General features: G+C 53.3%; 198 protein-coding genes and 3 riboswitches (2 of these 201 cut by a window edge). Of the genes, 150 read left to right on the top strand and 48 right to left on the bottom strand.

All coding sequences use genetic code 11. The features are described from left to right. From serS to GYMC10_RS30200, 4 genes are all read right to left on the bottom strand, one after another. Positions 1–173 carry the 5' end (the start) of a serine--tRNA ligase gene (serS, locus tag GYMC10_RS30215; protein ID WP_015737899.1) on the bottom strand. It extends 1,129 nt beyond the left edge of the window, so 173 of the gene's 1,302 nt are visible here — the first part of the coding sequence; it begins with the start codon at positions 171–173; its stop codon lies beyond the left edge, outside the window. A gap of 330 nt (positions 174–503) precedes the next feature. Next, entirely contained in the window at positions 504–1,274 is a 771-nt protein-coding gene (locus GYMC10_RS30210) for an ABC transporter permease (protein WP_015737898.1), read from the bottom strand. A gap of 24 nt (positions 1,275–1,298) precedes the next feature. Continuing rightward, positions 1,299–2,024, bottom strand: a complete 726-nt coding sequence (locus tag GYMC10_RS30205; protein ID WP_015737897.1) for an ABC transporter ATP-binding protein — start codon at positions 2,022–2,024, stop codon at positions 1,299–1,301. Between the two features lie 88 nt (positions 2,025–2,112). After that, complete coding sequence (locus tag GYMC10_RS30200) at positions 2,113–2,637, bottom strand: PadR family transcriptional regulator (protein WP_015737896.1); 525 nt, start codon at positions 2,635–2,637, stop codon at positions 2,113–2,115. Between the two features lie 221 nt (positions 2,638–2,858). Between GYMC10_RS30200 and GYMC10_RS30195 the strand changes: the two genes are divergently transcribed. The 11 genes from GYMC10_RS30195 (at position 2,859) to GYMC10_RS30140 (ending at position 15,840) form a co-directional block, all read left to right on the top strand. After that, complete coding sequence (locus GYMC10_RS30195) at positions 2,859–3,842, top strand: aldo/keto reductase (RefSeq protein WP_015737895.1); 984 nt, start codon at positions 2,859–2,861, stop codon at positions 3,840–3,842. Between the two features lie 197 nt (positions 3,843–4,039). After that, entirely contained in the window at positions 4,040–4,795 is a 756-nt protein-coding gene (locus GYMC10_RS30190) for a threonine/serine exporter family protein (RefSeq protein ID WP_015737894.1), read from the top strand. A 23-nt stretch (positions 4,796–4,818) separates the two neighbouring features. Next, positions 4,819–5,265 (top strand): threonine/serine exporter family protein, encoded by a 447-nt coding sequence (locus GYMC10_RS30185; RefSeq protein WP_009592993.1) that lies wholly within the window; start codon positions 4,819–4,821, stop codon positions 5,263–5,265. 419 nt (positions 5,266–5,684) lie between these two features. Beyond that, positions 5,685–7,451 (top strand): LytS/YhcK type 5TM receptor domain-containing protein, encoded by a 1,767-nt coding sequence (locus GYMC10_RS30175; RefSeq protein ID WP_015737893.1) that lies wholly within the window; start codon positions 5,685–5,687, stop codon positions 7,449–7,451. Next, positions 7,438–8,232, top strand: a complete 795-nt coding sequence (locus tag GYMC10_RS30170) for a LytR/AlgR family response regulator transcription factor (RefSeq protein WP_015737892.1) — start codon at positions 7,438–7,440, stop codon at positions 8,230–8,232. Before GYMC10_RS30175 ends, GYMC10_RS30170 begins: the two co-directional genes overlap by 14 nt. 195 nt (positions 8,233–8,427) lie before the next feature. Further along, positions 8,428–8,727 (top strand): DUF485 domain-containing protein, encoded by a 300-nt coding sequence (locus GYMC10_RS30165; protein WP_009593006.1) that lies wholly within the window; start codon positions 8,428–8,430, stop codon positions 8,725–8,727. Between the two features lie 5 nt (positions 8,728–8,732). Further along, positions 8,733–10,244: a cation acetate symporter gene (locus GYMC10_RS30160; protein ID WP_015737891.1), complete on the top strand. Its 1,512-nt coding sequence runs from the start codon at positions 8,733–8,735 to the stop codon at positions 10,242–10,244. A gap of 136 nt (positions 10,245–10,380) precedes the next feature. Then, entirely contained in the window at positions 10,381–11,919 is a 1,539-nt protein-coding gene (locus tag GYMC10_RS30155; protein WP_015737890.1) for a cation acetate symporter, read from the top strand. Between the two features lie 208 nt (positions 11,920–12,127). After that, positions 12,128–13,423, top strand: a complete 1,296-nt coding sequence (locus GYMC10_RS30150) for a GntP family permease (RefSeq protein ID WP_015737889.1) — start codon at positions 12,128–12,130, stop codon at positions 13,421–13,423. A 48-nt stretch (positions 13,424–13,471) separates the two neighbouring features. Beyond that, entirely contained in the window at positions 13,472–14,620 is a 1,149-nt protein-coding gene (locus tag GYMC10_RS30145) for a glycerate kinase (RefSeq protein ID WP_015737888.1), read from the top strand. Positions 14,621–14,805: 185 nt separating this feature from the next. Next, a complete protein-coding gene (locus GYMC10_RS30140) occupies positions 14,806–15,840 on the top strand; it encodes a CdaR family transcriptional regulator (protein WP_015737887.1) in 1,035 nt (344 codons plus the stop codon). 129 nt (positions 15,841–15,969) lie between these two features. On the opposite strand, the gene GYMC10_RS30135 is transcribed toward GYMC10_RS30140, so the two are convergent. After that, the gene (locus GYMC10_RS30135; RefSeq protein ID WP_015737886.1) at positions 15,970–16,851 is read right to left on the bottom strand and encodes a class I SAM-dependent methyltransferase; all 882 of its coding nucleotides are present in this window, start codon (positions 16,849–16,851) and stop codon (positions 15,970–15,972) included. A 212-nt stretch (positions 16,852–17,063) separates the two neighbouring features. Between GYMC10_RS30135 and GYMC10_RS30130 the strand changes: the two genes are divergently transcribed. The 4 genes from GYMC10_RS30130 (at position 17,064) to GYMC10_RS30115 (ending at position 19,334) form a co-directional block, all read left to right on the top strand. After that, positions 17,064–17,804, top strand: coding sequence for an HAD family hydrolase (locus GYMC10_RS30130; RefSeq protein WP_015737885.1), 741 nt, complete (start codon positions 17,064–17,066; stop codon positions 17,802–17,804). Between the two features lie 158 nt (positions 17,805–17,962). After that, positions 17,963–18,307: an ArsR/SmtB family transcription factor gene (locus GYMC10_RS30125; RefSeq protein ID WP_015737884.1), complete on the top strand. Its 345-nt coding sequence runs from the start codon at positions 17,963–17,965 to the stop codon at positions 18,305–18,307. Positions 18,308–18,405: 98 nt separating this feature from the next. Beyond that, complete coding sequence (locus tag GYMC10_RS30120; RefSeq protein WP_015737883.1) at positions 18,406–18,903, top strand: SRPBCC domain-containing protein; 498 nt, start codon at positions 18,406–18,408, stop codon at positions 18,901–18,903. A 29-nt stretch (positions 18,904–18,932) separates the two neighbouring features. Then, the gene (locus GYMC10_RS30115) at positions 18,933–19,334 is read left to right on the top strand and encodes a VOC family protein (RefSeq protein ID WP_015737882.1); all 402 of its coding nucleotides are present in this window, start codon (positions 18,933–18,935) and stop codon (positions 19,332–19,334) included. 185 nt (positions 19,335–19,519) lie between these two features. On the opposite strand, the gene GYMC10_RS30110 is transcribed toward GYMC10_RS30115, so the two are convergent. Further along, complete coding sequence (locus GYMC10_RS30110; protein ID WP_015737880.1) at positions 19,520–20,344, bottom strand: helix-turn-helix transcriptional regulator; 825 nt, start codon at positions 20,342–20,344, stop codon at positions 19,520–19,522. A gap of 139 nt (positions 20,345–20,483) precedes the next feature. On the opposite strand from GYMC10_RS30110, the gene GYMC10_RS30105 reads away from it, so the two are divergent. After that, on the top strand, positions 20,484–22,460 hold the full coding sequence (locus tag GYMC10_RS30105; protein ID WP_015737879.1) for a glycoside hydrolase family 127 protein: 1,977 nt from the start codon (positions 20,484–20,486) through the stop codon (positions 22,458–22,460). Positions 22,461–22,643: 183 nt separating this feature from the next. Here the strand turns inward: GYMC10_RS30105 and GYMC10_RS30100 are convergent, their stop codons facing one another. Beyond that, positions 22,644–23,120 (bottom strand): glutathione peroxidase, encoded by a 477-nt coding sequence (locus GYMC10_RS30100; protein ID WP_009592987.1) that lies wholly within the window; start codon positions 23,118–23,120, stop codon positions 22,644–22,646. Positions 23,121–23,386: 266 nt separating this feature from the next. Between GYMC10_RS30100 and GYMC10_RS30095 the strand changes: the two genes are divergently transcribed. Both GYMC10_RS30095 and GYMC10_RS30090 read left to right on the top strand, forming a co-directional pair. Continuing rightward, positions 23,387–24,295, top strand: a complete 909-nt coding sequence (locus GYMC10_RS30095; RefSeq protein ID WP_009593013.1) for an ABC transporter permease subunit — start codon at positions 23,387–23,389, stop codon at positions 24,293–24,295. Positions 24,296–24,314: 19 nt separating this feature from the next. Next, positions 24,315–25,214: an ABC transporter permease subunit gene (locus GYMC10_RS30090; protein ID WP_015737878.1), complete on the top strand. Its 900-nt coding sequence runs from the start codon at positions 24,315–24,317 to the stop codon at positions 25,212–25,214. Positions 25,215–25,333: 119 nt separating this feature from the next. Here the strand turns inward: GYMC10_RS30090 and GYMC10_RS30085 are convergent, their stop codons facing one another. Next, complete coding sequence (locus GYMC10_RS30085; RefSeq protein ID WP_015737877.1) at positions 25,334–26,803, bottom strand: alpha-amylase; 1,470 nt, start codon at positions 26,801–26,803, stop codon at positions 25,334–25,336. A 291-nt stretch (positions 26,804–27,094) separates the two neighbouring features. Beyond that, positions 27,095–28,138: a YeiH family protein gene (locus GYMC10_RS30080; protein WP_015737876.1), complete on the bottom strand. Its 1,044-nt coding sequence runs from the start codon at positions 28,136–28,138 to the stop codon at positions 27,095–27,097. Between the two features lie 158 nt (positions 28,139–28,296). On the opposite strand from GYMC10_RS30080, the gene GYMC10_RS30075 reads away from it, so the two are divergent. Both GYMC10_RS30075 and GYMC10_RS30070 read left to right on the top strand, forming a co-directional pair. Then, on the top strand, positions 28,297–29,193 hold the full coding sequence (locus GYMC10_RS30075; RefSeq protein ID WP_015737875.1) for a LysR family transcriptional regulator: 897 nt from the start codon (positions 28,297–28,299) through the stop codon (positions 29,191–29,193). A 168-nt stretch (positions 29,194–29,361) separates the two neighbouring features. Continuing rightward, positions 29,362–29,580: a DUF378 domain-containing protein gene (locus tag GYMC10_RS30070; RefSeq protein WP_009593023.1), complete on the top strand. Its 219-nt coding sequence runs from the start codon at positions 29,362–29,364 to the stop codon at positions 29,578–29,580. Between the two features lie 396 nt (positions 29,581–29,976). On the opposite strand, the gene GYMC10_RS30065 is transcribed toward GYMC10_RS30070, so the two are convergent. Further along, positions 29,977–31,011 carry a glycoside hydrolase family 18 protein gene (locus GYMC10_RS30065; protein WP_015737874.1) on the bottom strand — a complete coding sequence of 345 codons (1,035 nt, stop codon included), beginning with the start codon at positions 31,009–31,011 and terminating at the stop codon, positions 29,977–29,979. A 422-nt stretch (positions 31,012–31,433) separates the two neighbouring features. Between GYMC10_RS30065 and GYMC10_RS30060 the strand changes: the two genes are divergently transcribed. The 8 genes from GYMC10_RS30060 to GYMC10_RS30025 all read left to right on the top strand — a co-directional run bounded on the left by GYMC10_RS30060 (position 31,434) and on the right by GYMC10_RS30025 (position 42,651). Next, complete coding sequence (locus tag GYMC10_RS30060; RefSeq protein WP_015737873.1) at positions 31,434–32,405, top strand: ABC transporter permease; 972 nt, start codon at positions 31,434–31,436, stop codon at positions 32,403–32,405. A 15-nt stretch (positions 32,406–32,420) separates the two neighbouring features. Then, positions 32,421–33,329, top strand: coding sequence for a carbohydrate ABC transporter permease (locus tag GYMC10_RS30055; RefSeq protein WP_015737872.1), 909 nt, complete (start codon positions 32,421–32,423; stop codon positions 33,327–33,329). A gap of 43 nt (positions 33,330–33,372) precedes the next feature. Beyond that, a complete protein-coding gene (locus tag GYMC10_RS30050; RefSeq protein ID WP_015737871.1) occupies positions 33,373–34,983 on the top strand; it encodes an extracellular solute-binding protein in 1,611 nt (536 codons plus the stop codon). Between the two features lie 146 nt (positions 34,984–35,129). Continuing rightward, complete coding sequence (locus tag GYMC10_RS30045; protein WP_015737870.1) at positions 35,130–36,515, top strand: alpha-L-fucosidase; 1,386 nt, start codon at positions 35,130–35,132, stop codon at positions 36,513–36,515. 64 nt (positions 36,516–36,579) lie between these two features. Continuing rightward, the gene (locus tag GYMC10_RS30040) at positions 36,580–37,866 is read left to right on the top strand and encodes an alpha-L-fucosidase (RefSeq protein WP_015737869.1); all 1,287 of its coding nucleotides are present in this window, start codon (positions 36,580–36,582) and stop codon (positions 37,864–37,866) included. 65 nt (positions 37,867–37,931) lie between these two features. Next, a complete protein-coding gene (locus GYMC10_RS30035; protein WP_015737868.1) occupies positions 37,932–38,957 on the top strand; it encodes a carbohydrate-binding family 9-like protein in 1,026 nt (341 codons plus the stop codon). Positions 38,958–38,964: 7 nt separating this feature from the next. Beyond that, on the top strand, positions 38,965–41,583 hold the full coding sequence (locus tag GYMC10_RS30030) for a transglutaminase domain-containing protein (RefSeq protein WP_015737867.1): 2,619 nt from the start codon (positions 38,965–38,967) through the stop codon (positions 41,581–41,583). Positions 41,584–41,604: 21 nt separating this feature from the next. Beyond that, positions 41,605–42,651 carry a glycoside hydrolase family 18 protein gene (locus GYMC10_RS30025; protein WP_015737866.1) on the top strand — a complete coding sequence of 349 codons (1,047 nt, stop codon included), beginning with the start codon at positions 41,605–41,607 and terminating at the stop codon, positions 42,649–42,651. A 107-nt stretch (positions 42,652–42,758) separates the two neighbouring features. Here the strand turns inward: GYMC10_RS30025 and GYMC10_RS30020 are convergent, their stop codons facing one another. The 7 genes from GYMC10_RS30020 to GYMC10_RS29995 form a co-directional block, all read right to left on the bottom strand. Continuing rightward, positions 42,759–45,056, bottom strand: a complete 2,298-nt coding sequence (locus GYMC10_RS30020) for a helix-turn-helix domain-containing protein (RefSeq protein WP_015737865.1) — start codon at positions 45,054–45,056, stop codon at positions 42,759–42,761. Positions 45,057–45,494: 438 nt separating this feature from the next. Beyond that, positions 45,495–47,072: an amidase gene (locus tag GYMC10_RS30015; RefSeq protein WP_015737864.1), complete on the bottom strand. Its 1,578-nt coding sequence runs from the start codon at positions 47,070–47,072 to the stop codon at positions 45,495–45,497. A 363-nt stretch (positions 47,073–47,435) separates the two neighbouring features. Further along, entirely contained in the window at positions 47,436–48,209 is a 774-nt protein-coding gene (tatC, locus tag GYMC10_RS30010; RefSeq protein ID WP_015737863.1) for a twin-arginine translocase subunit TatC, read from the bottom strand. Continuing rightward, the gene (tatA, locus tag GYMC10_RS30005; RefSeq protein ID WP_015737862.1) at positions 48,166–48,387 is read right to left on the bottom strand and encodes a twin-arginine translocase TatA/TatE family subunit; all 222 of its coding nucleotides are present in this window, start codon (positions 48,385–48,387) and stop codon (positions 48,166–48,168) included. The genes tatC and tatA overlap by 44 nt, the downstream gene beginning before the upstream one ends. Positions 48,388–48,411: 24 nt before the next feature. Further along, positions 48,412–50,037: a PhoX family protein gene (locus tag GYMC10_RS30000; protein WP_041622279.1), complete on the bottom strand. Its 1,626-nt coding sequence runs from the start codon at positions 50,035–50,037 to the stop codon at positions 48,412–48,414. 125 nt (positions 50,038–50,162) lie between these two features. Beyond that, positions 50,163–50,420, bottom strand: a complete 258-nt coding sequence (locus tag GYMC10_RS32090; protein ID WP_015737860.1) for a hypothetical protein — start codon at positions 50,418–50,420, stop codon at positions 50,163–50,165. Between the two features lie 102 nt (positions 50,421–50,522). Continuing rightward, positions 50,523–51,380 carry a biotin/lipoate A/B protein ligase family protein gene (locus GYMC10_RS29995; RefSeq protein ID WP_015737859.1) on the bottom strand — a complete coding sequence of 286 codons (858 nt, stop codon included), beginning with the start codon at positions 51,378–51,380 and terminating at the stop codon, positions 50,523–50,525. Positions 51,381–51,967: 587 nt separating this feature from the next. Between GYMC10_RS29995 and cysK the strand changes: the two genes are divergently transcribed. After that, the gene (cysK, locus tag GYMC10_RS29990; RefSeq protein WP_015737858.1) at positions 51,968–52,882 is read left to right on the top strand and encodes a cysteine synthase A; all 915 of its coding nucleotides are present in this window, start codon (positions 51,968–51,970) and stop codon (positions 52,880–52,882) included. Positions 52,883–52,899: 17 nt separating this feature from the next. On the opposite strand, the gene GYMC10_RS29985 is transcribed toward cysK, so the two are convergent. Then, a complete protein-coding gene (locus tag GYMC10_RS29985) occupies positions 52,900–53,454 on the bottom strand; it encodes a DNA topology modulation protein FlaR (protein ID WP_015737857.1) in 555 nt (184 codons plus the stop codon). Between the two features lie 83 nt (positions 53,455–53,537). Further along, the gene (locus GYMC10_RS29980) at positions 53,538–54,707 is read right to left on the bottom strand and encodes an epoxide hydrolase family protein (RefSeq protein ID WP_015737856.1); all 1,170 of its coding nucleotides are present in this window, start codon (positions 54,705–54,707) and stop codon (positions 53,538–53,540) included. Between the two features lie 191 nt (positions 54,708–54,898). On the opposite strand from GYMC10_RS29980, the gene GYMC10_RS29975 reads away from it, so the two are divergent. The 5 genes from GYMC10_RS29975 (at position 54,899) to GYMC10_RS29955 (ending at position 58,364) form a co-directional block, all read left to right on the top strand. Then, positions 54,899–55,456 carry a CGNR zinc finger domain-containing protein gene (locus tag GYMC10_RS29975; RefSeq protein ID WP_015737855.1) on the top strand — a complete coding sequence of 186 codons (558 nt, stop codon included), beginning with the start codon at positions 54,899–54,901 and terminating at the stop codon, positions 55,454–55,456. Between the two features lie 262 nt (positions 55,457–55,718). Continuing rightward, complete coding sequence (locus GYMC10_RS29970) at positions 55,719–56,150, top strand: YciI family protein (protein ID WP_015737854.1); 432 nt, start codon at positions 55,719–55,721, stop codon at positions 56,148–56,150. After that, entirely contained in the window at positions 56,150–57,412 is a 1,263-nt protein-coding gene (locus tag GYMC10_RS29965; protein WP_015737853.1) for an RNA polymerase sigma factor, read from the top strand. Before GYMC10_RS29970 ends, GYMC10_RS29965 begins: the two co-directional genes overlap by 1 nt. A gap of 122 nt (positions 57,413–57,534) precedes the next feature. Further along, positions 57,535–57,933: a VOC family protein gene (locus tag GYMC10_RS29960; protein ID WP_015737852.1), complete on the top strand. Its 399-nt coding sequence runs from the start codon at positions 57,535–57,537 to the stop codon at positions 57,931–57,933. A gap of 89 nt (positions 57,934–58,022) precedes the next feature. Next, positions 58,023–58,364, top strand: a complete 342-nt coding sequence (locus tag GYMC10_RS29955; protein ID WP_015737851.1) for a DUF1801 domain-containing protein — start codon at positions 58,023–58,025, stop codon at positions 58,362–58,364. Positions 58,365–58,463: 99 nt separating this feature from the next. Here the strand turns inward: GYMC10_RS29955 and GYMC10_RS32085 are convergent, their stop codons facing one another. Further along, positions 58,464–58,595, bottom strand: coding sequence for a DUF4023 domain-containing protein (locus GYMC10_RS32085; RefSeq protein WP_009590359.1), 132 nt, complete (start codon positions 58,593–58,595; stop codon positions 58,464–58,466). Between the two features lie 140 nt (positions 58,596–58,735). Between GYMC10_RS32085 and GYMC10_RS29945 the strand changes: the two genes are divergently transcribed. Then, positions 58,736–59,194, top strand: a complete 459-nt coding sequence (locus GYMC10_RS29945; protein ID WP_015737850.1) for a hypothetical protein — start codon at positions 58,736–58,738, stop codon at positions 59,192–59,194. Positions 59,195–59,359: 165 nt separating this feature from the next. On the opposite strand, the gene GYMC10_RS29940 is transcribed toward GYMC10_RS29945, so the two are convergent. Further along, positions 59,360–59,665: an antibiotic biosynthesis monooxygenase gene (locus tag GYMC10_RS29940; protein WP_015737849.1), complete on the bottom strand. Its 306-nt coding sequence runs from the start codon at positions 59,663–59,665 to the stop codon at positions 59,360–59,362. Positions 59,666–59,811: 146 nt separating this feature from the next. Continuing rightward, the gene (locus GYMC10_RS29935; protein WP_041622277.1) at positions 59,812–61,041 is read right to left on the bottom strand and encodes a DUF418 domain-containing protein; all 1,230 of its coding nucleotides are present in this window, start codon (positions 61,039–61,041) and stop codon (positions 59,812–59,814) included. Positions 61,042–61,182: 141 nt separating this feature from the next. Between GYMC10_RS29935 and GYMC10_RS29930 the strand changes: the two genes are divergently transcribed. From GYMC10_RS29930 to GYMC10_RS29870, 13 genes are all read left to right on the top strand, one after another. Next, the gene (locus GYMC10_RS29930) at positions 61,183–61,902 is read left to right on the top strand and encodes a response regulator transcription factor (protein WP_015737847.1); all 720 of its coding nucleotides are present in this window, start codon (positions 61,183–61,185) and stop codon (positions 61,900–61,902) included. Then, on the top strand, positions 61,899–63,665 hold the full coding sequence (locus tag GYMC10_RS29925; RefSeq protein WP_015737846.1) for a sensor histidine kinase: 1,767 nt from the start codon (positions 61,899–61,901) through the stop codon (positions 63,663–63,665). Before GYMC10_RS29930 ends, GYMC10_RS29925 begins: the two co-directional genes overlap by 4 nt. A gap of 128 nt (positions 63,666–63,793) precedes the next feature. Then, complete coding sequence (locus GYMC10_RS29920) at positions 63,794–65,038, top strand: MFS transporter (protein WP_015737845.1); 1,245 nt, start codon at positions 63,794–63,796, stop codon at positions 65,036–65,038. Between the two features lie 154 nt (positions 65,039–65,192). After that, positions 65,193–65,783 carry a TetR/AcrR family transcriptional regulator gene (locus tag GYMC10_RS29915; protein WP_187293044.1) on the top strand — a complete coding sequence of 197 codons (591 nt, stop codon included), beginning with the start codon at positions 65,193–65,195 and terminating at the stop codon, positions 65,781–65,783. 60 nt (positions 65,784–65,843) lie between these two features. Then, positions 65,844–66,422, top strand: coding sequence for an NAD(P)H-dependent oxidoreductase (locus GYMC10_RS29910; protein ID WP_015737843.1), 579 nt, complete (start codon positions 65,844–65,846; stop codon positions 66,420–66,422). 107 nt (positions 66,423–66,529) lie between these two features. Further along, positions 66,530–66,631: riboswitch (purine riboswitch) on the top strand. Positions 66,632–66,981: 350 nt separating this feature from the next. Further along, positions 66,982–68,784, top strand: coding sequence for an adenine deaminase (gene ade, locus GYMC10_RS29905; protein ID WP_015737842.1), 1,803 nt, complete (start codon positions 66,982–66,984; stop codon positions 68,782–68,784). A gap of 287 nt (positions 68,785–69,071) precedes the next feature. Further along, a complete protein-coding gene (locus tag GYMC10_RS29900; RefSeq protein WP_015737841.1) occupies positions 69,072–70,475 on the top strand; it encodes a cytochrome ubiquinol oxidase subunit I in 1,404 nt (467 codons plus the stop codon). Further along, positions 70,462–71,478: a cytochrome d ubiquinol oxidase subunit II gene (gene cydB, locus GYMC10_RS29895; protein WP_015737840.1), complete on the top strand. Its 1,017-nt coding sequence runs from the start codon at positions 70,462–70,464 to the stop codon at positions 71,476–71,478. Before GYMC10_RS29900 ends, cydB begins: the two co-directional genes overlap by 14 nt. Further along, positions 71,478–73,358 (top strand): thiol reductant ABC exporter subunit CydD, encoded by a 1,881-nt coding sequence (gene cydD / locus GYMC10_RS29890; protein WP_015737839.1) that lies wholly within the window; start codon positions 71,478–71,480, stop codon positions 73,356–73,358. The genes cydB and cydD overlap by 1 nt, the downstream gene beginning before the upstream one ends. Beyond that, entirely contained in the window at positions 73,355–75,151 is a 1,797-nt protein-coding gene (gene cydC / locus GYMC10_RS29885; protein WP_015737838.1) for a thiol reductant ABC exporter subunit CydC, read from the top strand. The genes cydD and cydC overlap by 4 nt, the downstream gene beginning before the upstream one ends. Before the next feature lie 182 nt (positions 75,152–75,333). Beyond that, complete coding sequence (locus tag GYMC10_RS29880) at positions 75,334–76,359, top strand: DUF2332 domain-containing protein (RefSeq protein WP_015737837.1); 1,026 nt, start codon at positions 75,334–75,336, stop codon at positions 76,357–76,359. Positions 76,360–76,665: 306 nt separating this feature from the next. Next, the gene (gene fumC / locus GYMC10_RS29875) at positions 76,666–78,054 is read left to right on the top strand and encodes a class II fumarate hydratase (RefSeq protein WP_015737836.1); all 1,389 of its coding nucleotides are present in this window, start codon (positions 76,666–76,668) and stop codon (positions 78,052–78,054) included. 267 nt (positions 78,055–78,321) lie between these two features. Next, positions 78,322–79,362 carry a hypothetical protein gene (locus GYMC10_RS29870; protein ID WP_015737835.1) on the top strand — a complete coding sequence of 347 codons (1,041 nt, stop codon included), beginning with the start codon at positions 78,322–78,324 and terminating at the stop codon, positions 79,360–79,362. 113 nt (positions 79,363–79,475) lie between these two features. Here GYMC10_RS29870 and GYMC10_RS29865 read toward each other — a convergent pair whose 3' ends face one another. The 6 genes from GYMC10_RS29865 to GYMC10_RS29835 all read right to left on the bottom strand — a co-directional run bounded on the left by GYMC10_RS29865 (position 79,476) and on the right by GYMC10_RS29835 (position 87,349). Further along, complete coding sequence (locus GYMC10_RS29865) at positions 79,476–80,033, bottom strand: hypothetical protein (RefSeq protein ID WP_015737834.1); 558 nt, start codon at positions 80,031–80,033, stop codon at positions 79,476–79,478. 353 nt (positions 80,034–80,386) lie between these two features. Further along, on the bottom strand, positions 80,387–81,976 hold the full coding sequence (locus GYMC10_RS29860; protein WP_015737832.1) for a PTS sugar transporter: 1,590 nt from the start codon (positions 81,974–81,976) through the stop codon (positions 80,387–80,389). A gap of 150 nt (positions 81,977–82,126) precedes the next feature. Next, positions 82,127–83,479, bottom strand: coding sequence for a hemolysin family protein (locus GYMC10_RS29855; RefSeq protein ID WP_015737831.1), 1,353 nt, complete (start codon positions 83,477–83,479; stop codon positions 82,127–82,129). Positions 83,480–84,163: 684 nt separating this feature from the next. After that, on the bottom strand, positions 84,164–86,023 hold the full coding sequence (locus tag GYMC10_RS29845; protein ID WP_015737829.1) for an LTA synthase family protein: 1,860 nt from the start codon (positions 86,021–86,023) through the stop codon (positions 84,164–84,166). A 268-nt stretch (positions 86,024–86,291) separates the two neighbouring features. Next, a complete protein-coding gene (locus tag GYMC10_RS29840) occupies positions 86,292–86,981 on the bottom strand; it encodes a CidB/LrgB family autolysis modulator (RefSeq protein WP_009590333.1) in 690 nt (229 codons plus the stop codon). Next, on the bottom strand, positions 86,978–87,349 hold the full coding sequence (locus GYMC10_RS29835) for a CidA/LrgA family protein (RefSeq protein ID WP_009590362.1): 372 nt from the start codon (positions 87,347–87,349) through the stop codon (positions 86,978–86,980). Before GYMC10_RS29835 ends, GYMC10_RS29840 begins: the two co-directional genes overlap by 4 nt. 125 nt (positions 87,350–87,474) lie before the next feature. On the opposite strand from GYMC10_RS29835, the gene cidR reads away from it, so the two are divergent. The 4 genes from cidR (at position 87,475) to pdaA (ending at position 92,276) form a co-directional block, all read left to right on the top strand. Then, positions 87,475–88,365 (top strand): cidABC operon transcriptional activator CidR, encoded by an 891-nt coding sequence (gene cidR / locus GYMC10_RS29830; RefSeq protein ID WP_015737828.1) that lies wholly within the window; start codon positions 87,475–87,477, stop codon positions 88,363–88,365. Positions 88,366–88,472: 107 nt separating this feature from the next. Beyond that, positions 88,473–90,095 (top strand): catalase, encoded by a 1,623-nt coding sequence (locus GYMC10_RS29825; protein WP_015737827.1) that lies wholly within the window; start codon positions 88,473–88,475, stop codon positions 90,093–90,095. Positions 90,096–90,291: 196 nt separating this feature from the next. Continuing rightward, positions 90,292–91,335, top strand: coding sequence for an oxidoreductase (locus GYMC10_RS29820; RefSeq protein WP_015737826.1), 1,044 nt, complete (start codon positions 90,292–90,294; stop codon positions 91,333–91,335). Positions 91,336–91,481: 146 nt separating this feature from the next. Then, positions 91,482–92,276 carry a delta-lactam-biosynthetic de-N-acetylase gene (gene pdaA, locus GYMC10_RS29815; protein ID WP_015737825.1) on the top strand — a complete coding sequence of 265 codons (795 nt, stop codon included), beginning with the start codon at positions 91,482–91,484 and terminating at the stop codon, positions 92,274–92,276. A gap of 17 nt (positions 92,277–92,293) precedes the next feature. Here the strand turns inward: pdaA and GYMC10_RS32695 are convergent, their stop codons facing one another. After that, a complete protein-coding gene (locus GYMC10_RS32695) occupies positions 92,294–92,434 on the bottom strand; it encodes a hypothetical protein (RefSeq protein ID WP_155989813.1) in 141 nt (46 codons plus the stop codon). Between GYMC10_RS32695 and GYMC10_RS29810 the strand changes: the two genes are divergently transcribed. The 8 genes from GYMC10_RS29810 to GYMC10_RS29775 all read left to right on the top strand — a co-directional run bounded on the left by GYMC10_RS29810 (position 92,433) and on the right by GYMC10_RS29775 (position 102,854). Beyond that, a complete protein-coding gene (locus GYMC10_RS29810) occupies positions 92,433–94,721 on the top strand; it encodes an ATP-dependent DNA helicase (protein WP_015737823.1) in 2,289 nt (762 codons plus the stop codon). The genes GYMC10_RS32695 and GYMC10_RS29810 overlap by 2 nt on opposite strands. Positions 94,722–95,127: 406 nt before the next feature. Continuing rightward, positions 95,128–96,237, top strand: a complete 1,110-nt coding sequence (gene rsgA, locus GYMC10_RS29805; protein WP_015737822.1) for a ribosome small subunit-dependent GTPase A — start codon at positions 95,128–95,130, stop codon at positions 96,235–96,237. A gap of 122 nt (positions 96,238–96,359) precedes the next feature. After that, on the top strand, positions 96,360–96,920 hold the full coding sequence (locus tag GYMC10_RS29800; protein WP_015737821.1) for a MarR family winged helix-turn-helix transcriptional regulator: 561 nt from the start codon (positions 96,360–96,362) through the stop codon (positions 96,918–96,920). 11 nt (positions 96,921–96,931) lie between these two features. Next, positions 96,932–98,659 (top strand): ABC transporter ATP-binding protein, encoded by a 1,728-nt coding sequence (locus GYMC10_RS29795; protein ID WP_015737820.1) that lies wholly within the window; start codon positions 96,932–96,934, stop codon positions 98,657–98,659. Beyond that, positions 98,656–100,530 (top strand): ABC transporter ATP-binding protein, encoded by a 1,875-nt coding sequence (locus GYMC10_RS29790; protein ID WP_015737819.1) that lies wholly within the window; start codon positions 98,656–98,658, stop codon positions 100,528–100,530. The genes GYMC10_RS29795 and GYMC10_RS29790 overlap by 4 nt, the downstream gene beginning before the upstream one ends. A gap of 202 nt (positions 100,531–100,732) precedes the next feature. Further along, entirely contained in the window at positions 100,733–101,206 is a 474-nt protein-coding gene (tnpA, locus tag GYMC10_RS29785) for an IS200/IS605 family transposase (protein ID WP_015737123.1), read from the top strand. Between the two features lie 212 nt (positions 101,207–101,418). Beyond that, positions 101,419–102,312 (top strand): diacylglycerol/lipid kinase family protein, encoded by an 894-nt coding sequence (locus GYMC10_RS29780; RefSeq protein ID WP_015737818.1) that lies wholly within the window; start codon positions 101,419–101,421, stop codon positions 102,310–102,312. Between the two features lie 89 nt (positions 102,313–102,401). Further along, on the top strand, positions 102,402–102,854 hold the full coding sequence (locus tag GYMC10_RS29775) for a hypothetical protein (RefSeq protein WP_015737817.1): 453 nt from the start codon (positions 102,402–102,404) through the stop codon (positions 102,852–102,854). Positions 102,855–103,061: 207 nt separating this feature from the next. Here the strand turns inward: GYMC10_RS29775 and GYMC10_RS29770 are convergent, their stop codons facing one another. After that, a complete protein-coding gene (locus GYMC10_RS29770) occupies positions 103,062–104,615 on the bottom strand; it encodes an FAD-dependent oxidoreductase (protein WP_015737816.1) in 1,554 nt (517 codons plus the stop codon). A gap of 211 nt (positions 104,616–104,826) precedes the next feature. Between GYMC10_RS29770 and GYMC10_RS29765 the strand changes: the two genes are divergently transcribed. From GYMC10_RS29765 to GYMC10_RS29750, 4 genes are all read left to right on the top strand, one after another. After that, positions 104,827–106,188: a spore germination protein gene (locus GYMC10_RS29765; protein WP_015737815.1), complete on the top strand. Its 1,362-nt coding sequence runs from the start codon at positions 104,827–104,829 to the stop codon at positions 106,186–106,188. After that, positions 106,181–107,290, top strand: a complete 1,110-nt coding sequence (locus tag GYMC10_RS29760) for a GerAB/ArcD/ProY family transporter (protein ID WP_015737814.1) — start codon at positions 106,181–106,183, stop codon at positions 107,288–107,290. Before GYMC10_RS29765 ends, GYMC10_RS29760 begins: the two co-directional genes overlap by 8 nt. Further along, positions 107,287–108,396, top strand: coding sequence for a Ger(x)C family spore germination protein (locus tag GYMC10_RS29755; RefSeq protein WP_015737813.1), 1,110 nt, complete (start codon positions 107,287–107,289; stop codon positions 108,394–108,396). Before GYMC10_RS29760 ends, GYMC10_RS29755 begins: the two co-directional genes overlap by 4 nt. Positions 108,397–108,475: 79 nt before the next feature. Beyond that, on the top strand, positions 108,476–109,426 hold the full coding sequence (locus tag GYMC10_RS29750; RefSeq protein ID WP_015737812.1) for an aldo/keto reductase family protein: 951 nt from the start codon (positions 108,476–108,478) through the stop codon (positions 109,424–109,426). Here the strand turns inward: GYMC10_RS29750 and GYMC10_RS29745 are convergent. The 4 genes from GYMC10_RS29745 to GYMC10_RS29730 all read right to left on the bottom strand — a co-directional run bounded on the left by GYMC10_RS29745 (position 109,423) and on the right by GYMC10_RS29730 (position 113,562). Next, positions 109,423–110,535 (bottom strand): diguanylate cyclase, encoded by a 1,113-nt coding sequence (locus GYMC10_RS29745; protein ID WP_015737811.1) that lies wholly within the window; start codon positions 110,533–110,535, stop codon positions 109,423–109,425. The two genes, GYMC10_RS29750 and GYMC10_RS29745, sit on opposite strands and share 4 nt — an antisense overlap. A gap of 113 nt (positions 110,536–110,648) precedes the next feature. Continuing rightward, entirely contained in the window at positions 110,649–111,746 is a 1,098-nt protein-coding gene (locus tag GYMC10_RS29740) for a sensor histidine kinase (RefSeq protein ID WP_015737810.1), read from the bottom strand. Continuing rightward, a complete protein-coding gene (locus GYMC10_RS29735) occupies positions 111,739–112,434 on the bottom strand; it encodes a response regulator transcription factor (RefSeq protein WP_015737809.1) in 696 nt (231 codons plus the stop codon). The genes GYMC10_RS29740 and GYMC10_RS29735 overlap by 8 nt, the downstream gene beginning before the upstream one ends. Positions 112,435–112,551: 117 nt before the next feature. Next, positions 112,552–113,562, bottom strand: a complete 1,011-nt coding sequence (locus GYMC10_RS29730) for a D-alanyl-D-alanine carboxypeptidase family protein (protein ID WP_015737808.1) — start codon at positions 113,560–113,562, stop codon at positions 112,552–112,554. 198 nt (positions 113,563–113,760) lie between these two features. Between GYMC10_RS29730 and GYMC10_RS29725 the strand changes: the two genes are divergently transcribed. From GYMC10_RS29725 to GYMC10_RS29675, 11 genes are all read left to right on the top strand, one after another. After that, complete coding sequence (locus tag GYMC10_RS29725) at positions 113,761–114,156, top strand: Fur family transcriptional regulator (protein WP_009590342.1); 396 nt, start codon at positions 113,761–113,763, stop codon at positions 114,154–114,156. Beyond that, the gene (locus tag GYMC10_RS29720) at positions 114,132–114,950 is read left to right on the top strand and encodes a winged helix-turn-helix domain-containing protein (RefSeq protein WP_009590363.1); all 819 of its coding nucleotides are present in this window, start codon (positions 114,132–114,134) and stop codon (positions 114,948–114,950) included. The genes GYMC10_RS29725 and GYMC10_RS29720 overlap by 25 nt, the downstream gene beginning before the upstream one ends. A gap of 187 nt (positions 114,951–115,137) precedes the next feature. Continuing rightward, on the top strand, positions 115,138–116,598 hold the full coding sequence (locus tag GYMC10_RS29715) for a catalase (RefSeq protein WP_015737807.1): 1,461 nt from the start codon (positions 115,138–115,140) through the stop codon (positions 116,596–116,598). A 337-nt stretch (positions 116,599–116,935) separates the two neighbouring features. Then, positions 116,936–117,745: a uroporphyrinogen-III synthase gene (locus GYMC10_RS29710; RefSeq protein ID WP_015737806.1), complete on the top strand. Its 810-nt coding sequence runs from the start codon at positions 116,936–116,938 to the stop codon at positions 117,743–117,745. A gap of 114 nt (positions 117,746–117,859) precedes the next feature. Further along, positions 117,860–118,498: a ThuA domain-containing protein gene (locus tag GYMC10_RS29705; RefSeq protein WP_015737805.1), complete on the top strand. Its 639-nt coding sequence runs from the start codon at positions 117,860–117,862 to the stop codon at positions 118,496–118,498. 34 nt (positions 118,499–118,532) lie between these two features. Next, positions 118,533–119,231 (top strand): response regulator transcription factor, encoded by a 699-nt coding sequence (locus GYMC10_RS29700; RefSeq protein ID WP_015737804.1) that lies wholly within the window; start codon positions 118,533–118,535, stop codon positions 119,229–119,231. Beyond that, a complete protein-coding gene (locus GYMC10_RS29695) occupies positions 119,228–120,580 on the top strand; it encodes a sensor histidine kinase (protein WP_015737803.1) in 1,353 nt (450 codons plus the stop codon). Before GYMC10_RS29700 ends, GYMC10_RS29695 begins: the two co-directional genes overlap by 4 nt. An 88-nt stretch (positions 120,581–120,668) precedes the next feature. Next, positions 120,669–121,295, top strand: coding sequence for a PepSY domain-containing protein (locus GYMC10_RS29690; RefSeq protein WP_015737802.1), 627 nt, complete (start codon positions 120,669–120,671; stop codon positions 121,293–121,295). Between the two features lie 117 nt (positions 121,296–121,412). Further along, positions 121,413–122,057 carry a PepSY domain-containing protein gene (locus GYMC10_RS29685; protein ID WP_015737801.1) on the top strand — a complete coding sequence of 215 codons (645 nt, stop codon included), beginning with the start codon at positions 121,413–121,415 and terminating at the stop codon, positions 122,055–122,057. Between the two features lie 248 nt (positions 122,058–122,305). Beyond that, on the top strand, positions 122,306–122,623 hold the full coding sequence (locus GYMC10_RS32120; RefSeq protein WP_009590344.1) for a phasin family protein: 318 nt from the start codon (positions 122,306–122,308) through the stop codon (positions 122,621–122,623). Then, positions 122,624–124,294 (top strand): ABC1 kinase family protein, encoded by a 1,671-nt coding sequence (locus GYMC10_RS29675; protein ID WP_015737800.1) that lies wholly within the window; start codon positions 122,624–122,626, stop codon positions 124,292–124,294. It begins immediately after the preceding gene. On the opposite strand, the gene GYMC10_RS29670 is transcribed toward GYMC10_RS29675, so the two are convergent. Next, the gene (locus tag GYMC10_RS29670; protein ID WP_015737799.1) at positions 124,291–124,860 is read right to left on the bottom strand and encodes a hypothetical protein; all 570 of its coding nucleotides are present in this window, start codon (positions 124,858–124,860) and stop codon (positions 124,291–124,293) included. The two genes, GYMC10_RS29675 and GYMC10_RS29670, sit on opposite strands and share 4 nt — an antisense overlap. Positions 124,861–125,104: 244 nt before the next feature. Here GYMC10_RS29670 and GYMC10_RS29665 point away from each other — a divergent pair, with 244 nt between their 5' ends. From GYMC10_RS29665 to GYMC10_RS29655, 3 genes are all read left to right on the top strand, one after another. After that, positions 125,105–126,721: a DEAD/DEAH box helicase gene (locus tag GYMC10_RS29665; protein WP_015737798.1), complete on the top strand. Its 1,617-nt coding sequence runs from the start codon at positions 125,105–125,107 to the stop codon at positions 126,719–126,721. 97 nt (positions 126,722–126,818) lie between these two features. Continuing rightward, positions 126,819–127,169, top strand: coding sequence for a DUF3243 domain-containing protein (locus tag GYMC10_RS29660; RefSeq protein WP_015737797.1), 351 nt, complete (start codon positions 126,819–126,821; stop codon positions 127,167–127,169). A gap of 195 nt (positions 127,170–127,364) precedes the next feature. Further along, positions 127,365–128,618, top strand: a complete 1,254-nt coding sequence (locus GYMC10_RS29655; RefSeq protein WP_015737796.1) for a membrane protein — start codon at positions 127,365–127,367, stop codon at positions 128,616–128,618. A 25-nt stretch (positions 128,619–128,643) separates the two neighbouring features. On the opposite strand, the gene GYMC10_RS29650 is transcribed toward GYMC10_RS29655, so the two are convergent. Continuing rightward, entirely contained in the window at positions 128,644–129,180 is a 537-nt protein-coding gene (locus tag GYMC10_RS29650) for a hypothetical protein (protein WP_015737795.1), read from the bottom strand. 291 nt (positions 129,181–129,471) lie between these two features. Here GYMC10_RS29650 and GYMC10_RS29645 point away from each other — a divergent pair, with 291 nt between their 5' ends. After that, the gene (locus tag GYMC10_RS29645; RefSeq protein WP_015737794.1) at positions 129,472–129,951 is read left to right on the top strand and encodes a glutathione peroxidase; all 480 of its coding nucleotides are present in this window, start codon (positions 129,472–129,474) and stop codon (positions 129,949–129,951) included. 106 nt (positions 129,952–130,057) lie between these two features. Here GYMC10_RS29645 and GYMC10_RS29640 read toward each other — a convergent pair whose 3' ends face one another. Then, the gene (locus GYMC10_RS29640) at positions 130,058–130,693 is read right to left on the bottom strand and encodes an SDR family oxidoreductase (RefSeq protein WP_015737793.1); all 636 of its coding nucleotides are present in this window, start codon (positions 130,691–130,693) and stop codon (positions 130,058–130,060) included. Between the two features lie 426 nt (positions 130,694–131,119). Between GYMC10_RS29640 and GYMC10_RS29635 the strand changes: the two genes are divergently transcribed. The 5 genes from GYMC10_RS29635 to GYMC10_RS29615 all read left to right on the top strand — a co-directional run bounded on the left by GYMC10_RS29635 (position 131,120) and on the right by GYMC10_RS29615 (position 136,741). Then, entirely contained in the window at positions 131,120–132,481 is a 1,362-nt protein-coding gene (locus tag GYMC10_RS29635; protein ID WP_015737792.1) for an FAD-dependent oxidoreductase, read from the top strand. A 133-nt stretch (positions 132,482–132,614) separates the two neighbouring features. Further along, positions 132,615–133,208: a DUF4352 domain-containing protein gene (locus tag GYMC10_RS29630; RefSeq protein WP_015737791.1), complete on the top strand. Its 594-nt coding sequence runs from the start codon at positions 132,615–132,617 to the stop codon at positions 133,206–133,208. Between the two features lie 258 nt (positions 133,209–133,466). Next, a complete protein-coding gene (locus GYMC10_RS29625) occupies positions 133,467–134,060 on the top strand; it encodes a TetR/AcrR family transcriptional regulator (RefSeq protein ID WP_015737790.1) in 594 nt (197 codons plus the stop codon). A 111-nt stretch (positions 134,061–134,171) separates the two neighbouring features. After that, on the top strand, positions 134,172–135,419 hold the full coding sequence (locus GYMC10_RS29620) for an MFS transporter (protein ID WP_015737789.1): 1,248 nt from the start codon (positions 134,172–134,174) through the stop codon (positions 135,417–135,419). 461 nt (positions 135,420–135,880) lie between these two features. After that, on the top strand, positions 135,881–136,741 hold the full coding sequence (locus GYMC10_RS29615) for a formate/nitrite transporter family protein (protein WP_015737788.1): 861 nt from the start codon (positions 135,881–135,883) through the stop codon (positions 136,739–136,741). 138 nt (positions 136,742–136,879) lie between these two features. Here GYMC10_RS29615 and GYMC10_RS29610 read toward each other — a convergent pair whose 3' ends face one another. Further along, positions 136,880–138,706, bottom strand: coding sequence for an APC family permease (locus tag GYMC10_RS29610; protein ID WP_015737787.1), 1,827 nt, complete (start codon positions 138,704–138,706; stop codon positions 136,880–136,882). Between the two features lie 166 nt (positions 138,707–138,872). Continuing rightward, positions 138,873–139,067, bottom strand: a riboswitch (cyclic di-AMP (ydaO/yuaA leader). Between the two features lie 456 nt (positions 139,068–139,523). On the opposite strand from GYMC10_RS29610, the gene GYMC10_RS29605 reads away from it, so the two are divergent. The 16 genes from GYMC10_RS29605 (at position 139,524) to GYMC10_RS29530 (ending at position 163,447) form a co-directional block, all read left to right on the top strand. After that, positions 139,524–141,602 (top strand): molybdopterin-dependent oxidoreductase, encoded by a 2,079-nt coding sequence (locus GYMC10_RS29605; RefSeq protein WP_015737786.1) that lies wholly within the window; start codon positions 139,524–139,526, stop codon positions 141,600–141,602. A gap of 351 nt (positions 141,603–141,953) precedes the next feature. Beyond that, a complete protein-coding gene (locus tag GYMC10_RS29600) occupies positions 141,954–142,931 on the top strand; it encodes an ABC transporter permease (RefSeq protein WP_015737785.1) in 978 nt (325 codons plus the stop codon). Between the two features lie 10 nt (positions 142,932–142,941). Beyond that, complete coding sequence (locus GYMC10_RS29595) at positions 142,942–143,841, top strand: carbohydrate ABC transporter permease (RefSeq protein WP_015737784.1); 900 nt, start codon at positions 142,942–142,944, stop codon at positions 143,839–143,841. A gap of 98 nt (positions 143,842–143,939) precedes the next feature. Beyond that, positions 143,940–145,637, top strand: coding sequence for an extracellular solute-binding protein (locus GYMC10_RS29590; protein WP_015737783.1), 1,698 nt, complete (start codon positions 143,940–143,942; stop codon positions 145,635–145,637). Between the two features lie 111 nt (positions 145,638–145,748). Further along, positions 145,749–147,326 (top strand): response regulator, encoded by a 1,578-nt coding sequence (locus tag GYMC10_RS29585; protein WP_015737782.1) that lies wholly within the window; start codon positions 145,749–145,751, stop codon positions 147,324–147,326. A gap of 11 nt (positions 147,327–147,337) precedes the next feature. Beyond that, positions 147,338–149,158 (top strand): sensor histidine kinase, encoded by a 1,821-nt coding sequence (locus GYMC10_RS29580; protein ID WP_015737781.1) that lies wholly within the window; start codon positions 147,338–147,340, stop codon positions 149,156–149,158. Positions 149,159–149,545: 387 nt separating this feature from the next. Next, positions 149,546–150,799 carry an MFS transporter gene (locus tag GYMC10_RS29575; protein ID WP_015737780.1) on the top strand — a complete coding sequence of 418 codons (1,254 nt, stop codon included), beginning with the start codon at positions 149,546–149,548 and terminating at the stop codon, positions 150,797–150,799. A gap of 446 nt (positions 150,800–151,245) precedes the next feature. Next, positions 151,246–152,496: a sugar ABC transporter substrate-binding protein gene (locus GYMC10_RS29570; RefSeq protein WP_041622070.1), complete on the top strand. Its 1,251-nt coding sequence runs from the start codon at positions 151,246–151,248 to the stop codon at positions 152,494–152,496. Positions 152,497–152,598: 102 nt separating this feature from the next. After that, positions 152,599–153,504, top strand: a complete 906-nt coding sequence (locus GYMC10_RS29565; RefSeq protein ID WP_009594508.1) for a carbohydrate ABC transporter permease — start codon at positions 152,599–152,601, stop codon at positions 153,502–153,504. 45 nt (positions 153,505–153,549) lie between these two features. Continuing rightward, on the top strand, positions 153,550–154,368 hold the full coding sequence (locus GYMC10_RS29560) for a carbohydrate ABC transporter permease (protein WP_009594477.1): 819 nt from the start codon (positions 153,550–153,552) through the stop codon (positions 154,366–154,368). A 41-nt stretch (positions 154,369–154,409) separates the two neighbouring features. Further along, positions 154,410–155,411 carry a LacI family DNA-binding transcriptional regulator gene (locus GYMC10_RS29555; RefSeq protein WP_009594543.1) on the top strand — a complete coding sequence of 334 codons (1,002 nt, stop codon included), beginning with the start codon at positions 154,410–154,412 and terminating at the stop codon, positions 155,409–155,411. Between the two features lie 25 nt (positions 155,412–155,436). Further along, positions 155,437–156,198, top strand: a complete 762-nt coding sequence (locus tag GYMC10_RS29550) for an alpha/beta hydrolase (protein ID WP_015737777.1) — start codon at positions 155,437–155,439, stop codon at positions 156,196–156,198. A 198-nt stretch (positions 156,199–156,396) separates the two neighbouring features. Beyond that, positions 156,397–158,562 (top strand): glycoside hydrolase family 3 N-terminal domain-containing protein, encoded by a 2,166-nt coding sequence (locus tag GYMC10_RS29545; RefSeq protein ID WP_015737776.1) that lies wholly within the window; start codon positions 156,397–156,399, stop codon positions 158,560–158,562. 40 nt (positions 158,563–158,602) lie between these two features. Then, a complete protein-coding gene (locus GYMC10_RS29540; RefSeq protein WP_015737775.1) occupies positions 158,603–161,980 on the top strand; it encodes a GH36-type glycosyl hydrolase domain-containing protein in 3,378 nt (1,125 codons plus the stop codon). Between the two features lie 82 nt (positions 161,981–162,062). Continuing rightward, positions 162,063–162,560 (top strand): GNAT family N-acetyltransferase, encoded by a 498-nt coding sequence (locus tag GYMC10_RS29535; protein WP_015737774.1) that lies wholly within the window; start codon positions 162,063–162,065, stop codon positions 162,558–162,560. Between the two features lie 227 nt (positions 162,561–162,787). Further along, positions 162,788–163,447: an MOSC domain-containing protein gene (locus GYMC10_RS29530; RefSeq protein WP_015737773.1), complete on the top strand. Its 660-nt coding sequence runs from the start codon at positions 162,788–162,790 to the stop codon at positions 163,445–163,447. A gap of 160 nt (positions 163,448–163,607) precedes the next feature. On the opposite strand, the gene GYMC10_RS29525 is transcribed toward GYMC10_RS29530, so the two are convergent. Both GYMC10_RS29525 and GYMC10_RS29520 read right to left on the bottom strand, forming a co-directional pair. After that, positions 163,608–164,156: a GNAT family N-acetyltransferase gene (locus GYMC10_RS29525; protein WP_009594522.1), complete on the bottom strand. Its 549-nt coding sequence runs from the start codon at positions 164,154–164,156 to the stop codon at positions 163,608–163,610. 48 nt (positions 164,157–164,204) lie between these two features. Beyond that, positions 164,205–164,459 (bottom strand): DUF2164 domain-containing protein, encoded by a 255-nt coding sequence (locus GYMC10_RS29520; protein ID WP_009594520.1) that lies wholly within the window; start codon positions 164,457–164,459, stop codon positions 164,205–164,207. A 276-nt stretch (positions 164,460–164,735) separates the two neighbouring features. Here GYMC10_RS29520 and GYMC10_RS29515 point away from each other — a divergent pair, with 276 nt between their 5' ends. Then, complete coding sequence (locus GYMC10_RS29515) at positions 164,736–166,454, top strand: glutamine--tRNA ligase/YqeY domain fusion protein (protein WP_015737772.1); 1,719 nt, start codon at positions 164,736–164,738, stop codon at positions 166,452–166,454. A 164-nt stretch (positions 166,455–166,618) separates the two neighbouring features. Here GYMC10_RS29515 and GYMC10_RS29510 read toward each other — a convergent pair whose 3' ends face one another. Next, positions 166,619–167,854, bottom strand: coding sequence for an MFS transporter (locus GYMC10_RS29510; RefSeq protein ID WP_015737771.1), 1,236 nt, complete (start codon positions 167,852–167,854; stop codon positions 166,619–166,621). Positions 167,855–168,043: 189 nt separating this feature from the next. Here GYMC10_RS29510 and GYMC10_RS29505 point away from each other — a divergent pair, with 189 nt between their 5' ends. Then, complete coding sequence (locus GYMC10_RS29505; RefSeq protein WP_049788762.1) at positions 168,044–168,688, top strand: molybdenum cofactor guanylyltransferase; 645 nt, start codon at positions 168,044–168,046, stop codon at positions 168,686–168,688. A gap of 124 nt (positions 168,689–168,812) precedes the next feature. Here the strand turns inward: GYMC10_RS29505 and moaA are convergent, their stop codons facing one another. Continuing rightward, positions 168,813–169,817 carry a GTP 3',8-cyclase MoaA gene (moaA, locus tag GYMC10_RS29500; RefSeq protein ID WP_015737769.1) on the bottom strand — a complete coding sequence of 335 codons (1,005 nt, stop codon included), beginning with the start codon at positions 169,815–169,817 and terminating at the stop codon, positions 168,813–168,815. Between the two features lie 343 nt (positions 169,818–170,160). Between moaA and GYMC10_RS29495 the strand changes: the two genes are divergently transcribed. After that, complete coding sequence (locus GYMC10_RS29495) at positions 170,161–170,838, top strand: molecular chaperone (RefSeq protein ID WP_015737768.1); 678 nt, start codon at positions 170,161–170,163, stop codon at positions 170,836–170,838. Between the two features lie 81 nt (positions 170,839–170,919). Here the strand turns inward: GYMC10_RS29495 and GYMC10_RS29490 are convergent, their stop codons facing one another. From GYMC10_RS29490 to GYMC10_RS29470, 5 genes are all read right to left on the bottom strand, one after another. Next, on the bottom strand, positions 170,920–174,123 hold the full coding sequence (locus GYMC10_RS29490; protein ID WP_015737767.1) for an efflux RND transporter permease subunit: 3,204 nt from the start codon (positions 174,121–174,123) through the stop codon (positions 170,920–170,922). Positions 174,124–174,150: 27 nt separating this feature from the next. After that, positions 174,151–175,104, bottom strand: a complete 954-nt coding sequence (locus tag GYMC10_RS29485) for a TetR/AcrR family transcriptional regulator (RefSeq protein WP_015737766.1) — start codon at positions 175,102–175,104, stop codon at positions 174,151–174,153. Positions 175,105–175,256: 152 nt separating this feature from the next. After that, positions 175,257–175,571, bottom strand: a complete 315-nt coding sequence (locus GYMC10_RS29480; RefSeq protein ID WP_015737765.1) for a DMT family transporter — start codon at positions 175,569–175,571, stop codon at positions 175,257–175,259. Then, entirely contained in the window at positions 175,571–175,912 is a 342-nt protein-coding gene (locus GYMC10_RS29475; RefSeq protein WP_015737764.1) for a DMT family transporter, read from the bottom strand. Before GYMC10_RS29475 ends, GYMC10_RS29480 begins: the two co-directional genes overlap by 1 nt. A gap of 97 nt (positions 175,913–176,009) precedes the next feature. Further along, a complete protein-coding gene (locus GYMC10_RS29470) occupies positions 176,010–176,606 on the bottom strand; it encodes a TetR/AcrR family transcriptional regulator (protein WP_015737763.1) in 597 nt (198 codons plus the stop codon). Positions 176,607–176,807: 201 nt separating this feature from the next. Here GYMC10_RS29470 and cls point away from each other — a divergent pair, with 201 nt between their 5' ends. Beyond that, a complete protein-coding gene (gene cls, locus GYMC10_RS29465) occupies positions 176,808–178,310 on the top strand; it encodes a cardiolipin synthase (protein ID WP_036662074.1) in 1,503 nt (500 codons plus the stop codon). Positions 178,311–178,377: 67 nt separating this feature from the next. Here the strand turns inward: cls and GYMC10_RS29460 are convergent, their stop codons facing one another. After that, positions 178,378–179,817 carry a phospholipase D family protein gene (locus GYMC10_RS29460; RefSeq protein WP_049788835.1) on the bottom strand — a complete coding sequence of 480 codons (1,440 nt, stop codon included), beginning with the start codon at positions 179,815–179,817 and terminating at the stop codon, positions 178,378–178,380. Positions 179,818–180,231: 414 nt separating this feature from the next. Here GYMC10_RS29460 and fni point away from each other — a divergent pair, with 414 nt between their 5' ends. The 46 genes from fni to metK all read left to right on the top strand — a co-directional run. Beyond that, the gene (gene fni, locus GYMC10_RS29455) at positions 180,232–181,344 is read left to right on the top strand and encodes a type 2 isopentenyl-diphosphate Delta-isomerase (protein ID WP_015737760.1); all 1,113 of its coding nucleotides are present in this window, start codon (positions 180,232–180,234) and stop codon (positions 181,342–181,344) included. Between the two features lie 177 nt (positions 181,345–181,521). Beyond that, positions 181,522–182,622: a redox-regulated ATPase YchF gene (gene ychF / locus GYMC10_RS29450; RefSeq protein WP_015737759.1), complete on the top strand. Its 1,101-nt coding sequence runs from the start codon at positions 181,522–181,524 to the stop codon at positions 182,620–182,622. Positions 182,623–182,846: 224 nt separating this feature from the next. Then, complete coding sequence (prfA, locus tag GYMC10_RS29445) at positions 182,847–183,914, top strand: peptide chain release factor 1 (protein WP_015737758.1); 1,068 nt, start codon at positions 182,847–182,849, stop codon at positions 183,912–183,914. A gap of 4 nt (positions 183,915–183,918) precedes the next feature. Further along, positions 183,919–184,809 carry a peptide chain release factor N(5)-glutamine methyltransferase gene (gene prmC / locus GYMC10_RS29440; protein WP_015737757.1) on the top strand — a complete coding sequence of 297 codons (891 nt, stop codon included), beginning with the start codon at positions 183,919–183,921 and terminating at the stop codon, positions 184,807–184,809. Positions 184,810–184,944: 135 nt separating this feature from the next. Beyond that, on the top strand, positions 184,945–186,132 hold the full coding sequence (locus tag GYMC10_RS29435) for an FtsW/RodA/SpoVE family cell cycle protein (protein WP_015737756.1): 1,188 nt from the start codon (positions 184,945–184,947) through the stop codon (positions 186,130–186,132). A 310-nt stretch (positions 186,133–186,442) separates the two neighbouring features. Beyond that, a complete protein-coding gene (locus GYMC10_RS29430) occupies positions 186,443–187,624 on the top strand; it encodes an FtsW/RodA/SpoVE family cell cycle protein (RefSeq protein WP_015737755.1) in 1,182 nt (393 codons plus the stop codon). A 239-nt stretch (positions 187,625–187,863) separates the two neighbouring features. Then, the gene (spoIIR, locus tag GYMC10_RS29425; protein ID WP_015737754.1) at positions 187,864–188,562 is read left to right on the top strand and encodes a stage II sporulation protein R; all 699 of its coding nucleotides are present in this window, start codon (positions 187,864–187,866) and stop codon (positions 188,560–188,562) included. A 198-nt stretch (positions 188,563–188,760) separates the two neighbouring features. Beyond that, a complete protein-coding gene (locus GYMC10_RS29415; RefSeq protein WP_041622069.1) occupies positions 188,761–189,939 on the top strand; it encodes an L-threonylcarbamoyladenylate synthase in 1,179 nt (392 codons plus the stop codon). Positions 189,940–190,008: 69 nt separating this feature from the next. After that, entirely contained in the window at positions 190,009–190,572 is a 564-nt protein-coding gene (locus GYMC10_RS29410) for a manganese efflux pump MntP family protein (protein WP_015737752.1), read from the top strand. Between the two features lie 55 nt (positions 190,573–190,627). Then, positions 190,628–191,215, top strand: a complete 588-nt coding sequence (locus GYMC10_RS29405) for a low molecular weight protein arginine phosphatase (RefSeq protein ID WP_009590545.1) — start codon at positions 190,628–190,630, stop codon at positions 191,213–191,215. 107 nt (positions 191,216–191,322) lie between these two features. Beyond that, positions 191,323–191,404, top strand: a riboswitch (ZMP/ZTP riboswitch). A gap of 114 nt (positions 191,405–191,518) precedes the next feature. After that, positions 191,519–191,983 (top strand): ribose 5-phosphate isomerase B, encoded by a 465-nt coding sequence (rpiB, locus tag GYMC10_RS29400; protein ID WP_009590548.1) that lies wholly within the window; start codon positions 191,519–191,521, stop codon positions 191,981–191,983. Positions 191,984–192,063: 80 nt separating this feature from the next. Then, a complete protein-coding gene (locus GYMC10_RS29395; protein WP_015737751.1) occupies positions 192,064–192,648 on the top strand; it encodes a TIGR01440 family protein in 585 nt (194 codons plus the stop codon). 90 nt (positions 192,649–192,738) lie between these two features. Then, positions 192,739–193,989: a serine hydroxymethyltransferase gene (glyA, locus tag GYMC10_RS29390; RefSeq protein WP_009590552.1), complete on the top strand. Its 1,251-nt coding sequence runs from the start codon at positions 192,739–192,741 to the stop codon at positions 193,987–193,989. A gap of 335 nt (positions 193,990–194,324) precedes the next feature. Beyond that, positions 194,325–194,954, top strand: a complete 630-nt coding sequence (gene upp, locus GYMC10_RS29385) for a uracil phosphoribosyltransferase (protein WP_006213103.1) — start codon at positions 194,325–194,327, stop codon at positions 194,952–194,954. 71 nt (positions 194,955–195,025) lie between these two features. Further along, the gene (wecB, locus tag GYMC10_RS29380) at positions 195,026–196,183 is read left to right on the top strand and encodes a non-hydrolyzing UDP-N-acetylglucosamine 2-epimerase (protein ID WP_015737750.1); all 1,158 of its coding nucleotides are present in this window, start codon (positions 195,026–195,028) and stop codon (positions 196,181–196,183) included. Between the two features lie 175 nt (positions 196,184–196,358). Beyond that, positions 196,359–196,589, top strand: a complete 231-nt coding sequence (locus GYMC10_RS29375) for an AtpZ/AtpI family protein (protein WP_009590543.1) — start codon at positions 196,359–196,361, stop codon at positions 196,587–196,589. Beyond that, positions 196,586–196,963, top strand: a complete 378-nt coding sequence (locus GYMC10_RS29370) for an ATP synthase subunit I (RefSeq protein ID WP_015737749.1) — start codon at positions 196,586–196,588, stop codon at positions 196,961–196,963. Before GYMC10_RS29375 ends, GYMC10_RS29370 begins: the two co-directional genes overlap by 4 nt. 35 nt (positions 196,964–196,998) lie before the next feature. Continuing rightward, positions 196,999–197,760, top strand: a complete 762-nt coding sequence (atpB, locus tag GYMC10_RS29365; RefSeq protein WP_041622068.1) for a F0F1 ATP synthase subunit A — start codon at positions 196,999–197,001, stop codon at positions 197,758–197,760. Positions 197,761–197,866: 106 nt separating this feature from the next. After that, positions 197,867–198,079, top strand: coding sequence for a F0F1 ATP synthase subunit C (gene atpE / locus GYMC10_RS29360; RefSeq protein WP_007128780.1), 213 nt, complete (start codon positions 197,867–197,869; stop codon positions 198,077–198,079). Positions 198,080–198,174: 95 nt separating this feature from the next. Then, complete coding sequence (gene atpF / locus GYMC10_RS29355) at positions 198,175–198,663, top strand: F0F1 ATP synthase subunit B (protein WP_009590554.1); 489 nt, start codon at positions 198,175–198,177, stop codon at positions 198,661–198,663. Further along, entirely contained in the window at positions 198,660–199,205 is a 546-nt protein-coding gene (locus GYMC10_RS29350; protein WP_015737747.1) for a F0F1 ATP synthase subunit delta, read from the top strand. The genes atpF and GYMC10_RS29350 overlap by 4 nt, the downstream gene beginning before the upstream one ends. Positions 199,206–199,223: 18 nt before the next feature. Beyond that, complete coding sequence (atpA, locus tag GYMC10_RS29345) at positions 199,224–200,738, top strand: F0F1 ATP synthase subunit alpha (RefSeq protein WP_015737746.1); 1,515 nt, start codon at positions 199,224–199,226, stop codon at positions 200,736–200,738. 306 nt (positions 200,739–201,044) lie between these two features. Then, complete coding sequence (atpG, locus tag GYMC10_RS29340) at positions 201,045–201,905, top strand: ATP synthase F1 subunit gamma (protein WP_009590544.1); 861 nt, start codon at positions 201,045–201,047, stop codon at positions 201,903–201,905. 116 nt (positions 201,906–202,021) lie between these two features. Then, the gene (atpD, locus tag GYMC10_RS29335) at positions 202,022–203,422 is read left to right on the top strand and encodes a F0F1 ATP synthase subunit beta (RefSeq protein WP_009590553.1); all 1,401 of its coding nucleotides are present in this window, start codon (positions 202,022–202,024) and stop codon (positions 203,420–203,422) included. Positions 203,423–203,521: 99 nt separating this feature from the next. Further along, a complete protein-coding gene (locus GYMC10_RS29330) occupies positions 203,522–203,926 on the top strand; it encodes a F0F1 ATP synthase subunit epsilon (RefSeq protein ID WP_015737745.1) in 405 nt (134 codons plus the stop codon). Positions 203,927–204,586: 660 nt separating this feature from the next. After that, positions 204,587–204,841: a DUF1146 family protein gene (locus tag GYMC10_RS29325; RefSeq protein ID WP_009590551.1), complete on the top strand. Its 255-nt coding sequence runs from the start codon at positions 204,587–204,589 to the stop codon at positions 204,839–204,841. A gap of 501 nt (positions 204,842–205,342) precedes the next feature. Beyond that, complete coding sequence (murA, locus tag GYMC10_RS29320) at positions 205,343–206,689, top strand: UDP-N-acetylglucosamine 1-carboxyvinyltransferase (protein WP_176502510.1); 1,347 nt, start codon at positions 205,343–205,345, stop codon at positions 206,687–206,689. A gap of 323 nt (positions 206,690–207,012) precedes the next feature. Continuing rightward, complete coding sequence (gene spoIID, locus GYMC10_RS29315; RefSeq protein WP_015737743.1) at positions 207,013–208,623, top strand: stage II sporulation protein D; 1,611 nt, start codon at positions 207,013–207,015, stop codon at positions 208,621–208,623. A gap of 204 nt (positions 208,624–208,827) precedes the next feature. Next, positions 208,828–209,568 carry a M23 family metallopeptidase gene (locus tag GYMC10_RS29310; RefSeq protein ID WP_015737742.1) on the top strand — a complete coding sequence of 247 codons (741 nt, stop codon included), beginning with the start codon at positions 208,828–208,830 and terminating at the stop codon, positions 209,566–209,568. Between the two features lie 263 nt (positions 209,569–209,831). After that, on the top strand, positions 209,832–210,116 hold the full coding sequence (gene spoIIID / locus GYMC10_RS29305) for a sporulation transcriptional regulator SpoIIID (RefSeq protein WP_009594246.1): 285 nt from the start codon (positions 209,832–209,834) through the stop codon (positions 210,114–210,116). 196 nt (positions 210,117–210,312) lie between these two features. After that, a complete protein-coding gene (locus GYMC10_RS29300) occupies positions 210,313–211,311 on the top strand; it encodes a rod shape-determining protein (RefSeq protein WP_036660372.1) in 999 nt (332 codons plus the stop codon). A 269-nt stretch (positions 211,312–211,580) separates the two neighbouring features. Beyond that, positions 211,581–212,462: a flagellar hook-basal body protein gene (locus GYMC10_RS29295; protein ID WP_015737740.1), complete on the top strand. Its 882-nt coding sequence runs from the start codon at positions 211,581–211,583 to the stop codon at positions 212,460–212,462. A 68-nt stretch (positions 212,463–212,530) separates the two neighbouring features. Then, positions 212,531–213,358 carry a flagellar hook-basal body protein gene (locus GYMC10_RS29290; protein WP_015737739.1) on the top strand — a complete coding sequence of 276 codons (828 nt, stop codon included), beginning with the start codon at positions 212,531–212,533 and terminating at the stop codon, positions 213,356–213,358. A gap of 9 nt (positions 213,359–213,367) precedes the next feature. Further along, positions 213,368–213,568 carry a DNA-directed RNA polymerase subunit beta gene (locus tag GYMC10_RS29285; protein WP_009594210.1) on the top strand — a complete coding sequence of 67 codons (201 nt, stop codon included), beginning with the start codon at positions 213,368–213,370 and terminating at the stop codon, positions 213,566–213,568. A gap of 499 nt (positions 213,569–214,067) precedes the next feature. Further along, positions 214,068–214,499 carry a 3-hydroxyacyl-ACP dehydratase FabZ gene (gene fabZ, locus GYMC10_RS29280; protein ID WP_007133270.1) on the top strand — a complete coding sequence of 144 codons (432 nt, stop codon included), beginning with the start codon at positions 214,068–214,070 and terminating at the stop codon, positions 214,497–214,499. Between the two features lie 45 nt (positions 214,500–214,544). Continuing rightward, positions 214,545–216,263, top strand: a complete 1,719-nt coding sequence (locus tag GYMC10_RS29275; RefSeq protein WP_015737738.1) for a phospho-sugar mutase — start codon at positions 214,545–214,547, stop codon at positions 216,261–216,263. 119 nt (positions 216,264–216,382) lie between these two features. After that, the gene (locus tag GYMC10_RS29270; RefSeq protein ID WP_015737737.1) at positions 216,383–218,401 is read left to right on the top strand and encodes a DUF5693 family protein; all 2,019 of its coding nucleotides are present in this window, start codon (positions 216,383–216,385) and stop codon (positions 218,399–218,401) included. Then, a complete protein-coding gene (gene csaB, locus GYMC10_RS29265) occupies positions 218,377–219,615 on the top strand; it encodes a polysaccharide pyruvyl transferase CsaB (protein ID WP_015737736.1) in 1,239 nt (412 codons plus the stop codon). Before GYMC10_RS29270 ends, csaB begins: the two co-directional genes overlap by 25 nt. A gap of 5 nt (positions 219,616–219,620) precedes the next feature. After that, positions 219,621–220,379 (top strand): WecB/TagA/CpsF family glycosyltransferase, encoded by a 759-nt coding sequence (locus GYMC10_RS29260; protein WP_015737735.1) that lies wholly within the window; start codon positions 219,621–219,623, stop codon positions 220,377–220,379. 114 nt (positions 220,380–220,493) lie between these two features. Next, positions 220,494–221,618: a glycosyltransferase family 4 protein gene (locus GYMC10_RS29255; protein WP_041622067.1), complete on the top strand. Its 1,125-nt coding sequence runs from the start codon at positions 220,494–220,496 to the stop codon at positions 221,616–221,618. Positions 221,619–221,835: 217 nt separating this feature from the next. After that, complete coding sequence (locus GYMC10_RS29250) at positions 221,836–225,474, top strand: S-layer homology domain-containing protein (RefSeq protein ID WP_041622066.1); 3,639 nt, start codon at positions 221,836–221,838, stop codon at positions 225,472–225,474. A gap of 252 nt (positions 225,475–225,726) precedes the next feature. Continuing rightward, entirely contained in the window at positions 225,727–226,071 is a 345-nt protein-coding gene (locus tag GYMC10_RS29245; protein WP_009594240.1) for a hypothetical protein, read from the top strand. A 369-nt stretch (positions 226,072–226,440) separates the two neighbouring features. Next, on the top strand, positions 226,441–229,401 hold the full coding sequence (locus tag GYMC10_RS29240; RefSeq protein WP_015737732.1) for an S-layer homology domain-containing protein: 2,961 nt from the start codon (positions 226,441–226,443) through the stop codon (positions 229,399–229,401). 78 nt (positions 229,402–229,479) lie between these two features. Continuing rightward, complete coding sequence (locus GYMC10_RS29235; RefSeq protein ID WP_015737731.1) at positions 229,480–229,980, top strand: hypothetical protein; 501 nt, start codon at positions 229,480–229,482, stop codon at positions 229,978–229,980. Between the two features lie 187 nt (positions 229,981–230,167). After that, positions 230,168–230,455 (top strand): alpha/beta-type small acid-soluble spore protein, encoded by a 288-nt coding sequence (locus GYMC10_RS29230; protein WP_015737730.1) that lies wholly within the window; start codon positions 230,168–230,170, stop codon positions 230,453–230,455. 223 nt (positions 230,456–230,678) lie between these two features. Further along, positions 230,679–230,686, top strand: partial view of a methionine adenosyltransferase gene (gene metK / locus GYMC10_RS29225; protein ID WP_009594211.1) — the 5' portion only. The gene runs 1,198 nt beyond the window's last position; only the first 8 of its 1,206 coding nucleotides appear in the window; its start codon is at positions 230,679–230,681; the stop codon falls past the right edge of the window.

Genomic DNA, 230,686 nt, shown 5'->3' with positions numbered 1-230,686 from the left:
GAGATGGCATTACGCTGCTGACGCAATGCTTCCACGGCCAACAGCAGCGTACGCCGCTGGTCATCCAGCCGGACAAGCTCGGCAACCGAAAGGGCGATGCCTTTCCGGTCAGCCACTTGCTGCAATTCTTCCTGATGATCCGTGCTCTCCCGGATCCATTTCATATCTAACATAATCACCGCGCTCCTTTGCCCTAAAAAAATAAAAAAGCGTCCTAGTCCATATGGGACGAGGGACGCTTATGCGCTCGCGGTGCCACCCAAATTGATTGAACCGTAACCTGACCAGGGAACATGTCGGCCTGCGTTCAATCCACTTTGATTCCGCGATAACGGGCGGGTCCGGTTAACTTAGGGGGACGGCTGATCGGGTGTAGATCGAATCCCCTTGACGAGAACGCCTCAGAGTTGGAAGCTCATCATCGGCCTGATGCTGATATTGTTGTTCAGTATACCGCATGAGATGTCTTTTATACAAGGGGTTAACCGGATTTTTGTACGCCGTTACGTCGACGCCGCTTTCTTCGCGGATCCCTGCCTCCAGCTGACAGGCTGCTCTGCGTCCCAGCGGAAAGTCCACGCCGCCGCTCCGAGAATGAGGATCGTAAAGCCGGTCAGGATGAGGAGCGGCATCCATATGCCGGCGATATCTCCCTGCGGATGGACAGCGATCGCCATGGCATCGACCAGATGGTGAAACGGCTGCAGCTGCCCCAGGGTGACGACCCATGATGGGGCATGTTCCAAGGAGTAGAAGGCTTCGCTGGTCAGCAGCATCGGAAAGCTCATCAAGTTCGAGATCATGTTGACATTGCCTTCGTCCCTGGACAGATTGGCAGCCAGAAAACCGAGCGCGGTAAAACACGCGGAGCCGATCAGCAGTACGAGCAGCATCAGCGCCAGTCCCGTGAGGCTCAACTGCACCCCAAGCAGAAGCAGGCTCATGAGAATCGCGCAGGCGCTGACGAGCAGGGCCAGCACGGTTCGTGCCCCTGTCATTGCGGCAATGAAGGAGACGGTTCGAAAGGGCGTCGCCCGCAGCAGCTTGTAGATGCCCCGGTTGCGCTGGGCCATGACGTTAAAAGCGGTGACCATAGTGGCCCCGAACAGGATGTTGGTTGTCAGCACGCCTGCGAGGAGTCGGTGGGAGTAGGTCGCATCATGGAAATAAAGACCCAATCCGACCAGTATGGCGATTGGAAAAACGATGTTCCAAACCAGGGTGTGGGTGTCGCGGAACATGCTCCGCAGCATCGTTGCCATAATCATACGCATATCGATTCCTCCTAAGGTTTCTTTTTACTTGCATTCTCCATTTTCGAGTTCATCGGTCAATTGGATATACAGCTGTTCCAGGCTGTCCGTACCGTAACGACTGAGCAGCTCATCCGGCGTGCCGGAGGCCTTCACCTTTCCACCGCAGATAAGCACCAACCGGGTGGCAAGCTTATGGACCTCCTCCATGTCATGCGAGGTGAACACGATGGAGGTGCCGATATCCGCCAGTGAACGGATCAGCTCCCGGATATCCCGGCGGGCCCGCGGGTCCAGCGCAGCGGTGGGCTCGTCGAGGAACAGCAGCTTGGGGTCATGGACCAGCGTCATGGCAATGGCGAGCCGTTTCTGCTGCCCCCCGGAGAGTGTGAGCGCATCGGTTCTGGCAGCCTCCGCAAGTCCGCAGCGGTCCAGGTGCCGGATCAGCTCCGCGCCGCTGAGACGTTTGCCGTAGAAGGCGGCGAACATGCGCAGATTCTCTATGGCGGTAAATCCGGGAAAGAAGGGAGTGGACTGCAGCTGAAGCCCGATATGCGGCGAAGGATCGGATGTCCAGTAGGTGACCGAGCCGGCATCGGGGCAGCGCAGACCCAGCACCAGATCCAGCGTCGTCGACTTCCCCGCGCCGTTCGGCCCGATGATCGCCAGCACTTCGCCTTCCCGTATGTTTAGAGTCACATCCTGTACGACCCTCCGCTGCTCATAGGTTTTTCTTAATCCCCTTGCTTGAATGAGTGTAGTTGACGTCATTTTGCGTTTCACGCTCCTTATTTGACCAATGTTATATATCCAATGTTGGATATTAGCCGAAAATGAAAGCCGCAGCTGAAGCTGAGGCTTATTCTTGAACGAGTGCAATGATCTTGTGGAGAAAGGCGATGTCCTGTTCCAGGATCGAAATCGCATTATCGAAGGTGGCAAGGGCAATCTTCGATAAGCCGTACTGGCCCTTGATTTCCTTACCCGAACGCCACTGGGCCAGCGATTCCTCCACTTGCTTGAGATTCTTCTCCAGCAATTCCACCGCTTCCTCCTTAGGAATGTCCTCGATCCAGACCAAACCGAGCGAAAAGTCGGATTTGACGGTGTGGGGAGGAAGCGTCAACGTCTCGCGAATCATCTGCTGGAATAGCTTCTCACCTTCATCCGTGATGCTGTAAATTTTGCGGAGTCTCGCGCCGGTTCGCTCTTCGGCAGTGGCTGCAATCAACCCGTCGCTTTCCATCTTGTTCAGCGCGTAATAGATCGAACCGGACAGGATATTCGTCCACAGGTCCATACGGCTGGCCTGAATGAGCTGCTGGATTTCATATCCGTGCATAGGACGCTGTCGAAGAAATGAAAGCAGGATGAGGTTGGTCATGTAGGATCACTTCCTTAGGATGTGTGTGTAGAATTATGAATTCCATTACTGAATATCCAACGTTGGTTATTCGATGATTGTAATTATAAAGACGATGGAATCATTTGTCAACGATCCCCGATGAAATAGATATATGACATATGGATTGAATGAAAGCGATTTAACGTTTAGTCTAGTAGTGTGAACTAGTATGGCAGTTGGATGAGGAGGCTATAACGTCGATGAATTACAGACAATTGGGAAATACGGAGCTTCACATTAGCGAGGTCAGCTTCGGCACATGGGCGATCGGAGGCTCATGGGGGCAGACCGATGATCAGGAAGCCTTGAAGGGATTGGACCGCGCCATCGGCGAGGGCGTAAACTTCTTCGATACGGCCGACGTCTATGGAGACGGGCATGCCGAGGATTTGCTCGCGCGCGCAACCAAAGGGAAAGAAGATACCGTGCATGTGGCCACCAAGTTTTGCCGCGCCGGTGATATTCATGATCTTCAGACCTATTCCGAGGCGTCGATCCGCCGTTATTGCGAGGGCAGTCTGAAGCGGCTGCAGCGGGAGCGGATTGATCTTTATCAGGTTCACTGCCCTCCCTTCGAGGTGTTGAAGGACGGACGAGTGTTTGAAGTGCTGGACAAGCTGCAGGCCGAGGGGAAAATCCGACATTACGGCGTCAGCGTGGAAACGGTGGAGGAAGGATTGTTCTGTCTTGGGGTACCGGGGGTGAAGTCCCTGCAGGTGATTTTCAATCTGTTCCGCCAAAAACCGCTGGCCCAACTGCTCCCGAAGGCCAAAGCGTCGGGCGTCGGCATATTGGTGCGCTTGCCGCTCGCCAGCGGTTTGCTAACCGGAAAATTTACGGAGAGCACTACCTTCAGCGAGGGGGATCACCGGAATTTCAACGCGAACGGCGAGCAGTTTAACGTAGGCGAGACTTTTGCCGGCCTCCGATTTGAAAAAGGTGTCGAGCTCGCCAGAGAGCTCGCCTGGATTGCCGAGGGCCGAGGCGACATGGCTCGTGCATCCATGCGCTGGATTCTGGATTGCCCGGAGGTCACTGCCGTGATTCCCGGCTTCCGCAACGTCCGCCAGATCGAAGACAACCTGGGCACGCTGGACGTGCCTTCGTTCAGCATGGAGGAGAAAGAACGCCTTGCGCTTTTCTATCAGGAGCAGGTAGCCATGCACATCCGCGGCGCCTATTAAGCCGATTTCGAGAATAATAGGAGAGAAGCCTCCCGGTCATCGGGAGGCTTCTTGTTTAGGGCGATGAGATGGAATCAAACGAACGGAAGCTGCTGCAGCGCTGCTTTAAAGCATATCCTATGCTTTATCATGGAAATGATACTATAATATAGGCAAAGATTCTGAATCGGAATGTGTTCAGCAGGAGGATTGTCGATTTGAATGATTTGTTGAAGCGGGAGCATGACATTATCAAGGTCTGCTTGTTAGCAGGCAAAATCATGCTGCAGAGCGGCGCGGAGACCTATCGGGTCGAGGATACGATGATGCGGATCGCCGCGGCTTTCGGCGTGGAGAACAGCCACAGCTATATGACCCCGACGGGCATTATCTTCTCGGTGGAGGAGCCGCAGCATATTACGCGGCTTATTCGTATTTCGGATCGGACAACCAATCTCCATAAGATCGATCAGGTCAACAGCGTGTCCCGGAGCGTCAGCCTCGGCGAGCTGACGATGGAAGAGGCTTACCGGGCCCTGGAGCGAATCGAGCATGAGCAGGCCATTTATCCGACATGGGTGCTGATTCTACTGTCAGCGATCGCAAGCGGGTGCTTTCTCATCATGTTTCGCGGCATCTGGCCGGATTTCGTACCGGCGGCCGTTGCGGGCGGCCTGGGCTTCTCCTGCTTCGTATTCATGCATCGGGTCATTCCCGTCCGGTTCTTCGCCGAATTCTCGGGTGCGCTCGTCATCGGCATAACCTCCGTTTGGATGGTCAGATTCGGATTCGGCCATCAGCTGGATACGATCATCATCAGTTCCGTGATGCCGCTGGTACCGGGCTTGCTGATCACGAATGCCATTCGCGATCTGATGGCAGGGCATCTGATATCCGGCTTGTCCAAAGGGGCGGAGGCTTTTGTTACGTCCTTTGCCATCGGCGCGGGCATTGCGTTTACTTTGTCATTCTAAGAGATGGGAAGTATGGAGGGATAATGGTGGCAACCTTTTATATACAGCAGCTCATTACGAGTTTCGTTGCTTCGGCGGCATTCGGGATCATCTTTAACGTACCCAAAAAAGCACTGCTGCAGTGCGGGTTTGCCGGCATGGTGGGCTGGCTGCTCTACATCATGCTTCAGGATATGAGGGTTGAGCCGGTGACGGCCACCGTAGTTGCGGCTTTTTGCGTGACGATGATCAGTCATTTTTTCGCCAAAAAGTACAAGACTCCCATCATCGTGTTCAGCGTGTCGGGGATTATTCCGCTCGTACCGGGCGGTGTCGCCTATAATGCCCTTCGCCATGTGGCCCAGAATCAATTCGATCAGGCCGTCCAGCTGGGGGCCCAAGCGTTCATGATTTCAGGCGCCATCGCGCTGGGGTTGCTGCTGTCGGAGGTGACCAATCAGGTCATAAGGAAATGGTCGATCACCCGATAAACCGATAAACCAGTAATCCTGCACCCTGAAATCCGGACCCCGGCAACCCGAAACGAACCCGTTTATATGCGAAGCATGCGCTTCGATCCGACGGGAAATGCCCATGCTCCGACTCGTTGGTATCCGGGGGAGGGACACCTATGCGTGTGTAATTGAATTGATGAACCAGCCGTATGTACGCATTTTTGCGGGATGCGGTTTTTTGCGCGCTCGCCAAGGCGTGAATATCCTCCCCTCCTTCATGCATTTTTTTACATTAGTTTCATGTTATGCCTTTTTATTGTCCAAATCCTCGACATGCTATATAATCTTTCTTGCAAAAATGAAACCGTATTCACAGGTGTTCTTTCCGTATCCACAGCGTTACCGAACGTCAGGTGAAGATTCGATTCGCAGTCCATCAAAAAAGAGGGATGTCCATGCAGGAGCTGACGCTGCATTTGTTCGAACGGATGGGCATGCTGCTCATCCTGACTTTTATACTGACGAGAATTCCGCTGTTCCGCCAATTGCTGGACCGCAAAGAGATGTCCGGCATGCGGATGTTCATCTATTCCGGCCTGTTCGGGCTCTTCGGCATCCTCGGGACTTATGCGGGCGTTGTCGTGGAGAACGGCGAGTCCAGTTCCTCCTTCTGGCTGATGCGGCTGACCGGAGAGCAGGCCCTGGCCCACTCCGCCCTGGTCGGGGTGGTGATCGGCGGACTGATTGGCGGTCCCCGCGTAGGCATCGGGGGCGGGCTCCTGGCGGGCGCCCACCTCCTGTATATCGGCGGTGCCACGGGGCTGGCAGGCGCAATCGCCGTGCCATTAACGGGAGCGCTGGCTGGAGGCGTGGCCCGATTCTTCTCGCAGGAGCGGGTCATCTCGCCGACGAAAGCGTTATTCGTCGGCATGTTCGCTCCGATCCTGCTCATGGGGATGATTTTGATCTGTGCGGATGAGCCGGATCGTGCAGTGGAACTGGTCAACCTGATCGGCCTGCCGATGGTGCTGACGAATAGCATCTCCATTGCAATCTTTACGACGATGCTGCGGGTTGCGCTCACCGAGGAGGAACGGGCAGCCGCGTATGAGACGGAGAAGGCATTCCATATCGCGGAATCGGCGCTCCCGCATCTGAAGCAGGGGCTGACGTACCGTACGGCTCAGGCCGTGGCGGCCTTGCTGCTGCGAGAGCTGAAAACAGCGGCCGTCGCCATTACCGATACGGAGCGGTTCCTGGCTCATGCCGGCGCCGGGAGCCGTACCCTTGATCCCGGAGAAGAGATCCAATCGGACTTGACCAAGAACGTCATCGCGACAGGCGAGCTTCGGATCATCGAGAATGCGGAAGAGATCCAGCCCCGGCATCCGGCGCTCGGGGCCGCCATCCTTGTCCCGATCATTGAGGCAGGCCAGGTCGTGGGCGTCATTCAGTTCTACTTCAAGCGGCCGGAGGATATCCGGCGCGTCGAGCTGGTGATGGCCCAGGGGCTGGGACAGCTGATTTCCTATCAGCTCGGGGCCACCGCACACGAGAAGATGAGCCATTTAATGAAAGAGGCGGAACTCAAGCTGCTGCAGGCGCAGATCAATCCGCACTTTCTATTCAATACCCTCAACGCGATTCATTCGTTGATTCGCACCGATCCGCTGCTGGCACGACATGCCACGATGCAGCTGGGGGCATTCATGCGCCTGAACGTCAAGGTCATGGCGTCCCGCAGAACGACCATTCGCGAGGAGATGGAGCTGTTGAATGCCTATCTGGACATTATACAGATCCGGTTCGAGGATCAGTTCGCGTTTGAGTGCCAGCTCGATCCCGCGCTTGGCGAGCTTATGATTCCGCCGGCAACGCTGCAAATGCTGGTGGAGAACAGCATTAAGCACGGCCTGCGCGACAAAGCGAGCGGAGGCGTCATTCGGCTGAGCCTAAGCCGGGCCGGTGATATGGCGGTTGTTCAACTGCGGGACAACGGGATCGGCATTTCGCCGGAAGTGCTGGACAGCTTAGGCGATCAACCGATCATCGGCAGCGAGGGTACGGGAAACGGCATTTACAATATCAATCAGCGTTTAATCAGCATGTTTGGCAAAGAGGCCAGACTTATCGTGGAGAATCTCGCAGAGGGCGGCTGCAGCATATCCTTCAGCATCCCCTGCAGCTTGTCGGAAGGGAGCCGGTACCGTGAAGCGAATTAAAACGATGATAGCGGAAGACGAACGATTGGCAAGGGAGGAGCTGGCTTACCTGCTGGAACAGGAGCCCGATATCGAGCTGCTTCCGCATGCCGCGAACGGACGGGAGCTGCTGGAGCTTGTCCCCTTGCGGCAGCCGGATGTCGTCTTTCTCGACGTTCATATGCCGGAGCTGGAAGGGTTGCAGGCGGCGCGCATGCTGAAGGCCTCCCCGATCTCGCCCTTGATTGTGTTTACGACGGCCTACGACGAGTATGCCGTTGAAGCGTTTGGCCTGAACGCGATCGATTACCTGCTGAAGCCTTATAGCCATATGCGGTTGAAGGAAACCCTGCAGCGAATTAGAAGCAGGATTCAGGAAGGGAATGCCTTCCCGAAACAGGAGGCTCACGATGCTATTCAGGCCGCTCCTTATCCATCCACGGAGGCTGCCGCCCGCAGCATGCGCGGCAAACTTCTGTTCGACGACGGGGATAAACATGTGCTGGTTGATCCCGAGGCGATCCTGTACGCGGTGCGCGAGGAACGTGTCATTCGCGTATGGACGGCGGAAGGCCAGCGGATTACGAGCAAAAGCACCTTGCAGGAGCTGGAGGAGAAGCTTGCGGGTTACTCCTTCTTTCGCCCTCATCGCAGTTATCTGGTTAACGTGAACTGGATCGCGGAGCTCTCCCCTTGGCAGAACGGAGCTTACAACATCGTGCTGAAGGGTGAGCAGCGGTCGATGATTCCATTGTCCCGGGAGGCTGCACGGGATTTGTTCCGGTTGCTTAGGGAGGCTTGAAAAAGGACAAAGAATAGCGCTCAAGTATGGCGGTTTCCTCCCGGTTCGGGCGGCATATCCGCCCTTTCGCGCACCCTGCCCGACGTTTCGCGCAGGAGCTGTGGTCGATGGCAATCCTCCCGTATATAATCATTCTAAAGCGCTTTCATTGATGGAAGACGCAATAGATCCTGATCGTTAATGGAGGGAAAGGCAATGGAAGAAAAAAGCTATACCGAAGTATGGCATTCCGAAAAATTCAAAACGCTGCTCTCCCGCAAGAAACGGTTCATTATTCCCATGACCGTCTTTTTTCTTCTGTTTTATTTTGCGCTGCCGATCCTTACTTCGTACACCGACGTGTTGAATCACCCGGCGATCGGCCCGATCACGTGGGCATGGGTATTTGCCTTCGCCCAATTCGTCATGACATGGGTTCTGTGCATTCTCTACTCCCGCAAGGCGGCCCAGTTTGACCGAATGGTAGACGATATCAAAAAGGATATGGGGGCGTAATCGATATGGCTATTGCGTTGTTTTGCGGAATTGTACTGCTTACGCTGATCATTACGTATTACGCTGCCAAGAAAACGACCAACACGAGCGATTTCTATACGGCAGGGGGAGGACTCAAGGGCTGGCAGAACGGGACAGCCATTGCCGGCGACTATATGTCTGCGGCCTCCTTCCTCGGGATCGCAGGCTCGATCGCGTTAGTCGGCTTTGACGGCTTCTTCTACAGCATCGGCTTCCTCGTGGCTTACCTGGTGGTGCTGTACCTTGTCGCCGAGCCGCTCCGGAACCTCGGCAAGTATACGGTGGCGGACATGATTGCCGCCCGTTTCTCCGACAAGAAGGTGCGGGGCGTGGCTGCGCTGAATACGATCTCCATCTCCATCTTCTACATGATTGCGCAGCTGGTTGGAGCGGGCGCGCTGATTAAGCTGTTGTTAGGGCTGGACTATGTCACGTCCGTATTGATTGTGGGCGTGCTCATGACCATCTATGTTGTCTTCGGGGGCATGCATGCGACAAGCTGGGTTCAAATCTCGAAAGCCGTGCTGCTCATGGCCGGCACGTTCATCATCTCGCTGATCGTATTCGCCAAATTCGATTTCAGCCTGACCCAGATGTTCCACCATATGAAGACGGCCACCCCGCTGCAGGAGGACTTCCTGAATCCGGGGAATAAATACAAAATCCCGCTCGAGACGCTGTCCCTCAACCTTGCCCTGGTACTCGGCACGGCAGGTCTGCCGCATATTTTGACCCGCTTCTTTACCGTTAAGGATGCGAAGACGGCGCGCAGCTCCGTGGTGTACGCCACCTGGATTATCGGCATCTTCTATGTGATGACGATCTTTCTCGGGTTCGGGGCAGCCGCCTTCGTAGGCGCGGCAGATATTACCGAGGTCGATAAAGCGGGCAACATGGCAGCGCCGCTCCTGGCCAAAGCGATCGGCGGCGACTTCCTGTTCGCGCTCATCTCGGCGGTTGCCTTCGCGACGATCCTTGCGGTGGTGACGGGGCTTGTGCTGTCCGCCGCATCGGCCTTCGCCCATGATTTCTACGGCCAAATCGTGCGCCGCGGCGAATCGTCCGAGAAGGAGCAGCTGAAGATGGCACGGTACGCTTCGATCGGCGTATCCGTCGTCTCGATCCTGCTAGCGTTGTTCGCCCAGAAGATGAACGTGGCGTTTCTGGTCTCGTTGGCCTTCGCCGTTGCAGCCAGCGCGAATTTGCCGGTCATTCTGTTCACAGTGTTCTGGAAGAGATTCAATACGACGGGCGCGGTCACAGGGATGCTGACGGGTTTGATCAGCACGGTGATTCTCGTGGCCCTTAGCCCGAATATATGGGATCCGGCCGGCAAAGCGATTTTGGTAGGCGATCCGATCTTCCCGATGAGCAACCCGGGCATCGTCTCCATTCCGCTTGGCTTCCTGGCAGCCTATGTCGGCACGCTGCTCTCCTCTTCCAAGGATGAGGCGAAGTATGCCGAAGTGCTGGTCAAAGCGAATACGGGCGCGTAAACCCAACAACGGCTTCTTATGAAAAAAAGGGTGAACTCCGCTGGTTAACAGCGAAGGGAGTCGCCCTTTTTTTGCCATTCTATCGTAAAATAAAAAGCAACAACATTTTGGGGCCATGGCGGAAGGAGGCAGGCAAGTGAACATATCCGGCATCGTTTTTTTTCTGGCGATTGTGGTCGGCACGTTAATGATTACGTATTATGCCGCCAAGCGAACAACAAGCACGAACGATTTCTATGCAGCGGGCAATCGCCTGAGCGGGCTGCAAAACGGCCTAGCCATTTCCGGCGACTATATGAGCGCGGCGTCTTTCCTTGGCATCGCGGGCTCCATTGCGGTGTACGGCTTCGACGGCTTTTTCTATTCGATCGGCTTCCTTGCCTCCTATGTGATCGTGCAGTACATCATAGCCGAGCCCCTTCATAACCTGGGCAGGTATACGATGGCGGATGCGGTGGCGGTCCGGTTCGGCGAGAAACGGCTGCGCGGATGCATCGCCGTCAATAACATGATGATCACCATCTTCTATATGATCGCCCAGCTCGTCGGCGCCGGGTGGCTCGTCCATTTGCTGTTCGGGCTGGAGACGTCGCTCGCCATCATGCTGGTCGGCGGCTTAATGACCGTCTACGTCACGTTTGGCGGCATGCTCGCGACTTCCTGGGTGCAGATCGTCAAATCCATTTTGCTGGTGAGCAGCACCTTTATCGTGAGCCTCATCGTGCTGGCAAGGTTCGATTGGGATCTGCTCGGTTTATTCGAATCCATGAAGAGGGCGACCCCATTACAGGAGCGGTTTCTAATGGCGGGCAACATGTTTGACCACCCGCTGGACATGCTGTCGTTTAATATGGCGCTGGTGTTAGGGACAGCGGGACTGCCGCATATTATTGCGCGCTTTTACACGGTAAGGGACCCGCGTACGGTCCGTGCTTCGGTCAGAACGGCGACGTTTACGATCGGCGTCTTTTACGCCATGACGATTTTTCTTGGCTTTGGAGCGGCTGCCTTTGTTGATTGGTCCATATTGTCCGAGCGGGTAGAGCTGGCGGCCCCGCTGCTCGCAAGCGAGCTAGGCGGCGAATTCTTAATGGCCTTCGTATCCGCCGTTGCCTTCGCAACGATACTGGCCGTGATCTCCGGGCTTGTGCTCACGGCCTCCTCGGCGTTTGCCCATGACGTCTACAGCAGCATCTTCCGCAGCGGACGGGCGACCGAGGCGCAGCAGATGAGGGTGGCCAAGCTTTCGGCCATCGTCGTTGGCGCGGCTTCGATCGTGCTAGCGCTCGGGGCACAGACGCTGAATGTGGCGTTCCTCGTGTCGTTTGCTTTCGCGGTTGCCGCCTCGGCTAACCTGCCGGTGCTGCTGTTCACGCTATTTTGGCGGAAATTTAATACGCAAGGCGCCATATCGAGCATTACGGCCGGCCTCTCGTCTTCTTTGCTGCTCATGGCTGTCGGGCCCAATGTAATGGACCCAGTGGCAGGCTGGATTCGAGCGGAAGCAATCTTCCCGCTTAAGCATCCGGGCATCGTCTCCATTCCGATTGGGTTCGCCGGCGGCATCGTCGGCACCCTGCTATCGCGTAAACGGGGTTCGAGCGGCCATTTCGAGCATATGCAGGCCGTTGCCCATGTCGCGCCGGGTGAAAACAGTTCCCGCGAATTGGGATAACAGCTAATTACATATGAATTTTAGTTTGGGCCACGATCGTTTCCCTGTACCATTCATTGTGCATCTGCACAATAAATACCGTTATGGCGTCAATAGGATTGAACGCGACATTCCGGTTATACTGTATCCTGTAAGCGCAATCATAGTTTCATAAGGCATGATTACATCATTGTTCACTAGCTATATTGCTTAAGGAGGCATTCACAACATGGATGGGACAGTTATACATTGGGGCGGAGCCGTTGTCGGACTGATTATCGCTATTGTCTTGATTTTTAGAAAGGTGAACCCGGTCTATGCCTTGTTTGGAGGCGCTGTCATTGGAGGCCTGCTGGGCGGAGCTACCATTGATCTGACCGTGCAGTATATTATCGAGGGCACTAACAGTGTCATGGGGGCTGTCGTTCGGGTCTTGGCCGCAGGCGTGCTGGCCGGGATCTTGATCGAATCGGGGGCCGCCGAACGCATTGCCGAGACGATTGTTGCCAAGCTGGGCGAGAAGAAAGCGCTTCTATCCATCGCTCTGGCAACGATGATCATTACGGCGGTCGGGGTATTCATTACCGTTGCCATTATTATCGTGGCACCGATTGCCTTGTCCGTCGGCAAGAAGATCGGCATTTCCAAAACCGCCCTGCTGCTCGCGCTTGTCGGGGGAGGCAAAGCGGGAAACATCATCTCCCCGAACCCGAATACGATTGCTGTAGCCAAGGGATTCGACGTCGACCTTGCCCAAGTCATGATTAACGGTTTTTTGCCGGCCGTTGCCGGATTGATTGTCACGATCATCGTGGCCAAGATGCTGACGAACAAAGGGGTCATGGTGTCGGATAGCGATCAAGTGACGGAGGAAACGGGCAGGAAGGGCAAGCCGAGCTTCGGGCGGGCAATGGTTGCCCCTGTCGTAGCCATTGTCTTGCTCGCACTGAACCCGGTGGGCAGCATACTGGGCATCGAAGCTCTTCAGGCCATCAAGATTGACTCCATGATCATTCTGCCGGTTGCCGGCATCATCGGTTTGATTGCCATGCGGCAGACGAAGAACATCATTGCCTATACCACCTCCGGTCTGAATAAAATGACGGGTACGGCGATTATCCTGATCGGTGCCGGCGCCATTGCCGGAATTATCTCCAAATCCGATCTGAGTGCCGTTGTGGTGCAGGGCATTGAGGTCATGGGCGTATCGGGTACGTTCCTGGCGCCTCTCGCCGGCATTCTGATGGGAGCGGCAACCGCATCCACATCGACGGCGTCCATTGTGGCCGCAGGTTCGTTTGGTGAAGCCATCCTGTCCATGGGAACGGCACCGCTCGCCGCAGCCGTTATGGTCCACACCGGGGCAACGGTCATTGACCATTTGCCGCACGGAAACTTCTTCCACGTCACCGCGGAATCGGTGAAGATGAGCATTAAAGAACGGATGAAGCTGATTCCTTACGAAAGCATTGTCGGATTGACCATGGCCATTGTCGCTACGATATTGTACGGATTTATATTTTAAGAGATCGTACTGTGGAGTGAAATATATAAGGATAGGCAGGGGATAACCATGAAGCAGGATTATGTTATTGTACTCGCGCCCGATTCATTTAAAGAGAGCATGACCGCAAAGGAAGTCTGCGAAGCGATGGAACGCGGCATCAAGAAGGGAAACCCGAATGTGACGTGTATCCATGTGCCCATGGCTGACGGGGGTGAAGGTACGATGCAATCCCTTGTGGATGCTACGGGCGGTTCGGTCCATACCGTCACCGTGACGGGTCCGTTGGGCGATCAGGTGGAGGCATCCTACGGCATTTCAGGCGATGGCAGCACCGGGGTACTGGAAATGGCCAGCGCCAGCGGAATTCATCTGGTCCCGATCGCACAGCGGGATCCGCTGGTGACCACCACCTACGGGACGGGCGAGCTGATCAAGGCTTGCCTTGACCACGGCGTAAGCCGGCTGCTGATCGGGATCGGCGGCAGCGCGACGAATGACGGCGGTGCCGGGGTGGTTCAGGCGCTCGGCGGCAAGCTGCTGGATGCGGAAGGGAAGGAGCTTGCTTTTGGCGGAGGGGAGCTGGGTCGTCTTGCGCGCTTGGACTTAAGCGGCTTTGATCCGCGGCTTCAGGATGTCGAGGTCGAAGTGGCCTGCGACGTGACCAACCCGCTCTGCGGCGAAACGGGAGCCTCTCAAGTATTCGGACCGCAGAAGGGCGCTACGCCGGAGATGATCGAGCAGCTGGACAGAAATCTCCGGAATTACGCCGGGGTAATGAAGCAGCAGCTGGGCAAGGATATCATAGACTATCCAGGCGCCGGCGCGGCCGGTGGTCTTGGCGGCGGGCTGATGGCCTTCCTGAACGGGACGCTGAAGAAAGGGATCGATATGGTCGTTGACTATACGGGACTTGAAGAGAAAGTGCGCCAGGCGGATATGGTGTGGACCGGCGAAGGCGGGATGGACTTCCAGACGCAGTATGGCAAAACTCCGCTGGGTGTCGCGAGGGTGGCGAAGAAGCATGGAAAGCCTGTCGTTGCTCTGGCCGGCCGGGTTGGTGACGGGATCGATGTGCTGTATGATCAAGGAATGGACGCGATTTTCGGCATCATGCCGGGTGCTGCCACGCTGTCGGAGGCGCTGGCGAACGGCGTGCAGAACGTGGAGAGAACATCCGAGAATATCGTCCGTCTCATGGCTTCTTTGAACAAGTAATCATACACTTCTTAAAGAGGATGCAAGGGAGCTGACCTGCCGGGGGCGGCTTCTTTTTTCTCTGCGGGCGGGATATGGATCGGCAGCCGGATGTGCACACTATAGGAAAGATTTTTTTTTCTATGGAGTCTACAATGTCATCATATTGGTAACACATGACAGGCATGTTAGGAGGGGCATCATGCATGAAACTATCACGACCTTTGGCGGAAAATATCGCAAGAGAAATGATGCGCGTCATTCCTTACAACATTAACGTGATGGATGAGAACGGAATCATTATGGGCAGCGGGGACCCCGCGCGGCTCGGCACGCTGCACACAGGTGCACAGAAAGCCATACAAACCGGACGGATCTATGAGGTTTATGAAGCCGGCGGCGGCATGAAGCCCGGTGTGAACGAACCCATTGTGGTGGATGATGAGGTGATCGGCGTTGTTGGCATTACAGGTCATCCGGATGAGGTGAGACCGCTCAGCAATTTGCTCCAGGTGACCGTTGTGTTATTGATCGAGCAGGAGCGTCAGAACAAGGCGATGTTAAACCAACGTCAAAACCGGGAGAAGTTCTATCATGAGCTATCCTATCGCAAGGCTCCTTATGATGAGCCTTTTATGGAGCGTGCTGAAGCCTATGGGCTTGACCTGACGCGCAAATGCCGGGTGCTGTTAGTGCAGAGCTCGATGGGCGAAAAGGCGTTCCGCCATTTGCAGCAAGCGTACCCCCAAAGCTGGAACTTGGAGAATGACAAAACCGTATTTTTCATGACGGATGTCTTAAGATTCGGGAGTCTTCTGGACAGGCTGATCGACCTGGACGAAGTCCTTCGCATGGGGATCGGGGAGCAGGAGGAACTCGCTTCTACCTCGCTGGAGCAGGCGGTATCCGCCCTGGAGCTGGGAATGAACATCGATCCCCATCGCAAGGTGAATTTTTATAAGGATTTAAGGTTTCTGATCGGCCTGTCCCATATTTCGGATGATGCTCATGCCTCGCTGTATCCGTTGCTGGAGCAGGGCGGAGACAAGCTGGATCTGATAGAGACGCTTCAGGTCTACATTGCCGAGAACGGTGATCATAACAGCACGGTCAAAAGACTCAACATTCACCGGAACACCTTGAACTACCGCTTAAACCGGATCAAGCAGCTGACTGGCAAAAATCCGCGCCATGTGCTGGATCTGTTTGAATTGCTGTGCGGGTTGATGTGGAGAAGGTGATGGCTGCTCAAGCATGGGCGGCTTTTACCTCCACAATCTTTTGTGGATGATTACCGCCCCGTATTCTTCGTTCTTCACGTTCAAAAGGGCAGTTCCAAGCGTCGATAGACCTTGGGCTGCCCCTTCTGTTTATTTAATGCCAAGCCGCATGCGGTAGCTGAGCATCACGGGAAGCGTCCGCCCCTGGAAATGCTCCTCGACCAGCGCATGGAACTGCGCGATGTTGTCGTTCAATTCGTTTGGTTTCAGCTTGAATACGGTCTGGATGCCGCCTTGACTGACGGCGAGGCCGGTATACCGGTCGGCGGTGAACGGCTCCATATGGTGGAACACGATCTCTTTGGAGAACCGGAACAGTCCGCTTTCCCTTATATGCTTCAGATGCTCGTTCTTATTTCCTTTATAGGCCTGCTCCTGAGGCTCCACATGGTCGTCGATGATGGCCTCTGCCCGTTCAATCAGCCCATGATAGGCTTGCTCCACTCTCCAGGTCAGGCTCGGCGGCCAATCGCAATCATATACCGCGAATATCCCTTCGTCACGCAGAACGCGGGAGACCTCCTTCAATGTGCTGGCCGGGTCCATCCAGTGAAAGGATTGGGAACAGGTGATGATGTCGGCGGACTGATCCTTAAGCGCCAATTGGTTGGAATAGCCCGAGACGAACTTGATGTCGGCGATATCCGCGCCGCTGCTGCGTGCTTCCTGTTCCAGCGTTTGCAATTTGGCGACGGCTTTGCCGCGCATATCATCATTCGGCTCAACCCCGATGACTTGATCCGCAGCGTCTTTCCATGCAAAGGAGGAAAGCCCCGTTCCGCATCCCAAGTCGACGACGACAGAGGGCTTGCGTTCCAAATAGCCTGTCAGCAGGGCGACAACCTCCTGGGGGGCTTCGGGGCGATGCTGGTCGTAGGTATCCTCAAAGCCGGTAAAACGATCCACGTTGCTGGCACGGTTTCCCTCGGGAACAAAATCCTTGCTCCACACTTCGGTCATATCCTTGGTCATCGTTACTCATCTCCTTATCCGGGTACATGAATCAGGCATCAGGCATAACAAAAGGTGCTTTCTTGGCTTGCACAATTACGGACGAAGGCTCCAATCGCCGTTTTCTGCCGCTGTAATGCCATCATATCATAGGAAAGGAACTTATTAACAGACGGGCTTGACCCGGGTAGTGCCGATGCGGGTACAATAGAGGAATCGAATGAGGAAGAGGGATGAACATGAAGACACCAACAGCACCGAAGGGGATCTTCTTCGATGTGGATGATACATTGTATGACCATCTGGCGCCTTTTCGCGAGGCCGTGCAGGAGATTGCCAGTCCCGATGAGACGTTTCCTTATGAGGCCGCCTACCATCGGATGCGCTATTACAGCGACAAGCTGTCCGTCGAGCTGGGAGGAGCCGGAACGGCAGCTTACGGGGATGCGGTCGAGGATATGCGCAGACGCCGGTTCCAGTTAGCGTTGGCCGAATTCGGCGTGCGACTGACTCTTGAGGAGGCCGAAGCGGTACAGCAGACGTATCTGGACCTGCAGTATAACATCACGATGTTTGAGGGCGCCCGGGAGCTTCTGATGAAACTGGCGGATGCCGGGCATGTCGTAGGCCTGATTACCAATGGCCCGGCCGAACATCAGATGAACAAAATCGCGGCGATGAAGCTGGGCGGCCTGATACCGGAGGATCGGCTATTCGTATCCGGTGCCGTCGGCTGGGACAAGCCCGATCCGCGGATCTTCCACCATGTGAACAGGCAGACCGGGACGAAGCCGGAGAACTCTTATTACGTCGGGGACTCATGGCGCAATGACGTGGTCGGAGCCCTGGCTGCGGGCTGGCATGTAATTTGGTTCAATCACCGGAGCGTCGGGCCGGAATCGGAGCAGCGGCCGCAGCATACCGTTGCGAGTTACGAAGAGCTCGAGCGGCTGCTGGAAGAGATTATCGGATAACAAAATGGGCAGTCCCCCTGATCCGCTGCCCAAGCGGGCTGCTGCCGCATTATTCGAAAGGCTATGGTCAGGCTCTTTAAACGAAGGGCTTGGCTTTTTTTGTTCTATATTCAACCGAATGGTTGACTTTATGAAATTTGCCCATTATAGTTAACCATATGGTTGAACAAAATAATGAAGAACAACTGGATCACATCTTCCATGCTCTGGCTGACCCGACCCGAAGAGAGATGGTGCGCATGATCGCATCGCAGGAACGGACGGTATCTGAGCTGGCTGAACCGTTTGACATGTCGCTTGCGGCAGCCTCCAAGCATATCAAGGTACTGGAGCGCTCCGGCCTGCTCGAACGGTCCATCCATGGACGGACGCATACCTGTCGTCTGAATCCGAACGTCATGTCAAGAGCGATGGAATGGCTGCAATTCTACGAACGATTCTGGAACCGGCAATTTGATGCGCTTGAACGCGAGCTGAACAAAGCGAAGAGGGAGGAGCACTAGAAGAATCCTTAGGAATACCGCTGAACATCCTGGACAAGGATGAGTAACGTAGGGAAATAAACGCAATACCACTTTTGATAAGAGAAGGATGATTAACATTGGATAACGCCTCCACTACCACGCTGATCATGAAACGCCAATTTGAGGCAGCACCGGAAAGAGTATTTGATGCCTGGTTAAATCCCGACATGATGAGGAAATGGTTGTTTACGATGGAAACAACGAACAAAATCGCCCGCAACGATCCGCGCGTGGGCGGAAGCTGGGAGATTGTTGACGTGAGGGAAGGCAAGGAGTACCGGGCCATTGGAGAGTATCTGGTCATAGACCGGCCGCGCAAGCTGGTGCTCACCTTCAAGATGCCCCAGTTCAGCGACACCGTGGACCGCATTACGGTGGAGTTCAAAGCCGTAGACGCGGGGTGCGAAATGACGTTCTCCCAGGAGATCGTTGTCCCTCATGAGGAAGACTGGACCGCAGAGGATATTGAAAAAGCGCTGACCGAATACCATGACCAAACCGAGCATGGCTGGGGTTATATGTTTGAGGGGCTGAAGCAGCTGTTAGAGACAGGAACGATAAACTACCCATCTTAAACCGATGAATAAGGGAGCGTGTGTTATCGATGAAGAGTGTGACCCCGTTTTTAATGTTTCAGGGCAACGCGGAAGAAGCTATGAACCATTACATTTCCATTATTGAGGATTCCGAAATCATCAGCATTACCCGTTATGGACCCAATCAGCCGGGAGCCGAGGGAAGCGTCATGCATGCGGTCTTTTCGTTGAAGGGACAAACGTTCATGTGCATCGACAGCAACGTGAAGCATGAGTTTACGTTCACGCCTTCCTTCTCCATCTATCTGACTTGCGAATCCGAAGCCGAGATCGAGAAGGTGTACGGTGCTTTGGTCGATGGCGGAGGTGCGATGATGCCGCTGGACAACTATGGATTCAGCCAAAAGTTCGGCTGGATCGCGGACAAGTTCGGCGTATCCTGGCAGCTTAATCTGCCAAGCGAAGCGTAACCTTTAGCAGTTGATTAATCTAGGGACGGGCCCGGAAGGGGCCTGTCCCTTTTTGCGCTGCGCTGCAAGGAAGGCATTGCGCAGCTTGATGCTCTCGATCAAGAGCCGTGCTCTCCCTCATCGCCAGCCCAACGGAAGAATATAGCAATGCGCAGCCGCAAATCCCATGCCGCTGCGTATGCTGCTTATTCCGTGTACTGCTTTCGGAATTGCAGCGGCGACAGGCCGAAACGGGCGGAGAAGCGGCGGGAGAAATAGGGCGGGTATTGAAATCCCACATGCTCCGCGATCCGGGCCATGGACCACTGGGTGGTCAGAAGCAGCCGCTTCGCCTGGTCCAGGCGGTACTGCAGCAGGTATTCCGTTGGCGTCAAGCCGTGCGAGGCCTTCATGCAGCGCGTCAGGTAATTGTAGTGGAAATGCAGGTCAGACGATAAACGTGCGTTGCTGATGGGCTCGCGGTAATGCATTTTGATATAGGATTCCACTTGCTCCGCGACTTTGCGTACCCGCGATTGCTCCTGATCGGACCGCGACGGATCCAGCAGCTCCAGCAGCTCGATAAACAGGGTCTGTTCGCGCCAAAACGCCGTAGATCTCGGCTCCGTAGCCTGAAGGTGCAAGGAATCGAACAGCTGATAGGCTTGCTCCGGATAAGGGATATGTCCTTGCCTGGGCAGCTTGATATTGTGTGAGATCGACGCATGATCGGTTGTGCTCGTTGCCGCCGATTGAAAATGCAGCCAATAAAAGGAGGTTTCCTCCCGGCACTCTTGCACAGCGTAGTGGTGCGCGTCCGGCATCAATACGGCCATATCCCCGGCACGTAGTGCCCACTGCAGGTTCTCCTCGCCCAGAAACAAGCAGCCGCGTTGAACGAGGATGAGGTCGAAGACGCCAAGGTTTCTCCGGTTCGGATGCGATTCGCCCGGCATGTAGTGCGTTTTACCGGATTCAAGGAAGTAGGGCAGCGGCAGAGAGGTGAAGGAAAGCACGCTTTGTTCCGACATGGTAACACCTCCAAGGAAGTGTGAAATCGTATAAGAAATTAGGTCGATTCTGTTATCGTTTTCATCCTATCATAGATCGTAGAATGGGAAGTGTCGAGGCTTTATCCTATTCGAACCCCAAAAGGAGTGTATATCCGAGATGATGACTCTTACTACGCGTTCAGCTGCCGTGCCTCTTAAGCAAGTGAAACTGACCGATCCCTTCTGGTCGAGTTACATAGAACTGGTAAGGGAAGTGGTGATTCCCTACCAATACGAGGCCCTCCATGATCGAATTCCGGGCATTGAGCCGAGCCATGGCGTATCCAATTTTCGCATCGCTGCCGGCAGGGACGAGGGTGAATACGGGGGCATGGTGTTTCAGGACAGCGATGTCGCCAAATGGCTTGAGGCTGCGGCTTATTCGCTGGCCACTCATCGGGATCCCAAGCTGGAAGAACAGGTGGATGAGCTGATTGATCTGGTTGCCGACGCCCAGCAGCCGGATGGCTATCTGAATACGTATTTTACGGTGAAGGAGCCGGAAAAACGCTGGACCAATCTGACGGACTGCCATGAGCTGTACTGCGCCGGTCATATGATTGAAGCCGGAGTTGCTCACTACAGGGCGACGGGCAAGCGGAAACTGCTGGACGTGGTGTGCCGCTTGGCGGATCATATCGATACCGTTTTTGGACCCGAAGATGGGAAAATCCATGGGTTTGACGGCCATCAGGAGATTGAGCTGGCCCTGGTGAAATTGTATGAGGTGACTCAAGAGCCGAGATATTTGAGCCTGAGCCAATATTTTATCGATGAGCGCGGGACGGAACCCCACTTCTTCCTTCAGGAGTGGGAACAGCGCGGGAAGAAATCCTTCTATCGCTCGGTGCTGCACGCCCCGCATTTGGCTTATCATCAGAGCCATCTGCCCGTTAGGGAGCAGAAGGAGGCCGTCGGGCACTCGGTCCGGGCCGTATATATGTACACGGCGATGGCGGATCTGGCCGCCAGAACGAAGGACCCGGCTCTGCTTGAGGCTTGCGATACTTTGTGGCGCAACATGGTCCATAAACAGATGTACATTACCGGAGGGATCGGGTCCACTCATCACGGCGAGGCGTTTACGACGGATTATGATCTGCCGAACGATACCGTTTACTCGGAAACCTGCGCATCCATTGGGCTGATCTTTTTTGCCCAGCGCATGCTGCAGCTGTCGCCCAAATCGGAGTATGCGGACGTGATGGAGCGCGCGCTGTTTAACACGGTCATTGGCAGCATGGCTCAGGACGGGCGGCATTTCTTCTATGTAAACCCGCTAGAGGTATGGCCTGCGGCCTGCCGCCATAATCCGGGCAAGGCCCATGTGAAGCCGGTTCGGCCGGGGTGGTTCGCCTGCGCCTGCTGCCCGCCTAACGTGGCAAGGCTTCTGTCATCGCTGGGCGAATACGTGTATACAATGAATGACGATACGCTGTATGCCCATCTGTACATCGGCGGCGAAGCGGAGGTGCGGTTCGGGGACGTGCCTGTGAAGGTAATGCAGAACAGCACGCTGCCTTGGGACGGGGACGTTACGTTTACGCTTCAGCCTGAACAGGCTGTCGAGTGGACGGTGGCGCTTCGCATTCCGGATTGGTCGCGCGGCAAAGCCGGCTTGCGCGTGAACGGGCAAGAAATGAACGTGGAGGATATTACTCAAGACGGCTATGCCTGCGTGAAGAGAGTATGGGCGCCGGGAGACACCGTGGAGTTGGCATTCTCCATGGAGATCCATCAGGTCAGAGCCAATCCGAATATACGGGGGAATGCCGGCAAGGCCGCGATTCAGCGCGGGCCGCTCGTATACTGCCTAGAAAGCGTCGATCATGGAGTGCCTGTATCCTCGCTATCGCTTGCGGGCGATCCGAAGCTTCGTTCACGATTTGATCCGAATCTACTCGGCGGAGCGGTTGTCATTGAAGGGGAAGGGTGGCGTGAAAAGTCTGACGATTGGGGCGATGAGCAGCTGTATCGTTCTTCTCCCCAAAAGATGCTTCCCGTATCATTGAAGGCCATTCCGTATTATTTATGGGGCAACCGCGGCGAGAATGAAATGGCCGTCTGGGTGCGCGAGCTGCCGCGCACGGTATAAGGATGGGGTACTGGCGGCCCATCCGGATAGAGTAGATTGGAAGCACAGCCGGAAAATGCTGCATATCATACCCGTGATGATGCCAAGCATCATAACATAAGGGCTTGCCCAAGGTCGATGGACCTCGGGCAAGCCCTTTTTTAGTGAAAAGCAATCGGAGAATGGATCCTGTCCTGCATCGATTTACAACAGCTTCTTGATATCCTCTTCCATCTTCTCCGGAGTGTCCGTCGGTGCAAAGCGCTTGATCACCTTGCCGCTGCGGTCCACCAGAAATTTGGTAAAGTTCCATTTGATCGCCTTGATGCCCAGTGCGCCGGGGGCTTCGCTGGTCAGATATTTGTAAAGCGGATGAGCGTTCGTGCCGTTCACATCGATCTTGGAAAACAGCGGGAAGGTGACGCCGTGATTAAGCTTGCAGGCCTCTTCGATCGCGGCATCCTCCTCCAGCTCTTGATTCATGAATTGGCTGCTGGGGAAGCCGAGAACGGCCAATCCCTGGTCGCGGTAGGTTTGGTGCAGCTTCTCCAGACCGTCGAATTGAGGGGCAAAGCCGCATTTGGTCGCCGTATTGACGATCAGCATGACGTCGCCTTTATAAGATTCCAGCGTTTGGGATTCGCCGCGTATCGTTTTTACTTCATATTCATAGATCGACATCGCCGTAGAAACCTCCTCCAATGAGATGTATTAAGTTCAGAGTATATCCTTTTACGGCGGATTGCAATTTGATAGGGCGACATCCAGGGTTTATGCGAGCGGGTACATGGCCATATATGAATTTCAATACCTGATGCGGAAATATCAAAAGTAAAATTTTGTATTTTCATCTGGACTTATTTAGGAGATGTATGATAGTAGTAGAATAAGTGCTTAATCGAATGAACCAAGAGGGGTACTACTGAAATCATGTGTGGGAGGACGGTATGAGATTAAAAACGCAAATGCTCAAAACGACGGTGACCAGCCTGCTGGCTTTTATGTTCATCGTCCTCATCGTCCTGGTTCCAAGGGATCTGAATCTGTCGCTGGACAGCAATTTATGGGTGACAAATTATTCCTTTGATCTGGGTGAGTATGTAACGCATATCCGGGATTATTTTGCAGCGGCGATTCAGAACGGTACGCTGGGGGAATCGCGATATAACGGCCAGTCTTCGGAAGCGGCCGCTTTCGGAGCCGTCGGCAAAAGCCTGCTCGTTATTGTATCCGCTTTATTCATAGGATTCGTGTTCGGCATTCTGAAGGGAGTCCTGGACTACAAATTGTCCAAGACCAAATTTAGCGCGCTGGGGCACTGGACGACATGGCTGTTCCAGTCCATTCCGGATTTTTTCCTGATGCTGATCGCCCAGTGGGTGCTTATTAAGCATGTTCCGGCTATCCGTTATTTTGCGGTTGACGGTTGGGAGGCCTTCGTGCTGCCTTCGCTGCTTGTCTCGATTTACCCGATTTTCTTCATTGCCCGAATCACGTCGGCCTCGCTGCTCGCACAGGAAGGCAAGATGTACATACTGCTGGCTAAAGCCAAAGGCCTGAGCGACCGAAAGGTTGTCTACAAACATATGCTGCGCAACGGCATCGCGACCATCCTGACCCATCTTCCGGGCCTGCTTGTCTTCATCTTGTCCAACCTGCTCGTGGTGGAATATTACCGCAACTATCCAGGGGCGGCGTGGAGATTGTTTCTGGCACTGGATTTCAATACGTTCAGCGGCACCGGCGGCAATTATGAACCGGGTGTCATTATTTATATCGCATTTTCCTTCATGGTGCTGTTCATGATCGTCCAATGGATTAGTCATTCGGCACGCAAGTACTTTGATCCACGATAAAGATACGAGGTGAGCCGTCTTGAAGAATTTCCCTTTATGGATAGGCAGTATTTTGCTTGCTTTCTTTGTTTTCGTTATGCTGGCGGGGCCTTATATGCCCTTCATTGATAAGGATTTGAAGAAGGAACCCTCCAGATGGGTCATGAAGGACGGGAAGCAGAAGCTGACCCTTCCGCCCTATAAGCCTTCCTCGAAGAATTGGCTTGGATCGGACAAGCGAGGGGTCGATAACCTGAGCAAGCTGGTTGTGACCGCCAAGGATACGATCCTGCTGGTGCTCGCGATTACGGCTGTCCGATATGCGATCGGGGTGCCCCTGGGATTGATTGCCCGCAAGAAAAAGGGGTTCACCCACCGGCTGATCACCTTTTGGAACCAGTTGTGCTCCTATTTGCCGCCGGTCTTTGCATCCGCGCTGCTGCTTGCGCTTCCGTTCTTTCTCTTCTCCCAGCAGCGGATGGGCTGGGCCATTCTGATTCTGGCTAGCGTCGAAGCCGGGCGGGTGGCCATCACGATTCAGCAGCAGGCCCATAAGATGGCAAGCGAGCCCTATATGGAGGCCGGAACCGCTTTAGGTCTTCGCACGAGGACGTTGACGAAGAATTACTATATCCCGGTCATGTTCCCCGAAGTGATCGTCAACTTCTGTTTGGATATGGGAAAGGTCATGCTCCTGCTCGGCCAGCTTGCGATCGTGAACATCTTCCTTGGTCATGAGTGGAAGGAAGTTAATTATTACGTCATGGAATTCGTGGAGACCGGATATAACTGGGCAACGATTCTGTCCAAGCATCGGGCAGACATCTGGCTTGGGAAGTTCCAATTCGTGGTCTATCCGGCATTTGCCATGATGCTGCTGATCATCACGTTCAACCTGTTAGGCGAGGGTCTGCGCCGCCGTTTTCAGGTCAAGGGCTGAATGTTAACGCAAAAAAACCGGAAGAATGAAAGCTTATGCAGGTGCTTCCCATAAGGAGGCAAGCTTCTGCCGAAGCCGATTTCTTCCGGTCTTTTTATGTCCATGCCGAATGCGGTTTGTCACGCTTCTACGGGGATATCCGGGTGAGCCCATACGGACACGCTGCCGCCGTTCACCGGGAACAGCCCGAAGCCGTCCTCGCCGATCGTTACGCGATCCTTCCGGGTGCGGGTGAGATCCACCCATACCTCTCCGGCGCGATGCTCGCCGACAAACATTCGCTTATCCCCGGCTTCGCCGTTGGCGATGATCACCGCGCAGCCGGAACATTCGATTTCCGGAATGCCGCGGCGGACCCAGCCTATCGTATTCGGGTGGTCAAAATAATCATCCTGCTCGCCGTACGCCCGATTCGCCCTGGCGTAGAGCAGCGGATCAATCGCTTCCCGTTTGCCGGGAATGGGGTTCTCGCCGCCGATTCCGTAATAATCGCCGTAGAAGACCGAAGGATAACCGTCCTTCCGCAGCAGGATCAACGCATAAGCGCTCTGCTTGAACCAATCCTCCACCCAGGATTCCAGCGATTCCTGCGGCTGCGAGTCGTGATTGTCCACAAACGTGACGGCATTCATCGGATGCGATTGCACGAGCGTATCGTCGAAAATCGTCCGCAGATCGAAGGAACGCCCGGCTTTCGAAGCTGCTTGGAGTTTATAGTGAAGAGACACGTCGAACAGATCGATTTTATAATCCACCGTATCCAGGAAATTCCGGCAGTCCTGAAGCTCGGGGTTCCAGAACTCCCCCACGATGTAAAAATCATCGCCGCGCTTTTTTTTCATGGCGGTCGCAAATTCTTTGATGAAATCATGATTGATGTGTTTGATCGCATCCAGCCGGAATCCGCTGCATTGCAGCGTATCCACCAGCCATTTCCCCCATGCAATCATTTCCTTGCGCACATCCGGATGGCTGTAATCAATGTTGGCAAACATCAGGTAGTCGTAATTGCCGAATTCATGGTCCACCTTATCGCTCCACGATTTATTCTCGCCGACGATGCGGTAAATGCCGGAACGTTTGTTGATTTCGTCGTAATCGGCCCCGTTGAAATGAGTGAAATTCCATTGGAAGGCAGAGTATTGGTCCCCCCGGCCGGGGAACGTGAATTTGGTCCATCCCTCGATCTCGAACGGCTTCGATATATCCTTGGTCCGATCCATCTCGTCGACCTGTACCACCCGGAAACGCTCGGTCTCATCGGCGCCCGCCTTATGGTTCATCACCAGATCCACATAGACCGCGATCCCGTTCTTCTGGCAGGCCGCGATGGCATCGATCAATTCCTGCTTGGTTCCGTACTTCGTGCGAACCGTTCCCTTCTGATCGAATTCCCCCAGATCATACAGGTCGTAAACGCCGTAACCATTGTCCTCGGCGGACGATGCCTTCGTCACCGGAGGAATCCAAACCGCGTCGATCCCCGCCTTGCTCAGCTCCGGCGCTGCGTTCTTGAGCCGCTTCCAATGCGATCCGTCGGCGGCCACATGCCATTCGAAGAACTGCATAATCGTATGATTTCGCTGCATACTTCCATCTCCTCTATCCTGATCGCTCTGCATGATGAGTGCATACTAAGCTCAAATACCCAAGAAAGCGGGGGAGCTAAACCGTCCCCCCGAAATGGGCAGATCCCGCCCTTTTAGTTTTGCCCAAAAATGGAAAGAAAAAGACGGGGCTGGCCATGCTGAAAAACCTGAGTCGGTCTGAATCCAAAGCCCGAAGGATGGAAAGGGATTGGAGGCATTCACCGCCAAAAAGCCATCCCCGCGAGCAGGGAATGGCTTTTCGTTTCGTGCGCTGGGCCGTCACCTGATTGCTTATGCCATGGCATAAGTCAGCAGGATCAGCAGCACGGTGGTAATGGCCATGGCCAGCAGCGGCCGCCAGGCGCCGCGTATGTCCTTCAAGTGGACATTCAGGCCAAGTCCCACCATCGCCATGGCAAGGATGAAGGAGGCTGCCTGGGATATCGTATCCTTGATCGGCAGGGGAATGATCGTTTGTCCGGTAAATTCCCAGCTTCCCAGCAAGCTCGCTGCGATGAAGCCAAGCAGGAACCAGGGAAACTCCATCCGCGTTTGGCTCTGCAAACGTCCGGTCCGCTTCATCCAGACCATTAGCACGATGCTGAGCGGCACGAGCAGAAATACGCGGCCAAGCTTGGCAAGCAGACTGATCGCAAGGGCTTCTTCGCCTGCCGGCGCGGCTGCGAGTGCCACATGGGCGATTTCGTGAAGACTTACGCCCGACCAAACGCCATATTGGGTGTCGGTTAAAGGAAGCAGCGGCTGGACGAGGGTGTAGCCGATCGCGACGATGGTTCCAAGAAAGGCGATAAGCCCTGCTCCAAGCGCGGTGTCCTTTTCCTTGGCTTTCACGATCGGAGACACGGCGGCGATGGCCGCCGCGCCGCATACACCGGTTCCAATACCGAGCAGAAGGGACAGGGACATATCGGCCTTCAGCCATTTGGCAATCAGCAGCGTAAGCCCGATCGCAAACACGACGCTGATGACATCTCTCAGCATTAACCCCAAGCCTTGCTGGAATACGACGCCGATATTCAGCTTTAAGCCATATAGAATGATCGCTAGGCGCAGCAGACGCTTGGCCGTGAATTGGATCCCGGTGCGCAGTCTCTCCGGGTAACCGCGCAGCTGCCGGTATACAGCGGCGATCAGAATTGCCCAGGCAAGCTGGCCAAGATAGCCAAGGCCCGGCACGCTGGCTAATCCGTAACCGATAAGGGCGATGACAAAGGTAAAGGCTACGCCGCCAGCAGTGGCGGGCAGCGAATGCTGCGTCCATCGAACCAGACGATGGACATGCTCTTGAGATTTGGAATATGCGGGTTCAGCCATAAGACATAACCTCCGATTCGTTCGGTTGGTCTGAACCCATCGTATCCCATTGCTTAGAATAAGAAAAATAAATCATTATGATAATCATCATAAGTAATTAATTATGGTAATATAACGCATAACCATTTGTGGATCTAGAATTGAAGGGGGCTAAAAGCGTGGATCAAGCACTGGAAGTATTCGTAGCCGTCGTAGATAAGGGGAATTTTACCCGCGCGGCCGAGGAACTGCTTATGACACAGCCGGCGGTAAGCCAGTATATCCAGGCGTTGGAGCGTTCCGTTGGCACCAAGCTGCTGGAGAGAACCAATAAATACGTCCGGCTTACGAAAGCGGGAGAGATCGTATACCATCATGCGAAGGACATTTTGGGCCTGTACAGCCGCATGAACGCCCTTGTGGACGATTTGATGCATCGGGCAAGCGGCCATCTGTCCATCGGCTCCAGCTATACCTTCGGGGAGTACATGCTGCCGCATTTGATCGCTTATATGAGGGAGCGTTATCCCTTGATCCGCCCGTCGATTACGATCGGGAACACCAAGGAGGTGGCGGAGATGATATTGCGACATGAGGCGGATATCGGGATCGTCGAGGGCGACTATCAGGATGAGAAGCTGCTTATCGAGGCTTTCGCGGAGGATGAAATGGTGGTGATGGTCCCCCGTGACGGGCGGTACGACCATCTGCAGGAGGTACCGCTGTCCGAGCTGGCGGATGAGACCTGGATTGTCAGGGAAGCCGGTTCGGGCACCCGCGAGGCAACGGAGCGGATGTTCTCCCGGTATCATGTTCATCCTAAGCATATCGTGGAGTTCGGAAGCACCCAGCTGATCAAGGAATCCGTGGAGGCAGGCCTTGGCGTCACGCTGTTGTCGAGGTGGGCGGTGCGCAAGGAGATTCGACTTGGAACGCTGCATATGCTGGTACCGGATGGCAAGCCGGTGGCGCGCCAGTTCTCATGGGTTACGCAGAAAACGCCTTATCACACCAAGGCCGTTGAGATCTTTCTGGAGCTTCTGCGTCAACAGCGCGGGTTTCCTAAGGAAGTGTAGGGGAAGAAGGCGATTTCGAATCGAGTATCAAGGACATCCCGCTTAGGGATGTTTTTTTGTCCGGTCATGATTATAAATGCAATTGTTGGTTAAAAATAGTTACCATAATCTATTGAATAAACCATATAAGAAATGACGTGAAAAAAAGGGCGTAAGGAGGGTTAAACGATGAGAACATTTAATACCATCGCATTGCTGTTATTGATTATCGGAGGCATCAACTGGCTGCTCGTGGGTCTGTTTCAATACGACCTGGTCGCTGCATTGTTTGGTGGGCAGAGCTCTGTAGGCTCCCGCATCATCTATACGATTGTCGGACTGTGTGCACTGTACTCGATCCGCTTCTTCGGTGACGTTACGAATGACGACCGTTCAACAGCTAAATAGGTTATATTTAGTGACATAAACATAACGCGAATGACAAGAAATGCCTGGGTTTGCATAAGCCAAAAAGCCGGTCCCTATTGGGGACCGGCTTTTTTTAATGTCCAAAACTTTGAAACTGTCCGTGTGGCGGCATGCTTATGTGAGGTGCAAATTCAACATATGCAGTATGAATTTCCCAGTATAAATAAGGGTTTTCGTGCTCTATAGTTATAGATAAAAACGACATATTTACGGGATCCGGAAGGAACCCATAGAATGAAGCCAAGTCATTGCAGCGCAAGAAGATGAATTCAACTGCATGTTATATAAATTAACGTGTAGCTCATCTATCATCAGCTTTTCTAAGACATGATGAAGGGAGTGAATCTGCTGCAGCTCGTGCTAGCTCAGTCCCGCTTAAGAACGCAATGCTTTGTACAAGGCATCCACCAGGCTGTGCGTCGCATCGCAGCTGTATTCCCAGAACATGATGCCGGCCAGCCCCTGCTCCTGTATGTATTTGCATTTATGGGTCAGGGATTCGGCGTCATCGTATGTGATGAAGCTGCTGCCGTCGAATAAATAAGGCGCTTTGGCTTCGTCGTCCCAGTACCTCTTATAGGAAGGATTGCTAAAATACTCGGCAGCGAGCTGGGTATAGGTCGGGCCGTAACCTCCGGGGGAGGGAGCGACCTGGAGGTATCCGTTGTTCACGTCCGGCACATCGTTCCACTTCCTGGAGTAGAATGCGGCCCCGATCACGATTTTTTCGTGCGGCACACCGGCTAGGGTAAACAGACGGACGGATGCGTCGACGCTGATTCGGAACAGATCGCCGGTGGAGGTGTACAGGTTGGTATGGTGGCCCGTCAGCGTCTGGAATCCGCCGCGCATGTCGTACGTCATCAGCTGAATGAAGTCGAGATAGGGGTGGATGTCATTGATTTCGGTGCCGTCGATATAATATTGATCGGCTCCGGCCGCGATGGTCAACAGATAGTGTGTCTTGCCCCGCCCGTACTGATCCAGCGATTCCCGGAGCTCCTTCAGCAGCAGCGTAAAGTTCTCCTTGTCGTTTGGCGATGCCGCCGTTCCGGCGATCGAGTAGCATGGATACTCCCAGTCCAGGTCAATGCCGTCGAAGGGAAACTCTTGCAGCAGCTTGATCGCCGATTCGCACACGCTTTGTCTACCTTCGGACGTGGCTGCCGCTTTCGAGAATCCGTCGGAGCCCCAGCCGCCAACGGACAACAGTATGGTTAATTCGGGATTGACGGCTTTCAAGCGTTGGATCTCGTGAATGGTGTTCGTGTCGGTATACGTAATCTTGTCTTCTTGGATATGGGCAAAAGCGATGTTCAAGTGAGTGAGCCGCCGGGCATCTTCGGCCGTGATCTCGGATAAGACTTTGCGCCCTGCGTAGCCGGCTAAAATCCAGGATGATGGCTGCATGCGTAATACCTCATTTCTTTTAGAATATGTCAGTTTTGCTTTTACGGTTTATTTTTCCAACTTACGGTCAGATATGACATCTGTCAAGGATCATCCCGTTAACGAAGATGACAATTTATCGTAGGGGGAGGGGTCAAAAACCACATGTTTTCCTGCCCGAAAACGACAATGACAAGACTGGGAAGGACGTGAAAAGCCCGTCATACCAATGGATGGAGCCGTTACAACCGGACAATTGAAAATGACATATTTACGGATGATGCCGCGATCCATACACTTGGGATGTAAGCGTTAACAATTCTGAGGCTGGCGAAAGCCGCACGCTAAGGAGTGGTCAGGAAGGCTCTTTCTTATCCATTGAACAGGGGTGCTTTTCCGAAAAAAATGGCCGGATTTTTCATTAGAGAAGGAGGGAGAAACCGATGCAGCAAAGTGGTAAGTCCGCCCTGTCGCCAAACTTATCGGTGAATACGATTCCGAATCGTAAAAAAAATACATTATGGAGGAGGATGATTCGAAACTGGGAGCTGTATTTGTTTATCGCTCCGGCATTTCTGTATTTTGTCATTTTCCATTATGGCCCGATGTACGGGATCCAAATCGCCTTCAAAAACTTCATCCCGACGTTGGGAATAACGGGAAGTCCGTGGGTCGGATTCGACCATTTCGAACGCTTCTTTAACTCTTATTACTTCTGGGACTTGCTCTGGAATACCTTGAGCATCAGCTTGTATGAGCTGGCCATAGGGTTTCCGCTGCCCATCATTCTGGCATTGGCCTTCAATGAAGTGAAGGATTCATTCTTCAAGCGTACGGTACAGACCGTCACGTATGCGCCGCATTTTATTTCAGTCGTTGTTATGTCCGGTATGATCATTACCTTCTTGTCGCCTTCGTCCGGCATGATCGTAAATTTTGTGGAAATTCTGGGCTTTCAGCCGCCGCAATTCTTGACGGACCCTGCCTGGTTTAAGACCGTATACGTGTTGTCCGGCGTATGGCAGAGTGCGGGCTGGGGTACCATCATCTATCTGGCCGCATTATCGGGTGTCGATCCGCAGCTGCACGAGGCAGCCGTCGTGGACGGTGCGAGCAGGTTCAAGCGCATTCTGCACATCAATATTCCGGCGATCGTACCTACGATCACCATCCTGTTGATCCTGAACATGGGCAGCATTTTGGGCGTCGGATTCGAGAAAATCCTGCTCCTGCAGAACCCGCTGAATATGAGCTCTTCCGATGTCATCTCGACTTTCGTTTATCGCTCTGGTCTGGTTGACGCACAGTACAGCTTCTCTACCGCTGTCGGATTGTTCAATTCGGTCATTAATGCGATTCTGCTGATAGCGGTGAACCAAATCGCTCGTCGCACCAGCGAAAACAGCCTGTGGTAGAAGGGGGAATAACATATGTCATCCACGGTAAGGGAAAGCAAGGGGGATAAATTATTCCTGCTATGCAACTACATCTATTTGACGATTGCACTGATCATCGTACTGTACCCGCTGCTGTACATTGTCAGCGCCTCTATCAGTGATCCGAAGTACGTAAGCTCAGGTGAAATGTGGCTGATTCCGAAAGGGATAACTTTTGATGGATATGCCAGGGTGTTCGAGAATGCCAACATTTGGATTGGCTATAAGAACACGATTATTTATACAGTGATAGGTACGATCGTGAATCTGATTGTCACGCTGCCAGCAGCCTATGCGCTCAGTCGCTCGGATTTTGTGGGCAGAGGATTTTTTATGGCGGTGTTCCTGGTTACGATGTTTTTCGGTGGGGGACTGATTCCGAGTTACCTGCTCGTTAAAGATCTTGGCATGGTCAACAGCATGTGGGCTCTTATACTGCCGGGAGCTGCGTCCATATGGAATATAATTGTGTCCCGGACGTTCTTCCAATCGACCATTCCGAAGGAGCTTCAGGAAGCGGCCCATATCGACGGCTGTACGAACTTCCGGTTATTCGTCAAAATCGTATTGCCGCTCTCGATGCCGATTATTGCCGTCATGGCACTTTTCTACGGCGTCGGACATTGGAACAGTTACTTCAGTGCCATGATTTATCTGAACGATGCGGCGAAGTATCCGCTGCAGCTCTTCCTGCGTCAAATCCTGGTGCTTCAGGAGATGGCGGCACAGGGCGGAGGGGCGATTGACGCCTCATCCGCAGCAGCGATGAATTCCAAAGCGGAAATTGCCGCACTGGTCAAATATGCGGTCATTATCGTTGCGACACTTCCGGTTATTGCTGTTTATCCGTTCCTTCAGCGTTACTTTGTGCAGGGTGTTATGATTGGTTCCGTTAAGGGCTGATCTTAAACCATACAATCCACACCAAAAAAGGGGAGTTGTTGTCATGAAAAAGCTTCGCAAGGCATCATCTATTTTACTCTGCCTCACCCTCTCAGCAACAATGCTTGCAGCCTGTGGTTCACCTAAAGGAGATGGCGCTGCTACAGCACCGTCCGGGACAGCCAGCACGGAAGGGGTAAAGAAGGAAGGTTTCCCGATTGTGGATGAGCCGATCACTCTGACGGTCATGTCACAGGATGCCGGTGTAGCCGATTGGAATACGATGCCCGTACTACAAGAGATGGAGAAATTGTCAGGCATCAAGCTGGAATATCAGCTTTCTCCGATTGACAGCTTTGAAACGAAGAAAAATCTGGTGTTTGCGAGCGGCGATTTGCCCGATATGTTCTATGCTGCGGATCTGAAGCCTGCTGAGCAGGTAACTTACGGCAGCCAAGGTATCCTCATTCCGCTGGAGAAGTACATTGACGAAGGCTATGCACCGAACATCAAAAAGATTTTTGACGAAAACCCGGATGTCCGCAAATCCTTCACGACCCCGGACGGACATATCTACGCCCTGCCGTTCGTTGACAAGGCTGCCGTATGGTACAGAGGCCCGATGTGGTACAACGGCAAGTTCCTAAAAGCGCTAAACGTGTCCGAGCCAAAGACTACTGAGGAATTATATACATTCTTGAAACGCGTCAAGGAAGAAGATCCTAACGGAAACGGAAAGAAAGACGAGATTCCGCTGACTTCCGTCAAGCTCGATGACCTGCGTATGTACTTCTTCGGCTTCTGGGGCATGTACAACGAAGGAATCTATTCCGACAAGGATGGGAAAGTACACTACCCTTATCAGGAAGAAGGCTACAAAGGCTATCTGACGTTCATGAACCGTCTGTGGAAGGAAGAACTGCTGGATCATGAAACCTTCTCGCAAACAGGCGATCAGAAAAAAGCCAAGGGAGAAAACAATCAGCTGGCTCTGTTTAACGACTACCATGCGTACTTCACGCTCGGCGGCGAGCCTAGCAGCGAGCATCCGCTCATGACGCCGGTGAAGAGTGAAATCGCCGACTCTCCGGTATACGGCATGCACCCTGGTATGTCGGCAAGAGGCACATTCGCCATTTCGAGCAGCAACCCGGCTCCGGAAGCGACCATGCGCTGGATCGATTACCTGTACAGCTATGAGGGCGCCACGCTGTTTAACCAAGGACCGGAAGGCACCCTGTGGAAATTCAAGGATGAGGCAAACCGCGTGAAAGAATGGCTCCCAGTGCCGGGCGGCGGCGATCGTGAGGAGTATCGCGGCAAAATCACGCCGAACTACGGTATTTTGACACCTGGCGTCAATGATCCGGATGTTGCGAAAGGTCTACGCACCGAATTCGATGAGTGGATCGATCAGCAGAATCAAGAGAAACTGGTGCCGATCGGCAAATCGCCGTTCCCTAACGTCTACTTGACGAATGAGGAGCAGAGTGAAGCAACTGCGCTGTTGTCCGATTTGGAAACGTACGTGAAACAGATGGAAGCCAAATTCGTAACAGGCCAAGAGCCGCTTGAGAATTGGGATAAATACGTCGCGCAAGTCAAGAAAATGGGCAGCGACCGTCTCGTCGAGCTTTACCAAGGCGCATATGATCGCTGGAACGCTGAGCAATAATCAGATGCATATATGAAAAACAAAGAGCCAACGTATCCCGGTCGCTTCATGACCGGGGGTTGGCTATTGTTTTTAAAGGGCAGGCAAAGCCCTTTCTAATGATCTTCAAAGATATCGTTATCACAAATGACTATTGGAGGTACACCATGTCGGAGAACAAGCTGGTTGAGGAAGAGCAAGCGGTAGTGGAGCAGGGCGTGCACAATTTCAGCAGTGAGGACAAATGGGTCAAGCCGGAGGATCCGCTGCTTCTGGAGCGATTGGAATGGTTCAAGGACCAGAAGCTGGGCCTGATGATGCACTGGGGGCCGTATTCCCAGCTGGGCCTTGTTGAATCGTGGGCGCTGAGCGATAAAGACGCGGACTGGTCACGTGACGGCATTGACTGGGACATCGATGCGGAGGAGCTTAAACGGCAGTATTTCGATTTGAACAAGACGTTCAACCCGCTTCGCTTTCAGCCTGATCTGTGGGCTGACCTGGCAGCCGATAACGGCTTCAAATATTTGAACTTTACCACCAAGCATCATGACGGATTCTGCATGTGGGATACGCATACGACCGATTATCGCGTTACGGGACCGGAATGTCCGTTCCATAGGCATAAACACGCCGATATCACGAAGGAGCTGTTCGATGCCTTCCGTGCCAAGGGGCTCGGCATCTCCGCCTATTTCTCCAAGGCCGATTGGCATACCCCATACTACTGGGCGCCGGGAATGGAAGCGGGGAGCTTCACTTCTCGCGGCCCAAGCTACGATCCGAAGAAATATCCTTGGCTGTGGGAACAGTTCGTCCAGTTTACCCATGAGCAGATCATGGAACTGATGACCCGTTACGGCCGCATCGATGTGCTGTGGCTGGATGCAGGCTGGGTGAACGATTACCGGGACCAGAATATCCGATTGGGCGAAGTGGTAGAGAAGGCGCGTGAGATTCAGCCTTGGCTTCTTTCGGCGGACCGCACGGTCGGCGGGCCTTACGAGAATCTGATCACGCCGGAGCAGACCCTTCCTGAGCGTGCCCTTCATGTGCCTTGGGAGAGCTGCATCACGATGGGAACCTCCTTCTCCTTCCGCTACGAGGATCGTTACAAAACGGTGCGCCAGCTTATTCACCTGCTGGCCGAAATCGTGGCCAAAGGCGGAAATCTAGCGCTCAATGTGGGCCCGCAGCCGGACGGAAGGCTGCCCGAGACGGCCATTTCACGAATGAAGGGTATGGGAGAGTGGCTGAAAGTCTACGGAGAGGCCATCTATGGGACTCGTGTCTGTGAGCCGTATTCCTCCGGCGCGGTCCAGTTTACCCAAAAAGGCGATACGACCTACGCCATCTATCTGTATCGAAATGAGCAAGAAGCCGTTCCTGAGGAGCTGTTCATTCCGATTCAGACGGCGTTCAGCCGCATAGATCTGGTCGGGGGTCAGGAGGCGCTGGATTATCGCCACACGGACGATGGCGTCGCGGTCCGACTTCCGGATCAGGAGCGTCAGGGGCTGGCGCCGATCGCGCATGTATTGCGGTTTCGTTAAGAGGCGGGCTGCATAAACGATTTCTCTAATGTTATAACGACTTCAAGAAGAGGTGTGGACAGATATGCAGAAATGGTTCGAAGAAGCCAAGCTGGGGATCTTCATTCACTACGGCATCTATGCCGTGGACGGGGTCTCGGAATCCTGGTCCTTCTATAACGGGAGGATCACGTACGACGAGTACATGAAGCAGCTGGACGGCTTTACGGCGTCGAAATTCAATGCGGAGAAATGGGCGGACTTGATCGAGAAGTCCGGTGCCCGGTATGCCGTGCTGACCACGAAGCACCATGACGGCGTTGCCCTGTGGGATACGCAGTACAGCGATCTCAACGTGGTCAAGCGGACGCCGGCCAATCGGGACATCGTGCGGGAGTATGCGGAAGCGATCAGGGAGAAGGGGATTCACCTGGGCATGTATTTCTCTCTGATCGATTGGTCGCATCCGGATTATCCGAGCGTGTTCGAAGGAGGCAGGGTACCGGAGGATCTCAGCGGCGTCAACCCGCACACCAGCCCCGTGGACGGCGTTCAGGATCAGGAGAAGTGGCAGAAATTCCTGGAGTTCAACAACAATCAGCTGCGGGAAATCCTGACGAATTACGGGAAGGTGGATCTGCTGTGGTTCGACGGCGATTGGGAACGCAGCGCCGAGCAGTGGAATCTGCCGGAGTTCAAGCATTATCTGCAATCCTTCAATCCGGATATCATCATCAACTCGCGGCTTCAGGGCCACGGCGATTATAAAACGCCTGAGCAGGGCATTCCGATCACGAGACCGGAGGGACCGTGGGAATTCTGCACCACGATCAACACCTCATGGGGCTACGTGCCTACAGACCATAAATACAAATCATTGAACCAGATCATTCGGATGTTCTGCGACTGCATCTCCATGGGGGGCAATATGCTCTTGGATATCGGTCCCCGCGAGGACGGCACCATCGATCCTAGGCAGGAGGACATTCTGCTTGGGCTGGGAGCTTGGATCCGAACTCATGAGGAGGCCGTATTCGGAACGGGCGAAGGCATTATGACCCGCTATTATCTGGGAGGAAGCACGATCTCCGAGGATCGAAAGACATTGTATTTATTTGTCTATGACGACCCGAAGGAGAATGTGTGCATCAAGGGACTGTGCAATCCGATCAAGAAAATTACCGTGCTGCACTCGGGCAAAGAGCTTGAACATGAAATCCATGGAGGCGTGCCTTGGTTCAACATCCCGGGGACGACGTGGATCAAAATGACGCCGGAAGATACGCATGAGCAGGTGACGGTCCTTAAGCTGGAGTTTGACGAAGAGCTGGAGATGTATGGCGGCTCGGGAGCCGTCGTCACCCATAACTAACCATATCACGGGGAGACAAACGCTTGATAGGCGCTTAGCCTCCCTCACGAAGCGGAGAGAATGACATGAACAGAAGTGGAGTGCCGGAGCCGAGGATAGAGTATGCTCCCAAGCATTACATATGCAGGCGTGCGGGACAGCCGCTCGTGCTGGACGGCCGCGTGGACAAGGCTTTTTGGGATGCGGCGGAATGGACCGACGATTTCGTTGATATCGAAGGGGATCTTCGCCCGAAGCCGGCCAAACGGACCCGGGTCAAAATGCTGTGGGATGACGACTATTTTTATTTTGTCGCCGAGCTGATCGAGGATCAGATTTGGGCGACCTTGACGGAACGCGATTCGGTTATTTTCTATGATAATGACTTTGAAATATTCATTGATCCGGACGGGGACAGCCATCAATATTACGAATTCGAGATCAATGCACTGAATACGGTATGGGATCTGCTGCTGGTGAAACCGTACCGGGATGGCGGGCCGCCGGTCAACGGCTGGGATATCAGCGGTCTCAAGACGGCGGTGTTTATCGATGGGGAGCTGAACCGACCTGGCGCCGATAACCGGAAATGGAGCGTGGAGGTGGCGATTCCTTGGGCCAGTCTGAAGGAATGCGCCGAAGACGGCCGCCCGCCGTTGCCGGGCGAGTTCTGGCGCGTCAACTTCTCGCGCGTCGAATGGCAGACCGAAGTGCAAGATGGGGAGTATCGCAAGGTGGTGAATCCGGAGACAGGCAAGCCTTTCCCCGAGGACAACTGGGTATGGTCGCCCATGGGCATCATCAATATGCATTACCCGGAGCTGTGGGGTTATGTCGTATTCGCCGACGGCGAGGAGGGGCATCAAGCGTTCACGCTTCCGGAAGACGAGCGGATCAAATGGGAGCTGCGCAGGCTCTATTACCGGCAGCGTAATCACTATGAAGCCCACGGTGAATTTGCGCGGGAAATGAAGGAGCTCATGGGCGAGGATTCGTGGAGCATCCAACCCGTGATTGAAACGACCCGCAGCCTGTTCCAGATGAGCGCGCCTTCTTCCGACGGCACGGCTCTGATCTGCATTCGGGAAGACGGAAAGCTATGGAGGGAGTGAGCGGAGGATGACCAGCCAAACCATGGTGTTCTCGCTGGATTCGCAAACGCTGGAGCGGATCGAGCAGAAGTTTCAGGAGAAAATCGTTTTTGCGGAGGCCCGCAAGGATCAGCTGTTTCACGTATTTGAGCAGGAACTGACGGAAGAAGAGATTTGGGCTTTGAAATATTTGTTTGCTTATATGCCGGTGAACGACTTGGCCGACTACGATGGTGCATTGTTCTTAAACCATGTGCGCCAAGCCTTGGACATCCGTAAGCGCGTGCCTTGGGGCGAGCGTGTGCCGGATCATCTGTTCCTGCATTTTGTGCTTCCATATCGGGTCAATACGGAAAATATTGAGGATTTCCGCGGTATCCTTTACAACGAGCTGGCCGAACGGACGGCGCGGTTATCGATGGCAGACGCCATTCTGGAGACCAATTACTGGTGTCATGAGAAGGCCACCTACATCGGCAGCGATCTGCGAACGATTTCGCCGCTGACGATGATCCGGAATGCGCGCGGACGCTGCGGCGAGGAGTCTACGCTGGCGGTGGCCGCGCTGCGAAGCATCGGCATTCCCGCGCGTCAGGTGTATACGCCGCGCTGGGCCCATTGCGACAGCAATCATGCCTGGGTGGAAGCATGGGCGGACGGCCAGTGGTATTACATCGGGGCATGCGAACCGGAAGCTCGGTTGAACCAAGGGTGGTTCAGTCCGCCGGCGCGCAGGGCCATGCTGATCAATACGCGAATTTTTGCCGATTACCCGGGGCCGGAGGATATTACCCTGAATGAGAAGGGATTTACGGAAATCAATTTGCTGGAGAACTATGCGCCGGCTCGCACCCTTGACGTGATCGTGAGGAACGAGCAGGGAGAGCCCGTATCCGGTGCAAGCGTGCGGTTTGAGCTGTACAATATGGCCGAATTTTATCCCATTGCCGAGATCAGGACGGATGAACGGGGAGTGGCCTCCTTTAAGACGGGTTATGGCGATCTCTTGATTCGAGCGGTCAGCGAAGGCAAGTGGAGCGAAATCTTATATAAGGCCCACGATAACGAACGTATTGAGCTAGTGCTTGCTTCATCCGAACAGCCGGCAGGAATCGTGGATTTCGATATGGTTCCTCCGCCCGAAGGAGAAGGAGATGCCGCGTCGGCGCTGCCGGAAGAGATGATCCGGGCTCATAATCGCCGTCTGGAGGAAGGGTCAAAGATCCGGACCGACTACGAGGGGACATTCCTGAGCGAGGAAAAGGCATTCGCGGTGGCCAAGACGCTAGGGCTGCCACCCGAACGGGTGTGGGGCGTTCTGCAAAAGGCCAGGGGCAACAGCCGCGAAATCGCCGCTTTCCTGGAGGAGCGATCGGGCGAATATGGCGAGTGGCCGCTGCGGCTGCTGGAGTCGCTGAACGAAAAGGATTTGATTGATACCTTCCGGCAAACGCTGGATGATCATCTGATGGGCGCGATCTCCCGGCGCGGATCGTGGGATGAGGATACCTTCGTGAAGTACATCCTGTGCCCGCGGGTCTCTTATGAAATGCTGGTTCCGTATCGACGCGTATTCGACCATGCCTTTACGGCCGCGGAGGCAGAAGCGTTCAGGGAAAGTCCATCGAAGCTTGCCGGTCATTTGGAGCAAGGCTATGCGTATCATGAAGATCTTCCCAACTTGAAGGGCAAGGGGAATCCGGCCGGCACGTACAGCCTGATGAAGGGAGACCAGCAGTCGCTGGATATCCTGTTCGTGGCGGTATGCCGCAGTCTGGGAATTCCTGCCCGGCTGCATCCGAGCGAGCAGAAGCCGCAGTACCTAGGTGATGGCGGTTGGGAAGATGCCGTATTCCGTCTGGCTTCCCATCGGAACCAGGAGGGATCGAGCTGGGGGATGCTGCAGCTCCTCAGGGATACGGAGGTTTCGAAGGACGCGCCAGCCGTATCCTATGCCGAGAATTTTACCTTCGCCCGCTTGGAAGAAGGCGTGTACAAGACGCTGGTATACCCTTATGGCATGACCGATGTTTACGATGGGCCGTATGAGGTGGAGCCGGGTTCTTACCGCTTGACTTCGGGCGTCCGGCTGAAGGACGGAACGGTAAGCGTGCGCTTTACGTACTTTACCGTGCGAGCGGATGATACCGTAGCGGTAGCGCTGACGTATCGGGAAACGGCGGTCGACATTCCCGTGCTGGGCAAGCTCGAGACGGGCGGCGTTTTGACCCGGCTGGATGGAACCGGGGCCGTTCTGAAGGGGCTGTTGGGATCAGAGGGAGCCATCGCTGCCTGGATCGAACCGGAGCGGGAGCCGACCAAGCATCTGCTTCGCGAGCTGAGCGAGTTGGCTGAGCCGCTCGACAAGCTGGGATTGCCGATTGTGCTGGCAATCGGAGATGCGGAATGGACGGCTTCCTTTGATCCGGCCGGCTATCCCAAGCTGCCGGCACGCACGGTATTCTTGCGGGATTCCGGTTATGCTTCCTTATCGGGCTTCATCCCGGATCCTGCCGCGCATGAAGCCGGTTACCCTCATTTGTTCGTCCTGGACGGCCAGGACCAGATCCGTTATGCGGCTTCGGGATACAAGATCGGCACCGGGAAAGAAGCGCTGCAAATTGCAGCCGCGATATCACAACCCTAGAATGGATCGGAGTGAAGTGTAATGACGAAGTACATTGCGGCGGGATACGCCGTCGATTCGGCTCTTCCCGACATGACGCATGAGGATTTGACGAAATTGACGCATCTGAACGTGGCCTTCGGCCATGTCAAAAACGATGAGATCACGACCGAGCATCTGAAGAATGGCGAGGTTGTCCGGAACATCAAACGGGATCACCCCGATCTTACGGTGCTGCTGTCCGTTGGCGGCTGGAGTGCGGGCGGTTTCTCGGAAGCCGCCTCAACTGAGGGGGGAAGGGAACGCATGGCCGCATCCGCCATACGGGTGCTGGAGGAATACCCTTTTGACGGGATCGATCTGGACTGGGAATATCCTTGCTACGGGGAGGCCGGCATAGCGTCAAGTCCGGACGATAAACGGAATTTTACCCTTCTGCTCAAGACGATCCGGGAGGCTCTTGATGCCAAGGGCTCGCAAGACGGGCGTCACTACCTGCTTACGATAGCTGCGGGGGCCGACCAGTACTATGTAGACGGCACGGAGATGGCGGAGGTGCAGAAGTACCTGGATTTTGTCCAGTTGATGACCTATGACATGCGCGGCGGGTTTCAGATCCTGACCGGACATCATACGAATCTGTACACGCCCACCGGCGATCTGTTCCGAATCAGCACGGATGCTTCCGTGAACCTGTTCGTCCAAGCCGGCGTTCCGAAGGAGAAGATTGTCATCGGTGCCGCATTTTATTCGCGCGTATGGAATGAAGTGCCGGACCGGAACAACGGCCTTCACCAAATGGCCGGCAGCACGGGCGGTTATGGTCCGGCGTTCGCGGAGCTGGCTGCCGAGTACATCAACAAGAACGGCTACATCCGTTATTGGGATGAGGAGGCTTGTGCGCCGTATCTGTTTAACGGCTCCAGCCTGATTTCTTATGACGATGAGGAATCGATTCGGTGCAAATGCCAATACGTGAAGGAGCAAGGCTTGGCCGGGATCATGTTCTGGGAATACGGATGCGACCCGACCCGTCGCCTGCTGACGGCCATGCATCAAGGACTTCAGAGCATCCCGGCCGGGAAATAGAAGATGCCGCCGCTGCGCGACGGCTGGCTGATAACGCCTTAAAACATACGAAAACCTCCCTTGGACCCTAGGGCCCAAGGGAGGTTTTCATTTATCCGGCGAAACCGTTACCCGATGCACTCATCGTCGTCATCGTCCGTGGAATCGGCGGCGTTGGGACTGTGCATTTTGCGGTATTGGCCCGGCGTGTAACCCGTCTCTTTCTTGAATTTGCGGATGAAGTTCGGTGTATCCAGGTAACCGACCCGCGTAATGATATCCTTTAACGGGTCGGATGTGTGCAGCAGCTGCCGGATGACCTCGTCCATCCGCTTCTGCCAGATGTACTGGGTAAAGTTCATGCCGATCTTCTCTTTGAAGGAGCGGCTGAAATACGACGAGGAGATGGAGAACTTGGACGAAATCGTGCCGAGACTCAGGTCATAATCCGTGAAATTGCCATCGATGTAAGCGACGATTTCGTCCATCAGGGAGCTTTCTTCCGTCTCGCTCTTCGCCTCGACATGGGCGCAGATTTCGGCGGCGAGGCCTGCCAGCTTCTTCTCCAAATCCTCCAGCGAGTCATAGGAAGTAACGCGCGGCAGCTGATTAACCACATGATGGATGCCCAGCTCCGAAGCCGTCTTCAGCATCGTGTTCAGGATATCAAAGCATATGCAGCGCAGCAGCGGTACGGACGGCATTTCCGCCTTCAGGTTATTCAATGCGGTGGATACCATCTGAACCGCCACGTCGTAGCTGCCCTGCTTCAAGCTTTGTACCAGTTTCAGCAGCACATCCTTAGGGACCCAGAAGGAGGAATCCTGCGCACCGGAGCCTGAAAGAGCGTTAAAGAAGGTGCTGCTCCCCTGTCCATGCAGCATGGATGCTTCCAGCGCGGTCGTTGCCTCGATGAAGGACTGATTCAGCTGTTCCGGATAGCTGTAGCGGTTGCCTACCCCGATCGCGGGAGATACGCCCGTGTGCTCGGCCGCGATCGATTGCAGCGCCAGGGCGATGGGCTCCATGCGTGCGTTAAGGCTCGCTTCATGGCCGGTTTCCGCATCGAATCCGACGATGAGGGCCAGCTGATCGGGCTGCGGCAGCTCCACGCCATAAGCATAGGCGGAAAAAGCGGTCAGCTCCACATCGTTCATCAGCTGCATGACAGGCCGCCGTTCCGGATTGTCGCCGATGGGAAGGGCATGCGACTCCCAGCCCATGGTCACGACAAAATAGTGGGATCGGCTGAAGCGGATGCCCAGCTTCTCCGTATACTCGGCGGGGAATTCCCCGGTGTGGCCGTGCTTCAGCAGCATGAGCAGTATATGATTTCGGGCATAGGGCTCTTGAAGGTCGACGCGCTGGCTGTAATCATGCAGCGTCTTCTTGATCCATTCCAGCTCGTTGCTGGGAGTGGACGGTTCGGGATCATTCTTCAAGCGAATGAACTCCATCAAATCCGAAATCGGATGGTATTGCCTGCGAGCCAGCATGATCGCCAGAATGGTGCCCATCATCACCACGAAGGAGAATACCAGAACGATAAAAGTGCGGATATGCACGATGCGGCCGAAAAATTGGTTGCTTGGCATCGCGGTGACATAAGTCCAGCCCGTGTCGGATTTGACGGATACAACCGAATGGGGCTCTTGGTTCAACGAAAGGCTGTGCGTTCCCGGCTCAAGCGAGAACAGCGCGTTGACCTCCTGCTCGGTAATGGTCTCGCCTTTGTAATTGGCGGCCAGCACTTGTCCGTAATTATCGAAAATATAAGTCATCCCATGATAATCGCTGAGGATGGAGTCGATCAATCCCGTCAGATTCGATTCGTGGATGAAATACATGACGGTGCCGTGAGCCGGCGTATTGTTGGGTGCGATCGGCACAAGGTATGCCAGCATGGAATTCTGGGTTTTGGTCCCTTGCACGACTTGTTCCGCCGGACGCATGGTCGGGATTTGGACGGAGTTTAAATCCCGGACCATCTCCGTTTCGTTCCAGCTGTTGAATTTGTAGCGGTCGGTAAATACGTTTAGGTTCTCGAAGCCCTGGGACGAGTAAATGCTGTTATCTCCGCGGAAGAAGAGGAACAGTTCATCGATGATGGAGCTAGTGGCTTTGTATTTGACCAAGGCCCCGATGGATTCCCGGCTGTAGTACGGATGGTGGGTCCAATAGCGGGTCAGTTGCTCGTCGTAGGCAATTCGAAACGCGATGTCCTGCAGTTCCTTCATGCGCTCATCGATGACGGTTTTGGCCTGGGTCAGCTGATTGACGTTGGTCTGCTCGATCTCGGAACGGAGCGTATCCACGGCATTGTGGTAAATGATGATGGTTAATATAACAAGAGGTATCAGGAAAATGGATATGTAGGACAGTGTGTATTTAAGCAGAAGCTTGGACTTGAAGTGATTCCATTTCATATCTGCAACCTCCCGGTATTTTAAGATTATGGAATGATAAGTTTACAGCAGAGCTGAACCATTCGATAATCGCAAGAAAATCTCCTCTGGGCATAAGTCTATCATCTGCGAAGGTACGTCGATAGACGTTTGACCTTTTGCGCCGTCTGATAGCGCTATCATAAATAAAGGCAAGGCTATGGCTTTCATGATTAGCCGCCGGATGTTCCTAATGAAAATACTAGGAGAACTTGACTAATAAATCAATGGATCATGACTAAAATTAATTGGAGACATGCAAAATTTCAAAATCGCAATGTAAATAACGAAGGTAATGGGTACTTATAGGCCGTTGCCGGGCTTCTATGGACGCGCATGTCTTATCATTGCCTACGTTGCTTGAAAAAACCGGAGCCGCTGCGGCTCCGGTTGATTTGGACTAGGCTGATCAGGCAGGTATTAAGGCTTGGCGACAAGCGTTGGGGCGACGCGATGCTTCGTTGCCTGCTCGTAGTCGTAGGCCATGCCGAGCAAGTCGGCTTCGCTCCACATTTTGCCGACAAAGGCGATGGAGAACGGAGAACCGCTCTTATAATATCCAGCCGGCACCGTGACGAGAGGAACGCCCGCGATGTTGATCTCGGGAACGGTAGTGTCGGCGATTTTGTCCTCGCTGTGAAGCAGCGGCGTTTCCTTATACATCTGAGGGAAGACGAGTGCATCCAGCTTGTGTTGATCCAGCACGTCGTTAAAAATATGGAGATACTTCGTTCTGATTTCCGTGAATTTCGAGAGATCAGGGACGGAGCCAGGATTTTTCAAGGCTTCCGGGTACCTGGCGAGCGCCGATGGGGTCTCGCCCGTCTTCACGATCAGTTCATCCACCGACTGAATGGCGGCATTCGGACCCAGGCGCTTCAGATACTGCTCCATATCGTACACGATCGATTCAATGCCGATGGAGCCTGACGACTTGGCGAATTCGGCGAATTCCGAATCGGCGAACGGATCGGTAACCACGATGGCTCCCTGACCCTCCAGTTCCTTCACGGCCCGGTCATATAGTTTCTGGGTCTCCGCCGTCAGCTCTTCGCCAAGCCACCCCGGGCCATAGAGACCGATGCGTTTGTTCTTGAGGGCCAACGGATTCAGCTTGGAGGTGTAGCCTTTCTTGGGAATGTTGCCGATCGATGCAACGGTCTTGGCATCCTCGGCCGTGTAGCCTGCGATGACGTCCAGCATGACGGCGGCGTCGTGAACCGTACGGGCATGCGGGCCGACAACGTCTCTGGTGCTTCCGGCGAGAGGCACGACCCCGGCATTCGGCACCAATCCGAAGGTTGGCTTGATGCCGACCAGCGCTTGGGCAGCCGCCGGATTCTGGATCGATCCGCCGGTTTCTTCGGCAATGCCGAGCACGGCAAAGTTGCCTGATATGGACATCGCCGTTCCGGAGCTGCTGGCGCCCGGGACCAGCTTCCGGTCGATGGCGTTATAGGTGTCGCCGGCCCAGCTGGAGCTGGCGCGCGTACCGTCGGAGCTGAATGCCGGGATATTGGTCTTGCCCAGTATAATGGCGCCGGCCGCCTTCAAGCGGGCAACGACGGGGGCGTCCTTCTCCGGAATCAGCTCGATTCCGCCGAGCTCTTTGCTGAGCGGGCCCCAGCCGAAGGTGGACGGGAAGCCGGCGACGTCGACGGCTTCCTTGATGACAATCGGCACACCTGCAAGGGGGCCGAGCTTCTCGCCGGCCGCCCGGCGCCGGTCAGCCTCGCGGGCTTCCTGAAGCGCGCCCGCATTCATCATGGTAAACGCATTGTAATTGGATTCATAGATGCCGATCCGGTCGAGGTAGGCCTTCACAACCTCTTCGGTTTTGAACGTTCCTTCCGCGTAACCCTTCTCAAGCTCCTTCAATGTAATTTCCTCATAGGGAAACCGTTCAGCTGCCGCAGCGGTTATGCTGTTCATGGCCAATCCAAGCAGGAGTGCCATGGACAACACGCGTTTGAATATCTTGGTTTGTTTTTTCATCATTCATCATTTCCCCCATTCGTCGTTTTTTCGCATCTCCCATGCGATCTTAGAGACTATCAAGGAACTGAACTGCAAGAATGTAAGTATTAATAACATGAATATGACAATCTCTAAGTGATTTAGAACATTTCACCTCCTGATTCATAACATTTTAATGACGAAGTGGTGTTGGATTCTTTGTTAATTAGTAAAGTTAATGGTTTTTTTTGAAGGTGTCAATCATTTTATGAGATTTCGATAAAAAATTATGTAAGATAATCTTACACAAAATAGAACCCGTGTTCACGACAACCTGCTTGCTTAGGCTGTCTAGTCACGGGTTCTTGAAGGTTCCGTCCAACTTCGGGGGAAACGGACGTGGAATTAGGTTGCGCTGCCCTCCGTTTGAGCGAGCTGCAGCTGCTTGCGATAGATGAATCTGGAGATCGAAACGCTGATTTCGTACAGCAGGAACAGCGGGACGATCACGATCAGATCGGACATGATATCCGGCGGCGTAATGGTCACGGCCACGATGCAGAGCAGGAAGTAGGCTGATTTGCGCATCTTGGCCAGCCGGTGCGGATTCACGATGCCGAGCTTCGTCAGAAAAACGACGATGGCGGGCATTTCGAACAGAAATCCGAACGGTACGGTCATATGAATCATGAACGTGAAGTATTTTTGCGCGGTATACATCGTTTGGAAGGCCCCTTCGGCCATGCGCTGCATGAACTGCAGCACCATCGGGAACAGCACGAAGTATCCGAAGCAGATGCCGGTAATGAATAACACGCTGATGACGGGAATGAGCAGCATGGCGGAGCGGTGGGTTCCGTCCGGCAGCGCCGGCTGCACGAACCGCCATATTTGGTAAGCGGCAATGGGAAGCGTGACGGTGACGGCCACCACGCCTGCAATGATCATATACACCCACATCACTTCGGAGGGACCGAGCAGAACGAGCTGCTCGTCCATCCCGCGTACCAGCCAGTGATAGATCTTCTCGACGTAGATGAAGGCGGCCACCATCGCGACCAGAAACGCAATCAACGTGCGGATCAGGCGCTTCCGCATTTCTTCCAGATGTTCGATCGCGCTTTGGTCGTTCGGATTAGCTGTGCTGCTTATCGACCGCTGCAGCAGTCTGCGGAGCATCGTCTTTTTTCCCATTCTCGTCGTCTCCGTTCATCAAGCCGCGGGTTGCGCCCTTAAATTCGCTTAAGGTTCGCCCGAAAGCGCGACCGAGCTCTGGAAGCTTGGAGGGACCGAATATGATGAGTGCGATAATCAAAATAAGAATTAAACCACCGATTCCAATGTTGCCAAACGGCATGATCCTCGCTCCTTTCGATTGGTATTATTCCAGTTTGAAGCCGCTAATCGCCACGACCGCGCAGCGTGCCATCTTTTCGCCGGAGCGGTGAGGCCATGTACTGGTTGGTTTGCTGAGGTCTTCCGTATTCTCGCCCGGGTGTTGAACGGACAGGAAGAGCGTCTGCTCGTCGGGAGTGAAGAAAGGACCTGTAAGCTCGGACTCTACCGGTCCGGAAGCGAATTGCAGCGCAACTCCTTGTTCCGGCCCGCTGGTTGGAATCACGAACAGTCCGTTGTTCATAAAGGATTTATGAACGCCTTTGTTCTGGCTGCTGCTGGAGATGTCCGTCACGACCCACAGGTCGCCGTTCGAGTCGAACGCCAGGTTGTCCGGCGAGCTGAAGCCGGATTGGCGTCCGCCGGCAGCAAAGATCTCAAAGTCGAACTCCATGGCGGCCAGATCGTTGCCCGCTTCAAAGATACGCGTGATATGACCGTGGATGTTGCCGTGATTGTCGTTGTTCGTATGGCAGACAAACACGGTGTTGTCGAACGGCGAGATTTCGATGTCTTCCGGACGGTCCGTCGGCGTTCCGCCGACAAGACGGGCAGCTTCCTGACAGTAAGTCACCACATCGCCTTGGGACTTGAATTTGGCCTTGAGCTCTTTATCTTCTGCAGTGGCCTTGGCTACGGCTTCAAGGGTGACCGGCTGCCACTTACCCGATTTCAGGTTGGCAACGTACAGGGTTCCGTCTTCCAGAAGCGCAGAGTTGGCGCGCCCTTTGCTCTTATCGTATTTGTGCTTGCTGATGAATTTATAGACGCAGGCATCCTTCTTGTCGTCGCCCATATAGACAACGACCCGGCCGTCTGCGGCAAGGCCCATGGCGGTGTTCTCATGATTGAATCTGCCGAGGGCGGTGTGCTTCTTCAAGAAGGATTTATCGAACGGGTCCACCTCGACGACCCAGCCGTAGTGCGTATCCGGCAGGTTCGAGACTGCCGCCGTGTCTTCGAAATTCTCTTCGCAGGACAAAACCGTGTTCCACAGCGTTACGCCGCCGGAGCAGTTGGCAAACGTGCCGGTCGCCGTCGTGGCGCCTTTCAGGGCAGGGATGCCCTTGGCCGGACCGGTGATGTCGAATTTGCTGAAGCCGTTGATGCGGCGGGCATGGGTGGAGGTGGTGTCCATTTTCCATACGCCCTTCTCGTCGCGGTATACCTCAATGACCGACATGCCTTGGTAATACAGGTTTTTATGGATTTGATCCGCCGTCATTTTCCCGTCCTTCACAGGTCCGATCGAGAAGATGGTGGAATACTCATGATTGTTGACCAGGAGGCCGCGGACATTGGAGCCCTTGAGCGGGAAAAATGCGTTGTAATCGCAGCCGGAGCCGAATTTTTCGCCAGCCGGATTGATTACGTCGTCGAATGCCGCAATGACATCATATTTAAAATTTTTAGGCAGGACGAGCTGGTCTGCTTTGGTTGGTTCGATTGGCTCGAAGTAGCCGCTGACCCGATTCGTTTTGAATCCGAACAGATGATTTGCGGTTCCGGACATGGCGGAGGCCTTTCCTTCCAATACGCCTAAGCCAGCGGAAGCGGCTGCCAATGCGGTTGCGCCCGTACCCAGATAAGACAGAAACGTTTTGCGATCCATCGTTTTATTCAAGCTTATCCACCCCTAATGTATAAATTGCCATCAGGACAAGTTTATAGGGGAAATGTTATGGGAATATCATCGGTGAATGGTGGAAATGTAAAAATGAAGTAAATTAGGGGAGGCTATCGCCGCCCCCGAACATTTTTGGATTTGCGGGATCTGGGGATCGTTTCAGGGGGAGTTTTGTGGATCCAGCGGATGAAGGACTGCATGGCCGGATCCTGTTTGAGTGCCGCCAGGGTCGTTAAGCCTTGATCGACGAGCTGTTTATTGGTATAGAGATGATGGATTTGCTTGTGGCATGGAATGCACAACAGGGCGGTGGGAAGGCGAGCGCCGCCATATTCCCGGGGAGTCAGATGGTGAACGGTGGTTTCCACTCCGGTCCTGCCGCAGCAAGCGCACCGATTTTCTGTATCGTCCAGAGGAGCACCTCCTTCATGGTTGCGGGATCGAAGCTAAATCCGCTTTATTGGTTTGCCTCAAATGGGGGTGCGTTTATACCGCTGACGCATCTGATCGGCCATAATGCGGATATCCTCGGCCCCAGGCATCGTAAACCTGGAAGCCGCTTCGGCCAAATCCTTGCCTGCCTGCCATCCTCGAATGACCCCTTTAACGGCTGCGGTGAATTGACGCACCGCGTCGAAGCCGATGCCGATGTTGGTCAGTTCCTCGAGGCTCGCGGTGCTGTCAGCTTCTACTAGAGGATAATGCTTGGGATCGGCTCCCTCAGCTGCGATATCATAGAAGGAACGAACCAGCCGGGCGCGTTCGCTGCCCGAACCTTCGGCAATGATAAAAGCCTGGATAATGAAGGCTCTCCGCTGCCGCCGCTGGGCAATGCCGCAAAATTTGAGGCCGCCGATGCTGAGATCAAACGTACCGGGGCAGAAAGCGCCGGCAATTTCGCCGGTATCGACGTTTTGGCCCGTACCGCGGAGGGCTTCCCGGATCAGCTCCACCATAATTTCAAAGTCCTGATGGAAATCAGGCGCCGGTCCGGCGGAGGCAAAGGGGAGGATGAGGGAGAGGTTCACCACGCCCGCGTCCAAGGGTACCGCGGCACCGCCCGAATGGCGAACGGCAGTGTCATAGCCGAGGTAACGAAGGTGGGCCTCCCCTTGCAGCGCCTGGGGCAGGCGGCTGTCGCGCACGCCCATGACAAAGGCGCGCGGATGCCGCCACAGATGGCAGATTGCGGGCCCGCCTTCTCCGGTCAGCCTGCATAAAAGCTCGTCCAGCGCAAAATGATACAGCACGTCCTGATGCGCTAAATTATCGGTCCGGTCAAGCAGCAGGACGGGTTGGTCTTCTGGTAGTATCAGCGGAATGTTCACGCTTGTTGCGCCTCCTTAATAGGGAAAGGGTAAAGTAAAGCCCGATCAAATCTTGTTCCATGAACAGCATACCATAAATTCATGTTCTTCCTGATATCGCAAGAAAAACTTCATCTAACTGCGGTCTGTCATCTGCGAATGTACGTCGATCGACGTTTTTGTTTAGATATCAGAGCGTATAAACTTCAAAAGCATGTTCTTCCTGATATCGCAAGAAAAACTTCATCTAACCGCGGTCTGTCATCTGCGAATGTACGTCGATCAACGTTTTTGTTTAGATATCAGAGAGTATAAACTTCGAAGCATGTTCTTCCTGATATCGCAAGAAAAACTTCCTTTAAATGCGGTCTGTCATCTGCGAATGTACGTCGATCGACGTTTTTGTTTAGATATCAGAGCGTATAAACTTCAAAAGCATGTTCTTCCTGATATCGCAAGAAAAACTTCATCTAACTGCGGTCTGTCATCTGCGAATGTACGTCGATCGACGTTTTTGTTATAATCCGAGTAAGCTTATTGTCTTTATGAGTCATATGGTATAACGGAGAATGACTTCACTTCATATATAAAAGGAGAAGATCAACATCATGGAGATCTATAATAGTGTGGTTGATATGATCGGCCAGACGCCAATGGTGAAACTTCGGCGGCTAGTGCCAGAAGGATCAGCCGACGTCTATGTAAAGCTTGAGAGATTCAATCCTTCCGGCAGCGTGAAGGACCGTGCGGCCTACAATCTGATTCATACCGCGGAGGAGCAGGGCCTGCTCCAACCGGGGGGCACCATTATCGAGCCGACGAGCGGGAATACCGGCATCGGCTTGGCGATGATTGCAGCCGCCAAGGGCTATCGGGCCATCTTGATTATGCCGGACAACATGTCCAAGGAACGGATTAATATCTTGAAGGCCTACGGTGCGGAGGTCGTGCTGACACCGAGCAGCGAACGCATGCCGGGCTCGATTGCCAAGGCGCTCGAGCTTAGGGAGCAGATTCCGGGCAGCTTCATTCCGCAGCAGTTCGAGAATGCGGCCAACCCGGACATTCACAGGGTGACGACAGCACCGGAAATAATGGAACAGATGGAAGGGCGGCTGGACGCCTTCGTGGCGACGGCGGGAACGGGCGGCACCGTAACCGGAACCGGGGAAGAGCTGAGGAAGTCTTTGCCGAACCTCCATATCGCGGTGGTCGAGCCGCAGGGCTCGCCTGTGCTCTCCGGCGGACAGCCGGGACCGCACAAGCTCGTGGGCACAAGCCCGGGCTTCGTACCAAAGATCCTGAATACAAGCGTATATGACGAGATTATCCAGATCGCCGACGAGGATGCATTGCAGACCGCTCGGAATTTGGCCCGCAAGGAAGGAATACTGGTAGGCCCATCCTCCGGCGCATCGGTATTCGCGGCCCTTCGCGTAGCGAAGCGGCTGGGGGAAGGGAAGCGGGTTGTCTGCATTGCCCCGGATACGGGAGAACGGTATCTCAGCATGGATATTTTCTAAGCGGGAAGGACCTCCGGTTAACCGGAGGTCCTTTCTTGGTGTTCTATGGAGGGCATCCGCTGCTTAAGCTCCTGCATGAGTTGTTCATGGCTCCTCACGACGACCACTTTGCCGGGATAATCCGCAAGCGTGTCCTGGATCTGATATCTGCCCTCCCGCTGATAGGAGGCGCTCCAATCGAACATTTTTTTGAGCATGTCCCAAGTAGGAGTATAGTGCGCTTGTTCAAGTCGCAGTCGTTGCTTGATGAACCTTGTGATGATCCGGTAGGTTATGGTGGAGTAGGACGGGTTCAGAAAAACGATGAGATCCGCATGGCGGAAGCTGGGGCTGACCCATTTCAGATGAGCGCCCTCGATGATCCAGCCATTCGTGTTCACGATGCTTAGCAATAGCGCGTCCCGATCCGCCTCACTCCTCCTGATATCGTCCGGCTGGGCCCGCTCCCATAAGACATTGTCGAGCTCGTAATAAGGGAGATTAAACTGGGCGGACAGCTTCCGGGCAAGCGTTGTCTTGCCGCTGCCGACGGAGCCGATAATATGGATCCGGTTCGGGATCTTAGTGTCCATAAGAGATCACCGCATTCATGAGAAATGGTAGTTAATCATTTCGGTACCGGAGCGGGGATGTCCTTGTTTCGTTAGTCGTAAAATTATAGTGCCTCCTGCGGCGTATCGCAAATCTGCTTGAAGAAGGCTGTGATTTGCTCGGCAATCCAGGAGGGTTGTTCCGCGGCAATGAAATGCCCACCCGCATTCAGGTCCTTCCAGCGGATCACATTCGGAAATATCCGCTCCACGAATGTCCGGGGCGGACGCTCATTCCGCTGAGCGGTTAAGGTGACTCCGTGCGGTACAGGCGAAAACTCTTCGGGCCCCGGCCATCTCGTATGCTTGCCTTCATAATAATAACGGTTCGAGGCATTGATGTTCTGGGTCAGCCAGTAAATGGAGACGTTGGCCATGAGCTGCTCCTTGCTGAAATGCTGCAAGACGTTATCATCCTCGGGAGAGGTCCAGTAGTGCCATTTTTCCAGAATGAACGCGGCCAGCGCTACGGGCGAATCATGCAAACCATAGGCCGCGGTCTGCGGACGTGTGCCCAGGATATGGGCGTAAGCGCCCTCCTCGCGTTCCCATTGCTTCTGATATTCGAGGAACGCGGTCTCCTCGTCGGACAGCGTGGAAGACGAATCCGCATAGGGACTTGGGTTCCCAGGCGAGGTGGTATGATAGCCGATGAACCGGTCGGGATGGTCAAGACACATAAGTCCGAGGATGCTGGCACCGATATCGTAGCCATGTGCGCCGAATCGTTCATAACCAAGCCCTGTCATTAATTTCATGAGCAGTTCCCCGGCCTGACGGTCCTCAAAGCCCGGACGCAGAGGAATGCCGGAGAACCCATGGCCCGGGATAGACGGTATGACAACGTCAAAGGAAATTTCCGCATGACCGCCGAATTGCCCAGGATTCATAAGATATGGGATAAGTTCCAGCATTTCATAGAAGGAGCTCGGCCAACCATGAGCAATGAGGAGCGGGACGGAGTGTTCGCCGCTGCCTTTGATATGTATAAAGTGAATATCGATTCCATCGATTTGGGCGATATAATTCGGATAAGCCTGAATGGAGCGCCGGAAGGCTCCCCAATCGAATTCATGCCTCCAGTAGGCGACCATGTCCTTCATGAAATCAAGGGGGATGCCATAATTCCAATTTCCGCCGGGGATTTCGTCAGGCCACCGGGTCATGTCCAGGCGCCGATATAAATCGTCGATGGCAGCGGACTCGATTTGAAAAGAAAACGGTTGGATATTCATTCGCTTCACCTCTTAGGAAGAATGGGAGTCTGGTATACTGATACCAGCAGACTTGCAGCAGAATAGATAAAAATGGAGCAGGGGTGCTTTCTTTTAATGTGATGACCATTAAAATATTATAAATGGTTAGCTAACCGATAAATACACTTTACTGGTTTGTTATAGGGAAATCAATAGGAGGTTTGTTTGTTGTGGGAAATGAATTTGAGCAGCTCGAAATCATCGCCGATTTTATCAACACCCATGATAAACGGATGCGGTATGAGGGGGACCCGGGTTTGGAGCTGCTTTCTACCGCGGACGATCTGCGTACATGGCTGTTAAAAAACGGCTTTATTCTGAAACGGGACACCATATCCGAAGAGGATCTGGCTTTGGCCCGCGATCTGCGTGGCGGCTTAAGGGCAGCCATTCCGAATAATATACATGACCATAAGGAAGCCGGCTTTCAAGCGTTAAACCGTGCAGCCGGCCGATTCCGGTTCGCCTATCGCTTCAGTGAAGCCTCTGACGCCATTGAGCCAGTGGATGCACAAGGAAGAGGGGGCTTGGCCCGGCTGCTGATTCTGGTATTCCGGCTTCGTGAGAACAACGTGTGGAACAGATTGAGAGTGTGCACAGCCGCGGATTGCCAGTGGGTATTCGTTGACCGCTCCAGGCCGGGAACGGGCAAGTGGTGCTCAATGAAGGCCTGCGGCAATCGGGCAAAAAATAAGACGTATCGGGAGCGGGCGAAGTCCATGGGATGAACTGCCTGCCATAGGAACGGGCTTGGATAAGGATCATCGCCCCTCCATCGACCAATCAAGCGTTTGTCTTGATCGGTCTTTTTTTCGTGGAGTCGAACGTTTTCAACAGGAATACACGGTCCAATAACGAAATGGTTGTTACTTATTATTTTTTTTATTGAAAAATGTGAAGCGTTTGTCGATTAGGGGAAACTCTATTCGTTGGTTAAACATAGGACGAAAAATTTAAGCGAAAGCAACGATAACCAGGAGGGGAAGAAACATGAGATTTATGATGATCGTGAAAGCAACCGAGGATTCCGAGGCCGGCGTGCTGCCAAGCGCAGAGCAATTGGATGCCATGATGAGGTACAACATGGAGCTGGCGAGGGCCGGCGTGCTGCTTGCTGCGGATGGGCTCCATCCAAGCTCGGGCGCCATCCGGATTTCTTATCCGGAGCCGGGAGGCAAGCCGAAAATCACCGATGGTCCCTTTACGGAAGCGAAGGAACTGATCGCGGGGTACACCTTGATCGAAGTGAAAACGAGGGAAGAGGCGATCGAGTGGGCCAAACGCATGCCCGATCCGCACGGCTTCGGCGCGGGGCAGATCGAGCTCCGTCAGGTATTCGAACCGACAGAGTTAACGCAGGACCCGGAAGCGCAGGCCAAACAATTTGAAATGCGCGAACACATCCAAAGGCAGAATACGTAATGTCGGCGGCCGATACCCATCGTACGATCGAGGCCATCTGGAGAATCGAATCTTCCAAAATCATTGCCTACCTGACCCGGATGGTCCGTGACATCGGCCTCGCCGAGGATCTGGCTCAGGATGCGCTCATTGCCGCGCTGGAACGGTGGCCGAATGACGGAATACCGGATAACCCCGGCGGATGGCTTATGACCGCGGCAAAGCGCAAAGCGCTGGACCTGCTGCGCCGGAATAAGGTGCGCGATCGGAAGTATGAGCTGTTGGGACGCGAAATGGATTCCCGAATGGATTCGGATATGGAGGTGCCGGAGGCGGGAGAAGTGAACGACGATCTTCTGCGGCTGATCTTTATGACCTGCCATCCGGTTCTGTCCCCCGAGGCGCGCGTAGCCCTGACGCTGCGTCTGCTCGGCGGATTGACGACATCGGAGATCGCCCGCGCTTATCTTGTGCCGGAACCGACGATCGCGCAGCGAATCGTTCGTGCCAAACGGACGCTGTCCGCGACCCGGGTTGCATTCGAGATTCCCCAGGGAACCGAACTGAAGCAGCGATTAGCATCAGTCCTCGAGGTCATCTACCTCATGTTTAATGAGGGATACGCCGCCTCATCGGGCAGCCAGTGGATTCGTCCGCTGCTGTGCCAGGAAGCGCTTCGGATCGGACGGGTGCTGGCGGAGATTGCGCCGACGGAGGCCGAGGTGCACGGATTGGTCGCGTTGATGGAATTTCAGTCCTCCCGGTTCAAGTCACGGGTCAATGCGCAGGGCGAGCCTGTGCTGCTCATGGACCAGAACCGGGCATTATGGGATTATTTATTGATCCGGCGCGGGTTTGCCGCTCTGGAGCGAATCGAGCGGTTGGGCGGAATGACCGGGCCTTACGCTATTCAGGCAGCCATCTCCGCATGCCATGCCGGAGCGCCGAGTGCCGCAGAGACCGACTGGATTCGGATCTCCGCGCTGTACGAGGCATTGGCGCAGGTTTCTCCCTCGCCGATCGTGGAATTGAACCGGGCCGTGGCCCTCTCCATGGCTTTCGGCCCGGAGATCGGGCTTGAGATCGTGGACGTTTTGCGAAGCGAGCCTGCCTTGAAGGGGTATCATCTTCTCCCGAGCGTGAGGGGTGACTTGCTCTTTAAGCTGGGTCGCCTGAACGAAGCCGGCGCGGAGTTCAAGCTGGCCGCATCGCTGACGGATAACCAGAGGGAGCGGGCGCTGCTCCTTGACCGAGCGGCAGAATGCCTGTCAGCAGGCTCTTAAGATGCGCTTCAGAAAAATTTTTAAAAAATTCCGAAAAAAATATGAAATTCATGTCGATTACGTCAAATCCCGTTCGTCATTTAGATATAAAACAAAAAAATCGAACCGAGAGGAAGATGAACATGCAAGCACAAATGGTACCTTTTATTATTTCCGAGGATGCAAGAGGCCAGGCCGAATTCTACATGCAGGCGATTGGCGGAGAGATCGGTTTATTGACTACATTCAAAGACATGCCGGGAATACCGGAAGCCCATCAGGATAAAGTCATGCATATGTCGTTAACGCTGGCCGGCGGCAATCAGCTGATTCTCTCCGACGCTTTTCAAGAAACCGGCAAGAGCACGAGCATGGGGCTGGCCATCACGTTCGATAACGAGGAAGAAGCCCGCGCAGCTTATCGCAATCTCAGCGACGGGGGGACCGAGAAGTATCCTTTTGCCCTGCAGCCTTGGGGAGCCTATTACGGCGAAGTGGTAGACCGGTACGGCATGACCTGGCAGATGGTTCATCGGGCTTGAGTACTAGAGCTCCCGGAAGCAGCAATCCGAAACGGAAATCCATATCCATTTGAAAAATACCATACTACGATACAGAAGGAGCCAATAAGATGAATCAAGAGGTAACGGATTACATGGCAGCCATCAGCGATACCTGGAAGGTCGAAGTCAGCGAGCGGCTTCGGGAGCTCGTGCACAATACGATCCCGGACGTCGCGGAACGGCTTCAATATAAAAAGCCGCATTTTCTGAAAAACGGAAAATACGCGGCGGTGATCAGCGTCGCCAAGAGCGCCGTGAGCTTTACGATTTTCAATGCGGAAGGGCTGGAATGGCCCGAGACGCTGTTCGAGGGGCCGCCTGAGCGGAAGACCATCAAAATATCGGCCGGGCAGCAGGTCGACTATGCAGCGCTGGCTTCCTTGCTGAAGCAGGCATCCGTAGGCCTGTAATCCATATGTAGTAGGGGTGCGACACGGGTAGTAACCGTACCGCAGGAGCGCCCCGGCATCTAAAGCCGCGATCCTAGGAGGATCGCGGTAAACGTCATTCTATTTCTTGGTGCCGTGCTGTTTGGTTGGCAGCTTGTCGCTTGGCGTTCCTTTGCCGTGATTCTCTTTGTTGCGACGGGCTTTCTCCGCGTTCTCATTCATTTTTTCCACGAAATCATGCGTGCTTTCCATAGGATATAGACTCCTTTCATATAGAATGTTGCTTGCCTGATCGTGCTTAATATAACCATTTCGTTGTGATCCTATTTGAAGATTTTGAAGACTCTGGAACGGGTAGGGATTGTGAGATTTTCGTATTGGGGGGATGAAGGATGTCCAGTAAACTCGTGTTGATCATGGTGGGAATGCTCGTTGTTCTGGGTATCGCCGGCTGCAGCGGAATTAACGAGGATACCGGATCCGCGGACCAACGACTGTATTCGGTCAAGAAACTGATGAAGCTGGACGCAGCGAAGGTAAAAGCCATTCAAGTCGTGTATGGGGATGGCACGCGGATGGTGCTCGACCAGGAACAGGACATTGAGCCGATCATGAAGCGGGTGGATACCCTTCAAGCCAAACGGATGGCGGGTAACGAGGAACCAGGGTTTCTGTTCTTTATGGATGTCGTGCAGGGCGAGCAGCAGATTCGCGTGGCGAGCGAGTTTGAGGTGGATGGGGAGTCGTATATATTGGCAGGCCCGGAGCTGCCCGAACTGAACGCGTACATGGTGGAGCTGGGACGCTCCCATAACCCCGAATTGCTGCCGGGATTAACGTTTAACGAATAACTTCCCCGTGGGGAGCTTTGCCGCGAATCCGTCAGCTTGCGGAATGGATGCCAAACGGTCAATTATACGCAAAAAAAAGATCCAGCCGGGCCAATGCCCGGGCTGCATCTTGTTCGCAGGGGTCTAAAGACAGCCTGAATCCGGCTGCCGGATCCAACGTCTCGCTTACTTCTTGTGACTGATCAGCAGCTCGTATTTGTTCAAGGATGCACCCAAAATATTCTCGTTGCGGCCCTGACCGTGGGATTGCCGGAACGATTCGCTGGAAGTCCAGCGCTTGAACGCTTCCTCGTCTTCCCATACCGTAGAGATCTTCAGTTCCTCGGCCTCTGCACCTTCCTTGGCTTCATGCCATACTTCCATCCGCACGAATCCTTCAATCTCCTGAACGCCCTTCGCTTCAGTGAAGCGCTGCGCGATTTCTTGTCCGAAGCCCGGTTTGACCTTGATCGAGTTTGTAACAACCAGCATATACGTGATCCTCCTTCGGTTTATGAACGGAATAATTCCCGACATGTCTTGTTCTTTCTTGTACGTCCATTATACATGAACGAAGGAACCGATTTCATCTCAGGGGACCGGGATAACCTGGCTTCATGCCCGAAGAGAAGGAAAGCTCAGTTCGCGGGGGGACCTTCAGCCGGGAGCTCTGCCGCAGGTACGGCGGAAGCCGGGGCCGCCGTTTTAAGTTGTGCCCTTCCGCTCCACGACCAGTAGGTGCCTATACGGAGCAGCCGTTCAACCGGTCCGCTGCGGAACCGTTTCAACCAGAGCAGGCTGGCCGTTGCCAGTACGGCATAGATGAGGATCGCCAGCAGCGCTCCTTGCAGCACGCCGAGTTTGCCGAACATGCCCAATCCGAATCCGTAAAATATCAACACGCATACAACGCTTTGGGTCAGATAGTTCGTTAACGACATTCGTCCCACCGCTTCAAACGCCCGAATCACCACCGATTGTTTGGACGAGAAGGCGTACAGGGAGGCGAACAGGTGCAGATACCCCAGCGCGAGCAGGGGGCCGCCGAGCATCATCAGGACGCCGCTCCAGTTGTTCGTGGATTCGAGCATAACGCCTGCGGTTTTCAGTCCAAGCCCGACCGGAATGAGCAGCGACCATCTTAAATACAGCTTGATCTCCATGGACGGATGGAGGAAGCGCCCGCGTTTCGCGGCGACCATGCCAAACAGGAACATCGGCGCGCTCATGAGAGGGGCAATCAGGATCACCAGCAGCATCAGCCAGTCCGGGAGGTCGATGGGCATTTCCTCGGTTGACCGGAAGTTTAGGATCTCGCTATACGTGCCGCTGCCGTAGACTTCGATGGACTGCTTCACATAGTTCTCCATGCGCTCCGCTTCGCCTGCCGCAGGCTCCATGGAGCCGTACCCCAAGACGGCCATCAGCGCGAGCAAGAGAATGCCCCAGATCAAAATCGTTTTGGCCTTCCGTTTCACAAACAGCACCAGGAAGAGGCCGATCCCCCCATAGAACAGCAGAATATCGCCTTCCCAGATGAATATGGAATGCAGCAGTCCGAGTACGATCAGAAGAACCGACCTGCGAAAGAAGCTGCGTCCGTATTTAAGCCCCTTGCCGATCAGGCTTTCCCGCATCTTGATTATGCTGTAGCCGAACAGGAACGTAAAGATAGGCATGAAGCTGCCCTCTACGAATACCTTGAGCATGTCATGGCTGATCAGGTCCAGCGTGGAAGGCTGGAAGAAATGCAGCTCGTCTTTGCCGAACATGCCGTACTGGAAAATAAGCATATTGGCCATCAGGATGCCGAGCAAGCTCAAGCCGCGAATCGCATCCACGGCGGTCGAACGTTTATTTGAATTCATGTCAATCACCTCTGACACCAAGTATAAAGCTCCAAACGAAATAACTCGGAAACGGCATCCTAACTTTTTCTTAACACTTCCAGCATTTGTTTAACTCCTGTTAAGGTTGCTGTGCTAGCATAAATGTCGGGTGAGGATAAAATGGATCAAACGCGAATTCTAATCGTAGACGACGAACCTTCCATTGTGAAAATGCTGCAGATGGTGCTGCGCAAGGAAGGCTTTAACCGAATATACACGGCTTCCAGCTGCAAGGAAGCGCTCAGCGAAATCGCTGCGCACGGAGCGGATATCGTGCTGCTGGATGTCATGCTGCCGGACGGCACGGGATTTGACCTCTGTCCGCAGATCCGTTCCTATGGCAGTCCGCACATCCTGTTCCTGACGGCCAAGGCGTCGGATCTGGATGTGCTGACCGGTTTTGCGATGGGCGGGGACGATTATGTCACCAAGCCCTTTAATCCGCTGGAGATCGCTGCAAGGATCAAGGCGCGTCTGCGCCGGGGCGGCTTTGGACCGGCTGCTGCGGCAGAGCAGCAGGCGATTCAGCGCGCATGGGATTTCGGCCGGTTCAAAGTCGACGAATCCGCAGGCGAACTGACGGTGCTGGGAGAGCCCGTGCCTTGTCCGGCGCAGGTCTTTCAGCTGCTGCTGTATTTTTGCAAGCATCCCGGGGTCGTATTCTCCAAGTCGCAGCTGTACGAAGCGGTGTGGGGCATCGACGGCATGGGCGAGGACAACACCGTCATGGTGCATATCCGCCGCATCCGCGAGCGCATCGAGGAGGATCCGAGCAACCCGCAGTATCTGCTGACGGTCCGGGGGCTTGGCTACAAGCTGATCAAGGAGAAAGCGCGATGAGGCTGCGCAGAAGGCTTGCCTTCCATTTTACATACCAATTAATTGCATTCTCGGCGTTTATGTTTTGCTTTCTAATCGTGCTCTTATTCTTCCTGATCAAACATATCAGCGACGATGAGATCAAGCGCAACTTTCCGACAGGCGTCTTGAACAGCATCGTGACCGAGACGGTGACGGAGAATGGCGAGGTGCAGCTGGAGGAATATTGGAAGCTTCTGCTCCAGGAGAAGGACATGTGGCTTCAGGTGGTGGATATGGAGGGAAACGTGATTCACTCCACGAACACGGCTTCGGATGTTCCGTTGGCGTACTCGGTGAGCACCTTGCTTGAGATCAAGGAGAAACGCCGCCTCGGCGAGTACACGATGGATTGGCAGATGGATCTGACCTATGAGGAGCCGCTATTGTTTCTGATCGGACGCATCGATGAGAGCTCGGATCATCTTCGGGAATGGGTTGCCCGTTTTCAGGACGGCGGAAAGGTGAGACCGGAGGATGAGGCCGAGTTGGGACGCGAATTGGCCGATCTAGGCGGTTATTTGCATGTGATTGATCGGGACGGACGCGTTGTCCAAGCGATTGGGACGGGTTCCGACAATAAGGCGAGCTACCACCCGCTGGAGATCATCACCATGCAGGAGCAGCCGGGCACGTATTCCACGCATATCGCGGTTTACCGCGATGCGGACAGCGGCAACACCTGGGTATATCACACGCCTCAGGACGGGGCGCTGGAGAAACGGCCAATGATGAACGAGCTGATCCGCGTGGCGCTCTGGACGATGATCTGCGTGCTTGTGCTGTCGCTTGGGGTGGCGATATGGCATGGATACCGGTACAGCCGTCCGCTGCTGCTGTTTACCGGATGGTTCGAGCGGATGGGCAGCGGAGCTTATGAGGAAGTGCTGACGCCGAAGGACCGGAAGCGGGTATTCCGCAAGAGTGGAAAGCTGCGCATGCGCTACAAGCTGTACAAGGAAGTCATCCATTCCTTTTATAAAATGGCGGAGCAGCTGGCTGAAACCGAACGGGAACGGGAGCGGCTCGATCGAAATCGGGAAGAATGGATGTCCGGGATATCGCATGACCTGCGCACGCCGTTATCCTCCATTCAGGGCTACGGTTATATGCTGGAGAGCGCGCCGCAGGATTGGAGCCAGGAAGAATTGCGGGAGATGGGAACCGTGATCCGGGAGAAAGGCGACTACATGCTGGAGCTGATCAATGACTTCTCGCTCGTCTTCCGTCTGAGAAGCGAAATCCGGCCGCAAGAGCTGATCCGGCTTGACCTGAATGAGCTGGTGCGCCGCTGCGTGCTGAAATACGTCAACGATGCCACGCTGGATGCCAACTTCAACTATATCGGCGGCGAGGAGGAGCTGCCCGTCGACGGCAATGCCAAGTGGCTGCAGCGGTTAATGGATAACCTGATCACGAATGCCGTGAAGCATAATCCGGATGGGGTAAATGTTGAGGTCCGGGTGGAAAGGCGTCCCCGCGGCGCGGCGATCGTGGTTGCGGACCAAGGCGTGGGGATGGATGAAGAGACCCGCTGCAATCTGTTCGAGCGTTACTACCGGGGAACGAATACCGAAGAGAGCATGGACGGCTCGGGACTCGGGATGAGCATTGCGAAAGCGATTGTCGAGGCGCATCGGGGCCGTGTAAGCGTATGGTCGGAGGTGGGCAGGGGAACCACCATTACCGTTCTTTTGCCTGAGGCTGCGGCGCAAGAAGATGAGGGGCCGAGTTCGCGCGGGTAGCGTAGCCTGGGGCTTGGATCCGCAGATTTCCAATCGCTTCAAAAATCCTGCAACTTTCCTATCCTGCTCCCGCCCCGGGTGCGCTATAATGGCTAGGCAACGATTATACTTCATGTCCGGAGGATATTATGGGTTCAACTTCGTTTCGGCAATTGACCGGCAATGCGCGGGGCTGTCTCGTCTACGAGCCGCTGTTTCTAATCCCTTACAGCATGTTCACGACGTACACCTCCATCTACATGTACCAACTGGGGGTAACCGAGACGGGGATCGGCTGGATTACCTCGATCGGTCTGCTTGTGCAGGTGCTGTCCTCGTTTCTCAGCGGGTATTTAACGGACCGTTTGGGCCGAAAAAAAGCGCTCCTTTACTTCGATGTGCTGAGCTGGAGCGTGGCCACGCTGCTCTGGGCAGTCTCCCAGAACTTCTGGTTTTTTGTGATCGCCGCCGTCATCAACGGCTTTCAAAAGGTGCCGCATACCGCCTTTTACTGTTTGCTGGTGGAGGATACGGCGCCGAAGGAGCGTACCTATGTCTTTACGCTGCTGCAGCTGATTAGCGTCGTCGGCGGATTGTTTGCACCGCTCGGCGGGCTGCTGGTGTATCATTTCTCGCTTGTGCCCGGGGTGCGCATCATGTTCGTCCTTGCCTGCATCCTGATGACGATCCAGTTCATCGGACGCCATTATGCGACAAGGGAGACGGAGATCGGATACCGCAAAATGAAGGAAACGAAGGCGATGGGCCTGCGGGAAGGGATGTCCGACTATGTCCAGGTGATGAAGAGCATGCTGGGAAACCCGCTGCTGCTGATGATCTTCGGCGTTTATATCCTGTTTAATTTTCAGATGACGGTGAAGACAACCTACGTCTCCATCTTCATGGTGGAATATTTGCATTTGGGCAGCGGCCTGATCTCCGTTTTTCCAGCCTTCTCCTCCGTCATTATGCTGATATTCATGCGGTGGATCATGCCCCGGATCGGGGAGCGGCACGTGCACCGGACGATGGTATGGGGCTTTGTCATCTCGGTATTGTCCAATGTCATGCTGGTGTTTGCACCGCAAGGAGATCTGCTGGTGCTGAGCCTGAGCACCGTCATTGCCGCATTCGGCACGATGATGACATATCCGTATCTGGAGACGGCGGTGGCCAATGCCATCGACGACGAGAACCGCGCCAAAATATTCGCGCTGCTCCAGGTGCTCATCCTCATCGTCATTTCGCCTTCCGGCATCATTGGCGGCTGGGCGTACGGCATCGATCCGAGAATACCGTTCCTGCTCGTGGCCGGCGCATTTGTCATCAGCATTCCGCTCATGCTGCTGTACAGCAACAAGGTAAAGGCCGCTCCCATCGAAGCGGGGGTTTAGCTTGGATAGGAGGGCCAAGCCCAAGACGGGCATGCGTCTTTAGCGATATATACGAAACGTAAAGAGTACGCACGAAGAGAGGCGCCCTAAGTCTTGGGGGTCTTTTTTTGTGCCACTTATTGCAATTTGGTTAGTGTTCACTTATGATATGAGCATGAAAAAGAAACCTCATTTCGACAGCAAGAAGAAGGAAATTTTGCAGGCAGCCATGAAGCTCTTTGCCGAGAAGGGCGTGGACGGCGTATCGGTGAAGGAGATCGGCGCGGCGGCAGGCGTGACGGATGCGGCGATTTATAAGCATTTTACGAATAAGGATGCCGTTGCCGCGGAGGCGTTCGACGAATATTGCGGCAGTTATACGCGCTTGGTGGATGAATATGCTACCCGGCCCGGCCCGTTCGCGGAGAGGCTATCGGCTCTCGTAAACCGAGTACTGGAATCGTATGACGAGGATAAATACGGCTTGCTGCTATTGTCTCAGCATCACGAGCTGTTTACCGAGGTAGTCAAGAGCAGGGGACGCCAACCGCTTGATGCTTTGGAGGAGCTGCTCGAGCAAGCGGTGCTGCAGCGGGATATTCCGCCGCAGAATACACGGTTAACGGCTATTCTGATCATCGGTGCATTCAGTCAGCTTGCGATATCCACGATGCAGGGGGAGCTGGAAGAACCGCTGTCTCCGCTGGCACCTGAAGTAACGGCGCATTTATTGGCATTAACCGGTTTGGAAAAAGGTCAGGCGTGACCTTTTCTTTTTGCCATCAGGTTAGTGAATGTTAACCAAATTATTAGGGGGAGGACGCATATGAAAAAGGTTTTAATCATCCAAGGCAATCCCATTGAAAACAGCTATGGCCGTCACCTGGCGGAGGCCTATGCAAGGGGGGCGGGCGAATCCGGAGCGGAGGTGCGGAAGCTGGTGCTTGCGGAGATGGAGTTTGACCTGAACCTGTCCGGCGGTTATAAGGGCAAGCAACCGCTCGAACCCGATCTGCAAGAAGCACAGGAGCTGATTGCCTGGGCGGACCATCTGGTGTTTGTGTACCCGAATTGGTGGGGCGGCATGCCGGCGCTGCTCAAAGGGTTCATCGACAGGGTTTTTCTGCCGGGATTCGCCTTTAAGTACCGCCGGAACTCGCCTTTGCCGGAGCAGCTGCTCAAAGGGAAGACGGCCCGTCTGATCGTCACGATGGATTCGCCGTACGTTTACTACCGGTTCTATCTCGGACAGCCGGGACATCAGATGATGAAGCATTCCATTCTGAAGTTCTGCGGCGTGGGTACCGTCCGTGCCACGAACATTACCCAGCTTCGCAAAATGCCCGAGACGGCAAGAAGCCAATGGCTCAGGCGCGTGCAGAGAATGGGACGGAAATTGGCTTGATCGGGTAGTAGGGGCGATGTGCAGTTCCTTCCAATGGCTTGACTTCTCGGGCAGGAGGATTATAATTCATACAACAAATGAAACGACCAAAGAATTGAATGGGTCATGTGTTCAAAATCAAATCTTGATGTATATGCCGGGGAATAGGGCCCAGGCGTTTCTACCAGGTTACCGTAAATGACTTGACTACATGAAGGTTGAGAATCCGCTCCCCAAGCCCGGCTTTGCATAAACATCGAAGCCGGGCTGCAAGATCGCCTGAAATGGGATCTAAGCACGTTTTAACGGATGGGGTGATGTGCAGACTATTAGCAATGCATGGCTGCCGCGCGGACTTCTCTTCCTCAATGGATATAGTTGCAGGCAACCCGGGCAGATACGCTGTCCGGGTTGTTTGGCGTGTTACGCAAGATCGATTTTGTGCTTTTACAGGTTCATTATAAGAAAAACGTCTACCGACGACCGCAGTAAGAAGAAGTTTTTATTGCGAGATTAGGAAGTCACAAGCTTCCGAGTTTATACTTTCTGATATCTAAAAAAAGGGGAGCGTGCAATCATCATGAGTTCAATCCAGAGACAGAAACGATACGAGGTCAGCCGGCAGCTGGGGAAGGTTGCTTTAGGACAAGAGCCAGCCGATCTGGTCATCAAAAACGGCACGCTGGTCAATGTGTTTACGGGCGAGCTTCAGGAACGGATAGACGTGGCGATGGCGTGCGGGCGCATCGCTTATATCGGCAGCGCCGATCATACGATCGGAGAGGGGACGCAGGTGATCGAAGCGAATGGGCGCTTCATCTCGCCGGGTCTGCTGGACGGCCATATGCATGTGGAGAGCACGATGCTGACCGTAACGGAGTTTGCCAAAGCGGCCATCGTTACGGGAACGACCGGGGTTTATATGGATCCCCATGAGATCGCCAACGTGTTCGGCATGGAGGGCGTGCGCTGGATGCACGAGGAAGGGCAGCAGCTGCCGATGAAGGTGTTCACCACCATTCCTTCCTGCGTACCGGCGACGTTCGATCTGGAGGATGCCGGGGCGCAGTTGGGCGTAGCCGATATCGAGGAAGGGCTGACCTGGCCCGGCGTCGCGGGGCTTGGCGAAGTGATGAACTTCCCGGGCGTCGTATACGGCGATCCGACCATGAGCGGAGAGATCGAAGCCACGCTGCGTGCGGGCAAGACGGTGACGGGGCATTTTCCGGCAGAGGACGACCGGATGCTACAAGCCTATCTGGCAACCGGCGTCAGCTCCGATCATGAGACCGTAACGAGAGAGCAGGCTTTGGAAAAGGTTCGCCTCGGTATGCATCTGATGATCCGCGAAGGTTCGGCTTGGCAGGATGTGAAGGAAGTGATTAAGGTGGTAACGGAGGACAAGGTACGTACCGACAATATCTCCTTGGTCACGGATGATGTGTATCCGCAGACGCTGCTGCGGCTCGGCCATATGAACCATGTGGTCCGCCGCGCCATGGAGGAGGGCGTGGACCCGGTTACGGCGATCCAGATGGGCACGATCAACGTGGCTCGATATTTCGGCATGGATATGGAGCTCGGCAGCATTTCACCAGGCAAAACGGCTGATATTTTGCTCATTGACGATCTGAAGAGCATGGTGCCTTCGGTGGTGATCACGGACGGCGAAGTGGTCGCGGAGAACGGCCGTCTCGTGAAGGCGTTCCCGGCGTATTCGTATCCGGAAAAGGCCTTTCAATCGGTTCGGCTGCAGCGTTCGCTTACCGCCGACGACTTTTTGCTGCGCAGCAAGTTCGATGCGGCGCGTACGGAAGTGAACGTGGTGCGCGTCATCGAGAACAGTGCCCGTACCGCCAAAATGACCGCGGTGCTCGCCGTGGAGCAGGGCGTCATCCAGCCGGACCTGGGCCAAGACGTGGTTCAGCTGGCATGCATCGAGCGCCACGGCGCAACCGGGCAAATCTCGCTCGGCTTTGCGAGCGGCTTCGCACTACAGTCCGGCGCGGTTGCTTCCACGGTGGCGCACGATAGCCACAACCTGCTTGTGATGGGCACGAACGCCGAGGATATGGCGCTTGCGGCGAACGAGCTGGCAGCATGCGGAGGCGGCATGATCGTGGTGCAGAACGGCCAGGTGCTGGCGAAGGTGGCGATGCCGATTGCGGGCTTGCTGGCGGACCGTCCAGTCGAGGTCGTGGCCGAGGAAGTCGCTGCCCTGGAGGAAGCGTGGAAACAGCTCGGCTGCTCCATCCATGCGCCGTTCATGACGTTCTCGCTCATTGCGCTTCCGGTCATTCCGGAGATCCGCATTACCAATCGCGGGATCGCGGACGTGACTGAATTCAAGCTCATCGAGACGGAGATCGGTCCGGTTCAATAAGGTGGCACATACATTAAAGCAGGTTGGCCTACATAGCTAACCTGCTTTTTTGGTGCGTAAATACTGGGCTTAGCCTGTGAGTGGATGCCGCAAGCCACGCTCCCATGGATAATCCTCACATAATCCATTACCTACTTAGTGATTTTCGTCACAAATTGATAACTTTTTCACCTATTTCGGCCATTATATTGTGATGTTTATCACAATCCTTTAGGACGCGGTCTGCGACAATACAAAAAGAATCAAATTTGAAGTGATCACGTGAGCTAAAGGAAGGGGTATCTTTTATGGATCCGGTTATGCTGGCGCGAATTCAATTCGCATCGACAACCATTTTTCACTTTATTTTCGTACCGTTATCCATCGGATTGGCGTTTCTGATCGCCATCATGGAGACGATGTATGTTGTCAAGGGCCAGGAAGTCTACAAGAAAATGGCCAAGTTCTGGGGAAAGCTGTTCCTGATCAACTTTGCAGTCGGGGTTGTGACAGGGATTCTGCAGGAATTCCAGTTCGGGATGAACTGGTCGGATTACTCGCGCTTTGTCGGGGACGTGTTCGGCGCACCGCTTGCGATCGAAGCCCTGCTGGCGTTTTTCCTTGAGTCGACGTTTATCGGGCTATGGATATTCGGGTGGGACCGGTTATCCAAGAAGGTCCATCTGCTCAGCATCTGGCTGGTGTCCTTCGGCACCCTGATGTCCGCCTTCTGGATCCTGGCAGCGAACTCGTTCATGCAGCGTCCGGTCGGTTTTGAGATCAACAATGGACGGGCGGAGATGAACGATTTCTTCGCGCTGATCACGAACGGTCAGCTGCTGGTGGAATTTCCGCACACGATCTTCGGGGCACTGGCAACCGGGGCTTTCCTGGTAGCGGGGGTAAGCGCGTATAAACTGCTGAAGAAGCAGGATTTGGATTTCTTCAAAAAATCATTCCACATCGCCATCGTGGTGGGTCTCATCACCTCCATTCTGGTTGCGGTATTCGGCCACCAGCAGGCGCAGTATCTGGTGGATACGCAGCCGATGAAGATGGCCGCCGCCGAGAGCTTGTGGGAAACGAGCGACGATCCCGCGCCTTGGACGGTCATTGCGGCCATCGATCCGGATAAGCAGGAGAACACGATAGAATTCAAAATCCCGTATCTGCTCAGCTTCTTGTCCTACAGCAAATTTTCCGGCGAAGTCATCGGGATGAAGGAGCTGCAAGCCCAGTATGAGCAGGAATACGGCCCTGGAGACTATATTCCGCCGGTCCGCACCACCTTCTGGAGCTTCCGGATTATGGTGGCCGCCGGCAGCGTCATGATCCTCATGGGATTGTACGGAGCGTGGCTGATGCTGCGCAAAAAAGTCGAGAAGGCCGGCAAATGGTTCCTCAGACTGATGCTGTTTGGCATTTCCCTGCCGTTCATCGCCAACACGTCGGGATGGATCATGACGGAGATCGGCCGCCAGCCTTGGACGGTATTCGGGCTGATCACCACGGAGAACAGCGTTTCGCCGAACGTAAGCGCAGGCTCGATCCTGTTCTCGCTCATCATGTTTACCGCCATTTATGCGGTGCTGGCAGCCGTGATGGCCTATCTGTTCATCAAAGTCATTAAGAAAGGACCGTATGCGGCGGAGGAAGACGATCACCACGCAAGCGATCCGTTTAATAAGGAGGACTACAATGCTGTCTCTTAACGAACTGTGGTTTGTGCTCGTCGCCGTGTTGTTTATCGGGTTCTTCTTCTTGGAGGGCTTCGATTTCGGAGTCGGGATGTCCACGCAGCTGCTGGCCAAAAACGATACCCAGCGCCGGGTGCTGATCAACTCGATCGGCCCGTTCTGGGACGCCAACGAGGTCTGGCTGCTGACGGCGGGCGGCGCGATGTTCGCGGCCTTCCCGAACTGGTATGCCACGCTGTTCAGCGGGTTCTACATTCCGCTTGTCTTTCTTCTGCTGGCCTTGATCGGGCGCGGCGTGGCATTTGAATTCCGCGGCAAGGTGGGCGATGTCCGCTGGAAACGGGTATGGGACGGAGCAATCTTCACCGGAAGCGTGCTTCCGCCATTCCTGCTCGGCGTAGTGTTTGCCTGCCTGATCCAGGGGCTTCCGATTAACGAAGAGATGCAGCTGCATGCCGGATTCTTCGATGTCGTGAATCTCTATACCGTGGTCGGCGGGTTGACGATGGTGATGCTCTGCCTGCTGCATGGCTTGATGTTCACGACGCTGCGCACGCTGGGGGATCTCCAGGAACGGGCGCGCCGCATGGCCCGGAGACTCCTGATTCCTGTTGCGGCCCTGTTCGTGGCGTTCGGGGTGATGACGTATTTCATGACCGATATCTTCGAGAAGCGCGGCGTGGGGTTAACCGTCCTGCTGGTGCTGGCCCTGCTTGCATTCCTGCTGGGCGGATATTTCATGAACGTCAAGCGGGACGGCTGGGCTTTCGGGATGACCGGCGCGGTCATCGCACTCTTGGTAACGTCCGTGTTCGTGGGCTTGTTCCCGCGCGTGATGGTCAGCTCCATCAACGCTGCATTTGACCTGACCATTTATAATGCGGCCTCCGGACCGTATTCCCTCAAGATCATGACGATTGTGGCCGTATCGCTGCTGCCGTTTGTTTTGGGCTATCAAATTTGGAGTTACTTCGTTTTCCACAAACGGGTACATGAGAAGGAGCATCTGGAGTACTGATGGGAAAAGATCTGCTGGGATACAAAGGCGCCAAGACGGTATTCTTCCTTGTCGCCGCATGTACCCTGGCACAGAGCATGGCCATCCTTCTGCAAGCCAAATGGCTGGCGGAAGCCATTTCCGCCCTGTTTGCGGGATCAACGCTGCATGAGCAGGGGGAGACCATTGCCTTGTTCCTGCTTGCATTTCTGGCACGCCACGGGGTCTCGGTCGTGCAGCAAGGAATCGCGCAGCGCTTTGCCGAGGAGACGGGGACGAGCCTGAGAAAGCAGCTGCTGGAGGAGCTGTTTCGGAACGGGCCGTCCTTTGTCCGGTCGGAAGGAACAGGCAATGTGGTTACGCTTGTGCTGGAGGGCATCGGCAAGTTCCGCAAATATGCGGAGCTGACCATACCTCGCATGATGGGGGCGGGCATTACCCCGGCGCTGGTATGGCTGTACGTTTTCATGACGGACCGGATCTCGGGCATTATTCTGCTGGTGACCATGCCGATCCTGATCGTGTTTCTCATTCTCGTGGGACTTGCCGCGAGAAAGCAGACCGAGCGGCAGCTGGATTCCTACCGGATGCTGTCCAATCATTTCGTGGATTCGCTGAGAGGGCTGACCACCCTGAAGTTTCTGGGACAGAGCCGCAAGCACGGCGCGAGCATACAGCAGGTCAGCGAGGGGTATCGTGCAGCTACCATGCGGACGCTGCGCGTGGCGTTTCTGTCCTCTTTTGCGCTGGATTTCTTTACGATGCTGTCCGTGGCGTCGGTTGCGGTCAACCTGGGCCTGCGCCTCATTAACGGCAGCCTGGAGCTGCTGCCCGCGCTGCTCATCCTGATCCTCGCACCGGAGTATTTCCTGCCGGTGCGCATGGTCGGTGCGGACTTCCACGCCACGCTGGACGGCAAGCAGGCAGGGGAAGCGATGCAATCCATCATCCGGGAAGCCCGGAAGGGGCATTCGGACGGAAGCACGGGTCCTGTTGCTGCGGAGAGTTCGGTCAGCGGAACGGGTCTATTTGAGCCAACGGGCGTGCTTAAAACCCCGGCGGCAGAAACGATGAAACGGACCCCAACGGGCCTAACATTTAAAATTCAAAATAATTTCTCGGATCCCAGCCGCAGACCGCAGCCACCATTCCGATGGGAAAAGGGCAGCGTGCTGGAGCTCTCCGGCATCGGTCTCAGACACGAAGAACAAGGGCCGGCGTCATTGGAGGACGTCACCTTCCGAATACCGGGACAACGCAAGATCGGCATCGTCGGGGAGAGCGGAGCCGGCAAATCCACGCTGATCGAGCTGTTAGGCGGCTTCATGGCGCCAACATCCGGAGCGGTAGCGCTGAATGGCATGATGCTTGAAGAATCGAACCGACGCGAGTGGCGGTCGGAGGTCACCTATATGCCGCAGCAGCCGTATTTGTTCGGGGCAACCTTGGAGGAGAACGTGCGCTTTTACGCGCCGGAGGCGTCCAGGGCTCAAGTGGAGGCGGCGGTACAGGCGGCTGGTCTGTCGGAGCTGGTAAAAAGCTTGCCGGGCGGACTTGCGGAGATGATCGGCGGCGGCGGACGCGCTTTGAGCGGCGGCCAGGCACAACGCGTGGCTTTGGCCAGGGCGCTGCTCGGCGGCCGGCAGGTTCTGCTGCTGGATGAGCCGACGGCGCATCTGGATATTGAGACGGAATACGAGCTGAAGGAGACGATGCTGTCCCTTTTTCAAGACAAATGGGTATTTCTGGCGACGCACAGGCTTCACTGGATGCAGGATATGGATTATATCATCGTTCTGCACCAGGGGCGCGTTGCGGAAACGGGAACCCACGAGGAGCTTATGGCACGACAGGGCGTCTATTACGGACTGATGACATCGCAGATGGAGGGAGTACAATGAAGCAGGAATCGTGGTTTCGACCCTATGTAACGGCAAATTTCTGGCGCTTTTTGCTCATTGTCACGCTGGGCGTGCTCACCATTTTGTTTGCCGGGATGCTCATGTTCACATCCGGTTATTTGATCTCCAAATCCGCCCTGCGTCCGGAAAACATCCTGATGGTGTACGTGCCGACCGTAGGGGTTCGCACCTTCGGCATCGGACGGGCGGTGATCCATTACGTGGAGCGCCTGGTGGGGCATGATACGATTCTTCGCATCCTGTCCCGCATGAGGCTTCGGCTGTACCGCATTCTGGAACCGCAAGCCCTCCGTTTATCCTCCCGGTATCGCACCGGGGATCTGCTGGGCGTGCTGTCCGATGATATCGAGTATTTGCAGGACGTCTACATCCGGACGGTCTTTCCATCGATTGTTGCGCTTGTGTTATATGCCGGGGTCATTCTGGCCGTCGGCCAGTTTGATCCGGCATTCGCCCTTCTGCTCGCACTGTATATAGCGGTGCTGATTCTGGTGCTGCCGCTGATCTCGCTGCTGCTCACCAAACGGAAGAATCGGGAAGTGAAACAGGCCCGCAGCCACCTCTACCGGAAGCTGACCGACGCGGTGCTGGGCATTCATGAATGGTACGTCAGCGGCCGGCAGGCGGAATTCCTGACCGGTTATGAGGCGGATGAAGCCGAGGTGGACCGGACCGACCGCTCGCTTAAGCGCTGGTCGCGCTTGCGCGCCTTTATCGGTCAAGGCGTGGTTGCCGTGACGGTGGTCTCGGTGGTGTATTGGTCGGGACGGCAGTATGCGGACGGTGCCATCGACGTTACGCTGATCGCGGCTTTTGTGCTGGTTGTGTTCCCGTTAATGGATGCATTCCTGCCGGTGTCCGAAGCCGTTGAGCGGATTCCGCAGTACGGCCAATCGGTCGCAAGGCTCCGGGCGATTGAAAGCGCGGATGCCTCCGAAGGGCGGCAGGACCTGCCGCAGATGCTGGATAAGGCAGAGGTGGAATCCATCATAAGCCGCGGCGTTCATGTGAAGGCGGACGGCGTCAGCTTCCGCTATGATCAGGGGGCAGACGGCCCATCGAGGCTGGAACCATCCGGCGTGGACAGGGAGGCGTCTGTATTAACCGATGTGTCGCTGGATATTGCTCCCGGCGCCAAGGTAGCCGTCATCGGACGCTCCGGTGCCGGCAAATCGACCCTGCTGCAGCTGATCCAGGGCGTGTTGGCGCCATCGGGAGGAAGCCTTACCCTAGGCGGCGTGGAGTCTGCGCGTTTCGGCGATGAGATCTCTTCCGTCATTTCGGTATTGAACCAGAGTCCGCACTTGTTCGACACAACGCTTGCGAACAATATTCGGCTTGGATCCCCGGACGCCACGGAGGCTGAAATCCGGGACGCCGCCGCCATGGCACGGCTTGAACCGCTGGTAGCCTCCCTTCCGGCAGGACTTGGCACCCGCATGCAGGAAGCCGGGCAGCGTTTCTCCGGAGGAGAGCGCCAGCGCGTGGCTTTGGCCCGAATCCTGCTGCAGAGGACGCCCGTTGTCATTCTGGATGAGCCCACGGTCGGGCTGGATCCCAAGACCGAGCGGGAACTGCTGTCCACCATATTCGCCAGCCTGCAGGACCGCACCTTGATTTGGGTGACGCATCATCTGGTCGGCGTGGAGCGCATGGATGAGATCCTCTTCATGGAAGACGGTCGAATCGTTATGCGGGGCACCCATGATGAGCTGATGGAGCGATATCCGCGGTATCGGAACTTGTACCGTTTGGATCGTCCGGCGGTATAGACAGCTGAGGCGATTTACCAGCAGAAGAACCGGCCTTTCAGGAGGTTGGTTCTTCTTTTTGTTGCGTTCTTTTTTCTTATAAGTCCGATAAAAGATCGGAATCCACGCGGCTTCTGGAAAGATGTAACATTAGTCTTAAGCAGGATCAAGGGTTCATTACAACGTTAGGGGTGTGGTATAGGGTGGATTCGAAACGGTTGGTTAACGTATTTCGTCATTTTGCCGAGCGGGAATGTCCGGGTTCCAGCGTGTTCTATGAGTATTTGGCCCGGCATATTGCCGATGATGAAGAGGTGCTGCAGGTGGCTGCGTTGGTTCCGTCCGGCCAGCCCGTGCCCAATATGCTGTTCGGAGCGGTTCAATACTTGCTGCTTCAGGGCGAGGGTCCGGAGCTGAGGGCGTATTACCCCGGCCTTGCGTTGCACCCGAAGGAGATGGCCTCCTGTTATCCCCATTTCCGGGCATTCGTGCTGGAGCATGAAGCAGCCATTATCGGAATCCTGAAGCGCAAACGGGTACAGACGAACGAAGTCCGTCGCTGCGCGTACCTGTATCCGGTGTTCTGCTCCATTTATGACAAGGTCCGGAAGCCGCTTGCCCTGGTGGAGCTTGGAACGAGTGCCGGATTGCAGCTGCTGTGGGATCAATACAGTTATTCCTATGGAGACACGGCGAGTTACGGCCTTACGGAATCGAAGGTGCGCATTACATCGGAGATCAGGGGAGACCGCAAACCGTTCCTGCCGGCCACCAGTCCGCCGGTTGTTTACCGGATGGGGATCGATCTGCATGTGAATGACGTACGGAACTCGGAGCATTTCTTATGGCTGCGAGCTTTGATTTGGCCGGGCAATCACGATCGGGTGTCCATGCTGGAGCATGCGGCGGAGGCGTTGAAGCAGCAGTCAGACGTACGTTTCCGGGAGGGGGATGGGACGGTGCTGCTGCCTGACATCGTGAAGGAGATTCCGGAAGAGGCCGTGATCTGCGTGTTTCATACGCATGTGGCCAACCAGATTCCGGAGGCGTCCAAGCAAATATTGCTGCGGCATCTGAGCGAGATTGGAAGCAAGCGCGATATTGTGCACGTCTACAACAATATGCAGGATGAGGATCTGCATGCCGATTATATCCTCGGGGGCGTGCCGAGCAAGTTTACGGCGGCACGCACGGATGGGCATGCGCGCTGGTTCGAGTGGCTGTTATAAGGCAGGGAGATGATTGACTTAGCCTGAATAAGGACGGCGAACAGAACGGTGATGGCCGTTCGTTACGTCATTTGCCCGTAAACGACCGCGAGCCCGGAAGGCAGCCGGGCTGAGACTTAGAGAACAACAGCCGCAGCCTTCATCGCGTATATTTTTTTATTGGGCAAGTCTGTGTCATAATAGGAGAGATGGAATATAAAGCGCTTTATGCTATGCGATTGAACCCGAGGATCGGGCTCTTCCATGGTGGAAGGGCTCTCGTTCAGGGCATGGCAGCATTCAAGGAGACCAAAGGAGGAAGTTGGGATGGATTATCGTATTGAGAAGGATACCCTGGGTGAGATTAAAGTGCCTGCGGATAAGTTATGGGCAGCGCAGACACAGCGCAGTTCCGAGAATTTCCGGATAGGAACCGAAACGATGCCGAAGGAGATCATTCGGGCGTTCGCGATATTGAAGAAGAGCGCGGCCATCGTCAACGGCAAGCTCGGCAAGCTGGATGCAGATAAGGTGGATGCGATCACAACCGCGGCCGATGAGATCGTGGACGGCAAGTGGGATGAGCATTTTCCGCTGGTGGTTTGGCAGACCGGCAGCGGCACGCAGTCCAACATGAACGTGAACGAAGTCATTGCGAATCGGGCCAATCAGCTGCTCGAGCGAAAAGACAGCACGCTGCGCGTTCATCCCAACGATGACGTCAACAAATCCCAAAGCTCCAACGATACGTTTCCGACGGCGATGCACATGGCTGCGGTCGTGGCCATGGAAGATCAGGTGATGCCTGCGCTCCGCCGTTTGAAGAAAACGTTCGAGAAGAAAAGCGATGAATATAAGGACCTGATCAAAATCGGCCGTACGCACCTTCAGGATGCAACGCCGCTGACGCTCGGACAGGAAATCAGCGGCTGGCACCGGATGCTGGAGAAGTGCGAATTGATGCTGGCTTCGGCCGTAGAACCGCTGCGCGAGCTGGCTATTGGCGGCACCGCCGTGGGTACCGGCATTAACGCGCATCCGAAATTCGGAGAAATGACGGCGGCCGAAATCAGCCTGCAGATCGGAAAAAGCTACACGTCCGCCAGCAACAAGTTCCATTCGCTGACCAGCCATGACGAGATCGTATTTGCCCATGGGGCGCTGAAGGCGCTGGCTGCCGATCTGATGAAGATCGCCAACGATGTTCGCTGGCTGGCAAGCGGTCCCCGTTCCGGCATCGGTGAGCTCACGATCCCTGCCAACGAACCGGGAAGCTCCATCATGCCGGGGAAAGTAAATCCAACCCAGAGCGAAGCGCTGACGATGGTGGTCTGCCAAGTGATGGGCAACGATGCCACGATCGGTTTTGCGGCAAGCCAGGGCAATTTTGAGCTGAACGTCTTCAAGCCGGTCATCATTTATAATTTCTTGCAGTCCGTGCGTCTGCTGGCGGATGCCATGGATTCGTTCGACCAGAATTGCGCCATCGGCATCGAAGCCAATCTGGACGTGATCCGCGCGAACATGGAGCGGTCGCTAATGCTGGTGACGGCGCTGAATCCGCATATCGGATACGAGAATGCCGCCGCCATCGCGAAACGTGCGCATAAAGAAGGGACAACGCTTCGCGAAGCGGCGCTGGCAAGCGGTCTGCTTAGCGGAGAGGATTTTGACCGGATCGTCCGTCCGGAAGAAATGATACATCCGAAGGAATAGGGGAGTTTTCTTTTGAGCTTTATTTCTAGGCAGGTTTCCCGTTGAACCAAGGGCCCATTTCACCACGGTGAAGTGGGCTTTTGTTGATTAGAGCTTGTTACCCGCCGAGCCGAACGCATTCGATCATCGCAAGAAAAACATCACGGAAAGCCGCTCGTCTGCCGCGAAAGTGCTTCAATCGTTTATCTCCGGCTTCGCAGCGGTTATAATATGGTGACAGCATCTGACAATACTTCACAAACAAACGTAAGAAGGATGGATGATAATTTGAAGAAACATCAATGGATGGCTACGCTGCTCTCTCTGATATGCACCGGGCTCGGGATGTTTTATATCGGGACGCCGGGCATGATCATAGGCGGAATGCTGCTCATGGCGCTGCAGGGAGCGGCTTTGTTTATTTTTTTCATGACACTGGGATACTTGGGCTTGATTATCGGTCCGCTAGCAATTGGGATTCATATTATAGGTTTGATCATACCGGTCATCTACTTCAGCTACCGATCGCCAAGGAAACCGATGTTCGACGAGAAGCGGCGGCGTCAGCTCGCCTCCCCTTGGAAAATCGTCGTGCGGACGATCATCGGACTGGCCTTGTTCGCAGGGTCGATTTACGCCGGGTACACCTGGGGATCCGCCCCGTTCATGAAGACGGCTGCGGAGAAACGCGAGGTTCAGGAAGCGGCGGAGTCCTATCTGGAACAGAAGTACAACGAACCCTTTAAGGTCACGGACGTGGATTATACCTGGGCCATAGGCTCGTATCATCTTACGGCCCATCCGGAGCAGGCGCCAGAGCTTGAATTTACGCTGAGCAGCAATGAAGCCAGCCCTCCCGTCATATCGAATGATACCTACCTGAACCGGCTCTGGGGACAGCAGCTGAGGGACCGGCTGAAACCTCTGCTGGATGAGCTTTATCCGGGCCAGGCGTTTGGGGAGGCGTATGTGAACGCCGGTGCCGAAACACTAGAGCGTGATTATAGCCAACTGGCGAATAGCGCCGAGGGTGATGTCAGTCAGAACATCAGATTGATCGTATTCGCGGATTTGACGGCGGATAATCTGGCGCAGGAGAAGGAACGGGTGCTGGAGCTGATTCGGCGGCTGCCTTCGGTGACGGTGCCGGGGGAGACGGATCTTGCCATCGATTATTATGCTGCGGATTTGAAGACGGCGGAGAGCGTAAAGAAGGTGGAGCAGGATATCGATTATATGAAGGGGAAAACCAGTACTTACAGCTTCAGGGTGTTCGACATTTCGGACATTACGTCCGCGGAAGACATCGAGATCAGGGGGCTGGAATGAGGAATTTTGCAGGAGTATAAAATCGATTCTAGATTCAGAAGCCAGGCGGAGTGGATAACTCCGCCTGGCTTCTTGTTGATGAATCATGATCCAACAGGTGAAGGGAGCCTTCGTTAATGCAGGGACAGCTGGATGCTGCGTCCTTTCGGCGTCTTCGTCATGGTCAGCTTTAAGTTCAAGGCCTTGGCCATGTCGCGGACAGGGACGTAGAGGGTGTTCTTTATGAACAGGGGACCGTCGTACTTGCTCTTGTCCAGCTTGCAGTGGTCCGATTCTTCGGCACACAGCCTCGCCGGTTTATAAATGTCGATATCGTTCACGCTCATCTCTTGCGTAGCCCGCCGTACGATCGTATATCCCCAGCTGTCGTTTCCCCATACCGATACTGGGGGACCGCTTGCCGCTTTCAGGTCATATTGATGAAAGTTGTCCAGCTCCTCCTGCAGCGTATACGAGATTTCGTATCCCATTGCATCGGCTAAGGATTTGAGCGGAACGTACGCCTTGCCTTTGCGAACATGGACGTCCTTTATATGGGTGCCGCCGACGTTTACGTAATAGCCTTCCGCTTCGTTAGCGGCTGCTTGCTCGCCCTGCCAGATGAGGGAAGCGGCTAACAGGACGCTGGTCAGCGCGAAGAGCGATATCCTTCTGAATTTCTCGATCGTCATAACCTCCTTGCATATCGAATGGGTGTTAGGAAGCCGAATGGGGAGCCTATCTACTATATAGACTCTTTTTCCGATCCATTGGTTAGCCCGTTTTCGTAAGAAAATAAGGACAAGCCTGCGAATGTAAGCTCTTTAGGAACCTTGATTCAGGCTGGCCTGCAGCTGTCAGCAAGGAATCCAGCACCGCAATGATCCGGTATTGACGCCATTATGGGGAAGCCGATGGGGGAGGCAGATAGCATGCATGATAAAAGGACGGATCAAGCTGATGCGCTTGATCCGTCCTTTTATTGTGGGGCTGGCTTCTTATGTCATGGAGAAGCACCAATGCATAGGGTTGAACCGGCTTCGCATTACATGCTCACGGTATTCCTGGCATCCCGGTAACCCGACAACTTGTTAACGAAGAAGGTGATAAGGAACGAACAGAGCAGGCTGGCTGCCATCGAGATCAGGAAGCCCATCGTGTTATTCGATGTAATGGGCCCGATGAAGGAGGGCACATAGGCCGTCCCCCGGACCCCGAACAAACCGACGAGCATGCCGCCAAGTCCAGCCGAGGCAATCGCTCCGGCAAATACAAGCTTGTTCGAAAACATGAACGGATAGGCGGCTTCAACGAAGGTGCCAAACCCCATGTTGATGGCGAATCCGGGGGCTGCGACGGCGGCTTCTCCCTTATCCCGCGGAGCGATAATATTGGCTAGCGTGATGCCTGCGGATACCATCACCAAGCCGACCATATCGACCGCGCCGAGGAAGCTGTTGCTGGTTGTTTCCATCTCCAGCAGCACAATCGGCAGGATGGCCGCATGATAGACGCCGCCGATGATGGCAGGCCAGATCAGCAGGCCGGCAATCAATCCGGCCATGGCCGGGCTCCAGGAGACAAGGGTCTCGATCAGGAAGCGGATGCCTTGCCCTGCGCTCAGCGCAATCGGCGCAATGAGGAAGTAGACCAGCAAACCGGCAATCAGTCCCGACACGCCGCCGGCAACAATGTTGACCGTCGTAGCGGGGAAACGCCACTCCACGCATTGACGGAATATGTAATGGACGATAATGCCTGCGCCGATCCCGCCGATGATGCCGCCGATAATGCCTCCTTCGACGGACAGGACGCCTGCCACGATGCCCGCCACGATGGATACCTCGTCCAGCTCGGATACCTGTTTGGCTGCAATGACGGCAACGATGACCGGCAGCGCCTTGATCAGCAGGTCAAACACTTCGGTCAACGAAGATAACCCCGGGATTTTGCTGACCGCCAGGATCAGGGCCATGCCGATGAAACCGGGGAGGGACGCCATCATGATGCCCCGAATATTGATTCTTCGCCATGGAGACGAGCTGCCCGACACCGCATGGATATTGGCGGTCGCATTCCCGATGACCGGCCGGTACGTAAGCCGCCAATGCTTGCTGAGGGATGTGACAAAGGTGACCGCACGCGTTCTGTTGGTTGTTCCGGTTGTGCCCGAAGCCGCAATGACATGCGCGCCTTTGGTTTGGATGATGGCCATGGAGGTTCCGCCCGTACCGGTCACCGGCAGGCGGAATTTGGCAGCGGCCTCAATGGCATGCCGGTTGCTGCCCTCCGGGTCGGCGCTCATGACGATGATGCCGTCAATTTCGCCGAGTTCAATCTGCTCGGCAATCTCCCGGTCCAGCCGCTCGGCCGCCTGATTGATCTGCTGAAGGGTGCCTTCAGCGACAATGATGGGCTCTCCTTGGGAAGAGCTCCAGCTGTAAAGAGCCGCAGGCGTCGTATCCTTGGCTGCGTCCATGGAGACCTGGGCAGCGATAAACTGCAGGGCCCCGCAGGACAGGCCGGCGCTATCGAGCTGCATCAATATCTCATCCAGCAGCTTGCGCGGGTCTTTGCCGCCGAGATTGTACAGATTGCCGCCGCTGCTTCCGATGATGGCGATTTGACGATTCATGATTGCTGCCCCCAATACATTAGAAATTAGATAATTTCTATATTACAGCAGAGTTATAACTTGTTAAAGTGTTAAAATGCGATCCCGCCAAACCAAAAGCCGCCATGCATACCCGGTAAGGGCTGCATGGCGACTTGGTCATCCTGTTATCTATTCGTTGCTTTCGCTGGCCGCTGCAACGGCAGAGGCTTCTTCTGCCGCTTCTTCAGGCGTTTCTTTGACGATTTGCAGCTTCGTATAGCGGTGGGTCTTCTTCTCGATGACGGTGAACGTCAGGTCATTGTACCTCCACGTATCGCCTTTGGCGAGTTCGGAGTTATGACCGTACAGCCAGCCGCCGATCGTATCCAGGTCATCGGTGCTCAGGTCCGTATGAAGCAGGTCGTTGATCCGGTTAATGGATACCTTGCCGTCTGCGATGATGCGGTTCGGCTCAGGCTGGGTCAGCTCGCGTTCTTCATCCTCGTCGAATTCGTCGCGGATCTCGCCGACGATCTCCTCCAGAATATCCTCGATGGTGATCATCCCGGAAGTACCGCCGTATTCGTCGATCAGGATGGCCATATGTGTGCCTTCCTGCTGCATTTTCCGAAGCAGCTTCTTGATCGGAATCGCTTCGGATACCGTCATGGCCGGATGAATCAGCTTGGTCAAGTCGATATTGGAATTGTCATCGAACTCCAGGAAGAACTGTTTGGTGTTCACCATGCCGACGATCTGATCCTTGTCTCCGCGAACAACCGGGAACCGGGTGTACTGCTCGCGCTTGATAATCTGCAGGTTGGCGGCAAGCGGCTTGTCAACATACAGACAGATCATATCGGTACGGGGTACCATAATCTCTTTGGCAAGCATATCGTCAAAAGCAAAAATTCGGCTTACATAACCGTATTCGGCTTGGTTAATCTTTCCGCTCTCATAGCTGTCGCTCAGAATCATGCGGAGTTCTTCTTCCGAGTGAGCCTCTTCATGTTCGCTGGCAGGATGCATGCCGAACAGACGGACAATCTTGTTGGCCGATCCGTTCAAGAGCCAGATGAATGGATACATAATGCGGTTAAACCAGATAATCGGCGTCGCACACAGGAACGACACGGCTTCAGCCTTATTGATAGCGATCGTTTTCGGTGCAAGTTCGCCGATTACGACGTGAATGTAAGTCATGATAATAAATGCAAGCAAGAAAGAGATCAGCGAAGCGATCGCCGCAGGAATCGAAAGGCTGTCAAACACCGGGTGCAGAATCTTCTCGATGGTCGGTTCCCCGAGCCAACCGAGACCGAGCGCCGTGATGGTAATCCCGAGCTGACACGCGGACAGATATCCGTCGAGATTCGATGTTACCTTTTTGACGGCGAGAGCACCTTTGCGCCCTTCCATCACCAATTGGTCTACCCGGCTGGGACGAAGTCTTATGATAGCAAATTCCGTCATAACGAAAAAAGCGGTAGCTGCGATAAGCACAGCGACTAAGAATAAATTTAAGCCTATATTGTCGTCCAAACAAAACACATCCTTTTTTATCTGATCCGAATTAGTTTTTTAATAACCATCAATTACTATGCATGGCTGTCAACGTAATTCGACCGGAATTTTAAAGGTTCTAGCTTCATGTGCTTGAGGAGGAGAAACATATCGGTATCCGTGTTGCATGTAACGTTATGCAAGGAAAGCAGAGACACATGGCGTTGTGACTCCAGCATCAACCGAACGGGTTCCGGACTTTTAGGTACCGGCGTCGGCGCTGGCAGAGTGCCTTCAGAGGCTTCCATTCCCTGCGTCGCCGCAGCGGAATCGGTGATGTCCACCAGGGGAACATTACAAACGGAAGCAATCAGCAGTAAGCCAAGTGTGGAACATATAATTCTGTTTATCCTTCGTATGGGGTCCAAGTCGGATCGTCACTCCTACAATTCGTAATCGATTTGCTCTAAAAAATATATGGCTTAATTGTCAGCGTATGAATATGAAGTGATTTGAGTAGTTGTACGTAATTTCACCACGAACGCGGTCTTCAAAACAAGGTATATTGCTATTAATCATAAGAAAAAGTAAGCCACTATGTCAAATAACAGTCGCAATCGGCTATATAAATCCTTATATATCAAGGGTTTCGGATGATCGCCAGGCATACAAAAAAAGACAACCCTCCAAGATTTCCGGAGAGTTGTCCCATGCTGCAACGGACTATTTATGGTATGGCTGTTGTCTGATATAGCTGTCGGACAGATGAAGCAGCTTCAGCGCGCGTTCGAATTCTTCCTTGGTAGCCTGGGTCTTCTTCACGTCCGAATTTGGAAGCGGATGCTTGGTTCCGTCCTCAAAACCGATGCCTGGAATGTACAGGGTCGTATTGTTGATAAACGTGCCCGAAGGCAGGTAATACCGCTCCGGCAGCAAATTATTATCGGTGTGATTGAGCAGATCCTGGCCAAAGTGTAGCTGATGGTCCATCGATACGCCCAGCAGGTTGGCCACCGTCGGCAAGAGGTCGATTTGTCCGCCGACCTGCTCCTTCACTTCGGGCTGAATTCCCTCGCCATGGATGATAAGCGGAATGTTGATCATATCTCCGGAGGTATATTCGCGGCCGTAAATTTCGTGCATCAGCTCTTTATCCTTGTGGTCCAGGGAGTAAATCGGCAGTCCAAGATGATCGCCGTAGAGAACGATCAAGCTGTTATCCCATACGCCGTCTTTCTTCAGCTGCTCGATGAATTTGCCGAGTGCGTCATCGGCATAATTCTGGGAACGGATGTAGTCGCCGACAAAGGTGCCTTCATACCGCTCCGGCAGGGTCATCCGATATTTATCCTCAGGAATCGTGAACGGATGGTGAGCCGACATGGAAATGACCTGGGTATAGAAAGGTTTACCGGCATCGTTCATTTTCTTCAGCTCGGCGGCCGTTTTGGAGTACAGAGCGTCATCCGAAGCGCCGAAGAACAGCTTATCGTCTTCACCGAAGAACGCTTTATCGTAATAACGGTTGAAACCGAGCGCCTTGTACAGCTCCCCACGGTTCCAGAACTCCACGACGTTGGTGTGGAAGGTCGCCGTATCATATCCTTCCCCTTGCAGCAGTCTCGGCAGGCTTGGCAGAACCCTGTCCGCATAATGCTGCGTAGCCGCACCCCGCGGCGGAATGTAGAAGGAAGTATTCACAACAAACTCGGCATCCGAGGTATTGCCTTGACCGACATTCTGGTAGAAGTTCGGAAAGTAATTGCTCTCGCGGGCCAGCTTGTTGATGTTAGGCGTAATTTCCTTGCCGTCAATCGTGAGGTCGACCAAGAACTTCTGGAAGGACTCCATTTGGATGATGATCAGATTCTTGCCTTTGGCGACACCTGTAAGGAGAGCCTCCTTATCCGACGCTTCCAGGCCTTTCAATGCGTTGACTTTATCCTGGGTAATGGTTTTGGCATCCACGAGCTCTTTATTCTCCTGTTGGAAAATCGTGTAGGCCTCGTAGTTCAGAATCCCCATTTCCTGCGCCTTCACGATTTCGTTCATGCTTGCGCGGTTCGGCATGATCTGGAACAGGCACAGCATTAAAGAGACAACAAAAACAATCGGGATGATTTTGCGTTTTTCTTTTTTCGCATGCCGAATCTTCCAGTTCTTAACGCGGTCGCTGCGCCACAACAGAACGAACATCACGATGATATCCGTGAAGATCAGCAGATAGTAAGGGTCCATCAAGGAGAATACGCTGTTGCTTACCGCCGTTACCTGGTTCACCTGCTCTAACGCGTGATAGGTAACGATGACACCGTAATATTTATAATACATAATGGCTGCAAAGAAGATGGCGGTCAGCAGCAGATTAACGCTCATATAAGCCGTCAGCTTTCGCTTGGAAGCAAACCATTCGATCAAGCTGAACACAAGCCAGATAAAGGGAATTTCCGTAATCAGCGGTTTCCATGGCATGACATCATCAAAAATGACCGTCCAGGCCAGGTAGCTTTTGAGCAGCATAATAACAGAGAAAAATATAAATGGCTTCGTAATCGTTAACCGAAACCGCGAGGTGGAGAACACCTGTATCGCCTTCCTTTCAGGGCCGCCACAGACCTGTTCGCAAAACTTCGGCGGCTATTCGTTTTTTAAGAATACATAGACGTTATTCTTACTGTAGATTTACGTTCCGTATACCATTTATTTAACAAAACTAATGAACAGAATTTATTATGACCTCTTCGGAGGAGGTTGTCAAAGAGTTAAAGTAAGTCCCGAAATTTCCTATAACAACACAAAAAGACGACGAAAAAACCGGTCATCGCCGGTTTTGTCAGAGTTTTAGCAAATATTAATAAAGAAAGGACATGATCAGCGGTGCGGTTCCGAGGGTGAAGAGCGCGGCGACGATCATCGAAATGCTGGATATGGTTCCCGAGAGGGAACTGAATTCGAATGCTTTGGAGGTGCCGGTTCCGTGGGCGCTGGTCCCAAACAGAACCCCTCTCGCGATATCGCCCCGGATCCGGAAGATCCGCATGACGGCGGGTCCGATCATGGACCCGAGAATCCCGGTCATAATGACGAAGACGGCGGTCATGTTCGGCACGCCCCCGATCACCTCGGATACGTTCATGGCGATAGGCGTCGTGATGGAGCGCGGCACCAGGCTGGTAGCCAGAGAGCTGTTCAGGTGCATCCACTTTGCGAGAAACGCGGAAGATAACATCGCCAGCACCGATCCCGTCAGCACGCTGAGCATAATCTCGGCCGCGTGTTTCTTCAGGGTCTGGAAGTTCTTGTACAGCGGCACGGCAAAAGCGATCGTGGCCGGTCCGAGCAGCTTGCTGATCCACTGCGCACCTTCATTGTATGATTCATAGGATACGCCAGTTTGTGTCAATATCACAACAATCAGCACCGGCGTGATCAGGAGCGGCGATAAATAAACCTTCGGCAGGCGGCGATACAGCCTTTTGGCTCCCCCGTAAATCCCGATCGTTAACAGCAGGCCGAGGATGACGGTCAGCAGGATGTTCATGGCGTTTTACGCCCCTTTCTGGATGAGATGAAGCCGGCCGTCAGCCCAGAGCTTACCATCACGATGACGGTGCTGAACAAAACGACGGCCAGAATCTGGAGCCCTTCGGCCTCCAGCATCGGGAAATATTTCATGATCCCGACCGCGGCGGGGATAAAGAACAGCAGCAGTTCGGCGAGAAGCCAATTGGCGCCGAGCTCGATCCACTCCAGACGGAGGATCTTGGTTTCGAGAAGGATAAACACAACAACGATTCCGAGTATGCTGCCCGGAATTCCTATATTCAGCCAGGCGGCCAGTTGATCCATCCCTAAGGAAAGAAGCATGAATCCGGCCACTTGAAGCGTTCCTTTCAACATGTTGACCATGACCGGCCTCCTTATTTTCATTGGTATTGAAATTTTACAACGATAATTTTCATAGGTAAAATGCATATATCGAATGATAAGTATTCCATTTATCTATACATAGCCAAAATGAAGGGAGCAAGGGAATGGACATACGGCACCTGGAGTATTTTCTTGAGGTAGCGAGGAACCAGAGCTTCACCAAGGCCGCAGAGAAGCTGTACATTACGCAGCCGACGATCAGCAAAACGATTCGCAACATGGAGGACGAGTGGGGCGTTACCTTGTTCTATCGTCAGGGCAAACGGATTGAGCTGACCGACGCCGGCCAAATCATGTATCAGCAGGCCCAGCAGATGGTGGAATCCTTCCAGCGGGTATCGGCCGAACTGGAAGATCTCATGAACCTGAAGCGCGGCCATCTGCGCATCGGGCTTCCGCCCATGGTGGGCTCAAGCTTTTTTCCCGAAGTAATCGGGCAGTTCCACCGGGAATATCCGAAGATTACCATTCAGCTGATCGAGGACGGCGCCAAGAAGGTGGAGGCGGACGTGGAGAGCGGCCAGACGGACATCGGCGTCGCCGTGCTGCCTGTCAATGAAGACGTATTCCACTATTATTCCTTCGTGAAAGAGAAGCTGAATCTGCTACTCCATCCATCCCATCGGTTGGCCGGAAGGGAGCATGTACACCTGAGTGAGCTTGCTGACGAGGCGTTTGTGTTGTTCCGGGAAGACTTTACGCTCCATGACCGGATTATCCGCGAATGCGTCAGCGCCGGCTTCGAGCCGCGGGTGGTCTATGAAAGCTCGCAGTGGGATCTCATCAGCGGCATGGTTGCCGCCAATCTGGGGATCGCGCTGCTTCCCGAAACGATATGCAAAGAGATCGATTCTTCGCGGGTGACGATATTGCCGCTGGACAATCCATCGATCCCGTGGCAGCTCGGGATGATCTGGAGGAAAGACCGCTACCTGTCCTTTGCCGTCAGGGAATGGATCAGCTTTACGCGTTCCCTGCTGGGCGAGCATGATTAAGTTTGTTATAAAATGAAGGGCATTTCATACATTTTCACGCCTTGGACATAATATCCATAGTAATAGAACCAATTTACAAGCCTTATATCCAAGGAGGAATGACAGTCGTGAGTGGCCAAGAGCATGATGGTAATAATGGAACGAACCAGGGACGGGAAGACTTTGCGCAGAACCGCGGCGAGACGGAGCGGGAGGATACGCTGACCAACCGGCAGGGACATCCTATTTCGGATAATCAGAATGTGAGAACGGTCGGGAATCGGGGGCCGATGACCCTGGAGAACTATCATTTTTTGGAGAAAATCACGCATTTTGACCGGGAGCGCATTCCGGAGCGCGTTGTGCATGCACGGGGTGCGGGAGCGCACGGTTACTTCGAAGCGTACGGGAAGGTGGGCGATGAGCCCGTTTCGAAGTATACCCGGGCCAAGCTGTTCCAGGTTGAAGGCAAGCGCACGCCGGTGTTTGTCCGGTTCTCAACCGTAATCCACGGTTCCGGCTCGCCTGAAACGCTTCGGGATCCGCGCGGGTTTGCCGTGAAATTCTACACCGAGGAGGGCAACTGGGATCTGGTCGGCAACAACCTGAAAATATTCTTTATCCGCGATCCGCTCAAATTTCCGGATATGGTCCACGCGTTCAAGCCGGATCCGGTATCCAATGTTCCGGGTCCTGTCGGCATGTTCGATTTCGTTTCCCGTTCCCCCGAAGCGACGCATATGATTACGTTTGTCTTTTCCCCTTGGGGCATCCCGGCCAACTACCGCCAAATGCAGGGCTCCGGTGTGAATACATACAAATGGGTCAATGCAGAAGGCACTGGCGTGCTGGTCAAATATCATTGGGAGCCGCTGAAACAGGGCATTAAGAATCTCACGCAGGAAGAGGCGAACAAGATTCAGGGCATGAATGACAGCCATGCGACGCAGGACCTGTACGAAGCCATTGAACGCGGGGATTTCCCGGAGTGGGAGCTGTGCGTGCAGATTATGAGCGACGACGAGCATCCCGAGCTGGAATTCGATCCGCTGGATCCGACGAAGCTGTGGCCGGAGGATCAATTCCCATTCCTTAAGGTAGGCAAAATGGTGCTGAACAAAAATCCGGAGAACTACTACAACGAAGTGGAGCAGGCGGCCTTCGGCACGGGCGTGCTGGTTGACGGGCTTGATTTCTCGGACGACAAGCTGCTGCAGGGGCGTACCTTCTCCTACTCGGATACCCAGCGGCACCGGGTGGGCACGAACTACCTGCAGCTGCCGATCAATGCGCCGAAGAAACGGGTTGCTACCAATCAGCGGGGCGGGCAGATGTCCTTTTTCGTGGATAAGGCGCCTGGCCAAAGCCCGCATGTCGATTACGAGCCGTCCATGACGGATGGGCTGGTGGAAGCATCGCAGACGGCGAAGCCGCATCAGCCGCATTACGATGCCAACCTCGTGCGGCAGAAGCTGGATCGCACGCTGGATTTCAAGCAGGCCGGGGATACGTACAGAGCGTTTGAGGATTGGGAGCGAAACGACCTGATCAACAACCTCGTGGGTGCGCTGATCCAATGCGATATACGGATTCAAGACAAGATGGTGGAATATTTCACGAATGCGGACGAGGACTATGGGCGCCGAGTGCGGGAAGGACTCGAGCAGGCAAGGAAGGGCTCGAACGAGACCGTCCGGGAGCAGGCCGTAGAGGATGCAAACCGTATGGGCCACGAGGCAGACCCTTATTGATGCTTTGCTGGCCTTAGAGACGCCGTCCCGCAAACGCGGACAGCACGGAATGGCGAAGCCGCCTGCACAAGAATGACGTGCAGGCGGCTTTCCCTTATAAGGTTGTAAAATATTTGCGGAATGTTAAGATGTTGCAAGGAAACCAAGCGATACATATCGAATCATCATAGAACCATGGGAAGAGGAGGCTTGCGTTATGGCAATACAAGCGGGAATCATCGGCTACGGCCTGTCCGGGTCGGTGTTTCATGCACCTATCCTTAGAAGCGTGCCGGATTACAGGGTGCACACGGTTGTATCATCGGATCCGGACAAGGTCCACCAGGATATGCCCGATACGGCCGTTGTCGACAGCGTGGATGAGCTCTTGTCCATTCCGGATATCGATGTTGTCATCATTACGAGTCCGAATGCAACGCATTATGAATATACCCGGTTAGCTATCGAGGCCGGAAAGCATGTGGTCGTCGAGAAGCCGTTTACCGTAACATCCGCCGAAGCGGACGAGCTGATTGATCTGGCCAAGCAGAAGGGCGTGCTGCTGACGGTGTACCACAACCGCCGCTGGGACAATGATTTTCTGACCGTCCGCAATCTGCTGGAGACGGGAGCCTTAGGCAAGCTTTCCATCTATCAGTCGCAGTTCAGCCGCTACCGTCCGGAAGTTCAGTCGGAGCGGTGGAGGGAGCAAGCGATTGCCGGATCCGGGATCTTGTATGACTTAGGTTCGCATTTGATCGATCAGGCGCTTTTCCTGTTCGGCCTGCCGGAGACGCTCTGGGCGGACTTGAGAACGGAGCGCAAAGGGTCCAAAGCCCATGATTATTTTCATTTGGTGCTGGGTTATAAGACGTTTCGCGTCATTCTGCATTCCGGTTCGCTGGTACGGCAGGCAGGGCCGAAATTCGAGCTGCATGGCGATAAGGGAAGCTTCCTGAAATATGGAATGGATCCGCAGGAAGGCCAGCTGAAGCAGGGCATGCATCCCGGAGACGCGGGCTGGGGCGAAGACCAGCCGGACCAATACGGGGAGTTAGCTACCGAGCTGAGCGGGTTGGCGGTGCAAGGGGAGATTGAGACGCTGCCGGGACGCTATCAAGCTTTTTACCAGGGATTGGCCGAAGCAATCCTTAAAGGCGGTTCGCTGCCTGTCCAGCCTGAAGAAGCCCGCAATGTCATTCGGATGATCGAATATGCGCTGCAGAGCCATCAGAAGGGCCGGTTGATCAAGATCACGTAAACATGCCGCCGCATCCGAAAAGAGGACTGTCCTGGATTGACACATAGTTTGCTCCGATTTGTGGGATATTAGGTGATACCACCCTTGGTACGTCTTTCATCAGGGGAGTCGATCCATATCACAACAATGAAGGAGAGAGAACGGATATGAAGAAACGTGGTATCCTTCGGCCGGCCCTTATGCTTCTTGTGAGCTTGGCGGTGATGCTGTCCATCTCCGGAGCAGCTTTGGCAGGCGGAAGCGGTCCGTTTCACTTTGGATTTAAGAAAAGCGTCAACGGCCAGCTGCCCTCGATCAATGAGGAGGGCTTCAAGGAGCTTCTGCAAAAATACGATGCCGTCTTCATGGGCGATGCCGAGCAGAAGGAGCTTTATCTTACGTTTGATAACGGGTATGAGAACGGGTATACCTCCCGTATTCTGGATACGCTTAAAGAAAAGAAGGTGCCTGCCACCTTTTTCGTGACCGGACATTATGTGAAGACACAGGAAGATCTGCTGAAACGGATGACGGCGGAAGGCCATATTATCGGCAACCATTCCTGGAATCATCCGGACGTGACCACAATCTCGGCAGAGAAGCTGACCGAGGAGCTGGAACGGGTGAAGAAGGAGGTTATGCGCATCACCGGCCAGCCGGACATGAAGTATTTGCGCACGCCCCGCGGCATCTTCGATGAGCGGTCCCTGGCGACCAGCAAGCAGCTGGGGTACACCAATGTCTTCTGGTCGCTCGCGTATATGGATTGGGACGTGAAGTCCCAGCGCGGCGCGCAGTATGCTTACGATAAAGTGACCGCGCAGCTCCACCCCGGCGCCGTAATCCTGCTGCACTCCATCTCCAAGGACAACACGGAGGCGCTGGGACGGATCATTGACGAAGCAAGGAACCGGGGCTACGAGTTCAAGAGCCTCGATCAGATGCAAAAGAAATCCCCGTAAGCATATGCCGCATATGCTTACAGCGTGCAGACGCCATCCTGCCAGGAGGCCGTCTGCACGCTTTTTTTGTTATCGAATGCCCGCGGATGCTTCGCATTCCGGAACGAATGTTTGGTATAATACCCTTCATATAGAACATGAACGAAGGAGACCATCATGCCTCATACTATCCAAATATCCGTCAGGCCGCTGGTGGAATATGTCTTTCGCAGCGGCAGCATTACCTCCGGTTTTCGCACGGCGACGTCCCTGACCGAGGGAACCCGTGCGCATCAACAGGTACAGCGCGATTATGGCGAGAACGATCAGAAGGAAGTTCAGCTTGAAGCGGAGATTCCTTACGAGGATCTGCTGTTTGTGGTGGAAGGTCGCTGCGACGGCCTGATTCAAGAGGACGAGCGGATCATGATCGACGAGATCAAGTCGACCTCCGGCGATTTGGGCGAGATTACGGAGCATACGTACCCGGTTCATTGGGCTCAGGCCAAAATGTATGCCTATATGTATGCGAAGTTGCATGAAATTCCGGCGATGGCCGTGAGACTGACCTACTTCCAGGTCCCGAGCGGAGAGCGGAAGCAGTTCGTGCAGGAATGGAGCTTCGCTCAGCTGGAATCCTTTGTGCTCGAGGTTGTGGCGGCCTACGCGCCTTACGCCAACCTGCTGCGGGAGCATGGCGAGCGGAGGGACCGGAGCATCCGCGAACTGAAGTTTCCTTTTCCCGCCTACCGCGAGGGACAGCGGAAGCTGGCCGGAGCCGTGTATAAAAGCATCGGGGAAGGACGAAGATTGTTTGCCAAAGCCCCTACGGGCATCGGCAAAACCATATCCACGCTGTTTCCTTCGGTCAAAGCGATCGGCGAGGGCCTGTTATCCCGGATTTTTTACCTGACGGCCAAGACGATTACCCGAACCACCGCGGAGGAAGCCATGGCGCGCATGGAGCGTCAAGGGCTCTGCATGCATACGGTTACGCTGACGGCGAAGGACAAGATCTGTTTCAGCGAAGCGGAAGGCTGCAGCCAGATGGGCTGCGCGTTCTCGGAGGGCTACTATGACCGGATTAATGACGCCATACTGGATTTGCTCTCGAATGAAACGTTGATCACGAGGCCCGTCGTTGAAGAGTATGCCCGCAAGCATACGGTATGCCCGTTTGAATTCTCGCTGGATGCCGCGTACGCCGCCGATGCCGTCATCTGCGATTACAACTACGTGTTCGACCCGCGCGTCTCCTTCAAGCGGATGCCGGAGGACGTGAAGAAGCGCAGCGTGCTGCTCATTGACGAGGCGCACAACCTGGTCGACCGGGCGCGGGGGATGTTCTCGGCCGAGCTGAATAAGTCCGCGTTCCTGGAGCTGCAAAGGGCGTACAAAGAGAGCAATCCCGGGCTTTACAACACGGCGAAGCGGGTGAATAACCGCTTTAAGGTGCTGCGCAAGGTCAGCGAGGAGGAAGAGCGGATCGTCGGGTCCCAGCAGCCGGAGATGATGGTCGAGCTGCTGGAGGATTTCTCGCTCCAGGCAGAGGCCGAACTGATGACCGGCAAGAGCGGGGATGAGGCCGATGCGCTTTTGGAATGTTATTTTGCCGTGCAGGGGTATCTGCGCATCTCCAAGCTGTATGACGACCGCTTTGTCACGTATGCGGAGATGAGCGGGAGCGAGGTGTTTCTCAAGCTGTTTTGCCTGGACCCCTCTTATTTGCTCCAGCAGGCGGGTAAAAACTACCGCTCTAGCGTATTTTTCTCGGCAACACTCATGCCGCTCGGATATTACCGCGACATGCTCGGAGCCGAGGAAGAGGATTACAGCCTCTCGATTCCCTCGCCCTTCTCTTCCGAGCAATTGGATGTTCGGATTATGCCGTTATCGACGAGATTCAAGGATCGGGAGCGCAATAGCGAGGCCATCGTTCGGATGCTGAGTGCACTGGTTCAGGAAAAACCGGCAAATACCCTGATCTTCCTGCCGTCCTATCCCTACATGCAGGATATTCATGAGGCGTTTGCCAGAATGAACCCGGAAGCCCGTACCTTGCTCCAGGGGCATGGAATGAGCGAGGAGGAGCGGGAGGCGTTCCTGAATGCATTCCAGGCGGATGCTGAAGATCCGCTGATCGGCTTTGCCGTGATGGGCGGTATTTTCTCCGAAGGCATCGATTTGAAGGGAGAACGGCTTTCGAGCGTCGTGGTCATCGGCGTAGGATTGCCGCAGCTTTCCTTCGAGAATGATATCATCAAGGATTATTTTGATCGTACCGGCAAGAGGGGATACGATTACGCCTACGTGTACCCCGGCATGAACAAAGTGCTGCAGGCCGGAGGGCGCTTGATCCGATCCGAGCAGGACAGCGGGACGCTGACGCTCGTCGATGACCGCTTTCTGAATCGACAGTACGGAATGCTGCTGCCGGAGGAGTGGAGGCATTACAGGCGCATCTAATTTTTTCATGGGATGTTGACACCTGGAAATACGACCCCTATAATACGGATATATTAATTAAGCTGAAGGAGGCTGATGTCAAATGGTTATGATGCATAGTGGATGGGTCGCATTGACGTTGGTCTCTTTGGACGGGAAATTCTAATGGTAACCGGGGTGTAAGGCATTGGGTTTAACATGTCTTCATCTCCGTACCTAAGAACCCGCAGGAGACCGTGCTTGGTATCCTGCGGGTTTTTTGTGTCTATGCAAGGCTCCGGTATGATCTTTGGCGGTTTGGCCGCCGAGGATCGATGCCTTCTTCCTGCATAGTTTCAGATCAGCCGCGGATACAAATCTGCGGTTTTTTTTGTGTTTGATCATTTGTTAACAACCAATCCAACAACGATAAGGGGATATCACGAATTTGACGAAACAAGACATGACAACGTTGCAAGCCTATGGATGGAATGAACATTGGCGTTTGATGGCCGCTCAGATCCCGAAGCAGGACAAGGCGCTGGTTCCGGCCCGCATTACGGCCCAATTCTCGAAGCAGTACCGCATTATCACCCAAGAGGGTGAGCAGACGGCCATTGTCACAGGCAAGTATGAATACGAAGCGGGCAGCAAAAGCGACTTTCCCGCAGTCGGCGATTGGGTCATGGTGGAGCCGCTGCAGGGCGAAGCCCGTGCCGTCATTCATCATCTGCTGCCCCGCCAATCCGCCGTCACGCGCAGGGAGGCAGGAAGCGTGCCGGATGAGCAGATCATTGCGGCCAACATGGATACCGTGTTTATCATTAACGCGCTCAACAAGGATTTTAATGTTCGCCGGATTGAACGCTATCTGATTGCGGTCTGGGAGAGCGGAGCCGCACCGGTCGTGCTGCTCACCAAGGCGGACCTATGCGAATCGCCGGAAGCGTACGTCGCGGAGGTAGAGGCGGTTGCTCCAGGCGTGCCGGTCCATGCGGTAAGCTCTTTGATGGATCTAGGGAAGGAGCAGCTTGGGGAGTATCTGGTGCAAGGGAAAACGGTGGCCATAACGGGTACCTCCGGTGCCGGCAAATCGACGCTGCTGAACTGGCTGTCCGGCCAGGAAATGCAGCGGGTTCAAGGGATACGCGAAGAGGACGCAAGAGGACGGCACACCACGACGCACCGGGAGCTTTTCGTGCTGCCGGGAGGCGCGATCATGGTGGATACGCCGGGCATGCGGGAGCTGCAGCTGTGGGATTCGGAAGAAGGCTTCGAGGCGACCTTCGCGGATATTTCCGCGTTGGCGCAGCAGTGCCGGTTCCATGATTGCCGTCATGAAACGGAGGCCGGCTGTGCGGTCCGGGAAGCGCTGCAGGACGGAACTCTGGATGCTAAACGATATGCGAATTACAAGAAAACGGAGCGGGAGCTGGCCCATATCGCCCGTAAAGAGAGGGTAAGCACCCGCCGTCAAAACAAGAGCTCGGGCAAGTCGTCCCGCAAGAACGACCGAGGCCGCAAAGGGGCGTATCAGCAGCTGTACGATGATGAATAATTGAGGCTAAGGGAAGGCCGGAGTCGATTTGACTTCGGTCATCTTCCGGGTATATAGTTAGGTAACCAAATAAATAGGCAATCTATCTATTTATTCGAGCTGTTGCCGAAAAGAGGTGGACCATGGCAGAGGATCAACATCCAGATTTACATAAAGAAATGAACGGCAACGAGGACCAACATTCGCGGGAAGGACCATGCATGAAGGGCGGCAGGCGGGAGGACAGCGTTGCTGGCAGGCTCTTGTACAGCATACGCATGTTCCACAAGCAGGAGTGGGATCAGCACTTGATTTCAGGGTATACGCCAGGTGAGATTCGCGTTCTGATGGGACTCAAACATCATATCGAGCCTGCTGGTCCCGGCATGAAAGTGTCCGAAATCAGCAGCATGATGAATGTTACGTCACCGACGATCACGCAATTCATTAATGCACTGGAGAGCAAGGGGCTGGTGGAGCGGGTGATGGATGCCCAGGATCGGCGAGCGGTCCGCGTGCAGCTGACGGAGGAAGGGAACCGCGTTGTCCAGCAAACCTATCAGAACGTCAAGAACAGCTTTAACGAGCTGGTGGATTTTCTGGGAGAAGAGGACAGCGTCAAACTGACGGAGCTGTTAACGAAGGTATATCATTTTCACGAGCAAAAACGCAAAACGAATGAAACGACTTCAGACAACGAGTAGGGGTGGGGGATTTGTTAAAACTGTTTCACTACATGAAACCGTACCGGACCGCGGTCATTTTTGTCCTGCTGTTCACATTTTTCCAATGTCTGTCTGATCTGTACTTGCCGACCTTGATGGCGGACATCGTGGATTATGGCATCGTTGAGGGAGATGTGCCTTACATTTGGCGTGTGGGCGGCTTTATGCTCCTGGTAGCAGCAGGGGGCATGGTGTGCTCTATTGCCGCGAGTTATTTGGCATCCAAATCCGCTACGGGATTCGGGAAAATTGTTCGGGGACGCGTCTTCTCCCATGTGGAGAACTTCACGCTGCAGGAATTCGATAAGATTGGTACGGCATCCCTGATTACCCGTACAACGAACGATATTACGCAGGTACAGCAGGTCACGATCATGATCCTGCGCATGATGGCGATAGCACCGATGATGTGTATCGGGGGCATTGTGATGGCCGTATCAAGAGACCCGGGACTGACTACGGTGCTTCTGATCGTCCTGCCGATTCTGGCACTGGCTATTTTCCTCATCGCCAAAAAAGGCATACCGCTCTTCAAAGCGATTCAGGTAAAGATCGATACGCTGAGCCGCGTGCTGCGGGAGAATCTGACCGGAATCCGGGTCATCCGCTCCTTCAACCGGATGGACCATGAAACCGTCCGCTTTAACGACGCGAACGAGGACCTGACGGCCACTTCGATCAAAGTCAATAAAATCATGGGGGCGATGATGCCCGTCATGATGCTGGTCATGAACTTTGCCACACTGGCGATTGTCTGGTTCGGAGCCCACCGCATAGACGCCGAACATATGAAGGTCGGCGACCTCATGGCGTTTCTTCAATACGCGATGATGATCATGTTCTCACTGATCATGCTATCCGTCATGTTTGTCATGATTCCGCGTGCACAGGCATCGGCGGTCCGGATCAATGAGGTGTTGAACATGATGCCTGAGATCCACGATCCGAAACAGCCGCGCGCTGCGAGCGTGCAGCAGGGATCGATCGAATTTCAGGATGTGACCTTCTATTACCCTGGCGCGGAGGAGCCCGCCATATCCGATATCTCCTTCCATGCCGGGCCGGGTGAAGTTACGGCGATCATCGGCGGAACCGGCTCGGGCAAATCCACCCTGATCAGCCTGATCCCGCGTTTCTATGACGTGACGTCGGGACGGATTCTCGTCAATGGGACCGATATCCGCGACATGATGCAGGAGGATCTGCGGAACCGGATCGGATTCGTGCCGCAGAAGGCGCTGCTCTTCACTGGAACCATCGCGGAGAATATCCGCTACGGCAAAGAGGATGCAACGGACGAGGAGATCCGGCATGCAGCGAAGGTTGCCCAGGCCGCCGACTTTATCTCCTCCATGGAAGGCGGTTACGATGCCGAGATTTCGCAGGGCGGCAGCAACGTATCCGGCGGCCAGAAGCAGCGGCTCTCGATTGCAAGGGCACTGGTTCGCAGACCCGAGATTTATGTGTTTGACGACAGCTTCTCGGCGCTGGATTTCAAGACGGACGCCAATCTTCGCGCAGCGCTTCGCGAGGAAACGACGGACGCCACCGTTCTGATCGTCGCTCAGCGGATCAGCACTGTCATGGACGCCGATCGGATTATCGTGCTGGACGAGGGACGCATTGCCGGCATCGGCACGCATGAGGAGCTCATGGCTTCCAGCGATGTGTACCGCGAAATCGTCACCTCGCAGCTGTCAGAGGAGGAGATCGCATGAGTGAGAAGAAACGGGGAGGACATCCCCGGGGACCGGGCGGTCCCTTTGGCGGCGGCCCGCACGGGCCCGGGATGGCAGGGGAGAAAGCCAAGGACTTCAAAGGCACGTTTCGTCGGTTAACGCGATATCTCAAGCCGCATACCGGCAAGCTGCTGATCGTTCTGATCGCAGCTATCCTCAGTACGATATTCAGCATCGTGAGCCCGAAAATATTGGGGGATGCCACCACGATCCTGTTTAAAGGCTTCATGGCCAAGATGCAAGGCGTGCCGGGTGCCGGGATCGATTTTGACGCCATTCGGACGATCATGCTCTGGCTTGCAGGCTTATATCTCTTAAGCTCGCTGTTTGCGTACATCCAGCAGTATGTCATGGCCGGCGTGGCCCAGCGTACCGTCTATGATTTGCGCAAGGACGTGTACAACAAGCTCGGCCGATTGCCGCTGAAATATTTCGACGCCCGCACGCATGGGGAAACGCTGAGCCGGGTGACCAACGATATGGACAATATCAGCGGCACGCTTCAGCAGAGCTTGACCCAGATGATTACTTCCGTGGTGACGCTGGTCGGCGTCATCGTCATGATGCTCACGATCAGCCCGCTGCTGACGTTGGTGGTTATTCTGACCTTGCCGCTTAGCGTGGTGGTCACGATTGTGGTTGCCAAGCGCTCGCAGAAGCATTTTGTGGCTCAGCAGAAGCATTTGGGTGAGCTGAACGGACATGTGGAAGAAATGTACACGGGTCATAAAGTGGTGAAGGCCTTTGGCCGGGAACGACAGTCCATGGAGCAATTTGATGAGGTCAACGACAAACTCTACGATGCCGGTTGGAGAGCCCAGTTTATATCGGGTACCATTATGCCGCTGATGGGTTTTGTCGGCAATATCGGATATGTGATCGTCAGCGTTGTCGGCGGTGTACTGGTTACCCGCAGAGCGATTGAGATTGGGGATATTCAGGCCTTCATTCAATATTCGCGCCAATTTACGCAGCCGATTACTCAGCTTGCGAACATCGCAAACGTCATTCAATCTACTATAGCCTCGGCAGAGCGCGTATTCGAAGTGCTGGATGAGGAAGAAGAGGTGTCGGAGCATACAGCTCCGGCAGCGCTCAAGAAGCCGCTTGGCGACGTGACCTTCGAGAATGTGAGTTTCGGCTATAAAGCAGACCAGCTTCTCATCGAAGATATGAATGTGGATGTGAAGCACGGTCAAACGGTCGCCATCGTCGGACCGACCGGTGCAGGGAAGACCACGCTCATCAATCTGCTGATGCGGTTCTATGAGCTGAATCAGGGAAAGATTACGATAGACGGCACGGATATTACGGCTCTTCGGCGCAGTGAACTGCGCAGCCTGTTCGGGATGGTACTGCAGGATACCTGGCTCTTTAACGGAACGATCCGGGATAATATCGGATACGGACGGGAAGGCGCCACGGAACAAGAGATCATCCGGGCGGCGGAAGCGGCTCACGCGGATCATTTCATCCGGACGCTCCCGGAAGGCTACGATACCGTTCTGAACGAGGAAGCCTCCAACATTTCGCAAGGACAGAAGCAGCTTCTGACGATTGCGCGGGCCATTCTCGCCAACCCGTCGATTCTCATCCTTGATGAGGCCACCAGCAGCGTGGATACGCGGACGGAGCTTTATATCCAGAAAGCGATGAATGAGCTGATGAAGGACCGGACCAGCTTTGTCATCGCTCATCGGTTGTCCACGATCCGGGATGCCGACCTGATTCTGGTCATGAACAAGGGCAGCATCATCGAGCAGGGAACCCATGAAGAGCTGCTGTCCCAAGGCGGCTTCTACGCAGACCTGTACAACAGCCAATTCAGCGAACAGCATGAAGCCGGATAACGAGGCAAGGAAAGCTATGACAAGAAGACCCCTTCGATTGCGAAGCGGGTCTTCTTTTTGTTATGGCTTTAGCCAGTTGAGTGCGTGAAACGCGCGAAACAAAAAACCACCCGCTATGCGGGTGGAGGGATTGAGGGTTTGACCACTAAGACCATTCCGATAAACTTGAGATGTTCAGGCTCAAAGAAAGGAATGGTCTTAGATGGCAACCAAGAGCTACAGCCTAGCTCACACAAAGTGGATGTGCAAATACCACATTGTATTCACCCCGAAGTATAGACGGAAAGAGATTTATAATCAAGTGAGAAGAGATCTGATTGAAATTTTCAAGCGCTTATGCAAGTACAAAGGTGTAGAGATCATAGAAGGTCATATGATGCCGGATCATGTACACATGTTGGTAGCGATCCCACCGAAAATTGCAGTCTCATCGTTCATGGGATATCTAAAAGGAAAAAGTTCGCTAATGATCTTTGAGAAGCATGCCCAGCTCAAATATAAATACGGGAATCGAAAATTCTGGGCAGAAGGATATTATGTGAGTACGGTAGGATTAAATGAAGCAACGGTAAGAAAGTACATTCGTGAACAAGAAGCACATGACCAAGCGGTAGATAAGCTGAGTGTAAAAGAGTACGAAGATCCGTTCAGTAGCAACAGGAGCAAGAAGAAATAAACCAGTTTAACTGGTAAGTGAAAGTGACAAAAACACTGAGCCTGAACGGATTTGTGGTCAGGCTAGCGTCTTTAGGCGCAGTTTGGCAACAAGGGGTTATACCCCAAGAGCAAACCACCCGTTGGACGGGTGGTCATGATTGATTAATCGCTTCATAACAAAGGGTAATAATAGAAGCAAGCCAATCAGGCACGGATCAGAGGGAGGCGGGAATGATGTATCATCGGGTTTTGTTGGTGTATAACCGCAGTGCGGGTCAGCAGGAGACCCTGCAGCAGCTTGCGGCTGTCATCCCGATACTGGCGGAAGGCATCAAGGAGCTGGTATTGTTTCAGACCTCGGCGCCGGGAGAAGGGGAAGCCGTGTGCAGGGAGCAGGGGGAGGCGTATGAGCTCATCCTGGTTATGGGGGGAGACGGGTCGGTCCATGAGTGCGTGAACGGCATTGCCGCGCTGGAACAACCGCCCCTTATCGGGATTCTGCCCGTGGGGACCTGCAACGACTTTGCCCGCTCCATGAATCTGCCGGTTGAGCTGACATTGGCAGCTCAAGCATTAATGAAGGGACAAGTCCGCGCATTGGATATCGGCATGGCGCATGACAGGGTGTTTACGAATTTTTTTGGCGTCGGGCTCATAACGGCCACTTCCGAGAACATCAACCCGGATCTGAAAGGAGCGCTTGGCAGGCTCAGTTATTTCATCAGCATGCTGCAAACCGTGCGATCGGCCGAGCCGTTCTCCTACAGGATGGAATATGACGGCCATTCCAGTGAAGGTGAAGCGATTATGATTTACATATCGAATGGCCGATACTTGGGAACCCGCCCGCTGCCTTTTACATTCGATTCGTTGACGGACGGTTTGCTGGATGTGCTCATCATTCGCGAAGCCGGATTACCCCTATTAAAAGAGCTGCTGAGCCGTAAAGTCGAGGGGGAGTGGAAGCCGGCCAACGAGAGCATCTCGTATGTGAGGGCCGCTTCAATCAAGCTGATAACGGATGAGCCCATGAAGGCCGACACGGATGGGGAGATATATATGGAGACGCCTGCGGCCGTATCCGTCAAGCCGCGCCGCTTAAGGTTTTTGACAGGCTCGGAGTAAGCCGGCAGGCATATTTGATATTGCAATTTCATATGGTTCTTTTATAATGATGTTTATGTTTATATCTTTAAAGGGAGCCATGATCATTATTGAATAAGTCCGAACTGAACCGAATTACGCAAGAGCTTCTACGTCGGTCGGGCAGCAGTGTCACCGTGGAGATGGAGGCGTATTTTCCAGGGGGCCGGTTAATCGGCGGAAAATATGTGATGCATTCGCACAGCGTGACGATGTATACCGAAGTCATACGCCAGCAGTGCTTGCAGCTGTTTGGCACGCTTGAGCCGTTCCATGCCTATTTTGCGGTGGTATTCGCACATGAGCTGGGCCATTCAATGGACATGACCCTGACAGAGCTGTGCGACCGGATGGATCAAACGGTGGATGAATGGGATCAGAGGCAGCTCGCGCTTCAAATCGAGGAAAATGCTTGGAATAACGCCATGCCTTGGATCCAGGATATCGATCCCAATTTCATACAGGTCATCGTGGATCAGTCACTTGCGGCATACCGCGAGGAGCTGGCGCCGGAAATCGCTTAGGCTGTCGTGCAAAGAGCATCTTCGCCATATCAAGACACAGGCACCCGTCAGGGTGCCTTTTTGAATGAAAGAATAAATCTTTAGAGACTTGTCGTCCGAATCTTTCAGGGAATACTAATTTCGCAGGTGATGTATAAAAAGAAGTGAAGCCCGGTGGCTTCACTTCTTTTTTGTTTGGGGTCCTCTTAAGGATCGGTGGGCTAAGGATCAGCTCTCCGGGTCCAATTGCTTCAACGGCTCAATAGCCGGTCCTTCCAGCACCTCGCCGTTATGGCGGAAGCGTGATCCGTGGCAAGGGCAATCCCAAGAGCGTTCGCCCTCGTTCCATTCCACCTCGCAGCCGAGATGGGTACAGGTGGTATCCACAAGATAGAGGTTTCCTTGATCATCCTTGTAGGCCCCGGCACGCTGCCCGTTATGGCGGACGACGGCGCCTTCGCCTGGCTTCAGCTCGGTAATATCGGCGTGGGCCATTTCGAACTTGCCGGCAACGAAATCCTTCGCAACCATGGCATTTTGCGCGACGAATGTTTTGATGCTCGGGTCTGCCTTGAAACGGGACGGGTTAAAGACGTCGGCATAACGGTTATCTTTCTCCAGTATTTGATCGCAAATGATCTTTGCCGCCAATGTTCCCGTTGTCATCCCCCATTTCCGAAAGCCTGTCGCGACAAAGATCCGGTCCTGATTGGACGTGATCGGCCCGATATAAGGCATGTTGTCCAGCGTGATCAGGTCCTGGGTCGACCAGCGATAAGGAATGGCGGAAGCGCCCAACAGATTTCCTGCAAAAAGCTCCAGGTTCTCGTAATGCTGATGGGTGCAAATGCTCCGGCCCGTCGGATGGTTCTCGCCGCCGACGATAACCAACTCCTCGCCGTTATAGGTAGCCGACCGCAGGGAACGGGTCGGCTGATCCACGCTCAAGAACATCCCGCCGGGATAAGCGGTTTCGGGTTTGACGGCAACCGCATAGGAACGTTCCACATGCAGCCGCGTGAAGAACAGCCCTTTCCCGTCATAGAACGGAAAATGAGACGCGGATACGGCGTGGTTGCAAGTAATCCGGTGGCCGCCCCGTTTGGTGAGCAGCGTGATCGGTCCGTCGGTTTCGACTTTTTCATCCATGGTCGTATTCTCATAGATTCGTCCACCGAGCTTCAGGAATTGTTCCGTCAGATGCTTAAGATATTGCAGGGGATGGAACTGATATTGCCCCGGCATCTTGATCGCTCCACGGACGGGCATAGGCAGAGGAAGGCTTTCCTGCCATTCTCCCGGAATGCCGAGCTTCTCGTAGGCTTTGATTTCGTCCTCCAGCTTGGAGAGGTATTTGTCTTCCGTTTGAGCGTAAATATAGGCATCCTCCAGCTTCAGCCCAAACTTCTCCTCGTCTCCGCCAACAATGTCCCTAATGAATTCAATCGCTTCCCGATTCCCTTCGTAATAGAGCCTTGTCTTCTCATCCCCGAAATGATTCAGGAATTCATGATAAATCAGCCCGTGCTGGGCTGTGACTTTGGCTGTTGTATGGCCGGTGGTCCCGTTCAGGATTTGCCCTGCCTCGATCAGCACGACATCTTTACCTGCCTTGGCCAGCAGATAAGCGGTCGTGATGCCGGTTATGCCGGCCCCGACTACGGCCACATCCGTCTCAATATCTTCGGCCAAGCGGGGAAAGGCAGGCAGATCGGTTGTCGCTACCCACAGCGACTCCGGAAATTGCGGCAGTTCCTGATGCGATGAATTGGATGGGTTCATTCACGATTCCTCCTTGGTTACTATGGGTATCCCCCATAAACTCAGTCTCTTGTCTTCATTATTACCACATGGGAATGATTAGAAACTATGCTGCTCGGAATGATGCTCTTCGAAGTTTTCTGGAGGAATGTAAATATTTTGGGACATTTGTGCAGAACCTAGGGAAACAAGAGGGAGTTCTCGGAAATATAAGAAAATGGGGGATGGTATCATGACCAGCGAACAGTATCTTAACGCGGACCAAGCCAAGAACTGCCTGAAGGAGCAGCTAAACCGCATCGGTGATATCGAGCAGCGCGAGCTGAAGAACGAGGATGAACACGCGCTGCTGGTCTATTTAAAGAGCATGTGCGATCCTGCCATGATCAACGATAATTTGATTAATCGCTTTTATGAGCTGAATTCCTTGGACTTATACGAGCAATTCATCCGCTCCTTTCCATCGAGCACGGAGCCGAAAGATGAACAGGAATTGCTCCGCAATATACTGAGGGGCTGCGTTGCCATATTCATACGGGACACCGTGCTGCTTTTTGACGCTGTCTTGGTTAATGCCAGTTTTATCCAACCAGCCAGTACGGAGAACGTCATTCAGGGACCCGATGATTCGTTTACGGAGAATATCGAGGTGAACCTGAACCTGGTTCGCCATCGATACCAAACCACCGATTTGAAGACGGAATTCATGACCGTCGGCAAAATATCGCAGACCCGGATCATCATTATGTACGATGCGCTCAAAGTGGAAGAAACGGTGCTGCAGGAGCTTAAAAAGCGACTGTCCGAGCTCAAAGCGGATATTGTGCAGTCGGCATCCGAAATCGAGAGACACACGATGCACCCCCGATTTCGGTTGTATCCGACGCTGATGCTGACCGAGCGCCCAGACCGGACTGTCCTGAATATATCGCAGGGAAAGATCGCCGTGTTGATGGATTCAACGGGGTATGCCCTTCTGCTGCCGGCCATATTCAATGATTTCTTTACCGCGATGGACGATAAAATCCAGCTTCCTCCGATCGGCTGGTTTCTCAAGGCCATTCGGTATATCGCCTTGTTTGTAACCGTGCTGATGCCAAGTCTATACGTGGCATTCACTTCGTATAACCCGGAAATATTGAGGATGCAAGTTACGCTTCTCATTGCAGGAAGCCGGGCCACGGTACCGTACCCGTCCTTCTTCGAAGTGATCTTTATGCTGCTCGCGATGGAATTTCTGACGGAGGCCAGCGTTCGGCTGCCCAAAGCGATTGGCCAGACAGCAACCACGGTCGGGGGTCTCATTCTGGGAACCGCCGCTACGGAGGCCGGACTGGTCAGCAACATCATGATCATTCTGGTGTCCGCGGTTGCCATTACTAACTTCGTCATCCCGATCACGATGATGAGCTCCGGCATCCGCGTTACGAAGTATCTGTTCATCGTGCTTGCGACCTTCTTCGGCTTGGTTGGCATCGTGCTGGGTGTGGTGGCCATGATCATGTACCTCACGAGCCTACGTTCCTTCGGCAAACCTTACTTGAAGATGTTCGCCGTGGATCGGAACAAGAAAGGGGACCAGCGAAGTGGTTAGAAACAAATATTTTTATTACCTCTTCCTGCTCAACGCAACCATCAACCTGATTAATTATGTCCCCCGCATCTTGATTACGGATCGCTTTGACGGTGCGATGATGTCGATCCTCGTATCCATCCCGATCGGGACCCTGATTATGTTCGGCTTCATCAAACTGATTCAGAAATTTCCGGGACAAGGGCTGCCGGAGATTTTCCAATCGGTGATGCCGAAAGGGATATCCGGCATCCTGCTTGTGTTATACGGACTTGCGTGGTATTTCTCCAGCGTCATTACCTTGACCAGCTTCGTGGATATTACCAACCGTTACATCAGTCCGGACGTGTCTCCCTATATCGTTCTGATGGGCTTTCTGGTGGTTGTGGCGCTTAGCGCCAGGCTCGATTCCGAGTCGATTCTTTACGGGTTGGAAATGATTTTGTACATCACCGTTCCCCTGATTGCTTATATGTCATGGCGCGTCTTCAGCAATCCGTATTTCAGCTGGGATGCCGTGAGGCAGATCATTACCTATGCCTGGAATTTACCTAATTACGGGACGGTTGCGGCAGCAACCTATATTTTTACGGGGTACGTGAACATGGTGGTATTCAACCGGATCTTTCACCGATTCCGAGTCCGCCATATTTGGGCGATCGTGGTAGTCAGCATACTGACCCTTCTCGTTTCGATGTTTGCGCCCATCGGGATATTGGGAGCCGCAGGAGCCGGAGGACACGTGTATCCGGCCTTTTCGACGATAGACGCACTCCGGATTCGTTATTTCATCGTTGAACGGATGATTTACGTCTTCTACGTGGCCTATATGTGCCTTTCCCTCGTGAATTCCATCATACACTGGCATGTTGGCAAGGAATTGATCCTGGGGGGCTTCGGTTTAACGGGGGATCAGGGCAAATCGATAGATAAAAAGCGAAAAGTCGAATGGTGGGTCCTGTTGCTCTTTTCCCTTATTACCTTCGGAACGTCGTTAATTGTGAATCAATACATATTGAACGATATGGCGATCGTATTCCTGGACGTTCGGTTTGGGGGCGAGTTCCTGCTTATTGCCATGTTAATCTATGCGGTATGGAAGAAAAGGAGGAAGAGAGCATGAATGGCCTGAAACGAGGGCTGCTCTGTCTCATGTGCTGCTCTTTTTTGTTTCTGTCGGGCTGCGAATTTCGGGATATCGATCTAAGGCTATTCGTAGTATCCATAGGGATCGATGTCTCGGAGAAAAATCCCGAAATGCACCGTTTCAGCTTCAAAATCGCCATTCCTTCGGGTGATCCGAAGACCGGGGACAAAAAATCCCTGCTCATTACGCAGGAATCGACAAGCATTGCGGAGGCGATCCGGGAGGTCAAATCCAAGGTGGATAAGGAGCTTGACTTCGGACATTGCAAGGGTGTGATGTACGGCGAGGCTTTCGCGCGGACAGATATCAGCAAAATCCAGGACTGGACCGTTCGGAGACGGGACATGCAGCTGCTCATGTATCCGGCTGTTGCCGTTCCTACCGCAGAAGCCGTATTGAAAGCGGAACCCCCCACGGAGCGGATCGCCGGGAACGCCATATTTCTGGCGCTCAGCGAGGATGGCACCGAATCCCCTTTTATCTCGAAGACCTATTCCTTCGATCTGAGCCGCCGAATGTTGGAGGAGGGGGAGGACCCGGTTATGCCCGTCGTGGAAACGACCGAAGACCAGGTTCTGAATATCGATAAAGTAGCCTTGATGGACAAGAACAAAGTAAAGTACATCCTGACCCCGGATGAAACCAGGCTGTATAATCTGCTGGACCTCCGGAATTTAAGCACGAATTTCGGAACGAAGATTGGCGGCAAGTTGCTTGAAGTGAACACGGACAGAACCCGGGCCAGATACAAGATCGTAACGGATAAACGGGGGGAAGAAACGATTGATTATAAGATAAGGATCACGGCGATATTGGAGGAGAAAGAGGATCCCGCGCAGCTGGATCCGAGGGATCTGGACAACATCGAAGCGCAATTCAACAAGGAATTATCTCAAGCGGTCAAAAACGTTCTGGAGAAAATCCAAAAAACAGGACTGGATCCGCTGGGTTTCGGCCTCCGGTATGGCGGCACGCATTGGAACAACCGGACGGAGATGGAGGAGTGGGCTGCCATTTATCCGCATGCCAAATTTAATGTATCGGTCAAGGTAAAAATAAAGTCTACCGGCTACAAACGCTAGGCGGGGGATATCTGTTTATCGTACAGGAAGATGTTACAATAAGGATAAGCATCTATCTTGTATGAAGGAGGTTTCACATATGGAATTCAGAAGATTGGGCGGAAGCGGACTGAAGGTTAGCGATATCAGTCTCGGGAGCTGGCTGACCTACGGGGGATACGTGGAACGGGAAAATGCGGTCAAGTCGATTCAGACCGCCTATGGACTCGGCGTCAATTTTTTCGATACGGCGAACGTCTATGCTCAAGGAGCGGCCGAAGTCGTCGTGGGCGAGACGTTAAGGGCATTTCCGAGGGAATCCTATGTGCTGGCCACAAAGGTGTTCGGCAAGATGGGAGACGGACCGAATGATCAGGGGCTGTCCCGCAAGCATATCAAAGAGCAGTGCGATGCCAGTCTAAAGCGGCTGGGCACCGATTACATCGACATCTACTACTGCCATCGATATCATGAGGAAACGCCGCTTGAGGAGACGCTTCGCGCGCTGGATGATCTTGTCCGCCAAGGCAAGGTGCTCTATGTCGGCGTCAGTATGTGGACGGCGGCCCAGATGGAAGCGGCCTTAGCCGTTGCGGATCGGTATTTACTGGACCGCATCGTGGTGAATCAGCCGCTGTATAACATGTTCGAGCGCAAGATCGAGGAGGAGATTATCCCGCTTGGCGAGAAGAAGGGGATTGGACAGGTCGTATACTCCCCGCTCGCTCAAGGGCTTCTGACCGGCAAGTACGCCTCGAAGCAGGACGTGCCGGAGAACAGCCGCGCGTCGAAGCTTGGAGCCGACCGGCTCAAAATAAACGAAGGTCGCATACAGAAGGTGCAGGCGCTGAGCCTTGTCGCAAGCGAGCTGGACATGACCGTCGGCCAATTGGCCTTGGCCTGGATACTGCGCCAGAACAACGTAGCCAGCGCGCTGGTGGGCGCCAGCCGTCCGGAGCAGGTGGAAGAAAACGTGAAGGCTTCCGGTATGAAATTGTCCTCGGATACGGTGGCTGTCATCGAGGACATCCTGAAGGCGGATCCGAATTAGGAGAGAATCAGGTCATTGATTTCGGGTGCGGAGCATACGCGGTTGCGCCCGCTTTCCTTGGCGCGGTACAGCTCGCGGTCCGCTTGCTGGAGCAGCTCCTTGGCATTTTTGGACCGGATCGTATCGGGGTGCACGGCAGCGCCGATGGACACGGTGATTCGAAGCTTGGCTCCGTCTTCGAGGGTGAAGACGTGGTCCTCTACCGCGGCTCGGATTCGTTCCGCGATCGCGGCCGTCTCGTCGATGGTGGCTTCCGGGACCAGTACCGAGAATTCCTCCCCGCCGTTGCGGGATACCTCATCAAAAGAACGGGAATGATCCCTCAGCACTTTGCTGAGCTGCTGCAAAACGACATCTCCGGCCGCATGGCCGTAGGTGTCGTTTATTTGTTTGAAATGATCGATGTCCACGACCAGGACACCCAGCCGCTCGCTGAAATGCTGGGCTTCGAGGAAGCGTTCCGACAACAGCTGCTCGAACTGGCGCAAATTGTGCAGGCTGGTCAGGTAATCCGTTTCCGCGTTCTTTTTCATCTGCAGGAACAGTTTATTTGAGGTGTTGATATACTCGGTCAGCATGTAGATGACCACCGTGGCCAGCACCGATATGACGAGCTGCTGCGTGAAGACGGTAAACACCTTTTGATGGTTCGGGATGTTCATCCACATAATGAACAAGATGACCAACATGCTGGATAGGCTCATTAGCAGCATTTTGCTCAGACGATTCCAATGGGTGCGGGAGAGGATCCCGCAGACGACGCTGATCAGCAGCATGCCCGCACCTGCAATGGCCGAGGAAGCGGACATGCCGAACAGGATCAGCCGTCCAAGTGCAATCAGCATGCCGGCAATCAAGGACGGAAGCCATCCCAGGTAGGTGGCGATCACCATAATGGCCAGATGCCGCAAATCGGCAAAAAACCGCGGGTCGATGGGGAACGAGTAGTACATTAAAATGATCCCATAGATGCCAAAGAGCAGCCCGGCGTTGATCTTGACGGTGAAGGAGGGCACCACGACACCTGCGACATATTTTTGGGACAGCAGTCCGGATAAGTATAAGAACGTTACGAATATACAAAAATTGATAAATAGTATATTGGTCATAGGGGATCATTCCTTTCACGTACCCTGCGGTAGGAACGACAGAGCGATGAAGACATTCACCCCTATTTTATCGGAAAATGGAATTGTATGTCGAATGATAAACGTAATTTTTGTTAATTTTCTGGGACCTGCAATGGTAGGCGAACCTCGAACATCGTCAACTCTGTCGTACTGGTCACCTGGATCGTGCCATGATGGGCATCGACGATGGTTTTTACGATGGCCAGGCCAAGCCCCGAGCCGCCGGTTTGATCGGTCCGCGATTCATCTGCCCTGTAAAACCGCTCGAACAAGTGGGGGATGGCATGCTGGGGAATCGGAGGACCGTAGTTGATCACCTGCACGATGGCAAACTTGGGATCCTGCGATACTTTTAAATCCACACGCCCGGCCTCCCGTCCGTGCCTTACCGCATTGGACAGCAGATTCTCGAAGGTGCGCATCAGCTTATCCCCGTCCGATGAGATCATGATTTTCTCCGCGGCAGGCGTAAACACGACCTGTACTCCTTCATGCTGCCCGGTCAATGAAAAGTCCACGGCCAATTGGGCAAGCAGCTCAACCAAATTGATGTCCACACGGTTAATCGGGGAATACCCCATCCGGGTGTACTCAAACAAATCATTCACGAGGCCGCCCAGACGCAGCGATTTATCGTAGGCGATATCGGTGTAATAGCGGAGTTCGACCTCATCCTTGTAATGGTCTTCGTTGACCAGCCGCAAGTACCCGATGATGGAGGTGAGCGGGGTGCGCAGATCATGCGATACGTTGCTGATGAGCTCGTTTTTGGACTGGACCGCCATCCGCTCCTCTGCCAGCGACAGCTTGAGCTGCTGGGCCATTTGATTGATTTGCACGGCCATCTGCCCCAGCTCGTCGTTCGAGCTAACGATGATCGCCTGGTCCAACTCGCCCTTCGCCAAACGCTGCGTCCCCTGCATCAATTGATTGATTTGGCGAATGGTGCCTTGACTTAAGAGAAGCACCATGCAGATAAACAGCACGATGCCGATGATCGTCGGGACGACCGGAAAGCCGAAGAAACTCGACAGCGTGCGTTCCACTCTGAAAAGGGTGTCTACCCAGGGCTCCTTCCAATACTCCCGGCCGATCAATCGCATGATCTGCTGTGCGATGAACAATATGGACAAGGTCAAGGCACCGCTGGCGAAGAACAACGTGATGATCTTCCACTGCAGCTTACGCATGGATTTTGTACCCGACGCCCCATACCGTTTGGATGAGTTTATAACCGAGTTCCTTCTCGAGCTTGTCCCGCAGGTTGCTGATATGAACCATGACCGTATTGTTGGAGACGTAATATTTTTCCTTCCAGACCTGCTGGAAGATATCCTCGGCGCTAAAGATTCTCCCCGGCTGACGGGCAAGCAAGTACAAAATCTCGAATTCCCTGGCCGTCAGGGAGATCGCATGGCCATTGGCCGTTACTTCGTGCGTTGTCCGGTTAATGTCGAGCCCGTCGATCCGGATCCGGTCGCTGTCCCCCTGGTGAAGGTCCACGTTGTACTGGGTGGAGCGCCGCAGCAGCGTTTTGACTCGCGTCGTCAGTTCCAGCGGATTGAACGGTTTAATCATATAATCATCCGCGCCTGTCATGAGCCCCAGTATTTTATCCATATCCTCGCTCTTCGCGCTCAGCATTAGAATGGGAATGGACGAGTTTTCCCGGATTCTGCGGCAGGTGTCGATCCCGTTCAGCTTGGGCATCATGACGTCCAGAATCACGAGATCTATCATTCCGTTGTTCGAGGTCATGGCCTGCAGGGCTTCTTCCCCGTCGTGGGCTTGGATTACGCGGTATCCCTCATTCTCCAGATAAATGGAGATCAGCCCGGATATTTCTTTATCGTCATCTACGATTAATACGCTTCTCATTGATATCCTCCCGTACATCTCCCATGAAAACTATGATTCCTTTAGGAACAGTGTACCCTAAATCAACCGCATAAAGTGCAGCTTTGCCTTCAAAAATAGGGAGTACCTGCACAATAGCTATTTAAAAAGGCCGGATACGAGATTCGAAAGGATGCCTTGCCGATCGAATCCGTAATCCATCAGCTTCCGGGTTTCCGTAAACCGCTGATCGGCGTCCCCGGTTCCCATCACGACGGAAATCAGCCGGTTTCCGCCCCGTGACGCGGTTCCCGTGAAGCAATATCCGGCCGAGGCCGTATACCCGGTCTTAAAGCCGTCATTACCTTGGTAAGCATGCGGCTCGCCGGGCAGCATGAGATTCGTGGTGTGCAGGGAGAGTTCCTTCTGCGGGACGGGCAAATCCCGCTGGCTGGTTACCTCAAGCAGATCCGGGTGTTTGTTCACCAGCCATCTGGCGAGCATGGCCGAGTCCCGGGCCGTCATGACGGTGTCCCCTTCGGAGGCCGCCTCGGCAAAAGGAACCAGGTCGGCCGCAGGCAAACCGGAAGCGTTGGCGAATACGGTGCGGTCAGAGAGGCCGATTTCCTTCGCCCGGGCATTCATGGTCTCCACGAATCGGGCCTCCGACCCGCCGAGGTGCTCCGCAATAGCAACGGCCGCATCATTGGCCGAATGGATGATGAGTGCTTCGAACAGCTGCTTCAGCGTGTAACGTTCGCCTTCATGCATGCCGATGGCCGAACCGGGTACCTCTGCGGCATATCGGCTGACCGGCACGTTCTCGTCCCAGGCATGCTGCCCGGAACGAACAGCATCCAGCACCAGCAGCTCGGTCATCATTTTGGACATGCTTGCGGGAGGAAGGGGGAGATCGGCATGCATCGCATAGAGCACGCGGCCCGTGTCCGCATGAATCAGGATGGCCGAGCTCGCTTTGATGGGAGGGGGGATAAATACCCTCGCTATGAACACGGCTATCAGAATGACGCCGAACAGCAGCAGCAACAGACTTAATTTCGCGCGTCCCTTGCGGCGGTTCGCACGTTGATGCCGAAGCGTGCCGGTTTGCTGCCGGGATGTTTCAGGGGCTGGAGGTGCTTTGCGGGGATGCTTGGTTATGGATTCCATGGCGCTCTATCGTCTCCTTTGACTGGTTATGCGTCTCATTTATGTATGTTCTAAGTCTAGCCAGACAAACTAAAGTAATTTTTAATTGAATCTAAAGAAATCTTAAAGATTACCAGCAGCGTTTTTGGTGCGGGATATTGACCTTGAGGCGAATAAGATTTATACTTGATCTAAAAATAAATTAAAAGGGTGAATACCTTGAAATCTTTAAATCTGACGACGCAACGCCAAGCGGTGTATGATGTCCTTCGGGAATCGCATGATCATCCGACTGCTGCGGATATCATGAACCGGCTGGTGGAGAAAGGATATAATCTCGCGTACGGGACCGTTTATAATTCCCTGCGTTACTTGACGGATAAACAGCTGATCCGGGAATTGAAGCTGGGCGAGAGCGCGAGTCGATACGATGCCCGTACCGACGAGCACCAGCATATTATTTGTGAAGTCTGCGGCAAAGTGGACGAGGTCATGACGGAGGTGCCAGAGGATTGGGCTGCTACGGTAGCCGGTGAAACCAACTACGTTATCCATCATGCTCACGTCGTATTCGGGGGGGTGTGTCCAGAATGTCAAATCAAACGGAAGAAATGACGGAGCTCGGGAAAGTCTATGCGTTTCCGGATTTCCAATCCGGCAATCTGTATGTGCGTCCCACGACGCCGATGGCGATTGGAGATGCTTGTCCCACCACGCTGCGGGCCGCATTGATCAGCCGTTCTCCGGGGCGCGTGAACGAAATGTTCATAACCTTGACGGAGAACTGCTTCGAGGTCATGATGTTCCGTAAATGGGAACCGCGACTGCAGTCTGCTCTGAACACGGGACTGATTATCGCCGACATGACGGGCTGCCGGAATATGGCGGCATTCAACAAGGAGAAGGAGCTTCTGCTGCCGGAACATACCACGATTCCGATCCTGTATCTTGTAGGCGAGGAGCTCATGAGCAATGCAGGATCAAGCCTGTTGGATGAAGAGCTGATGGTATGGCCGGCCCGTTCCAAAGATACGATGATGTATCAGGTGCAGCGGACGATTCGCTTGTTCTCCCCGGCAGCGGGTTTGTCGGGTGGAGAAGAGGTCATGCGGGGCCTGATCTATAAAGATTTGTCGATCGACCGGGATAAAATGACCATCCATCGCGGCAGCACCCCGATTCACTTGACCAAGACGGAGTATCATCTGCTGATGCTGCTGCTGGACAGCGAAGGGGCCGTATGCACGCGTGAGGACCTGATGTGCAAAATTTGGGATACCGATTTTATGGGCGGCAGCAACGTGGTGGACGTCCACATCAAAAGCTTGCGCAAAAAGCTGAACGACAACGCGGGTGCCCCGCGCTATATCGCAACGGTTAGAGGAGTGGGATACCGCCTGGCGGATTAATCCCCTCCCTTTTTTTGTTCATTCGCGATTGCTGCAATGATTCATCCGAACTTCATATAAGGCTCATGGAAGGGTCACATAACGCTCACGCGACAATCATGATCCGAGGGAACCTCCGATGATACAATCATTTCATAAATTTAGATTCAGTCTAGAATCAATTATAGAAATGATGGAGGGTTCATAGATGGATAGATTGACAACCAACCAAGGTGCTCCCGTAGGAGATAACCAAAATTCCAAAACGGCGGGCCGCCGCGGACCGACACTGCTTGAGGATTATCATCTCATCGAAAAAATCGCCCACTTCGACCGTGAACGGATTCCGGAGCGCGTCGTTCATGCACGCGGAGCAGGTGCCCACGGCGTATTTGTGGTCGAGCATGACATGAAGCCGTATACCAAAGCGGCATTCCTGCAGGAAATCGGTCAGGAAACCCCCGTGTTCGTCCGGTTCTCCACGGTTATCCATGGAACAGGGTCGCCCGAAACGGCACGGGATCCGCGCGGCTTCGCCGTGAAGTTCTATACGGAGGAAGGGAACTATGACATTGTAGGCAATCATCTCCCGGTCTTCTTCATTCGGGACGCGATCAAATTCCCCGATATGGTGCATTCCTTGAAGCCTTCGCCGGAGAGCAACATTCAAGAGCCCGGCCGGTATTGGGATTTCATGACGCTGTCCCCGGAATCCACCCATATGATGACCTGGCTGTTCTCGGACCATGGCACGCCGGCGAACTATCGCGAGTTGGACGGCTTCAGCGTCCATGCGTTCAAGTGGGTGAACAGCGAAGGCAAAGTGACCTACATTAAATACAAATGGGAATCCGTGCAAGGCATCAACACGCTGAACGCAGACGAAGTGGGCGCGGTGCAGGGCAAGGACTTCAATCATGCCACCCGTGATCTTCGCGAACACATCGCTAACGGGAATTTCCCGAAATGGCGCCTGCAGGTGCAGCTGATGTCTCCGGAAGAAATGGATGATTTGTCCTTTGATCCCCTGGATCCGACCAAGACTTGGCCGGAAGATCGCTTCCCGTTCATAACCGTGGGTACGATGACCCTGAACCGTAACCCGCAGAATTTCTTCGCCGAGGTGGAGCAGGCGGCTTTCTCCCCAAGCGCATTGGTGCCTGGCATTGAGCCGTCCGAGGATAAATTGCTGCAGGGCCGGTTATTCTCTTACCCGGATACGCAGCGTCATCGTCTGGGCGCCAATTATTTGCAGATTCCGATCAACTGCCCGTATGCCCCTGTGCGCAATCATCAACGCGACGGCTTGATGAACGTGAATCAAGATCCGTCGCCGGTGAACTATGAACCGAACAGCTATACAACGGGTCCTGTGGAAGATCCGTCCGCTAAAGAGAGCGAAGCTCCGCTGAGCGGTCATGTCGTTCGCCAGCGCATCGAGAAAACGGATGACTTCACCCAAGCTGGCGAATTGTACCGTTCGTTTACGGAGCAGCAGAAGGATCATCTGCTTCGCAATCTGGTTGATGACCTGAGCCAGGTCAAATCCGACATCCAGCTCCGTGCCGTATGCAATTTTTACCGTGCAGACGCCGAATATGGCGCAAGACTTGCCGCAGGGCTTGGCGTAGACCTGAGCGGATTCATCCCGGCCGGTCAGCCGAAGTAACACCATGCAAGCATATAAGAGCCCGCCATCCGGTTTCCGCTGTGCAGGATGGAAGGCCTTTATATAGACGGCGATCCAAGGTCGCCGGCCAAAAGAGGTACCCGCATAAATGGGTGCCTTTTTTTTTCATCCACTGAAATATATAAGTGGAGCAGCAGAGGAACGACTATTCCTTTGCTGCTTTTTTGCATGCGGCAGGAAAGGGGGGCTTTTTGGAAGAATAAGACCTTAGTGGCTTTATCTATGGGATCATGGCCTTTATACTGGAGTCAGCTGCTAGAAGCTATACGGCATGAAGGTTGCACAAGCTAGAATTTAAGAGAGTGAGGCATATATCATGGCACAGCATATGAAAGATCGGGTTGTAGCCTTGGCAGGCCCGCGCAAAGCGGCGGACATGGCCAAGCTGGTGGAGAAGATGGGAGGCACGGCGGTGCTTCGCCCGGCGCAGGGGACGGTATTTTTGGATGATGAAGTGCTCCGGCGTTCCATCGAAGCTTGGCTCGAGGCGCCTGCGCCGTGGGCGATTTTTACGACGGGAATCGGCCTGGAGGCCATTTACGATACGGCCGAGCAGATGGGCCTGTTGGATACATTGAATGAAACGCTGGAGCGCACCTCGATTGCGGCAAGAGGGTACAAGACCGCGAATGCTCTGAAAAAACGCGGTTTGGCACCGGTCGTCAGAGACGATGACGGCAGCACGTCCGGACTGATCCGGTCGCTTGCGCCGCATGACTTGTCGGGTCAACGCGTCATTCTGCAGCTGCATGGCGAGTCTGCGCCTAAGCTGGTCGATTGGCTTCAGCAACGGGGAGCGGAGGTGCAGCAGATTCTGCCTTATAAGCACATTCCGCCGCTGGAGGAGGATATTTCCCTGCTCGTTGACGAAATCGTTGGCGGCAAGGTTCATGCGGTTGCTTTTACAAGTGCGCCACAGTTTCGTTTTCTTGCGGATTATGCTCGTGCCCATGGCAAGCTGGAAGCCGTGCTGGAGGCGTTCCGCGGACCGGTCGTGGCGGCGGCTGTCGGCAAGGTGACGGCTCAGGGACTCCGGGAGGAAGGCATTGAACGCATGGTGGTTCCCGAGGAAGAGCGAATGGGCAGCATGATGGTGACGCTTGGCCGTTATTTTGCTCAAAATTAAGAATAATGTCATGATATAACGTAACGAAGCTAAGGATTTCGATCCATTCCAGCTCGTCGATGCATGTTCCTCAGGTTCATGTGAAATATTGAGTAGTAAATAGGAGGATGACCGATGGATAAGAGAAAAGCATTGCTGCTCGGCAGCTACACGCACCCGAAGTTTCATCCGCTGCAAGGCATAGACAAACAGATCACGCATCTGCTGAACGACATGTTCACCGTGCAGTGCACGGAAAACCATAAAATGCTTCATGAAAGCAATCTCTACCCTTACGAGCTGTGCATCGCCTATAGCGACTTGTGGGACGAGCGGGTTTCGCCGCGGCAGACCGCAGGCCTGCTGTCCTACGTTAGCGGAGGCGGCGGCTTGCTCGTGATTCATAATGGCGTTACCTTGGCAAACCGTTATGAGCTGGCACAGCTGATTGGCGCCCGTTTTGACGGGCACCCGCCGATGGAGAAGCTGTATTTCGTTCCGGGGGAGACCGATCACGATATTACGGAGGGCGTTGAGCCGTTTGTGCTGGACGAGGAGCCTTACCGGTTCGTATTCAGTCCGTTCACGGAAAAAACCGTGCTGCTGCATTATGATTACGAAGGCAAGCAGTGGCCTGCCGCCTGGTGCCATACGTATGGCATTGGACGCGTGGTCTTCTTGATGCCGGGCCATCATGAGCCGTCCTTTCTCCAGCCTCAGCTGCGTTTAATGATTACGCAAGCGGCCAAGTGGGCGGCGCGCGTTCCGGGTTAAGGCATTTCGAAATGATCGGGCAGGAGGGACGCGCGTGAGCGGGAAGATACTAATTGTTGAGGATGAAGCGAAAATATCCCGTTTGCTTGAAATCGAGCTGGAGAGTGAAGGATACCAGGTCACCAAGGCGGATAACGGAGTGGATGCGCTTGAGGCATACCGCAGCCAGGAGGTGGATCTCATTCTGCTGGATGTCATGCTTCCGGGTATGAGCGGCATCGAGCTGCTGCGGCGGATTCGTGCCCATGATTCCCATACGGCCGTGCTGCTGCTTACGGCGAAGAGCTCCGTTGAAGATAAGGTATCGGGGCTGGATCTTGGAGCCAATGATTATATTACGAAGCCGTTTCAGATCGAAGAGCTGCTGGCTCGGATTCGTGCTGCACTACGGCTTCAAGGAAAGCCTCATCCGGAAGAGGAACCGGCTGGGGAGTGGCTTACGGCCGCGGATTTGAAATTGAATGAAGGCACGCGGGAAGTGATTCGCGACGGCAGAAGGATCGATCTGACGCCGCGTGAATTTGACTTGCTCGTCTATTTGCTGAAGAACAAGCGGCAGGTGCTGAACCGCGAGCAGATTCTTGCTGCCGTGTGGGGGTACGATTATTACGGCGATACCAACGTCGTTGATGTATACATACGTTACGTCCGCAAGAAAATCGATTATGGCGGCACGCAAGAGCTCATCCACACCGTTCGCGGCGTCGGCTACGTGCTGAAAGAAACCCTATGAAGCTGAGCAGCAAAATCCATCTCTATTCGTCGGTGCTGATGGCCGCCATCCTGATTGTCATGAATTTATCCGTGTATTACGTGTTCAGCAAAATGACGGTGGACAGCCAGCTGGAGCAGGCGGAAGCCGAGGCGGGAAGCATCGTCAGAAGCATTGCGCATTCTGCCGCGACCATTCCCATTGACGATCTGCTGCGAAGTTATGTCCCGGCTGACGGAAAGATTCAATTCGTCCCGGCTGACAGCAAGGCCAAGTCTCCTTACGTGACCTCCTCCGGCGAGGATATGGATGAGCTGAAGCTGCCTTATAACGCCAATAAGCAGGTCGAGCAGATCCGATATGAAGGAATGCGTTATGTGCTGGTGTCCCTGCCTGTCATTTGGAGCGACGGGGCGGTATACAACATCCAAATTTCCCGCAGCCTTGCCGCTACGATGGAGACGCTGCAGGTGCTGCGCATTGTGCTGGTGGCCGTAACCGCGATTGCTTTGGTTCCGGTGATCATTTCGACGCGGATATTGGGGCGTTTAATCGTGCAGCCGATTACGGCCTTGATCCGTACGATGCGGGAGATTCGGCAGAGCGGACGGTTCCGTCGGATCGAGCTGAAGGAAACATCCAAGGATGAGCTGGTGGAGATGGGAGCTGCGTTCAATGACATGATCACGCTGCTGGAGAGCAACCATGCCAGGCAGGAACAATTCGTGTCCAACGCTTCCCATGAGTTAAAGACACCGCTCACCATCATCGAGAGTTACGCCAGTTTGTTGAAGCGGCGAGGCCTGGATCGGCCGGAGCTGTTCATGGAGTCCGTTGAAGCGATCCATTCGGAAGCGATCCGGATGAAGGAGATGACGGAGCAGCTGCTGCTGCTTGCCCGCAACCAGGACCAATGGCAGGTCGAGATGGAGCAGGTGGATCTCGCAGCATTATCGGAGTCTTCCGCTCGCGCATTTCGCGATGCCTATAACCGCACGGTCGAGGTTGAAGCCGACGGCGAGGTTCTGGGCTGGACGGACAGCCGCAGGCTCAAGCAGCTCTTGTTCATTCTGCTAGATAATGCACGCAAATACAGTGACGAACATATCGTCATCCAGGTGGGCAGAAAGCCGTCGGAGGTATATATCCGGGTCATCGACCGCGGAATCGGCATTGCCAAAGAAGAGCTGGAGCACGTCTTCGACCGTTTCTACCGGGTGGACGAAGCCCGTACCCGCCGGGGCGGGGGAGCCGGCCTTGGATTGTCGTTGGCCAAGGATATCGCGGAGGCCATCTCTGCTGAGCTGGAGCTGGAAAGCCTGCCCGGCGTGGGCACAACGGCCACCATTCGGCTCCAAAAATCGAAATAACCGTCAGCAGCCCACCGTTTTCTCATCGAATTCTAACCATGCTGCGCTATACTGACGGTAAAGACCGAATGGGTTGCGAGGTGATTCAATGCGTAAAAAAGTGAGTGTGCTGCTGGGCGTCATTATCGTGGTGGCCGTCATGATCATCGTGAATGCGGTATGGAGTCCGTTTACCCGTTCGACGGAGGCGATGTCGCAGGAGGAAGCCGTAAGCGGAGTATTGAAACAATATCCGGACGGTGAGATTACAAAGGCAACGCTGGATGGGGAGATGTACCGGATGGAGCTGGAGTCCAATTCCGGAAGGTATGAGATGACGGTGGATGCCCGTCAAGGCGATATCGTGTCCATCAAGCAGCTGGACAAAGCGCCAGCGAAGCCAGAGCCGGAGCCCGGCGAAACCAAGCAGCCGACCGACAATCCAAGCACGACTCCTGCGGAGCCCGCTGAGAATGGCGAGAAGGGATCAGCGGATGGTGAAAGCGGAACTGCGGAGCCGCCTGCAACGATGATCACCAAAGAGTACGCGATCAAGCTTTCTTTAGAGAAGGTACCGGGAACGGTAGAAGACGTGGAATATCGCGAGAACAAGAGCAGCCGTTACTATCTGGTCGAGATCGAGCGGGAAGATGGGCGTGAGGCGACCATTCAGGTCCACGCGATTACCGGCAAGATCATGACGGTGACTTGGGATGACGAGGATGACGATGAATAGATTAGAGGCCTATTTGCATTTTCTCATCGTTTTCTAATCTTTCTCTCCGAAAGCTCTCATGTTGAGACGGTATATTGGGTTTGTAGAGATCACACAGAGAGTTTGAGGAGGCGTAAGATGATGAACAAAAGAACATTGTGGGCAGGCGCGCTGTCCGTAGCGATCGCGGCAAGTGGAGTATACGGCTATAGCGCCGTGCAGGCTGCAGGATCAGGACAAACAACGCCGGCAGGAACCCAAGCAGCGGCCAAACAACAGAAGCAGCTCATTGGAATGGAAAAAGCCGAACAATTGGCACTCGCTGCTGCCAACGGTAAAGTGGAGAGCATTGACATTGACCGTAAAAAGGGCAAGTTGGTGTATGATGTTGAGATTCAACAGAGCAACCGGGATGTCGATGTATGGATTGATGCCTACACAGGCAAATCCCTTGGCGTAATAGTAGATCGGGATGATGACGATGATGACCGTGACAGCATTCCGGGGAATCTGATCGGTGCCGGCAAGGCATCCGCGATCGCTGTCAAACACGTCAAGAGCGGGACAGCCGTAGAGGTTGATCTGGACCACGATGACGGCCGGTGGGTGTATGACGTCGAAGTGAAGACGGCCAAAGGCTCGTCCGAGGTTGAGATCAACGCGGTCAGCGGCAAAGTGATCAAGGCAGAATACGAGAAATACGACGACCATGACGATGACGACCACGATGACCATGATGATTGGGACCATGATGATCACGATGATGATCGGGATGACGATTAAACCGTTCTTCATCTGCGTAGGATAGCCGTACCAGCGAACAGCACGGGTTTTAACCCGGCTGTTCGCTTTTTTGTCATGGCATTAGTGCATTCCCGCCGTCCCATCCGGTTGGCCCTCATATTTCATGTAAAATCAGGGGAAATTGATAAGGGAGCTTCTCGATACTTAGAAAGCAAGTCCAAGGATAGATGTTTTTGCCAGCGTTAAAGGTTATAATGGAACCAGACAACGACCGGGAGGGATATATCGTGAGTGATCTTTTTAAGAAAGCCATCTCGTTAGGATTGGGCCTTACCGTGGTCAGCAAGGAAAAAGTAGAGAAAATCGTGGATGATCTGGTCAAACGCGGGGAGCTGGCTCCTGCGGAATCCAAAGCGCTGGTGAACCGCCTCGTCGAGCGGGGCGAAGAGGAGCAATCCCAGATCAAGTCATATATTTATGAGCAGGTGCAGCGCGTGTTGTCCGATCTGGATGTTCCCAAAGAGAGCGATGTCGCCAGCCTGGAACAGCGCATTGCCGCTCTGGAGAAGAAGGTTGTAGAGCTGGAAGGATCGCGGCAGGAATAGATGGCGGTCCGAATTCGACATGCCGGACGTTACCGGGAAATCGCCATGGCGCTCATGCGTCATGGCTTTGGCTATATGGTGGAGGAGATGGGACTGTTCCATGTTCTGTCGCTGCCTGTCCGCTGGAGCTCCAAGGAGCAGCCGGAGACGATTACGCTTGGGGAACGCATTCGGCGAGTGCTGGAGGATCTGGGGCCTGCCTTTGTGAAGCTGGGCCAATTGGCGAGTACCCGATCGGACCTGCTGCCAGACCATATTATCCAGGAACTGGTCAAGCTGCAGGAACGGGTGCCTCCGTTCCCTTCCGCCAGCGCACGGGAGCTGATTGAACAAGAATGGGGCATGCCGATCGATGACGTGTTGAGTGAGTTTGGGGACAAGCCGTTGGCTGCCGCCTCGATCGGGCAGGTTCACGCCGGGAGGCTGAAATCCGGAGAGCTTGTAGCGATCAAGGTGCAGCGTCCGGGCGTGGCCCGCATGATCGGCCGCGACTTGGAAATCCTGCGGGATTTAATTTCGATTGCCGAGCGCCATTGGGAATGGGTGAAGCAGTACCGCGTGGATCGGATCGTCGACGAGTTTGCCAGAGCGATGATGGCGGAGCTGGATTACAGCCATGAAGCCCGGAATGCGGAGAAGATCGCATCCCGGATGACGGAGCAGGAATTTGTCCATATCCCGCGGATTTATTGGGATTATACGTCATCGAAGGTGCTGATGATGGAGTATGCCGAGGGTCTTACCTTAAGCCGCAGGCAGGAGATTGTGGCCAAGGGGCATGATCTCAAGGCGATCGCCGAGCATTTGACCGACGGCATGCTGCAGCAGATTTTTATTGAGGGCTTCTTTCATGCCGACCCTCATCCGGGGAACCTGCTGGTCAGGGAGGACGGCAAGCTGGTCTTTCTGGATTTCGGGCTGGTGGGTCACCTCAGCGAAGATATGAAGGATCATCTGTCAGGACTTATTATTGCATTGATGCGGAGGAATTCGGAAGGGATGATCCGGGCGATTTCCAGAATGGGTTTGATTCCGGACGATTGCGATATGGATGCGCTGCGGTCGGATATGGACCGTCTGCGGGAAGAGTATTATGACGTGCCTTTTGCTCAAGTGCGCATCGGCAAGGCATTGACCGATCTGTTTGCCGTTGCCCAGCGGCACCAGATTATGCTGCCTCCCGATATGACGCTTCTTGGCAAATCATTGCTGACCCTGGAAGGGGTCATCGAGATGTTGGACCCGAGCCTGAGCATTATCGATATGGCGGAGCCTTTCGGAAGGAAGCTGCTGAAGAAGCGGTACAATACCCGCCGGATCAGCAGGAAGGTGCTGGATGGGGTGGCGGGGCTTGCCGAGAGTTTGCTCGATCTGCCCGGTCAAGCCCGGCAGCTGTCGGCCCTGATCAGCAAAGGGAAACTGCGGGTGGAGATCAGCGTTCCGGAACTGAAAATGCTGATGCGCAAGTTGGATCAGATCAGTAACCGGCTGTCCTTCAGCATCGTGCTTCTGGCTTTCAGCATCATCATGGTAGGGCTGATTATCGGATCGTCGCTCAGCCGGGAGCCGATGATGATATGGAGCTTCCCGGTGATTGAAGTCGGATTCATCGTAGCCCTGCTGATGGTGGCATGGCTGCTGTACGCCATATTCAAATCCGGCAGGTTCTAGCCTGCCGATTCGGCTCTTGTCCGTTTGCGCTGCTGCATCCAGGCCTGGACACCGATCAGGATCCACTCTATGAGATGGAAAAATACGGCGATGACCAACGATTGCAGCCAGCCCTCCACGGGAATGGCGGGCACGATCAGAGAGGCTATGTACAGCAACATCGTATCGGTCACGACCGTCACTGCCTGTTTCATATAGATGGAGGTATCCTTGCGAAGCAGAAGCCGCAGCAGGGCGATGACCAATGGATGTATGAGACCTTCGAAGATCAGGAACCCGACCAGGACGAAAAGCGAAAAGCCGAGCAGCACGCCTTGGCCGTCGTATGCAAGCGTTTCGCCTGTTCTTGAAGGATCGGGCATGGGGAACCACTGGGCATACAGCATGGAAAAGAGCTCCAATGGCATAATGATAAAGGCCGACAACAGCGGAATGAGCCACAGCTTCTTCCGGAAGGGAACGATGGGCTCCCCGTCGCGTCTTGAAATATAATTCATCATTAGATTGATAAGGCCGAATAGGATCATCAAGATCAAGGCTGTCAGGATGAGCTGTAGGATATGCATATCGGGGACACCTCCTCGCTGGTGTATACTGGATTTCTATATCATTGACATTACCAAAGTCAGGGTCGTTTGTCAGTTTTCTGGCGAAAATAGTGAATGGATTCAAACCATATCTTCATTCACTGGACACATAAGGGAAGCGCCCTGTTCTTCTAAGAACGAATGGTATCGGCCTTTTGTTGGGATTTTTGTAATGAAAATATATTGGTTTTGTTTGCTGAATCGAATGGATTGAGACCATAAGATGCTAAATAAATTAAATGAGGTGGAACGTTTGCCGAACTTTCAACAGCTGGGCATTGACGAACAAAGAGTACGAAAACTGAAGGAGCAGGGAATTACGGAACCGACTCCGGTACAGCAAGAGAGCATTCCGCTGCTGCTGCAGGGAAAGGACGTCATTGCCCGGGCGAAGACCGGCACAGGCAAGACGCTGGCTTTCATGCTGCCGATTCTGCAGCATATCGATCCCAAGCGGGCGTACCCGCAGGCGCTCATCGTTGCGCCGACACGGGAATTGGCATTGCAAATTACGGAAGAAGCCAAGAAGCTGACGGCAGGAGAGCCGGACGGCATCAAAATTCTGGCGGTCTATGGCGGGCAGGACGTGGAGAAACAGCTGCGCAAGCTTGAAGGCGGACGCCAATTGATCATCGGTACGCCGGGCCGGCTGCTGGATCATTTGCGCCGGGGCACGTTAGAGCTTGGCGGCGTGAAGCAGCTGGTGCTGGACGAAGCCGACCAGATGCTGCATATGGGCTTTTTGGATGAGGTGGAGGCGCTGATCCATGCGCTTCCGTATCGGCGCCAAACGATGCTCTTCTCGGCGACGATGCCTGCCGGCGTGAAGCAGCTTGCCGGCAATTATATGAATCAACCTGTCGATATCGTGATTAAAGGGGCTTCCCCGATCCCGCTGGAGCAGATCCAGCAGGTGGTGGTCGAGTGTACGGACCGCTCCAAGCAGGATGCCTTGCGTGCAATGATCGAAGAGCATAATCCCTTCCTCGCGATCATCTTCTGCCGGACGAAGCGCAGAGCCACCACGTTGAACGAGGCGCTGTTGGCCCATGGCTATCAATCGGACGAGCTGCACGGGGATCTGTCCCAGGCGAAACGGGAAGCGGTAATGAAGCGATTCCGGGAAGCCAAGCTGCAGCTGCTCGTTGCAACGGATGTTGCCGCGAGGGGGCTGGACGTCGAAGGCGTTACCCATGTCTTTAACTACGATATGCCCCATGATGTTGAAAGTTACATCCATCGTATCGGCCGGACCGGACGGGCGGGGGGTAGCGGTATGGCCATCACGTTTGCGGCCGGAAAAGACCTTAATGATCTGCAGCGCATCGAAGAAGGGATCTCCCAGCGGTTGAAGCGAGTACGCTATGACTCTGCCGCCGGAAGCCTTCGGGAAAGCTCTGGCGGCTCGGGCAGGGATACGGGCCGACCGAAGAAAGCAAGAAATGTCTCGTCACTTGAATCCGATAATGAACGTGGTCAAGGCAGAAGCCGTGCCGATCGGGGCACGGGTTCCGGGCGTAGCCGCGGTAACGAGCAGGGTAGGGGAAGGGCAGGATCATCGCGCAGGGATGACCGCGATTCGGGCCGGACAGGAGGCCGTACCGGAGAGGGTCGAGGACCATCGGCGGCCGGAGGCCGAGGCAGCGGCGCGCGTGAAGGCGGTCGTGCAGGCGAGGGCCGCGGACCGCAAGCCGGAGCACGAGGCAGCAGCCGCGGACCGTCCAGAACCGAGGGGCGGGGGAATCTCGCCGGCCGCGGCGGACAAGGCGGAACCCGATCCTCCGAAGGCCGCGCTGCCAGAGGCCAAAGCGGTGGACGACGTGGCGGTCGGAGCCGCTAGGGAGTTCAAGGTAAATTTTAGGAAGTCCTCTGTTTCAATCCGAAGGATCACGTTTAAGTAGAGATCGTTACCCAGTCAATGACAAGGAGGCGTTACCATGTCTGAACATAATCATGTGGTGAACAAGAACGGTGAGCTGGATGTGAGTAAGGTCGATGACGCTATGGACCGGATTGACGACAAGGAGAAGGAACGGATCCTGGCTGACTTCGATGCCTTTCAATCCTATTTGAACAAACGAATTCAGCTTGCCGAGAGCATTGGCTTGAATGAAGAGCAGCTGGCGCAGGCGGCAGAGAAGGTAGCCGGATACCTCGCCGCTAACGAGGAGCCCCGCAATTCCGAGGAGAAACTTCTTCAGGAGTTATGGAAGGTCGGAACGCAAGCGGAACAGCATCAGCTGGCTCATCTGCTGGTTAAGCTGGCTCAAAACCGTACGGCTCAATAAGGCGAAGCGTGAGATGAGGGTCCTTCCCCGGCCGACTTGCCGGGGAAGGTTTTTTTGGTTCGAAGGCAGGAATGAACATAACTATAGGATGAAGGGCTTGATATTAGGCTTTATACATAATATGATTTCCAATGTCTTTATTCCATCTGTTGGATTGGGTAACATCGAAAGATTAAAGGAGGAGGCGCTGCCTGAATGTCTCTGGTGATTCATGAGCAGAGAAAACCCAAAATGCAGCCTTTTTATTGGGTGCTTACGTTCGAAATGCATGTGCTGGGCATTTTGCTGGGCCTGGCGTTTACGATGGGGCCTTTGATTCTGCTGTACTTCTGGGCCAACGTCTGGACGTGGATGAGTCTGGCGGCTATACCCGCCGGTATCTTTATGGTGATTCGACTATCCAAGAGTCTGAAAGGGCATATCTGGAATAATACGCATCTGGACGAATATTTGTTATACGAAGACCACATTGAATATGAGCGATGGAATCCCGAGACGAAAGACTCCTTGAAGGGGAGCCTTCGGATTGGCGACGTAAAGGAAATATATTACGGGCGATATATTTTTCAATTCAGTTATGCCTATAAAAACAGCAAAATGACCGAGTCGGTGCCTATGGCGGAGTTAATGCCCATCATGTACCTTGTTGCTGGGGAAGGGACGGCTGAACGGGCAGTGGCCGTTCCTTTCACGGATCCGATGGAGGCGAACCGCTGGCTGGAGGTCGTCGGCAGACGAGGGATTCCTTTATATCTGACATCCGTTATCATCCAAGATTTGGGGGATGAATCGGTGGCGTCATTGCTTCGCGAGGACGAGGATTTAGAGCGTGCCGAATTTGACGGGAATATCGAGCGACAATTCCGTCCGTATCTGGATCGCCTGGTACAGGAGAACGAGGAGGAAGACAGGGAGCTGACGGAGGAGGAACTGGATCAGCTGGAATACGAGATGAAGCTCCTCGAATACGAAGAAGCGCTGCAAAAGCGAAGATCGGCTTTTCGTGGAACCGGTTTGCTTGCTTGGCTGGTTTTCCCGGTTCAGTTCGCCGTCGGTTTTTGGCTGACGCGCCAGGCGGAGCTGGGTAACGCGGACCCGGAACAGCCGCTGTACCCCATTCTTCTTGTTGCGCTGTCGGCGATCCTGTTCTTCTTCCTGGTGAAATGGATGCGCTGGTTACAGATCATCATGTTCTCGCTGGTTACTTTTATATCGTTTATGTTTCTGGACTTCTCGGAGATCGAGACCGATCCTTCCTACCAAATGTCCAGCATGCTCCTTGCGATAGCCATGCTGTCGCTGCCTGTGGCGGCTCTCTTCTATTTGGGAATCCGGTATGTGCGCAAAGGGCGGGATGCGAAGAATCTTCCGCCGATGCCGGGGCCGTACCAGCCTCTTACGGAAAACGATAAGCCAGGGTTCGAGTCTGGAGACCGGCTGTCAACCTAATACGAAAACGAAAGAAACGCACCCTTCACATTTGGGGGTGCGTTTCGTATCGGTACCTGTAGGTATCCATGGGCTGGCTGGTAAAAGAGGTGTCCAGCTTTTTCTTCTCGCCGGGGGCGAGGGTGATGTCCCTGTACATCTCGGTAAAGACTTCCTCATCGTTCTTGTCGTACACGAACAAGGTAATATGACCGTTGAACGTTTGGCTTTCATGATAATTGCCGGCATAGACGACGATGTCGGCATCATCCTCATTTTTATACGCTCCAACGTGAAGTACGACGTAGTCTTTCAAGCTCTGCAGCTGGGAATCTGCCTTCTTGTCCTCAAAGTTCTGATCCAGGTCGGTTAGCATCGTTTCTTCTTTGTAAAGCGATTCCTGGGTGATCAGGCCAATGGGGATCGTCAGAATAAAATAGAAAACCAGTGTCGACAGCCCTGTGCTGCGAAGCACGGTCCTTCGGTCATACCCCCCTTTGATCAATCCGATGAAGGCAATCAGGGCCAGGACAACGACGATGAGATGCCATGGAGACAAGAACATTTCGGGATACAATTTCATTTCGTTTCCTCGCTTACTGTTGTTGAAATGCGGGATCATGCAATATTTTGCCAAACCCTAAATCATTACCCTGCTGACTTGCTGACTAAACAGCTGTCAAGAGTCTATGTAGCTCTTGCTTGAAGCGGATATACGTTTATCATAATGGATTTACGGATGGCGGGGTAGAGGCATTGGAATCGAAAATTTGGTTTAGGGGCGTATATTCGGTATGATGTAAGAAGATGGGCCAGGCTGAGAAGCTTGGAAGCAAGCGATTCAATCAATACAAGCTGGAGAGGAGATTCGAGGATGTCAGTTTATGAATATCATGCAACCAATACCAAGGGGCAGGAAGTCTCGCTCGATCAGTATTCGGGCAAGGTCTTGATCATCGCGAATACGGCAAGCCAATGCGGCCTAACGCCGCAATATGGAGAGCTTCAACAGCTGTACGACCAATACGGCCAGCAAGGGCTTCAGGTTCTTGGCTTTCCGTGCAATCAGTTTGGCGGACAGGAGCCGGGTACGAGCGAAGAGGCTGAATCGTTCTGTCAATTGAACTATGGCGTGAACTTTCCGGTTTTCCAGAAGATTGACGTGAATGGGGAGCATGCTCATCCGTTATTTCAGTATCTGAAATCGGAGCAGCCCGGACCGAATGAAGGCGGAGAGATCGCTTGGAATTTTACGAAGTTCCTGGTGGACCGCGCAGGCAAGGTGGTCCAGCGGTTTGAGCCGAAGGAATCGCCTGAATCCATGAAGGGCGCCATTGAATCCCTGCTGGGTTAATGCCAGGAAGTAATGAGCACATAACAGGGCTGTTTCGTCGGGGGATTTGCCCCGGAGGAGAAACAGTCCTGTTTTTTTATGGGAAATCCCTCGCCATTTCGTCCATTCAGCCCGAATCAAGACTCTTCAAGGCATCTTGTATGGGATGACCACCTTGAATCAGATCGAACGCCTTAAGTCCCGTCTCTGGCGTGGAGAGACACAGCACGGCTGCTTGAGCGACATCTTGACGGGATATGGATCCGGTTTCCCGGAGATCGGGATGTGCCTGAACCCTGCCGGCAGGAGCGTCATCCGTTAACTCGCCGACCCTTATGATCGTGTGAGTCAGCGTGCTTTCTTCAAGAATGGTCTCAGCTTTATGTTTGGCAAGCAAATAGGGCTTTAGTTCGGAGAAGTGCTCCGGGTGCTTGGTCTCCATGCAGCTAATCATAATGAAGCGATCGATTCCTAGAAGCACGCACTGCTCGATCAGCCTCACGGTGCCGACATGATCCGTCTCCTGCGGATCTTCCGTTACCCCGGCGCCAACTGCGCAGATGACGGCGTCTACGTCCCTTAAACCATCGGAATAAGACTGCGTCAAATCACCGACAATTCCCTCGGCACCCTCCTGCTCCATCTTCCGTTTATGAATCTCATCGGGGATCAGGCCGCGGACTTGATACCCCTTCTCGGCGAGAAGCTTCGCGATCCGTCTCCCGGTCTTTCCATGCGCTCCGGCAACAAATACGGTTGTCATGATAAAGCACCTCCTGCACAACATTACCCGCAGCCGATTGTTTCAAAAAGGGAATAATCCGTTATTAATAAGAAAAACCTATTTTGGTATCTCGAGAATGTTGGCAAGCGGGCCCCTTTTAGCTTCCCCGGATCCCGTACCCATATTCTCGATCTCGCCTTATTCGGTGGCATCAAGACATTAATCTTGGAGTCAAGATCATTCATCATTCCCACTATGTGAAATTATGAACAATATGTGAATAACGCAATTCGCCTATTGAACTGTGAAATAAATCACATTATAATAAGGTCATGAAGTGAAATTATTCACAATCAATATTACCAGTCACCCGTTCATGCTCAACAAGCGTTACCAAGCATGAATCCAGGCAAAAATGCTCATCTTAAACCAATATAAAGCTTCATACTTGGAGGAGGAAAAACCATGAAAGTTGCAGTTATCGGTTGTACCCATGCAGGAACGTCCGCCATCGTGAATACCGCCAAACTTTATCCCGATGCACAGATTACCGTTTACGAACGCAATGATAACATCTCATTCTTGTCGTGCGGCATTGCGCTTTACGTCGGGGGCGTTGTGAAGGATCCGGACGGGTTGTTCTATTCTTCGCCGCAGAAACTCGACGAGCTTGGTGTCGAAACCAAGATGAAGCATGAGATCATCTCGGTGGATACGGACCGGAAAACCTTAAAGGTCCGCAATCTGGCCACGGAAGATACGTTTGAAGATACCTATGACAAACTGATTGTTACCACCGGATCCTGGCCGATCGTACCGAAGCTTGAAGGCATCGATTTGAATAATATTTTGCTCTGCAAAAACTACGATCATTCCAACGCGATCATTGATAAAGCGCAAGGAGCCAAACATATTACCGTTGTCGGCGCCGGTTACATCGGTGTGGAGCTGGTGGAGGCCTTCGAACAAAACGGCAAGCAGGTAACTTTGATCGACAGTGCCGATCGGATTCTGAACAAATACCTGGATCCTGAGTTCAGCGGCAAGATCGAGGAATCGTTCCGTGAAAAAGGAATCGAGATGGCCATGGGGCAGACCGTGACGTCCTTCCAAGGCCAGGATGGCAAGGTGAATAAGGTCATCACCGACAAAGGGGAGATCGACACGGATCTGGTCATTCTCTGCATCGGCTTCCGACCGAATACGGAGCTGCTGAAGGGGCAGGTCGATATGCTGAAGAACGGCGCCATCGTCGTGGACCAATATATGCAAAGCAGCAAGCAGGATGTCTATGCAGCGGGCGATTGCTGCTCGGTGCTCTATAACCCGACGGGTAAAATGATGTACATTCCGCTGGCGACCAACGCTGTCCGGATGGGTACGCTCGTTGCACGGAATTTGGTGCAGCCCACAACGCCATATATGGGAACCCAGGGTACGTCCGGATTGAAAATATACGAACACAACATTGCCTCGACGGGATTAACCGAGGGAGCGGCCAAGGATGAAGGTTTGAAGGTGGATACGGTCACCATTACGGACCATTACCGTCCGGAGTTCATGCCTACCTTCGAGGAAGTTACGCTGAAGGTGGTGTATGAACAGGAAAGCCGCCGGATGCTCGGTGCACAGGTGATCTCCAAGGCGGACATGACGCAGTCCATCAACACCCTGTCGGTGTGCATCCAGAACCGCATGACGATCGACCAGCTGGCCTTCATCGATTTCTTCTTCCAGCCGCATTACAACAAGCCGTGGAATTTCCTTAACACGGCCGGCCTGCAGGCTCTGCCGGCGGTGGAGACCAAAGCGCCGGTACACGCTTAATTCATTCTAGGCAATAACGAAGACCCCCTGATTCGGGGGTCTTTTTCTTGTTTTAGAAGGAATATGGATTTTGACAGCGAATTGGAAAATATCCGGACATATCGATATCGACTTTCAGGAGGTAGGATAAAGTATGAATAAAAAAATAATGCTGGTCTCGGCTGTGTTGTTCTCCATGCTGCTGACGGCTGCTTGTTCCAGCAATCAGGCGGACCCGCCGGCAGAGACTCCGCCGGCTGTCGTGGATAGCGAGGAAACGGATCAGACGGGGGCGGCTGAAGAGGAACCGCCGGCAGAACCATCCCAAGGGGAGGGTCAACCTGCCGATGGAGAGACGAAACCGATTGATGAGCCTGCCGCAGTAGGCGATACGGTCGATTATCACGGCGCGGTCATCACGCTGAACGGCGTACGCGACTCCGAAGGCGACGAGTACTTGAAGCCCCAGCCCGGCCATACGTTTAAGGTGGTCGACATTACCGTGAAGAACAACGGCCTGGAGCCGTTGGTCATCTCTTCGGCACTGTCTTTTTCCATGACGGATTCAAGCGATCTTAACTATACGGTTCCTATAACGGATGACGTGAAGATGCTGGACGGCACCATTCCTCCGGGCGGCGAGCTGACGGGCGAGATTCCGTACGAGGTGAAGCAGGACGTTCAGGGGCTGCAGCTGAGTTACGGCGATCCGATGAAAGAAGGAAGAGCCATTTGGGCAGTGGAATAATGCAGCAATACATCGCATGTTGTTATTTTGGAATATGCGAGATGGACAAGGATTTTGCTTCGGCAAAGTCCTTTTTTCGTTGCATTCGGAAGAGCGTCCTTTACATGGGAGGAGGTTTTCAGTATGATTAAACCGTACAGTCGGTTTTTTAACGAGGGATGAAGTTCATTCATGACAGAATACATTTTTTATTACGGATCACGGATTTCCGCTGGTTGATGCGGACTGTTGAATCCAACGCAAGGAGTGCTAACACCGATGTCATCAGAAAAAGCGCAGCGAAAGCGGGATTTGATTCTGGATAAAGCCAAGGAGCTGTTCATCCAGCGGGGATATGCGGCAACGTCAATGGATGAACTGGTCAAGTATACGGGGGCCAGCAAGGGAAGCATCTATTATCACTTCGAGAGCAAGGAAGATTTATTCGTCAAGCTGCTGACAAAACAGAATCGGGAATGGATGGAAGCCTGGGACGACAAAAAAGCCGGTTATGCCAGCTTTGAGGAGAAGCTGTACGGGATCGCCGATCACATGGTTGACGACTTCCAGAATCCGCTCACCAAAATCGCGGAGGAATTCTATATCAACCAGCCGGAAAATAAGACGATTGTGGGCGAAATGCTGGCGATACTGCAAGGTCCGCGTATGCTCTACCGCGAAATTCTGGCAGAGGGAGCGGACGAGGGACGCATAGCGGCAGAGAATATCGACGAAATAGCCGTTATTTTCGGATCGCTGCTGGACGGGTTGTCGGTTTCGTACTTCGAACGGTCCCAGGAGGAATTAAGGCAGCTGTACCGCAAGAGCGTGATGTACTTTTTGAACGGTGTGTTATCGGGTGAAGGTTCATAACGTACGGTGCGGTAGGAGGATTTATCGAAAACGCTTTTCTTAGCTAACAGGAAAGGGCGTTTTCGCAATTATAAATAAACCGAATAGTCGGTTTTAACAGGGGGATGGAGTATGAAGCATTTGTTTGGCAACCGCGCGTTCGTGCTGTTGATGGTATCTGATTTTATGCAAAATATCGGGATCTGGATCCGCAATATGGCGCTGTTGTTCTTTATTATGGAGCAGAGCAACCATGACCCGGTCGCCGTATCGCTGCTGACCGTGATTGAATACGCGCCGATCTTCGTGATTTCCATGGTTGGCGGCGTACTGGCTGACCGTTGGCGTCCCAAGCGAACGATGATATGGGGGGATATTTTAAGCTTCATATCCATTCTGCTTATTTTGTTTGTTGTGTATGCGGGATATTGGCAGGCCGTGTTTGCGGTGACGCTGGTCTCGGCCGTCGTATCGCAATTCTCGCAGCCATCGTCCATGAAGATCATCAAGCGGTGTTTGCCGGATGAGCATGTGCCCGCGGCCACGGCGTTATCCCAGACCTCGATGTCGCTGTTTATCATTTTGGGACCTATGGTAGGCACGACGATTTATCAAGCATTTGGATTGCAGGCCTCTTTAATCAGCTTGCTGATTCTGTTCGGCGCTTCGGCGATCGTGTTGGCCTTTCTGCCTTCCACCGTGGACGAACCTTCCAAGGACTCGGAATCAGCCGGTTCGTTCGTGAAGGACATGAAGGCAGGCTTCGCCTACATCGGTTCCAGCCGGCTGTTGAAGGTGCTGCTGGTAGTCTACGTTTTGTTGGCGCTGGGCAGCGGACTCGTACAGCCGCTCGACATCTTCGTCATCACCGAGCGTCTTCAGCTGGAGATGTCCAGCGTCCAGTGGTTCACCGCGCTTGAGGGCTTGGGCATGTTGATCGGCGGTGTGATCGCAGCGGTGATTGCAGGCAAAGTGAAAGGTTCCTACTTGCTGTTTGCGGGGCTGGCCTTCCTTGGACTCTCGACCTTTGTCGAGGTGCTGTCCCAGTGGCCGATCCTGACCGGCTCGATGCGCTTCGTCACCGGGGTGCTGATGGCCATGGCCCAGACGGTCCTGATGGCGGTGATGATGCAGCAGGTGGAAGAGAAATTCATTGGCCGGCTGAACGGCGTGATGACGCCGATATTTACCGGCATGCTGCTCATTGGCTCCGGGCTGACGGGCTGGTATATGTCGGTAACCTCCATTGTCGTGGTGTATTTCACGGCAGGCGCGCTCTTCCTGCTGTCGTCGTTCATCAGCATGAAGCTGCCGATCGCCAAGGTGCCGGTGCAGGAAACGGAGGCGCCTGTCAGGGTAGAGACTGCGGCCAAAGCCTAGCGGGTGAGTAAAAATCTATACATTTAAGCCGAATCTGGCAGAATGGTATCAAGCGCGAACGGGCTTCGTACTGGTAAAGACAATCCAAAAGAGCGGTGCCGGGGAGAAACCCGGGCACCGCTTTTTCGGCATATGCGATTCCTCGAAGGAAGCGAAAGGCAGTCACCCCGCTAAAGCTGATCCGAAGCTCCACCCATGGACAAGGTGCTGTGCCTATATCCATATATCGCTTAAATGGCCACACCGAATCCGATCCATGTTATTCGCTGCAGCGTGGTCAGCAGATCAAGGCATACGGAACATCACATCTGTACCTGTCCGTCCCTTAGGACACAATCGTGATATAATTCACGTTCTTGCCAAAGAAGCTGCGTTACAATGTTGGTAACGATAACACGAATATCATGAGCTGCATTCGGATAGGTAGACAAGGCGGATGCGGAAGAAATGAGGGAGTGACCATGGCTTACCATAAACCTGAGCGCATTGCGGAGATTACCGTGGAGAACGGGGTAAAAAAAGCGCATAACTCCGCCATAAACGTGATGATATTAGGATTCCTTGCGGGGGCATTTATTGCGCTCGGCTTTTTGCTTGACATACGCGTGATTGCCGGAGCGTCTCCAGAATGGGGAGGGATTGCCGGTTTTATAGGCGCTGCGGTATTCCCCGTCGGATTGATTCTTGTCCTGCTTGCAGGCGGGGAGCTGCTGACGGGCAACATGATGGCCGTGTCCTTGGCCAGATTCAAGCGGCGAATTTCCACGAAGGAGATGATGCGGAATTTAGCGCTTGTCACGGTCAGCAATATGTTGGGAGCGTTATTCGTCGCTTACTTCTTCGGACATGTGACCGGTATGACAGGCAGCGGCGTTTACCTGGAGAAACTGGTGGATATGGCCGGGCATAAGCTGGACGACAGCTTCCTGCAAGCCTTCCTGTCGGGCATCGGGTGCAACTGGCTCGTAGCCCTCGCCGTATGGCTGTCCTACGGATCGGATCAGATGAGCGGCAAAATTCTCGGGATCTGGTTTCCGACCATGGCGTTTGTCGCCATCGGGTTTCAGCACGTGGTGGCCAACATGTTTCTCATCCCGGCCGCGATTTTTGAAGGCTATTACAGCTGGGGCGAGTATCTGATGAACTTCATTCCGGTATGGCTGGGCAATTTCGTTGGCGGCGCGTTATTTGTGGGAGCGACATACGGAACCGTTTATTTAAAGCAGGAGAATCAAGCCGCAGCCGCTCCGCGCGGCGAGCAGACGCCTGTGCCATCGGCTAGCTCCCCTCAACAGGTTCATTCCGCGCAGAACGTTTCCTAATGCCGGAGGCCTGGCAAGCGTCTGGGCAAAAAAAGCTGCGTTCAACCGTCCTTGATGAAAGGCAGCGGTTGATCGCAGTTTTTTTGTCGTGATGGGCGAGGCTGTTCCCAGTAATGAATCAAGCAGGGAACAAGCCCGCTATTTTTTTAAATGGTAGGGAACCGTCGTGATGATCACGTCTCTCCGATACAGGAGATGTGCCCGGATGAGCAGGCTGGATTGATTGTGCAGGAAATTATGCCAGCCCTTCTTGGGGATGAACTGCGGAATGACGACGGTAACCTGATAGTCGGATTCGCTGGCCTTGCGCTGCACGGTATCGATGAATTTCGTCAGCGGCTGAATGATGCTCCGATAAGGCGAGTGCAGCGTCACCAGCCGGATGTCCGGCTGCCACTTTTTCCATTTTTCCTGGAAGGCGACTTCCTCCTCCCGCTCGAACGGCACGTACACCGCGATGATTTGGCCCGCTCCCAGCGATTTGGCGTAATTCAGCGAGTTCTCCACCACATGCGTGATTCCTGCCACAGGCAGGATGATGACATTCCCCTCAATCGGCTTAACCGGCTCGCAAGTCGTAATCCGGAGCTGGTCCGCTACCGCCTCGTAATGCTTGCGGATCCGGGTGAAAATCCAGATGATCAGCGGCAGGAATATCAGCACGGTCCACACCTGGGCGAATTTCGTAAAGAAGAAGATCATGGTCACGATAAAGCTGATGCATGCGCCGGTGGTGTTAATGATCAGCTTGACGATCCAGCCTTCAGGCTTTTCCCGAATCCATTTCACCATCATCCCCGTCTGGGAGAGGGTAAACGGGATAAACACGCCGACGGCATACAGCGGAATCAGATGCTCGGTTTTGCCTTCAAAAGCCAGCAGCAGCAGAATGGAGAAAAATCCAAGAATAATGATTCCGTTCGAGTATCCCAGACGGTCGCCGCGGACGGTGAACATTCTAGGAATGAACTTATCCTTCGCCAGATTGACGGCCAGCAGGGGAAAAGCGGAATACCCCGTGTTGGCGGCGAGGATCAGAATTAAGGCCGTTGTCCCTTGTATGAAGTAATAAAGCGCATTTCGCCCGAAGGTATGCTCGGCAATTTGGGAAACGACCGTGACTTGTTCGCTGGGACTGACCCCATAGTAATAAGCCAGGAAAACGATGCCCGAAAATAACAGGGCCAGCAGCGATCCCATCGCCACCAGAGTTTTGGCGGCGTTATTCGGGGCCGGGTCTTTGAAATTCGGAATGGCATTGGAAATCGCCTCCACGCCGGTCAGGGCGGAGCTGCCCGAGGCAAATGCGCGCAGGAGCAGGAACAAGCTCAGCCCGGCTACGGGCGTGCCGATCGGCGTATGAAGCTCCGGAGACGCATGGCCTGTGGCAATGTTGAATATCCCTACCCCGATCAGGATAAATAACGCAAGCACGAACAGGTAAACCGGATAAGCCAATATGGAGGCCGACTCCGTAACTCCTCTTAAATTCAATACGGTCAAGCATAGAACGAACACGATGGAGATCGGCAGATTATAGGCGTGTAATTCCGGAAAAGCCGACGTGATCGCATCCGTCCCGGCCGACACGCTGACCGAAACCGTCAGGATATAGTCCACGAGCAAGGAACCGCCGGCCACCAGCCCCGGGTACATGCCCAAATTCCGTTTGGACACGACATATGCGCCGCCGCCGTGCGGATAGGAGAAAATAATTTGTCTGTACGACAGGATAAGTGCCAGCAATAAGACCAGGACGCCGACGGCAATCGGTATGGAATACCAATAGGCAGCTGCCCCTACGGTCATCAACACAATGAGGATTTGTTCCGGGCCATAGGCCACGGACGATAGCGCATCGGATGACAGGATGGCCAGCGCCTTGGTTTTATTCAGCTTTTGTTCGCCTAATTCCGTTGATTTAAGCGGTCTTCCGATGAGGAAGCGCTTGATTGAGGATAACATGGTTGTTTTTCACCGCCGCTTAAGATTAAGTTCATGGTAGAAGCTCCCGGAACGGACTTCTATCGGTGTTTTTTATATGCTGGACATAGGAACGGTCACCATGCCTATGCTGATTTTTGGCAAACAAAAAACACAGGTTAGAACCCTGTGTTTGATCACAAGTTCACAACCCTCCCGATCAACGCTGACGAGGTTAGCTGTCGGATTCGGGCGGTGAGAGTCGCCCTACCTGATTCCATCGCGGCGTACGTACGCGACGCATCAGGATTCACCCCATAGTATGGTTGAAGGATCCTATAGGTATCCCTCCATACGGTTGGTTCCCCCGCTTTCCATCATGGAAATTAAGCGAATGTCATGTGAATATGAAGAATGTTTTCGAAGCTGAATAGTATATTACGCCTGCTCCAATCGTTTGTAAAACATCCTCCAACGATCATTCGAACAGAATTATTTATAAAAAATGACAGATAAGCGCTTACATAAAGACGTGGCTTTGACAGGCTTTTTATTTTGCATGTTTACTGCGAAAATCACGAGTTTCTATAATATGGAGGATTAGGAGTGGGGAACAAATTCGCCATGCCGGTCTCGGGGGAGGAGACACTGGCATGGCGAATTTTTTTGGGAGTGGTCCATGATTCGGCAAGGAAGAGAAAGGGTCTGGTTTCCTCTTCTTTGCTCTTGATAGGAATATACCCGGGGGGGAGAAAAGTGAATCACCTGATTAGAAAAAAATGTATGACTTTACTGGAACCCCGATTTTCTTTTAAGATAAAGGGATATGATGCAGCCGAGCATAGGGGGGAAGTACGAAATGACTCAAGCGATGATTCATCAGGAAAACGGCGTATTTCCGGCGGTATGTCCGTTGGATTGTCCCGATACATGCGGCCTGCTGCTGCATAAAGAGAACGGAAAAATCGTCAAGGTGACCGGTAATCCGGAGCATCCGATTACGCAGGGAGCCATCTGCAATAAAGTCCGTAATATGGCACACCGGGTGTATCATCCGGAACGCGTGCTCTATCCGCTGCGAAGAGTAGGTCCCAAGGGTGAGGGCGCCTTCGAGCGGATCAGCTGGGACGAAGCCATTCAGGAGATTGCCGGACGCTATAAGGGCTTGATCGAGGAATACGGCTCCGAGAGCATCCTGCCCTACAGCTTCTACGGCAATATGGGGATATTGAGCGTCGACGGCATGGACCGCAGATTCTTCAACAGGCTGGGTGCCAGCCGCCTGAAGCAGTCGATCTGCAATTCCGCGGGCAATGAGGGCTGGAAATCCGTGATGGGGTTTAATGGGGGAACCGTTCCGGAGGACACCGTACGAGCCGACGTCATCCTCGTCTGGGGCGGCAACATCGTCAGCACCAATATGCACCAGATGGTGATTGCAGAGAAAGCGCGCAAAGCCGGTGCCAAGGTCGTTGTGATCGATGTCCACAAGAACCAGACGGGGCAATGGGCCGACTGGTTCATTCCGCTGTATCCAGGCACGGATGCGGCGCTGGCCGTCGGTCTCATGCACATCATGTTCCGCGACGGCATGGTGAATGAGGAATTTCTCCGGAAGTATACGATTGGCCATGAAGCCTTGCGCGAGCACGTCAAAGAATACACGCCGGAGCACGTTTCTTCCATTACCGGCATCTCGATCGAGGATATCGAGAAATTGGCCGAGCTCTACGGCCGGGCCGATACCTCCTACATCCATATCGGCAACGGACTTCAGCATCACGACAACGGCGGCTTGACGGTGCGAAGCATTGCCGCGCTTCCCGCATTGACCGGACAATGGCTGAAGCGGGGCGGAGGGGCCGCCAAGTCGAACGGCGGTTACAACAGCATGGATAGCGACGCGCTTGAGCGTCCCGATCTCCGGCCGAATCCCGAAGCGCGCACGATTAACATGAACCGGATCGGCGAAGCGCTTGCCATGACCGAACAGCCGATTAAGTCGCTCTTCGTTTATTGCAGCAATCCGCTGGTTGTGGCTCCCGATACCGAGCGGGTCAGGGAAGGGTTTGCACGGGAAGATCTGTTTACGGTTGTGCATGACCTGTTTATGACGGATACGGCCAAGTATGCCGATATCGTGCTCCCGGCAACCTCTTCGTTCGAGAATACGGACCTGTACGCTTCCTACTGGCATCAGTACGTTCAGCTGCAGGAGCCGGTCATTCCGGCACTTGGGGAAAGCAAGGGCAACGTAGAGCTGTTCTCCTTGCTGGGACGGGCTATGGGATTCCAGGAACCGGCTTTTCATGAGACCGAGGAAGAGATGATCGCAAGAGCGCTCGACTTCCCGGATAACCCTTATCTAAACGGCGTCACGCTGGACAAGCTGAGGGAACACCGCCATGTGAAGCTCGATATGACGCCGCTTGACACGTATCTGGATCGTTTGCCGACACCTTCGGGACGCATCGAGTTATACTCTGCGCAGCTGGAGGAAGCAGGTCTGCCGCCCCTTCCGACCTACGTGCCGCTGAAGGAAGGATATGACGGGGTAAGGCGCGGCCGCGGGCACCAATACCCGCTCATGTTCATTTCGCCGCCGAACCATAACTTCCTGAACTCGACCTTTGCGAACGTGGAGAAGCATCAGAAGCTGGAGAAGGAGCCGGCCCTGCAGATTCACCCGGCGGATGCCGAGGAACGCGGGCTCCAGGACGGCGAGATGGTCATCGTATATAATGACCGCGGAACCTATGAAGTCCGGGCGAAGGTGACGGATAAAATGCTGCCGGGCACCGTAGTCAGCCAAGGCCTGTGGTGGGAAGGCGAGGGCCGCAAGCAGCGCGCCAATGCCCTTACGCCGGACAGGCTGTCCGACTTGGGTGAAGGGGCTACCTTCTTCTCGACGGTGGTCGAGGTGAAGCGGAAGCAATAAAGCGATAGACCCATCCTAGGCAGACGGATGGCCCAAGGACAGATGACGCAGAAGAGGCCCCCTCAGGGGGCTTCTTTTTTGTATAGTGCACGTGAAACAAAAAGGCCTGTAAGATCCCCGGATCTTACAGGCCTTTTTCATTGCCGGCATTTCTTATACTTTTTGCGGAACTGTCAATAGCCAGAATCCGTCCGAAGTATCAAAAATCGCGTGTTTGTTATATAGTTTCACACATTTGTCAAAGGTAGAATGTCCTTAAGCCCGCAGCATAGCGGTAATCGGCCCACCAGTTCATGTGAACGGGGCAAATGCTAAAAGCACGAATGAATTTAGATAGATGGGAGGAAGAAAATGTCCCCAACCGCACCGAAACCGCAGCCTGAAGGGCTGTCTTCGAAAGGTAAGGTTTACAGCCGGAGCTTCCTGAGGCGCTTGATGAAGCAATGGGATGCCCAGCTGATGGTCATTCCGGGCATCATCCTCGTCTTGATCTTTTCTTATCTGCCCATGTACGGGGTGCTGACAGGTTTTATGGACTACAACCTGTTTACGGGCTCGCGAATTTGGGAGAATCCCTGGGTCGGATTCAAGCACTTTGAAGCTTTTTTTGCCGCGCCGGAATTCGAACGCTTGATCCGCAACACGATCGTGATCAGTTTATTGAAATTTCTTATCGGCTTTCCGGCTCCGATCATTCTCGCTCTGATGCTGAACGAAGTCCGTCACATGTTCTTCAAGCGGGTCGTTCAGACGATTACCTACCTGCCGCATTTTATGAGCTGGGTTATCGTAGCGGGTCTCACGACGGCCCTGCTGGCAACGGAGAACGGAAGCGTCAACATGCTCCTTCAAAAAATCGGCACGATTCAGGAGCCTATCAACTTCCTGTCCCTCAAGGAGTATTTCCTGTCGATTCTCATCTCGGCCAACGTTTGGAAGGAGATCGGATTCGGTTCCATCGTGTATTTGGCCGCCATCGCAAGCGTAGATCCGCATCTGTATGAGGCTGCGGATATGGATGGGGCGAGTAAGTTCAAGCAAATTTATCTCATCACCCTGCCTTCCATCCTGCCGGTTGTGGTCATCTTCATGATTCTGGCCATCGGCAACCTGCTCAATGCCGGCTTCGAAGATATTTTGCTGCTGGCGACCAATCCCGTTCTGAGGCCGGTATCGGACGTCATCGACACTTACGTATACCGCGTAGGGATCGGCAGTCACCGTTATTCCTACGGCGTGGCCATCGGATTGTTCAAAGCCATTATCAGTATCGGGCTGCTCACCATCGCCAATTACATCGCCCGAAGGTCCGGCAATAGTTTATGGTAGGGGGCCCTGTATGTTAAAAAGACTCAGCTTTAGCGACCGAATGATGCTGGTCATCATTTATAGTCTGTTATCCTTACTTGCTTTTTCAGCATTCTACCCGTTCTGGAATGCCATCGTTGTATCGTTCAATGTGGGGGTCGATACCGCCAAGGGTGGCATTACCTTCTGGCCCCGGGAGTTTACCCTGCAGAATTACGAAATTATTTTGGGCGACAGCCGGCTGCTGAACGGATTTGCCGTATCAATCAGCCGGGCGGTCATCGGTACGGTGGCCTCCATCTTCATGACAGCCCTTCTAGCCTACGGCATGACGCGGACTTACTTGATCGGCAGGGGATTTTACATGGTGTTCTTTGTCTTCACGATGTATTTCGGCGGAGGCCTGATTCCAACCTATCTGCTGATCCGCTCGCTCGGTCTGATGGATTCCTTCCTGGTCTTTATCATTCCTTCGCTGATCAGCGTGTGGAACATGATCATCTTTCGGACGTTCTTCAAGGGGCTTCCGAACGGGCTTGAGGAGTCCGCTCATATTGATGGCTGCAGCACCTGGGGCATCTTCTTTCGGATCATTCTCCCGCTTTCGGGTCCGGTCATCGCTACGCTGGCTTTGCTGACGGCGGTGGCGCACTGGAACGACTGGTTCCTGCCGAGCATCTATATCACGAACGGCAACCTGATGCCCATCCAGACGATCCTGCGGGAGACGCTGAATGCCAATATCGTGAGCGAGCAGACCGCGCTGCTGGATACCAGCTCCATTGCCCTGATGGAGAAGACGAAACAGATCACGTCCAAATCGTTGCAGATGGCGATCATGATCGTGGTTACGATGCCCATTATCATGGTGTATCCCTTCCTGCAGAAGTATTTTGTCAAAGGGGTGCTGGTCGGTTCCCTTAAGGAATAATCGGTTTTGGTTTAGGGCGGAAGATCCGCTTTGGACATATAAGGAACAGGTTGACGGCTTGAAGTGCATTAGAAGTTAAATGGAGAGGGGTTAGGTTTATGAAAAAAAAGTCAAGACCCATGCTGCTGACGTTATCGGTCATGCTGGTACTGACCGCTGCGCTCACGGGCTGCAGCGGCAAGTCCGGCACAAGCGGCGCATCGCCTGAGACGACGCCGAAGACGGCCCAAACCGATAACGGGGGAACACCGAAGGCAGAGCAGCCGGGAAATCCTGACGGAAAATGGGTGCTGGGGGAGAAGCCGCTTGAATTCACGGCCTATGCCCACTATGAAAACACGAATTTCCCTGCATGGGAGAGTACGCCGGCGGGCAAATGGCTGAGCGAGAACAAGGGCGTTAAGATCAGCATGATCGCGGCGGCCGGTGCCCATACGCAGAAGCTGAGCGCCCTGATGGCCTCCGATCAGCTCCCCGACATGATCTGGACGGATCGCAATCACCCGGATCTGGAGAGGCTCCGCGAGGCAGGAAAGCTGGTCGCTTTTGACGACTATCTGGATAAGTACCCGAACTTGAAGACGTGGATGAGCGATAATTTGAACATGCTTCGCCACGACGACGGCAAGCTGTATATGTTCCCGAACTGGTACACGTCAAGGCCGGCGGGCAATGCGGGATATGTGGTCAACAAGAAAATATACGACGAATTGGGCGCTCCCCCGCTGGAAACGACGGACGATCTCTATAACTACCTGGTCAAAGTGAAGGAAAAGTACGGCAGCAGCGTGATTCCGTTTGAACCGCATCGTGCAAGAGATATGCAGGGTTTGGGCGTGCTCTACACGGCGTTCGGCGAAGGCACGCTGTATACCTACCTGAACAGCTCCATGCGCGCCGTGCCGAAGGACGGCAAGCTCACCTCGGTGTTCACCGACCCGGTGTTTCGCGAGGCACAGAAGTACATCGCCAAGCTGTACCGCGAGAAGCTGATTTCCCAGGATGCCTTTACCCAGACGGAGGATCAGGTGCTGGAGAAGGTAATGACCGGCCGGGTTGCCGTATTTGCCGGCTCCAGTCCGACCACGATGGCGGGAGACGCGCAGCCTGAGCTTATCAAGGAGGATCCGGACGGCGGATATTTCATGATCTGGCCGATCCACAAGCCGGGTCTGGATAAGAACAAGATCTATCCGGGCACCTATACCAGCTTTGGCTGGAATGCCGCTTACATTACGACGGCTGCCAAGGATCCGGAAGCCATCTTCGCCTTCCTGGATTGGTACACCGGTCCGGAGGGCATGAACCTTCAGTTCTTCGGCCCCGAGGGCGACAACTGGGAGGGCTTCGATGAAGAAGGGAAACCGAACTTTACAGCGGACTACGACCCGGCAGAGGTAGCCGATATTCAGACGAAGAACGAACCGATCATGTTTGTCGGCAATACCAGTTACATCGACCCGGCCAAATACAAATACATGGCTGAGCTGCCGTTTGAAGAGCAGGATTGGAGAACGAAGTATCAGCAGACGATCACCTGGCCGACCCAATATAACGTGACGGAGTTCGTGAACCTGAATCCGCCGCCGGAGTCCGAGGAAGGCATCATCCAAACCTCGGTGGATGAATTGTTCCTCGAGATTTATGCCAATTCGGTCATGGCGAAAAGTGATGAGGATGTGGATAAAATCCTCGATCAGGGTAATGAGGATCTCATGGCGATCGGTTACGGCAAGCTGTTGGAATGGCGGACGGCAAGGTGGCAGGAGAACCTGAAGAAGATGAATCAGGAATAACCTATCGGTGTTCACAAAGAAAACCGAGTATATCTATCCCAAGGGATTCCAGGAGATCCTTTGGGATCTCTCTGTTTTGGTGATCATCGGCAAACGGATGGAGGGATGGCTATGTATAAGGTCCTGTTAGTGGATGACGAAGAGCTTGATCTGGAGGGCATGAAACGCTTTATTCCCTGGTCTGATCTGGGCATGGAAGTGAGGGGGAGCGTAAACAATGCGCTGGCTGCCTGCGAAATCATGGAGGAAGAGCCCATCGATATATTGGTCAGCGACGTGAACATGCCCTATATGTCGGGACTGGAGCTGGCGCGCATTGCACTTGAGCGCAGGCCCAACATGCGCATTATATTTGTGAGCGGGTATCAGGAATTCAGCTACGTTCAGCAGGCCATGTCCTTGAAAGCCTACAGCTATGTCCTAAAGCCGATGAACGACAGCGAATTGGTCACCTCCCTGCTCAAGGTAAAGCGGGATTTGGACGATGAGACCAAGCAGCGCGAGGTGGAGATGGCTTACCAGCGAATGATTCCGATCGTGAAGAGCGATTTGCTCATTCGTCTGCTCCGGGAGGAAGAGACGGAGGACAACGAATCGTTATCCAAGCTGACGGTTTCCTGCGGGCTGGACCGCATGAACTGGCCCATTCGCGTCGTGGTGATGGAATTGGATAATCTACTGTGGAGGCAGGGAGGGAGCTTCACCTCGCAGCGGGAAGTCTCGCGCATATTTCTGCAGCAGATTCACGATGTGATCGCGAGGCAAGGCATCGTGCCTTACTGCAAGCTGTCTTCCCAGCGAGTGGCGCTGCTGCTGGAGGACGAGGCCGTCGAGCCGACCGTACATAAGGTATATGACGCCATCCAGCAGCTGACGCCGGCCTCCATTACTACGGGCATCAGCGGGCTGGCATATGCGATGGAGGAGCTTCAGTCATCGTATCGGCAGGCGATCGAAGCCGTAGAAGGGAAGATGTTCCTCGGCAAGGGCAGCCTGATCAAATACGAGGATGTGCGCGCGGAGCCGGGCATGCTGGATTCCAGAATGCTGGATGCGCACATGAACAAGCTGCTTGCCGCGATGGAAGGCTATGAGCTCGTCCGCATCTGCGACGAAGTAGAGGGGCTGTTCGGCTCCATTACGAATCTGCGTTCCCGCTTCTCGGTTCACAACATGTCCAATTACATCATTTGGCGCCTGGATCAGTATCTCAGCAGCCGGAACGAGGATCTGTTCGAGCTGCTCGGCATGGAGATCCACCATTTGGATATCTTGATGCAATTCGACACCATCAACGATATCCGTTCTTGGTTTGTGCAGCGGATATTCGAAATTTCCGAACGGCTGTATGAAAAAAACAACTCGAAGGACAGCAAATTCATCCGTAACGTGATTCATACCATCCGTGAACGAATGAGCGAGAATATCACCATTAAGGATATCGCCCAGCATTTTTCTTTTTCCCCGAGCCATATCGGCTTTCTGATCAAGGAGAAATCGGGGAGCACCTTTAACGAGCTGTTGGTGCAGCTGCGTATGGAGAAGGCGCAAGAGCTGCTGAAGCAGCCGGGGCTGAAAATATACGAAGTGGCCGATCAGGTAGGGTATCGGTATCTCCCCTATTTCAGCAGGCAGTTCAAGGAGCGATACGGCATGACCCCTCTCGAATTCCGGAAGCGGGAGGATTAAGGAGGTCCATGATGCAATCGGTCCGGGAGAAGAAAGCAAGCGCGAGATACGTGCCGATCGGTTTAAAACTCATGCTGTCCTATATCTTGTTCATCCTGATTCTGGTGGCCGTGAACTTTTACGTCTCCCATTCGATGTACGATGCTTCCATGCGCAAGCAGACCCGCTTGAACATTCAAGGGACGCTGCTGCAGATAAAGGACAATGTGACCTACAAAATGAACGATATCGTTCAGACCTCGGCGACGCTGTACGATAACCGCACTCTGGTGCTTAGTCTGCGTTCGTTTGAAGAAGGCGTCGAGGGCTACAACCGGATGAATCAGGTGATCATTCCCAAGCTGGAAAGCGCCTCGAAGGCGATCGGCTTGAACTTGAGGATGTCCGTTTATTTTCATAATGAGTCCGTGAATGAAAGATACAAGGTATGGCGTGACGACAGCACCCGCGACTTCAACGAGCAAACGGCGGATATCTATCATATGGGCCGCATCGTGGACACGGCGTGGTATCGGGACATTCCGGCTGAGCAGTATAACGAGACCATGTTGTGGAAGCAGGTGGAAGAGGATGAGCGTGACGGCAGAATATCGCTGATTCGCCGAATCGTCGATATGAACAATCCGCTGGCGATCGCCGAAGTGGGCATTATGCGCTTTAGCGTTCGCAAGAGCGAGTTGTTCGACAGCGTGAACTTCAAGAAGCTGGGCGCGGGCAGCGAGTTGATTGTGCTGGATGGTGCGGGGGAGGCTGTCTTTACTTCGGGCAAGCTGCTGAATAAAGGCGGAACGGCGAGCATCGCCGGTACGAACCGATACGTCTCCCCTGGCGGCTTTCCGGATCCGGAATACCTCACCATCGAGGAGCGTCTTCCGCAGCTGGACTGGAAAATCATTGCCCATGTGCCGCTGACGATCATTGAACAGGAAGCCGTGCGGGTTCGGACGTATTTCATTACGATCTGCTTGCTGTGCGTAGCATTATTAATCGGAGCCGGCTTTATTATTTCGCGCTATTTCTCCAAGCGGATCAATAAAATTGTATCGGTGCTCAACTCCTTCCGGGAAGGAGATCTGCATAAGCGCATGCCGGATAAGGGGAAGGGAGAGTTTTCCCAAATCGCCAATGCCTTGAATGAGATGGGAGAAGATTTTGAAGCGCTGATTAATAAGGTCTATCTGACCCAGATCCAGAAGAAAGAGGCGGAGCTTGAGATGCTGCAGACTCAGATCAACCCACATTTTCTGTACAACACGTTGTCATCGATCAACCAGCTGGCCAAGTTCGGGGAGAACGAGAAGCTGCAGAAGATGGTGGTGGAGCTGGCCCAATTCTATCGCCTTACCTTAAATTCGGGGAAGACGCTGATTCCGGTAGCGGTGGAGGTGGAGCAGGCGAACGCGTATCTGGACATCCAGAAGGTAAAATATGGCCAGCGCATGGAAGTCACTTTTGATATCGATACGAATATATGGCCTTACGAGACCATTAAGCTGATCCTCCAGCCCTTTATTGAGAATGTGCTGAAGCATGCTTGGAGTGGAGATCGCATTCATATTCGGATTTCGGTTCACAAGGAAGGCGACGATATTCTGTACCGGATCATAGATGATGGTCTAGGCATGAAGCAGGAGCGAATACAGGAGATATTCGATCCCCGGGATAACAGCCATACGGGCTGCGGCATCCGCAACATTGATCAGCGGGTGAAGCTGCATTACGGGAGCGAGTACGGCGTTTCCATCTTCAGCAAAGTCGGAATCGGGACCTCGGTTCAAATACGCATACCTGCAAGAGCGAGAAATGCTAACCCGGATAAGAGAGGGGGATAGACGGGAGCCCCGGACCAGAGCGGTTCCTCGTGAAGCGGGGATCCGCTTTTTAGCGCCTGTTCGCTGTTAAGGTAAAGCGTCAATGAGTGTGCTTGCTAAAAATGGATCTCTCAAGCGATACTAGGATTTGGGCGATAAGAAATGACAAGCATTGTGCATTCATTCAGGTTATAGGAGTATCAAAATAGAAGGCCTTTGCCTCTTTCCTTTAAGAAGAATTTATAAAAGCCCGCATGGGCTTTTTTTAATATATTAGAATTTATAAAGTTTTTTGGGGTCCCCGCAAAGTATTTGGAATAAGCATCGGAGCATAGGCTCCACTTTGTGGGGCTATTTTAGGTTTTATGCGTAAATATACTGCTGCGAGGCTGCTGGGAGATAATAAACATGAAATGGTTGGAGCAGTACCCTAAGGAAGTAAAAGGTTTTCTTGTTGCAAGTCTCGTTGCCTCCGCAGGCGGCTCCTTGATGTGGCCGCTGACAACGATGTACGTATTCGACGAGCTGGGACGCAGCATGCAGGATGCGGGCTTTGTCATCTTGATTCAGTCCATGGGGGGCATCGCGGGTCAGCTCCTTGGCGGCGCGTTATATCACCGGGTCGGGGTGAAGAAGCTGATCGTAGGCTCGCTCCTGCTGAACGCCCTCGGATTGTTCACCCTCCCGTTCATTAACGGATTATGGGGCTTGTTCATCGCGATGATGGGCTTCATCGGATTCTGCAACGCCGTATCGATGCCGGCCATCCAGGCCTTTATCGGCTTCCGGTTTGCCGATCGGCGGGGCGAATTGTTTAACGTCATCTATGTTGCCAATAATATCGGCGTAGCCTTGGGAACGGCCATGAGCGGGTTCCTGGCGGAGATATCGTATCATTTAAGCTTTGTCTTAAACGGCGTCACGTCCTTCGGCTTTGCGATTTTCTTCCTGTCTTACCTGACGAAGCTGGGCGGAACGGGTGCGTCCGACGGGTCGCATCATCCGCAGCCCAAGAGTCCGCTTCCGGCGGGGCCCGGCGCTTGGGCACTGCTTGGGGACACCCGCATCTATCTCTTTATGGGACTGGGCTCGCTGTTCCTATGGTTCGGCAATTCCATCTGGAACACGGGCGTGTCTCCGTTTATCATCTCGGAGGGGATGTCCAAGACGGCTTACGGTTATTTGTGGACGCTGAACGGGATCCTGATCTTTGCCGCCCAGCCGCTGACCAATGCCATCAAGCGATGGGCGGCCCGCACGGAGAGCAGCCAGATGACCGCGAGCGCCTTGTTCTACCTGGCGGCTTATGTCGTCATCGTGGCGATGCACAGCTATCCGGGCATGATCCTTGCGATGGTGCTGGCCACATTGGGCGAAATGCTCATTTCGCCAGCGATCCCGGCTTTTATTTCGGAACGCGCGGGACAAGCCGCTCCGTTCTATATCGGCGTGACCGGCGGCATGGGAGCCGCTGGCCGGGTGATCGGGCCTTATGCCATGGGAACGATGTATGACGGCGGCGGGCTGACTCCGGTGGCGTGGTTGGCCGCGGGAGTTGCCGTATTGTCATTCCTGTCGTTTGCGGTGCATGCCCGGCTTAGCAGGGACTGGGGGCTGGGCCATGACCGTCATGACAAGAAGGAACGCCAACTTAACGCTTAGCGCACTAATAAAGTGACGGATCACGGCAGAATCATATTAAGCAGCAGGCATGCTTCGGAGCCTGCTGCTTTTTTGCCTGCGGTTCATAGCTTACAGCCGTTGTCAAAGAAACGCCTTACAAAAAAAATAAAAAGGATATTGAAATCGCTCTCAGGGGGAGCTATAATGAACGTGTCGAAACGTTTCAAAACGAAATGCGTTTTTTGAAGTTATCAAGCAAGAAATCTTCTTATTAGGTTTACACAAGAGCATGATTATCCTAAGGATAACCATGGAAAGGTGCTCCATAGGGGGAATGAAGAGACATTGGGATTATAGAAACAACCTTTATCCGGCGTCTTTATTTTTTCGAATAAAATCGAAACGTTTCGAAGTAAGTGCTTTCAATTTATGTTTTGCATTACGTTTCGCATGCTGGTAAACATTAAAAACGGGGTGAATGTAGAATGAGAAAAAAATCAATATTGTGGACGTTGGCAGCTTTGCTGGTGTTCTCGGTCGTATTAGCCGGATGCTCGGGCGGGTCTGAGAAAGCAGACGGAGGCAGCGAAGGCGGCGGTGGCAAGAAGGAACTGAAAGTATGGTTGATGGGTGACGAAACGGACGAAACCTTGATTAAGCAATACGAAGAGAAGAATCCCGGCGTGAAGGTAAGCGTTCAATCCATTCCTTGGGGAAGCGCGCATGACAAGCTGTTGACGGCGGTTGCCTCGAAGAGCGGCCCGGACGTCGTGCAGATGGGTACAACCTGGATCCCTGAATTCGCGCAAGCCGGCGCTTTGCTTGACCTGACGCCGTATCTTGAGCAATATCCGAATTTGAAGCCGGAGAATTATTTCGACGGTGCCGTTCAAACGATGAGTTACGACGACAAGGTTGTCGGCATTCCGTGGTACGTGGAAACACGCGTATTGTTCTACCGTACCGATATTCTTGCTGAAGTAGGCTATCCTGAAGGTCCTAAGACTTGGGATGAGATGAAGGATGCCGGCCAGAAACTGGCAGCCAGAGGTAATGGCAATTACGCAATCACCATCGATGCCAAAGACATGAACTACCTGTCCATGTTTGCTTGGCAGAATGGAAGCGCTATGATCGACGAGAACCGCAAGCCTCATTTCAACGAGCCGGAATTCATGGGAGCCATGGAATACCTGAAGAGCTTCTACGACACAGGCATGACGCCGCTTGCGAGCGATTTGGATCTGTTTGCCGCATTTAAGGACGGACAGTTCCCGATGTTCATCAGCGGTCCTTGGATGATTCAAGGCGTGAAGGATAAAGCGCCTGAGATTGAGGGTAAATGGGCAACCACAACCCTTCCTGCAAAAGAAAACAACGCATCGTTCCTTGGCGGAGCTAACATGTCCGTATTCAGCAGCACCAAAAATGCAGATGAAGCCGTTAAATTCATCTCCTTCATGAGCGAACAAGAATCGCAGCTGACCAACTACGATGTATCCAAAAACTTGCCTGCCATTAAGAGCGCATGGGAAGACAAACGCTTTGAAGATCCAATCTTCGCTACATTCGGAAAACAGCTTGAGAACGCCAGACCTGTTCCGTTCATCAAAGAGTGGGATGCGGTTTCCCAAGAAGCCATCGCTGCCTTTGAAAGAATCACGGTGGGCGGTGCGGACATCAAGACCGAAATGGATCAGTTGAACGCGAAGGCTACCGAAATTCTATCCAAATAACAAAAGCGTGTAACGCAGCCCGGCTTGTTTCTTCAGACGATGATGAAACAAGCCTGACTGCTTCCATAGCGTATCATCGAAACCCATTTTTGCAGGAGGTGAATGACATTGCAGAACTTTATCAAGCGCTTTAACCGCTATAAGTACCCTTATATGTTTATTGCGCCCGCGCTGGTGCTGCTTCTGACGTTCTCAATCATTCCGATCATCATTGCGCTTGTCATCAGCTTCACGAACATCGACCTGGCGGGTCTCGCCAATTACTCCAATATTGAAGCCGTCGGCTTCGATAACTTCATGAATGTATTTAAAGATCCGGTTTTCCTGAAATCCATGTTTAACACCATGTTCTATGTTATTATCGGAGTTCCGCTTGTCGTTATGCTTGCCATGGGCGCTGCATTGCTGCTTAACTATGGCACGGGATGGCTGTTCAAGACGTTCCGCGTTGTTTATTACATGCCTTCCATTACGAATATTGTGGCGGTCGCGGTTGTTTGGGGTTACCTCTATAACAGCCATTATGGCCTCTTTAACCATATGTTATCCTGGTTTGGTATTCCCGCGCAGCAGTGGCTGAATGATCCCACGCTTGCCAAGTTATCGCTGATCCTTCTGGCTGTATGGAAATCGATCGGTCTTAACATGATTATATTCCTTGCCGCCCTTCAAGGCATTCCGCGTTCCTATTATGAAGCGGCGGAGATCGATGGCGCGAGCAAGTGGAAGAAGCTGTTGTACATCACCGTTCCGCTGCTCAGCTTTGCGACCTTCTTTGTCACCATTACAACGCTGATCGGCTGGATTCAGTTCTTCGAAGAGCCGCTGGTTATGACCAAGGGCGGACCGCTGAATTCCACGATGTCGATGGCCCTTTTCATATACAACAATGGCTTCCAGCTCAGTAATTTCGGTTATGCGGCCGCAGGATCGTTTGTGCTCTTCTTCATTATCATTGTTGTGACGATCGCGCAATTCGCAGTCAAGAAAAAAGATGTCGAGTATTAAGATGCAAGCGATGTTCCGTATCGTAACTGAAGGAGGCTTTAGGGTATGGCAGCGAAAAGAATAGAAAAGACGGTCATGACGGTGCTGCTCATTGCAGGGGGACTGCTGATGATGATCCCGTTTATCTGGATGATCACGTCCTCGTTCAAGCCGGAGAATGAATTTACGGCGGTTCCGCCGACGTTATTGCCCAAAGAATTTACCATGAAAAATTATGTGGATTTATTTACGAAGCTGGACTTTATGGTTTACCTCAAAAATACGCTTATTATTGTGTTCTGGTCCTTTGTGGGTCTGTTCCTCAACGCGCTTGCAGGATATGCATTCGCCAAGTTTGAGTTTCCGGGCAACAAAAAATTGTTTTATCTCGTGCTCGCCACGATGATGATTCCGGGACAGGTGACCATGATTCCGGTGTATCTGCTGATTAACGCCATGGGCTTGACCAATACGATGGCAGGTATCGTGCTCCCCGGTTTGGTCGGCGCTTTCGGTATTTTCCTGTTCCGTCAGTTCATGTCGACGATCCCGACGGATCTGATCGAGGCATCAAGACTGGATGGCGCGGGAGAGCTGCGGATTTTCTTCCGTTTGATCGTTCCGATCACGAAGCCGGTATTTGCGGTGCAGGGAATATTAGCCTTCATCGGCGCCTGGAACAGCTTCTTGTGGCCTCTCATTATGGCAAACGACCAAAAGCTTTATACGCTTTCGGTAGGTTTGCAGCTTCTGAAAGGACAGCATGGATCCGATTTCGGTCTGCAAATGGCAGGTGCTGCATTTATGGTTGTTCCGATCATCATCGTATTTTCTTTCTTCCAAAAACATATTATTGAAGGATATACGATCTCTGGCATGAAATAAGATAGTATAGAGTTTTTAAGTAGTAGAAGGGGCGAAAGGAAATGGCAACGATAAAGGATGTGGCAAAGCTCGCTGGAGTCGCCTTGTCGACGGCTTCATACGCGTTAAGTGGCGACAGCAGAGTGAGTTCCAAGACAAGATCAAAGGTGCTCGAGGCAGCAAGACAGCTGAATTATCGGAAGAACGGATTTGCCATGGATTTGAAGCGGAGCCGCACCAAGACCATCGCTCTAATTCTGACGGATTTATCCGGGCCCTATTATTCCGAGTTGATCCGAAGCGTGCAGGAAGTTGCTTTGACCAACGGGTATGATCTGATAGCCTGCAGCTCGATGGGCGGCAGGGATTCGACGGCGGTTAAATTTTTGCGGGAGAAGAGGGCCGACGGTGCCATCATTCTCGCGCCCAATATTCGCGATGAAGTTCTAATCGAGACCTCCGGGCCTCAATTTCCGATCGTCGTGATGGATCGTCCATTATGCAGCGAATTCCTGGTCAATGTGCTGGTCGACGGGGAGCAGGGAGGATACACGGCTACGCGTTACCTGCTGGAGAACGGACATCGGCACGTAGCCTATATTAGCGGTTCCTCGGACTCGTACGATAATCATTTGCGTTATCAAGGGTATTTAAGGGCACTCGCGGAGGCGGGGCTGGAGGAGCAGTCGAAGTGGCGCCTTAGCGGCAACTTTGTGCGCGAGGGTGGTTACAATGCCACCAAGATGATGATTATGCAGGGGTCGCTCCCAACGGCCGTATTTTACGGCAACGACGAGATGGCCATCGGAGGGCTGAAGGCATTCGAGGAAAGCGGAATTTCGGTGCCGGATGATGTGTCCGTCATCGGGTTCGACGATATCCAATTAGCCGAATACGTGAATCCGCCGCTGACGACCATCAGGCAGCCCAAGAGCGAAGCGGGATCGCTTGCAGCCCATCTGCTGTTTCAGATATTGGGCGGCGAATCCGTAAAGCAGTCGTACATGCTGACAACGGAAATGATGGAGCGTGCATCTGCAGGGAAGAGCAAAGTAGAAAGTTAATGTTACCGGATCGGAGATGAGGAACTTGGCATGGATCACGTGTGATTTTTATTCCGAAACACTACAGCTGTCTACCGGCATCGAGGTTTTTATACCGCAAGCCGCGCTGATGCCATACGGTTCTTCTTCGAAGCTGCCGGTGCTTTATTTGCTTCACGGCCGCGGCGCGGACCAGACCGAATGGATGCGCAGATCGTCCATCGAGCGGTACGCCGAGGATAAAGGCATCGCACTCGTGATGCCGGGAGTCGGACGAAGCTATTATATGGACATGGCCAACGGTCCGTCTTACTTTACCTTCCTGAGCGAAGAGCTTCCGCAGCTGGTTCAGTCGTTCTTTCCGGTGTCCGGACGCAGGGAAGATACCTTTGTCGCCGGAATTTCCATGGGCGGGTATGGCGCATTTAAGCTGGCCATGAGTTATCCGGAGCGTTATGCGGCCGGCGCAAGCCTGTCGGGAGGGCTGGATCTCGCCAGCCGGGCTGCAGGACCGGGCTTCCAGGAACACGAAATCCGTACCCTGTTCGGAAGCGTCGACCGATTGCGGGGAAGCCGGGACGACTTGCTGTATTTAGCTTCGGAATTCGCAGCATATGGGGGTAACAAACCGATGCTGTATCAGTGCTGCGGAACGGAAGACTTTTTATATCATGATAACCAAACGTTTAGACGATATGCGGACAGTCTGGGGATTCCGATGACATACGAGGAAGAACCGGGCGGACATGAATGGGGATATTGGGACCGTAAAATTCAGCGTGTGCTGGATTGGCTGCCACTGCCCTGATTTTTTCGTCCGTTTTTATTGAAACGTTTCGATTATGTCACAGACACAGGCTGATTTTCTCGCTTTTTAAACAATGGATGTATAGGTAGAAAATCCTATTAAATATAAGGTTTTATGAATATATTTCATGGTTTGAGCAAGAATCAAAACGTTTCGAATTGACTAGATCGTGAAGGTTAAGACATAGGAGGATGGGAAATGGCAGATCAACAACTGACTTCTCTGGTCGAGCAGATGACGCTGGAGGAAAAAATTGCGCAGCTTATACAACTGGCCGTCCCTTTTTTCGAAGGAGCTCAAGAATCGGGGCAAATTACAGGACCGATGGAGTCGCTGGGCATCACCGATGAGATCGTAAGCAATGCAGGCTCGGTGCTGGGCTTGGCGGGGGCGGAGGAAGTGATAGCCGTCCAAGAAGCGCATATGCGCAAAAATCGATTAAAAATTCCGCTGCTCATGATGGCCGATATCGTACACGGCTTCAAAACGATCTTCCCGGTGCCGCTGGCCATGGGAAGCTCGTGGGACCCTGTCCTTGCGGAGCGGAGCGCAGAAATCGCCGCGCGCGAAGCAGCGGTATCCGGCCTCCACGTGACATTTGCGCCGATGGTGGACCTTGTGCGCGATCCGCGCTGGGGACGCGTGATGGAGTCGACCGGTGAAGATCCCTATCTGAACAGTGAATTTGCAAGAGCGTTTGTCAGAGGTTTTCAAGGCGACGACTTAAGTGGCGATGTAAACCGGCTGGCTGCGTGCGTGAAGCATTTTGCCGCCTATGGAGCCGGTGAAGGCGGCCGTGATTACAACACGGTGGACATGTCCGAGCGCCAGCTTCGGGAGTATTACTTGCCTGCGTACAAGGCCGCGCTGGATGAGGGAGTCGAGATGGTCATGACCGCCTTTAATACCGTCGATGGCATACCGGCTACAGGCAATAAGCGGCTGATGCGCGATTTGCTGCGTCGCGAATGGGGATTCGACGGCGTGTTGATTTCCGACTGGGGAGCGGTCAAAGAGCTGATCCCTCACGGAGTTGCCGAGGACGAGGCAGAAGCAGCGTTAAGAGCCATCGAGGCTGGCGTGGACATCGAGATGATGACCTCCAGCTACGTGCATCATTTGCCGCAAATGGTACGCGATGGACGGGTGGATGAGAGCCTGATCGATGAAGCGGTGCTGCGTATTCTGTCATTGAAAAAGCGTCTTGGACTGTTCGAGCGTCCTGTGCGGGGAGCCGACCCGCAAGCCGAACGGGAGATCGTGTTCTGCGAGGAGCACCGTCAGGCGGCCCGTGAAGCCGCCGCGAAATCCTGCGTGCTCCTGAAGAACGACTCCCTGCTGCCGCTGAGAGGCGGTCAGCGGGTAGCCTTGATCGGCCCGTTCGCTGCCAGCGGCGACATACTCGGCCCATGGTCCTGGACAGGCGCTAAAGAAGATGCCGTCACGCTGGAGCAGGGACTGGGGTCCAAGCTGCCTTCCGGTGCGCTGACGGTGGCCGAGGGCTGCAGCGTGAGCGCTATGACCGGTCAGCAGCTGGAAGAGGCGATGGGAACCGCGAAGGAAGCCGATGTGATCGTGCTGGCACTGGGCGAGGATTCCGAGATGAGCGGCGAAGCCGGCAGCCGCGGGTTTATCACGCTGCCGCAGCCGCAGCTCGAATTGATCTGCCATTTGAAAACGCTGGGGAAGCCGATGGCAGCCGTCTTGTTCAACGGCCGCCCGCTGGATTTGCACGGCGTGCTGGATGAGGCCGATGCCGTGCTGGAAGCCTGGTTCCCGGGAAGCGAAGGCGGGGCGGCCATCGCTTCGCTGCTGACGGGCCAGATCAATCCTTCCGGCCGTCTCAGCATGTCGTTCCCTTATTCCGTCGGACAGGTGCCGGTCTATTACAACCATTATAATACCGGGCGGCCGAAGGGTGCGCCGGATGCGCAGGTGCGCTATGTATCGCAGTATTTGGACATTCCGAATGAGCCGCTGCTGCCCTTTGGATTCGGCCTAAGCTATACCGAATTCGAATACGGAAACATGGAGCTTTCAGCGGAAGAGATGTCTTCGGAACAGCCGCTTGAGATCAAAGTATCTGTTACGAATGCCGGCGATATGGCCGGGGAAGAAGTCGTCCAGCTGTACGTCCGCGACTGTTCCGGCGAGGTCGTCAGACCGGTCCGGGAACTGAAGGATTTCCGCAAGGTGCTGCTGCAGCCGGGAGAACGGCAGGAAATCACCTTTATCCTGACCGAAGAACAGCTGCGTTATCACCATTCGGACCTGTCCTTCACGAGCGATGCCGGCGAGTTCGACCTCATGGTCGGAAGGAATAGCCGGGATACGGAGATCAGACGTTTTCGGCTTCGGAAATAACGCGACCAACATCATTTATGCAGAATAGGAAGTGAAACTTGTGACAGCCAATCATGTAATGAACGATGCGAAAGTTGTACTCCAGGCGGGAGAATTGACGTTTACCTTTTTGCCGAGCGGGGATCTTTATCAAGCTGCTTACGGCACGACGATGATCAATCAACTGCTCTCCAATTCGATTGACGGCGCCCTCAACAATTTGTTTCTAAGAATCCATACCGAAGACGGCATCGAGGCCGTTCCCATGCTCGGGGTGCATTCCCGAAGCGTGGTCACGCATGCGGATAACCGGATGATGTGGGAAGGCAGCGTCAAGGGAGTGGTCTATACGATACGGTTTACCCCAACGGATGCCGGTGCGTGGTTTTGGGATATCGAACTCCAAGGGGAAGGAATACAAGCCGACGTCGTCTACGGGCAGGATATCGGGATTGCCCTTCCGGGCGCCGTTCGAAACAATGAAGCGTACCTGTCCCAATACATCGACCATGCCGTGTTCCGTCAGGAAGATCGGGGTTATGTCGTGTGCTCCCGCCAAAATCAGCCGCAGGGTGGCGCATTCCCTTATCTTCAGCAGGGATCGCTGACATCGGCGGTCGGGTATGCCACGGACGGCTTTCAGTTCTTCGGTCTTTCCTATAAAGAGACGAATCGGGCAGAGGCTTTATTCAAAGAGAGCCTCCCGAATGAGGTATATCAATACGAGTTTGCCTATACGGCTCTGCAGTCCCCTCGCGTAACGTTGAACGGGACGGCCCGGTTCGTATTCTACGGTTTGTTTAAGGAGGATCATCCGGATGCCGTCACTGCGCTCGAATACCAGGAGGAGCTCCAGGCCGCCTGGCAGCAGGCGGAAGCACGCCGTTTGACCGATACGGGCAATAAGCTGCCGCAGATGGAACGTTCCGACCGCTTCGGCGAACCTCTGCAGACCGTGCCGCTGACGGCAGACGAACTGAACGCACTGTATCCTGTACGCCGCCAAGAGGAGAGAGACGGGGAAACGCTGCTTTCGTTCTTCACGGACACCTATGAGCATATCGTCTTGAAGGAGAAGGAGCTTCGCGTGGAGCGTCCGCACGGCCATATCTTGATGAGCGGCAACAACGTCAAACTGGGCAGCCCGGTCATCACGACCACCTCCTACATGTATGGCGTGTTTAATTCCCAGCTGGTGACGGGAAACACGAACTTTAACAAAATGATGAGTCATGCGCGGAACGCGCTGAACGTGCCCAAGACTTCCGGACAGCGGATCTATGTCGAGATGGACGGACAGTACCGCCTCTTGACGATGCCGTCCGTGTTCGAGATCGGTTTTAACTATGTACGCTGGTATTACAAAACCGAAAACGACAAGCTGATCATCACGAACTTCACGTCCGCCGCGGCACCGGAGGTTACGCTTCAGGTCCGTTCCGAAAGCGGAAGAGCCTACCGTTATCTGGTGACCATGCAGATGACGATGGATGTCAACGAATATGAAGTGCCGTATCATGTGGTCCAGGAAGACGGCGTCCTCACGTTCCGTGCCGACTCGGCTTCGCTGAGCGCGTCCGTGTACAAGGATCTGCATTATCGGCTTGGGGTGACGGGAGCCGATATGCAGGTGACGGACGAAACCTGTCTGGCAAGCAACATCGCGCCAGGGAGCGCTTCCTTAACGGTGCTTGAGCTCGCCGAGAGTGTCGAGTGGGCCATGACGGTGCAAGGCAGCCTTGATGCAGCGGATGCTCCAATCGAGGCGCGGAATGCGGATGAGGAGATTGCAAACTATCGTTCGTTTTACGCATCCGTTATGAACGGGTTCCATCTGAGCTTGAACAACGGGCAGGATGACGGCTTATTCAAAGTCAATGCGCTTGCCTGGTGGTATACGCACAATATGCTCGTCCATTATTCGGTGCCGCACGGGTTGGAACAGTACGGCGGTGCGGCGTGGGGAACGCGCGATGTATGCCAGGGGCCCGTGGAATACTTCATGGCCACGCATAAATACGAGCAGGTCCGCGACATCCTGCTTGAGGTGTATTCCCACCAATATGAGGATGACGGAAACTGGCCGCAGTGGTTCATGTTTGATAAGTATGCCCATATCCAGCAGGAAGAGAGCCACGGCGACATCATCGTATGGCCGCTGAAGGTGCTGGGCGATTATTTGGCCGTTACCAACGATTACAGCATCCTGGAGTCGGCCGTTCCTTACACGAGAAAGCACAGCTTCGATTTTACGGAGCGGACGTACACCGTGCTTGAACACGTGAAGAAGCAAATAGCCTATATTCAGGAGCATTTCCTTCATGGTACCCATCTGTCTTCGTATGGGGACGGGGACTGGGACGATACGCTGCAGCCGGCTAACGCCCAGTTGAAGCAGTTCATGGTCAGCAGCTGGACGGTCGCCTTGACGTATCAGACCTTGAACCAGTTCTCCCGCGTCATGGAAAGCGTGGATCAAGCGATGTCGGGTGCGATGGGGGAACTCGCTGAAGGAATTCAGCGGGATTTCAATACCTATATCCTGAATTCCGAAGTCATTCCGGGCTTTGTCTATATGGAGAGCAAGGAGCAGAGCAGATTCCTGCTGCATCCTTCCGATCAGGAAACGGGGATCCAGTACCGCCTGCTGCCGATGACCCGCAGCATGATCAGCGAGCTGTTGACCCCGGAGCAGGCGGCCAGCCATTATGAGATTATTCGGGAGCAGCTGTTCTGTCCGGACGGCGTAAGGCTGATGAACCGCCCGGCGGTATATGCCGGCGGCGTCAGCACGCACTTTAAGCGGGCGGAGCAAGCGGCGAATTTCGGCCGGGAGGTTGGCCTTCAATATGTGCATGCGCATATCCGCTTTGTCGAAGCCATGGCCAAGCTCGGCAAGAGCAGCGAGGTTTGGAGCGGGCTTGAGCGCATCAACCCGATCGGCATCACCGAGGTGGTGCCGAATGCGGAGCTGCGCCAGAGCAATGCTTATTTCAGCAGCTCGGACGGAAAGTTCAACACGCGCTACGAAGCCCAGGAATCGTTTGATGCGCTGCGCGGCGGAGACATACCTGTCAAAGGGGGATGGCGGATTTATTCCAGCGGTCCGGGGATCTACATGAATCAGCTGATCTCCAATGCGCTGGGCATCCGCGAAGCGGGTGGCGACCTGGTGATCGACCCGGTTCTGCCGAAGGCGCTGGATGGTTTGGAGTTCCAATTCAACTATGCCGGCGTGCCGGTAACATTCGTTTATCATATGGATGGCGCCGAGCGGACCCGTGTCACGATCAACGGGCAGGATGTATCCGCGAATACGGTCCAGAACCGCTACCGCACGGGAGGCGTTCGCATCTCGGGCGAAGATTTCAAGCGGTTGACCGGAAATGACGAACAAGGCTGCGTCGTGGATATTTACGGAGGCGTTCATGAACAATAAATCGTAACCCGTGAAACTCGTCTGCAGGAACCGAACCGGTCTGTTATAATGGAGGGAATGGTTATCGAAGCGAGGGATGTCGATGAAGACCCGTCAAGAGACAGTGACGATCCGGTTCTCGGAAATGAAGGATGCCGCTGCGCTTATGGAACTCGACGAACTGGTATGGGATCGTAATACGGCCCCGGAGCCCCTGAAATGGAGCTCGCGGGACCATTATCTTCTGCAGTGCCCGCCAGGCACGCAGCTTGTTGCGCTGCATGAAGGGGAGCTGTGCGGTTACGTCGGCTTCCGTTCGCCCACAGGCCTTAACAGCAATCGCCATGTGCTCGAGCTGAACATCGCGGTCCACCCTGCCCATCAGCGGCAGGGCATCGGACAGCGGTTGATCGAGGCGGCGAAGGATATGGCGCGGGTGGAAGGCATTGCGAAGCTGAGGCTGCGGGTGCTGTCCAGCAACCCGGGCGCGCTCTCCTTTTACAGAAACTGCGGGTTTAAGGAAGAGGGGCGGCTGATTCGGGAGTTCTACGTGGATGGACGTTACGTTGATGATATTTTAATGTGTTACTTCTTATCATGATTCCCCTCAGGATATCACCCTGGTCCGGTTCACGGATGCGAAAGAGATGAGATCATAGGCTTGAACAGTCCGGCGGTTTTGCCGGGTTGTTCGTATGATTAGGTCAACCAGAGAGTTCTGGTTGGCCTTTTTGTTTTTGGGGTCCTCCCACTGAAACGGCTTCTGGACAAGGGCATACCCGATTGCATATAGTAGATGAAAAGAAAGATAGCGGAGGTTGTTTTTCCATGACCATGGGCATTGTATCGCTGAATGTGGGAAAGCCTGTAACGGTGGATTACCAGGGGAAGGACCTGTCTACCGGAATTTATAAGCAGCCTGTGGAAGGCTCCTTGTTTCTAAGTTCATTGAATTTCGAAGGGGACGGGCAAGCCGATCTCATCAATCACGGCGGCTTGGATAAGGCGGTGTGCGCGTATCCTTCGGAGCATTATCCGTATTGGGAACGGTCCTTGGGCAAACCGATGCCGTATGCCGCATTCGGCGAAAATCTGACGCTGCGAGGGCTGCTGGAGGATGAAGTCCGCATCGGAGACGTATACCGGGTAGGGGAGGCGGTACTGCAGGTCAGCCAGCCCCGATATCCCTGCTTTAAGCTGTCGCAAAAGCATGGCGTCAAGGACATGCCGGCAAGGGTGCTGAACACGGGTTACAGCGGTTTTTATTTCCGCGTGCTCGAGGAAGGAAGCATCAGCGCAGACTCCCCCGTTACCCGGCTTGATTCCCAAGCTTCCGGCATCACGGTGCTGGAAGTGCTTCGCATGATGAAGGACGGGCGAAAGGATGAACAAGGGCTTGAGCGCATGCTGGAGATCGACGAACTCGCCTCAAGCTTGAAGTCGCAATTCGGGACATGGCTGGCGACCCTTCGAAGCCATCAGGATTGAAGTCGCACGGACTCTTGCCAAGCTCTAAGCCAAGGTTAGCCCGCGTTCTAGAACACATACGGACAACAAAAAGGGCTTGCGTCCTTTTGGTAGGATACAAGCCGTTTTTTTTATTGGAATTATAGAAAATGCCAGTACCGGCGAAGCTAAACCGTATGCGTTACCTCATCCGCTTCCATTCGCTCTGAATCATGCCGTAGACCGCATGGTTGACATAGCCTTGGGGCAGCTTCTCAGCTTCCCGTATGACTCCCTCAAGGACAAAGCCCAGACGTTCCGGAATCGCCCGGCTGCGATGGTTAGCCGTTGCGCATCGAATCTCCACCCGGTTCAGGCCCATGCGCATCAGCGCGTGATCCGTGAACGCGCGGCATGCGCTTGTCATCAGGCCTTGCCCCGTAAAATGCTGATCCAGCCAGTAGCCGATGCCGACCGAGCGGTTGTTCCAATCGATCTCGTGAAACGAGATCGTGCCCGCCAACTCCTCGCGCACCCAGATGCCTGCCGAGAAGCCGCCATTGTCGGCTGCTTGCTTCATGGCACCCTTGATATAGTTGAGGGTATCGTTAACCTCGGTGACGGCATCCACCCACGGAAGCCACTTGCGGAGACGGTCGCGCGACCGGTCGGTAATCTCGAACATCGCCCGTGCATGTTCGATGGCAAGCGGGCGCAATTCAACATGATCGTCCAATGTGTATCCAAACATACGGTATCTCCTTTGTTCTCCATCGCGAAGTATTAAGTATATGTACCTCTAACGAGTTCGCTTCACTTTTTGCTCCAATGCGTAAATATCTTCTTCCAGGGAAATCATGCGCTGGCTGACAACCGTTCTGCAATCGCTGAGCGCTTGGTTGTATAGATGAGGCCCCAAGGTCTCCACGAAAAAATCAAGAACACTCTCTGCGGCCAGATTTCCGAGGGTTTCGCCGCGTTCCGTTTCAAAGTATTCCTGCACCAATTCAATCAGCTGTTCGCGCTGTTCTTTTGGGAATTTGCTGGGCTTCATAAGATGATGGCCGGCCTCCTTCAAACACTGTTTTTCTCTCCATGCTACCCTATTAAAAAGCCCCCGTCAAAATGATTTTTGCCGCTATATCCGGCTAAGGGAGGAACCTCTGCAAGCAGGTTGAGGACTTGTAGTTATTGCCTCCCGGCCCCCCTGTCCCAAGTCGCGGGCTAACTGCGCGGGAGTGCCGAATTCCTTGAACAATCGCGTCATTACAGGTATATTTAAGAGAAACACGTTTATACAGGAGATAGACAGAAATTACAGGACGAAAGGTTGATCAACGTGGAGAACCATCGGGGCACCCCCTCCAATTTCATAAAGAATGTTATTACCGAAGACCTGAAGTCCGGTAAAGTCAAGGAGATCGTTACCCGTTTCCCGCCGGAGCCGAACGGTTACCTGCATATTGGACATGCCAAGGCCATTTGGATCAATTTTACGCTGGCCGATGAATTCGGCGGACGGACACACTTGCGGTTTGATGACACGAACCCGGTGAAGGAAGACATCGAGTACGTGAACTCCATCAAGGAAGACGTGAAGTGGCTTGGCTTCGATTGGGAAGAGCTGCGGTTCGCGTCCGATTATTTTGAAGAGATGTACAACCGCGCGGTGCTGCTGATTAAGAAAGGGAAGGCTTACGTGGACGACCAGTCCGCTGACCAAATCCGCGAAACGCGCGGAACCTTGACCGAGCCTGGACAGAACAGTCCATACCGGGACCGCAGCGTGGAAGAGAACCTGGATCTGTTCGAGCGGATGCGCAAAGGGGAATTCGCCAACGGTGAACGCGTGCTGCGCGCCAAGATCGATATGGCTTCCCCGAATATCAATCTGCGGGATCCGGTCATCTACCGGATCTCCCACGCGCATCATCACAATACAGGGGATAAGTGGTGCATCTATCCGATGTATGCTTTTGCCCATCCGCTGGAGGATGCCATCGAAGGGGTTACGCATTCCCTGTGCTCCCTGGAGTTTGAAGATCAGCGCCCGTTCTATGATTGGGTCGTGGCGGAATGCGAGATGGACAGCACGCCGCGTCAGTACGAATTCGGGCGTCTGAACGTGGCGCAGACGGTAACCAGCAAACGCAAGCTGAAGCAGCTCGTAGACGAGAACATTGTAGACGGCTGGGACGATCCGCGCATGCCGACGATCTCCGGACTTCGCCGTCTGGGCTATACGCCGGAAGCCATTCGTAATTTTGTGTTTGAGACGGGAATCTCGAAGGCTTACGGCACGGTGGACCGCCAAGTGATGGAGCACTTTATCCGTGAAGACCTGAAGCTGAAGGCTCCCCGCACGATGGCCGTGCTGGACCCGCTGAAGGTGGTTATTACGAACTACCCTGAAGGTCAGGTCGAATGGCTGGATGCCGAGAACAACACGGAGAATCCGGAGATGGGGATCCGCCAGATTCCGTTCTCGCGTGAGATTTATATTGAGCAAGAGGATTTCATGGAAGATCCGCCGAGCAAATATTTCCGCTTGTTCCCGGGCAATGAGGTCCGGTTGAAGCATGCGTATTTCATCAAGTGCAATGACGTGATCAAAGACGAGAACGGCAAGGTCGTCGAAATTCACTGCACATACGATCCGGAGACGAAGAGCGGCAGCGGCTTTACCGGACGCAAGGTGAAGGGGACGATTCACTGGGTGGAGGCCACGCAGGCCGTGCCTGCCGAATTCCGTCTGTTCGAGCCGCTGTTCAAGGACGAAGACGAAGAAGCGGAATTGGTACACGAGGTTGCAGGCGAAGCGGAGGAGGCAGCTGCCGAGAAGTCCTTCTTGGACGACATCAATCCAAATTCGCTGCAAATCGTGCAAGGCTTCGTGGAGCCGAATATGAAGGATGCAGCGCCGCAGGACAAGTTCCAGTTCTTCCGCCACGGATATTTCAACGTCGACTCGAAGTATTCGCAGCCAGGACGTCCGGTATTTAACCGCGTGGTTTCCCTGAAGAGCTCGTTCCAGCTTCCGAAGAACTAAACAAGCCAGAGAATAAAAAAAGGCACGGGTAGGTGCTGATCAGGTCGACCTGGCCCCTAAACGTAAACAAGACTCGAAGATTCCGTTCCAGGATTCATTCGAGTCTTGTTATATTTACGGTGATATCATCTTGGAAGTGAAATCGTACGGGAGATAACTTCGTGTTAACTCGCAGCGTACTCCTCGATCTCGTCGTCTTCGGGATCGTCCGGGTGCAGCGGCTGGTATCCGTGCCTGCGCAGGTTATACCACATCCAGCCAAAGCCGATGGCACCCACGATGGCAAGCATCGTACCGGTCCGGTACATGGCCTGCGCTCCGAAGTTCTGGAACATCCAGCCGCCGGCAAGGCCGCCGATGACACCGGATATGCCGCTCCAGCTTAAGGTATAGATCGCTTGGCCGGAGGCGCGGTACGGCGTCGGAACAAACAGCATTGTCAGCTGAACGCCGACATAGAAGTAGCCGCCGAAGGTAACGCAGTGCAGCAGCTGGATGAAGGCGACCTCCAGCGGGCTGTTGGCTTCGGCCATAAGCAGCCAGCGGAGCGCGAAGAGCAGGCTGACAATCGTCAGGCAGCCGACCAGGACGTTGATTTTCCGCTTCAGGAAGCGGTCAAACAGAATGAAGATCAGCACTTCGAATATCGATGAGAAGAAGATGGCGAGGCCGACCGTCTGCTTGGTCCCGCCCAGCTCCAGAATGTATAGGGACATAAAGGTATTGTTCGCCGTGTTCGGGATGGATACCATGATGCCTAACAGGATGAACCAGACAAAATAGGAGTTCAGGAACAGCCTGCTGAGCCCCCTGAGGCTGACCGATGCCGATGCCGCCGTTTTCTGAATGGAGGGCAGCGTAAACATGAACACGGCCGCCACCAGCAGCATGATCGAGAACACGATGGCGATGCGTCCCGACCCGAGCCGGTCGATGACAGGCCCGGCAGCGATGGCCGTCAGCGCCCATCCGAGCGAGCCCCACAGCCGGAACGAGCCGAATTTTTGCTGAGTTCCATCAATATAGGTGAGAATCAGCGAATTCGTCTGCGAGAACATCGGCGTCTGAAAAAAATAAAAGAAAATCATCGTCATGTATATCATTGCATAGGTATTCGCCTGAAAAACAAGCTGAACCAGCAGCAGCGTACCGGTCATCATGATCAGCAGCACGCGTTTGATGTTGGCCGCCCGGTCACTCCAGAATCCCCAGAACGGATTGGCGAAGATGGACACAAATGGCGCAATCGCCATCAGGCTGCCGATTTCGATTTTGCTCATGCCGATATCTTGCAAATACAACTGGAAGAAACCGGTGAAGATGACCATGGTTCCGTAAATGAAGAAGTTGAACAGCTTGAGCGATGTCAGCGAAGGTTGAGCATTGTCCATATTCCGCAAGTAGGTCATTCCTTTCAAACCGAATACAATCCATAATCGCGGTATAAGAAAAAAAGCCGCTTTCCTTTCAATGTATCACGCATTGAAAAGGGATACAAACCATCTTTTAAATGATTTTCCATTATTCTGGATATTAACCTATAAACTGAATCCGATTTTTTATAACTTGAAGAAAGGCTGGTGGAGCATATGAGCGTTCACTCCCAAGATGTTCGTCTGCCATCGGGTCAAGTGACGGGAATCGCCCTTGCTGGAGGAGCCTCCCGGAGAATGGGGAGAAACAAGGCGCTGCTGCCCATGGAGGGGATGAGTTTGATTGAACGGACGGTCCGCGCGCTGGACAAAGTCAGCGGAAGGGTGATCCTGTCTACCAATGACCCGGAATCTTATCAATTCCTCGGCTTGGAATGCGTCCCCGACCTCTATGTCGGACAAGGTCCGATGGCGGGCCTTCACGCCGCCCTGAAGTCTTCCCGGAGCACATGGAATCTGGTCGCAGCTTGCGATATGCCTTATATCCACGAGCGGTTTCTCCAGGGGCTGCTGGATCTGGCGAACAAGCAGGACACGGCTGAGGCCGTAATCCCGGTCGTGGAAGGAAGGATGCACCCGCTGCTGGCAGCGTATCGCAGAGAGACCGCGGAAAGCCTTGAGCGCAGGCTGATCCGGGGGCAGCTCCGCATGGTGGAGTGGGTGCAGGAGCTGAATGCCGTCTTTGCGAATGAGAAGGAATTAGCGGAGGTCAGCGGCCTTGATCCGCGCCGAATCTTATTTAACATGAACACGCCCGGGGATTACGAGGCCGCAGGCGGTCTGCTGAATACGGAAGAATGATCGTCCCCTGCACGCATCCTATAAAAATAGCCCCGCCATTCGAATGCTTGGCAGGGCTTTCTAGTATATAAAAGGCAGTTTGCTTTGGTTATGCTGATTCTGCTCTCATGCGCGGAGCAGAAGCTCATCCGCCGATCTGCGACATGCGCCGGACCGTAGGAGTATGGCTTTGGGCCTTTTTCTCCAGGGCGAGCGCCATTTCATGGTTCAGCGGCTTGGCGCCGAGCGCTTTGCGGAACAGGTTCGCCACCGCTGAAGGGTCATCGATGACGCGGCGCACGTTAAATTCGTCCGACCAATACAGGCAGGCCTTGATATGGCCGTCGGCCGTCAACCTGAGCCGGTTGCAGGAATCGCAGAAATGATCGCTGACCGGATGGATCAAACCGAACGTTCCCGTTGCTCCAACCACCTTCATATTGCGCGAAGGACCGTTGCCGGAAGGGCCCTGCTCTTCTTGAATGGCCCAGCCGGCCTCTTGGCACACTTCGGATACCCGGCTCAGCGGCAGGTACGAATCCCGCCAGGTATCGGATGCTTGGCCGATCGGCATGTATTCAATAAAGCGGACATGAAGGGGACGATCAAGCGTCAGGGCGATAAAGTCGCGAATCTCGTCCTCATTGAAGCCCTTCATTAACACCATGTTCAGCTTGATCGGATTCAGGCCGGCTTCATAAGCGGCTTCAATGCCTTCCAGCACTTTATGCACCCGGCCGCCGCGCGTGATGCGAGCGTAACGCTCTTCCTGGAGCGAATCCAGGCTGATGTTGATGCGGGTGAGTCCCGCTTCCTTCAGCAGGCGGGCCTTGGATGGGAGCATGATCCCGTTGGTGGTGAGGGATATATCTTGAACTCCTTCAATGGAAGCAATCTGATGGACCAAGGTTTCCAGATCCTTGCGCACAAGCGGCTCGCCGCCGGTAAGGCGTACTTTGGAGACGCCCATGGGGGCCAGAACGCGCATGATCGAGGCGATCTCTTCATAGCTCATAATCTGATCGTGAGGTTGGAATTCCATCCCTTCTTCCGGCATACAATATACACAACGAAGATTGCACCGATCCGTCACCGAGATTCGAATATAATCATGGACACGACCGAAGGAATCTTTAAGCGGTTCGATCATGGAAATCCCCCTTTTACTAGCGTGCATGGTCACATTGTAGCCATTCCCCGAACAGGAGTCAATGCGTTGTAAGGGTCATGTCAGCCGGACAAGCCGCACGGATAAGTTCAAGGATTTGTGAGAAGTATCACAGAAAACGCTTTCTAAATCAGGTATATTGAACCTGTGGACCAAAGCTTTCTCCCCTTGAAAGCGAGTAGTGACATTCTAGATTTCCGAAAGTTTCCTGATTTTTCCGAAATTTTCGGAAATCATTTCAAACTGCTTTCATTAGACGTTCATCTAAGATATACTGTCAAGGATATCACATCCAACAAGAAAGGTTACCAATAGGAGGTTCGATATGGCGATATCACCTGTTCAAACTTTGGAGGTGCCTGACGTCTGTCACAGGTGGCTTGAAAACCGGGGGACGGTCTACGAGTTGCTGATTGATTTTTTGGGAAATTGGCCCAGCTTGTCTATGATTGCGGAATGGAGCCGCGGGAGCGGAATTAGCAAGGCGGCGGAGTGTTCGAAGGCCGGTACGGAACTGATGAAATATTTATGCGGACGCTCGCCTGAGGAATTGGTTCGGATTTGCGAATATGAGGGGGCGGAATACCGTCGTCTGCTTCAGCTGTCCAAACCTCGCCAGGCCGCGGAATCCCATTATACGAAGGATGGATGCGCTCAGGATTTGGCCGAGTGTTATGCATCCGCCGGTGTTGCCTTTAATAAACTGCATGGCGAAGCGGACGATCATATAGCCATTGAACTGGAATTTATGACGCTGCTTCATGACCGTATGCTGAACAATACGTATTGTGAAGATAGCATGTTGCAATTAATGGAGGTACAAGAGAAATTTCTGGAGGAGCATCTGTTGTCATGGGTGCCATCCCTCTGCAAGGATCTGAAGGGGTCCACGCAAAGCCCGCTATACCAGTCGTTATTCAGCCTGTTGGAGGAATTCCTCGCACAGGATCTGAACATGCTGAAGACCTGGAAGCATTCCAAGGAAGCCATGCTGGTGCATTAGCGCCAGAATCATATCATCGTCAACAAACAGAACAACGCCCCGGCCTCCTAATGTAGGAGGCCGGGGCGTTTGGTTTTCTAATTAATCTTCGATTCTCTTCTTGCTGAACTTCATCAGGAACTCGTACACGATCGGTACAACCACGAGTGTCAGCAGCGTGGAACTGATCAGGCCGCCAATAACCGTGATGCCGAGTCCTTTCGAGATGATGCCTGCGCTGCTCTCCCAGCCGAATACGAGAGGCAGGAGCGCGCCGATGGTTGCCAGTGCCGTCATCAGAATCGGACGAAGACGGGTAGCGCCGGCTTCGAGCAGGGCTTCGCGCGTGCTCATTCCTTCGCGTTCCATATGGATCACGCGGTCGATCAACACGATCGCGTTCGTCACCACGATACCGATCAGCATGAGCACGCCCATCAGTGCAGACACGTTCAGTGTTTCGCCCGTGACGAGCAGGCCTATGATAGCGCCGATGACAATGAACGGCAGCGAGAACAGGATGGCGAATGGAGCGAGTCCCCCGCCAAACGTAACCACGAGTACAAAGTATACGATAGCGATGGCCGCCAGCATGGCGAGCCCGAGCTGTCCGAAGGTTTCGTTAATTTGCTCGGTGACGCCTCCGAATTGGACGGACACGCCGTCTGGAAGCTCAAGCTTGTTCACTTCGGCCTCCAGGTTGGTCGAAGCCGAGCCTACGTCGCTGGACAGGATGTCGGCTGTGACACTCACAACCATTTTACCGTCGATGCGCGTAATGGAATCCGGAGTGGTTCCTTTTTCCACCTTGGCCACATCCTTGATCGGTACTTCGATGCCAAGCGGGGAGGTCACGGTTTCGTTCTCGATTTCCTTAATGCTCTTATAGGTTTTGCTGTCCGCTTCAATGTAAACATTGTAGGTTTTGTCTTCGATCTTGACTTCGGTCAAGACCGGACGTTCCCGTACCGGGGCCAGCTTCATGGCCAGCTGTCCGGCCGTCAGGCCCAGTGAGCTGAGCTTCTCTTGATCGGCTACCAGCGTGTACTGCTCAAACGCTTCGGACAAGCTGGTTTCCGCATTTTCAAACGTCGCGGTATCCTTGTTCGCAAGCTCTGCGATTTGATCGGCCACCGGCTTGATCTGCTCCAGCGAGTCGCCGAAGACGTTCACCGTCAGCTGGCTGCCCCCAAAGCCGCCGGCTGCCATGTCCATATTGGACCAAGTGCCGTCCGGCACTTCCTTGGCAAGATCTTCGATGAGCGTCTTTTTGACGTCTTCGAAGTTTTTCGTGTCCGGATCATACATAACGTAGAACAATCCTGAATTGGCGGAGCCCATGCCCAGCGGATTGCTTCCGCCGATGGAGTATTGCATCGATTGCACGCCTGGTTGATCCAGGATCAGCTTCTCGGCTTTTAAGGCTCGATCCTCAACATCCTCCAGCATTACGCCAGGCTCAGGTGAATAGGTGACCATCGCGTATTTGTCTTCCTGTTCCGGAATAAAGCTTACGCCCAGGTACTTGGTCAAGAACAAGCTTCCAACGAGCAGCACGATGGCTGCCAGGAAGGTAATCGCTTTGTGATTCAAGGTCCACTTCAAAATGGAGCGATAGCCGCGGGCCATGGCACCCGGCTTCTCTTCATGATCATGTGTGTTCTTCAAGCCTTTGCGGAACAGGCTGTGCGCCATGGCAGGTACGAGCGTAATCGCCACGACCAGGGAAGCAAGCAGGGCAAAGACCATCGTCAATGCAAACGGCATGAACAGCTCTCCTACCATGCCGCTGACCAATGTAAGCGGCAGGAATACCGCGATGGTCACGATGGTGGAGGACATGATCGGCACAAACATTTCGCGCGTAGCGGCGCTGATGAGCTCTCGGCCCTTCAATTTCTCGGTCGAAAGGGACATGCGCCGGTAAATATTCTCGATAACCACGATGGAGTCATCGACAACCCGGCCGATGGCAACGGTCATGGCGCCGAGCGACATCATGTTCAGGGTGATATCCATTTGCTTCAGGCACAGAACCGCAATCAGCAGGGAGAGCGGGATCGAAATGATCGAAATAATCGTCGAACGGATGTTGCGCAGGAAGACCATAATGATCAGAACGGCGAACAACGCACCGAATAATGCCTTGGAAAGCATCGTATGGACAGAGTCCTCAATCGGCTTGCCTTGGTCCAGCATGATCGTCAGATCCATGCCAGGATACAGGCCTCTCAATTCTTCGGCCTTGTCTTTGACCTGGTTCACGACGTCAACCGTGTTGGCATCGTTTGCTTTTACGATTTGGATACCGATCGATTCCTTCCCGTTGGTGCGGGAGATGGATTCCGAGGAGCCGATCACTTCAATTTTGGCAATCTCGCTCAGTTTGACGGTTGGAATGCCGGCTGGCATACCAGGAGCACTATTTTGTCCACCAGCGCCAGCACCAGGCACAGTTTGCTGGCCGGTCCCTGCAGCATCGCCAGGCGGCTGTTGCTGCTGGCCTGCACCGGCATTCGGAGCACCGGCGCCGGCAGACGCATCCGCCCCGCCGCCACCCGGAATGACCGGAATGGCGATATTCTTCAGATCGTCGATGCCGATGATGCCGCCATCAACGGCAACGGCTTTTTGGGACTTTTCCATTTCGAACATGCCGAGCGGAGCGTACAGCGCCGAACCTTGCACGATACCTTTGACGGTATCCTCGGTCAGGCCAAGCTCGCTCATTTTGTCCTGGTTAAACTTAAGCTGTACCTCATTCACGAATTGGCCGGCTACCTGGATGGAAGCAACCCCGTCCAAATCCTCCAGCTCGGGAACGATGTCATTCTCCGTGATGCGAGTCAATTCATCCAATTCCATGTTGTCCTTGTTAGCAATGCTTAACGAGACAACCGGCATGGAGCTCATGCTGAATTTGGATATGGTAGGTTTCTGGGCGTCGTCAGGCAGCTTTACCTCGTTGATGGCTTCGCGAACAGCCGCCGTAGCGTTGTCCAGATCACTACCATAATCAAACTCAACCATGACATTCGCTGCATTCTCCATGGAAGTGGAGGTTACGGTTTTGACGCCGTCGATATTGCGGAGTCTCGTCTCGAGCGGTTTGGTTACATCCTCCACAACGCCTTCGGGAGATGCACCAGGATAGATGGCGGTGACACTCAAGAACGGAACGTTAATATCCGGAATGGTTTCTTGCTTCATCGTCAGTCCGCCGTACAATCCACCGAAGCTGACGATGATGGTCAGCAGCCAGATCGCAAACTTGTTGCGCAGCGAGAAATTGATAATTCCTTTCATTAGGCGATTCTCTCTCCTCTCCAAACTCTATGTCTCTAATTTGAACGAATTCCCCTGCATCATGCCGCCGGGCGTAAGATAGCTTTCAAGCACAGTCGAAATGGTGCCCTTGAGCTCGGTATACAATGCTTCGATTTCCTCGATCCCCTCCAAGTTAGCAAGCATTCCTTTCAGAACGGCCCGGCTGGGCTGGAGACCAAGCAGCTCTTTCTCCATAATATTGAGGGATTCCATCGCATCTTCCCGCTCTTCCGGCTCGGCCTGAACCTTCTTCAGCTCGCTTTTCATTGCCTTAATGACGATCAGCGGATGGCGCTGTTTGGGAACGTCGGTCTGGCATAATTGGCCCAATTGGCCAACCGCCTCCATCGGGATCAGCGGCTCCGGCCGTCTGCGAAGAATGCTGGCTACGATATCATCGAGCAGCTGGATCTGGTGATCTGCCGTGATTCCCACGTTCAAATGGAATTCCGGCATGAACAGAAAACGGATATACGAGCCCAGCATGCTGGCCATAAACATGCCGATCTCAATCGTATACGGCTCAACGTCCGGTCCATAAATGGTTTTCAGCTTATTGTTAAACCACTGCAATGCAGCAAGCATCTCCAGTCGCATGTTTTCCTTGTCAAAAGGCGGTTTTCCCGGCATCTGATCATGGATTTGCTTCAGGAGAAATTCCCGGATCTCTAGAAAATGGATCAGAAGCACTTCCGTCTGTTTACGCAGCTGTTCTTTAGGCGCTAGCAGCGGATCGTGATCGACCCGGAGAATCTCGTCTTTGATCCGGCCTGCGATATGCTCGTAAATGCTCTTTTCCAATTCCTCTTTGGACTTGAAATGAAGATAGAGGCTGCCTTTCGACATCCCGCATACTTCGGCGATTTCCTGCATGGAGGTAACCGAAGAGCCCTTCGCGGAAAACAGCTGCATCGCAGTGATGAGAATTTGCTGTCGTTTTTCTGCCGTTTTATCAGCCAATCAATAGCTCACCTCGCTTAAGAACTTGTCGGTTCTTGGATTGACCATAAGGTCAAGAACTATTATATACAAAAAAGAACGACCGTTTCAACTTTACTACGGTCGTCCTTTTCGTTAGGTTCTGAAAACTTGCGATTTTTCTTGAAAAAATATTAGCTGATCAATTTCAGGCCCACGGCAGAGCACAGGATCATGGCGATAAACAGCACTCTCCGCCATTCCTTGGGCTCCCCGAACAGAAACATGCCGGTCAAGGCCCCGCCGACCGTACCGATCCCCGTCCAGATCGCATAAGCGGTCCCCATGGGCAGCTCGGTCATGGCGTAGGAGAGGAGGGAGAAGCTGGCGGCGAAGGATAAGGCCAAAATCAGTACATAACGCCAGCCTTTGCGATCCGACACGCCTTTGATGCCGACGACGCCGCCGATTTCGAATAATCCGGCAAATATAAGCGCAATCCAAGCCATTATTTACTCACCTCCGGTTCGGCGTGATCAGCCGTAACAAGCTTAAGGCCGATAACGCCGGCAAGCAGCACGCAGATCAGAAGCACCTTGACCAGTTTAAACGGCTCTCCGAAGAACAGCATTTCGGACGCGACCGTTCCGGCGGTGCCGATCCCCGTAAAGACGGCATATACGGTTCCGACCGGCAGCCGTTTGGCCGCCTCGATAATAAGATAGAAGCTCGCTGCGATGGCGGCCAAGGTCCCAAGCCATTCCCAGATGTTGGAGGAATGCTTCAACCCCATCACCCATATGATTTCAACCAATCCAGCCAGCAGCACGTAACCCCAGTTGCGATTCATTATGTTTGTCACTCCTTTTACGAAAAGAACGGTAACCTTACATTACAAATTCTTTCGACTACAACTTCCTGCTTAGGATGCGTCATTCCATCAGGATTTAACTCTTGTGGTTATATCTTTGCTTCGTTACCCCTAACCAATACACAGGCCAAGCAGCTGTAAGGCGTCTTGAGGCCCGCTCTTCCCCGCCGTACACGGTTTCCAGATGGATCCCGTCCACCAAGGTCATAAAGGCTATCGCCGCATTGCGCGGATGACGGATGATGCGGCCCTGCTCCGGGCAGCCCGCGGCAAGCAGCTTCGACAGGTTCTGCTCCTGTTGATCCAGCAGCGGATACACCATCGCCATCACTTCGTCATACAGCGTGCTAGGCGGGAAGAAGGCCATCCGCATGAAGAACTGGACCTCGTCATCCATTTGATAAGCTTGGAGACGATTCTCAAGAAATCCGTGCAGCTGCTGCTCCAGCGGCCAATCGGAATGGTCAAGGAAATAGGCTACCATCATTTCCTCCTGACGTTGGAATACGTCCTGGAGCACTTGCAGAAACAAATCCTTCTTACTCGAAAAATGGGCGTATATCGACGGTTTCTTGATACCGCAATCGTCGGCGATATGTTTTAGCGATGCCCCTTCATAACCGTTTTTGGCAAAGTGGGCAAGAGCGGACTGTTTAATGTCGGCGGCACTCATTGAATTCCTCCTAACTAACGATCGTTAGTTATATTTCTATCAAATGGCGTCAGCATTGTCAATCTCTTTTTTCTGGGACATGGGGCACTTGCCGACCCAAGGAGAACAGTCTTTAGTTCCTGGGGGAGATCATGTAGAATATGTGTGACCAGCATCGTGCATACAGAGACAGAAACGATGAAGAACAAGGGGTAAATGGATATGAGAAAGGGAATAGAGGCTGTACTGATCACCGCGCTATTGTTCGCGTTTTATTATTTTGGCATGCATTATTTCGGGAAGACGACAGGGACGGTTATCGGGATATTCTCTACGCTGACCGTCGTATCCATCGGATTCATGATTTTTATGGAGAATCGCCATCCTTCCAGCACCATGGCTTGGATCCTGCTGCTGGCGCTTGTCCCCATCGTCGGGCTCGTCTTTTATTTTTTGTTCGGACAGAACTATTTCAAACGGAGAAAATACGATAAAAAGGCGAGGAAGGACGGCCTGGTCTACACCAGCGAGGTCCTGCGCAAGAACACACCCGACGTCTCCTGCTTCAAACCGGAAGTGCAGCAGCTGCTTCAGCTGTCCACCCGGCTTGCGCGCACGCCGATATCGTTCTCAAGCGACACGAAGGTGCTGACCGATGGGGAAGAGACCTTTGCTGCATTGATTGCGGAGCTGGAGCAAGCGGCGCACCATATTCATATGGAATATTACATTTACCGCCCGGATGCGATCGGAACGCAGATCCAGGAAATTTTGATACGGAAGGCGAGGCAAGGGATTGCCGTGCGATTTATGGTAGACGCCGTCGGCAGCCTGCAGCTTCCGCCTTCCTTCCTGCAGGAGATGCGGGATGCGGGCGTGCAGGTGGCCGTGTTCGGCAGTCCCAAGACGATCTTCTTCACGAGCCGCGTGAATTACCGCAATCATCGCAAAATCGTCGTGATCGACGGCAGCGTCGGGTTCGTTGGCGGCTTGAATGTGGGTGACGAGTATTTAAGCCGCAGCAAAGCATTCGGTTTCTGGCGCGACACCCATATGCTTGTCCGGGGAGAAGCGGTTCGGACGCTCCAGGTTGTATTTTTGCAGGATTGGCAGTATATGACGGGGGAGCAGCCGAACGAGCCGATCTATTACTCCCCGGATTTGCTGGAGAACCGCAGCGGTGCCGTACAGATTATCGCAAGCGGTCCGGATAATGAACGGAGAGCCCTCAAGAACATTTTTTTCTCCATGATTGTGTCGGCTCGTAAGTCGGTGTGGCTTGCTACGCCTTATTTTATACCGGATGAGGACATTCTTACCGCGCTCAGGGTTGCCGCCTTATCGGGTCTTGACGTGCGCATTCTGTTTCCGTCAAAGCCGGACAAGTGGCTGCCCTTCCTCGCGTCCCATTCCTATTTCCCGGCCCTGCTGGATGTTGGGGTGAGGGTCTATGAATACGAAAAAGGGTTCATGCACTCCAAGCTGCTGATCGTCGACGGCGAGGTGGCCACCATCGGCACGGCCAATATGGACATGCGGAGCTTCCATCTTAATTTTGAAGTCAATGCATTGCTCGTACACACGGACAGCGTAAGCAAGCTGGTATCCGATTTCGAGCATGACCTGGAATCCGCCATCGTGTACGACCGCCATCATACCCGCAAAAAGAGAATCATGACACGGCTGCTTGAATCCGCTGCCCGGCTGATGTCTCCCCTGTTGTAAACGCAGCGGAAGAAGCCGGGACCGGCCGTATCCCTAAGCCTGTTCGTTTCTTCTATTTGTAAAAATTTTAAAAGGTAGTGAAACCCAAGCTTTTTTGCAATTTAAACAGGATGTCCTTCATCCATGTGGTCTTTCCCAAGTAAGCGTCGACGTCCAGACTGAACGGGGCATCTTCGTTGAACCATATCCGATGAAAGTAACGGTCCAAATCCCGGGTGAGCGGATGATTCTGAGGGGCAGCGATCCACAGATTGTTCTCCAAATTCAGATCGTCCAGATTCCGCTGGGTGAAATTGGTTGACCCGCCGGTAATAATCGATTTGCCTGTCGGTTTGGCAATGTACATGAGCTTGGTATGGTACTGTTCGGTGCCGGTGTTGTACCAGCGAATGGATATTTTTCCTTGGGATTTCTGGATGAGCTCGGCTGCAGCCGGACGGTTGGGGATGCCGATTTTGTCCCGGCCGAAGGCGTTCTGGTTCGGATCCAGAATGAGACGGATATCAACGCCTCGGTCCGAGGCTTGCAGAAGCCGTTCCATGACTTTACTGTCGGCCAGGTAGAACATCCCCATCCAGAGCGTGTCCCCGGGCTGCGACTGCTCAATGCCCTCCAGCACATATTTATAGATTTTTCCTTCCGTCAAATAACGAACATCGACGCCGTTTGGTTGACCTAAAGGCTGCACCGCCGGCTTGGAGCCGGGCTCGTATTCCGGCAGCTTGATCGGGTTTGTAAGGTTAACGGCGGCTTGCTCCGCCGCAAGCATATCGCCGATGATGTCCCCGCTCGTTTCGAAGGCGATGTTCGAGTGGAAGGCGCTGGCGTCATGCATGTTGGCCGAAGTCACCAGCGCGGCGTTCTCGCTGATCACGACTTTGCGGTGATTGGCTTTCACGTTCAGCAGCTTCAGATAGGAGCGAACGGTAATATCGGGTGCTTCGGTTGCCATGAGATTGGGGAGCGTGCCTTTGCCGGACTGGCCGAACCACTGAATGAACGTGCGCCATACGGCGGAATAAGCGGGCGTGGAGTCCCGCAGCCGGTTGACATCGGTTAAAATCACATGAATGCCTGCCGCCTTCATGGACTCGAACTCCGGCGGCGTATAGGAGCCGTACCCGGTATTCACTTCGTCGGTGATAAAGAAGATATCCATATCGGGATGGTTCTTCTTATGGGTAACCAGGCGACGGGCAAGCTCTTCGCTGACTTCCGGGAATGTTTGGTCCTTATGGGCATATCCGTTGAACAGAAACATATCGATCACCAGGAATTTTCGCGATTCGTCGATAATTTGGCCGATGCGCGCTCCGATTTCTTGATCGTGGACAGGCTGGCCGTCCGGTCCGGGATAGGTCAGGTCGATCCACATCTTCACGTCGCTTTGGTAGAGCGGACTTTCATAGGAAATTCCACTCGGAAGAGGTTTATGAGTCTGATAGACCATCACGCCGATAAGCCATAGCATGAGAAGGGCAAGACCCATGAATATTGTTTTTCGCATTCGGGAGCTTTTGGCATGAGGGTTTTCTGGCAGGGGCTGCGTGTCTGGACCCGGTGCAGGTGGTTTAGCTGAATTGCGGTTATGGAACAAACGGCGGAAGTCCAAGATCGCCCATCCTCCTATCTTTTCTATTCGTAGGTCGTATAACGTTAATTAACATGAAAGTGCTGCCCTGACGCACCCCAGTTTTTGCAATTCGGCAAGCACCGCTTTTGGGGATGATCCCGGGAGGCCGGGGCAGAATGCTATTTGGGAAGGTTGCTGGGTTTCGAACATACGGGAGATCGTGAGAACATCGGTATTTAAATTGTCAAAGGATGTACATATCATGCAGCTGGGACAACCTGCGATGTCAATGATATGCTTTAGATACGGCTTTATTAAGGATGAGTGAATCGGATAAGGAGGCACGGAATGAACTCAGAACATGAACAGACTGCGGGCAAACCTGCAACCGTTTCAGGCGGAGGATCAGGAAGATTTGGGGGCAGACTGATGCCGGAAGTGCCCACCGGCGAGCGGAAGATCGAGCATGTTCGATTATGCCTGGACGAAGAAGTGGGCTCCGTGGGGGTAACCACCGGTTTTGAACGATACCGTTTTCGTCACGCCGCACTGCCGGAGATCGACTTTGGAGAGATTAAGCTGGATACGACGTTTCTTGATTTTTCCGTACGCACGCCATTCCTGATCAGCTCCATGACTGGCGGAAGCAAGGCCACCGGAGAGATCAATATGCGTCTTGCGGAAGCGGCGGAACGGCGCGGCTGGGCGCTTGGTGTCGGCTCCGTGCGGGCTGCGGTGGAGAAGGAGGAGCTTGCTTCGACATTCCGCGTGCGCGAGAGCGCGCCGAGCGTGCCGGTGATCGCGAACCTAGGAGCGGTGCAGCTGAACTATGGCTTTGGCCTTGACGATTGTCAGCGGGCGGTGGATATCGCGGGCGCGGATATGCTGGTTCTCCATCTAAACGGGCTGCAAGAGGTGTTTCAGCCGGAAGGAAACACCCGGTTCGGCCGTCTGCTGGGGCGTATCGAGGATTTGTGCCGCACGCTTTCGATACCGGTCGGGATTAAAGAAGTGGGCTGGGGAATCGATGGCGAAACGGCGCAGACTCTGCTGGACGTCGGGGCGGCATTCATCGACGTGGCCGGTGCGGGTGGCACCTCATGGAGCCAGGTCGAGAAATTCCGCAGCCCGGATCCGGTCCGCCGCGCAGCGGCCGAGGCTTTTGCCGGGTGGGGCAATCCTACCGCGGAATGCATCGCGGAGGTGCGCGAAGCCGCGCCTGCCTGCGCGCTGATCGGCAGCGGCGGGCTGCAGAGCGGCGTCGATGCGGCCAAAGCACTTGCTCTGGGCGCCGATCTGGCAGGCTTCGGCCGCGGACTTCTGGGCTCGGCGGTCGATTCGGTTGAAGCGCTCGATCAGCGGCTTGCTCAGGTGGAGCTGGAGCTGCGGACGGCTATGTTCGGCATCGGCGCGGGGAATATCGAAGCCCTGAAGTCCACCAGGCGGCTGATTCGTGCCTAAACAGGGGAGAATACCGCCAGAACCGGGGCTCGACGATGGCAGTATATTCGTGTTGAAGTCTATGGGGTATCTGCTATAATTAATAAGATTGTTTAGCTGGTGATAGGGGCTTCGGCGAATAGATCCCAAGCGTATACTTATAAATAAGAGTAAACCTGATAAGGAGTTGTCACATAAATGGCTTTAAAAGCTGGAATCGTCGGTTTGCCGAACGTCGGCAAATCTACATTGTTTAATGCGATTACGCAAGCGGGCGCCGAGTCGGCCAACTACCCGTTCTGTACGATTGATCCTAACGTCGGCGTCGTGGAAGTGCCGGATGAGCGCCTTGACAAATTGACGGAACTGGTTCAGCCGAACAAGACGGTGCCGACCGCTTTCGAATTCGTCGACATCGCGGGCCTGGTTCGCGGCGCGAGCAAAGGGGAAGGTCTTGGGAACAAGTTTCTGGCCCATATTCGGGAAGTGGATGCAATCGTTCATGTAGTCCGCTGCTTTGAAGACGAGAACATTACCCACGTCGACGGTAAAGTGAACCCGGTCAGCGACATCCAGACGATCAATCTGGAGCTGATCCTTGCGGATCTCGACAGCGTTGAGAAGCGGATCGACCGCGCGAAGAAGAACATGAAGGGCGGCAACAAGCAGTATGCTCAGGAAGTGGAGCTGCTGGAGCGCCTGAAGGAAGCCCTGTACAACGACCAGCCGGCACGCAGCGTGGAACTGAGCGACGATGAGAAATTGATCGTGCGCGATCTGCACCTGCTGACGCTGAAGCCGGTATTATACGCGGCGAACCTGAGCGAAGACGGCGTTGCGGAAGCCGACAGCAATCCTTATGTGCAGCAGGTTCGCGATTTCGCGGCCGCGGAGAACGCGATCGTTGTGCCGATCAGCGCGAAGGTTGAGGCCGAGATCGCCGAGCTTGAAGGCGAGGATAAAGCGATGTTCCTTGAGGAGCTGGGACTGGAAGAGTCCGGTTTGAACCGTCTGATCAAGGCGGCATACAGTCTTTTGGGATTGTATACCTACTTTACGGCCGGCGTGCAGGAAGTGCGTGCCTGGACGATCCGCAAGGGAACGAAGGCGCCGCAAGCGGCCGGTGTCATCCATACCGACTTCGAACGCGGCTTCATTCGTGCGGAAGTCGTCGCATACGATGACCTGGTTGCGGCAGGCTCGATGAACGGCGCGAAAGAGCGCGGACAGCTTCGTCTGGAGGGCAAAGAGTACGTCGTGAACGACGGCGACGTTATGCACTTCCGTTTTAACGTGTAATCGATGAAGGTTTCAAAGACCATGGCTCCATGTCGCTCTGTGCATGGGACCGTGGTTTTTTTGAAGCGATCGGAAAGACGAGTACCCTTTCATCGGTCAAATGCCTGCTAGTCAAACGTGTCGTTTCATGGTAAAATAAAAAGTCGTTTACACTTCATAACTCATGCGAGATGGAGTGCGAAATGGCATATCTTCAGGAATATATCTTAGAGAGGTGAATTCCTTTGTTGGACCGATTACAATCCCTTGCGGACCGTTACGAGAAGTTAAGCGAGCTGTTGTGCGATCCCGATGTCGCTAATGACTCCAAGAAGCTCAGGGATTATTCCAAAGAACAATCCGATTTACAGCCTGCTTATGAGGCTTATGTTGAATATAAAAACGTCATTGAAGAACTCGAAGCTGCCAAAACCATGCAGGGCGAAAAGATGGACGACGAGATGCGCGAAATGGTGAAAATGGAGATCGAGGAGCTCACCCAGCGCGAGCAAGAGCTGGCGGAGAGAATTCGAATCCTGCTGCTGCCGAAGGACCCGAACGATGACAAGAACGTCATCATCGAGATTCGCGGCGCGGCCGGTGGCGACGAGGCGGCGCTATTCGCTTCTGACCTGTACCGGATGTATACCCGTTATGCCGATACCCAGGGCTGGAAGGTTGAACTGATGGACGTCAACACGAACGACCTGGGCGGATTCAAGGAAGTCATCTTCATGATCAACGGCCGCGGCGCATACAGCAAAATGAAATTCGAGAGCGGCGCTCACCGTGTGCAGCGTATTCCGACCACGGAGTCCGGAGGCCGCATCCATACCTCAACATCCACCGTGGCGGTTATGCCGGAGGCGGAAGAAGTGGATATCGAGATTCATGACAAGGATATCCGCGTGGACACCTTCTGCTCCAGCGGCGCAGGCGGTCAGTCCGTTAACACCACCAAGTCGGCGGTGCGCGTAACGCATATTCCGACCGGCATCGTGGCTACATGCCAAGACGGCAAATCGCAGAACTCCAACAAGGAGAAGGCGCTGCAGGTGCTTCGCGCCCGTATCTTCGATATGATGCGTCAAGAGGAAGAAGCGAAGTACGCCGGGGAGCGCAAGAGCAAAGTCGGCACCGGTGACCGCAGCGAGCGGATCCGGACGTACAACTTCCCGCAAAGCCGCGTGACCGACCATCGGATCGGACTTACCGTTCACAAGCTGGATCAAGTGATGAACGGGGAGATTGAAGAGATCGTTTCGGCGCTGACCCTTGCGGAGCAGGCTGAAGCGATGGAAAAAGGAGTATAACGCTTTGAAGCGGACGATATTTGAATTGACGCCGAAGCGCAGCATCAGGGAAGCCTTTGTGGAGGCTTCTTCTTTTTTAGACCGCATGCGGGTGATGGAGCCGCAGCGGAATGCGCAGCTGCTGCTGGAGCATGTGCTCGGACTGTCGGGAACCTCATATTACATGGCGCTCACGGATCCGTTTCCTGAGGGCCGCCGCCTCGCTTTGGAAGAAGCAATCACTCGCAAAGCGGAGGGCGTTCCGGCGCAGTACATTATCGGCGAACAGGAGTTTTACGGCCGGCCGTTCGACGTCACGCCGGCGGTTCTTATTCCGCGCCCCGAAACGGAGCTGCTCGTGGAAGCGGTGCTGAAGTACGGACAGGAGCTTACCCCGCAACCGGATGGAGGGCTGAAGGTCGTCGACATCGGCACCGGCAGCGGGGCCATCGCCATCACGTTGGCTTTGCAGTCAAAGGGATGGGATGTGTTTGCGAGCGATATTTCGCCCGATGCGCTGGAGGTTGCCGCGCGGAACGCGAAGAAGCTGGGCGCCCAGGTTGAGTTCCGGCAGGGGAACCTGCTGGAGCCGTTCGCCGGCATGGGGCCGGACATCCTTGTCTCCAATCCGCCGTACATTCCGGCGGAGGATATCGAAGAGCTGCAGCCGGAAGTCCGGGACTATGAACCGCGCACGGCTCTGGATGGCGGGCCGGACGGATTGAATCCGTACCGGATCATGATGGCGCAGCTGCCCTTTCTATCGGCGCCGCCGCGCCTGATCGCTTTTGAGCTGGGCATGGGCCAGGCCGGGGATGTAGCGGAACTGCTGCGGAAGGCAGGATACTGGGAGGAAATCGTCACGGTACCCGATTTGGCGGGGATTGACCGGCATGTTCTGGGAATTTTCCGTTAATTGTATTCGGGTCCGATTTCTTTTAAAATAGAGGATGGGCTGCAGAATGAACGTTGGTTTGTTCGAACAGATGGTTATTCTGCCTGAATGGGTACATCGGGGTTTACGGGCTCCGGGCACAGGGGGACCGAAAGCATGCTTCAGAAGTTCAAGAAGATAGATTTTGTCATTGTGTTTGTGCTGCTGATGCTAATGGTCGTCAGCATCACGTCGATATATAGCGCCACGTTCGATACCGCCGGGTTCGAGGGTCACCATATTAAAATGGCAGTATTTTATATCCTCGGTTTCGCGGCTTTTTTCGGGCTTAGTTTGATTGATTATCGAATATGGAATAAATATGCGCTGCACATCTATATCGGAGGGTTAATCACGCTGTTGCTGCCTTCCTTCATCGGTCAAACCAAAAATAATGCCACGGGCTGGATCAATCTCGGCATCGTGGATATTCAGCCTGCCGAATTATTTAAGCTGGTATTGATCATATTTATTACCTATGTCCTTATTCGCAAGGACAAATCGAGGCTGTCTTTCTGGCGGGATATCGTACCGATTGGTTTTCTGACGTTCATTCCGTTTGCCATCGTCATGGTTCAGAATGACTTGGGGAACGGACTCAGTTATATTGTCATACTGCTCGGGTTGTTATGGATCGGCAACGTGAAGTTTTCGCACGCGCTGATCGGACTGCTGCTGGTAGCCGGCATTGCCTTTGGCGGAGCACAGGCCTACATCCACTTTCATGATGAAATTAAAGAATCGAAAATCATGGAGAGCCGCGGTCATTGGATGGAACGGATCGATCCATGGCTGGTGCCCGAAAAAGCTACCGCGAAGGCCAGTTATCATACGAACAATGCAAAGCTGGCCATTGCTTCAGGCGGTATGAGCGGAGAGGGGTACTTGGAAGGCAGCTCCGTGCAATCTTCGCGCGTACCTTATACGTATTCGGATTCGATTTTTGTGCAAATTGCGGAGGAATACGGCTTTATCGGCTCTTCCGTTCTGTTGCTGTTATATTTCATACTCATTCACAGGATGATCCTGATTTCGCTGGAAAGTCGGGAAAAAGCGGGTCCGTTTCTGATCATCGGCATCGTTGCCATGCTGCTGTACCAAATCTTTGAGAACATCGGCATGTTTATCGGCTTGATGCCTTTGACGGGAATCACCTTGCCCTTCATCAGTTACGGCGGAACATCGCTTATCATTAATATGGCGTGCCTCGGGGTTGCCATGAGCGTGAAGCTGCACGGACAGGAAGTGGAGGAGGATATGCCGAATCCGCAAACATACCGTTCCGCGCCAAGCAAACAGGCTTAATGCGGTTAATTAGGGTTTAGAATCGGAGAGATGCTATCGAAAGCAGCATCTCTTTTGTTTTTTCTCCGGTATTCTGGAAAGAGGATCGCGAATTGTGTTAGGGGTGAAAATCTTTTAGAATAATTCATTAGGGGCTTGCATGGCAGGATCCCTGAAAATCTTGACCGTAATGCCACCTTCAGATTAGGGTTTATGGAAAGATGAGTATCAACGACGATAAGGCCAAGGCAAACTTTCTTTTCGAATAATCGTTATATGCCTGTATAGGCAAACCGGGGGTTCGTGTCTCCGGGCACAGGGGGATCAAAGCATGCTTCAGAAATTCAAGAAGATGGATTACGTTATTGTTTTCGTACTGGTTTTGATGATGGGTATCAGCATTACGTCCATATACAGCACGACCGTCGACACCAAATTTGAAGGCTCTCATCTCCGCATGGTTGCTTTTTATATTGTCGGCTTCATGGCTTTTTTCGGAATTAGCCTGCTGGATTATCGGCTACTGATTAAATATGCCAAATATATATACTTAGGCGGTCTAGCCGTGCTGGTCCTCGTGATGTTTATCGGTAAGGATATTAACGGCGCCCAAGGCTGGATTTACATTGGCAGTTTAAGTATACAGCCTGCTGAATTGTTCAAGCTGATCCTGATCATATTTCTTTCTTTTGTATTGGTGCGAAAAAACAAACCGCTGCTGTCCTTCTGGAAGGACGTCGTTCCGATCGGACTGTTGGCGTTCGTGCCTTTCGTGCTCGTCATGGCTCAGAATGACCTGGGGAACGCGCTTAGCTATGTCATCATTTTGCTGGGACTGCTATGGATCGGGAACGTCAAGTTCTCCCATGCGCTGATCGGGCTTGTATTGGTGGCAGGAGTGGCCTTCGGCGGCGCCCAGGCTTACATTCATTATCATGATGAACTGCTGGAATCGAAAATACTGAAGCCGCACTGGGTGGAACGGATTGATCCGTGGCTGTATCCGGAGAAAGCGACCGCCAAGGCCAGTTATCATACGACGAATGCGAAGCTTGCCATCGCCTCCGGCGGCATGAGCGGCGAAGGCTACATGCAGGGGTCGTCGATACAGTCGGGCCGGGTGCCTTATGCGTACTCCGACTCCATCTTTGTGCAGATTGCCGAGGAGTTTGGCTTTATTGGTTCCTCCGTCCTGCTGCTGTTGTATTTCATCCTGATCCATCGGCTGATCCTGATCTCCCTGGAATCCCGGGAGCGTGCGGGACCGTTTCTAATCATAGGAATCGTGGCCATGTTTTTATATCAGATCTTCGAGAATATCGGGATGTTTATCGGCTTGATGCCGCTGACGGGGATTACGCTGCCCTTCATCAGTTACGGGGGAACGTCCCTTGTGATTAGTATGGCGAGTCTCGGGGTCGCCATGAGCGTCAAGCTGCATGGTCAGGAAGTGGAGGAAGATATGCCGGATCCGCATGCGTATCGCCCGGCGGCCGCTAAGCAGCAGGCTTAGATGATGGTCGGGTGGAACTTTGCCGCGGTCTGGGTGCAGTTATTATGAATATAACCAAAACCGAATCGTCATTAGTATGAGAAGATGCCGTTCCCATGGGGACGGCATCTTTTTTGTTAGTCATGATGCATCAATCTATGAATTTTTTTCAATTTGCTAGATTCCACGTTTATATCTTTTTGGGGCGGACATACTGATAGCATCATAGAGTTTCGTTCATAGAGAGGCGGTTGTCCGAGATGACAAATTATAGTGAAACCCTCCGTATTATCGTAAAAAAAATGGTTGTGCTCTTATCCTGCATGTTTATGGTCATCATGGCTTGGGAGGGACAGCAGATCGATACTTCCGTTGTTGGCGGTCCAATCCCTCAAGAATCGATACGGCTTCGCATTCTCGCGAATTCAGATAACCCGTCCGATCAGCTCGTCAAAAGAGAGATTCGTGACGCGGTCGTTGAGCAAATGCAGCTGTGGGTCCTGCAGCTGGAGAACCCGCAAAGCCTGGAAGACGCCAAAGCATTAACCCGGCAGCATCTTCCCGAAATCCGCCAGCTGGTGGGTGAAGAGCTGAGAAAAAGAGGAATTACCTACAATTACGATGTAGAGCTTGGCGTTGTGCCGTTTCCGACCAAATTGTACGGGGGCACAGTGTATCCGGCGGGCGATTACGATGCGCTGCGGATTACGCTAGGCGAAGGCCAAGGACAAAACTGGTGGTGCGTCCTGTTCCCGCCGCTTTGCTTCATCGACGGCGGCAGCGGGGATGCGGCGGCGCAGCCTGTCGAGACGGGGATCCAAACGGTGTCCGCCGATGCGGGCGACGACGCTTCTCCGGAGGAAGCGCCGAAGAAGGCAAGCGAAAGCGAGCCGGAGGTCCGCTTCTTCCTGTGGGATATGTTCCTTGGCATTTGGAACTGGGTGGTAAGCTTGTTTTAGGATGATCCCGCGTATGGATTTCCAATACGGATCGGGTATGATAAACTTGGATGAAGAAGAGTGCTTTCTCTTTGGCGCGACTGGTTTGAATGGGAACCGGCACGGGACTGAAGAACGAGAAGCGCTTTTTCTTTTGGATCATAGGCAAAACGAGTTTGGGTGTTTATATATTTCATATACAGAAAGCTTGGGATAGGTATGGAACAGAACGGGAATGGCAAGGAACGCAACCTGCAGCGGGAACAAGGCTCCCGGAATGCTGCATCGAAACCAACCAAAGTGTGGCACGTCTTAAGCTCCCTCTCCAAGGAGAACCTCGGGTCCGAGAAGGAAGCGAAGCAGGCGCTGCACGAAGCAGGACAGGTGCTTGCACAGGGCGGTACGGTGGCTTTTCCGACGGAAACGGTGTACGGACTTGGTGCTGACGCCGGCAATACGGAGGCGGTCGAGCGCATCTTCGCCGCCAAGGGTCGGCCATCGGACAATCCATTAATCGTGCATATCTCGGAGCTGGCTCAGCTTGACGGCTTGGTCCAACAGGTGAACGAGACGGAGCGGGCGCTGATGGCGTCGTTCTGGCCCGGACCGCTGTCGCTGGTGCTGCCCGTGAAACCGGGCGCCGTATCGCCTCGCGTGACGGCCGGGCTCGATACGGTTGCCGTGCGGATGCCGGATCACCGCGTGGCGCTGGCTCTGATCAGCGCCGCCGGTTGTCCGCTCGCCGCACCGAGCGCGAATCGCTCCGGCCGGCCAAGCCCGACGCTGGCCAGCCATGTGCTGGAGGATCTGGCGGGGGCGATCGACGGCGTGCTCGACGGCGGCCCGGCCGGGGTGGGCGTCGAGTCGACGGTGGTGCAGGTCGGCGAAGACGGTGCCGTCACGGTGCTCCGCCCGGGCGGCGTCACGGCCGAGCAGCTTGCCGCGGTGGCGGCAAGCGTGCGCCAGGACCCGGCGCTGCAGCGCGCCGCCGGGGAGGCGGAGAGCCCGGCGCCGCGCTCGCCGGGCATGAAATACACGCACTACGCACCGAAAGGTGCGATGTGCGTGGTCCAGGGCCCGCGTGCCGATACGGTGTCGGCACGCATCGCGGCCGAGCTCGAGGCGGCGGCCCGGCGCGGGGAGGTGACCGGCGTGCTGTCGTTCGACGAGCACATCGGTCACTACGCTGCGGACGTTGCCGTCTCGCTCGGCAGCCTGGCTGCGCCGGAGGAAGCGGCCCGCCGGCTGTACGCCGGCCTGCGCCGCTTCGATGAAGAAGGCGCGACCTTCATCCTGGCCGAAGCGTGCCCGGACCAGGGGCTTGGCGCAGCCGTCATGAACCGGCTGCTGAAGGCCGCGGGACATCACATCATCCACGTCCATGAAGATGCCGATTAAACGGTTTTAGCATGATTTCCCCCTTGTCCGCATATGGTGTACAAGACCATGGGACTTGGGGGAATGGGGATGTTGGAGGCGTCTGTCCAATCGGGACAGCTTGCGGCGATTCTGCTGATGGCGGTTGCACTCGGGCTAGACGCATTTTCGCTTGGTATCGGAGTCGGAATGAGAGGCGGCATGCGTTTAGGCCATATGCTGGGCATCAGCTTCATGATCGCGTTGTTTCACATGCTTATGCCGCTGGCCGGCTTGTTTGCCGGCCGCTATGTAGGCATGCTGCTGGGGCACGTCACAGGGTTTGCGGCAGGCGGGCTGCTCCTCCTGCTGGGCGGGCATATGCTGTATAATGCTTGGCGGGGCGGGGAAGGTCAGCGCATTCATCCTACCGCGTTCTTGGGCATGCTGTTGTTTTCGCTAAGCGTCAGCATCGACTCCTTCTCGGTAGGCGTTTCGCTCGGGATGTTCGTGGATGATGTGCTGCTGATCGTGATCTCCTTCGGCGTCGTGGGCGGTTTGCTGTCCATTCTCGGCCTGCTGCTCGGCCGTCAGGTGAGCAACAAGCTGGGAGAGTACGGCGAAATGCTGGGCGGACTGATTTTGATCATCTTTGGCGTGATGTTTATCTTTTGACGCAATATTTGTTACAATAATCCCAAAACAACCTACAACGGGGAGGTACGGGACCGTGAAAAATATATTGTTTGTCTGCACGGGGAATACCTGCCGCAGTCCGATGGCGGAAGGAATGCTGCGCAAGCTCGCCAAACAGCGGGGCATTCCGCTGGAAACGCAATCCGCCGGCGTCTCGGCCGTAGACGGCATGCCGGTATCCCGTCATGCGGAATCGATACTGCGGGACCAGGATATTCAAGATCGCTTGGTATCTAAGCCGCTGACCGCGAATCTGGTGGAATGGGCAGACCTGATTCTGACGCTGACCCAGTCGCATAAGCAGTATGCGATTCGGCAGTTCCCGCATGCCGCCGACAAGATGCACACGCTGAAGGAATTTGTGGAGGATGACCGGCGGGTGCTGGATGATCTGCGGGAGCAGGACAGCCTGTACGCAACGCTCGAGCTGGCCAGATCGCTGGGCCGCGATGTCAGCGACCGCGACCGGGAGCGTCTGATCGAGCTGCGCCAGCGCATTCCGAGCTTCGATATCTCCGATCCCTTCGGCGGCTCGCGGGAGGAGTACGAGGCGACGGCGGCGGAGATTCGGACGGCGCTCTTCCGCCTGCTGGACAAGCTGGAAGCGGATCAGCATAAATAGGATCGGCTTCCACGGAAGCGAAGAGTAAATCTGGATCCGGGCTCAATATGGCTAAAAAAGCCGCTTGCCTTTCGCAGGGTATTGCTTTAAGATGAAGGTGAAAAACATGAATCCGATGTAACTGGCGACGAAGTGGATGAAACCACGATGGAGCATCGGAATATACGGCCGGTCGCCTGGGCAAAGAGCATTTGGAGCACAATACGTGCGCCGACTGCTCTTTTTTCGTCTTTTGCGTGGAGTTTGGGTTATAATGAAACAAGCTAAAACGCAAAAGCGAACATTCGAGGGGGTTTTTCATAGATGAAAATTGCATTGGGTACCGATCATGCCGGCATTCGTCTGAAAGAGGAGATCGTGGAGGTCATTCGGGGTCTTGGACACGAGGTGGAGGATCTTGGCTGCGGCTGTTCCGATTCCGTGGATTATCCCGATTACGCGCTTCCGGTGTGCGAGAAGGTGGTCTCGGGTGAAGCGGATCGGGGCATCCTGATCTGCGGAACGGGAATCGGCATGAGCATTGCCGCCAACAAGGTGCCGGGCATCCGCTGCGCGCTGACGCATGATGTATTTTCGGCCAAAGCCACGCGTGAGCATAATGACAGCAACGTGATTGCGCTGGGCGAGCGCGTCGTCGGCCCCGGGCTTGCTGCCGAGATCGTCAGCGCATGGCTGACAACGGATTTCAGCCAGGGCGAACGTCATGTCGGCCGCGTAAACAAGATCAAGGCCATCGAGGAGCGTTACCTGAAGAGCGAATCGCGATAGGTCGACGCGTAAAGCTGCTGCGGTTATTGCGTATGGAATGAAGCATCTTCTGTGAAAAAATTCATCGGGAGGACTGTGACATGACGGATATCTCCAAGGTTTCCTTGAGCGAACAGACGGCGCGGATCGTCCGCGAGCTGGCCGAAGCGGCAGCCTTAGGACCGGGCAAGGTGCTGGTCATCGGAGCCAGCACCAGTGAAGTGGTCGGACGCCGGATCGGCACAGGCGGCGCTCTTGAAACGGCGCAGCAGCTTCTTCAGGGCATTGCCGAGGTTCAAGCGGAATTCGGCTTCGCTGTAGCCTATCAATGCTGTGAGCATTTGAACCGGGCGCTAGTCATGGAGCGGGGACTGCTTGAAGAGCTGCGCCTGACGGAAGTGGCGGCTGTACCGATTCCGGGGGCGGGAGGCTCCATGGCCTCGGCGGCGTATCGGAGTATGAAGGAGCCCTGCCTTGCGGAATCCATTGAGGCCCATGCGGGTGTCGATATCGGCGAGACGCTGATCGGCATGCATTTGCGGAGAGTGGCGGTTCCGTTCAGGCCGAGCGAGCGTTATATCGGCGATGCGCGCGTAACGGCGGCTTACACCCGGCCGAAGCTGATCGGTGGGGAACGCGCCGTGTACCGGCTTGAGCAGCGGGATGATTCCACAATGTGCGATTGATTCGAATGAGAGCTCGCTTTAGTCATTAGGTAAACTTGTAGTCTTGACTTGGCAAGAGAAAATAACGATTGATTATGGGAGGATATGAACATGATGGAACATTTGCGGAAGAATGACCCGGCTGTATTGGAAGCGATGGATTTGGAACTGAAGCGTCAACGCAGCAACATTGAGCTGATTGCCTCCGAGAACATCGTCAGCGAAGCGGTTATGGAAGCCATGGGGACGGTGCTGACGAATAAATATGCGGAAGGCTACCCTGGCAAGCGTTATTACGGCGGCTGTGAGCGAGTGGATATCGTGGAGGATATCGCCCGCGACCGCGCGAAGGAATTGTTCGGTGCCGAGCATGCCAACGTTCAGCCGCACTCCGGCGCCCAAGCGAACATGGCGGTGTATTTGGCTGCGCTCAAGCCTGGAGATACCGTGCTCGGCATGAACCTGGCCCACGGCGGCCATTTGACTCACGGAAGCCCGGTTAACGCGTCCGGCCTTCTGTACAATTTCGTTGCATACGGCGTGCAGGAAGACACGTTCCTTATCGATTACGACGAAGTCCGCAAAGCGGCTTTCAAACACCGTCCTCGTCTGATCGTGGCGGGTGCAAGTGCATATCCTCGCATCATTGATTTCGAGAAGCTTGCTGCCATCGCGAACGACGTAGGCGCATTGTTCATGGTCGATATGGCTCATATTGCGGGTCTCGTTGCCGCGGGTCTTCACCCGAATCCGGTTCCGCATGCCCATTTCGTAACCACCACGACGCACAAGACCCTTCGCGGACCTCGCGGCGGCATGATTCTGTGCAAGAAGGCATGGGCACAGGCGATCGACAAAGCGGTGTTCCCAGGCTCCCAGGGCGGACCGCTCATGCATGTCATTGCTTCCAAGGCCGTTGCGCTTGGCGAAGCATTGGATCCGTCCTTCAAGACGTATGCAGAGAACGTCGTGAAGAACGCGAAAGTGCTGGCTGACACCCTGATCGAGGAAGGCCTGAACATCGTTTCCGGCGGAACCGATAACCATCTGATGCTGGTCGATACCCGCAATCTGGACATCACCGGCAAAGACGCAGAGAAGGTGCTGGATTCCATCGGGATTACCGTCAACAAGAACGCCATCCCGTTTGATCCGACGAGCCCGTTCGTCACGAGCGGTATCCGTATCGGTACGCCGGCGGTAACCTCCCGCGGCATGGATGAGCAGGCGATGGTGAAAATCGCGAAGATTATTGCCATGACCTTGAAGCAGCCTAAAGACGAAGCAACGCTGGAAAAAGCGGGCCGTTTGGTGGCTGAGCTTACGGATCAATATCCTCTTTATGCCGAAATGAAATATTAATCACAGTTTCGTCAGCATAAGAGGCCTATGATAAGAGGACCCCACCTGAAGGTGGGGTCCTCTTTTAGGAGCTGTCACATTCTGGCCAGATTGCTATGCTCGCATGTTCCCGGTCGGGTCGCTTCGCGGTGAGGATCAATACAGGCGAAAATGGAAAACCTAGGTGCAGGGCTGACGCAGATCCGGTTATAAGGTCAAAACTCACGGAAATAAACATGACTCGTGCAGGTGTCAATTGACTAGAGGGAATGATATAATAGACAGGATTTATGGAGCTCACAAGTATTTACGCCCATATTGAAATAACATTTGCATTCAAACCGGAGGGACCAGACATGGGAAAATTGGTGATTTGTGATCACCCGTTGATTCAACACAAACTTACATTTATACGCGATATGCGGACTAACACAAAAGACTTTCGCGAATTGGTAGATGAAGTCGCGACTTTGATGGCTTATGAAATTACGCGGGAGGTTCCCCTTGAATCGATATCTGTTCAGACGCCGGTAGCCGAAACCCAAGGGAAAGTCATTTCCGGCCGGATGCTCGGCCTCGTGCCGATCCTGCGTGCGGGTCTTGGCATGCTGGACGGCGTGGTCAAGCTGCTTCCCGCTGCCAAGGTAGGGCATGTCGGATTGTTCCGCGACCCGGAAACGCTTCAGCCCGTGGAATATTATACGAAGCTTCCAACCGACGTGACGGAGCGGGAATTGATCGTCATCGATCCGATGCTGGCAACGGGCGGATCGGCCATCGCTGCGATCGACGTGCTGAAGAAGCGCGGCTGCACCCAGATCAAAATGATGAATCTCGTGGCTGCGCCGGAAGGCGTGAAGGCCGTGCATGACGCTCATCCGGACGTGGATATTTACGTTGCTGCTCTGGATGAAGGGCTCAACGACCACGGCTACATCGTACCGGGCCTGGGTGATGCAGGAGATCGGCTGTACGGCACGAAATAAGAGCCCTGCCTGTCATTCGTACCACTTGAATATTTGAAAAAACAAGCATGCAAAGAGGGGTAATTTCAAACATGTCAAAAGTGAAAGTGATGACGATATTTGGGGTCCGCCCCGAAGCGATCAAGATGGCGCCGCTTATTCTGGAACTTCAGCGCCATCCGGAGCATATCGAATCGGTGGTTTGTGTAACTGCGCAGCATCGGCAAATGCTGGATCAGGTGCTTGACGTGTTCAAGATTGTTCCGGACTACGACTTGGACGTGATGAAAGACCGTCAGACGCTGAATGAGATCACCGTACGCGTTCTGGAGGGGCTTGAGCCTGTCCTGCGCGAGGCCAAGCCGGATATCGTGCTGGTGCACGGCGACACGCTGACAACGTTCCTGGCCAGCTATGCAGCCTTCCTGCAGCAGATTCAGGTCGGCCATGTAGAGGCCGGTCTTCGCACATGGAACAAGCTGAATCCTTATCCTGAAGAAATGAACCGTCAGCTGACCGGCGTGCTGGCCGATCTGCACTTTGCGCCGACGGACTGGTCTGCCGAGAATCTCCGCAAGGAGAACAAGCCGGAATCCCGCATTTACGTGACGGGCAACACCGCCACGGACGTGTTCCAGTATACGGTGCGGGAAGGATATACCCATCCGGTTCTGGATTGGGCACAGGACAAGCGCCTGATCCTGATGACGGCGCACCGCCGCGAATCCCAAGGGGAGCCGCACCGTCAGATTTTTGAAGCGGTGAAGCGCATTGCCGACGAGTTCGAGGATATCGCCATCGTCTACCCTGTGCATCCGAGCCCTGCCGTCAAAGAGCCGGCTCACCGCATTTTGGGGAACCACCCGCGCATCAAGCTGATTGAACCGCTGGATGTCGTGGATATGAATAATATCTACACACGTACGCATTTCATCATTACGGATTCGGGCGGCATGCAAGAGGAAGCTCCGTCCTTCGGCGTGCCGACGCTGGTGCTTCGGGACACGACGGAACGTCCGGAGGGCATTGAAGCCGGCACCCTGGAGCTGGTAGGCACCCAGGAAGAGAATGTGTACGAACGCATTAAGGCTCTGCTGACCGATCAGGAGCTCTATGACAAGATGAGCAAAGCAGCTAATCCTTACGGGGATGGGCAAGCTTCCCAGCGAATTGTCAATGCGATTTTGCACCATTTTGGCATTCGAAAAGAGCGTCCTGAGGAATTTCACAGAATGTTCACAAAGGCATAGTTTACCGTATTCTGATTGGCAAGGGGACAGCATACAGTTGAACTGTACGGTTACCGCGGCGTTTTGCGCAATTTAGACTGCTCAAAACGCCGATTTTACACGGGAAATCCATCAAATCGATTCATTGACAAACTCTTGCTATATTCAGTAAAATGAGTTGGGATTAGAGGTTCATATGAAAAATCCGAAAAGTCAAGATAACCCTTGGTTGATAGCGCTATACATTAGCGGGGCGGGCGGTTTGCTTGCCGCTTACATTCTCATCGGTTTTTTTACCGGGCGATGGCTCATGAATCAATTGGACGGGCCCAGAGTGTGGCTTGCCATTGGTACGCTTTCGGGGCTCTTTGTAGGGATTTTGAATATCGCTCTTCTCATTAAAAAGTTTTTGGGGGCGCAGGCGTGAATGATTTGACTTCCATTGTGAACGCTGTATTTAGAGTATCGCTACTCTTATTGTCTGCCTTGTTTCTCGGATGGGCTCTCTATCCGGAATTCCGCCCGATAATTATGGGGTTGATCATGGGCATGGCGGCGGGCTTGTTTAATGTACGCTTCCTCTCCATGAAAGTGCAGCAGCTGGCGCAATTGGCTGTCGATCCGGAACCGAAAAAGTACAACTTCGGCTTCATTACGAGATTGTGCATCGGGCTTCTGATTGTGATCTTCGCCGTGAAACTCGAACAGGTATCCCTCGGCGGTGCAATCGCCGGTCTGTTCATACCCCAATTGTTGACCATTCCTGTCAGCATTGTGTTCAGTTTGAGAAACAATCATTGATCAGCGCTAACTTGGAAAGGGGTGAAAACAATTATATGCATGATTCACCGATTATCAAACTTGGCGGATTGAATATTGACCTATCGGCGGTCATAATGCTTCTTGTCACCTGTGTGGTGGTGTTCGTATTATGCCGGCTGGCGGTACGTAGTCTATCTGTCGAAAACCCTTCCAAACTGCAAAACTTCATGGAATGGGTAGTGGAATTTGTGCAAGGCGTCGTAGCGAGTGCGATGGATCTGAAGAAAGGGAAAGCTTACATATCGTTGGGGCTTACTCTGATCCTGTTCATCTTTGTAGCCAACTTGCTGGGCTTGCCGTTCTCAATTATCACCGACTTGCCGGAGAACTTCACAGTCTTTGGACAGCCAATTCTGGCTACACTCGGACTTGAACATGGCCACTATGCTCACGTATTGTGGTGGAAGTCGCCAACAGCGGACATTTCCGTTACGGCCGGTCTTGCGATCGTTGTATTCGTGCTCATGAACTACCTGGGCCTGAAGCTGAATCGCAAGCATTACCTGAAGCATTACATCGAACCGTTCCCGATCTTCCTGCCGCTCAATATCATTGAGAACCTGGCAAAACCTATCGCTCTGGCAATCCGGCTTTACGCCAACATATTTGCCGGCGAGGTACTGATCACGGTGATTCTGAAAACCGGCTTCTACGGCATTCCGTTCATGGCCGCATGGCAAGGTTTCAGTATCTTCATTGGTGCATTGCAGGCGTTTATCTTTACGATTTTGACAATGGTATACATCTCGCAAACGACGATTCACGAAGAGCATTGATCAACTCGGACGAATCCGCCGTAACAGCGGTGTTTTTCGAAAGAGATATTTTCTATAGTTTCACCAAATTTCAATTTTGAAACAATTTTAAGGAGGATATTTAACAATGGAATTTTTGGCAGCAGCTATTGCAGTAGGTCTGGGCGCCCTTGGCGCAGGTTTGGGTAACGGTATGATCGTAAGCAGAACAGTTGAGTCTATCGCTCGTCAACCAGAAGCACGTGGTCAATTGCAAACAACGATGTTTATCGGTGTTGGTATCGTAGAGGTTATTCCTTTGGCAGCTACTGTAATCGCGTTCTTGATCATGTTCTCTTAATAACAATACAACGGTTTGGCGGGGAGGGCCGATGCCATCCGCGCCTTCGTTTTGTTAGGCACCGCACTTCGTGTTGATGGAAAGGAGTGACCTCAATGACAATTCTTTGGGAAAATATGGTAATCACTATTATCGCGTTTGTTATTCTTTACCTTTTGCTTCAAAAGTTTGCGTTCAGCAAATTGTTCGGCATCATGGAGCAGCGTCGTGAGCTGGTCATGAGCCAGATGAACGAAGCGGCACAGACCCGCCAGCAGGCGACTGCATATGTAGAAGAGCAGAAGAAGGCACTGGAGCAAGCGCGTCAAGATGCTCACGAAATCATCGAGCGTTCCAGACAAACTAGCAACAAACAAGCAGAGCAAATTATGGAACAAGCTAAGGAAGAGGCGATTCGCCTGAAATCCGAAGCTGTTCGTGATATCGAGAATGAGAAGAAGAAAGCGGTCGAAGAGCTTCGCAGCGAAATCGGCAGCGTTTCCGTGAAGATCGCGACCAAGCTGATCGAACGTGAAGTCAAGAATGACCAAGCTCAAGAAGAACTGGTGGATCAATACCTTAAAGAGGTAGGAGGCAGACCATGAGCCAAAATACGGTAGCAGCCAAGCGGTATGCGCGGGCGCTGTTCGAAGTGGCGGCTCAGCAGCAGAAGGGTCTGGAAGTGGAAGAAGAATTGCGGGCTGTCGTGCATGCCATTGAAGGCGATGCCGACATCCAGAAATTCATCGCCACGCCGAATGTTCCCCAGTCCGTGAAGATGAACGTAATCAGCCAGGCGTTGGCAGGGAAGGTATCGCAGCCTGTATTGAACACGATCGAATTGCTTCTCGACAGAGGGCGTGCAGAGATGTTCGCAGAACTGCTGAACAGCTATGTGAAGATACAAGGTGCGAGCTTGGGATTGGCAGACGCCACTGTGTACTCCACCTACCCGCTTAGCGATCAGGAAAAAGAACAGGTTGCTTCGGAATTCGGACAGTTAGCACATCAGAAGATCCGCGTGACCAATGTTGTGGACGAAAGTTTGCTCGGCGGCCTGAAAGTTGTCATTGGCGACAAGCTGTATGACGGAAGCATTGCCGGGAAGCTGGAACGTCTCGAAAAGTCTTTTAATAGACGAGCATAGTAGATAGGGGTGAAAACGTTGAGTATCAGACCTGAAGAAATCAGTACTTTAATCAAAAGTCAAATTGAAGAATATAAATCCGATATCACTGTCTCTGAAGTAGGTACGGTAATTCAAGTAAGTGACGGTATTGCTCGCGTGTACGGCCTGGAGAACGCGATGTCCGGGGAACTTTTGGAGTTCCAAAACGGCGTGTTCGGTCTGGCGCTGAACCTTGAGGAGAGCAATGTCGGTGTCGTTATCCTGGGACCTTACTCCGAAATCAAGGAAGGCGATCAGGTAAAGCGTACAGGACGTATCATGGAGGTTCCTGTAGGCGAAGCTCTGCTTGGACGCGTCGTGAATCCGCTGGGTCAGCCGCTTGACGGCAAAGGCCCGATCGAAGCGACTGCATTCCGTCCGGTTGAGAGCAGTGCACCAGGCGTTATCGACCGTAAATCCGTTCATGAGCCGATGCAAACCGGTATTAAAGCGATCGACGCGATGGTACCTATCGGCCGCGGTCAGCGCGAGCTGATCATCGGTGACCGCCAAACAGGTAAAACGACCGTAGCCATCGATACGATCCTGAACCAAAAAGGCAGCGGCGTTAAATGTATTTATGTAGCCATCGGGCAAAAGCAGTCCACTGTAGCACAGGTTGTTGAAACTCTTCGCCGTCATGGCGCGCTGGAGTACACGATCGTTGTTACGGCTTCGGCTTCCGAGCCGGCTCCGCTGCAGTACATCGCTCCATACGCAGGCTGCGCAATGGGCGAGTACTTCATGTACAAAGGCGAGCATGCACTCATCATCTATGATGACTTGTCGAAGCAAGCGGCAGCATACCGTGAATTGTCCTTGCTCCTCCGTCGTCCTCCGGGTCGGGAAGCTTATCCGGGTGACGTTTTCTACCTGCATTCCCGTTTGCTGGAGCGTGCAGCGAAGCTCAACGATGAGCTTGGTGGTGGTTCATTAACCGCACTGCCATTTATTGAAACACAGGCTTCTGACGTATCTGCTTACATTCCAACCAACGTAATTTCGATTACGGATGGACAGATCTTCCTGGAGTCCGAGCTGTTCTACTCCGGACAACGCCCAGCGATTAACGTCGGTATTTCGGTATCCCGTGTCGGCGGTTCCGCGCAGATCAAGGCGATGAAAAAGGTTGCGGGCGGCATGAAGCTGGATCTTGCGCAATACCGTGAGCTCCAGGCGTTCTCCCAGTTCGGATCCGATCTGGACAAATCAACCTTGGCTCGTTTGAACCGTGGTGCAAGATTGATGGAAATCCTGAAACAGGGCGTAAACCAGCCGTTGTCCGTTGAACAACAGGTGGTTAGCTTGTACGCAGCCGTTAAAGGATATATCGATGATATCGAGGTTGCTGACGTGCGTCGTTTCGAGAGCGAGTTCCTCGCGTTTATTGGAAGCAATAAACCGGAAATTCTTCAATCCATTACGGATACGAAGGATTTGACGTCCGACAACGAAAACGCGTTGAAAGCGGCAATCGATCAATTTAAGAAGGGCTTTGCCGCTTCGGTCTAAGCTCCTCAGGCAAGTAATAGGAGGGGAGCCGGGGTAAGCCCGGCATCCTCTTTCATCATATGGAATGTAGCTTTGGCTGTGACCAAAGTGGTTTTTACAACAGATGTGGCTTTGGTCCTAGCCAAAGCTTAGTCTACCCGTACGAAGTAATTTTGGCCCCAGCCAAAGCGCGAATTGCTTACGAAGTAACTTTGGTTTTGCCGAAGTTAGGTGATTGCTTACGAAGTTAGCTTTGGCTTCGCCAAAGCTAGGCTGATGCTTACGAAGTTAGCTTTGGCTTCGCCAAAGCTTTAAGGTGGTGAAAACATGGCAAGAGGATTACGTGATATTAAACGGCAGATCAAGAGTGTTCAGAACACAAGGCAGATCACCAAGGCGATGGAAATGGTTGCTGCTGCCAAGCTGAGAAGAGCTCAAGAGAAGGCGACCTCCGCGCTTCCATACTCCGAGAAGCTGAAAGAAGTGGTTGGCAGCATCGCTGCTGGAACCAAGGGAATCAGCCATCCGATGCTGGAGAAGCGCGAAGTGAAGAAAACCGGTTATCTGGTGATCACTTCAGACCGTGGTCTTGCGGGTGCTTCGAACTCCAATATTTTGCGTAAAGTATCGAATTTTATCGCAGAACGCCATCAGTCCAAGGACGAGTATTGCCTGTTTGTGATCGGACGTAAAGGACGGGATTATTTCCGCCGTCGTGGACTTCCGGTTGTTGAGGAGCTCACCGATTTATCCGACAGTCCGACCTATGCGGATATTAAGACCATCGCTAACGCGGCGGTTCACCAATACGAGCTGGGTCAGATTGATGAGTTATACCTGTGCTATAACCAATTCGTGAATGCCTTGACTCAGCTTCAGGAAATCTCCAAACTTCTGCCGATGGAGAACATTGGCGGCGGGGAGAACCTGACTGGTTATGAGTATGAGCCGTCTCCGGAAGGCGTGCTGGAGGTTCTGCTTCCGAAATATGCGGAAACGCTGATTTTCAGCGCAATGCTCAATGCGAAGGCAAGTGAGCTTGGAGCGAAGATGACCGCGATGGGAGCAGCAACGAAGAATGCGAGCAAGTTGATCAACGAGTTGAACCTGACTTACAACCGTGCTCGTCAGGCTGCCATCACGCAGGAAATTTCCGAGATTGTGGGCGGAGCCAACGCTCAGCAATAATGCACGTTTGAATTCTTAACTTAGTATTTAACGGATATGCGGCGATGTGATGAACAGCCGCTTTTACGATCATCGTTCACCGCCAGAGGTGAACGGGTAGGAGGGAAAACGAATCAATGAAAAAAGGACGCGTTGTCAGCATTACAGGTGCTGTAGTTGACATTGAATTTGAGCGCGGTCATCTTCCCGAGATTTTTAATGCTGTCAAGATTGAAGCTACGTTGGAAGGCGGCCGCTCGGTTGATTTGACTTTGGAAGTATCCAATCATTTGGGTGATAACCTGGTTCGTTGTATCGCGATGTCATCCACGGACGGTCTCGTTCGCGGCATCGAAGCTGTGGATTTGGGCAGACCAATCACGGTTCCTGTAGGTTCCGCTACACTCGGTCGCGTATTTAACGTATTGGGTGAGCCGATCGATAATGCAGGTGCCGTAGTGTCCGAAGTTAATAACCCGATCCACCGTGAAGCTCCTGCATACGATGAGCTCTCCACGCAAGCAGAAATGCTTGAAACGGGGATTAAAGTTATCGACTTGCTTGCTCCATACCAAAAAGGCGGTAAAATCGGTCTCTTCGGTGGTGCCGGCGTAGGTAAAACCGTTGCGATCCAGGAATTGATCAACAACATCGCTCAAGAACACGGCGGTATCTCCGTATTTGCCGGCGTAGGTGAGCGTACTCGTGAAGGTAATGACCTTTACCACGAGATGAGCGATTCCGGCGTTATCAACAAAACCGCGATGGTATTCGGACAGATGAACGAGCCTCCGGGTGCCCGTCTTCGCGTAGCGTTGACCGGATTGACGATGGCGGAATATTTCCGTGACCAAGAAGGTAAAGACGTACTTCTCTTTATCGACAACATCTTCCGCTTTACTCAAGCGGGTTCCGAAGTATCCGCCCTCCTGGGACGTATGCCTTCCGCGGTAGGTTACCAGCCAACGCTGGCATCCGAAATGGGTCGCTTGCAAGAGCGGATTACCTCCACGAAAAAAGGTTCTGTAACATCCATCCAGGCGATCTATGTACCTGCGGATGACTATACGGATCCGGCTCCTGCTACGACGTTTGCTCACTTGGATGCAACGACGAACCTGGAGCGTAAAATTTCCGAGATGGGTATCTATCCTGCGGTAGATCCGCTGGCATCCAGCTCCCGTATCTTGGCTCCGGAAATCGTTGGTGAAGAGCATTACAATGTGGCTCAAGGCGTTAAGAAAATTTTGGCTCGCTACAACGAGCTTCAAGATATCATTGCAATCCTCGGTATGGATGAGCTGAGCGAGGAAGATAAAGCGATCGTTGGACGTGCTCGTCGTGTTCAGCGTTTCCTTTCCCAGGCTTTCCACGTTGCCGAGCAGTTTAACGGCATTCCTGGTAAATATGTGCCGGTTAAAGAAACCGTACGCAGCTTTAAAGAGATCCTGGAAGGCAAGCACGACCACCTTCCGGAAGCCGCTTTCCTGTTCGTAGGTACGATTGAAGAGGCAGTTGAAAAAGCAAAAACATTGTAAGCTGACGCTCCGTGATCGGCAGACCGAAACAGTGCTCACAGTGGGACTGTGAGGTCTGCTGCGCGAGTTTTCTGCGGAAAACGGTGAGGAGGGATGGAAGTGAGCACCATTTTGTTGGAAATCGTAACGCCGGACCGCTTGGTTTACTCGGAGCAGGTGAACAGTGTTACGGTGCGTGGGGTTGAGGGAGAGCTGGGCATTTTGCCTGGTCATATTTCCTTCGTTACGCCGCTTCAAATAGCGCCAGTCTTTGTGAAGATCGGCAACGAGAGAACCCCGTTTGCGGTACAGGGCGGTTTCGTCGAAGTCCGCAAAGATAAGATTGTCATCCTGGCGGAAAGCGCAGAGAGAGCGGGAGAAATCGATCTGGAGCGTGCGGAAGCCGCGAAGGAAAGAGCAGAGACTCGCCTGCATGCGAAGGGAAGACAAGATGAAGTTGACCATCGTCGCGCGGAATTGGCTCTGCAAAGAGCGATGAACCGGATTAAAGTGACGCGGAACTAATCGTTGAACCAAGACAGCTTGGCTGCAAGATTGCAGCCAAGCTGTTTTTTTGTTTACAGCAAGCATAGGATTTCAGAGAATCTGAATCATGTTGCTGTGAAGTTCGATAAGCGGGGAAAACAAGGGCCGTTTTCTGAAAATCGCGTCGATTATAGTTAATTTTTTCATCGTTTAAAGGGTCAGAATAGTAGGATGAATTCGCTAAAGCAGCTCTCTAACAGTGTCATATGAAGCTTATGGAGCCTGCGATTCTATGAAATGTTGGATATCCCAAGTATCTAACCCTTGCTTTTATAGAGTCGCAGCACAACATATAGCGTCTAAGAGAGAAAGGTCATTCCAAGAATTAACCATCTGGAAGCTTTACCGGCCGCTAAGTTAGGGTCCGGTAATTTTTTGTAATATAATAAGTATAAATAGGAGCATGGGGAATGAAACTATATCCATTCCTGGTGTTTCATTGGTTCATGATTGCGATAAGAACAGCATTTTGGACTTCGGCTAATGGCGTGTTCCTGATCGTTTTTGGGCAATGTCGATAAATTTTATTATTTCCGAGGAAATGTCGTATAGAAAGTGCTGGATTCTTAGCCTCCAGCCAAGTATTATAGAAGAGTCGGTCCTGAATAGGGCTGACAAATTCACGAAGGAGGAGGGAGTATGAATCAGGATTTATCCAATTCAATCGGTGCCGTCGGTGTTAGCGGATTGATATCGATTGTTGTTTCACTGGTCTGTATCGCACTGGCTTGGTGGGCATTACAACAAGTAAAGCTGGATTTGGTTGTCCGTCATCCGAAAGGGCCGCAGGGAAAGCTGCTGCATTTGCTGCTGGCGGTGGTGCTTGGACGATTCGTTGCTGAATTCCTAATTGACTATATTACATGGAGTCAAATGATCCGATATATGTTTTAAACGCGAATGACGGGCGTGGTACATAACGTGTTGGAGCAGCTTGTTTTTAAGACATGAGTTGTAGGATGGTTATGTGTTCGGCAATCTTTTTACGTGTCTGTTTTAATTGCGGTATGAATGGTTATATCTCTGTTAGGTTGCTTCAGAAGAAGATGTCGAATAAACGCATTTTATTATGTTAACACTTAAATCAAGAAACGGATCGGGCGGACGCTATGACTTCCGGACTATAATGTTCACCCGGTAATTGTTGCGCATTGACAAGTGCTGGTCGGTCATGGTACCTTTCGTAGGTCCATACTGCGGATAACAGATGCTTCATAAGGTGGCATCATGGATTGTTCGATTCCTGATGTAGACACCGTATCAGATGTCATAAATAGTTCAAAAATCGCTTGTTTAGCGGAAAACACTAATGTTAAGATGAAAGTTAGGGAATTAGCAACACCTAATTACTAACACACGCAATCAGGAAAATTATGGACGCGGAGGGAAACCATGATGAGCAAATTTATCGTCCGCGGTGGCAAAAGACTGACCGGAAGCGTCAAAGTCAGCGGAGCAAAAAATTCAGTTCTTCCGATCATCGCTGCCTCTCTACTAGGGGAAGTTGGGGAAAGTGTTATTATTGACGCGCCTCCTCTTGACGATGTAATTACAATCAGCAAAGTATTGGAGTCGCTTGGTGCGGGCATTACATATCAGGATGAAGTGATACGTGTGAATGCAGAGCACATAACGACATGTGAAGCGCCTTATGAATGGGTGCGGAAGATGCGGGCGTCTTTTCTGGTCATGGGACCTTTATTGGCACGTTGTGGACGAACCCGGATTTCGCTTCCCGGGGGATGTGCTATCGGCACAAGACCCATCGATCAGCATCTAAAAGGATTTGAAGCTCTCGGGGCGGAAATCAGCCTCGGACAAGGATATATTGAAGCTAAGAGCAATGGCAGATTGCGCGGGGCAAAGGTCTATTTGGACGTTGCCAGCGTAGGTGCTACTGAAAATATTATGATGGCTGCCACATTGGCTGAAGGGACAACGGTTATCGAAAATGCGGCGAAAGAGCCGGAAATTGTCGATTTAGCGAATTACCTGAATGCAATGGGAGCCAAAGTTCGCGGTGCGGGCACGGGCGTGATCCGCATCGAAGGCGTTGAGAAGATGCATGGCGTGAAGCATAACGTGATTCCTGACCGGATCGAAGCAGGCACCTTCATGGCTGCCGCTGCGATTACCGGCGGGGACGTATACGTGGAAGGAGCCATCGCCGATCATCTCGGCCCTGTCATCTCCAAGATGGAGGAGATGGGGATCACCGTCGAGCCGGACGAGAACGGGATTCGCGTCATCGCTGACAAGCCGTTAAAGTCGGTGGATGTGAAAACCTTGCCTTACCCTGGATTCCCAACCGACATGCAATCGCAGATGATGGCGCTCTTGCTGGTGTCGGAAGGTACAAGTGTCGTGACCGAAACCGTATTTGAAAACCGCTTTATGCACGTGGACGAATTCCAATTGATGAATGCGGAGATCAAGGTGGAGGGACGTTCTGCCATCGTGACCGGCGGCGCGAAGCTGAAAGGAGCCAAAGTAACGGCAACGGATCTGCGTGCAGGGGCCGCCTTGATTTTAGCCGGTCTTGTTTCTGAGGGGACTACCGAAGTTGGCGGCGTTCAGCATATTGATCGCGGTTATGTTCATTTGGCGGAGAAGCTGTCCGGACTTGGCGCGGATATCTGGCGTATTTCGACGGAGGAACCGAGCACGGAGAAGGTTTCGAAGAAAGCGGCAACTGAAGCAGAGGACGCCAAACATTTTAAAGTGCAGCCAACCTGGGTATAACCTGGAGGCTGGATCTGTTCATTAAGGTTAGACCGCATTAAGTCATAGAAGGGGCTTTGCCGATGGAGGCAAGGCCTCTTCTTTTTTGGGTATGCCATCATCATGGCAGCTATCCCTCCTTCTCTTATGTTGGGATTCCGGATCAATAGGAGACTTTTTGCTAGCTTGCTTGCAGTCAGCCTCAGCGTTTCTTCATCCATATGAATTTTCCCGTTCTCTTAGAATAGTTCTATCAAATACCCGTATCTCATAAGTATAAGTAGAGCGTGATGGAGCATGAACGAGAGCCTATACCAGGGGAAAAGGCACAGGAGGGAAACGCAATGAAAGATTCGAAGGTTCGTGTGAATGTGAGCACCGCAGGGAACAAACGAGCGGTCGATTCAAAAGACGTTCGGAAAGAAGGAAGTGCTGAGCCTTATCAGGTGCCGTCCGAAGGATCGGCGGCTCCCGTGTTGAAGTGGAAATTTCCTGAGGGGCTTGAGACGAAGGGCGGGCTGACTGAAGAACAAAGCCGTCGTTCGATACCGGATACAGAGGATATGCAGGAAGGGCCGCGCGGGCACCGCGGCCCGAGGAGCAGGCCGGACGCCTTCGGCGAGTCCGGCCATGGCCCGCGGGCGGCACATACGCAGCCGCCCGAACGTCCTGCCGGCGCGCCTGCGCATGGCGCCGGGCCAGCCCCCGGCGGGCCGGCGGCCATGCCGCAGGGCCCGCATTCCGCGGCCGAGCCGCAGCGCTTCGCGCAAGCGGCACCGGGCCGCGTGCCGCGCGGCGGCCGCACGTTCCGTGTGCGGCCTGCGCGCTGGGGGCGTCGCGGCTTTGCCGCGCGGCGCCCGGCCGCCGGGAAGCGGCGGGTGCGGGTGCACCCCGCCGTCTGGGCGGTGGCCGGGCTGCTGGCCTTGGCGCTGGCGCTGCCTCTGCTGGTGGTTGCCCCCGGCAACAACGCACCAGAGCCGCTGCCGCCCGGGCCGGCCCCGCTGCCTTCCGCCGAGCCGCAGGCGGCGGAAGAGCCCACGGTATCCGTCTATGTAACCAAGACGGATACCGTGGAAGAGCTGCCGCTGGAACAGTACCTCGTCGGCGTCCTGGCCGCCGAGATGCCGGCGGAGTTCCAGCTGGAGGCGCTCAAGGCCCAGGCCATCGCGGCACGAACCTATATCGTGCAGCGGCTGGCGTCCGGCGACCGCAGCGGCGTGCCGGACGGGAAGGCCCTGGTGACCGACACGGTCAGTCACCAGGCTTATATCGCTCAAGACGAGCTGACGAAGGAATGGCGTCGGCTAGGGAAGGAAGCCGAGCTGACGAAGCTGCGGCAGGCGGTTAAGGAAACGGCGGGTGTGGTGATGACGTATGAAGGTAAGCCGATTACGGCTTCTTTTTTCTCCACCAGCAACGGGTATACCGAAAATTCAGAGGATTATTGGAAGAACGAGATTCCCTACCTGCGCAGCGTGGAGAGTCCATGGGATAAACAGATTTCGCCCAAATACAAGACAACGGTCACGATGCCAAGGTCGGAGTTTATCGGAAAGCTTGGCCTGGCGGATGGAGCCGTACCGGTATCGGCGGGCGGGGACGGGGGTTCTTCTTTTTTGAAAGTGCTCTCGTATACGCAAGGCCATCGCATTGAGAGCGTACGGGTCGGCGGCAAGAAGTTCACCGGTCGCGAGGTGAGAGAGAAGCTGGGGCTCCGGTCCAGCCAATTCACCCTTCATATGAAAGACGGAGAGATTGAGATTACGACCTACGGCAACGGCCACGGAGTCGGCATGAGCCAGTACGGAGCAGAGGGCATGGCCCGCGAGGGATATGAAGCGAAAGCGATTCTGGAGCACTATTATACGAATATTTCTTTTGACAAAACTTCAAATCTTCTCTCTTTAAATACAAGTTCAAAAAATCGGTTTTTCAACACCGAGAAGGTTGAATAAAGCTAGGGACTGAGAAGCGGAGCGTACGTTTTGGGTACGTGAGCATTGGAAGGACCGGCTGAATTCAAGATTCGATGCCGAGTTGCCCCTTGATTCACTCCGTGATCAAAAGACGACTTTTGGAACAACCTCTCAAAAAAATAATAGTGAGATAACGTATAAAAGAGTTGGCCCCGGTAACAATGGTTACTGAGGTGATTGCAAATGAATGAACAGAACAAAAATAGTAAACCCCACGAAGAAACTCCTAAAACTGTGCAAGGAGATTCGGCGGTAACGTCATCTTCGTGGAAGAAAGCATTATCCAAACGGTGGGTGTTCCCGGCAGCATACTTAGCAGCAGCGGCAATTATACTAACCCTCGTGTGGGTCTACCAGGACGCCAGCCAAAAGACGCTGAACCCACAAGAGGAAGCAACAACCGTATCGGAATCGGTTCAAGGCTCGGAGAAGCCTGCTGCAACCGAAGGTAATGACGGAGAGGCTGTAGAAGTGACGGCTAATGCGCAAGCGATGATCTGGCCGGTAGCGGACGACGTGGCGGTGAGCATCGTCAAACCTTACTTTGACGAGACGAATCCGGAGACCCATCAAGAGGCGATGGTGCAATATAACGACACCTTCACGCCGAATCTGGGAATCGACTTGGCTGCCGCCGATGACACGATGTTCGAAGTCAGAGCCGCGCTTACGGGTAAAGTGACCCGGGTCGAGAATCATCCGGTCAACGGCAACGTCGTGGAGATTACCTCCGGCGATACGAAAACCGTGTACCAAAGCTTGAACGAAGTGAAAGTGAAGGAAGGCGCAGAAGTGAAGCAGGGCGATTCCATCGCGACGGCCGGACGCAGCGAGCTTGAGAAGGATCTCGGCAACCACGTGCACTTTGAAGTGTATGAGGGCGGGAAACTGGTCAACCCTGTGAGCGTGCTTCCGCAAAAATAATTTCATTTCTTCGTCATATGCGCCCACCGCGCACTTGAAGAGGGCAGGATCTTGGGATCCTGTCTTTTTTTTTGCTGCGGGTTCGGATGGCAAGTCCAACCCTTGCAGCGCCTTATTTTATGGAGTTTCTCTGCTTGTCCGCGACCGGCATGTCCAGAAAATAAATGGGTCCAAGTAAGCTTGTCAGCACTTGAAACCGCGAATATCCCGTCAGGCCCCTCATATAATGTACCAAACTATCCACACAGTAGGGAGGCGGGAGCGTGCACGATTACATCAAAGAGCGGACCATTAAGATCGGACGCTGTATCGTGGAAACGAGGCATACGGTTCGAACTATAGCCAAAGAATTTGGCGTGTCGAAGAGCACGGTGCATAAGGACTTAACCGAACGTCTGCCGGAGATCAACCCGGACCTGGCGGATCAGGTAAAGCACATTCTCGAATACCACAAATCCATCCGCCATCTGAGAGGCGGAGAAGCTACCAAGATCAAGTACAAAAAAACCGGCAGCAACCGTGAACCGGTGGCCACGGCAAAATCCTGATTTTTTAGGGCTTTGGTCGCTAGATTGGCGTTGAATCCCTCCCCTAAAGTATGATATGTTAAAAGCTGGTATAGGATCGAAATATGGGACCTGTTTTGCCGAAGATCATCATCGATTGCTAGATTATGTCGAAGGGTGGTACGGTACAGCGAACAGACTCTTTTACCATAAAATAACACTTTGGGGGCTTTTCATGATGTTGAGCAAGGATATTGGAATCGATCTCGGAACGGCGAACGTGCTCATTCACGTAAAGGGGAAGGGGGTAGTGTTAGACGAACCTTCCGTTGTCACTATTGAGACCGACACCAAACGAGTCCTTGCCGTCGGTGAGGAAGCACGGCGCATGGTCGGGCGTACTCCCGGCAACATTACGGCGATCCGCCCGCTGAGGGACGGGGTCATCGCCGACTTCGAAATTACGGAAGCGATGCTGAAGTACTTTATTGATCGCGTGGGCGCGCGCAGTTGGCACAGCCGGCCCCGAATCCTGATCTGTGCACCGACGAACATTACTTCGGTGGAGCAGAAAGCGATCCGGGAAGCGGCTGAGCGCAGCGGCGCAAGGGATGTGTTCCTGGAAGAAGAACCGAAGGCGGCGGCAATTGGCGCAGGAATGGATATTTTCCAACCGAGCGGTAACATGGTTGTGGACATCGGGGGCGGCACCACGGATGTGGCCGTCCTGTCCATGGGCGATGTGGTCACCGCTTCTTCGATTAAAATGGCAGGGGACAAGTTCGACGAGGCGATCACGAAGTACGTGAAGCATAAATATAAATTGCTGATCGGGGAACGGACGGCAGAAGATTTGAAGATGGCGATCGGAACGGTTCGTCCGGGCGGCAGACAAGCTGAGATGGATATTCGCGGACGCGATATGGTATCGGGATTGCCGTTTACCGTCACGGTGTCGTCAGAGGAAGTGCAGGAAGCCCTGTGGGATCCCGTGTCATCGATCGTGCTCGCAGCCAAATCCGTATTGGAGCGTACTCCGCCTGAGCTGTCGGCGGACATCATCGATCGCGGCGTTATTCTAACGGGCGGCGGCGCGCTGCTTCATGGATTGGACGAGCTGTTGACGGACGAGCTTCGGGTGCCGGTGCTTGTCGCTGAAGATCCGATGCACTGTGTGGTTAAGGGAACGGGAATTATGCTCGATAATTTGGACAAGGTCGTTAAGAAAAAGTTCTAACCTTCCGATATAGATGATAGGAACGTGATTTTTGATTATAAATCTGTATCCATACGATGCAGCTACATAAGTCTGCAGTATACAATGGTCAAGCGCAGCAGCAGCGAAGAGGACGGAATTGTATTGGAAAAACGGAGTGGTCGCCTTTGATTTCGGATTTCGACATGTGAGAAGTTCTAACGAGAAATCCGAAAACAACAGCGATTGGAAATACAATCCGTCAGTGAAGCGGCCATTCACGGATCTATTTTGGAAGGGAAGTGCCTTCATTGTTAAGAGGTCTATATACAGCGGCTTCAGGGATGATGACCCAGGAGCAGCGACATAATACGGTGACGCAGAATATCGCCAACGTTAACACGACAGGCTATAAGGCAACGAACAGCGTACAGCGCTCGTTCCCTGAAGTTCTGGTCTCGATGATCGGCGGCAACGAGTCGTCGAATGTGGGACGGAAGCTCGGCAAGTTCAACACGGGCGTATACGCGGAGGAGAGCATTTCGCTCTATACGGAAGGCGCGCTCCGGGAAACGAACAAGACAACGGACTTTGCGCTGGTATCCTCGTTTACGGTACAGAATCCGGCAACGGGCCAGGCTTATCCGTTTGACGCTTCGGGCAGATACGTGGATGAGAACGGCGAGGTGATTTACCGGCCGGAAGGATTTTTCACGGTTCAGAACGAGAACGGAGATGTCCGGTACACCCGCAACGGCAGCTTCCGGGTCAGCCCCGAAGGCAACCTGCTGAGCGAGAGCGGCTATCAGGTTCTGGATAACAATAACAGACCGATTGTATTGACAGGTCCGGCGAGTGACTTTACAGTGAATGAGCAAGGAGAAATCATGGACGCCGCTGGCAGAGGGACGGGCATCATTCTCGGCGTCAGCATCGTGAGCCAGCCTCATGGACTGATTCGAGAAGGGCATGGCGTGTTCCGCATGGCTGATCCGGACGGTGAAGTGCGTTTTATGACGCCGGCCGATAACGGAGTGGTCCGACAGGGATTCATCGAAGGGTCCAACGTGGATCCAACGCAGTCGATGGTGGAATTGACCGCTGCGCTGCGCGCGTATGAAACGAATCAGAAAATCGTTCAATATTACGACAGAACGCTGGAGAAGGCGGTCAATGAAATTGGCCGCGTCTAAGCTAACGTCTGTAAGCAGGTAGGCAGCACACTGCTGCCGGAATAATGGGAGCCCACGGGAGGTAAGTAATGAACAACTCGATGATTAGCGCCATGGTGTCGATGAATGCCCTCCAGCAGCGATTGGATGTCATTGCGGACAATATGGCAAACGTCAACACGGCTGGTTATAAGAAAAAGGAGGCATCCTTTGAGGATGTGCTGACTCAGGTTCAGGGCCATCACAAGGATTTCGACCGGACGGGCCGTGCGACGCCGCTTGGCTATACACTCGGGTACGGCATGAGATTATCTTCCGTTGTGCCAAACATGGAGCAGGGCGCCATGAAGGAAACCGGCAACCCGCTCGATCTGATGATTGACGGGCAAGCCATGTTTGCGGTTCAGGGAGACGGCGCGATCGGATATACCCGTGAAGGCGGATTTCACGTATCCCCGGACGCCCGTAATCCGAACAACCTGCTGCTGGTCAATTCACAAGGCTATCCTGTGCTTGACGTGAACGATAATCCGATCTCTCTTCCGGCGAAAGGGAAAGTTGCCATCAATGAGAGAGGTCAGATTATCGTGGAGACCCCAACGGGTGGCCGTACGGCTCCTTATGCTACCTTGAAGCTGGTTGAGCTTGAGCGTCCGGAGGGACTGGTCGCTGTAGGGGATAACCTGTTTGTCTTAGGGAACGGTTTAGCGGAAGGCGACGTATTCGATACGACGCCGCCTGCTCCGGGCGAGCCTCCTAAATCCAAGGTGCTGTCCGGATTTGTGGAGCAATCCAACGTGAACCTGACCGATGAATTGACCAAGATGATGGAAGTTCAGCGGGCCTACCAGCTGACGGCACGCGCGCTTAGTTCCAGCGATACCATGATGAACCTTGCCAACACAATGCGAGGGTAGGTGGGCATCATGAGTGAATCAAACGCCAAAAAACGCTCCAAGACATCCGGATGGAAAATCGCCGTCCGTATCATGATTCCTGTATTGCTCGTACTGGCATTATTTGGGGGTATGGTCTTCGGATATGTTGTCCTGGGGGATCAGGAGCTTAGTGAAGTGTTTGAATGGGGCACATGGAAGCATGTTTTTGATTTGATTTTCGCACCGTGACGAAGGTCGGGGTGACATACAACGTTGTTGATAAGATGCCAAACTCCCTGGAAGGGAGTTTTCTTTTTTTAGGGTTAAACGGTATAATGGGATGGGACTTGCGTATTAACTTTGTCATTTCATGACAATGGACGGATGTATATAAAATAACCCCACAAAGTGGAGCCTATGCTGCGATGCTTATTCCAAATACTTTGCGGGGACCCCAAAAACTTGTAAAAGGGCCCTCTCCTCGTACACGGAATGTCCGAAGGAGAAAGCCCCTTATCTGAAACCTTCACTTCTGCAGCGGTGAAGGATATCCATCATTTTTTCCGCAACTCCTTCTTTTTATGCAAATGATCCGAAATTCGTTAAAGAACCTCGAAGATGAAGCATGATACAACCATCGGCAATACCTTCCGCTGCTTGAGAAATCGGCATAGCGTCGCAACTGGAACGAACTCCCCTTTTCAAACGCTATGCTTGGCGGGTACGTACATAAGGAGGATTTAATACTATGTTGAACATCAAACAGATCCAAGAGATTATTCCGCATCGTCCCCCGTTTTTGCTCGTCGATAAGATCGTGGAGATCGAGGATGGCAAACGGGCGGTCGGCATCAAGAACGTGACGATCAACGAACCGTTTTTTGTCGGGCATTTCCCTGAATATGCCGTTATGCCGGGAGTCCTGATTGTAGAAGCTTTGGCGCAAGTCGGCGCTGTGGCGATTCTCAACGTAGAGAGCAATCGGGGCAAGCTCGGCTTTTTGGCGGGCATTGACGGTTTCCGTTTCCGTGGACAAGTGGTGCCGGGAGACACGCTGCGCCTGGAAGTCGAGATCATTCGCCTGAAGGGCATGATCGGCAAAGGGAAAGCGACCGCAACAGTGGATGGACGCGTAGTGGCCGAGGGAGAAATTATGTTTGCTCTCGCGGATAAGGAGTAATTTTCAGACTATTCTTGTTTGGATGAGGAAGGGAGACTTTTTTTCATGTCAGAGATGAGTCAGAGAACAATCGATACGGTACAGCGTTGGTTGAATGATCCTTATGTAGATGAGGAGACGAAACAGGAGCTGCGTTCACTCGAGCACGATGCCAAAGAGCTGGAGGAGCGGTTTTATCGTGATCTGGAATTTGGAACGGGCGGTCTGCGCGGCGTCATCGGTGCAGGCAGCAACCGGATTAATAAATATACGGTAGGTCGCGCAACGCAAGGCTTTGCGCAGTATATTCTGGAGGCTCACGGCGATGCGGAGGGCAAGCCTTCCGTTGTCATTGCCCATGATTCCCGGCATTTCTCGCCGGAGTTTGCGTTGGAGGCTGCTTTGGTTCTGGCCGGCAACGGGATTGTAGCCAAGCTGTACCCTTCCTTGCGTTCTACGCCGCAATTGTCATTCAGCGTGCGCCACTTGGGTGCTACCGGAGGGATTGTCATCACGGCAAGCCATAATCCGCCGGAATATAACGGTTATAAGGTGTACAACCGTGAAGGCGGCCAGCTGGTGCCGGACGAAGCGGAAAACGTGATTGCCCGGATTCAGGAGGTGGATTCTTTCTCCGCCGTGAAGAGGCTGTCGCAGGCGGATGCCGAGGCACAGGGTCTGTTGGTTTGGCTGGGCGAAGCGGAGGACCAGGCTTTTGTGGATACGGTGACCGATGTCAGCGTGAATCGGGAGCTTATCGCGTCCAAGCTGGGCGAGGATTTCAAAATCGTATTCACGCCGCTCCACGGAACAGGGCAAGCCCCGGTCGAGCGGGTGCTTCGGAACATCGGCTTTAAGCATATCCATGTCGTTCCTGAGCAAGCACAGCCGGACGGCAATTTCTCCACCGTGAAATCTCCGAATCCGGAGGAACGTGAAGCGTTCACGCTTGCGATGAAGCTTGGCGAGGAAGTAGGAGCCGACATTTTGATCGGGACGGATCCCGACGCGGATCGCATGGGGGCTGTCGTGAAGAACGGCCAAGGTGAATACGTCGTGCTGACAGGCAATCAATCGGGCGCGATTATGATCCACTATTTGCTGGGTCAATTGAAGGAAGCGGGTAAGCTCCCTAACAATGGTGCCGTAATCAAGACCATCGTAACAAGCGAGATGGGAGCCGCGATTGCCGAGCATTATGGTGCCGCCGTGTTGAATACATTGACGGGCTTCAAGTACATTGGCGAGAAAATGACCCAGTTCGAGGAGTCCGGCAGCCATACGTATCTGTTCGGCTATGAGGAGAGTTACGGCTATTTGGCAGGCAACTATGCGCGCGATAAGGATGCTGTGCTGGCCTCGATGCTGATTTGCGAAGCCGCCGCCTACTATAAAGGACAAGGCAAGACGCTGTACGATGTGCTGCAGGAGCTTTACGAGCAGTTCGGTTATTTCCTCGAGACGCTGGAATCCCGGACGCTCAAAGGCAAGGATGGCGTTGCCCAGATTCAAGCCAAGATGTCCGATTGGCGCGACAATCCGCCCCAGAAGGTCGGGGGCCAATCGGTTAAGCAGGTCCTTGACTATGCGGAGGGCTTGGACGGATTGCCGAAGGAAAACGTGTTAAAATATTTGCTTGAAGACGGTTCTTGGTTCTGCCTGAGACCTTCGGGCACCGAGCCGAAGATCAAAGTGTATTTTGCCGTGCGCGGCGAATCTCTCGGCGATGCGAAGGCCAAAATTCAATCGCTCTCGGATCAAGTCATGGCCCGGGTAGACGCTTAACCATAGATACATTTTAATGAGAGAAGAGAACGAAGGGGATTTACGATGGTTGCGCAAGGCATCAAATAGCTGTTGCCCTCCATCGTAAATCCCCGCAGGTTCGATGAGGAGGTACTTTCGTGGTTCAGAAATGGAAACGCTGGAACACGGCAGCCCGCAAGTGGCTGTGGATTCTGGTTGTTCTTGGCGTTGCAGCGGCCCTGCCTGTAGGTTATGACCGACTGCAAACAGAATCAACATCAAAGAACGTCGAGTTGGTGTTTGATTATCGGGATTTGTTGGATGTCGCGGTGTATCAATCCAAGCCGCAGGATTTTATATCCGAGCAGCTGGATCGCCTGAAAGACGCTGGCGTGATCAGTATGGCGCTTTATGAAAGCACGCTGGACGAGCTGGCGAAATCGCGGCGGATATCGGTATATGACGGGCAGCAGGTCGCCGATCTGACAGGTACGACGGTCTCCCCGAACGAGAATTTTACGTATGTTGCATTCCTGAACGAGGAAAGCGCAGCTTTAATTAAACCCATCATTCAAGACACGTTCACGAGACTGGGGATTCCGGTAAGATCATGGCAGTTCGAGCGCGCAGTGGACGGATTGGTGCTGGAAACTCCGCGTTCCAATTCGGTCATTAAACCGTTGTCTCCAGACCCGATTACAATCAGCATGCTGAGGGAGAAGGGCTTTAACATTGTGCCGCGTCTGTCGGACAGTCTTCCGTATGACCAGGCTTACATGGAGAAGCTGATGGCGTACTTCGCGGATAACGGCGTGAAACGCATTCTGTTTGAAGGGGATTCCGCCAGAGGTTTTAATGATCAAGCCGAAATGAAAAGCCTGGATTCCTTTGGCCAGCTGTTGAACCAGCATGGGATCGGCCTCGTGGCGATTGAGAATATCAAGCGTCCGCAAAAAGGCTTTACGAAACTTGCCTATTTAACGGATTACAACGTAACCCGTATTTATTCCTTAAGCGAGCGGGATGCTAATCTGGAGCCCGAGGTTATCGGGGACCGCTTTGCCCTGGCATCCAAAGACCGTAACATTCGGATGTTCTATTTGAATGCAGAGCCTAGCCGGGATATGACCAAGGCTTCCGTTACCCATCCGCTGGATAATCTGATTGACAGCTTGACCGGGTCGGGCCAAGCCATCAAGCAGATCGAGGACAATGGCTTCACTATGGGCCCTGCAGAGCCGTTTAAGGTAACCGACTCGTCCTTGCAGCGTTACTTCAAGCTTGGGGCGGTCGTCGGAGCCATCGCGCTGATTTCGCTCATGATTTCCTATTACATTCCGTTCTTGACGATTGCAGCCTTCCTGATCGGGCTTGTGGGCAGCGCCGGATTGTATGTTCTAAAGCCGACATTGCTTGAACAGGCTTTGGCTTTATTTGCCGCGATCAGCGCTCCAACGGTTGCCGTCATATTGGCCATTCGCAAAGTCAATGAAACGCAGAAGAGCATTCCGGACATGAGCCCTGGCAGAAGAGTGACTCATTCGATCGTATTGCTGGTCAAGACCTCAATCCTGTCGCTTGCGGCTGTACCGATCGTTGTTGCGTTATTGAACAATGTGACCTATATGCTCGTGCTGGATCAGTTCCGTGGCGTGAGCTTGCTGGCCGCAGCTCCGATTGGGCTTATTGCGATTTACGTGGTTCTGTATCGCGGTGGGTCGACTTACAGCGCAATTCTGAAGTTGCTTAAAGCCCCGATCTCACTGACATGGGTCATAGCAGCCGGTATTGTGGCCATCGTTGGCTGGTACTATCTCACCCGTACTGGTAATGCAGGCTCCGTATCTTCGATCGAAATGGCATTCCGTACATTCCTGGAAAATACGTTTGGCGTACGTCCGCGTAACAAGGAATTCTTGCTTGCTCATCCGATGATGGTACTCGGCGTGTTCCTGTCATTTAAATACCGTCATGCCGTATACCTTCTCATTATCGGCGTGATGGGACAGCTGTCGATGGTCGGAACATTCACCCATATTCACACGCCTCTCTATATTTCGGCGATTCGGGTGGTATTGGGCCTTGGACTCGGCCTGATCATCGGATTGATCGCGATATTGGTATGGCAAGTGGCAGAAAGGATCTGGAAACGATGGTCTCCACTTCTAAGACAATAGTCATTTCCGGATATTACGGATTTAAAAATAGCGGTGACGAAGCGGTACTGAAATCGATTCTGACCGCATTAGAGCAGGAAGGACAGGCAGCGGGGGTCGATATCAACCCCGTTGTGCTTTCCATTGATCCGGAATGGACTTCGGCTGCCTACGGGGTTAAATCCGTTCATCGGATGAAGCTCGGCGAGGTTCGACAGGCGATCAAGGACAGCGACGGTTTGATCAGCGGCGGAGGAAGCCTGCTGCAGGATGCTACCAGTCCGAAGACCATTCCTTATTATCTGGGCGTTCTCAAGATCGCGCAGTGGCTCGGTAAACCGACGTTTATTTATGCCCAGGGCGTTGGCCCGGTGAACCGTAAACTGTTTTATCCGATGATTCGCTCGATCTTCCGTAAATGCACGTATATCTCGGTGCGGGACATGCAGTCGGGCGAACTGCTTCAGTCCATGGGAATTTCGGGGGAAGCCGTGCACGTCGTGCCGGATCCGGTGATGGGGTTGCCGCTGCCAAACGGAGAGGGTATCCACAGGGATTCCAGACTGGGATCAGCGTTGAAAGAGAATGAAGCTGCATCAGTTTCTTCTATAGAAGAGCAGCGCGAATCATCCGAAGAACCTGTAAAGCCATCCTCGTTATCAAGCGGAGACACGAAAGGGTCTCTGCCGGTCATTGGCATTTCGGTTCGGTATTGGCATCCGGAACGAAAAGAGCTGAAGGCTGTAGCGGAAGGTTTAAAGGCGTTGGCCGAACAACGACCGGTGCATCTTCGCTTTCTTCCTTTTCATCAGCCGGATGATATTGAGGCTTCGCAGTTTATAGCGGATGCCATGGGTGATGTTTCCAAGAATGGCTCTGCCTTGAGTTTCTACCGCGATGAGAAGCAGCCGCAGGACATGCTGCGCGAGGTTAGCCGTTGTGATATGATATTGGGCATGCGCCTGCATAGCCTGATCTATGCCGCGAATCAGAGCGTGCCGCTGCTCGGAATTTCTTATGATCCGAAAATCAACCACTTCTTGAGGCGGCTTGGCAGCGAGCCTGTCGGAAGCAGTGAATCTCTTGACCCGAGCGTATTAAAGGATCAGATGCTGAAGCTGTTGGACGATGCAGCGGCATGGAAGGCGGAGCATGGCGAGCAGATTGCCTTGCTGAAACGCGAGGCTGCCATGCCTGCACGCCACATTGCCCAATATTTACGCCATAGAGGATGATAAACATGAAACAGACCTATCCATTTCCTACCGTATCGGTATTCGACATTCCGTTTTCCAAGCTAAGCATGAAAGATACGGTGAAATACCTGACAGAGGCTGTGCAGTCGGGGCAGCCCCACCATGTGATCACGGCGAATCCGATCATGGTGATGACGGCCGTCAACAATCCGGAGTATAAACGGATGATGCAAGGCGCTGAAATCATCGTTCCGGACGGCACCGGAATCGTCTGGGCCGCCGGTGTGGGCGGCGATCCGTTGGAGGGACGCGTAACCGGCTTCGAGCTTTTACATGAATTGTTGAAGGTCGGGGAAACCTATAGATGGAAGTTCTTTCTGCTGGGAACTACCGCCGAAGTGATTCAGGAAGCTGCCGAAAGGTTACAAATGCAATATCCGGCTGCTATTATATGCGGCTACCGGGACGGCTTTTTTGGGCCTGATGAAGATGCTGCCGTCATCGAACAGATACGGGCGGCTTCACCGGATATTTTGTTTGTGGCGCGCGGTGCGGATAACCAGGAGCCTTGGATTGCCCAGCATAAACAGGCGCTCCAGGTTCCGGTCGTGATGGGCGTCGGGGGATCATTCGATATTATCTCCGGCAAACTGAAGCGGGCACCGAAGGTGTTCCAAAAGCTACGCCTCGAATGGTTTTATCGCCTTCTGAAGGAGCCCACCCGTTACAAAAGAATGCTTGCGCTGCCGAAATTCGTAGTGAAAGTGCTGCGCGAGAAAGAAAACGTAACGAAATCGAGCTAAATGGCTCATTTCTGTGGGTAAAATCCGGGAAATCACCGGAAATTGGCATTGGTTTTCGGACCCGAAGGGAGTATAATTCAACCGGTAGACTTTTATTGGGGGTCGAATGATTACATGTTAATGATATACATCATCGGGTTTATCGTATCGCTGGCGCTCGCTCTGTTCTTAACGCCGCTTGTAAAGAAGTTTGCGGTTAAGATTGGTGCCGTTGACGTTCCTAATGCCCGCAAGGTTCATACCCGGATCATGCCCCGACTCGGGGGACTCGGCATTTATCTGGCTTTTATTCTTGGACTGATTGCGGTTCTTCCTTTTTTGCCGGATAGCCTGTCGCCTCGTGATGCCAACTTCATGAAGGCATTTCTGATCGGCGGTTCCATGATCGTATTGATCGGAGCCTTGGATGATCGATTTGAACTTTCGGCCAAAGTGAAGTTTTTGGCTCAGATTGCAGCCGCTTGCGTGGTTGTATTCGGATTTAATATTACCGTGGACTTTGTAAATATACCGTTCCAGGACCGTTACTCCATGCTGGAGAGCTGGGTATCGATTCCGCTCACGATCTTCTGGATCGTCGGCGTAACGAACGCGATTAATTTGATTGACGGGCTTGACGGACTTGCAGCCGGCGTATCCGGCATTGCGATCGGCACGATCCTGGTCATGGCCGTCTTGATGGGCAACACAACCGTAGCCCTGCTCTGCCTGCTGCTCCTCGGCAGCATTATCGGTTTCCTGTTTTTCAACTTCCACCCGGCGAAGATTTTCATGGGAGATACGGGGTCATTATTCCTTGGATTCAGTTTGGCCATGCTGTCCCTGCTTGGATTTAAGCAGATTGCGATTGTATCCTTTATTACGCCGCTGATCATTATCGGCGTTCCGCTGTCGGATACGTTCTTCGCGATCATTCGCCGCAAAATCCAGAAAAAACCGATCTTTGCTCCGGACAAAGGACATTTGCATCACTGCCTGCGCGAGCTTGGATTCAGCCATCGCCAGACCGTGTTGATCATTTATGTCATTGCCGCGTTTTTCGGCGTATTGGCCGTCATTCAATCGTCGGCTGCCATGTATGAAGCGAACTGGGTGACGTTTGTGGTCATCTGCGTCATGATGTGTTTCATGCAAATCGGTGCCGAAGTCATTGGACTGGTCGGCAAGACCAAACGGCCGATTCTCGGGTTGATTAACCGGATGCGGATGAAGGCAAATCCCGAAAGCCGCACCAAATAGAACTTATTCTTTTTCATTATGCGTCCGGTATGGACATGCCAGCCTCGCCCAAAAAGGGTGAGGCTTTTTTGTGCTTTTTTCTAAATAATTGAATGTCTGGGACCGATATATGAACTATGCGCAAGTACCAATCTGTCAGTGAAAGCGAGGGGACCCAGTGAACGACGCAACACCCAAAACGGACGCCAACGTCCGAATGATCAAGGAGGCACAACCGTTGAAGAAAAATTTCCGTACAATAGCAAGCCTGTTATTGGCCATTGCTATGTTCTTTTCCCTTATTCCGGCATTACCGGCTTCAGCTGCAAATGGAGCCTTGTTTTTTCACTTTTCCAATCTAAGTACGGATCCGAATTCTCCAACGCCGGAGAACCGGAGCTCCATTTCGGTTTCGGGTACCTACAACGGCATTAATCCGAACACCATCTCGTATGAAATCAAACGGTTCGATGACACAACCACGGGCGGCACCGGCGTCAAGCCGATCCTGGACGAAGCAGCGAATACGTTCGAGTTCCTGAGCGTGCAGCTGAACCAAGGCGTGAACAAAATCATCGTGTCCGGCATGAGCACGCAAGGCCAGCAGATGAGTGCTACGGCCTACGTGAAGTTCTCCGATGTACCGGCTGTTTACGAAGTAGCGCTCAGTGATGGACGCGTTCTGGAAGAGAATGCTTCCAAGCCGGTTGTCGTTACTACGCAGACCGTCAGCATTTCCGTCAAAGCGACGAATGGATCCAAGGGTGTTACCGTCAATGGGCAGAATATGTATGCCGGCGGCGGCGATACGTATTACTCCGCAGGGATCCTGCTGCAGAAGGGCGTCAATGATCTGGTGATCGTCGTGAACTCCGAATCGAAATCCCAGACCATCAATAGACAGGTCGTTTATCATCCGACAGGTTCTATAACTGTCAATCAACTGAAGATTGGCGGCACAAATATCGATGGACAGGCGGTTGTTACCGGTACGGTGAACGGCGTCATCTCCGGTTATGTGATCGTGGATGCTCCTCCGGCTGGTACCCCAGCGGTTCCCCCGATCCTTGAAGTATCCGTATTTTCGGTAGGAGCCACAAATCCGATCATGACCTCGCCGGCAACCGTAGGTGCGGCAAGCTTGCTGGGCAATACCTTGATGTATCCTTTTACAACGACCGGCACTACCAGCATCACTCAGAGTGGGGATTATTTTGTACTCACTAAGGATACTACCACGGGCTTTGATGTGAAGAATTCTTTTACTTACCGCGATGTCAGTGCGCCTACCATCAAGCAGGTGTACCAATTGTACGGCGTAACGGAGAGCGGGGGAACGGTATCGGCTACCTCCCAATCCATTTTCCCAAGCAGTAACAACACCGTCCTGAATGAACTGCCGATCTATTTAATGGTCGAGCAAGTGAACGCAGGCAATGTCGAGATAGAGTCCAGCAAGGGCGGCGGCACGATCGCTCAGAAGTTTACCTATAACAGCCACACGGTTTTCAAAATCACGAACCTGCCGACAGGTCAGCAAAATCTGATCATCAAGGTCAGCAATGGGTCGGGCGTTTCCGATACCAAAGTCATCCCGGTGACGTTCTTGTCTTCTTCTTATATTGATATTTTCAATTTGTACAACAACCAGGTATTTAAGAACAGCTCGGATTTCAACCAAGTGACAGGACGCATTGTCAACTACACAGGGACTACAGGACTTACGATTTCCCTGAACGGTAACACTCGCGATCTGAACGTGAACGGCAACGGGGAATTCAGCTTTACGGATACGACGTTCCTGCAGCTGATTCCAGGTCCGAATACGTTGGTGGTCGCCGACAAGAGCGGGAAAATCTCGACGAAGCTGACCCTGCTTTATTTTAGCGATACCCGTTCGGTTATCAAAAACATGATCCCATTCCCGGTTGGCTCCGCAACGGAATCCGATCCGGACGGATTGTTCCGAGAAACGGCTGAGAATGCGTATAACACATATGAAAAAGCTTTGGGTCTTCGCTTTGAAGTGGAATACACGGATGAGATTACGGTGAACCTCAGTCATCCTACGCCAACCATCTTTGCAGTATTTACCAAAAATAACCAAGGAACCTGGACTCTTTCGGGCGGTGCCCTGAAGACGCAATTGGATCCCATTAATCCGGCGGATTACGACCGGTACTTTACCATTGGCAATGGTGCAAACTCCAGCTCGGCCCGCGTGGTGTTCAAAGAGCTCGCACTACCAGAGGTTGGTTTGCAGGCAATCAGCATCGGTTCGCGTTATCAGTCGGTTACAACAACCGATACCATCGAAATTACGCGCGAACGTGCACCTTATCAAGTGCTGTCTCCTAAACTGCCGAACGAAGGCGTGCTGAAACAGAACTTTGTAGAGGTAAGCATCAAGGCTGAAGGCGCCGACGCCATTCTGATTGGCAAAACGCCAATGGTGAAATCCGAAATCAGCGACATTTTCCGTCTTGAGGTCAAAAACCTGAAAAACGGCAAAAACACCATCAAGTTTACGATCGAACAAGGCACCAAAAAGACAAACGGCCAATTCGTCGTAACGTACACAGACGATGCAACGGAAGGCTCCCAGTATAAAACGAATATTTCGAAGTCCGGTAAAGTGTCCGTATTTAAAGGCGGCGTATCGCTGTCCTTGCCGAAAGGCACCGTGCTTCAGCAGGCGAAATCAAGCCCTACGGCTGAAGTGCCAACGATCAACCTGCTCGGCGAGCATGACATCCTGTTCGGCATTGCCAACCAGATCGACGGACGTACGATCAAAGCCTACAACCGGATCGGCGAAATCGAGAACGGCGTAGAAATGGACGGACGCCTGTCCCTGATTCCTGGGGATAACAACAATGCGTTCCGTTTCACGCCGGCTGCGCATTTCGGATATGCGTCTCCGCTTTACTGGCTGGATGCAGGTTCGCTTAATGCCTACAGCAGCAACGTGGAAGACTTCAATGTAAAAGCGGCAACGCATCCGTACGCAAAAGGGCACGAATTCCATCAACGCTTGATTCCGCAGAACTGGATGGAGCTCTCCCAAAAAGGTACGATTACCTTGAAATACGACTCCGCGCTGGTGAATTCGGCTTCCAGCAACCTGGGCATCTGGTGGTACAACCCGTCCCAAGGAACCTGGATCAACATCGGCGGAAAAGTAGACGCCAAGAAGAAAACCATTACCGCTCCATTCAAGGGCTTCGGTTACTATGCCGTTAAATCCTTGCGTTACAGCTATTCCGATGCGATCTCGCATAAGACGGCCCGCAACGATATCGAATTGATGCTGGCCAGAGGATACATGAAAGCGTCCAAGCAGGATGCGTTCGGCGTATACGATCCGATGACTCGCGGCGAATTTGCTACGATTATCGTGAAGCTGCTGGATATTCCGTTGGATTACGATACCGACAAGAACAAGCTGACCTTTGATGACATTTATCAGGAAAGTGTCGTCAACAGCATGCAGTGGGATTACCGTTACATCGAGACGGCAGCCAGAAAAGGGATCATCCGCGGCATTGCGCCTCGAAGCTTTGCTCCGAATATGGAGCTGACCCGCGAGGAAGCGGCCAATATGATCGCACGCGCACTGAACCTGAAGATGGGTGAAATCGAAAAAGATAAAGCAGCGCTTCAGAAGCAATTCGAAGATGTGGGCAATATCAAGTCGAACTACTCCTACCCAGCCATTCTTGCCGTAAGCAAGGCCGGCATTCTGACCGGCGTTGCAAACAGCCTGAAGGAAGGCGAGAGAAAGCCGACTTACAACTTCAACCCGGATGCGGTGCTGAATCGTGCCGATACGGCAACCGTCGTTAAACGCATGATGAGCAAGCTGAAAATGCTGTAAGCCATTATTCATAAGTTAGGATTTGCATGACAAAAGGAACGAGAGCCGATGCCCAATTTCTATTGGCATTGCTCTCGTTTTTTCCTGCGCAGCTTTTAAGGAACAGGTTATATATGTCATAATTAACAAGATCTTATGGGCCTTATATGCCCCGCGGAAACCGTTTACCAATATCTATTGTTTTGTAATTTCATGTAGAATACGCTACAATAGCGGAAGCACATACTATTTTTAGAGGGTGAAGATGAATTTATGAAGCCGATATTATCAAAAGCGCAGCTCGACTACATGAAGGCGAAGACCAAGTTCGAGGAAAAAGCCAAAGTGATGGAGAAGAAGATTGAGCTGGCTCGTGCCACTCATGATGAGATAACTCAGGAAGTCATGGAGGGACTCGTTGTTGAGACAGGCTTTCATGATTCATTTAACGAAATGACAGCGGCTGAGAATGCGTTGATCCAATGGTCACATACTACAATTAAACATGATAAGACATATCGTACGAATAAAGCGGAGATCGATCAGATGTACAGCACGCTGCACAGCAATCCGGAGATGCGCGCGCGGATTATCCAGCTCGCTATGAAGATTCGCTAGCATTCTACAAAGGACGCCGATAAGGCGTCTTTTTTTGTTGTCGCAATATGTAAATGAAGGCCTGTTATATGAAGCGGGGGAACTTTAAAAAATTTTTTTAAAAAAACTTTGCAACTGCCGCAACTTTTTGGAAAATCAAACGTTTATAATGTAGAGCCCAACGAAGTAACCAAGATTATCCGATGCAAGAAGATTGTCTATTAATTAGAAAAATGTTCTTTACGGTGTTGGGGACTCGTTGTATAATACCTAGGTAGGATTAGGAATCTATTCTAGTATGTAGTGTTCTCTCGTTAACAAGATTCTGTGATATCGTCACAGACATCATTTATGATTTATGCTCAACTCGGGAAAGGAGGTGCAGGACAAATGAGTGATAAGAGCTACCAAATTAAAGAAAATAATCAAGTGATGATTCAAGGAGGAGAAAAAAAGGTTATGAAGAAAATTTTATCCGTAGCACTGTCTACAGCAATGGCATTCTCCATGTTTGCTTCTGTTGCATTCGGTGACGACGCACTCAACACTCAACAGAAATTTGATGTACTGAAAGAAAAAGGGATCTTCACTGGTTATCCAGACGGAACTGCTGGCCTGGACAAAGAAATGACTCGCGCTGAGTTCGCTAAAGTCCTGGTTGGTATCATGGGTCTTGAGCCAATCGAAGGCAAAGCATCTTTCAAAGACAAAAACTACAAAGCTGACAAATGGCCAGCTCCTTACGTAGAAGCAGTTTACGCTGCAGGTCTGATGGAAGGTAAAAACACAACGAAAATGATCTTCGACTTCAACGGTAAAATCACCGTTCAAGAAATGGCGAAGGTTCTCGTTACTGCACAAAAACTCGAAATCCCAACTGAAACGAACAACAACGCTTCTGACTGGGCTAAAGGTTATGTGCAAGCAGCAATCAACGCTGGTCTGGTAGACGCTAAAGCGAACCCTAAAGCGAACGCTTCCCGTTCCCAACTGGTTGACGTTGCTTACTCCATCTACCTGGCTCAACAAAAACCAGCCGTAGTTTCTTACGAAGTTAAGGAAGACGGCAAAGTAGTTGAGTTCAAACTTGCTAACAACGAAGTTGTTAAAGTAACTTTGGAAACTGCTTTGAAAGCTAACACAGCTACAGAAGTTAAGTTCTCCCACAACAGCTACGACTACACTGAAAGCGTAACTTGGGTTGTAACTGCAGCTACTAAGATCGATTCCGTAACTGCTACCAACTACAAAGAAGTTACTGTTAAGTTCGATGGTGAAGTTGAAGCTAAAACTGCAGAGAACGAAGATAACTACAAAGTTACTGGCGTAACTTTCGAATCTGCTACATTGTCTGCTGACAAGCGCAGTGTATCTTTGCTAGTTGCTCAAGACGGTGGCAAACTTCCTGAGCAAAAAGATGCTAAGTTTGAAATCAATGGCGTGAAAAACTCTGACGGTTCCAGAACTTTCAAAGAAACTGTAACTATCAGAGCGGTTGATACTCAACTTCCAGAAGTAACTGAAGTTGTAGGTCTCGGAACAAAAGCATTTAAAGTAGTATTCTCCGAGCCAGTTCAAGCTACAACAGCTTCCAACATTTCTAACTACAAAATCGATGGTAAAGCAGTATCTGGCTGGGTGAAATTCACTTATCCTAACGTAGCTTTCATCACTACTGATCTTGCTGTAGGCGAGCATACATTGAACATTCAAGGCGTAACTGACTTTGCGAGTTTCAAAGTGAGCCCTACAGATGTTAAGTTCACGGTAGCTGAAGATAAAACAGCTCCAGAAGTGGTATCTGTAAAAACTAAAGATTTGACTAAAGTTGAAGTTGAATTCAATGAGTCCGTTAAATCTGTAGATAAGGCTTATCATACTTCTTCCGGCAAAACTGCTGATAAAGTTGAAATCAAGGATAATGTTGTTATTCTGACTTTCAGCACTGAAAGCAAAAAGTTGAGCTTGGGTGAAAACACGATCTATCTTGATGGTGTAAGAGACTACAGTGATAACTCTGCAAACCGTGAGGCGAAAGTTACTCCAGTACTGGATACTACACGTCCTACAGTTACAGATGTCAAAGTAGACGTGAAAGATAACAACACCCTCTTGACTGTCGAGTTCTCTAAAGATGTTAAATTGAGCGACATTCAAAACCGTGACAACTTCGTCCTGAAAAATTCTAAAGGTGAAGTTGTAACTGATAAAGGCTTTAACAGCGGTAAGCCTGTCAATGTTCCTAGCTTTGAAGTGAGCGGAAGTAAGACTTACAACAACCGTGTAGTTATTAAATCCATTGGCAAATTGCCGGCTGGTAAATACACTTTGGATGTAGCCAACATTCGTGATACTGCTTCCATCGGAAACACGATGTTGCCACAAACTCTTTCGGTTGATGTTACTAACTCCGATGCACTTCAACTTGTAAGAGCATGGGTAGACAAAGATTCTGATAATGATGATGTGTACATTGATGTTCAATTTAACAGAGCTGTTGCAGTAGAAGGAAACGGTTCTGCATTGGATATTAACAAGTACAGCTACGTAACTGGTAATGTTTACAGTGCATTCCCTACTAAAAATGCTTCAGCTCCAGCTTTGAGAAATGCTGAAACAGTTCGTCTTACTATTCCTAAGAAAGACTTTGATCCTGCTAAGCTGACTGGTGCCGATCTGCGCGTAGTAAACGTTGCTGATCTTAACGGGAATTATCTGACTGATCTTCAAATTCCAATTTCTGCGAGCGTAGCTATTCCAGTGAAGTCAGTTAAAGCAACTGCTCTTGACAAAGTGAAAGTTGAATTCAACGGGAACATTACATCTGTTGTTTCAAGCGACTTTTACTTCGGAACAGGTTCAGTACAGCGTACTGGAACAGCTGGAGAGCCAACATTCGATAATGGTGTAACAACAGTTGAGTTCACATTGAATGGTAAATTGGATCCAGCAAACTTAGGTCTTTTGACAACTGTTGGAACTCCTCAAAGTTCTGATAATCTTGGCCACAAGATTGCAGTAATTAATACCGCGGATAATAAAGCTATCGGCGATGGTATCGTACCAGAAGCAGTTAAAGCAACATCTGTAGTTGGATCTGTCTATGTAGATATTGAATTCAACGAAGATGTTACAGTTTACTACACTCCAGATGCATTTAAAGTGTATGTTGACGGTAGCACAGTTACTGTAAAAGGTGCTACAAACCTTAACGCGAGAGTTGTTCGTGTAGAACTTGCCAAACCATACAATCCAACTGAAGGTGGTCAAGTTTCCGTTGCAAAAGGTAAGTACATCGTTGATGGAAACGACAACGCGGCAGACGCTGTTTACAAAGAAATTAACAAGTAATAATCTGTCTGTTTAAAAGAACTGTCCGGAATTATTTTCCGGACAGTTTTTTATTACATGCTTTAAAGGAGAAATAATATGCGGAAAGCTTACAAAATGGGACTTGGAGTGCTTATTGTAGGAAGCAGTATTTTTCTAGGTTCGCTTCTGAATTTCCAAGTAACCGGCGCAGGCACCACCCCAGGCACCACTGACGACCCGGTCGTCACCAAAAGCTACGTAGACCAACAAATCCAGCAAGCACTGAATGGCGGTGGTGGAGGGAATACCAACCCAACCAATCCTACACAACCATCCCAAGGTGCTGATGAAGTGAAGAACGTGGCGCTGAAGCCAGGCAAGATTCTAATCGCCGACGCAGGGACCGAGTTCATCGTGCGTTCAGGCAACGCTGTGATCTACACAGAAGTCGCTAGCGGCGTTGCGGACCTTACGGATGGTAAAGACTTGTTAAACGGAGAAACGGCGCCTAAGAACCATCTGCTTTCCTTCCCGCGTGAAGGTCGCGGTATCCAGGTGAAAGAAGGGCAGACAAGCAATCTGATTGTCATGGTACGCGGCGGGTACACCATTAAATAGTGTCATCAACTAGGGGCGGTTAGCACCCTGTTAATATTGCGTCTTCCACCGACGGCATTGCGAATAACTTTTGTCCGGTATAATCCTCTTATAATTATTGCCAGTTGTGACAACGTTTTATACGTGTGAGTGCTTTGAAATCGACTCATACTACTTCTGTAAAAACCAATACAGGAGGTGTATTTTCATGGCACGCAGCAGTCGTAATCGTCAAGTGGTTCCGGAGAGTCGTGAAATGCTGAAGCAAATGAAATACGAAATCGCAGCAGAGTTTGGATTACCGGTGGGATATGGCAGCAGCTCATATGGAGCGGATACAGAATTCGGTTCTGAGCTTGGAGCCATCGGAGGTGGTTCCTCCAGTCGTCGTGCTGGATGGGGGCATCTGACATCCCGCGAGAACGGATCCGTTGGCGGAGAGATCACGAAGCGTTTGGTTCAAAACGCCGAGCAAAGCCTCTTCGGCAGACTGTAGTCATTTTTCGATATAAGACGGAACTTATTCATGAATAACCGATTGAAAAACCCAAGAAAATCCTTGAAAAACAGCTCACTAACTGGATTGACACCTGGTAACAAATAAGTTAATATGCATGTTGAGGATTGTACATTTCAAACCTTTTCCTGTCGGAAAAGGTTCATTTTTTGTGTAGGACCTCTTGATATATCACATACTATTCATATGGGAGGTTGATCTCATGTCTTT

It is taken from the genome of Paenibacillus sp. Y412MC10 (assembly GCF_000024685.1).
Classification (GTDB): domain Bacteria; phylum Bacillota; class Bacilli; order Paenibacillales; family Paenibacillaceae; genus Paenibacillus_AQ; species Paenibacillus_AQ lautus_A.
Note: the sequence above shows the minus strand (reverse complement) of the source record. Positions and strands in the feature narration are given on the sequence as shown.

Coding starts and splice junctions, on each gene's coding strand:
- GYMC10_RS30210 (WP_015737898.1), bottom strand. CDS start 1,274: ATGCGTATGATTATGGCAACGATGCTGCGGAGCATGTTCCGCGACACC.
- GYMC10_RS30205 (WP_015737897.1), bottom strand. CDS start 2,024: ATGACGTCAACTACACTCATTCAAGCAAGGGGATTAAGAAAAACCTAT.
- GYMC10_RS30200 (WP_015737896.1), bottom strand. CDS start 2,637: ATGACCAACCTCATCCTGCTTTCATTTCTTCGACAGCGTCCTATGCAC.
- GYMC10_RS30195 (WP_015737895.1), top strand. CDS start 2,859: ATGAATTACAGACAATTGGGAAATACGGAGCTTCACATTAGCGAGGTC.
- GYMC10_RS30185 (WP_009592993.1), top strand. CDS start 4,819: ATGGTGGCAACCTTTTATATACAGCAGCTCATTACGAGTTTCGTTGCT.
- GYMC10_RS30175 (WP_015737893.1), top strand. CDS start 5,685: ATGCAGGAGCTGACGCTGCATTTGTTCGAACGGATGGGCATGCTGCTC.
- GYMC10_RS30165 (WP_009593006.1), top strand. CDS start 8,428: ATGGAAGAAAAAAGCTATACCGAAGTATGGCATTCCGAAAAATTCAAA.
- GYMC10_RS30160 (WP_015737891.1), top strand. CDS start 8,733: ATGGCTATTGCGTTGTTTTGCGGAATTGTACTGCTTACGCTGATCATT.
- GYMC10_RS30150 (WP_015737889.1), top strand. CDS start 12,128: ATGGATGGGACAGTTATACATTGGGGCGGAGCCGTTGTCGGACTGATT.
- GYMC10_RS30145 (WP_015737888.1), top strand. CDS start 13,472: ATGAAGCAGGATTATGTTATTGTACTCGCGCCCGATTCATTTAAAGAG.
- GYMC10_RS30140 (WP_015737887.1), top strand. CDS start 14,806: ATGAAACTATCACGACCTTTGGCGGAAAATATCGCAAGAGAAATGATG.
- GYMC10_RS30135 (WP_015737886.1), bottom strand. CDS start 16,851: ATGACCAAGGATATGACCGAAGTGTGGAGCAAGGATTTTGTTCCCGAG.
- GYMC10_RS30130 (WP_015737885.1), top strand. CDS start 17,064: ATGAACATGAAGACACCAACAGCACCGAAGGGGATCTTCTTCGATGTG.
- GYMC10_RS30125 (WP_015737884.1), top strand. CDS start 17,963: ATGGTTGAACAAAATAATGAAGAACAACTGGATCACATCTTCCATGCT.
- GYMC10_RS30115 (WP_015737882.1), top strand. CDS start 18,933: ATGAAGAGTGTGACCCCGTTTTTAATGTTTCAGGGCAACGCGGAAGAA.
- GYMC10_RS30110 (WP_015737880.1), bottom strand. CDS start 20,344: ATGTCGGAACAAAGCGTGCTTTCCTTCACCTCTCTGCCGCTGCCCTAC.
- GYMC10_RS30105 (WP_015737879.1), top strand. CDS start 20,484: ATGATGACTCTTACTACGCGTTCAGCTGCCGTGCCTCTTAAGCAAGTG.
- GYMC10_RS30100 (WP_009592987.1), bottom strand. CDS start 23,120: ATGTCGATCTATGAATATGAAGTAAAAACGATACGCGGCGAATCCCAA.
- GYMC10_RS30095 (WP_009593013.1), top strand. CDS start 23,387: ATGAGATTAAAAACGCAAATGCTCAAAACGACGGTGACCAGCCTGCTG.
- GYMC10_RS30085 (WP_015737877.1), bottom strand. CDS start 26,803: ATGCAGCGAAATCATACGATTATGCAGTTCTTCGAATGGCATGTGGCC.
- GYMC10_RS30080 (WP_015737876.1), bottom strand. CDS start 28,138: ATGGCTGAACCCGCATATTCCAAATCTCAAGAGCATGTCCATCGTCTG.
- GYMC10_RS30070 (WP_009593023.1), top strand. CDS start 29,362: ATGAGAACATTTAATACCATCGCATTGCTGTTATTGATTATCGGAGGC.
- GYMC10_RS30065 (WP_015737874.1), bottom strand. CDS start 31,011: ATGCAGCCATCATCCTGGATTTTAGCCGGCTACGCAGGGCGCAAAGTC.
- GYMC10_RS30060 (WP_015737873.1), top strand. CDS start 31,434: ATGCAGCAAAGTGGTAAGTCCGCCCTGTCGCCAAACTTATCGGTGAAT.
- GYMC10_RS30055 (WP_015737872.1), top strand. CDS start 32,421: ATGTCATCCACGGTAAGGGAAAGCAAGGGGGATAAATTATTCCTGCTA.
- GYMC10_RS30050 (WP_015737871.1), top strand. CDS start 33,373: ATGAAAAAGCTTCGCAAGGCATCATCTATTTTACTCTGCCTCACCCTC.
- GYMC10_RS30045 (WP_015737870.1), top strand. CDS start 35,130: ATGTCGGAGAACAAGCTGGTTGAGGAAGAGCAAGCGGTAGTGGAGCAG.
- GYMC10_RS30040 (WP_015737869.1), top strand. CDS start 36,580: ATGCAGAAATGGTTCGAAGAAGCCAAGCTGGGGATCTTCATTCACTAC.
- GYMC10_RS30035 (WP_015737868.1), top strand. CDS start 37,932: ATGAACAGAAGTGGAGTGCCGGAGCCGAGGATAGAGTATGCTCCCAAG.
- GYMC10_RS30030 (WP_015737867.1), top strand. CDS start 38,965: ATGACCAGCCAAACCATGGTGTTCTCGCTGGATTCGCAAACGCTGGAG.
- GYMC10_RS30025 (WP_015737866.1), top strand. CDS start 41,605: ATGACGAAGTACATTGCGGCGGGATACGCCGTCGATTCGGCTCTTCCC.
- GYMC10_RS30020 (WP_015737865.1), bottom strand. CDS start 45,056: ATGAAATGGAATCACTTCAAGTCCAAGCTTCTGCTTAAATACACACTG.
- GYMC10_RS30015 (WP_015737864.1), bottom strand. CDS start 47,072: ATGATGAAAAAACAAACCAAGATATTCAAACGCGTGTTGTCCATGGCA.
- tatC (WP_015737863.1), bottom strand. CDS start 48,209: ATGCTCCGCAGACTGCTGCAGCGGTCGATAAGCAGCACAGCTAATCCG.
- tatA (WP_015737862.1), bottom strand. CDS start 48,387: ATGCCGTTTGGCAACATTGGAATCGGTGGTTTAATTCTTATTTTGATT.
- GYMC10_RS30000 (WP_041622279.1), bottom strand. CDS start 50,037: ATGGATCGCAAAACGTTTCTGTCTTATCTGGGTACGGGCGCAACCGCA.
- cysK (WP_015737858.1), top strand. CDS start 51,968: ATGGAGATCTATAATAGTGTGGTTGATATGATCGGCCAGACGCCAATG.
- GYMC10_RS29985 (WP_015737857.1), bottom strand. CDS start 53,454: ATGGACACTAAGATCCCGAACCGGATCCATATTATCGGCTCCGTCGGC.
- GYMC10_RS29980 (WP_015737856.1), bottom strand. CDS start 54,707: ATGAATATCCAACCGTTTTCTTTTCAAATCGAGTCCGCTGCCATCGAC.
- GYMC10_RS29970 (WP_015737854.1), top strand. CDS start 55,719: ATGAGATTTATGATGATCGTGAAAGCAACCGAGGATTCCGAGGCCGGC.
- GYMC10_RS29965 (WP_015737853.1), top strand. CDS start 56,150: ATGTCGGCGGCCGATACCCATCGTACGATCGAGGCCATCTGGAGAATC.
- GYMC10_RS29960 (WP_015737852.1), top strand. CDS start 57,535: ATGCAAGCACAAATGGTACCTTTTATTATTTCCGAGGATGCAAGAGGC.
- GYMC10_RS29955 (WP_015737851.1), top strand. CDS start 58,023: ATGAATCAAGAGGTAACGGATTACATGGCAGCCATCAGCGATACCTGG.
- GYMC10_RS32085 (WP_009590359.1), bottom strand. CDS start 58,595: ATGGAAAGCACGCATGATTTCGTGGAAAAAATGAATGAGAACGCGGAG.
- GYMC10_RS29945 (WP_015737850.1), top strand. CDS start 58,736: ATGTCCAGTAAACTCGTGTTGATCATGGTGGGAATGCTCGTTGTTCTG.
- GYMC10_RS29940 (WP_015737849.1), bottom strand. CDS start 59,665: ATGCTGGTTGTTACAAACTCGATCAAGGTCAAACCGGGCTTCGGACAA.
- GYMC10_RS29935 (WP_041622277.1), bottom strand. CDS start 61,041: ATGAATTCAAATAAACGTTCGACCGCCGTGGATGCGATTCGCGGCTTG.
- GYMC10_RS29930 (WP_015737847.1), top strand. CDS start 61,183: ATGGATCAAACGCGAATTCTAATCGTAGACGACGAACCTTCCATTGTG.
- GYMC10_RS29925 (WP_015737846.1), top strand. CDS start 61,899: ATGAGGCTGCGCAGAAGGCTTGCCTTCCATTTTACATACCAATTAATT.
- GYMC10_RS29920 (WP_015737845.1), top strand. CDS start 63,794: ATGGGTTCAACTTCGTTTCGGCAATTGACCGGCAATGCGCGGGGCTGT.
- GYMC10_RS29915 (WP_187293044.1), top strand. CDS start 65,193: ATGAAAAAGAAACCTCATTTCGACAGCAAGAAGAAGGAAATTTTGCAG.
- GYMC10_RS29910 (WP_015737843.1), top strand. CDS start 65,844: ATGAAAAAGGTTTTAATCATCCAAGGCAATCCCATTGAAAACAGCTAT.
- ade (WP_015737842.1), top strand. CDS start 66,982: ATGAGTTCAATCCAGAGACAGAAACGATACGAGGTCAGCCGGCAGCTG.
- GYMC10_RS29900 (WP_015737841.1), top strand. CDS start 69,072: ATGGATCCGGTTATGCTGGCGCGAATTCAATTCGCATCGACAACCATT.
- cydB (WP_015737840.1), top strand. CDS start 70,462: ATGCTGTCTCTTAACGAACTGTGGTTTGTGCTCGTCGCCGTGTTGTTT.
- cydD (WP_015737839.1), top strand. CDS start 71,478: ATGGGAAAAGATCTGCTGGGATACAAAGGCGCCAAGACGGTATTCTTC.
- cydC (WP_015737838.1), top strand. CDS start 73,355: ATGAAGCAGGAATCGTGGTTTCGACCCTATGTAACGGCAAATTTCTGG.
- fumC (WP_015737836.1), top strand. CDS start 76,666: ATGGATTATCGTATTGAGAAGGATACCCTGGGTGAGATTAAAGTGCCT.
- GYMC10_RS29865 (WP_015737834.1), bottom strand. CDS start 80,033: ATGACGATCGAGAAATTCAGAAGGATATCGCTCTTCGCGCTGACCAGC.
- GYMC10_RS29860 (WP_015737832.1), bottom strand. CDS start 81,976: ATGAATCGTCAAATCGCCATCATCGGAAGCAGCGGCGGCAATCTGTAC.
- GYMC10_RS29840 (WP_009590333.1), bottom strand. CDS start 86,981: ATGAACATCCTGCTGACCGTCATCCTCGGCCTGCTGTTAACGATCGGG.
- GYMC10_RS29835 (WP_009590362.1), bottom strand. CDS start 87,349: ATGGTCAACATGTTGAAAGGAACGCTTCAAGTGGCCGGATTCATGCTT.
- cidR (WP_015737828.1), top strand. CDS start 87,475: ATGGACATACGGCACCTGGAGTATTTTCTTGAGGTAGCGAGGAACCAG.
- GYMC10_RS29820 (WP_015737826.1), top strand. CDS start 90,292: ATGGCAATACAAGCGGGAATCATCGGCTACGGCCTGTCCGGGTCGGTG.
- pdaA (WP_015737825.1), top strand. CDS start 91,482: ATGAAGAAACGTGGTATCCTTCGGCCGGCCCTTATGCTTCTTGTGAGC.
- GYMC10_RS29810 (WP_015737823.1), top strand. CDS start 92,433: ATGCCTCATACTATCCAAATATCCGTCAGGCCGCTGGTGGAATATGTC.
- GYMC10_RS32695 (WP_155989813.1), bottom strand. CDS start 92,434: ATGATGGTCTCCTTCGTTCATGTTCTATATGAAGGGTATTATACCAAA.
- GYMC10_RS29800 (WP_015737821.1), top strand. CDS start 96,360: ATGGCAGAGGATCAACATCCAGATTTACATAAAGAAATGAACGGCAAC.
- GYMC10_RS29790 (WP_015737819.1), top strand. CDS start 98,656: ATGAGTGAGAAGAAACGGGGAGGACATCCCCGGGGACCGGGCGGTCCC.
- tnpA (WP_015737123.1), top strand. CDS start 100,733: ATGGCAACCAAGAGCTACAGCCTAGCTCACACAAAGTGGATGTGCAAA.
- GYMC10_RS29780 (WP_015737818.1), top strand. CDS start 101,419: ATGATGTATCATCGGGTTTTGTTGGTGTATAACCGCAGTGCGGGTCAG.
- GYMC10_RS29770 (WP_015737816.1), bottom strand. CDS start 104,615: ATGAACCCATCCAATTCATCGCATCAGGAACTGCCGCAATTTCCGGAG.
- GYMC10_RS29765 (WP_015737815.1), top strand. CDS start 104,827: ATGACCAGCGAACAGTATCTTAACGCGGACCAAGCCAAGAACTGCCTG.
- GYMC10_RS29755 (WP_015737813.1), top strand. CDS start 107,287: ATGAATGGCCTGAAACGAGGGCTGCTCTGTCTCATGTGCTGCTCTTTT.
- GYMC10_RS29750 (WP_015737812.1), top strand. CDS start 108,476: ATGGAATTCAGAAGATTGGGCGGAAGCGGACTGAAGGTTAGCGATATC.
- GYMC10_RS29745 (WP_015737811.1), bottom strand. CDS start 110,535: ATGACCAATATACTATTTATCAATTTTTGTATATTCGTAACGTTCTTA.
- GYMC10_RS29740 (WP_015737810.1), bottom strand. CDS start 111,746: ATGCGTAAGCTGCAGTGGAAGATCATCACGTTGTTCTTCGCCAGCGGT.
- GYMC10_RS29735 (WP_015737809.1), bottom strand. CDS start 112,434: ATGAGAAGCGTATTAATCGTAGATGACGATAAAGAAATATCCGGGCTG.
- GYMC10_RS29730 (WP_015737808.1), bottom strand. CDS start 113,562: ATGGAATCCATAACCAAGCATCCCCGCAAAGCACCTCCAGCCCCTGAA.
- GYMC10_RS29720 (WP_009590363.1), top strand. CDS start 114,132: ATGTCAAATCAAACGGAAGAAATGACGGAGCTCGGGAAAGTCTATGCG.
- GYMC10_RS29715 (WP_015737807.1), top strand. CDS start 115,138: ATGGATAGATTGACAACCAACCAAGGTGCTCCCGTAGGAGATAACCAA.
- GYMC10_RS29710 (WP_015737806.1), top strand. CDS start 116,936: ATGGCACAGCATATGAAAGATCGGGTTGTAGCCTTGGCAGGCCCGCGC.
- GYMC10_RS29705 (WP_015737805.1), top strand. CDS start 117,860: ATGGATAAGAGAAAAGCATTGCTGCTCGGCAGCTACACGCACCCGAAG.
- GYMC10_RS29695 (WP_015737803.1), top strand. CDS start 119,228: ATGAAGCTGAGCAGCAAAATCCATCTCTATTCGTCGGTGCTGATGGCC.
- GYMC10_RS29690 (WP_015737802.1), top strand. CDS start 120,669: ATGCGTAAAAAAGTGAGTGTGCTGCTGGGCGTCATTATCGTGGTGGCC.
- GYMC10_RS29685 (WP_015737801.1), top strand. CDS start 121,413: ATGATGAACAAAAGAACATTGTGGGCAGGCGCGCTGTCCGTAGCGATC.
- GYMC10_RS29675 (WP_015737800.1), top strand. CDS start 122,624: ATGGCGGTCCGAATTCGACATGCCGGACGTTACCGGGAAATCGCCATG.
- GYMC10_RS29670 (WP_015737799.1), bottom strand. CDS start 124,860: ATGCATATCCTACAGCTCATCCTGACAGCCTTGATCTTGATGATCCTA.
- GYMC10_RS29665 (WP_015737798.1), top strand. CDS start 125,105: ATGCTAAATAAATTAAATGAGGTGGAACGTTTGCCGAACTTTCAACAG.
- GYMC10_RS29660 (WP_015737797.1), top strand. CDS start 126,819: ATGTCTGAACATAATCATGTGGTGAACAAGAACGGTGAGCTGGATGTG.
- GYMC10_RS29655 (WP_015737796.1), top strand. CDS start 127,365: ATGTCTCTGGTGATTCATGAGCAGAGAAAACCCAAAATGCAGCCTTTT.
- GYMC10_RS29650 (WP_015737795.1), bottom strand. CDS start 129,180: ATGAAATTGTATCCCGAAATGTTCTTGTCTCCATGGCATCTCATCGTC.
- GYMC10_RS29645 (WP_015737794.1), top strand. CDS start 129,472: ATGTCAGTTTATGAATATCATGCAACCAATACCAAGGGGCAGGAAGTC.
- GYMC10_RS29640 (WP_015737793.1), bottom strand. CDS start 130,693: ATGACAACCGTATTTGTTGCCGGAGCGCATGGAAAGACCGGGAGACGG.
- GYMC10_RS29635 (WP_015737792.1), top strand. CDS start 131,120: ATGAAAGTTGCAGTTATCGGTTGTACCCATGCAGGAACGTCCGCCATC.
- GYMC10_RS29630 (WP_015737791.1), top strand. CDS start 132,615: ATGAATAAAAAAATAATGCTGGTCTCGGCTGTGTTGTTCTCCATGCTG.
- GYMC10_RS29625 (WP_015737790.1), top strand. CDS start 133,467: ATGTCATCAGAAAAAGCGCAGCGAAAGCGGGATTTGATTCTGGATAAA.
- GYMC10_RS29620 (WP_015737789.1), top strand. CDS start 134,172: ATGAAGCATTTGTTTGGCAACCGCGCGTTCGTGCTGTTGATGGTATCT.
- GYMC10_RS29615 (WP_015737788.1), top strand. CDS start 135,881: ATGGCTTACCATAAACCTGAGCGCATTGCGGAGATTACCGTGGAGAAC.
- GYMC10_RS29610 (WP_015737787.1), bottom strand. CDS start 138,706: ATGTTATCCTCAATCAAGCGCTTCCTCATCGGAAGACCGCTTAAATCA.
- GYMC10_RS29605 (WP_015737786.1), top strand. CDS start 139,524: ATGACTCAAGCGATGATTCATCAGGAAAACGGCGTATTTCCGGCGGTA.
- GYMC10_RS29600 (WP_015737785.1), top strand. CDS start 141,954: ATGTCCCCAACCGCACCGAAACCGCAGCCTGAAGGGCTGTCTTCGAAA.
- GYMC10_RS29595 (WP_015737784.1), top strand. CDS start 142,942: ATGTTAAAAAGACTCAGCTTTAGCGACCGAATGATGCTGGTCATCATT.
- GYMC10_RS29590 (WP_015737783.1), top strand. CDS start 143,940: ATGAAAAAAAAGTCAAGACCCATGCTGCTGACGTTATCGGTCATGCTG.
- GYMC10_RS29585 (WP_015737782.1), top strand. CDS start 145,749: ATGTATAAGGTCCTGTTAGTGGATGACGAAGAGCTTGATCTGGAGGGC.
- GYMC10_RS29580 (WP_015737781.1), top strand. CDS start 147,338: ATGCAATCGGTCCGGGAGAAGAAAGCAAGCGCGAGATACGTGCCGATC.
- GYMC10_RS29575 (WP_015737780.1), top strand. CDS start 149,546: ATGAAATGGTTGGAGCAGTACCCTAAGGAAGTAAAAGGTTTTCTTGTT.
- GYMC10_RS29570 (WP_041622070.1), top strand. CDS start 151,246: ATGAGAAAAAAATCAATATTGTGGACGTTGGCAGCTTTGCTGGTGTTC.
- GYMC10_RS29565 (WP_009594508.1), top strand. CDS start 152,599: ATGACATTGCAGAACTTTATCAAGCGCTTTAACCGCTATAAGTACCCT.
- GYMC10_RS29560 (WP_009594477.1), top strand. CDS start 153,550: ATGGCAGCGAAAAGAATAGAAAAGACGGTCATGACGGTGCTGCTCATT.
- GYMC10_RS29555 (WP_009594543.1), top strand. CDS start 154,410: ATGGCAACGATAAAGGATGTGGCAAAGCTCGCTGGAGTCGCCTTGTCG.
- GYMC10_RS29545 (WP_015737776.1), top strand. CDS start 156,397: ATGGCAGATCAACAACTGACTTCTCTGGTCGAGCAGATGACGCTGGAG.
- GYMC10_RS29535 (WP_015737774.1), top strand. CDS start 162,063: ATGAAGACCCGTCAAGAGACAGTGACGATCCGGTTCTCGGAAATGAAG.
- GYMC10_RS29530 (WP_015737773.1), top strand. CDS start 162,788: ATGACCATGGGCATTGTATCGCTGAATGTGGGAAAGCCTGTAACGGTG.
- GYMC10_RS29525 (WP_009594522.1), bottom strand. CDS start 164,156: ATGTTTGGATACACATTGGACGATCATGTTGAATTGCGCCCGCTTGCC.
- GYMC10_RS29520 (WP_009594520.1), bottom strand. CDS start 164,459: ATGAAGCCCAGCAAATTCCCAAAAGAACAGCGCGAACAGCTGATTGAA.
- GYMC10_RS29505 (WP_049788762.1), top strand. CDS start 168,044: ATGAGCGTTCACTCCCAAGATGTTCGTCTGCCATCGGGTCAAGTGACG.
- moaA (WP_015737769.1), bottom strand. CDS start 169,817: ATGATCGAACCGCTTAAAGATTCCTTCGGTCGTGTCCATGATTATATT.
- GYMC10_RS29495 (WP_015737768.1), top strand. CDS start 170,161: ATGGCGATATCACCTGTTCAAACTTTGGAGGTGCCTGACGTCTGTCAC.
- GYMC10_RS29490 (WP_015737767.1), bottom strand. CDS start 174,123: ATGAAAGGAATTATCAATTTCTCGCTGCGCAACAAGTTTGCGATCTGG.
- GYMC10_RS29480 (WP_015737765.1), bottom strand. CDS start 175,571: ATGGCTTGGATTGCGCTTATATTTGCCGGATTATTCGAAATCGGCGGC.
- GYMC10_RS29475 (WP_015737764.1), bottom strand. CDS start 175,912: ATGAATCGCAACTGGGGTTACGTGCTGCTGGCTGGATTGGTTGAAATC.
- GYMC10_RS29470 (WP_015737763.1), bottom strand. CDS start 176,606: ATGAGTGCCGCCGACATTAAACAGTCCGCTCTTGCCCACTTTGCCAAA.
- cls (WP_036662074.1), top strand. CDS start 176,808: ATGAGAAAGGGAATAGAGGCTGTACTGATCACCGCGCTATTGTTCGCG.
- GYMC10_RS29460 (WP_049788835.1), bottom strand. CDS start 179,817: ATGCGAAAAACAATATTCATGGGTCTTGCCCTTCTCATGCTATGGCTT.
- fni (WP_015737760.1), top strand. CDS start 180,232: ATGAACTCAGAACATGAACAGACTGCGGGCAAACCTGCAACCGTTTCA.
- ychF (WP_015737759.1), top strand. CDS start 181,522: ATGGCTTTAAAAGCTGGAATCGTCGGTTTGCCGAACGTCGGCAAATCT.
- GYMC10_RS29435 (WP_015737756.1), top strand. CDS start 184,945: ATGCTTCAGAAGTTCAAGAAGATAGATTTTGTCATTGTGTTTGTGCTG.
- GYMC10_RS29430 (WP_015737755.1), top strand. CDS start 186,443: ATGCTTCAGAAATTCAAGAAGATGGATTACGTTATTGTTTTCGTACTG.
- spoIIR (WP_015737754.1), top strand. CDS start 187,864: ATGACAAATTATAGTGAAACCCTCCGTATTATCGTAAAAAAAATGGTT.
- GYMC10_RS29415 (WP_041622069.1), top strand. CDS start 188,761: ATGGAACAGAACGGGAATGGCAAGGAACGCAACCTGCAGCGGGAACAA.
- GYMC10_RS29410 (WP_015737752.1), top strand. CDS start 190,009: ATGTTGGAGGCGTCTGTCCAATCGGGACAGCTTGCGGCGATTCTGCTG.
- rpiB (WP_009590548.1), top strand. CDS start 191,519: ATGAAAATTGCATTGGGTACCGATCATGCCGGCATTCGTCTGAAAGAG.
- GYMC10_RS29395 (WP_015737751.1), top strand. CDS start 192,064: ATGACGGATATCTCCAAGGTTTCCTTGAGCGAACAGACGGCGCGGATC.
- glyA (WP_009590552.1), top strand. CDS start 192,739: ATGATGGAACATTTGCGGAAGAATGACCCGGCTGTATTGGAAGCGATG.
- upp (WP_006213103.1), top strand. CDS start 194,325: ATGGGAAAATTGGTGATTTGTGATCACCCGTTGATTCAACACAAACTT.
- wecB (WP_015737750.1), top strand. CDS start 195,026: ATGTCAAAAGTGAAAGTGATGACGATATTTGGGGTCCGCCCCGAAGCG.
- GYMC10_RS29375 (WP_009590543.1), top strand. CDS start 196,359: ATGAAAAATCCGAAAAGTCAAGATAACCCTTGGTTGATAGCGCTATAC.
- atpB (WP_041622068.1), top strand. CDS start 196,999: ATGCATGATTCACCGATTATCAAACTTGGCGGATTGAATATTGACCTA.
- atpE (WP_007128780.1), top strand. CDS start 197,867: ATGGAATTTTTGGCAGCAGCTATTGCAGTAGGTCTGGGCGCCCTTGGC.
- atpF (WP_009590554.1), top strand. CDS start 198,175: ATGACAATTCTTTGGGAAAATATGGTAATCACTATTATCGCGTTTGTT.
- GYMC10_RS29350 (WP_015737747.1), top strand. CDS start 198,660: ATGAGCCAAAATACGGTAGCAGCCAAGCGGTATGCGCGGGCGCTGTTC.
- atpG (WP_009590544.1), top strand. CDS start 201,045: ATGGCAAGAGGATTACGTGATATTAAACGGCAGATCAAGAGTGTTCAG.
- atpD (WP_009590553.1), top strand. CDS start 202,022: ATGAAAAAAGGACGCGTTGTCAGCATTACAGGTGCTGTAGTTGACATT.
- GYMC10_RS29325 (WP_009590551.1), top strand. CDS start 204,587: ATGAATCAGGATTTATCCAATTCAATCGGTGCCGTCGGTGTTAGCGGA.
- murA (WP_176502510.1), top strand. CDS start 205,343: ATGAGCAAATTTATCGTCCGCGGTGGCAAAAGACTGACCGGAAGCGTC.
- spoIID (WP_015737743.1), top strand. CDS start 207,013: ATGAAAGATTCGAAGGTTCGTGTGAATGTGAGCACCGCAGGGAACAAA.
- GYMC10_RS29310 (WP_015737742.1), top strand. CDS start 208,828: ATGAATGAACAGAACAAAAATAGTAAACCCCACGAAGAAACTCCTAAA.
- GYMC10_RS29300 (WP_036660372.1), top strand. CDS start 210,313: ATGTTGAGCAAGGATATTGGAATCGATCTCGGAACGGCGAACGTGCTC.
- GYMC10_RS29290 (WP_015737739.1), top strand. CDS start 212,531: ATGAACAACTCGATGATTAGCGCCATGGTGTCGATGAATGCCCTCCAG.
- GYMC10_RS29285 (WP_009594210.1), top strand. CDS start 213,368: ATGAGTGAATCAAACGCCAAAAAACGCTCCAAGACATCCGGATGGAAA.
- fabZ (WP_007133270.1), top strand. CDS start 214,068: ATGTTGAACATCAAACAGATCCAAGAGATTATTCCGCATCGTCCCCCG.
- GYMC10_RS29275 (WP_015737738.1), top strand. CDS start 214,545: ATGTCAGAGATGAGTCAGAGAACAATCGATACGGTACAGCGTTGGTTG.
- csaB (WP_015737736.1), top strand. CDS start 218,377: ATGGTCTCCACTTCTAAGACAATAGTCATTTCCGGATATTACGGATTT.
- GYMC10_RS29260 (WP_015737735.1), top strand. CDS start 219,621: ATGAAACAGACCTATCCATTTCCTACCGTATCGGTATTCGACATTCCG.
- GYMC10_RS29255 (WP_041622067.1), top strand. CDS start 220,494: ATGTTAATGATATACATCATCGGGTTTATCGTATCGCTGGCGCTCGCT.
- GYMC10_RS29245 (WP_009594240.1), top strand. CDS start 225,727: ATGAAGCCGATATTATCAAAAGCGCAGCTCGACTACATGAAGGCGAAG.
- GYMC10_RS29240 (WP_015737732.1), top strand. CDS start 226,441: ATGAGTGATAAGAGCTACCAAATTAAAGAAAATAATCAAGTGATGATT.
- GYMC10_RS29235 (WP_015737731.1), top strand. CDS start 229,480: ATGCGGAAAGCTTACAAAATGGGACTTGGAGTGCTTATTGTAGGAAGC.
- GYMC10_RS29230 (WP_015737730.1), top strand. CDS start 230,168: ATGGCACGCAGCAGTCGTAATCGTCAAGTGGTTCCGGAGAGTCGTGAA.